Raw genomic sequence first — 230686 nt, forward strand, 5'->3', positions numbered from 1 at the left:
CCTGTTCACCCGAAAAAGAACCTAACGATATCAAGTCTTCCATTGAGCGCATCTGAAGAAAGATTGTTGACGATTTTATATCAACACCAGACCGTTGTTACTTCTCGAGAAGACCTCTGTAGAGAAATGTGGAGAAAACCAAAAACGCACTCGACGATGTCTCAACTCTCGACCTTAGTCAGTAAATTGAAGCGAAAGCTAGAAGAAGTCGGTCTAAATGGAGAGATCATTGAAACCTCTTGGGGGCAAGGGTATCGCCTGTCGGAACAAGCCTATGAACAGTTGTACATGGAAGAGCATTAAATGTAGTGTTCCATCAAGGTCTTGATCCTAAAGACGCGACAAATTTCTTCGTTCAACTTCTACAGATGTCTCGAAAGTAAAATAAAGGAGACTGTTGTTGCTATGTTTGAGATACTAGCTGAATTAATTTTTGCTGGTTTGATTGAGGGTCTCCTTCCCTCTTCTTCTGCGACTAGCTCAAAAAAAGTGAAAATCTGGCATGCTTTTTTTCGCACAACATTTTATCTTTTAGCAACTGGACTATTTGTTTTATTAGCCCTAGGAGCTACAGATAGGAAACAGCTGTTTTAAGTCTTCTTCACGAATTAAAAAAAATAGACCTAACAGAATTTTGTTCTTTTCTCTTAACGAGTAAGAAAGAAATGATCATGTCCATTTGTGCGACTTCGCCAGAATAGTAAAAAAACTGCTCAAACCTATTGAGTAGTTTTTTTATGCCTGGAGATAGCGTAACGATACAATCTTTATGACCAAAAAGCAGAAAATAGGGTCTGAAATATTTTGTAAGACGAGGATCTATTATAGAAGGACCCGGACATGTGATGACAAGTGCGCCAACTTAAACACGTTACTATAGTAGTATTATCACACACAAAATTTATTCAAATTGGCTATGCACCATGATCTCGCTCTCTTCATTTATCACGAATAGCTATACACTCCTACAAAAGAGCACAATAGGGTACACTCTATCTTGCCTAAGATTATCTTGGAGTAATGATTGGTTCGATCTAGCACAATAGAGTTGTTCAAAACTTGAAAGTCAGGATTTTCTTAGTATCCGGCAATGAAGAAAAAAGTTGGGAACAAGTCGAAAATCTTAGAAATATGAATGTCACACAATCTGATTGTGTGACATTCTCCAAAATAGCTCTATCCCTTGCGGCTCTATGGAAATCTCATTTTTTCTTCTGACTACTTTTTTATTCGTGCGTTTTGAACGCAACATAATGCTTGCTGTAATGTACTTTTGTTACATTGACTAAGGAAATTTCCGATTACTACACTGACTACTTGCTCAAATACATCGAATATTAGAGATTAACGAACTTAGTACTATTTCCGTTGATGTTGCATAAGCAGCAAGAGATAGTTTAGCAATCGGTTTATAATGCTGCCACTTAGCGTGGAAGAAACCCGGCTTAAATCTAAAAGTGATATATCAAACGTTTCTTTGCTCAATTGGTATATAGAAGTAAAAAAGTTTGTTTTCTGATATACCATAGTTTCTATAAACCTAAGTATCAACTTGCTAATAAACTATACATTATTAAGCTTGAGTTATTAAGTATACTAAAAAAATATCTAGTTTCGCAGTAGATTTATCTAGTTTCAAAGTAGATTGTTTTTTTTCGCTAGTAAGTTTATCTGGTTTTACAGTAGATTTTTTCAATCTGTTTCTTGATATGGGAATTGGTATACCTGTATTTCAATTCTTTTTTTAAAATAAGCAATTATCTTACTATTAAATCGGTATACATATGAAAAGTCGTTTAGCATATCATACCCCATAGTTTCAATAAACCTAAGTATCAACTTACCAATAAACTACATATTATTAAGCATGAGTTATTAAGTATATGAAAAAAAATATCTAGTTTCGCAGTAGATTTATCTAGTTTCATAGTAGATTGCTTTTCTCGCTAGTAGGATTATCTAGTTTTGTAGTAGATTTATCTAGTTTTACACTAGATTTTTTCAATCTGCTTTTAGAATGCATAATTGGTATACTTACTTCTTATTTTTTTTCAGAACAACATTTATACTCACCATCTGCAAGGAAATAAGCGTATCTATTTCTCACAATAATAAAGTTTTTTAGTATTAAATATCTTTACTTAAAATGGCTAACAAAAAAAGCCTTTAAATAAAGACTTTAGAAAAAATAGCACATGCAATAAATTTAGATGTGAATAAAATTCACAGCCAATAACTCTTCAATTGAAAGAATTATAAGAGATCGATATAGAGGATCAATTAGTAGATTTCTGGTGGAATATTCAATAAAACTCTTTTGCCAATGAAGAGAATTGAGTTGATTGGAAGAATAAATAGTTCAAATGCAAAATTTTATATACTGCAAATTTTGATTTACCTATGGTACCCTTTGCTATTCTTCAACATTCTTTTCTCGTTGCTCAACTAGAGCGCGAGCAGCAGCAAGAATCACCTGCTTTTCTGATTCAGATAGAGCTTTCCCTTCATAATTGATAATTACTGATTCATCCGTAATATCAAATTCTTTCGGAATTTCTGAATCATTTATCGCTGGATTGTCGGTGCGCCCTAATAGATAGTCGGTTGAGACATGGAAATATTCTGCAATTTCATTTAAGGTTTCAGCTTTTGGACTTTGTTTTTTTAATGTATAAAAATAGTTTTCTCCCAAGCTAAGTTCACTGGCTACTTCTTTTAAACTTTTTCCTCTTTTTTTTGACAAGTCTTTAACCTTATCAAACATTGTCATATCATCATTCTCCTATGAACGAGTATGATGAAAAACCGATTTTACTTTTTCGAGTAAAAAAAGGTTGATAAAATTACTCAGTTAGGTTATCATCATCTCGTAAGCTAATTTAATAAGCTAACAAGCCATGAAAAAATACCTGATAAAAAAAGACTATTCAAGGTCGCCAAACTAAGAATACTAAATTTAACAGGACTGTCCAAAGCTTATTTAACCATGCTCAAATGGTACTCTACTGAGTAAAAATTGTCAACGGAAATTAGCTAATTTAATTAGCTTACAAATCTATTAGGAAAGGATTTTGTAATGTCAAAACAACTAATCGAAGACATCAAAGTGCAGCTATTCTTAAAAAACAAAAGTCGACGATGGTTGGCTAGAAAATTAGGGATTTCTGCAGTATACGCAAAAGAGATCTTAGATGGAACTAAGCCTGGAAAACCGCAAATAAAACCTATGGAAGTTCTTTTGGCTGAATTGCAAGCAGGGAAATATGACGAGGAGGAGGACTAATGGAAGGTAATACAGTTAATTATAACAACTTGAAATTCTTAGCTCTGATTCGATTTGGCCATCGAATTGGGTGTGGCTGGTATGCCATTCTGGTGAAGGCCGAAATAGAATTACGTGATTTAGGGTATTCGATTGAAGGAGTAAGTAAGACTGATGGAGCGTTAATAATCACTACCAATATAGAGATGGAAGAAATATCTTCAAAAGCTCAGAATATCTTGTATGAAGCTGAACTTGCTAGCGAAATGACATGCGAAAAATGTGGAAACTATTCTGTTACACAAACTTTGATTGACAATGAGCTACATACGTTATGCCAAGGGTGTCAAGAAGACGTTGGTAGTTTAGAAAATGTGGAAAAACGATTACTCAAACAAAAAATTTATGAGCTGGAACGCCAGATTCTTCAAATGAACCAAGATATCCAAATACAAGAAAATAAAACTGCTCACTATCAAATGGGACTCAAACATTATAGGAAGAGAAGTGAGCGATTACAGAAAGAGTTAAAAACGGGATATAAGAAACCAAAATTTCAAGTAGTGACCACAGATTACAAAATCAACGATTAGATCAACTACGATTTTACAGGAGGATATTATGAAAAAAGGAAGACATTTTAAGGATAATAGCAAAATAGCAAATGGAATGAGTGGTAAGGCGAAAGTTACGCAAATCGGATTGTTCAGCACGGTAATTATTGGTGGGTTACTTTTGACTGGAGTTCAAGGAATACAAGCATCTGAGGCCGATGGTAAATGGGAGCCGCGTTCAATTGAACAAATCAAGAAAGATGTGGAAGGTAAGAGTGAGTATACCATTGTCTGGGGAGATACTTTAAGTGGAATTTCGCAGGCAACAAACCTTACCATGGAGAAACTTGCATCATTAAATGGTATCGGTGATTATAATTTGATTTATGCAGGAAACAAAATGATTTTTGAAGGCGATGTAGTTACAGTTCAAGACCAAAATGGTCTAGTCAAAGATCAACAAAAGATTCAAGAGTCAGATAAAATTGTTTCAAATCAACCAGCTGGTGAACCAGTAGATCAAGCAAATTCAAATGGTGCAGCAGCATCTGATACTAATGCTACTGGAACAGCTGACAATGGCAAAGCAAGTGGAGCAGAAGGTGGAGCAACTCAAACGCCTGTAACTCCAGAGCAACCGGTTCAACCAGCTCCAACTCAACCGGAAACGCCAACGACTCCTGAAAATCCAACAACTCCGGAGCAACCAACTAATCCGACTGAACCAGAGCAACCAGTGGAACCTCAGATTAAATATACAGTGTGGTATACCCCAGATCCTGACTGTGATCAATCATTCGCTATTGTTCGTGGCACTAAGCTATTTAACACAGATGCAGAGGCTACGGCATTTATTGACGGATACTCGGATCAAGTGTTAATGCAGGGGATTACTGGTAGTTATGGAGTCATGTCTTGGGAAGTATAAATTTCAGTTTTATATCAGAATTGAGAAATTAAAAGTAAAAAATATATTTGAGCACTTATTCGTAAAAACGTGTAGGTGCTCTTCATTGATTAAATATAGGCACTGTTCAAACAATAGATAAATTGAGCATTCGTTTTATCCATTGGCATGTTTAGGGCCCCTAAATATACTAAGAGATGAAAATTTTTATTTATATCAGGACTTTAAAAAATACAAATCTATCTGGATTTTCTTCCATTGTAATTCCTGGATTTATGAAGATTATTAAAGTGATTACTTATGACAAATAAGGAGCGCCAATAAAATGAAGTCAAGCGATTACGAAAAAGAGCTAGCTTTTGAAAAACAAATAGCTAAAGCTGTACATAAAAAGCAAGTTGATAAATCGGGCATCGATTATTTCGAGCATGTGAAAATAGTGGGAGAAGCTGGAGAGACAATCAAAGAAAAAATTATCGGCTATTTGCATGACGTTGTTGAAGATAGTGAGATAAGTTTTGTAGACCTTGCTGACTATGGATTTCCGAATGATATTTTGAATGCGATAGATGCAATCACTTGTAGAAAGGATGAAAGTTGGCGAAAGTATATACAAAGAGTTAGTGAAAATTCAATCGCAACAAAGGTGAAATTGAATGATTTGAAACATAATAGTGACTTGAGTAGAATTGGTACGCCTAATAAGGCAGATTTATCTCGGCAAAAAAAGTATCAGAAAGCTATTGCAATTTTGTTAGCAAAACAAGCAGCACACTAGATAATAAACAATTAAATCGTCAGTAATGAAAGTTAAATGATACAAAAAATAGAAGAACGGTAGGGGAGATAGCATGGAATTAGACCTTATAGTTGATGCGATCAATGAACATCAATATAGCATCGGAGAAGAGAGCGGTTATCAAAAAAGTCAATTTAGATACACAGAAATTGCTGAAATGGGCGAAAGTTTTATCAGTGTTGAGTCCAGAGCATATAGTAACGATTCAAAGGGAATCGAATTTTCAGTAATAACTGAAAAGGGGAAGATACTATCAATCAATGAAATTTAACTCATGAGAGTGTAATACTAACTGTGTATGTAACCACTAACCCTAGGCAAGGGGGGACTTCAGGTTTGTCAACTAAACTGTGGAAGTTAATTAATTAAGTTTTCTAGTAAATAGCCTCTCACAGTATTTTTAAGCAACTAGTAGAAAACTGATTGAGCGAATAGTTAAATAAACCTGCCCTTACGGAAGGTAAATGGCATACTTTTCAATTCGAGAAGAGAAGGTTTCGTTGACGGGCGTGTGTTTCCAGAGGCGCAGTTTGCGATAGAGTTGGCAGGTGTAGAGGATTATTTGATTGAGATGAACGGGTCCAAGATCACAGATTTGCGGACCCAGGAAATTCTTTATGACCGACCGATGCCTTCAGCGCTTGCGGAGCAGATCATTGATTTTCTAGGCGAAGAGTATGTTTATCAGCTTTACACGGATCAAGGGGTCTTTTGTACAGAATATTCTTTTCCACGATTGGAAAGTGCGGGAATGTCTGGTCACTATTTAGAGATGTTCGGCGCACAAATTCAACAAGCGAGTCTCACGAAGCTGAAAAAGATGAATAGCTACAAATTTTTAGTGATTGAAAAGGACGAGGCACGGAAGAACAAGATAGCAAAGAAAATCGAAACAATGTCCCAACTGAATTTCGTCAATAGTCTGCCGAACTATCATGAGATTGTCTTGGCAGGTATGGACAAGCGGGTCGCTTTAGAAAGGCTGAGTAAATTATTAGCTATTTCGCCAGAAGAAATGTTAGCGATAGGGGATAGTAACAACGATCGTGAAATGTTGAACTATGTTGGTACCGGTGTTGTGTTGGCAAATGGAAATGACAAATTAAAAGAAGAGATCGGGGTAGTTTTCCCGTCAAATGATGAAGATGGAGTTGGACAGGCAATCGAAGCATTTATTCTAAATAAACGGGGGTAAAAAGATGGAAGAAAAGCAATCTTTTTTTGATCACTTATTAGATGGACTGAACAAAATGATTCCTTTTGTTGTTGCTGGCGGTATTTTGATGGCTCTGGGATTTGCAGTCTCAGGCGCAGGTGCCATGTCTTATCCTGAGGAAGGGTTGGGAACCTTTGGACAGGTGATTTATCAAATCGGGAACAAGCACGCAATGGGGCTGATGTTTCTGATTGTCGGCGGATTCATCGCGCAATCGGTGGGCGGCAGTAATGCTTTGCTGGCGGGGATGGTCGGCGGAAGTATCGCATCGGTCAATGGCTCGACCTTTTTAGGGGCAGTTATCAGCGGATTTTTTGCCGGCTATCTGGTGAAATACATGGAGAAAGTCGCGATCCCGAAATCATTAGAAACGGTCTATAATATTTTACTGCTGCCGGTAATAAGTACAGCAGTGGTGGGTCTGGTCAGTTATTATGTCATAGGTATCCCAGTTGCTTTTATAATGAACTCTTTGACGAGTGTTTTAGAAAGTATGCAGGGCGGCAATCTGATTTTGCTTTGTGCGATTTTAGGGGCAATGATGGCAGTCGATTTGGCTGGTCCGATTTTACGTGTGGCTTACTTTTTCGGTGTAGCAGCCGTCGTTGCGAATCCCGGCGTGCCACAAGTCGTGATGGCAGCGGTAATTGTTGGCGGAATGATTCCACCACTAGGTATGGCGTTGGCTTCTACGATCCAAAAGAAAAAATTTACTCAAGAAGAGCAAGAAGCGGGCAAGGCAGCTTGGATTTTAGGCTTATCACTGATCAGTGAAGGGGTGATTCCTTTTGCGATCCGTGATCCGAAGCGAGTGATCCCAGCTTGTGCGATCGGTTCAGCAGTTGCTGGCGCGGTGATTGCCTATTTCAATACAGGAACAACCGTTGTTCATGGGGGAATCTTTATTTTACCGATTCCCGGCGCAGTCCAAAATCCATTAGGCTATGTTCTGGCGGTAGTGATTGGAACAGTGGTAGCCGCAGGACTTGCATTGCTGCTTAAACGCGATGTACCGACTGAAGCTATTGAGAAAATTACTGAAGAAGCATAATAAAATGAAGGGCTATCTGTCATAGTGATAGATAGCCCTTCATTAATTTTCTAACTTTTCGAAAACTGTGCTTGATATAACTTCTTATAAAATCCATCTTTTTGCAATAATTCTTGATGGCTGCCGATCTCAATAATATTTCCATGATCCAATACTAATATTTGATCCGCATTTTGAATCGTTGATAAACGATGAGCAATCACAAAGCTGGTATGATCTTTCATCATCGCAAGAAAGGCGCTTTGGATTTTTTGCTCGGTCAAGGTATCCACGGAGCTGGTGGCTTCATCAAGGATCAGCATCGATGGGCGGCTAATCATCGTTCGGGCAATCGTCAATAACTGCCTTTGACCGTCAGAAAGCTTAATCCCTGCTTCACCTACGATCGTATCCAGCTTATCCGGCAAGCGCATCACAAAATCATACATATAGGCATCCTTCAATGCCGCATAGATTTCCTCATCGGTGGCTGATTTTCGTCCATAACGCAGATTGGCTCGCAAGCTGCTATCCATCAACCACGTCTCCTGTAAAACCATTCCGAATTGCTGGCGCAGACTATCGCGAGTCAGATGACGAATATCCGTACCATCGATCGTGATCGTCCCTCGGTCCACTTCATAAAACCTCATCAAGAGATTCACTAGTGTTGATTTACCAGCGCCGGTTTTTCCGACGATGGCGATCGTTTCACCAGGCTCGACGATCAAATTAAAGTCTTCAATCAATCGTTGATCCTTTTGATAAGAAAAATCAACGTGATCAAAAACGACTTTTCCTTTGGCTTCAGTCAATGTGAGCGCGTCTGGATCATCGGCTTGTTCAACTGGCTCCTTCAATAATTCAAAGGAGCGATCAAGTCCTGCGATCGCTGTTTGTATCTGAATAGTGATCCCCGAAAGCTCAATGAAAGGCTTCGTGAATTGACTAGAATAAATCGTAAAGCTAGAAATGATCCCAATCGTTACATTGCTCCCAGCTTTTAAGGCTAATAAACCACCTACAAGACCAACCATCAGGTAAGCTAAATGGTCAACAAAACGAGAAGAAGGGTTGGTCAAGGAAGAAGCAAATTGAGCTTTTTGTCCTCGTACATAGAGTTCTTGGTTCAATGCTTCAAAATTTGTTTGGTTTTGCTTTTCTCGTTGGAATGCTTTAACGATTTTCTGATTGCCGACCATTTCGGTAATAAAACCAGAGATCGAACCAACAAGCTGCTGCTGACTGGTAAAGTATTGCTGCGAGGTACGGGCCACGATATAAGTAATCAAAAAAATGATCGGAGTGGCGACCAAAACAACTAAGGTCAGCATCGGACTAAGATATAGCATGAAGACTAGCGCGACTAAAACAACAGTCATTCCAGAAAAGACTTGGTTAAAGACCGCGGATATGGCGGTAGAAACATTATCCATATCATTGGTAAACCGACTGACGATATCGCCCTTTGAGCTTTGATCGTAATAGCTTAATGGCAATTTGTTCAGATGCGTAAAGGTTTCTTCTCGTAATTTGGCAACCGAATCAAAAGCAACAGTATTTCCTAAGCGTTGAATAAAATACTGGCTAACTACGGTTACTAAAAAGATTCCGACGAACAATTGTAAAATCCGGAAGAGGCGGGTGAAGTCAACAGCCCCTTGATTGACCATCTGATCGACAGCGACACCAATATAATAAGTCATTAAGACCGAAGTGATCCCACTGGCGATGCCTAAAATAATCGCGGCGATCAATTCTTTCGGATAGGCAGCAAGGTAAGGGATGAACGATTTTAATGAACGGAAGATATTTTTCTTTTTGATCATTGGACTGCCCCACCTTCCGCTTGAGATTCGACCAGTTCTTGATAAAGCTTGGATTGTTGCAGCAGCGAGTCATGTTTACCTTGTGCGACTATTTTTCCATTGTCCATCAAGAGGATCGTTTCGGCATCTTGGATCGAGCGCAAGCGTTGGGAAATAATGATGACACCGCAATCGAGATCCCGCTTCAATGCATGACGTAAATCCAAATCGGTTTGATAATCCAAAGCGGACAATGAATCATCTAGAATCAGCAGCTTGGGTTTACGAATTAATGCACGCGCGATCGTCAAACGCTGACGCTGCCCGCCGGAGAAGTTTTTCCCATTTTCTAAGATCGGTGTATCCAATCCTTTTGGCAAGGTTTCGACAAACTCACTGGCTTGCGCCGTTGCAAGAGCTTCCCAGCATTCCTTATCCGTTGCATCCGATTTACCCCATTGTAAATTTTCGCGAATCGTTCCGCTGAATAAAACGGCTGTTTGCGGCACAATGGCGATCTCAGACCGCAACCGCTCTAATGACCAGTCTTTGACATTGCTGCCGGCGAAGCTGACACTTCCATTAGACGCATCATAAAAACGCGGAATCAAACTGATCAGTGTAGACTTTCCACTACCGGTAGCTCCGGTAATGCCGAGGATCTTATTTTCTTTCAAAGTAAAAGAAACATCCTGTAAAGCTAAGCCAGATTTTTCTGTATAACGAAAATCTACTTTATTAAAATCAATCAGCAGTGCTTGTTTGTCAGCTTGCTGAATCGCACCATCATCGGCTAAGGTCGTGTCTGTCGCAAAGACTTCATTGATCCGATTGGCAGAAGCCGCGGCACGAGTGAAGAGGACGACTAGATTTGAAACGACGATCAAAGCTAAGAGCATTTGGTTCATATAATTGATTAAGGCTAAGACTTGCCCTTGCTCTAAATGTCCGATGTTAACTTTGAACCCGCCAAAATAAAGCAAGGCCACGACACCAGCATTCATAATCAACGTCGTACTAGGCGAAAGCAAGGCAGAGATGTTGGCAACTCGTTGATTCAAACGAGAGATTTCTTCAGTTTCTTCATTAAAGTGATTGGTTTCTGTCTTTGTCCGAGCAAATGCACGAATGACCCGGACACCACTCAAATTCTGAGTAACCAATTGATTCAGCTGATCCAGTTTTTGCTGGATTTTTTTATACAATGGCACGGAATAATGAATGATCAAAAAGAGGATCAGACAGAAAAGCGGTAATAAGATCAAAAAGACCAGCCCCATCTGCCAATCGATATAAAAGGCCATAATGACTGAACCAATGCTTAAAAAGGGTGCGCGAACGACTAAGCGGATCAACATCGCCAAAGCTCCCTGCATTTGATTGATGTCATTGGTCATGCGTGTGATCAGGGTATCTGTACCGAAGCGATTCAACTCGTTATGAGAAAAGCTGTTGATTTTTTCCATCAAACGATTGCGCAGGACAGTCCCGAATCCTTGTGAGGCGATCGACGCGTAATATTGACAGATCAAGGCACAGATCAAACCGACGATGGATAAACCCAACATCGCCACGGCCATCTCAATTACCTTGCCCTGATCGTGGTGGGCGATCCCTTCATCGACTAGCCGCGCCATAAATAAGGGCAGGACCAATTCGAAAACGGCTTCGAGAAATTTGAAAAAAGGACCAAGGATGATCTGCTTGCGATAATCTTTGGCGTAACGTAAAAGCTGAAACATGTAACTTCCTCCAATATATAAAGTACTAATCATCAAAATAGGATTGCTTCTATTGTAACTTATTTGTCAAAAAAGTCCGAAACATATCAGCTCAAAAGAGGCACTTTACGTCAAATTAAACCGATTTTTGAATCAGCAGGATTTATCTAGCAACAAAACAAAAAGAGCAACGAAAAATTTCCATTACTCTTTTGTAGTTATTCAGTTACGGCTTGCTCGTTTTATTTCGAAAGATTACTGATCATCTCTTGAATCCATCGTGTACTTTGACTAGTCAGAAAAGGATCAATAACTACGACCGGATAGTCATCTGGCAACCCTTGAGAAGAACCTGTTGTGATCAAGCAATCATATTCTTCCAACTCTTTCCAAAGATTCGGCGTTCCCCCTGACAATTGCTCGAAATGAACAATTTCGAAGTTGCCATAAATTTTTTCGGAAATCTGTTTTGCCAGAAAGCTTTCTTCCGTTGGGGTCAAATCAGACAATAGTAATACTTTTAGTCGTGGATCTTGATTGGCTAGCCATTCTAAACTATTTACTTCGGTTGTGATCAATAAATAGACATAATTTTGAACGAAATCATCTTCTTGATACATGTGGTGCCTTTTTACGAAATGTTCCACGATATCTTTTACTTTTTGTACTCCGCGACTATAAACTTTGGAGACTTCTTGCAAGAATACCGATCGATTACGCCATAAGATACCGAGGTACTTTCCATGTGGATTGCTCAAGTAAAAATCATTATTCAACACGGTTGCCAAGTTTATCTGGTCTACATTAGTTAGACGATTTCCCAACAGCTGATTGAACTCTTCTACTAATGCGTAGTGCTGGGTAAATAATCGCTGATACTTAGGATTATCAGTCAGAGCTAATTCGCGATGAGCAGGACTAAATACGATAGCATCAGAAAAAGTTAGCCACAGAGTGTCACGCACCATCTCCGGAGTTAATTCCAGATCAACGCCGTCTCTAACAGCTTGCCTTAACAACTTATAAGAGAGACCCTTCGGAAGAATGAACGTTTCCGTTCTCAATTCTTCCGCTGGAAAAGTATGCCCGCTTTTTATCCGCCAAAAGCTGATATACATGTTATAAATCAACCGTTTTTGAAAGATATATTTTTGATAGATTTGATTCACTTCGACAAATTCCTGCACATACCGTTCAAGAATATGATAATGAGCAGATGGTAATTTCGGAAGCGTACTTTCGAAGGCGCTTTGTCTTTCACTATAAAAGCGGTAATAAAAATTACGAATTTCTCCTTCGTTGCCTTCCAATCGTAGCGGACGATAACTAAGTTCTATTCCTGCTTCAGCAAAGGTTTGCTCGACCTTTTTTAAATAGCGCTGGGTGTTGGAGGAGCTCAAATACAATTTTTTTGATAAGGCAGTAATGTTTTCGCATTCTTCATACAAAAGCTCTTCGATAATTTGAAATTCGGGGCACATATTTAAAAAGTTCGCATATAAGTTCCCCAAACTTATTGACTTGTCTAAGGAGATGTAATAAAGACCTTTTGTTTTAACAATTTGAAGCTCGGACTTATATGAATTGATCAAGTCAATATCATTTAGCAAAATTGGCAAGGAACAATCCAGTATGCTTAATAGTTGATCACTGGATAACCCATCATGCTGATAATACAATTGTTCCAATAATAACAAGCGGCGTATGTTGGTCGTTCCTAAAACTGTACGAAAATCCATCATCATTCCCCCCCTAAAAGAATGCTTGTCTAACGTATGAAACACGAAACCTATTAACGAAAAGGAAATATCTATATTTTTTATTTGACGAATATGCATTATCTTTTTACGAAGGACAAGAATTATGTAACAAGAATCATACAAATAAAACGTTTTCTATATAAAAATCATAAAGCCAAAAAGTTATAAAAACAAGTCTTTATTAGCGATAAGCGCTATTTATTTGTATCAGGTATACAAGAAGGTATAGGAAGAAAGATTTTTTCTACTATTATATTAGGCTGTATTGGAACCATTTCTTTTGCCAGAGCACTCAAAAATTGGACTAGCAAAACCAGCTCAGAAATTAAGATAGGTTGACTTATCGAACTTTTATCCTTGAAGCTGGTATTTTTTTGCCATCCATGGAATAATTAAACACGAATCTTATTCTTAATTAGGGGAGGGAGAATATGGAGAAAATTTTTACGATCGTAGTGCTATTATTCTTTTGTTATTCGTTTATCGGCTGGCTCTGGGAGACGATTTATTGTTCGATCAAGGCCAAGCATTTTGTTTATCGCGGTTTTCTATTAGGACCGATTACACCGATTTATGGTTTTGGCGTTGTCGGGGTACTTTATTTAATAGAACCGTATCAGCAAAATATCGTGCTGCTGTTTTTCCTAGCATTGATTCTGGTGACGGCATTAGAGTATCTCACGAGTTTTTTATTAGAAAAGATTTTTCATCTGACATTGTGGGATTATAAAGAGGTACCTTTGAACATCAATGGACGTGTCGCTGTGCCGGTATCGATTTTTTGGGGACTTGCCTGTGTTTTTATCGTTCGGGTTTTAAATCCTTATCTAATGAATTTAATCATCGGCTGGCAGCAGCGTTTTGGGATATTTTTACCAATGATTTTATTGATGATAACTAGTTTTGACCTAGGCTTCACCTTGGCAAACTTGGCTTCATTACGTCAAGCGATGAACAAGATGAGTGCCACCATCCAAGAGAAGAAACAGCAAGTTCAAACCGATCTTGGCGAATTAAAGGTTGCGGCAGAAGAACGGCGTCAAAGCTGGCTGACCGAAATCAAAGAGCAGCCGGAGTGGCGTAAGCAATTACCGAAGCTGAATTTCCAAGAGCGCCGCTTCTTGAACAGCTTCCCAAATATGAAATCAAAAGAGATCAAGAGTCCGCTAGCGGAGATCCGACAACTGTCAAAAGAGTTGCGAAAAAAATAATATTACAAAAATATGACAAAAAGATAGTCCTTTCAATGCTTGATGGGACTATCTTTTTTAGGTAATGGAGAGAAATTAAAACAAATGTTACTAAAACATGCTTTGTTTTGTAATGAAATGTAATCTGCTTGAAACAAAAAGCCCCCCTTTTTTTCGTATAATAACGAAGGGTAATTAGAAAGGTGGACTTTTAAGTGAGAAAGCAAATGTTTGGGTTCGTTGCCACACTAATGTTGGGTGCTAACGTACTTACACCAGTCTTTGCACAGGCAGAGTCACTGAATGAGTTAGATAAAAAAGAATCCGCGATCGCTCAACAAAGCAACAAAATCAGCGGAGAGTTGCAGATTGCATTGAACGATGTCAATGAAAAGTATCAAGAGGTCAATGACATTCGGACAAAGATCAGCGAAAATGAAGCGACGTTGGAAAAGACCAAGACAGAGATTACTGAAACAGAACAAAAGATCGAACAGCGTAAAGAAGCAATCGCTGAACGGATGAAAGCTGCACAAGTCGGCGGCATGACCGATCGTTCGATCAATGCATTATTAGAATCAAAAGATTTAGGTGAATTTTTGAATCGCGCGTTTGCGATGTCAGTCATCCAAAATGCTGAGAAAACAAAAGTTGCCAGTCTAGGCGAAGCCAAAGAAAAATTAACTGAATTAAAAGCAACTCAAGAAAAAACACAAGCCCAACTGAAAAAAGATAGTCAAAGTTTAGAAACTGAGACGACTAAGCTGGATGATAAAATGGCCAACTTAAAACAAGAGCTGGCTGATAATAAAACAAGCTTAGAAAAAATCAGTCAAGATAAAGAAGTCGAAAAAGCACGCCAAGCTGCTGAGAAAGCTCAAAAGGCTCAAGCAGAAAAAGAAGCTAAAGAGGCCGCTAAAGCAGCAGAGGCAGAAAAAGCTGCTCAAGCTGCAGCAGCTCAAGCAGCAGAAAAGGCAAAAGCCGAAGCCGCTTCACAAGAGTCATCACAGGCTTCTGCGCAAGCATCAAAACCTGCTCCATCGGCTTCAAGTTCACAACAACAATCAACTACACAAACGAGTGAACAGCCAAAGCAGGAACCAGCAAAACCAGCTGAGCCAAGTACACCGACAACATCTGGTCGTACGATCCAAATGGAATCTACTGGCTACTCATGTGCTGAATCGGTGAATACTTATTTCACAGCGATGGGGATTGATTTACGTCAGAACCCGCAAGTTGTCGCAGTTGATCCAAGTGTTATCCCGTTAGGCTCAATGGTAGAGGTATCAGGTTACGGCATTGCGATCGCCGGAGATACGGGCGGCGCGATCAAGGGCAACATCATTGATTGCCATTTCCCAACGGTTGAACAATGTATCCAATGGGGACGTCGTTCAGTAACAGTGACCGTTATTAGTTAAGAAATTTAAGAACCGTTTGAAATCGAAAGATTCCAAACGGTTCTTTTTTTGCATGCTCTATTTTTTGGTTAGTAGAATAATAGGATTGGTTTAATTAAACAGCGGTAAAATTTGATCCAATGTTTGTACTTCTTTATATGGTTGCTGTGCAGCGATGCCTTTTTCGTTTTCACGATTGACCCAAACCTTTTTCCAATCAAGCAAAGTACAAGGAATAATGTCTTCGAAATAACCTTGGGCAACATGACAATGTTCACGGTTTTTAACATTGAGCTGTTCTTCCGCTTGTTTAAAAAAGGTGAGCTGCGGTTTGTAGGCATGGACATCTTCAGCTAAAATCACCTCGTCGATTTGATTATCAAGTGCTTTTAAGTTGTGTTCCATAATCGACATACAAGAGTTTGACATAATTACAAGCTGGTAATCTCTTTGTCTCAATTCTTTTAACACGTCAATGACTTCAGGAAAAGGCTGCAATGATTTGTAAACGTGAAGCATCCGCTCGTATTCATTCTTCATGAAGTCCGTTCCCAGCATAATATCGCAGCGTTCCAATGCGGTTCGGATAAGTTCGTCTAATGAAATATAAGGTTCTGCATACTTGAGTCGAGCGTCATTTAGTGTGTATATCGCACTGACTTTGTCCCCGTCGAGGTGATGCTCGTTACCGATTTTAGCGACTTCCTGATCAACCGGGCGGGTATCAATCAATGTTCCATAACAATCAAAGGTAATTAGTTTTTTCATTTTTTCTTCCTCCTTGAGTGGTTGTATCTTCATAGTAGAATAGTTTGATAGATTTAAAAAGTTGAAATAATTAAAGCTAAACTTTCAATTTGTTGAATAGTTGTCGTGCAGGATGTAAATAAAGACCGCTGTTAAAACACAGCCGCATCCGATCAAGTCAATTCCGACAATCGGTGTGTTGAGCCAAAAGATAGAGATCACTGTCGCAGAAATCGGTTCAACACTGGCAAGCAAGATGGATTTCACTGGACCAATATCGGCCACTCCCTGTAAGAAAGCAGTAAAGGCAAAGAGCGTTCCGATAAAAATGATGACTAGCAAAATGAAAAATTCTTTTCCATTAAAACTTGTTGGTATCTTCCAAATCTGTCCGATGCCGCCAAGAGCTAAACCGCCAAAAAGCATCCCATATCCCGTGACCAAGAGACTGCCATATTTTTTAATGAGGCTTTCGGGAATGATTGTGTAGATCGCGACGGTTATGGCTGACAACAATCCAAATACTAAACCTTTTGAAGAAATCGCCATCTCGCCAATGTTTCCATGATTAACCAATAGGAAAATACCAAAGACGACCAATAAAATAGTGCCGATATTTATCAATCCGGGGAATTTTCTTTGTTTAATACTGCTGTAGATCATAATCAAGATTGGACAGGTGTACTGCAAGGTCGTCGCAGTTCCGGCATTCGTATACAAGACTGTCAAAAAATAAGTATATTGGCAAAGCATCAGACCAACGATTGCAAAGGTCAATAGTTGAACGACATCCTTTTTCTGTTTAAAAATTTGCAGGAGATAATTTGCCCGATAACGAATCAACAGTCCAATCAGTAAAAGGACTCCCGAGGCGATCATTCTGATAGAAGTGAGCCAAGTCGCATCGGTCTGACAATGGATAAATAGATATTGAGCAAATGCAGCGGAAAGCCCCCAAGCAATGCCGCCTGATAAGCTAAGGATCGTACCTCTGATAACGGTGGAATAACGGTTCATAGTTTTATTTCACCACCCTTTCTCTAAGTTGTATTGCAACTAGTCTCGTTACTAGGTACAATAACAAAAAAGAATAGTTTTGAAAATTTGAAGTTTTGAAAGTGTTGATTCGAATATACTGAACTATGGAGGGGAAACGATGGATACAAAAAATTTACTGACACTGAAAACAATCGTCAGAACAGGCAGTTTTCAAAATGCCGCAGAGACTCTGGGCTACACGCCATCAACGATAACCTTTCAGGTAAGACAGCTGGAACAGGAATTGTCGATCAAACTTTTTGAAAAACTTGGGCGCCGAATGGTTTTGACAAAAGCGGGCGAAAATATTCTTCCGCTTGTAGATACGGTGCTGCAATCCTGCGATACGATCCATAATTATGGGAAAAGTTTGGAGCAATTGCAGGGAAGCTTGACCATCGCGATGCCAGAAACGTTGTTGATCTATCGTATGCAGGAAGTGCTGGCCGACTTCAAGCAGCAAGCCCCTAATGTAAAATTATATATTCAGGTGGGTAATTGCGATAAAGTGCGAGAAGAAGTGTTGAGCGGCGGTATTGATATTGGAATTCATTATGATGTGTGCGGGGAAAATAATTCGATTCGGGCAGAAGTGATTGATTACCATCAGGCCTGTTTAGTTGCGTACCCTGAATTACCTGAAGCAGAAAGTGATTTCGTATCAGCCAATCAGGTTAAGCAGGTCGATTTAATTAATTATTACGCGGATAGTATTTTTCAAAATATTATTGATGATTACTTGAAGAAAAAGCACATCCTGATTTCAACGACTATGGAACTCTGGAGTATTGAAGCGATCAAGCAGAATGTGATCAATCAAATAGGAATCGCTTATCTTCCTGAAGTTGCAGTAAAAAAAGAGCTGGAACAAGGGAAGCTGAAAAAAATAGCGCTTGATCCGGATAACGACCAAATAATTCCAGCAGTCTGTGAAGTGCACAAAAATAAATGGCTCAGCCCACAGATGGAACTGTTTTTGAAACTGATACGTGAAACAAAAAAATAATAGCAGAGAGATAGGAACAGCCACAACGGACAATTCATTCCATTGTGGCTGTTCTTTTTTTGACATTAAAGGAAGTATAAAATTTTCGCATGAATAAATCGCTTTGTAGCGGGTATATCCATGTCTGGCTTCACGAACTAGCTTTATCGGCAATAAGCAAAAATATTTCGAAATTTGAGAAGCAATTTAGAAATATTTTGGTCTTATTGCTCAAAAGCTGAGCGAGTTCGCGAAGCCTTTCTTAGATTGATGTTGAATAAAATACCTCCGAAGAAGAAAGGATCTGTCATAACTAACCAGCTTATTCTTTAAGTAAGGATAGTGAACTGAAATTTCATAGAAAACATCATTTTAATGACACTTTATTCACAACCAGTTTTGTTTCTTCTAAGGAAATAATTGATAATGTATTCAAGTAAAACGTTATACCTGTTATACGATTAAAGCTGTTTGGACTGGCAGAGAGTTGATATGACAGTGTTATATTCAAATTGGCATAGACTTCTTTTTTATAGTAATTATTATTTTGTGTTATAAAAAGAGATGTATAAAAGTGATTTAGTGTCGTTTTTAAACATTTTCCCTAATGAATTATTTAACAAGCTTCCTAAATTGTTGTATCGTAATATGTGTAGATAACAACTGTTACTTAAAAATGAAATGCGGAAAGGTGTATGTAAAAATGATTAAATTGTATACGTCAGCGAGTTGTACTTCATGTCGAAAGGCGAAGGCTTGGTTAAAAGAAAATGGGTTGGATTTTGAGGAAAGAAACATTATGTCGAATCCTTTAACAAAAAATGAAATCAAAGAAATTCTTTCAAAGACTGAAACAGGGACCGATGAAATTATTTCGACACGTTCAAAAGTCTATGAAAAATTGGCGATCGATTTCGATGAATTGTCATTGAGTGAATTAGTTGATGTGATTGAGGAATACCCTAGCTTATTAAGACGTCCAATCGTTTTTGATGAAACTAAATTCCAAGTTGGTTATAACGAAGATGAGATTCATCAATTTATTCCACGAGAAGTTCGCAGAGTGAAATCAAAGAAAATGTCCAGCGTTTTACTTTATTTAGATTTACAGAGAGAAAGCCTTGTATAAAAGAGGCGGTTGTACCGCTAATTTATACAAAAGCATAAATATAAAAATCCCTCTTCGGTTTCCTTCTATTATATAAGGAAAACTGAGGAGGGATTATTTTTTATGTTTGTCGAATCAAATGATCAAAAGCACCAAGGGCAGCAGTTGCGCCAGAACCCATGGAAATAATGATTTGCTTATAGGCGCTGTCCGTACAGTCACCTGCAGCAAAAATTCCTTCTACATTTGTTGCACCGTGCTTGTCTACTAGAATCTCACCGCGCTCACTCAAAGCGACCGTATCAGATAGCCATTCGGTATTCGGCATTAAACCGATCAAAATGAAGACCCCTTCGACGTTTAGAGTATGTTCCTCATTCGTTAGACGATCCGTGTAAGTTAAAGCCTCTACGTGTGAAGAACCGGTAATTTCCTTCGTCGCAGCATTGGTAATTACTGTGACATTAGAGAGTGAATAAAGTTTTTCTTGCAAGACTTGATCGGCTTTTAATTCTGGTAAGAATTCCAATACATAAATATGTTTGGCTAAACCAGCTAAATCAATCGCGGCTTCGATACCAGAGTTTCCGCCGCCAATGACAACCACTTCTTTGTCTTTGAATAAAGGTCCGTCGCAATGTGGACAATAAGCAATCCCTTTATTCTTGAATTCTCTTTCACCAGGAACATTGATGGCACGCCAGCGAGCACCGGTTGAAAGGATCGCTGTTTTGGCTGTTAATTGCGCACCGTTTTCCAATTCAACTTCGATCAAGTCATTTTTCTGGATCGATTTGGCACGTTGGCCTTTCATGATATCCACGTCATACTGCTTCACATGTTCTTCCACTTGACGCATTAATTGCGGACCTTCCACGTAAGGCGTTCCAATCACATTTTCGATTCCTAAAGTTTCTAAGACTTGTCCACCAAAGGTTTCTACGACCATTCCCGTTTTAATTCCTTTACGAGCAGCGTAGATCGCTGAACTGGCACCGGCAGGACCGCCGCCAATCACTAGGACATCAAAGGTTTCCTTATCGGCGAACTCATCAGCACTCATTGGACCGCTGACTTTTTCGATGATTTGCTCGATGGTCATACGACCGCTGTCGAACTCTTCCTCATTTAAGAAGACAGTCGGTACCGCCATAATTTCTTTTTCATCGACCTCATGTTGATACATGCCGCCTTCGATCATGGTGTGAGAAATCTTAGGATTCAATACAGACATGATGTTCAAGGCTTGAACGACATCAGGACAATTATGACAGGTCAAACTGACATACGTTTCAAAATTCAACGTACGTTCAATTGATTTAATCTGTTGAACCATGTTGTCTTCGATTTTCGGAGCGCGTCCGCCAACTTGCAGTAACGCTAGGATAAACGAAGTAAATTCGTGGCCCATCGGCAAACCAGCAAAGATGATTCCTCTGGCATCGGCACCTGCCTGATTGATTTCAAAACTTGGTGTACGTTTTAAGCTTTTAGCTTCAATAGAAATCTTGCTGTCCATTTCTGCGACTTCGGTCAGGAAATCCTCTACTTTTTTCGAGTTGTCGGATTCGTCCAAGCTGGCAGAAAAAACAATCTCTGATTCCAATAAAGCTAAATATTGCGTTAGCTGTTCTTTCGTTTCATTATCTAACATAAGCGCTCCTTAAATCTTGCCGACTAAGTCAAAGCTAGGTTTTAGTGTTTCACCGTCTTCTTTCCATTTTGCAGGACATACTTCACCTGGATGGGTGCGTACATATTGCGCTGCGCGGATTTTATCGATCAAGCTGCTGGCATCACGGCCGATTCCATCTGCATTGATTTCCATGGCTTGTACGATTCCATCTGGATCGATAATGAACGTTCCGCGTTGTGCCAAACCAGCTTCTTCATCTAACACATCAAAGATACGAGAGATATGATGAGATGGATCGCCGATCATCGTGTAGTTGATTTTGCCGATAGCATCTGACGTGTCGTGCCAAGCTTTATGAGTGAAGTGGGTGTCAGTCGAACAAGAATAAACTTCTACGCCTAACTCTTGTAATTTTTCATATTGGTCTTGTAAATCCTCTAATTCGGTTGGACAAACGAATGTAAAATCTGCTGGATAGAAACAAACAACCGACCATTTGCCTTTTAACGCTTCTTCAGAAACCTCGATAAATTTTCCTTGACGATAGGCTTGTGCTTGAAACTCTTCAACTTGTTTTCCAATTAATGACATGAATGTACCCTCCTGATTAATATTGAGAAAATTTCTCTTAATTGATAAAAGGAAATCAGAAAAAATCTGATATTGTTATCCTCTTATTTAAAATTATTATAAACAGAAAGAGATTACATTGTAAATGGTTTTTTCGTAAAATATCGAAATTATTCATCCAAAAAAACAAAAATTTTTAGAAAAAATGGGTTTTAATGAGCAGTTCATCGTGTATGAGGTTGAACTAAATGCTAAAAAAGCGATTGCAATAGGACTTGAGAGTTGTCATAATTGAGAAAAAAGGTGGGTGAGAAGATGAAGCGGGTACTTTATTTTCTTTCGTTGATACTGTTGGGAATACTTTGGGTTGTTCCAGTACAGGCCGAGAACATTTATGTGGAGGATCACGCAAATATCCTTTCTTCTGAAACGAAAGAAGAAATCTATCAATACAATCAAGACTATAAAGATTTGGAATTGCGTCCTCAGTTAGCAGTCGTCACTTTAACTGAATTACCAGATGGACAATCGATCGAAGCCTATGCCAATGAAAAGTTCAATCAGTTGGGAATAGGTAGTGCGGATCATGATTCTGGTGTATTGTACTTGATTGCGGTAAATGATCGCAAGCAGCGGATTGAAGTAGGCTATGGATTAGAAGAAACCATCCCCGATGCTTTAGCGATGAATCTTATGACTGAAGAAGCTAAGGATTATTTTCGGGAAGAGAACTATGACACAGGTGTGTCACTCGTTGCAGCCAACATAAATGAGGTCTTACAGGGCAACAAAACAGTGGAAGAGTTCTCGCCAGGGATAGTTGTCGAAGAATCAATTTGGGATATTATTAAAGAGTGGATAGGTCCAGTGCTTTTCGGATTGTTTTTTCTCTATGGAGTCATTTCTACACCGTTGGAAAAGCTGTTGATCTATAGAAAATCAAAAAAGGCATTTGCTGTGGAGTTAAAGAATAGATTAAAGGACGCTGATCCTAAATATCAAAACTATTCGACTAGAAGAATAATCCGCTGTAAAGAAGCGCCGGTTGACGAAGCAAAAGAGGCCATCCAAAAGCGTTACGGAAAACTGAAAAGGAAGCGGCCGCTCTATTATGACTTTACCTATGCTTTTGGCACATTAACGCTTTGGGGAATGCTAATGAACAAGCGAAAAGAAATGCAAAAATATTCTGTGTATTACCACCATCGAGATACCTGGTCTAAAAACAGCACTAGCAGCAGTTCGAATAGTTCAGGCGGAGGAGACTCGTGGGGCGGAGGCAGTTCTGGTGGCGGCGGAGCAAGTTCAGATTGGTAAAACTGTTGAGAAATTTTTCTCAGCAGTTTTTTTGTGTCTAAATTTTTAAAATATGTTAGTTAATTTATGGGCGGACTTCATAATTATGTTTTTAAAATGATTTTTACTTTATCGAAATTTTCAAGAGCTATTATTTGTAAAGAAAAAAACATCATAGGATAATGTGGATAGAAATCATCTTGTTCATTTTTGCAAAAAGGAGTAGATGATTAGAAAATTTGAAAAGTAGGGATAGTATGAAAAAATGGGTAAGCACCGTCATGTTACTCAGCTTATTTGGCAGTTTTGTATCGCCACTTCTTGCAACCGCCGTAGACACTACTGAGAGTTCTTCTAATAATTCAATTAGTAAAACCTCACCACTAAATTCGCTCTCCAATGATCCGCAAACAACAGTATCCACAGAGTCCGCCCCAATACCAGAGAAAACCGAGAACAAGGAAGATTCGACACAGATTACGAATAATTTGCAGTTTGAAACAGCTAGTGAATTTATTAATAATGCTCAAGACAACGAGCAATTTGAACTGGATTTGGTTGGAAAAATCACTAGTTCAGTCGAAAACAACCAGCCAATCAGTTTTGAAATGACGAAACCCTTCACACTAGAAAATAGTAAAGACGAAGAGAAGATCATTTTAAATGAAGCGAAGGAAACCATTGGTACATACACTATTGATACAACGGGTGTACGTGCAAAATATACATTGAACTTCAATAAATTGGTAAAAGGTGAAAACCGTTTTCGACTTGCCCTATTAGGTACGATTACCCGTGGGCCTGATAAGACGCTTGATTTTTATCAAGAGGATCAAAAAATCTTTCAATTAGCTCTGCCAGCAATCAAAGAGTCTAATGAAAGCTCTAGTGCAGTTGAAAGTGAAGCTTCGACTTCAACAGAGGCTAGTAAAGAGTCCAGCACAGAACCTAAAGGAACTAGTACGACTCAAAGTAAGACAGCAACTAAAGACAGTTCAAAAGAATCGACTGAAAATACAAAAACGAAAGAGTCGAAACAAAAAAAGAGTGCCATCAAAGCACAAGCCGATGAACCTCAACAACCAAGAGAAGCAGGGCCAATCGATGAGTTATTCGCACAATATGCGCCAGGGGATAATTTTGTTAAAGACATAAGCTTGGACTTTGATCCCAATCCACCGACCATCCATTCTACTGTTGATTTTAATTTAAACTTCGAAATTCCAGAAGCGGTTCGAACTGAGATGGTTCCGGGTGACTATTACGAAATGGATTTTCCAGAAGGATTGAAAATTACTTCTCCATCTCCTCATGGGAATCTAACAGATAGTGATGGAACAATTTACGGAACTTACGTTTTTGATGCGAAAACTCAAAAAATACGCATTACTTTTACGCAGCAAGAGGGAGAAGATTTTCTCCCCGCTGAGAGTGGATCGGTTTCTTCGGATGTTCACTTTGATACACAGAAAATTGGACAACCAGGACGCACGACGATTATTTATCCAAGTAAAACCAATATTCCGCCATTGACGATCAACATTAAACCTACAGGTGGCGTCTCCATCAGTAAGGCTGGCAAAACAGATTCGAAAAATAATCCCAGTAAAGTCAATTGGACCGTTGATTTTAATAAAGATTTTTCGGAATTAGATAATCCTTTATTGACTGAGAATTTTCCTGACCAAGTGACCTTTAATAAAGCCGATACTGGAGCAGTCACTGTTTATCCATTAACTGTTGATTTCAACGGCAATGTCACTGGAACTGGACAGACACCGCTTGATCCAAGTACGTATACGGTTGCTGACGATGGTTCGATTCAATTCAACACTAAGATCAATAGTCCTTATCGTGTCATTTATTCTACAACTATCAAAGATTCAGTTAAGCCAACAAATGGCGGAACAGTACCAATCACGAATACAGTTCATTTGAATACCGGTTCTGACAATTTGAAGGCTTCAGCGACAGTTCAGTTGAATTATAAAAAGGCTTTAGAAAAAGTTCAGACCGGCTATGACAGTATCAACCAAGAATATAGTTGGCTGATCCGCTACAATTATGGACAGAAAGAAATGGCTGATGATACGGTCATTTCCGATACGTATTCTTCTAATATGGATGTCGAATCAAATAGTTTCAATGTTTATACTGTCAATTTTGATAACAACGGCAATCCAGTCAATGGCGCGCCGCTTGATCCAAAGGATTATTCGATTGATACATCAACAAATCCGTTTACTGTGACCTTCAAGAATAATATTCAAGCAGGCAAAGCAATCAACATCGCCTATAAAACTAAGGTTAATAAGATTGTTGCAGCGAATAATCAACAAACAGTGACAAATGAGGCACAAACGAAAAATGTTCCAACAACACCCCAAGTAGTGACAAATCCAGTTCAACAGGTCGTTATCAAAAATAGACCGACTGTTGATGTAGGTACGAAGATGGCTCACTATATTGTCGACCTAAACAAGAACAAATATGAAATGGACAATGCTCTTTTTACCGATACAATGAGTTATTCTGAACAAGGATATGTAAGTATCCCTTCAAAAGTGAAGAGCCCGAATGGAGAAACAGATGCGGGGGTTGTGATTCATGATATAGATGACAACAACCGAGTTTTAAACGGGGCATTACGGCTGTTAGGTCAGAATGAAGAAGATTTAGGAACAATCGGTGATCCGGAAACCGCAGATTATGTTCTTACTGTAAATGTGACGGCTGATCGCAAAGGTTTCAAGAATTTCACTGTGAAGTTTCAAAATGGCTATGCCAAAACGAATCATCAGTTTCAGATGGAATACTACACTGCTTATAATCAATTCAGTGAAGATGTCCCAAATCCAAATACAAGTGTTGATTACAAGAATACGATGCAAGCCAATTTTACGAATAACGGAACACCTTATTCATCTTCAAGTTCGACCGATTTCAAGACCAGCACTCAAGAAGTCAATCAAGGGATGAAGTCCGGCAGCTACAATCCAGCAACGAAGGAAATTACTTGGGCCGTCATTGCAAACTACAATAATTTAAACGTATCAGTATTTGGCTTCAAAGATCCAATCACTGGAAATCAAGTCTACGAACCGGATTCATTGACCGTGACAAGAGGAACGATTAATTCAAGAGGAAATTTCCAAGCGGCAACAGGAAATACTTATGGAGGCAATCAGGTCGGCAAAGATTATTTAAAGACGACCATTCCAGAACCAACTGGGGAAACTGAGCAAGGAACGCTAGCAATAGAGTTTGGTTCTAAAGACAATTATATTCCGGGCTGGGATGAAACAGGTTCCCCAATGGTTTTCCGAATTCAATTCAAAACAACACTAGAGGGAAAAATCGTCTATGATCAATCAACGTATCGGAATACTGCGATAACCACTGTTGAAGGTATTGAACAGCATTTGACAGCATCAGTCTCAATTGCTTTTGGCGGGAAGTCAGCAGTTAAAACCGGAAAATATAATACTCAAACGGGATTAATCAATTGGCAGCTGGATATCAATCCCAACCAATCGTTACTTTCAAATGTAAAAATTCAAGATACGCCAAGCTCTAATCAAATCCTGCAAGAAAGTTTCAAATTATATACTGGAAAATATTCAGGCTCAGGCAGTTCGACAACGGTTCAACCTGATCAGTTAGTTCCAAGCAGCCAATACAAAGTAAACGTGACGACTGATCCGGCAACAGGTCAGCAGAGTTTCACCGTTGATATGTCAGATATTCAGGAAAGATTAGATCCGAATAATCCTGGTGAATATCTAACCGGTGTGATCGAGAAGCCCTATGTATTGATTTACGATACTGAACCTAGCTTCACCTCTGAAATAGAGAATGTAACCAACGAAGCTACGATCTCAAGCGAGGGTAGAGAGTTACCGGGAAAAGATGCGCGGCAGGTTATTACGGTGGCAATTCAGGAATCTAGTGGGACAGCATTTGGTACGAAGGGGAAGATCGTTGTTCAAAAAACTGACGGCAACGGCAGTATCGTTCCCGGAGCTGTTTTGCAACTGTTGCGTAAGAATACAAAGACGAATAAGACCAACGTGTTGTATCAAACAACAACCAATAGTCAGGGAATAGCGACTTTCGGAAATTTGATAGCAACTAGTTCAGCTTACGAATATTATGTTAAAGAAATTGAAGCACCCGATGGTTATACAATCTCACCGGACCTGTTAAATGGAAGAAAAATTTCGGTAGATACTGGCATTGGCGCACCGATTACGCAGATTGAAAATATACCAGTTAAAGTGCTTTTCAATAAGACTAATGGCGCTGGCGATCCGATAGCAGGCGGATTGTTTAGCCTTTATCAAAATAGTGGAACCAAGGAAGCTCCCAATTACACATTCGTTAAGTCAATCGTACCAACAACGCAAGGCTTTGATTTATCAGGTCTTGGTGATGGTCAATATCGTATCCAAGAAGTAATTGCTCCAGACAACTATCAAATTAATCAAACGTTGATTGATTTTGAAGTGAAGAAAAACGAAAATAATACTCGCGGTGTATTCGTCAATGATCAAGCAGTCTCCGATGGTGTCCTGCAGCTAAAAGATTATCAAGGTTCAGCAGTCTTAAAGAAAACCGATGAGTTCGGGAAAAATCTTGCAGGAGCAGAGTTTAGTCTACAACGGGCTGAATTAAATTCGAATGACTTCAAAGATTATGGTGATCAAAGTTCCTATGTGACTAATAGTAACGGTCAATTAAACTTGAACAACTTGGCACCCGGGAAATACAAATTAAAGGAAAGCAAAGCGCCAGAAGGATACTATTTAAATAGTAGAGAAATTACTTTTGCTATTGATCCAGTATCGACTGGAAACCAAGCGCCAACAACGATTCAATTGAATAATGGCGAGGCTTTGATTGACTACCAAGGTTCCGCTCGTTTCAAGAAAGTTGATGGGCGAGACTATCTGGAAGGAAAAGATACTCTGTTAGCAGGAGCACTTTTCCAATTATATACAGCTGATGGGAAAACAACGATCGGAGATCCGGTCACTTCTGGAGCCGATGGGTATTTTACCTTTAAGAATCTAGCACCGGGTACAACCTATGCAATCAAGGAAACACAAGCGCCAGATGATTATCTGCTTAACCAACAGCTCGTTCGCTTTACGACGCCTACCTCCAACAATCAAGACGATACTGCGATCACGATCGATAATGCAGAGCAGAAAATCGTTTTGGATGAAAAGACACCGCTGAAAAACTATAAAGAAGGGGTACGGTTCCAAAAAGTTGATGCGAGTGCTAATGGTTTAGGCGGGGCAAAATATCAATTACTGATGCGAAAAGGTGAAAATTGGCAGCCAATTACAGATTCAACCAAAGGTGCCGGCAGTGATGGCTTTTTCACTTCGGATGCGCTGGATGGAAATATTCAAGCCTTTGAACTGTCACCGGGAAGCTACAAGTTTGTCGAGAAAACTGCACCAAAGGGATATCTGTTGAATACTAAAGAAATTCCTTTTACAGTAGAAGACCAAGCTGAAAGCGATCCTCCTATTTTGGATATTCCAATCAGTGGAGATTCCAATGTTAACTATCAAGGAACTGCCCAACTTTATAAAGAAGCAGAAAATACCTCGGATGATGGGTTCAGTAAACTAGCCGGAGCAGCTTTCGATGTCTATACGGACACAGCCAATCCCGAGAAAATGACATCGGAAAGTATTAAATCCGATGCTGACGGCAATGTGACCGTCAAGGGTCTAGCTCCAGGTAATTACTATTTCCAAGAAAACTCGAATGAGAATAAGTATCTAGTGAATACACAAAAAATCAAATTTACGATTCCAGCGAGTGCAGAAGGCAAGCCGACAGTCGTCACAACAAACGATCAAACAACACTAGGCGATAAATTAACCTTGCGAAATTATCTTGGAGCGGTTGAATTGACGAAAGTCGATAAAGCCAATCAACCATTGAGAGATGCAGAATTTACTGTTTACGATAAAAATGATCAGCCTGTCGGAGAAGCAACTTCTGGCTCAGATGGAAAAGTCACAATTGATAAACTAGCACCCGGCAATTACACGATCAAAGAAACCAAGGCACCAGCTAATTATTTGATCAACGATCAAGCCGTTGAATTTACCATTCCAAATTCGGCAGAGGGTCAACCGCAGACGATTACAATCAATCAACCATTTGTGGATTATCAAGGCTCAGTTAAATTAATCAAAACTGATGTGAATGATAAACCATTGGCAGGTGCGAAGTTCCAATTGTTGGATAGTAATGATCAGCCTGTGGGTGAAACAGTTGCCTCAGATGATAAAGGTGAAGTTCTCTTTAACGATTTGGCACCCGGTGATTACACCTTCAAGGAAATCGCTGCACCAACCGGTTACCTGCTTAATACAACGACTGTTCCAGTAACCGTTCCTAAAAAAGCCGAAGGACAGCCCGCGATAGTAACAGTGCAAGATCACTTTATCAACTATCAAGGAACTGCTCAGCTGACCAAAACTGATGGTGAAGGAAGAGTATTGCCAGGGGCGAAATTTAAAGTTGTTGATGCTGATGGCAAGGATGTTGCTGATAAAACAGCTACTTCAGATCAAGACGGTATTGTTCGCGTAACTGGTTTGGCACCTGGAAGCTATCGCTTTGTAGAAACGGAAGCACCGGATAAAGGCAGCGCGGGCAAATATATCATGACGAGTGAAGAGCTAGCTTTTGAGATTCCAGCAGAAAATCAAGGCGCACCAGCGGTTGTTAAAATTGCTGATGATGTCGCAAACTATCGTGGAACGATTCGTCTTCATAAAATCGGGAACGATATAAATGATGATTCCAAAATTATTGACCTAGTTGGAGCAGAATTCACACTCTATACAAAATCAGACTTCAGCGACACCGAACCTGCAAAAGTTAAATCTGATTCTAAGGGAATTGTTGAGTTCACGGATTTAGCACCGGGAACTTATTATGTGAAGGAAACAGCGGCACCTAATGGCTACTTGTTAAACACCTTCCCATTGACGGTCGTTATTCCTGATCGTGTACCAGTGACGCTTCCTATGACCGATGAACAAAACAATTTGAATAAAATCGAAGACGGCACTTATGTCGTTGATGCAGGGGATTTCCAAAATGCTCGAAAGGAAATTAACTTGAAGAAGACGGATGGTGAAAGTTCAGGCAGCTTAGATCTATCTAAGGTCATCTTTACTTTATATATTGATGATGGATCAGCAGCTGGGAAATTAATCAAGGACGACTTGAAACCAGAATCCGATGGCACGATTGATTTAAGCAATCTAGCTTTAGCAGATGGAAGTTACAAATTAGTCGAAACCCAGACCGCTCCTAACTATCTTATCAGCAGTCAACCGATTTATTTTGTGGTAGATAATCAGCAAGTTAAGGGGATGACTTTAGATTTGGCGAACTATCAAGCTTCTATTAAAGGGAGAAAAGTTAGCGGCGACAAAACACTCACCGGAGCTGAATACGAACTCTTTAAATCCACTGATACAAATAATCCGTTAGAAACAATTGATAAGAATAGGAACACTCAAACAACGATCAAGACAGATAACGATGGTGCTTTCTATGCTAAAGGATTGAGTGCTGGTGACTATATCTTGAAAGAAACCAAAGCACCAGTTGGTTATATCCTTGATACAACCGAGCATAAATTTACGATCTATCCGCAAAATGGCCAACCAGCTACACTTAATTTAGGCGATTTTGAGAATTATCAAGGAACGGCAAAGCTGACGAAGAAAGCTGAATCTGGAAAATTACTATCAGGTGCAATCTTCGAAGTACAAAAGAAGAATGGCGATTCAGTTCAAAAAGATTTGAGGACGAATGAAAAGGGAGAGGTTACCGCAAAAGATCTTGTTCCTGGTGAGTATCAATTTGTTGAAACCAAAGCACCAAAGGGATACTTGATTAATGACACGCCTGCTCCGTTTACTATTGATGAAAAATCGAATGGCAAGCCCGCGGTAGTGATCGCTAGTGATAATTTCATAAACTATCAAGGTTCGGCTCGTTTCCGTAAAACAAATGTAAATCATAAACCGCTAGCTGATGCGAAATTTGAAGTGCATGATGAAGATGGAAAAGCTGTTGGTGAGGCTATCTACTCTGATAAAGATGGCGATGTCACAGCTACTGGATTAGCTCCCGGTAATTATAAGTTTGTTGAGACCGAAGCACCAGAGAGCTATTTGATCAATACAACAGAGATACCATTTACAATCCCAGCTAAATCGGTGAACAAACCAGCGATGGTTGAAGCTTTAAATGGGAAAGATTTTATCAATTATCAAGGAAACGTTGAACTAACTAAGATTGATACCGACAATGCCAATAAGCATCTATCAAATGCTGAGTTCCAATTGCTGGATAATAGCCACAAAGTATTGCGTGATAATTTGAAGACAGCAGCGGATGGAAAACTGCAGGTGACAAATCTGGCGCCAGGTAAGTATTACTTTAAAGAAACCAAAGCACCAGCAGGCTATCAATTGTCAGAGCAGCTGATTAGTTTTACGATATCGGCGACACATAGCGGCAAGCCTGCACAGGTTGAAGTGATTGCTAAGAACCAATTGATACCTAACAAATCGAATACGACCAATAAACCAAAAACGCCAAAACAAGGATATTATCCGAAAACGGGAGAGGAAAAAGGAGTCGCACTCCTTAGTATTGGAGCGATCATTGTATTGATAGTAGTGGGTATCGTTTACGTGCGAAAGAGAAAATAAGACAATTTAAAAAAAGAAAAATCATTAAATAATAGACTGATATTTAAAAATTGAGTCCGCTAGTTTAAAAAGGAAGTAGAGAGAGTTTTTAATTTTCTCTACTTTCTTTTTCATCTGTTAGGAGTGAAGTTTACGAGTGTAAGAACTTAAGATTAAAATCATTTTTTTACTTTCACCACAATGTTGTTAAATTTGATTCCTTTGGTTATACATAAGTGTTTACATTTTATGGCATTTTGTACTTTCTACTTTTTTTGCACCTTAGAAGGAATCAATATTATTGCAAAATTTTCAGGTTAGAGAGTTTTTATTTCCTTTAAAACCCAATATTATTGAATTGGTATTGGTAGTCTAGAAAATAAATTGTACCAACTAGAACGAAAATTTTACGATAGTAAGATTAAATTATTTGAATAGGTAGAATCTTCATATTTTGATTTCTTCAATTCTCATTTTTATAGAAAAATGAGAATTGAACTTTTTTGCTAAAATTTCAATTAGAAATAGTCAGTATTTAATAAAAATTTGTATGTTTCAGTAAGACTGCTGAACTTGTCTACAGTGCAGAAAAGATGCGAGGTTGTAGCGTAGATTCAGAGTGGGAGGAAGGAATACATAATGTAATTTATGGAATAGCTCCTTATGCTCTCATATTTTTTAAATTAAAGTTATTTCAAAATGGTTAAAACAAACAGCTCGAGCCGTTATAACACTAAAATAAACAAATAATAATCCTTATCCTTAAATGGATTGTGAAATGGATTATTTGTTTATTGTGCAATGTATATTTATTTTTAATTTCATAAAATAAATAATGAGTATAGCGATATGTCGCTCGTTCAAATAATCGTTGATATTGCAGAGAGTCTGAACTATAATAATAACGTTGATTGTGTGCCTTTAGTTACAATAATTTTAAATAGGCTCTCTTGTAAGTGAATAAATAAACAAAGAGTGTTTTAGGAGTTTTGTTGATAATGGTTTTATAAAAGCATCATTTTATAAAGTCAGGCAAGCGTTTCTTAAGTAATTTTTTTAAGCTATTAGAATTTAAGGGAAAATGTTTAGTCTAAAAGATTTTGTAGTTTTTTGAGGTCAGTGTACTGAGTAAAGTTCATTTTCTTAAAATTTCTATAAAAAAAAAGGAAATCATTTTTTTTAAAGCGTCTATTCGCATCTTTTTTTTTGCTATACTATTTCTGCTATTCAAGGAGTTTATTCTTAAGCATATTAAAAAAAGTAAATTTTTAGGGAAGTTGAGGATTTTATGGAGCAAACGATCAGTATCAAACAATTATTTGAACTACTAAGGAAACGAATGGGATTGATTGTGTTAGGAGGACTCGTAGGCCTTTTGATTTCAGGTCTATTAGCCTTTTTCATTTTAACACCAAAATATAGTTCACAAGCACAGCTAGTTGTCACATTGCCGCAAACGGAAACAACGAATGCAAACGATGTTAATACCAACTTGCAAATGATCAATACATATAAAGATATTATTACTGGGGACTTGGTGACAAAGGAAGTATCAGAGAAGTTAAGCTCTGAGTATGGGTTAAAAATCAGTGTTGATGATCTGAAAGAAACAATAAAAGTAGAACAAAACCAGAATTCTCAGATGTTCTCTATCATAGCAACAAGTAAGAGTCCTAGAGAAGCGGCCAACCTTTCTAATGTCACTGCTGAGATTTTCAAAGCCAATGCGAAAAATGTTTTGAATGTTGATCGCATTTCGATCATATCTCAAGCAGTTGCTAGTAGTGAGCCAGTTTTTCCAAACAAAAAAATAACTATAGCTGCAGGATTATTGATTGGAATAATGATTGGTGTTTTCTTGGCTGTGATATTGGAATTACTGGATCGAACAATCAAAGAAAGTAAAACATTGACCGATGAATTTGGATTGACTCTATTAGGTAATGTTCCAGAATTGACTCAAAAGGAATTAAATGCAAAAATCCGTCGTGAATCCGTTCAAAAAATCAATAAAAGAGAAGTCTCTAAAAATGAAATAGAACCGACTCTTGATCGTCGCAGACGTAAGAGAGTCTAGGGGAGGTAGTTATGGCTAAAAGAAAAAATCAAACAGACGTGGCACAGGCTGTTAGTCTGATTACGTTAGTAGATAAAAGTTCACCAGTTTCTGAACGTTATAGAACGATTCGTACCAATATCCAGTTTGCATCTTCAGCAGATCGCCAAGTTAAAACATTAGTAATTACTTCTTCTGGGCCAGGCGAAGGGAAATCAACAACAGCAGCTAATCTTGCTGTTGTCTTTGCCAACTCTGGTCAAAGTGTTTTATTAGTTGATGCTGATATGCGAAAGGCAACTGTACACAAAACATTTCTATTAAATAATAGTGTGGGATTAAGTAATGTTTTGAGTACGGACATGAATGTGAGTGATGGAGTGCAACGAACGGTTGTCCCTAACCTATATGTTATGACTAGTGGTCCAAAATCTCCAAATCCATCTGAATTACTAGGTTCAACTAGAATGGACCAATTAACAAGAGAACTTCGAGAAGATTATGATTTTGTGATTTTTGATATGCCCCCAATTGTAGCTGTTACGGATGCACAAATCGTGGCATCTAAAGCTGATGGCACGATGTTGGTAGTTCGAGAAAATGTTACTCGTAAAGATTCTTTACAAAAGGCACGTGAACTTTTATCAATGGTAAACGCGAATGTGCTAGGGGCTGTCTTTAACGGAAGTACAGATGCGAATGATCAAGGATACTACTATTATGGTACCGACAAATAGTACAAGAAGGTGGATAAATTGATTGATTTGCATTGTCATATTTTACCAGGGGTTGATGATGGTGCTCAGACAATAGATGATAGTATCGAAATGGCGAAAAAAGCTGTTAGTCAAGGAATTACTCATTTGATGTGTACACCACATCATAATAATGGGAAATATTTCAACCCTGCTCAACAAATAATTACCAGAGTCAATGATCTACAAAAAGTACTGGATCAAAATGGTATTCCACTCACGTTAATAGAAGGACAAGAAGTGAGAATTACAGGTTCACTTCTAGAAGATATTCGTAATCAGGAAATCTTATTTACTGATCTTGAAAATACCTATGTTTTGATTGAATTTCCTTCGGGTGATGTGCCAGAGTATTCGGAACAACTTTTTTTTGAGTTAATGAGTAATGGTCATATACCAGTAATTGTTCATCCTGAAAGAAATGCAATTTTTCGGAATCATCCGAATAGATTGATGCCGTTTCTCGATATGGGTGTGCTGACCCAATTAACAGCACCAAGCATTGTCGGGGTGTTTGGAAAAGATATACAAAAGACTGCAAAACTCATGTTGAAACACAATATGTTATACATGGTTGCTTCTGACGCACATAATTTGCGTCATCGAACTTTTCTACTGAGGGAAGCCTATGAAGAAATTCGTAAAATTGGGGGAGCAAGAATGATTGAAGAGATGCAACAGATGACTAAGGACTTGGTCAACGGTGATAAGGTAGTGTGTCCGGAATACAAGGCAATAAAGGAATCACGTTTCAAATTCTTTTAATAAGGTGATTTGTTTTGAGGGCATGTTATGAATAGTGAAAAGTATTTTGGGGATGTGAGTATTTTGGAGAAGAAACCTGGGCTGGATCAGGAACATTCAAATTTGGTTTGGATAGATAAAGATAAGTTACAAAAGCAAAAAGGGTATGATTTTATTAAAAGAATCATTGATCTATTTTTGGGGACTATAGGAGTTATTTTTATCTCTCCAGTTATGCTTTGGGTTGCCTATAAAATACATAAAGATGAACCAAATTCACCGATAGTTTTTTCTCAAAAACGCGTTGGAAAAAATGGTGAACTGTTTACTATGTATAAATTTCGTTCAATGTGCGTTGATGCAGAAGAACAATTAGACACATTAGCTGAAAAGAATGAAATCAAAGGTGCCATGTTCAAAATGAAGGAGGATCCTAGAGTTACTGTTTTTGGGAAATTCATTCGACGCACTAGCTTAGATGAACTTCCTCAACTAATTAATGTTATAAAAGGTGATATGAGTCTTATTGGACCAAGACCACCATTACAAAGAGAAGTTGCCGAGTATACGCTGTATGATATGCAGCGATTACTCGTGAAACCAGGGTGTTCTGGATTATGGCAAGTTAGTGGTCGAAATGATGTCCATTTTGATGAAATGGTTAATTATGATATTGAATATATTCGGAAGAGGAGTATCAAATATGATATTTCTTTAATTGTTAAGACAATAAAAGTAATGATAAAACCAGATGGGGCATATTAAGGAGTTTGTTTGTGGAAGATAAAAAGCAACATGTATATATTATTGGGGCAAAGGGAATACCTGCAAAATATGGAGGCTTTGAAACCTTTGTCGAAAAATTGACAGAATACCAAATTAATCGACACATTCAGTACCATGTAGCCTGTATGACTGAAAATTCGGCGAGATCAAAAATTACTGACAAGCACTTTGAGCACAATGACGCAAAGTGCTTTAACATTGATGTACCCAATATTGGTCCTGCTAGAGCCATTTATTATGACATTGCTGCTTTGAAGTATGCAATCAAACAAGCCAAAAGCAATCAAGATCATCAACCAATTTTCTATGTTTTGGCATGTCGAATTGGTCCATTCGTAGGAAGATTAAAAAAACAAATTGAAGATCTGGATGGAAGATTATTTATTAATCCTGATGGGCATGAATGGATGAGAGAAAAGTGGAATTATCTTGTTCGTCGATATTGGAAGTATTCAGAACGATTAATGGTCAAACATGCAGATTTATTAATTTGTGATAGTAGTAATATTGAAAAATATATCAAAGAAGAATATCAGCAATACAAACCTCAAACAACATATATAGCTTATGGTACAGACTTAGAAAAATCAAAATTGACTGAAAAAAGTACAAACGTTATTAAATGGTTCAGAGAAAAACAAGTTCAACCAGGTAATTATTATTTGGTGGTAGGTAGATTTGTGCCAGAAAACAATTATGAAATAATGATTCGTGAGTTCATGAAATCAAACACGCCTAAAGATTTTGTATTAATTACAAATATTGAGAAAAATAAATTTTTTGAGAAATTAAAACGTGAAACGCATTTTGATACAGATTTGCGAATTAAATTTGTTGGAACAGTTTATGATCAAGAATTATTAAAGTATATTCGTGAAAATGCGTTTGCTTATTTACATGGTCATGAAGTAGGTGGAACGAATCCATCCTTACTTGAAGCTTTAGGATATACTAAAGTAAATTTATTATTAGATGTTGGTTTCAATCGAGAAGTAGGTAGGAATTCTGCATTTTATTGGAAAAAAGATGGAAATTTGAATAGACTTATTTCAGATTTAGACTCTTCAGAGAAAATGTCATCTATGTTAAATGAGTTAGAAGATAATAGTTATTTAGCAGAAGATTTTTCATGGAGCCAAATTATTTATTTATATGAAAAACTGATGTGTAATATTTAATGTTTTGTTGTAGTTTAAATCATGGGGAGGTTAAGAAATGAAAAAGGACAACCAATTGAGGGAGCTTCAGCTTTTAGAATTAGAGGCATTAACGGAGTTAAGAAATTTTTGCAAAAAAAATGGAATGGACTTTTTCTTGCGAGGTGGGAGTGTGATGGGAGCTGTAAAGTACAAAGGTTTTGTACCATGGGATGATGATGCCGATATAGCGATACTTAGAAAAGATTATATGAGATTAATTGAATTAACTTCTAAAATAGATTGGTCAGAAAAGTTTTATATACTTAGTTATAAGAGTAACCCTGAAATCCATTGTTATTTTCCAAGAGTATTGTTAAAAGAAGATGAAAGAAAATCGAGAGGATTCCCTAAAAATAACAAACTAGGGTTGACAGTAATTGATATACTTCCAATTGATGGTACACCTAACAATGTTATTAAGAGATATATATATTACTTTTTAACTTATTTGTACCGCGCTCTCGCGGGTGTTTGGACAATGGATGTTGAGGACACTGTTAATATGCATAGTTCAAAAAAACGAATGATTCTTAGGTTTTTAAAAATGACTGGGATAAGTAGGCTTTATACGCAAGTAGGTATGTATAATAAATTAGATAAATTATACACGAAGTATTCTATTGAAAAATCTCATTATATAGGTACTATAACAGGGTCTCTTTATAGAAAAGAAATACTTTTAAAAGAGTTTTGGGGAAATGGTCTTGAAGTTAAATTTGAAAATCAGAAATTTTTAATTCCCAGCCATTATGATGAATATCTGAAACAACTTTATGGTGATAATTACTTAACATACACACCGAGTGTAGAGGAGCAATATTCAAAAAAACATATTAAATAATTTTTATATCCAATATAACTACTATACTAATATATTATAGCTGACTGATTTGAGGAGGATTTGAATGACCTGTTTTATAGTATTACACTACGTTGTTAGGGAAGAAACGATATCTTGTGTGAATAGTCTTCAGAGGTTAGTTGGGGAAAAAAAAATTATAATTGTAGATAATGCGTCACCCAATAACTCTGGAAAAGAATTAGAAAATTTCTATTCAGATGTAGAGAATGTTGATGTAATTTTGTTAAATAAAAATGTTGGATTTGCAAACGGAAACAATGCTGGTTACACACATGCCAGAGAAAACTATCACCCAGAAACTATAGTAATTATGAACAATGATATTCAAATTGAACAAAGCAATTTTATTTCTAAGATAAAGGATATATATCTATCAGAAAAATATGCGGTTTTGGGACCAGATGTTTTTGCAACTTCATTAGGTATTCATCAAAGTCCGAAAAGGCTTGATCATTATACGTTAGAGGAAGTACAAAGTTTAGTAAATAGTTATGAGAAAAAACAAAAGAACAAAAAATTAACAAAGCTTAAATGTTATTTAAAGAGGTTGGGATTTTTAAAACGTTTTGTATACAATAGAAGAATTAGAAACAGTGCTGTAGATCATAATAGAGTCTATTATAATGTACCATTACATGGCTCATGTATCATTTTTTCAGAAATATTCATCAATAAAAGAGAAAAAGCTTTTTTTGATGGAACGTTTATGTATTATGAGTCTGAAATTTTAGATTATGAGTGTCAAATTAATGGATTAAAGTCAATTTATACTCCTGAATTACAGGTTTTGCATAATCATAATGTTTCAACAAATGAAACATTTAAGTCTGATATTAAAAGAACAGAATTTATGAATGAGTGTATTTTAGATTCTTTAACTTCTTTTTTATGTTTGATAAAGGAAAAATAAAATTTGTCATTTTTGAATTCTGAATCGGAGGCAATATGTTAATCTTTTTCTTATTTTTTGTTGAAATTTTCTTAATCTTTTTTATGCTGAATATTACAGGAAGAGATATTTTTAGGCCATCTATTCTTATGATTTCGGTCTTTGCACTTAGTACTTTTTTTGCAATGTTAAACATTAATAATTGGAATATTGATTATTCCCCAAAGACTTTTGGAATCATGTTACTAGGTTTTTTAGTAGCTGTCATAATTGACTATTTCATATATTCCTTGTACAAAGAGTCACATGGAAAACCTCAAGAATTACAAGTTTTATTAATAGATCATTGGAAAATAGCAATGGTGGTCACTTTCGAGTTGGTTACAATATTTTTATATTATCAAGAAATTAAGAGATTGGCGATATTTGGTGGTTATGTTGAGGGGGCAAATCTATTATGGCATTTTAGAAATGTTACATCTTATGAAGCGGAAGCTTCTATAAATGGTTTAGTTAATTTGCTTATTAAAACTACGGATGCTTTTGGTTACATATTTACATTTGCCTTAATACAAAATTACTTAAGCAAAAAAGTCAGTTTGAAAAAATATGTTATATATGTTATTCCAATTGGTTTGTTTGCCATCAAAGTTCTTATGGGATCTGGAAGGCAAGAGTTATTGAGATGGGTAGCGTTTTCATTGATAGTTAGTTATATACTTTATGAATTTCAGAACGGATGGTCAAAAAGTATAACCTTAATATATATAAAAAGGGGCTTCATTTTATTTCCCACTGTGCTTGTTTTATTCTACTTTGCTACTAATATTATTGGAAGAGGCACCACAAGAACCTTCTTTCAATATATATCAACGTATGCAGGAGGGTCCATTCAACATTTCAATCAGTATATTACTAATCCTCCTCTAATTGTAGAAAACCATTTTGGTGCAGAGACATTTCCAGGAGTTTATTCTTTTTTTAACAGATTGGGAGTGACGAATTATTCGAGAAGTGTACACCTTGAAATGAGGCAGTTGGGAATAACTCAGGGAAATATCTATACTTTTTTTAGAAGACCGTATCATGATTTTGGACTTTTTGGTATGTGCTTAATGACATTTATAGTAATCTTGATTTTTTCTTTTTGGTATTCTTCCTTTAAAAGGAAAACTTTAAATGGAAGAAGCAATTATTCAATTATTTGTTATAGTTATTTGGTTTATTGGGTTGTACTTTCTTCAATTGAAAACTATTCCATTGGTATTGTATCAGTTGGAACTATATTAACGCTAATCATGTTTAAGATTGTATATATTTTTCTGTTTGGTTTTTCAATCAGAAAAGGTTTGTTATATTTTTCATCAAAAAAGAACTGAATGATGTTTAGTGAATCAGAAAAATGAATATCCTAGTTAATCCGAGTATTCATTTAGGTTTAATTGGTTCTGTTAGGGCTATAAAGTTTAGTTGAAACGAGGTATTACTTGAATAATAAGGCTAAAAATTTATTAAAAAATATTAATTATACAGTCACAGCCAATTTTTTTGTTTTAGGGATTTCAGTACTACTAAATTTATTTGTTCCGAAATTTATTGGTATCAGGGAATATAGTTATTGGCAATTGTATGTTTTTTATTCTTCATATGTTGGATTTCTTCACTTTGGATGGTTAGATGGTATATATTTAAAAATAGGTGGGAAAGAGTACGATGATTTAGATCATTCTAACCTAGGAAGTCAATTTTGGTATTTATTTATATTTGAGAATGCTTTATCTTTAATGATTATAGTTTTAGTTTTTTTATTTTCTAGTTCCCCAATAAAATCTATGATTTTATCTCTTACAGCTATGGTATCTGTTGTAAAAAATTGTAATACATTTATTCTATACATCTTTCAATCAACTAATCGCATCAAAGAATACGCTCAAATATCACGTAACGACAGATATTTCTATATTGTCTTTTTGAGTGTATATATTTTTTTAGGTGGAAATAACTATTTAACAATGATTGTATTAGATATATTTTCTAGACTATTAGTTACAGTTTGGGGTTTTTTAAAACTAAAAGATACTTTGTTACTTAAACCTACTAGTATTCAAAAAGTTAGTAAGGAGATATTAGATAATATCAAAATTGGAAGTAATTTAATGTTATCTAATATAGCTGGGATGCTTATAATAGGAATTTCTAGAATTTTAGTAGAGTTTAAATGGAGTGTTGAAACTTTTGGTAAGTTGTCTTTAACACTTAGTATTTCTAATATGTTTATGACGTTTGTAAATGCAGTAGGAGTAGTTATGTTTCCATTGTTGAGACGTACTGATAAAAATAAACTGACAGAATTATATAAAATTTTAAGAGACTTTTTTGTTCCAGTATCTTATTTCCTTTTGATTCTTTTTTTTCCTATTAAAAAGGTTTTGGAGCTTTGGTTACCCTCTTATGAACAAAGTTTTGTATTTATGGGAATTCTTTTTCCGATGATAATTTATGAGGGGAGAATGTCATTATTAGTCTTAACCTATTTAAAAACGATAAGGAAAGAAAAACTTATACTTTATACAAATGTTCTATCCCTAAGTTTTTCAATAATATTCTCAGTAGTATTCTCAGTATTATTGAAAAATATTCTTATAACTGTAGGAGTTATAGTTGCTAGTTTGGCATTAAGGTGTATTGTAGGAGAATTACTGTTAGTGCGAATTTTAAAGCTAAATATAAGAAAGGTTCTATTTCTTGAAACAGTTCTAACACTAGTTTTTGTTTTAGGAAATATCTTTATGACAGAATTTCTCAGTTTTCTTTGTTACTCTACTTTGTTTATCGTATACTTCTTGTTTAATCGTAAATCATTTTTCAATAGTTTAAAAAGAATAATAGATATCCTTCAATTACAAAAAAAGTTATAATGTGTTTGGAATAATAATTCCTATGTAATTATCGCTTGTGAATAATAATTTTAAAAGTGGGTTGAGTTGAATGTCTGAAGAGAAAAAAAGAAAGCGTCAGGATGTTAAGCGAGTAAGTCGATCGAAGAAGATTTTGTTAGCGTTAGTAGGAGTTTTATTAACGATTATTTTAGCTATTGTTGTTATTGGTGCAAAAATGTATTATGACGTGAAAAATACTGCAGATGATGCTTATGAGACAGTGAAACGTAGTGGTTTTGAAAAGCGTCAGGTTAATTTATCAGAGCAAGATCCTTTTAGTATTTTACTATTAGGTGTGGATACAGGGGCACTTGGACGAACAGAACAAGGTCGTTCGGATACAATGATGGTGGCAACGGTGAATCCATCAACTGATGAATCACTATTAGTCAGTCTTCCTCGTGATACATATGCGGAGATTGTTGGGCACAATACGCAGGATAAGATTAATCACGCCTATGCTTTTGGTGGAGCAGCGATGTCGATGGATACGGTGGAGAAATTATTGGATATTCCAATCAGTCATTACATCACAATCAACATGGAAGGCATCGAAGCTTTAGTTGATGCTGTTGGTGGAATTGAGGTTAATAATCCTTTCGAGTTCACTTATGAGGGGACGACATTTTCAAAAGGCAACCAACAACTTGATGGAGAATTGGCCTTGAAGTATTCACGAATGCGTTATGATGATCCAAACGGAGATTATGGTCGCCAAGCTCGACAACGTCAGATTATTTCTGGCATCGCGAAAAAAGTATTGAGTACTAAGGGATTGACAAATTACCAATCGATATTGACGACGATGGGTGAAAACGTGAAGACGGACTTGAGTTTTACAGATATGCGGACATTAATGGGAGACTATCGTGCAGCATTTGGAGATATCAAATCAGATCAAATGAAAGGTGAGGGATTCATGCAAGATGGAGTTTCTTATCAACGAATTGATCCAACTGAATTGAAACGAGTGCAAGATGAGCTCAAAAAACAACTAGAATAGACTTGGTATAGAAATCCAAGAGAGAATGTTATAGTATTCTCTCTTGGATTTTTTTAGTGATTGATATGATTAACGGTGGTGGAGGGAGACTAAAGTCGGTTTAAAGAGAAGTACATTAGGTATGCATACAGGATAGCTATACAAGCTTCACTAGCGGAATTGATTAGACTCAACTAGAAACATTGAAAGAGATACAGGGTAAAAAATGGCGAGTTTTTAAATGAGTATAAGAATCATTATATTTACCAACTAATATAAAAACTATTTTGATACGTATATTTGTGGAGATAACAAGAAATAAGTTAATTACGACCTATTTTATAATTCAACATTATTAAAATAGTGTTCCAAACATCATATAACTTTAGTTATAATTTAATTCGTATTATTCACAATCCGTCTCTTCTTTATGAAATAATTTATAAAACATATTGTTTTTTTTAGTGATAAAAAGTATAATCAAACTATCAGAAATGTTACTTTCTGATTGTTTTTTTATTTGAAAATTTTTAGTAAAGGAGGTATGTAGATGAAGAAAATTGTAAGTGGGTTAATTGCGCTCATCGCGGTGGTTTTATTTGTTGGGCCTAGTGCTCATGCAGATGGTGCCATCACTGCTGATGAACAAAGAATTTTGTCGGAGCTGGATAAAGGCGTAACTGTAGGCGGAAAGACGTTTAACATTGGTGCATCAGAACGCGCACAAGCAGAAAATTTCTTGAAACAAAATGATGTTTCTGCTGATCAAGTGAACGGAGTTGTTGCACAAATCCAAAGCGCTCGTTCTTTAGTGGAATCTTCAGGAGTTGATGTTTCAAATATCAATTCTATTGAAGCTTTGATTAAAGCCTTGCCATTGAACACCAAGAACCAATTGAAGGATATTATCACCAAAGCGGCGAATATCCTAGGGCTGACAATCACCTTCTACCCTGGAGGCTATTCTATTACTCAGCCAGGTTCAGGTTCAGCTGGTACAACCAGTTCGACTAAACCAGCAAGCAGTACGGTTTACACATCAGGTGGTGCAGTAAAACAAACAGGCATTACACATTTGTCTAGTGCAATTTCTTTCGCAAGCTTATTACTTGTTGCAGCAGGTGCATTTGTAGTAGGACGTAAGAAACTTGCGTAAGGCTTCTAGGCTGAAGAGGATTGGGGCGATGTTGATCGCTCCGATCATCTTTCTTGTTATCGGCTATTCTTTGATGTATGTCATAGGAAGACCTGTCATTCAATTTGTAACTTCTTCTATTCAATTGTTTTTATTAACAGATACTCCCGACTTTGAGGCGACGGAACAGACATTTGAGGCTGTGGACAATAAAAAAATCGCAACGAATGAAAAGAATGAACTTCCATCAAGTAAGATCAATTACCCAGTGGGAGGGGAGCTTTTCGGTAAAGTAAAGATAGAAAAAGTACAGTTGGATGTTCCTTTATATTTCGGAGATACCGAACAAATTTTACGTCAAGGTGCAGGCCAATTCATGGGATCAGTTTATCCTGGTGAATTAGGCACATCGCTGATTGGCGGACATAATGTCGATGATTTCGGCAAACTAGGCGGGGCTCAAGTAGGTGATACGATCGAGGTTCAAACGACCTACGGCAATTACACGTATCAGATTACGCAGCTCGACGTTAGAAACAAAAAAGATAAAGAAATTGACGATATGATTTATCAACGAAATGACCGACGAATTATTATCTACACCTGCTATCCATTAGATAGCTTAGGTCTAACTGATGACCGTTTATTTGCCATCGGAGAATATGTTTCAGGTCCAATTATTAATGGAAACGAGTAGGAGGAAAGGCAAACTATGAAACAAGCAGCAAGAAATGCCCCACGATGGGTCTTAGCATTCATTGGGTCTTTACTCCTCTTTGCCACATTAGCGCTGATTTGTATTCGTATGACCTTGTTCAATCAGAACTTTATGATCAAACAGGTTCATAAGACAGATTACACAGAAACGATCCGTAAAGATATGACACAAAGCATCCAAGACTTAGGACGCGGCAGTAACATCCCGCCGGAAGTCTTAGCTGATGTCGTCTCGGAAAAAACAGTTTCAGCAAATGTTGATAATTATATCCGCAGTATTTATCAAGATATTCCTTTTGAACTACAAGGAGAGGACCAGATCAAAGAAAATATATTAAAGAACGTCAATCAATACGCGCAACAGGAAAATATTCCGATTGATGAATCAGTACAGAGTAATTTGAATAATCTAGCAACTACTGCTGCCAAGAATTATTCGAACTATATAGAAATCCCTTATTTATTAAACTATGGCAAAAAAGTGATGGCGTTCCAATCTTCTTTGACCATGATTTTGGTCATAGTTGGTGTTGCTTTCATCTTAGTATTTGTCGGCTTGATGATGATGGTCAAGATGAAACATCAGAAGGTCCGCTGGAGCAGTGTGACTTTTTTAGGTGCGGGACTAATGTTAGCCGTTTTACCAGCGATCATCTATTTTAGCGGAGTGATCAATCGACTAGGCATTACGTCGGAAGGTCTGTATCGCTTTGTGACAAGCTATATCAACGCTTTTGACTTAAGTTTTGTATTTGTCGGTTTGGTAATGACTGTTCTAGCAATTCTGCTGATATTTATCAGTGAAAGAGTTCGCTATAAAAAAATATATAAGATTCATTAGTGAAGGGATAAAAGTGATGGAAGAGACAATCAGTATATTAGAATTATTTCATATTTTAAAAAAGAAGGCACTTTTAATCATTATGATAACAATCACTGGGATTGGTTTGGCAGCTGGGATCACCTTTTTTTTGATTACTCCTATCTATGATTCAGCAGCACAGTTGATCGTGCAAAACAAGCAAGCTGAAGGAACAACCAATCTGCAAAATGATATTAATGGGAATGTGCTTCTAATCAATACATACAAAGACATGATTAAGGGAGATATTGTCATTGATGCTGTTCAAAAAGAATTACAAAATGAATATCAATATACGTATAGCAATAATGAGTTGAAGAAAATCATTGAGGTAGAGCAAGCACAAAACTCGCAAATGTTCCGGATTATCGCGACTTCGCCTGAGCCGCGTAAAGCAGCAACGATCGCGAACGTAACAGCTGCGACATTCCAAGAGAAAGCAGAGAGTGTACTAGAGGTCAGTAAAGTAACAATCACTTCAAAGGGATTTGTACCATCAAAAGCGATATTTCCAAATAACAAGTTGAATCTATTAATTGGTGCTGTTATTGGATTGATTTTGGGTATTGGCCTAGCTTTGTTAAGCGAACTGCTAGATAAAACGATCAAGGATGATCGATTTATTGCCGAATCTTTAGGATTGCCTATTCTGGGTCAAGTGTCGGAAATTAGTAAAAAAGAACTGCTCGAAAACAGTGGAGTCGTAATGAAGCCGAAAGAAGATACCCATAGAATGGTGAGTAATCGTACAGTAGCTTCGCGTAAGAGAAAGCGTGTATAAAAAGCTTATTTGAGTACTTAGTAAATTTTTTTTACAAAATAATTAATTTTTGCTAGAAGAAAAATCAATATATTTTAGAGAATTAGGAGAAGACTTTAGATGGCGAAAAATAAACAAACTATCACACCGGTTGATTTGATTGCATCAATTAACCCCTTTTCTACGGCAGCAGAACAATACCGTAAGATCCGCACCAATATCGAATTTTCTTCAGCAGACGAGAAAATCAAATCTTTGGTAGTGACTTCTTCTGGACCATCTGAAGGAAAGTCAACAACTGCGGCTAATTTAGCAATCGTATTTGCTAATACAGGCAGTAAAGTGTTATTAGTAGATGCTGATTTAAGAAAACCTAGCGTGGCACTAAGTTTTAAAATACCTAATATCAATGGTCTGAGTAACTACTTAACAGAAGGTAATTCAGCTGGAGCTAGTTTCTTTACAGAGCATCAGTTTATTGATCAAGGAAACCGGTCAATTGGCAATCGGCTTGTTGAAACAGAAGTTGAAAATTTGTATTTGATGCCTAGCGGACCTATGCCGCCAAATCCCTCAGAATTGTTAAGATCAAAACGCATGCAAGAATTAGTAGAAATCCTAGAAGAATCATTTGATTTAGTGATTTTTGATTTACCGCCGGTAGTAACAGTGACAGATGCACAAATATTGTCTGCCTATGTTGATGGAACGATTCTGGTTATTCGTGAGCGGGTCACAAAAAAACAATCAGTTGTTGAGGCTAAAAAATTATTGGACATGGTTCAAGCAAAAATAATCGGGGTCGTCTATAACGGTAAAAAACAAGGAGAAGACTCTTACTATTATTATGGAACCGAAGAAAGCAAGTGAGTGTCCCATGATTCTTACATAGCATCTTATTTTATTTTTGAATTGAACTGATGTGGGACATTCTAGGATTAAGTTAAATCACGGGATCACGTAGCTGATGTTTTTCTTTCGCTGACTATCTTCTTAATGAAAGTAAACAGATTAACGATTGTGATTTCCTTTTCGTAAAATAGAAAAATTATTAATAATTATTACCACGTAGTAAATGGGCATTGTTCTGTTGTAGGTTACTTCAGCAGTCAGATTAAAAGTCCAAAAATTAGTGTCAAGATCTATTTGAACATCAATAGTTTGTTGGGGGAGTAAATGATGAAAGCTGAAAAGACACTTTGGAAAGTGAAAACTGCGAAAAATTCAACTTATTTTGACCAAAAATGTGACAGTCTGATTTGGATTGATGAGAAGAAACTCAAAGGGCAAAAGGGGTATGATTTGCTTAAACGAATCATTGACCTTTTTTTAAGCTGTATTGGACTCGTTTTGGTTTCTCCAGTCATGTTAGGGATTGCATACAAAATACGTAAAGATGAACCAGGTGCCACAGTAATTTTTAGACAAAAACGCGTTGGCCGAAATGGCAAACAGTTCATGATGTACAAGTTCCGCTCAATGTGTGTGGATGCCGAAGAACAGTTGGAAGAGCTTCTTGATAAAAATGAGGTAGATGGTGCTATGTTCAAGATTAAAGAAGATCCGCGAGTCACAAAATTTGGTAAATTTATCCGACGAACTAGCTTGGATGAACTCCCTCAATTACTCAATGTCATCAAAGGGGATATGAGTTTAATTGGTCCACGTCCGCCTCTGCAAAGAGAAGTGGCTCAATATACACAGTATGATATGCAACGATTATTAGTAAAACCAGGCTGTTCTGGAGTATGGCAGGTTTCTGGACGAAATGATGTTCATTTTGATGAAATGGTTGAATTAGATATTAATTACATTAGAACACGAAGTACATTAAATGATGTCGCGTTGATAATAAAGACGATAAAAGTATTAGTTAAATCAAATGGGGCGTATTAACTCTGATGTGTATATTTCTTGATTTATTTTGTAGATTAAAAGCTCAACTAAACTAAGTATCAGATAAGTCCAGAGGCATTGCTTCTGGATTTTTTCTTTAAGCTTTTCTTGGGAAGAGTGCTTTTTAATGAAAGGTTATGACTGTTTACGTATAATTATCTGCTATAAGGATCATTTGTTGTGAGCGGGGCGCACACTTGGAAAATAAAGGAGGGGATCGAATGAGGAAAATCATTGCGGGAATTGTTTCTTTTGTATTGAGCTATGGGATGGTTTATTATTTGGTCCTGCCGACGTTGCAGAATTATCCGCGTTTGGATGCGATGACGCAGCGGTTTGAGTATACGGATGAGGCGTTGTGGGTCTTTATCTTCTTGGGCTTGTGGTTGTTTTATTGGCAATGGGAGCAGCGGAAGTTTTGGAATGTCTATCTGTATTTGTTTTATAGCTGCTACTTTTTATTGTTGTTCATTATGCTATTCACGAAGGCGCGGGCGTATCATTCGTTTAATTTGAATCCTTTTGAGCTTTATTTGAATAATAGTCAGCAGATCATTGAGTTGATTTTGAATACTGGTTATTTCATTCCGCTGGGAGTGTTGTATGGCTTGCGGGCTGGAAAAGTGGAGGCGGCAGTAATTGCTTTGATCTCGATTATTGGGATCGAGACGATCCAATATGTGTTTTACCTAGGGACTTTCGATATTTGGGATATTTTTACGAATTTTGCTGGGTGTGTTATTGGGTATCTGCTTTGCGGCCTGATCAAGAGACGGATGGCGTAATCATGCTTTTACAAAAATGCGAGATTATTATTTTAGAATAGGAAACACCAAGTTAATAATCCGCTAAACAAAAAAGTTGTTTATATAGCTTCTTCATGTTAACTTACAATTAGTAAGTGAGGTGTATGAAGATGGACTATCTTTATCAAGCAGGAAAACCCAATGGCAAGAAATTTATTTTGCTGCACGGAACTGGCGGCGATGAAACATCGTTAGTAGACTTAGCGAAATTTTTAGATGCGGACAGTACGATTTTATCTTTTCGCGGAAAAATCGAAGAAGATGGAATGAATCGTTTCTTTAAACGGAACGGATTGAATCAGTTTGACTTCGAAAGCTTGGAAAAAGAAACGGATCATTTATTAGAGGAAATCGAAACGATCAGTGAAGAAAAAGGCATTGCCTTGGAGGATTGGGTATTAGTTGGTTATTCCAACGGCGCGAATATCGCAGCTCATCTATTATTGGAACGTGAAACGACCTTATCAAAAGGCATCTTTTTCCATACGATGTCACTCGAAGTTCATACCCAATCATTTAATTTAGCAGATAAAAAAGTTTGGGTATCTTACGGCGGCAAGCAAGATCCAATCGTTAGTGAAGCATCCTTTGCCGAATTAGTCGCGACTTTTCGTGATCGAAGCGCAGACGTCACAGTAGTAGAGACCGCCTATGGTCATCAAGTTTCGATGGACGAGGTTCAAAATGCTCGCGAATGGCTGAAAGAGTAGTGACTCGCTTTTCTGTCTGGTTTCACGAACCAGCTTTTTCGGCAACAAGCGAAAAACTTGTTAAATTTGAAGAGCAATAAAGCGGAATGAGTTTCCGAAAACTTTCTAAGATATGGTAAAATGAGTCGAAGGGGTGGCGTGATGACAGACTCATTTGATTACAAAGGCTTGACCTTGACACCAACAGACTTGGCATTCAATGATGAAGAACTGCAAAAATTATTGACCTTTGAAGGAGCGATCACTCATGAGCGCTTAAAGGGCTTCAATTTTCATTATTATTTGATGCCGGAATACGATTTGAATGGTCTATTGGCAAAACTTGGCGATGCCGAACGCAAAGCAAAACGGATTTATTACATCACGGGACAGCTGGTCTCCAGTGATTTGAAGGACATGGCAGTGGACGGCTATTACATGCCGACCAACTGGGGCTTTATGCATGTAGATAATCATAAGTAAGAGGAAAGAGAAAATCTTTCCTTTTTTTGTTTTGGAAAATAGCTAGTGGCGGGCTCAAATCAGTCATTCTATACAAAAAGAGTGCAACGGGCCGCGCGCTGCACTCTAAAAAGTATTTTAACCGTCAAGTCCGTGTCAATGAGAGAATCATATGCGCTGCGGCCTTTTGACACAGTAGAAATTTAACACCAAAATATGAAGAAAGTATGAATGAAGACTTAAAAAAGCTTCGCGAGTGAGCGAAGCTAAGAATAGTCTATATAAATGAATTAATTTTCAGTTTTTCCTACGAGGTAATCTAGCGTTATAAGATATAAATCGGCAATATCGATCAATTCCAAAATACTAGGCAAGGATTCTCCTGCTTCATACATTTCGTATTGATCTAATGGAAGATTCAATTTATCGGCTACATTCTTTTTAGTGTAGTCGTTTTTCGTGCGCAGAAAATTAAGCCTGCAACGCAAGGTATCAAGTAAAATGGCTTCTTCAATACTCAAAGTATCATTCCCTCGATTCTAAAAATACATCGAACCAGATAAAGTAGCTGATTGTTGATAGCGACATTTTCTCAAAAGACAGCCGACCACCGGCTGCCTTTAAACATTGATCAATGCCTAGTTTCCGCTAGACAAGACGATTCTATCAAAAAAGTCATACTAGTCAACCGCGAACGGTAGCGATGAATTCGTGAACGGGGAAAAGTTGTAAATCAAGCTAAAATGATGGTTTAACCTGAAAAGTAGCACTTAATCATTTAGCGGAAACCCTTATGAAGAATCCTCTTTGTTTTTGCCTTTTCTGCCCCAGATTCGCGAGAGCTTTCGTTTTAGAATGCCGCCGTGTTTATTTGGTGATTGGGAGGGTTCCTGTGAAAACGGAGGTTCTTCAGGATTTGATTCCATCTTTGATACAGATAGGTCATTAGTTGATTCTGAGTTTGTGATTGGTGCCACTTCTGGTAATTCTAGTGCTTCAAATTTTAGTTTCTCTAAGACAGGCGGACAAGCTAAATCGACGAATTTCTCATATTTCGGTTTTGGACAAGTGGTAGCAGGGACTTCAATGGCTTTCGGTGCAGCTGGTAGTTCAATGGATTCGACTGCATGCTCTGGATCGAATTGGATATATTTAGTGGTTTCAACGTATTTGCAGGTATCGACTTCGGCAAAGGTTTTCACCCCATCTTCTTCAAAAATATCCAAGGTCGTTAATAATTCCAAAGCTTCGCGAATTTCTTCAGCCGATTTTTCGACTGTCGGATTTTTGACGGTTAGGTTGTGCTTCTTGCCGTTGCTTTTATAAAAAGTGGAGACTAATTTTTTTGTTTTGATGGTTTTTACAGCGTACATAGTTTTCCTTCCTTCCTTTCTTTCTTTTTTTAAGAATCGATTCATTCAACCTGTGCTTCTTGATCACCAAATAAGTTACTGATAGAAAAGCGGCTGCGCACAGCGTTGATCGCTTTTTCGGCGTATTGACGGACAGGGAAGACCCGCAGATTTAAGTACTTCCATTCCTTTGAGGTGAAATAATGTTTGAAATAGAAAAAGAATTTCTTGATGACCTTGGTGACTTTTCGTTGTGAAAAGATATGATGCACCAGTTCCTTCAAGATCAAATGAAATTTGCCATCTCCTAGACGTTCGCGGATATTAAGCGCCATCAAGTATTGAACGGTGCTGTCGGTATCACCAGAGATTCTGTAGTACGAGTCGATGCGTTTTTCAAGGGTGTTCTTCTTCAAGCTAAATAGTTGTTTGGATGTAAAAGGTTGTTCGTTCATAGTATTTTCTCCTTTTTTTAGTGGTTTCAGAAGCTTGCGCAAGTCTTCTGGGATAAATAAATCCTAGGATTTATATATAAGTGAGGGCGACAGATGTTCACCGCCCCAAACAGTTCAACGATTAAAAAAAAATCGTTTCATTGGTTTCCACAAACATCGCACTTTCCGCGGTGTCGTAGAGATTATTGCCATCTTTACTGAATAATTCTAGCGGACCAATTTGGTCTAGAAGTCCTTTAAGTTCCGCAGGCGTATTGGTCGTATCTGGATTGGGAAGGCTCCAGGTCTGGCTGTTTCCTCCGCTGGTTTTAAACTTTGCAACTAGTTTTAGCATTTGATTTCCTTCTCATTTCCTTTTGTTCCGGCCGGTGACTATAAGATAAACGATTTCAAAAAAGAATGCGAATCGCAATTTGGCATTTTGACACCCAAATTGACTCGTTTTAGGGTAAAAATAGCTGTTTTCGACCAAAAAGCGGTCAAATTGAGGGTGCTGATGTTAAATTGCGATTTGATAAATAAATCTGATTAGATTATAATTTAATGGTTTTACCTAAAAAAATAAGGTTCGACAAAAAAACTGATTGCTTAATTTACTTAGGCAATCAGCTTTTTTAGAAAATTATTGTCAGCTAATATGGTTGGTGAGTCAGATCGTGCATGAAAGGTTTATATTGATAGAGCGAGTAGGACTGTTGATAAAAGCTATGATTGTACCGATCGAGGTTCAAAAGTTTTTCAGACGTGAATGGTGTCTGATGTTTTTGCAAAAGGGAAGACACGAAAGGTATTTTATACTTACCGAGATAAACTTTCCCTAAAGCGATTATCGTTCATTGTCTAATGCGTCGATGGTTTACTTATATCATAGCCGCAACAATTCTAATAGTGCATTCTCCCTTTTATATGTTAGAATGCAAACGGACTGAATGATGATTAGGAGAAAAGCAGATGTATACAAAAGAAGTTTTCAATAATAAGATGAATAGTTGGGTCAATATTGACGCGGAAAATGCAGATGAGTTGAAGAATTTGTATAGGGATTACGGAATCGACAGTGAGTTCGTCGATTATTCGCTAGACCGCAATGAACGGGCGCATTTGGATTACGATAAGGCGACAGATGTGTTGTTGCTGATTTTCAATGCACCGAATCGTCGTAAAATTGATAATCATTATGAGACGGTACCCATGACATTCATCGTTGTGAATCGGACATTGATCACTGTGATGAATCAGCAAAACAAGTATTTGTATTTTGAAATCAAAAATTATCTAGAAAAAAATCCCAACAGTACATTATTTGAACTGCTTTTTGGCAGCCTCTTCATTATTTCTGATCAATACTTTCCTTTTGTGGAGGGGATGGATCGTGATCGCAAGCGAATTAGTAACTTATTGAAGGAAAGAACGACCAAGCAGAATTTATTGTTATTATCGGATTTGGAGACAGGGATCGTTTATTTCGTAACGGCTTCACGGCAAAATGTGCTATTAGTGCAACAGATTAAAAGTCATGGGATTTATCGAAGATTAAGTGATCAGGAAAAAGAAAGCTTGGATGATGTATTGATCGAAGCGCAGCAATTAGTGGAAATGACGCAGCTGTCTTCACAGATTTTGCAGCAACTATCCGGTACTTATAATAATGTACTAAATAATAACTTAAACGATACGATGCGAATTTTGACCGTATTATCAGTGCTGCTGACGATTCCTACGATCGTTTCGGGTTTCTTTGGGATGAACATGCCGCTGCCGCTAGAGCACAATGCTTTTGGTTGGATCATTACGATCGTCGCCAGTCTTTTACTGTGGTTTGGATTGTCCTATATATTGCGGAAGTTAATGAAGTAAAATTGATCTCAAGAAATTTATGATTTGAACGCTGTAAATTAGTAGTAAAATATGGTACATTACAATTGAGGTGATTACTATGTTAAACATAAAGCCAGTTTCTGATTTGCGTAACTATAATAAAGTATTAGAGCAAGTAACTACAGATGAACCTGTTTTTTTGACTAAGAACGGTCATGGAAAATATGTTGTTGTAAATATTGAAGATTATGATCGTTTGAAGATGAGTCTTGAAATCGTTGAGAAGTTAAAAAAAGCAGAAGATAGCGGTACCATTTCTCTTTCTGAAGCTAAGCAGAGGTTTGATGTATGAGTTATACCATCCGATTAACAAATGATTTGATGGTAGATATTGAGGAATTGAAAGATTATCTAATTACCCAATTTTCTGATAGTGTCTCGAATGAGGTAATCAAACAAATTTTTGAAACGTTTGATTCATTAACAGATTTTCCTAAAAAAGGAAAAGACGCAACGAATCTTATGTTTGTTTTTAGTGGATATAGATATTTGCCATTAGAAAAAAATGTATTGTTCTATTTAATTGACGAGCAAAAGCAAGAAGTAGTCTTATTGCGATTGTTTTCTGTAAATGAAGATTTCATGCAAAAATTTGAATATTTTATTGCTGAAGGATAATAGTACCTTTCTTCATAATAAGTAGAAAAGCCCAAGATAACACGTATAATGTATTGACTCACAAAAGTTAGACCCAAAATCTAACTTCTGGAGGTTAATACATAAAGGTGCTGTCTTGGGCTTTTTATTGAAATTTTTTTTAAAAGGCACAAAGGATGCAGAAAATGCTATTTTAAAGAAGGTGTTAGTGCAATTTTTTTTGATAAAAATGGAAGGTGAAATGCGATTTATCTTCTAAATATATTGATGCTTATTGTATACCTTATAAAACAAGGTTTTCTTGCACTAGAGTAAGTGCAATCATTTCATATTGTTACAAAAGATACAAACTACTATAGTTAAGTGTGTAAGGAGAGAGCATAATGCAACAAATTACGAAAAGACAGATTCAAATTCTGCTGCAGTTTCTTGAGAATACAGAACCAGTGACAACCAAGGAGTTGGCCAGTCAGCAAAATGTAAGCGTGCGCACGATCAAATATGATCTGGACGACATTCGTTTATGGCTTCAAGAAAGAAATCATGATTTGACCAGTAAAAGAAGTCAGGGTGTCTGGCTGGTGCTGAGTGATTCCGAACGGATTAAACTGAAAAGCGAATTGATGGAAGTTGATCGCTTTGAGTTGTTTGCTGATCAAACGCTGCGGCTGGATCGCTTGAGTATTCATCTTATGCTGACAAATCAAGCGATTACTTCCTATGAGCTGGCAGAGCGTTTGACGGTAAGCAAGGATACGATTCTCAACGATTTGGACATGTTGGAAAAGCAGCTGATTCCGCTGGGATTGAAGCTTGATCGCTTGCCACGCAAAGGCTTTTTGATCACAGGTCCTGAGCATCAGGTTCGTTTGTTGATTGAAGAGGTGTTTCAAAAGGATCTGACCGATTATGACATCTACAAAATCATGGATCTGCTTCTGCAAAGTGAAAAGCAGGAGGGGTACGAACTGTATTCGGCGAAGGGAACCGCCTTTCAGGCAGTCTTCAACCAGGTTCTTGCAGATATGCGGCAATTATTGAAGCAGATCGATACGGCAGAGCTGAATTATTCGGAACTATTGAATATGTTGATTCGAGTCGCTATTGCGACGGTTCGTTTGCAAAATGAATACACGATCGGTCGATATCAGCTATTGAATGATCCGAAAGAGCAGCGAGAACTCTCTTACTTATTAATGCAGCAGGTCTTCGCACATTACCAGTTGCCATTGTTTGAGGATGAATATCGCTATGTTTACAGTGATACCTTCGAGAATGATCCGCAGCAGGATGTGATGGCATTAACGGAAAATCTGATCCAAAAGGTGAGTAAGAAGATTAATTATTCTTTTTCTAACGATCCGCAGCTGTTAACCAATCTTTACGCACATTTGTCTATGCGGTTATCCCGCAAACAGAAATTTGTGAATGAGTACAATCCCTTCAAAGATGATATTAAGGCTAAGTATTCGGAACTCTTCGATGCGATCGAAATGGTGGTACGAAAAGAAATCCGAGGAAAAAGCTTGCTGATCAATGATTCGTTTATTGCTTATATCGCATTGCACTTTCTGGTTTCATATGAAAAGGAAGTGGATTCGAGAAGTGTCAGGGCCGTGTATGTGTGTTCAACCGGCTTGGGGGTAACGAGTCTCATCAAACAAAAGGTTTCTGAAGAACTTTCGAATATCGAGATCGCGGCCTTTGCTTCAGTATTGAATGCTCAGGAAGTCATCAAGCAGAAGGAACCGGAATTAGTTATCAGTATCTTTCCGATTGAAGGAATGGATTGCGAATTTATCAAAGTCCATCCGCTGCCAACGAAGCAGGATTTAGAAAAAATCCAGCAAGCTGTCAAAAAGATTTTAAACCAATCGCCACAAAAAGGGACTCAAAAATTACGATTGGAACCAGCGGGAAATCGCGCATCGCTAGAGGATTTCAGCAAGGAGCTGATTTTGCAGGCGTACACGATTTACGAAAAGCTCTTGTCGCTATTTAAAGAGCAGCTGAATCAAGAGTATCGCGAAGCTTTCCTATTACATGTATTCTTGATGGTCCATCGAATCACCTTCGATCAGCAATATATGATGGAAGGAAATAAAACAAATGAAGCAGCGACAGCAACGTACAACCAACAGATAGAGCAATTATTTTCTGAACATAATCTAGCTATCAATCAATCAGAAATCAATGCACTATTTGCTTATATCAATGGATAGTCAGAAGGAGGAAGTGAATGACCGTGACTGGAGAAGCGTTACAAATTATTTCAACCAGCGAATATCAAAGAGAACTAGAAGAATTAATTGATTGGCTGAGTGCAGAACTCGAAAAAGAGAAAATTGAACCAACCGAGCTGCAATGGACCATATTGATCAATCATCTAAACGAAATGCTGAGGCGATCAAAAGAACAGGAATCAATTCCAGAAGTTGATCCAGAAATGTTCAGTGAAGTTTCGCAGGAAGCATTACGATTAGCGGATGGCGTTGTCCGAAAAATCAGTAATTTAACACAAGACGAAATGTATGTCTTATCGATCCATTTTGAAACAGCCAAACAAAATTAATTTAGGGGGAAAAATAAATGATCACAGTAGTAATTGCAGACCGTATGGGTAAAGGACAAAATGTAGCAAAAGGTGTAGAAGCAGCAGGCGGAAGAGCAGTCGTAGTACCAGGAATGGGAGCGGATATGCGTTTAGGTGATGTAATGCAACAGGAAAATGCAGATATGGGAATTTCATTTTGTGGAAGCGGCGGAGCAGGCGCATTAACGGCAGCGACAAAATATGGCTATCCAGAACGTCACGGAATGCGTTCGATCGAAGAAGGCATAACAGCGATCAATGATGGGAAAACGGTTCTAGGTTTCGGTTTCATGGATCAAGAAGAATTAGGCAAGCGTCTAGTAGAAGCTTTTGAAAAGAAACACAATTAGGGAGATGAGCAGATGAGTATCCAAGATTGCCAAAAAGTCATCGTAACAGTCGAAGGCAAAGGCGATACGAAACAGCACGCATTTGCAAGCGCGCTGGCAGATATCCAAAAGAAGATGATGCAAGAATCAGAAGTAATTTTACGTATTGAGCCGGTAGAAGTGGAAGTCATCAAGGCGACCGAAAAAACGTATAAAGAACGGTTTCTCTTTTTCTTCTTTCCTAGAAAAAGAACGAGCTATCATGTGGAGTTGGAAGTGACAGTTAATGTGACGACACTTCAAGTTAATGAAGTGACATTTACGCAAGAAGTAACAGATGATCCTGACGGTATTCAAATTCCCGTTATTTCCAAAAAAATATAAGTTATAGGGATGTCAGTCCAACTTTTTTACAATTGACATCGATTAATGAGCAAAATTCATATTGAATCAATTGTCAAAGAACTAGTTGGATGATATACGGCTTGAAAAATAAATTCATAAATATGAAAAAGGAGGATATAGAATAGTGGAGTTTACAATTATCTTAATTAAATCAATCATCATCGGCGGCTTACTCGGTTTTTCTGCCTCGATGGGAGCGGCGCGAATGTTCCATGCTCCGAGTACACAAGGGCTGGGTGCCTTTCGTACTTTAGGAGAAATGAATGCCTGTATGGGCGATCCAGCTTCGCATTTCTCATTCGGACTAGGATTTTTCTTCAATGCTTGGGCTTCGACAGTTGGAGCTGGGGCGTTTACACAGGATGTGACACACCGGATCATTCCAAACTGGGCAGCATCGGTTTTATTAGCGAAAAATAAAAATGTTACAGAAACAATGCACGATCCTAGAAAAATGGGTTTTGTTGGTGCCGTCATTGGTGCAATCGTTGTCGCTTTCTTAAATTCAACAGCAGCAGCAATCCCAGAAGCTTTGCAAGTAACCGCAGTAGCCGTATTGGTTCCAGCTGCAACAACCCTGATCAATATCGTAATGCCGGTTATCTTCTGGTTGGCAGCATTGGATGCAGGAAAACGGACTGGATTCTGGGGCACGCTATTTGGCGGGATTGCACAATTAATCATGGGAAATGCAGTTCCTGGTGTGGTATTAGGAATCTTGATCGGTAAAGGTGTCGATGAAATCGGCTGGACAAAAGTAACGAAGATTATGATGGTAGCAATCGCTGCCTTGTTCATCCTCAGTGGTTTCTTCCGCGGCTTTGACCTGCAAGTTTTGGAAAGCTTCAAACTACAAGCACCAAATTGGTTGGAAAATATCCATAAGATGCTTGGTTTGAACTAAGTAGCATTAAATAAAAGATATACGGACGGAAAAAGTAAATCCATATAATATGAAGAAGGATGTCAGTTCCACTTTTCACAGTTTACTTGTTTAGAGAATTCAAAATTGCAAGTCTTTGGAAAAATAATCTAAAGACACTAGTGGAATGATATACGGATGAAAGTAAGTCCATTAATATGAAGAAGGAGTTAATTTCATGGATAACACAGAGGAATTGGAAAAGGAACAATTAGCGCTTTCTGAAGAGAAAAAAGCGAAAAGTTTCTGGTATGCTGACTGGGCGTTTCCTATCACAGTAGGAATTATGGCTGCGGCAGTATTTGCTGGAACGCATATGTATGTAACTCATGGTGTTGGGGTTTTAAATGAAGTTTCGATCGTGGCGATGTTGAAGGCAGGATTAGACGGTGGTTCTTATGGAGCCGCTGCAGCTTTTGGTGCGAGCTTCTTGTTTGCTCGTATTTTAGAAGGCTCCTTGGTGGGGATTCTTGATTTGGGCGGCTCGATTTTAACAGGTATCGGTATTGGTGTACCTGCGATCTTTTTAAGTATGGGGATTCGCGCACCGATTGATAACTTTGCCTTGTCACTGATTACTGGGGCTGTTTTAGGATTGTTAGTAGGCGGCGTAATCATTTTGATTCGTAAGTTTACCATCAACCAAGCGAATTCAACCTTTGGTGCTGATGTCATGATGGGTGCGGGAAATTCTTCTGGCCGATTCTTAGGCCCGTTGATCATTTTGAGTGCATGTGGTGCATCAATTCCAATCGGTATCGGAGCGACTTTAGGAGCATTAGGCTTCTATGCTTGGAAAAAACCGATTGCTGGTGGAGCGATTCTTGGAGCGATGGTACTAGGAACGATCTTCCCAGTAGCGCTCCAGTAGAAAGAAGGCAGAAGGATGTTTGATTTATTAATCAAAAATGGAAAATTGATCACTGGTGAAAAGGTCGAGGTTGCGGTCAAAGATGGAGTGATCCTAGCTGTAGAAACAGAGATTGAATCGTCTGCTAAAGAAGTTCTTGATCTTGAAGGTAAGCACTATCTATCTGCCGGCTGGGTGGATGATCATGTTCACTGCTACGAGAAAATGACGCTTTATTATGACTATCCAGATGAAATCGGAGTCACTAAGGGTGTTACAACAGTGATTGATGCTGGAACGACCGGTGCAGAAAACATCGGTGAGTTTTATGAGCTGACTAAAGCAGTCAAGACCAATGTCTATGCATTAGTAAATATCTCCAAATGGGGAATCGTCGAACAGGATGAACTGGCTGACCTGACGAAAATCCAAGCAGATCTCGTTCGTGAACGTTTAGCAGAGTTTCCTCAATTCATCGTGGGAATCAAAGCACGAATGAGTAAAACAGTCGTTGGTGAAAATGGGATTACACCGTTAGAATTGGCTAAAGATATTCAACGGGAAAACCAAAACCTTCCATTAATGATCCATATTGGATCAGCCCCACCGGAATTGCATGAGGTCTTGGACTTATTAGATGAAGGCGATGTATTGACCCATTGCTTTAATGGCAAGCCTAATGGGATTCTAGATAAGGAAACGGATCAAATCAAGGATTTTGCCAGAGCAGCTTATGAAAAAGGGATTGTTTTTGATATCGGACATGGGACGGACAGCTTTAACTTCCATGTAGCTGAAACTGCATTAAAAGAAGGAATCAAAGCAACTTCCATCAGTACAGATATTTATCATCGCAATCGCGAGAATGGACCTGTTTATGACTTAGCGACTACAATGGAAAAATTGCATGTCGTAGGTTATTCTTGGGAAGAAATCTTAGACAAGGTTACGGCCGTTCCAGCTAGATATTTCCATTTAGAGAAAAAAGGCCATTTAAAAGCAGGCTATGACGCTGACCTTACGATTTTTGATGTGGAAGACGGCGAGAAAACGTTGACTGACTCAAATGGCTTCACTCGAGTTGCAAAAGAAGTAATCAAACCAGTTAAAACAATTATTGGGGGCACCATCTATGACAACTAGTTATGACAAATTTGGCTTAAAGGAAGTCATCAATGCTTCAGGGAAAATGACGATTTTAGGCGTATCAAAAGTGTCAGAAAATGTTCTTACGGCACAACGTTTTGGCGGCGAGCACTTTTTTGAAATGAGTGAGCTGCTGATTCAGACCGGCGCTTATTTAGCGAAGCTCTTGGAAGTCGAGGACGCTCAGATCGTTTCTTCAGCATCTGCTGGGATCGCGCAGTCTGTTGCGGCGGTGATTGGTGAAGGAAGCAGCTATCATGCCTATCATCCTTACACAGACCGTATTAAAAAACGGGAAATCGTTTTGCCGAAAGGACACAACGTCGACTATGGAACACCGGTTGAAGTCATGGTGACTCAAGGCGGCGGACAAGTTGTGGAAGCAGGTTATGCTAACGGCTGTTCAGCGGAACAATTAGAAATGGTGATCACTGAAAATACTGCGGGGCTGCTTTATATCAAGAGCCATCACACCGTACAAAAAAGCATGCTGACGGTTGCGGAAGCAGCAGCGGTTGCAAAGAAATATCAGCTGCCGCTGATCGTTGATGCGGCGGCGGAAGAAGATCTTTATCAATACAGTAAAGCTGGCGCGGATTTGGTGATTTATTCAGGTGCGAAGGCAATTGAGGGTCCAAGCAGTGGCTTGGTGATCGGTAAAAGAAAATATATTGAATGGGTTCGGCTGCAAGGAAAAGGCATCGGTCGAGCAATGAAGATCGGTAAGGAGAATATTCTAGGACTCACCCAGGCAGTGGAAGATCGTTTAAAACATGGAAGTGAAACTGGCGATTCGATGAAAACACGTCTAGCACCATTCATCGAGGCAATGAATCAAATTGATGGTTTGAAAGCAACAGTGGTTCAGGACGGAGCAGGTCGCGATATTTATCGGGCAAGTGTAAAGGTTTTAGACCAGTCCGCAAAAGCAGTGATCGCTGCTTTAAAGGCAGAGGACCCAGCAATTTATACCAGAGAATACCAAGCGAATAACGGAATTATTGAGTTTGATATTCGTGCGGTAAATGAAAGCGAAATGGAAAAAATTAACCTGCGATTAAGAGAAATCATGTAAGAAATCTGGTTTCTCAACAGGAAAATAATACGAACAGACGAGGTGCATAGATAGAATGTCATTAACCCCAAAATACTATAAAGATCGAGTGTGTCTGAATGTTTTAGCGAACTCAGTCGAAAATGCTCGTGATTGCTATACAGCAGCAGAAGGACATGTCATTTTAGGCGTGTTGTCAAAAAACTACGATAGCGATGAAGCTGCTATTGAAGATATGCAGAAATATCAAGCAGCAGCTGAAAACGCCCTATCGGTTGGCCTTGGTGCCGGCGATCCAAATCAAAGCCAAATGGTGTCGCGAATTTCTGGGAAGCTGCAGCCGCAGCACGTCAATCAAGTGTTTACCGGTGTCGGCACATCCCGAGCATTGCTTGGACAAAATGATACGGTGATCAACGGATTAGTCTCACCATGCGGCAAAGTTGGGTATGTCAATATCGCGACAGGACCGTTGAGTTCTCAAACAACAGAAGCCATTGTTCCGATTGAAACAGCCATCGCTTTATTGAAGGATATGGGCGGCAGCTCAGTGAAATATTTTCCAATGAAGGGCTTAGCACATAAGGAAGAATATCAAGCGGTCGCGAAAGCTTGCGCTGAAAATGATTTCTATTTAGAACCGACCGGCGGCATCGATCTGGAGAACTTCCAGGAAATCGTTAAAATTGCTCTGGATGCTGGTGTGGAAAAAGTGATCCCGCATGTTTATAGTTCAATCATTGATTCGACGACAGGCGACACACGACCAGAAGAGGTCAAAGCACTATTAGATATGGTAAAAGAAATTCTATAAATATAGCAAAAAAGCATGGTTTGATGCCATGCTTTTTTTGGGGGATTTTCAACCAAGGACGGCACTACAGAGAACCGTATATAAACTGATAGCGGTTTGACAGCGCTTTAAAAATGATGTAAGTTAAGAGACAACATAAAGAGACAGCAGAACAAATTTTTTTAGTTTTATTCGTGAATTGTCGCACAAAATAAATCGAGTAGGAGGAAACGAAATGATCGAAACGTTTGTATTTTCAAGCGAGAGTATTTTTTTACGAGAAGAAGATCAAGAAAATGTCCAACAACTGCTGGATTATTTAAAAAGTCGGAACCAGCAAATCGGTATGGTCTTTTATGATCAAGCATTGATGAATCAAGTCCTGCTAGAGCATCACTTGGCGGACTATTTAGATTTTTCAATTAATGGTGAAGATGCTGGAACTATTTGTAATGGTTTAGTCGATTTTTTAAAGGTTGAGTTAAGTCATCAAAAGGTGAATTTCATCTCGAATTCTCTGGAACAATTGGCGGAAGCAAAAGCGCTAGGCTTCAAACCAATTTATATTGCAGAAGACTGCGATAATGAAACGGTGCCTTGCCAAACTTTTAGAGATTTCAACCAATTCCACATAGGTGTCATTGAAAATCGATTCGAAAAATTAATGTAGCATTCAATAAATATAGTTAATCAAGAATCTTTAGCAGTTTTCTTTCGAAAATTGCTAAAGATTCTTTTTGTTATTTTACGTTCATTAGATTGATCATAAAATGAACAATGATAAAATCTAATTTTATTAAATTAGACTACCTCATCATAAACTCATAATGATTTCGAATTTTTTGGGTTATTGATGATTAGAGTTGTTGCTGCTGGTTTTTGGAAAATAGTAGCTTAAACTTTATATTGACAATCTTCCGTCAACTGGTATAATCAAAAAAATAAAATATTTTCTGAATATTCTAAATAAAATAACGAGTGTTAGCTCATTTTACTATTAGAGCGTCCGGTTATTTTTTAATCGTATTTTAAAAATATGGAGACGGGGAGTTTATTATTTTATGGAGAAAGAACTGCTACGGGTCGAGGACCTCACAGTAAAATTTCGAACCTATAACGGAGAAGTGACTGCCGTAAATAATTTAGAGCTTCTGTTAAATGAAAACGAAACATTGGGGATCGTTGGTGAAAGCGGCAGCGGAAAAAGTGTGACTTCATTAAGTATCATGGGATTATTAGAAGAAGCAACGAGTTCGGTCAGCGGAAAGGCCTTGTTCAAGGGCACGGATCTGATCGCCATGAAAGAAAAGGAAAAGCAGCAGTATCGTGGCAATCATTTGGCGATGATCTTTCAAGAGCCGATGACTTCTTTGAATCCGCTTCATAAATGCGGAAAGCAGATCATTGAATCAATGCGCATCCACACCGATATCTCAAAAGCCGAAGCACAAGAAAAGGCGATCGAATTATTGAAGCTCGTAGGGATACCTGCTCCTGAGCAGCGTTTCAACGAGTACCCTCACCAGATGTCCGGAGGTATGCGGCAGCGGGTGATGATCGCGATGGCACTTGCCTGTGATCCGCAGCTATTGATCGCGGATGAGCCGACAACGGCATTGGATGTAACGATTCAAGCACAAATTTTGGAGGTATTAAAGGAGTTAAGAGATCGACTCAAAATGGGGATTATTCTGATCACCCATGATTTGGGCGTCGTTTCAGAAGTCTGCGATCGCGTGATCGTGATGTATACCGGAAAAGTCGTTGAGCAGGGATTGATTCGTGAAATATTGGACAATCCCAAGCATCCTTATACGGAAGGGTTAATTGCGGCGATACCGAATATTCAGGATGAAAAAGGAAAACTTAGCAGTATCGAAGGAATGGTGCCGCAACTAGATAATATGCCTCAAGGATGCAGCTTCCACCCTCGCTGTCCTTATGCGATGGATATCTGTAAAGAAAAACGGCCTGCGCTTACGACCGCAGAAAATGGGCGCAAAGTACGCTGCTTTAAGTATTCGACGGAAGAAGAGACCGAGGTGACGACGTAAAATGATGACACAAGAACCGATTATTACGATGGAGCACGTCAAACAGTATTTTGAGATTCGTGACAGTAAAGGAAAAAAAGGAACGTTGAAGGCAGTTGATGACGTTTCGCTAACGGTCAATAAAGGTGAGACATTCGGTATCGTAGGCGAAAGTGGTTGTGGGAAGAGTACATTAGGAAAAACTATGCTGAACCTTGGCGCAGTGACCGCTGGAACGATCGTTATCGATGGACAGGATGTCAGCGCCTTCAAGACCCGGAAAGAAAAAGTAGCTTTTGGCTCAAAAGTTCAGCTCGTCTTTCAAGATCCATCTGCCTGTTTGAATCCTCGGAATAAAATCAGAGATATTTTGGCGGAGCCGTTTCAAATCCATCACAAGAAAGATATGACGAAGGCGGAGATTGACGCCGAGATCGATCGTTTGTTGACGATGGTAGGCTTAGCTCCGGATTACAAGAAGCGTTACCCTCATGAAATGTCCGGTGGTCAGAAGCAGCGGATCGGGATCGCTCGAGCACTGGCATTAAAACCGGATATCATCATTTGTGATGAACCTGTTTCTGCGTTGGATGTGTCAATTCAGGCTCAGGTGATCAACTTGCTGGTTGAGCTGCAGAAGCAGATGAATTTAACTTATTTCTTTATCTCTCATGATCTAGGGGTAGTTTATCACTTATGCGATCGAATCGCGGTGATGTATCTAGGCAATGTGGTGGAGCTGGCTGATCGGGATGCTTTATACAAAGATACACTGCATCCTTATACGAAAGCGTTGATTTCAGCAGCACCGACGATCGACAAGGAAAAGACAGAACGGATTGTATTGACGGGTGATGTGCCGAGTCCAGCTAACCCGCCTAAGGGCTGCAAGTTCCATACACGCTGTCCATTTGCGATGGAAAAGTGTAAATCCGAAGTGCCTGAGCTGTTAGAAGTAAAGGACAATCACTTTGTGGCTTGCCATCTGCACGATAAAGCGGAGTAAGCAAGGGGAACAATCCTGCTTCAGTAAAATCAGCAGAATCGTATCCATATGAAAATCAGACTTAATTTTTCTCATTGACTAGCTAAGCGAACGAGCTCGTTAAAGCAGCAAGTTTGTCTTACTGTTCAAGAGCTAAACCAGTGCGCTGAGCTTTTCCTGCAGAAAAATTAAATACATTAAGCAAAAAATAAGGAGGAGTACAAAGGTATGAAAAAAAGAAAGATGTTGTGGAGCGTCATTTGTTTAGTGATGTTGACACTTGCTGGTTGTGGCGGCGGTGGCGGCAGCACTGACGGGTCAAACGATGGTGGCAGTAGTGATGGCGACAATACGTTGGTAGTCGGGATGGCCTCTGATTTAAAGACTTTGGATCCTCACCATGGCTATGAAGTATACGGGAACATGGTGTATTACGCATTTTATGATTATTTATATCGTTCTTTTGATGGATCAACTCCAGAGCCTTCATTAGCAGAGTCTCATGAGTTAGATGATTCGCAAAAGGTACACACTTTCAAAATCAAAGAAGGCGTAAAATTCTCTAGCGGGAATGAATTGACTTCTAAAGATGTGAAGTTCAGTGTCAATCGAGTGAAAAATCTGAAAAGTAATACAACGCACCATACGGAAAATGTTGAAAATATCGAAACACCAGATGACTATACAGTGAAGTTCACGTTGAAGGAACCAGATGCGGCGTTCTTAGTGAAGTTAGCGAATAACTCATTTGCGATCGTAGATTCAGAAGTTGTCAAAGAACACGGCGGGACCGATGCAGAGGATGCGTCATCTAAGGATACAGCTGAAAAATGGTTAAACTCAAACTCAGCTGGTTCTGGCGCGTATGTTTTAGACAAATGGAAACAAAACGAAGAACTTAGCATGGTCAAGAACGACGATTACTGGGGCGAAGTGAAAAACGACAAAGTTATCTGTAAAGAAATCCCAGATGTAAATACGCAGATTCAAATGTTGAAACAAGGTGATATTGATATTGCTTTAGGTATTGGTGTGGATAATGTATCACAGCTGAAAGATCAAGAAGGCGTGAAGATCAAAAACTATGTTGGTTCAACGACTACCTTCTTATTGATGAACCAAGATGAAAAAATCGGCGGACCAATGGCAAATCCTAAGGTTCAAGAAGCGGTTCGTAAAGCAATCAATTACGAAGAATTGCTGAAAATTACGGGCGATAAGGCAGTATTACCATTAGATATTGTGCCAAAAGGTTTTGTAGGTGGTCTAGAAAAAGAAAAGAATTATCAAGATTTAGATGAAGCGAAGAAATTAATGGAAGAAGCTGGGTACAAAGACGGCTTTGACGTGAAATTCACTGTGGCAAACTTCGATACAGAAGGGATGTCATGGACAACGCTAGGACAAAAAATCAAAGACGATTTAGAAAAAATCGGTATCAATGCCAAGATTGAAACGTCTGAAATTGGCGTCGTGATCGACTCTTATCGTGAAGGAAAAGAAGCCTTCTTAATGATGCATTGGCATCCTGACTATATGGATATTAATAATCAATTGGCATTCTTACCAGGTGAAACGGTTGGGGAGCGCGCGAAATGGATGGATGCTTCAAATGCGAAGATTGATGAGTTGAAGAAAACGATCCAAACCGAATCAGATGAAGAAAAACGTACTGCAGCATCGGAAGAATTACAAAAACTATTGGCAAACGATATGCCATATGCATTCTTAGTACAACATCCGAAGGTATTAGCTTTCCGTGATAACTTGAAGGGTGCAGATTATTACGAAGTACAAAAAATCAATTTCCAAGATGTCAGTATCAACTAACCAAAGGGCAAGGGGCAAAAGTGTATGAGGAATATGGCTAGGTTTTTATTACGGCGCTTATTATTTGTTTGCTTTCTGATCATTGGGGTGACGTTTTTAGTATTCATGATCTCACATCTCGTTCCCAGTGATCCGATTGCATCGAATATGAGTCCACACGCGATGAGTGATCCCGTAGCGGTAGCAGCTTATAAAGCACGCTGGGGTTTGGACAAGCCGCTAATGGAACAATACTTTATCTATCTGGGTAATTTGTTGCGGGGAGATCTTGGGATTTCGATTCGCACCGGTAATCCTGTTATCAATGATTTGAAACAGTTTTTCCCTGCGACTTTGGAACTATCCATCATGGCTATGCTGATCGCCGTTCTTTTCGGGATCACGTTTGGGATCATCTCTGCGGTCTATCGCAACAAGCCGTTTGATTATCTAGTTCGTACTATCTCAATCAGCGGGGTCTCGATCCCGAACTTCTGGTTTGCGTTAGTCATGTTGTTGCTATTTTATTCCAAGTGGCAATTGTTTCCAGGCGGTGGGCGAGTCAGCTCGCGAGTATCAGCACCAACGGGAGGCACAGGTCTTTATGTTTGGGATGCGTTAACGAGCGGGAATTGGGCTTTGCTTAATGATGCACTATCCCATTTGATTCTGCCGGCAATCGTCCTAGGATTCTTTACCATGGGACTGATTTCACGGCAGACCCGCTCGAATTTGTTGGAAGTTTCTTCATTAGATTATATTCGGACAGCCAAAGCAAAAGGTCTATCGCAACGCCAGATCGTTTTACGACATGCATTAGGAAATGCTTTAATTCCTGTAATCACTGTTATGGGTATGGGCTTTAGTAATTTGCTGGGCGGTATGGTCTTCGTTGAAAAAATCTTCTCGTGGCCGGGAATCGGACAGTATGCTTATCTTTCGGCGACGACGCTGGATTTTCCAGCAATCTGCGGCGTTTCATTATTGATCGCGATGGTCAATGTGGTACTGAATCTCCTGATCGACATCCTATATGGAGTCATTGATCCGAGAGTGAGGTACAGCTAATGAAACGACTATTAAAGCAAAAAAACTTTTTATTCAAATTAGGGATAGTTATTTGTGCACTATGGGTATTCGTGGCAGTTTTAGCACCGTTGATCGTGCCTAAGAATCCGTTAGCGCAGGATATGATGGAGCGTTTCTTGGCACCAGGATCGGGTGGACATCTACTTGGAACCGATGAATTAGGTCGGGATGTGTTTTCGCGGGTCTTGATGGGAAGTCGCGTGTCGATTACTGCTGGACTAGTAACGGTCTGTATCACGATCGTTATTGGGACAATTTATGGCGGGATCGCTGGTTACGTAGGTGGAATTATTGATGATATCATGATGCGTTTTGCAGAATTGATCGCAGCATTTCCGCCGTTGATCTTGGCGATGGTGATCGCTGCTGCATTAGGGCCAAGTATTTTTAACTCGGTATTGGCGATGACGATTATTTGGTGGCCGAACTATGCACGGCTGATGCGGAGTCTCGTGATCACTTTGAAGGAGAATGAGTACATCGTTGCTTCCAAAGTTTTAGGTGCGAGTCATTTGCGGATCTTAGTCAAAGAGATCGTGCCGAATGCCTTAGGTTCACTATTAGTTATGGCGACCTTGGATATCGGAAATGCGATCGTGACCTTCTCGGGACTGAGCTTCTTAGGATTAGGAACGCAGCCGCCAACACCTGAATGGGGTTCGATGGTGTCTGATGGCGTCAATAATATGAATTACTGGTGGATTTCCACCTTCCCAGGTATTGCGATCTTCTCGATGTCGATCGGCGCCAACTTTGTCGGTGACGGGCTGCGAGACTATCTTGATCCAAAAATCAAAAATAAATAAATTAAAGAAAGTCTGTCTTATGGATTTCATAAGGCAGGCTTTTTTGGGATGAATCTGCTGTAGATTATTTATCCATTTCTTACTTCAATAAAATCAATAGAATAAAGTATATGATGAAAATTTTTTGCGATTTCTATGATTCCGTGATAATAAATAATAATTTATATATTCTTTTTCGAAAGAAATTATTTTAATAACGAAATGTGATAAACTTATTATTGAATAAGGAACACAGTCATACGAAAGAGAGAAGGTGAAGAATTTGGGCAAACATACTGATCCAAATGAAAAATCTAAAGGCAAATATGTCGTGATCGGGCTCGCGGCACTTCTATTGGCAGGTGGTGCTTATTTTGGCATGACACGCGTTTTTAATAATTCTCCGGAAAAACCAAAGGAAACGGTCACTGCTAAGGATACGCCGTCCTCATCAAAGGAAAAGACAGCATCAAGCAGCAAGAAGAAAGCAGCTAAGAAAAAAACAACGACGAGTTCTACGAAGAAAGCAAAAAAGAAAAAGACAACAGAATCCTCTAAGAAGAAAAAGACCAAAGAGTCCAGTACCAGTAAAAAGCAGGAGAGCTCTGAAAAAAAAGCCTCAACTAAAGCGAAAAAGAAAACAACTGCAAACTTGGATGCGGCAGCTTTAACACAGAGTGCCGGCAAAGTGTATTATGATGTCTATTATTTCAAGGACAAGCAGGATTTTTCAAGTAAGAATTCTGAACAGACAGTTGCGGCCAATGTCATTGAATTATTCATCATGGATTATGCGTTGGCGCAAAATGATGGCGGCAATCAGGTGATCCAAGATAAGAAATTGACAGAGTGGCTGACTCCGATGATCCAAAAAAATGATATTAATGCTACCAATGTTCTGATTGATCACTATGGAATGGATAAATTGAATGAGTATTTCAAAGCGCAAGGGTATCCAGATACGCAGATTAATCGTCGAATGGTCGATATCAATGTGCGAATCACCGAGGATGATAATTACACGTCGTTGAACGATTGTATGAAGCTGTTGAAAAAAATCTATGACAATCGAGAAAAAGAACCGCAAAAAACCATGCTGGAAATATTGAAGGGTCAAGTAATCCGTACGAAGATCCCGCAAAAATTACCAGAAAATACAGCGGTAGCCAACATCACCGGCGAACAGCAAAATGTCGAAAATGATATCGGACTTGTTTTAACCGAAGACAATCCGTTTGCGATCGTCGTCTTGACCAAGGAAGTCACAGATATCGTAAAAACAAGAACAGCGATTGCTGATTTTAGTTTAGCGGCGACAAAATTAAAATAGACTAGAAAGAACTTATCAAAGCTGATTTGGTAAGTTCTTTTTTGCGCGCGTTTTTTTCAGTTTTAAGTTCTAAATGATTTTTTCTTAGAGATACACTGAAGCGATTATCTAAATAACTGATTTATCGAAATGTGGTTGTCGGAATAATAAATCAGAAGAAGTGTTATAAAGGAATGATTGTGATTTTTCATACTATTTATATGATAAAATAAACCTAAGAAAAAAGCGGCTATTATTATTTTACGGGATTAAATAATGGGGAAAAAGGAGCGGTTTTAAAATGAAAGTATGTCCAAGATGTGGGGAAGAAAATAGCGATCAATCACTCTTTTGTGAGCATTGCGGCTATGAATTCGCTAAGGCAGAAGCTTCGCCTAAAAGAAGTCAGGGAGCGAATTTGCAGGAAACGACACAGTCTTCAACTTATTCGCCGAATCCGAAAAAATCTGGTGTTCCGAAGTGGGCATTCATCATCGCCGGGGTAGCGTTGTTAGCAGTCTTTGTAGGTGTTGGTTTTGCCGTGGCTGGACGTTCAAATAATGAGGCAGAACCTCCAACTACGACCACGACATCGAACTCGATCGATACCAGCAAATATGATGAGATTATCGCCGAGGCCAAAGAATTAACGATCAACGGCGATTATAAAAAATCAAATCTGAAGTTGAGTCGTATTCCAGCGAGCGATTTAGGTAAGAGTGAATTTTCAGCGATTGCTGATGAAGTCGATAATCTGACTGATAAAAACGAAGAAGGTTTGAAGCAGGAAGAGGACAAAGAAGCGACTCAAAAAGCGCAAGAAAAGGATCGTCCAGCGGTAACAACCTCAGGAAGCAGCAGCGGCTTTAGCGGAGATTACGCGAAATGGGCTAATACCTATTATTTCTATTACTCTCAATCTAGTCAACGGCAAACGGCGTTGACAATCGGTGCGAACGGCAGCGTGACTCAAAAAAATGTTAATGGGACACAATATTTTGGTAAGGCGACGATTACCAGTGCCAGCGGAGATGTTTTAAGTTATGAAACGAATGAACAGTATCCAACGGAGATGCCAGATACTAAGTTGATCAATCCGAATGTCCAAATCACAGTGACTTGGGATGGCGGCGGCACACAAATCTATTATGGTTATGTTTCTTATTCTTCCCGTCTAGCATTGACCGACGGAGTTTCGAAAAACGATGGTGTCAATGAGGTTTGGATCTCTTAAAATTGTATACGAAAGAAGTTGAAACCTTTGGGAAGACATTCCAGTCCGGAAAAATCAGGGAACGCTAAATATATTTTGATAGGAATGCTTTTTCTTATATTGGCGGGCTCTTCGTATTTAGTCGTGAACACTTTTTTTGCCCAGCAGCAGGAAAGTGCACCGTCGACCGCTAAGAAAAGCACTTCGAAAAAAACAAGTTCAAAGCCAAAGCTTGAAACAACGACTGTAAGTACCAGCAATACGCAGCAATCAAGTGAATCCGAACCACAATTGGATGCAACTGCACTGACAGCGAGCGCAGATCAAGTGTATTATGGCGTCCATTATTTCAACCAAGACAAAGACATTTCCAGCAATAATTCAGCACCGACTATTTCAGCTAGTGTGATAAAGGTGTTTATTATGGAATATGCATTCACCCAAGCAGATCTTACTGAAATGCTCGAAGGAAAGGCAATCAATGATTGGATCATATCCATGATTCAGCAAAGTGATAATGATGCCGCAAATATACTGATCACTCATTTCGGCATGGAGCAATTAAATGAGTCTTTCCAAACACAAGGGTATCAGGATACACGTTTGGAGCGGCTGATGTTAGACAATGAAGCACGTAATCAAGGAAAAGAAAATTATACATCGTTGAATGATTGTATGTTCTTTTTGAAGAAACTCTATCAGCAGCAGGGCGACTATCCTTACTCAACGATGTTGAATATTATGGAGGGGCAGACGCTTCGCACGAAAATTCCTAGTAAATTATCCGAAGACATCCTTGTAGCAAATAAAACCGGCGAGCTGGATAATATAGAAAATGATATCGGTCTGGTTCTAACAGAAAAGAATCCTTTTGCGATCGTGGTGCTGTCGCAGAATTATCAGAACGTTGAAGAAATCAGAGGAGCGATCGGCGATTTTACGTTGGCAGCGACAAAAATGTATTAATAAATTAGAAAAGAAAATCGGTTCTGCTTTAGTCAGCTAAAGCAGAGCCGTTTTTTTGTAGAAAAAAATACATGAAGATAAGAAATTAGTCATTTGGTCACGGAAAGAATGTGAAATTTAGATTACATATAAAACTAAATATAAAAACAAAAGATATTATCGTGAAAATTATTCTGATTTAACAAGCCGTTAAATCAGACGTTATAGTGGATTGTTGTAAAGCGTTTTCAAAAAGTCGTTGACAAAGAAGAGGGATGGTTATATATTTAACTTGTGAATAGAACCATTGGCTCTTTTTTAGAACCAAAGGATTTTTTTAGAAAGGGGAGGGTTTTCTTGATCGGTTTGCTTGTAGTCACACATGGAAACTTAGGGAAGTCGCTTTTGGAGTCAATCGCTATTATTGCCGGAGAAGTGAAATGTTCGGCATCCGTCGGTTTGTACCATGGAGACAGTCCGATTCAATTGAAGGAGGAGATTCAGGAAAAGGTTGAAGCGTTGGACACTGGGGAAGGCGTGATCGTTTTAGTCGATTTTTACGGAGGAACACCTGGGAATGAAGTGATGAAGCTATTAACGACAAATGAGATGAAAGTGCTTTCTGGAGTGAATATGGCGATGCTGCTGGAAATCGTGGTGAATCGCGAATTTTCAAACGATTTAGAAGCATTGGCTAAAACGGCTCTTCAAAGTGGTAAGGAAAGTCTGCAAGATTTGAACGAAGTATACAACCATTTAATTGCAAAGGCAGGGGAATAATAATGAGTATTGTATTAGCAAGAATCGATGACCGTCTAATCCATGGTCAGGTCATGACCTCATGGCTCAATTATACAGGAGCAAATCGAATTATTATTGTAGATGATGAGACCGCTAACGACACCTTTTTAAAAATGATCGTGACATCCGTTGCACCTGCGAATATCAAAACAGAGGTTTTTGGTATTAATGAAGGGGCAGAAGCGATTAAACAATTAGCAGACTCAGATAAAGTAATTATTTTGGCCAAGTCGCCGGGAGTCTATGTTGAATTAATGAGTCAAGGGATTCCGTTGGAAAAAGTGAATATTGGTGGAATGGGTGCGAAAGAGGGCAGAACGAAATTCTATAAAAATATTTCTGCTTCTTCGGAAGAAAAAGAAAGTCTAAAAAAACTAATTGATGCGGGAGCTGCTGTGGCTATCCAAATTATCGCTGAGGATAAAGCAATTGATGTGGCAAAATTATTGACCTAGGGAGGGATATCAATGGAAATATCTTTTATTCAAGCAATTTTAATTGGGGTTGTGTACTATCTTGGCGTAACAGGGACACCTTGGCTTTCGTTGTTAGGAAGTATCTCTTTTATGCAAAAGCCATTAGTTGCTGGAACGGTTGTTGGAATTATTTTAGGTGATCCGGTTCAAGGTGTCATTATTGGGGCAGCGATTCAGCTTCCTTATATCGCATTTATTTCAGCTGGCGGAACAGCACCTGTTGATCCTGGTTTGGCAGGAACATTAGGAACGGCTCTAGCAATTGCTTCTGGAGCTGACCCGCAAACAGCAGTTACCTTGGCGATGCCGATTGGTTTATTAGGTACAGTGATATGGGTCGCTCATATGACGATTGATGTTTTCTTTGTACACATGGCGGATAAAGCAGCAGACGAAGGAAATCTTGATCGGATTAATTTTTTACATGTAGTTCCACCGCAAATCATTCTCTTTTTAATGAGTGTGATCCCTGTAACTTTAGCAGCTTATTATGGCGCAGGTGCCGTTACGACTATTCTCGGATATTTAGATGGAACCCCATTGCATGTGCTTCAAGTAATCGGAGGCTTATTGCCGGCGCTAGGGATCGCGATGAATTTACGTTCAATCAATCGACCAAACACCATGCTATTTTTCATTTTAGGATTCGTAATGTCGATTTACATGGGATTAGATGTCATCGTTATCGCCGTTTTAGGTGCGATCATTGCTTATCTCTACACGATTACGCCTAGAAATGAAATCGGCAGTTTAAGTTAGGAGGAGAAAAGATGGAACAATCAGTAGAAAATGACATTCAAAAACCCAAAAAGGAACTGACTAAAAGAGACGTAACGAAATCCTTCTGGCGCTGGACCTTTTTCAGCCACGCCAATTACAATTATGAACGCTTGGAAGCTACTGGGCTGGTTCATTCATTAAGTCCGATCATTAAAAAGCTTTATGCAGATGATCCAGAAGAATATAAGAATGCATTAAAGCGACATATGGCTTTCTTTAACACAGAACCTCATTTCGGCGGGATCATTTGTGGGATGGTTATTGCTATGGAGGAGGATCGGGCGAATGGTGCTCCAATTACCGATGATGCGATCAATGGAATAAAAACAGGATTAATGGGACCTTTTGCTGGAATCGGCGATACTCTTTGGCAAGGGACACTGACACCAATATTGCTAGCTTTCGGTGTAAGTCTTGGTGCCGAAGGAAATCTGATGGGACCAGTTGTCTATGGTCTCTTAATGTTCGGCATCATGTTCTCACTGGCCTACTTTGTTTGGATGCAGGGCTACAAAATGGGGAAAGCCGGAATTGAAAAGATTTTAGGCAGCAATATCCTACAGTATTTGATTACAGGTGCATCGGCTATGGGAGCGATTGTTTTAGGTGCTTTGACCGCAAACTTTGTTTCTGTTTCCTCTCCATTTGTGATCAAGGTCGGCGCAGTGAAATTAGGTCTGCAAGAGGATATCTTAGACAAGCTGTTCAAGGGAATTCTGCCGCTGGGAATAACCTTGCTGACTTTATATCTGCTGAAAAACAGAAAAATGAAATCAACGCGGGTGATGCTAATCTTAGTTGTTATTGGAGTAATTTTTGGAGCGCTTAAAATATTTTAGTCAATCGTTGAGAAGGGAGTCGGAAAATGAAGACAGCAGTCTTTTATGGAATTAAGGATTTGAAAATTGAAGAGTGCGATTTGCCAGAAGTTTCAGAGAATAAAATTTTGATAAAAATCGAAGCTTGTGCGATTTGCACTTGGGAACAAAGAGTCTACACGGGAGTAAAAAAAGTTGAATATCCTTTTATTGGCGGTCATGAGATCGCAGCGGAAATTGTTGCTTTGGGCAGCAACATCGATAAAACGAAGTGGCAAGTTGGCGATAAGGTCGTATTTGGGACTAATCTAGCCTGCGGTGAATGCGACTTCTGTAAAAGCGGTGAAGAACAGAATTGCTTAGACTTCAATCACAGTAAACAATTGGAAGGACTTCCCCATAAAGGAATGGGAGGCTTGTCAGAGTATATGCTGGTAGAGTCAAAGCATTTATTCCATTACTTCGGCGTTACACCTGAAGAAGCAGCACTAACAGAACCGTTGTCCTGTGTCGTCCATAGTTGTGAAACGGCTGATATCCAGTATGGCGACTTAGTTGTAGTCATTGGATGCGGCATCATGGGATTGCTTCATGTGGCATTGGCAGTGAAAAGCGGTGCCAGAGTTATCGCGTGTGATTTAAATTCGGAGCGGTTGGAGTTGGCGAAAAAAATTGGGGCTCATTACATTGTGGATTCTTCAAAAGAAGAGCTTTCAACTAAAGTTAAAGAGATTAGCCATAATTTAGGCGCCAATGTAGTTTTTGATACGACACCGATCCACAGCGTCGCAGAAGAGTCGATCGAGCTGGTTTCAAATACCGGAAAGGTAATCCTTTATTCTTCATTCTACCCAGATGAACCAGTCAGCTTCAGTCCAGACAAACTGCATAAGGGCGGATACTCGATTGCAGGTACAGCTAATTCGAATAGCCGTGATTTTGTTCGGGCATCAAAAATGATCAGTGAACGTGTGATTGATATGCGGCCATTTATCAGTGAAATCGTTCCATTTGCGGATGTTGTAGCGGGATTTGAATCGGCGATCAAGGGAGATAAATATCGTGTAGTAGTAAGATTTTAAGCCATTAAGCAAAAAAGTAACATAGGTAACGTTAGTATGGTAGGTAGTTGTATAAAAAATCAGTTATAATCAATAGTGAAAATCCATTCGATTTAATCTTTATTTATTATGCAGCTGCCTGTCTGTTTTGATAGAAATCTTTACGATCTCCCTATTCAAGACAAGACGAGTGAAGGGGGAGTATATAAGTGGAAGAATTTATTCCGAAGTACAAAAGAATCAGTGATGATATTCAAAATTTAGCTAAAGTGTTGAGTGGTCAAGGAAAGCCGCTTCCCAGTGAACGCAAATTGTCTGAAACGTTTGATGTAAGCAGAACGACAATAAAACGTGCATTAGAATCATTGGAGAGGCAAGGCATTGTTACGTATATTGAAGGCAAAGGATTTATTATTCCTGATCGAGATGTAAAGATTGTTTCAAGTATGCATATTTCTGGTTTTTACGAGGACATTGTTTCACGTAAAAAGAAAATCAGCTCCAAAGTCTTGAAAAAGAACGTGATTCAGGCCGATCAAAAATTGAGTAAAGAGCTTAAAATAGCGGAAAATGATTACGTTTTCTACCTTTTACGTTTGCGGAGCGTGGATGGCACCGTTTATTCACTATCGGAAAGCTTCATCCCAATCAGCCGCTGTCCGGAAATCGGCTCTTTTGATTTGACCGATAAGTCTCTTTGGAAGGTGTTAAATCAATTTGGGATTTATCCAGAAATTGTTAGCCAGCGAGTGAATGCGCGCATGGCCAATTACACAGAAATTGAATACTTGAATATTACTAATCCCGCGGTAGTCATGGTCGTCAATAATATGGCCTATTGGGATGATAAACCGATTGAGCTTTCATATGTCTATACAGATGTTTTCTCAACAAATCTTGAGTATCGTTTTAGTAAATAAAACGAGGAGGAAGATTCATGTTAGTAACATTAAATGAGCTTTTGAAAGATGCAAAAGAAAAAAAGTATGCCGTTGGAGCGTTTAACGTCCCCAACTTAGAAGCGATCCGAGCAGTCATTCAAGCAGCAGAAGAGTTGGGTTCACCAGTGATTTTGCAGCATGCAGAGGTACATGAAAATCTGATTTCTTTAGAAGAGATCGGACCAATCATGCTTCAATATGCCAAAGCAGCGAAAGTTCCCGTGGCAGTGCATTTGGATCATGGGGCATCTTTTGAGATGTGTGTCAAAGCGATTAGATTAGGATTCACTTCTGTTATGTATGATGCATCCAGCAAGGAATATGAGGTCAACTTGGCAGAATCCAAGGAGATCGTAAAAATCGCTCACGTTGTCGGTGTTAGCGTTGAAGCAGAGTTAGGACATATTTTTACGTCAGCAGTGGGAGGCGGAGAAGGAAGAGGTTCTGACTCTAGCGAAGATTATGAAGACTTGGAAGATGTTTATACCGATCCAGATTTAGCGAAGGCTTTTGTGGAAGAAACTGGGGTTGATTGTCTGGCTATCGGTTTCGGGACTGTCCATGGGATTTATTTGAAAGAACCGAAGCTTGATCTAAATCGAATTCTTCAAATCAAAGAAAAAATCGATGTGCCTTTTGTGATGCATGGCGGTTCGGGTGTATCGGAAGAGAATTATCGAACAGCGATAAAAAATGGAATATGCAAGATCAACTATTATACCTACATGAATAAAGCGGCTGGTAAAGTTCTTCAAGAAGAGCTGGAGAATTTTTCAGGAGATTCCGTTTTCTTCGATGAGCTTTCATTGAGCGCAATAGAAGCGATGAAGAACAATGTGAAGGCAGCGATGGAAATTTTTATGAACCCTTGATCTTTTGACATTAAGCTTTAATGGAGGAAAAGAGATGGAAAAGATTGCAGCATCGATCATGTGCGGAAATCAATTAGCGCTGGGACAGGAATTACAGGAATTGCATGCAGCGGGAATTGATTGGCTGCACTGTGATGTAATGGATGGTGTCTATGTAAATAATTTGGCGATGGCTCCATATGTATTGGAACCAATCATTCAGACAAAAAAGTTTACTACTGATGTTCATTTGGCTTGTGTCCATCCAGAGAAATATATTGAGATGTTTGCGCCGTTAGCACCGGATTATCTGACTTTTCATCTGGAAACGACTAAAGAACCTGAGGCATTAATAAAAATGATTCATGATAAGAGGATCAAAGCTGGGATTGCAATCAATCCTGAAACACCGGTCGAAAAGCTCTTTCCTTATTTAGCATCTGTAGAATTACTTCTTATAATGACGGTCAATCCTGGTTTTGCTGGACAAAGCTTTCAATGGCCGGTTTTAGAGAAGCTTGAACGTTTGAATCGTCAGCTTGAAATGCAAAAAGTGACGCCCCTTATTGAAGTCGATGGCAATATTAATTCCGAAACAACTGCTGCTATCAGTGAGATTGGTGCAAATCTTTATGTTGTTGGAACCTCAGCACTCTTCAATGACAAACCAGGTTCTTACGAAGAAAAACTAAAAAGCTTAAAGCAAAGCTTCACATCGTTAGAAAAGAAGTAAAATGATCGTCATCTGTTCTTGCCTTAATATATTTAGGGCAAGCTTTTTTTCTTCAAGGGTTAGCTGTCTATACAGATTTTTTATATCATGGTAACCTTTTATCATTGATATAAATTTAGTTAGCAGGATGGAGCAAATCAAATGACGAAAGAAGAATTTCTAATCAAGATAAAAGACGGCTTGATCGTTTCTTGTCAGGCCTTGCCTGGTGAACCTTTATATACAAAAGAGGGCGGAATAATGCCTTTGATCGCATTAGCAGCAAAAGAAGGTGGTGCGGCAGCGATCCGAGCGAATTCTGTGCGAGATATTCTGGAAATCAAAGCAGTTGTCGATTTGCCAATGATCGGTTTGATCAAGAAACAATACCCGCCAGAAGAACCGTTTATTACCGCAAGTATGCAGGAAGTAGATGAACTGGCGGCAACTGGCGTGGAAGTGATTGCGTTGGATTGCACGTTGCGTAAACGTCATGACGGACTGACAATCAACCAGTTCATTCAGCAAATTAAAGAAAAATACCCTAAGCAACTGCTGATGGCTGATATCTCAACTTTTGAAGAAGGTATAAATGCTTACGAAGCAGGGGTTGATTTTGTCGGTACGACTTTAAGCGGTTATACTGCAGAGATAGCAAATCGCAAAGGTCAAGGACCAGACTTTGAATTGATAGAAAAACTAGTCGATGCAGGATTCCCCGTTATCGCTGAAGGGCAAATCCATACTCCCGAACAAGCGAAAAAAATCCAGACTATGGGCGTTAGCGGTATTGTCGTTGGCGGTGCGATTACCCGGCCAAAGGAAATTACGGAGCGGTTTGTAACAGAATTGACTGATTAAAAGGAAATTAACAAGTGGCTGTTTGAGAAGTGTTTTTTGCTTCATTTATCAACATTTCTCACTCAAACTTTGCCATCGGAGTTTCGTTATTATTGATTTGAAACATTCAATAATATCCGAAATTTTCGATGGCTTTTTCATTCAATTTTCTGTTAAAAAATCTAAGAAATTTTAATATATCATTCTAATTTTATTTTCATAAAACTATTGACATGGATAAGAAACATGCTAAACTTAATTTACGGATAATTTATCCGTAATCATATATAATGGAGGATAATAATTTATGGAGAATTTGAAAGTTGCGGTTGTTGGTGCTGGTATCTATGGAACACATCATGTGGATGTTTACAAACAGAATCCATTTGTTGATTTGGTTGCTGTATGTGACTTCAATGCGGATATCAGGGAAAGAGTAGAAGAAAAATACAAAGTAAATACTTACGCAACGGTGAAAGAGATGCTCGTTAACGAAAAATTGAATGCGGTTTCTGTTGCAACACCAGACCATTTACATGTAGAGCCAGCTGTTGAATGCATTAATCATGGTGTGGACGTATTGATTGAGAAACCTTTGGCTACAACAGTTAAGGATTGTCAAATGATTCTAGATGCAGCTGAAAAGAACAATGTCAGAGTAGCAGTTGATTTTCATAAGAGATGGGATCCGGCTGCTATCTACACGTACAATCAGTTAAAAGAGTCTGAACATGGATATCCAATCCGAGGGTACATGAATATGGATGATACTATTGACGTTCCAACTAAGTGGTTCAAATGGGGGAATGCTTCTGATCCGATCGATTTTCTAGGAGTACACTGTATAGATTTGATGCGTTGGTATATGAATTGTGAAGTCACGGAAGTTTATTCAGTAGGCTCAAAGAAACTCTTACCTAGCATGGGTGTTGAAACTTATGATAGTGTTCAATCAATCATCACTTTTGAAAACGGTTGCACTTGGACGTTGGAGAATTCCTGGATTCTGCCTTCGGGATTCGCTAAGGTTAATGATAGCCGTACTGCTGTTTTAACATCGGAAAAGTATATTAGAATCAATAACCAAGACCGCGGTGTTGAAATGGCTGACCATGAAAAAACACATACACCGAATGTTTTCTTCTTCAATGATTTCAATAACAAAGTAGTTGGTTTTGGTGCAGATCCAATTAATAGTTTTATTGATAGTTTAATCGATGGCTCTGATTTTGTAGCAGATGTTTATGATGGTTTACAGGCTGCAAAGGTTACTGATGCGATCCATGAAAGTTTAAGAACAGGAGAACGCGTTAGACTTTAATAAAAAAGGGAGGTAAAGAACATGGCAAATCAAAGAATTGTCAGAGTGGACTACAGATTGATACATGGTCAAGTTGTAGCTAAATGGATTAAGTATCATCCAATACATCGAATTATTGTGGCTGACGATGATTTAAAAAATGACGACTTTATGTGTGATATCTATAAGTTAGCAGCTCCTGGAAATGAAGTTGAAATTGTGTCTTTGGCAGAATTGGCGACTACACTAAACAAAAAGAACGATGACGTAATGATTATTTTTAAAGAAATCAAAAATGCGAAGCAAGCATTAGAGGATGGTGTGGATTTAGTTGAACTGAATGTTGGTGCTGTTCAGACTAGAAAAGATAGCCGATTTGTGACTTCTGGAGTGGCCTTAACAAAAGAAGAATTCGAAGACATGGAAGAATTGCAGGAAAAAGGATTGAATGTGTATGTTCAGCCAATTCCTGAAAATGAAAAGTTATCGTTAGAAGGTATTAGGAACAAAATTAAATAGATTGGAGGATATATTATGGATCACAGTGTTGTAATGGCTGTTGCGATGGCATTGCTTTATTGGTTAAGTCGAGGAATGATTGGTGGTTATTTTGCTCTATTTTTTATTGGAAATCCGATTTTTATTGGGATTATTTCAGGCTTGATTTATGGAGATGTGGCAACCGGTTTAATTATTGGAGGTGGTATTGCAGCTGTGTTTGCCGGGATTATTGCACCTGGAGGAAACTTGCCGACTGACCAAGGGATGGCGGCAGCAACTATGATCCCAATTGCTTTGAATACTGGATTGTCTGTTGAGCAAGCAATTGCCTTTGCTGTGCCGTTAGGTCTTTTAGGAGCGCAGTTACTAAATTTACGGAAGATTATCAATGTTCCTTTAGTGCATAAGGCAGACGAATACGCTGAGAAGGCTGATACTAAGGGGATCGCTCGAGCAGCTATTTGGTACCCTGTAGCAACATCTTTCCTACTATTATTTTTACCAGTATTTATTGTCGTGCTATTCGGACAGGACGTCATGTTGAATCTTTTAAAGATAGTTCCTGAATGGATTATGCACGGCCTAGAGGTTGCTGGCGGTGTCTTACCAGCTGTTGGTTTTGCCCTAATCATTAATTCAATAGGTAAACCTAGACTAATACCATATATTATTATCGGATTTGTTTGTGTATCAGTACTGGGTATGAATTCCTTAGTAACAGGGATCATTGCTATTTCGATCGCCTTTATTACTGTGTTGAATCGTAAGCAGCTTTCTGAATCAATGGGAGGGTAATACAATGGAAAAGAATGAAAAAAAACTAACACGTTCAGATATCAATAAAACCATGTTCAGATGGTATTTTTCAACTGAAATATCCTTGAACTATGAAAGAATGCAGTCAATCTCTTTTACCTATGCCTTAATGCCGGTATTAGAAAAATTATACGATACTACTGATGATTTAAAACGCGCTTTGAAACGACATTTGGAACTATATAATACAAATTGTACGGCTGGAGGATTGATTTTAGGAACTGTTCTAGCTATGGAAGAAGAAAAGGCTAATGAAGGGACCATCTCTGATGAAGCAATTATTGGTATTAAAACAGGATTGATGGGACCTGTAGCAGCTTTTGGAGATTCTTTTAGTGCAGGCACACTCCAAACGCTATGTATCTTAGCTGCTAGTACATTGGCTGCAAGCGGTTCCTTTGTAGGATTACTGATGCTATTTTTAGGGAACTTCATTTTAATGTGTGAATTGGTTTTGACAACGAACCTAACTTATATCAAGGGTCGAGAAGCAATTAAGGATGTTTTATCCTCAAGATTAATGACGGATGTACTTGAAGGTGCAAATATTTTAGGGATGATGATGATGGGGGCGCTGACTGCGTCTATGGTTAGATTAGTTACACCTTTAACTGTAACCTTTGGAGAAACTAAAATGAAAATCCAAGATAATTTTGATAATTTGATTCCCGGCCTATTTTCAATTTTAGTATTATTTTTGTTTTACTATTTGATTGGTAAGAAAAAAGTTAGTATTTCTAAAGTGATCTTTGGAACAATTATAGTATCAATTGCTTTATCGTTCTTTGGAATCGTCTAAACAGAAAGGAAACGATTGCACATGAAGGGGATTTTGATTGTCAGCCATGGAAATTTGGCAGAAGGAATGCGAGATACATTGGAGCTTTTTGCAGGAAAGCTTGAACAACTTGATACACTGACTCTGTCTGCAGGGCAAGATATTTCAGACTTTAGAGATAAATTGTCTGATAAAATTGAGTTGGTTGATACAGGGGATGGAGTAGTTATTTTCTGCGATTTAGCTTTTGGAACACCAGCTAACGTAATCGCTAAAATGTTAACCGACGTTAAGCATAAAGACAGGCTTCAAATTATTACGGGCATGAACTTGCCGCTAATTTTAGAATACAGTCAATTTAGATCAGATAATGTTGATTTTAATGATATGATTAGTGTGGGAAAAGATGGTATTATGAATTGGAATGAAACGTTGAATATTTGATAGAATTACTAACTTTAAAGGAAAAAACTCAATGAATGCTATAGACACGATAAGTAATAATTATGATCGACTGACTAAATCTGAACGAAAAGTTGCTGATTATATAGTCTCAAATAAGGATAAGGTCGTACACAATACGATAAGCGATCTAAAACAATTACTAAATGTTGGGGACGCCACAATTAACCGATTGTGCAAAAAGGTTGGGTTCTCAGGATTTACTGAATTGAAAATCGCGATTGCCAAAAACAATGTACGGATTGAACAAGACAATTTCAACAATACTTCTTTGTTGAATAAAATCAAAGAAACTTTGGATCGAACGCATGACCTTATTGACGAGAACGACTATAGAAAAGTCGTGGGTTTGATTGAAGGGAAGCGCCATATTTATATATTGGGCAAAGGTCAGAGTGGACTGGCAGCTATAGATTTAGAGAAACTGCTATTAAGAAATGGAGTTCAATCAACGGCCTTGTTAGATTCAGATTTTCAGGTGAATGCTGCAAATGTAATGACTCATGACGATTTACTTATTGTATTTTCATTGTCTGGTCGAACGGCAAATTTGATTGAGACAATCAATATTGCTAAAGAAAATAATGTAATGGTTGTAGGAATAACAAATTATTTACTTTCGCCAATAGCGAAATTGAGTGATGTGGTCATTCAAAGTTCATATGATGAGTTTTTCAGTTCACCAGTGCCTGGCAGGATGAGTCAAATGTATATAGCTGGGTTGCTCATAGATATTTATGAAAACGAACATCATGCTTCAAAAAGTTTAGAAATCAGAGAGAAAACATTAAAAGCGATCATCAATAAACGTGTAGAAGAATAAGATAAACGTACAGAAGAGATTTTCTTTTTCTGTACGTTTTTTTAGTGCAAGGTTGCATCTGACAACACCATAATGTATCATGAATATATAATTATATATATTCACGATGTTTTGAGGAGCGAAAACAATGAAAAAAAGCAAAGGATTTTCCGAGGAAGATAAGATTAATTTAAGAAATAAACTATGTGCTGCTTGTGAGAAAAGTTGGACTAGATTAGGTTATCGAAAAACAACGATAGGTGAACTTACAAAAGAAACAGGTATTGCAACGGGATCTTTCTATCTTTTATTTGAGCATAAGGAAGAGCTGTTCATTTCTACATTTATTTTGGTACAGGAGCGATTAAGAAGTGACTGGATGGAAATACTGAAGAAATATCCCAATAAAGAAGGTTTTATCAAAGCGATGATTGGCCTGTATCGTGAATATCAAGCATCCCCGTTTTTATATGATTTTTCAAATCCAGATTTTTTGGCTTTACTGAATCGTTTAAGTGAGGATGAACGTGAAGAGTTTACCAGCAGCTCCTTGTCATTTTTTGATGATATCCTTTCCTATACGAATCTTAAATTAGCGATTTCTGAAAAAAAGGCTTTTGGTGTACTCAGCAGTTTGCTTTATACAGTAACGTTTACGAATACGGTCTATGATCAAATGGAAGTATTTACTTTTATGTTGGAAACAATCAGCGATCAATTATTTACTGAAGAATAAAAGGAGGAAAAAAGATGTTTGATCATTCAGCGAAGTATTTTGAAAAAGTATCAGAAGATATGGGCGTATCGATAAAGATTCCTAGACCATCAAAAAAAAGTATTCAAGCAAGTGTAAAAAGTAATACCGTAGTGGGTGTAGGTTTAGTGGCTGGAGGCGTCTTGTTATCTAGCAAAGCGATGGTTACATTGGGCATTCTAAGTATTGCTGGCGCTACAGCGCTTCATTATCAGATAAAAGCTTAACTACAAATCAAACGCTAGAACGGCTCTATGTTCTGGCGTTTTTTTGAAAAGACCGCAACATTGATGAAAAAATTTTTTCACTTCCCATTTATACTGGTTATTTGAGCAAGTTTGTGAGAGGTGATCAATGATGAATATTTTAGCGGAAGAACAAAAAGAGTGGCAAATGATTCGCAAAGAAATCGAGAAAAAGGAAAGCCGACTTGAACAAGAAGTGATTCGTTTTACCAAAGAACCGCAGCAGTTTCATCAGTACCTGGTCGATTATAAGGGGGAGATCGATCCTCATGAAATGTTTATCAATTCGCGGCTGTTGGATCAGCAGCAATTAGCTGAATCGGTCAGCGGCAAACAATTAATTCGTTTAGAAAAGCAAAAGCAGAATCCGTACTTTACTCGCGTTGATTTTGTTTATGAGGGAGAGCAGGCAGCAGAAAAAATTTACGTTGGACCCTTTTCTTTTTCAACGAATGAACAAGGCTTGTTGATTTATGATTGGCGCGCTCCAGTCGCAAGTATTTTCTATGATTATGACTTAGGAGCAGCACATTTCCAGACACCGGCGGGCACCGTAGCAGGCGAGATAAAAAGAAAGCGCCAGATCAAGTTCAAAGATGGAGAACTTGATTATGTTGTAGAAACGGACACGACTGTTTTCGATGAGGTTTTGCAAAATGAACTGCGGCAGCAAAAAGGCGGGCAAATGTCTACTATCATCAGTACGATCCAAAAGGAACAAAACCAAGTAATTCGCGATAGTCGTTCAAAAGATATGATTATTCAAGGAGTCGCTGGTTCAGGTAAAACGTCGATTGCTTTACACCGCATCGCTTTTTTGCTCTATCATTTTCGTGATCGTATCACTTCTGATCAGGTGATGATCCTTTCACCCAATCGTACGTTTAGCCAATTTATTGCGCAAGTACTGCCAGAATTAGGAGAAGACCCAGTAACTGAATGGACCATCGACGAATTTGGTCAGACAGTTTCAGGTATCATGAAGGTGCCTTCGCGGTTTCAAGAGATCGAAGCCTTATACCTCAATGGTCAGTTGCAATTAAGTGAACGAATCAGCTATCTTGCTACTAAACGATGTGTCGAAAATTTGAAAGAATATCTCAGAGAACTTGAAAGGTTTACACCACAAACGATTACGGTTGGCGATTATAATTATGACGCGGAATACATTCTGAAGCGCTACAGGGCATATCGGAAGAAACCAATATTTGAACGCTTCCGACTTATTGCAGAAGATATATTAGAAAATCTGCGCAGCCGCCCTTTTCAGCCGAAGCGAAAGCCGACGAAAAAGCAATTGTTTAACCGCTTGAAGAAAATGTTCAATTATACGACAAGTACGAAGCTGTATCATCATTTTTTAGCAGAACAGAATTTCTCAATTAAAAAGCTGGTTAGTTATTCTGATTTATTTCCCATCATTTATATTCGTTTATTTATTGAAGGAATCGACGAGTTTTCGCAGATTCGCTATTTGATTATTGATGAAATGCAGGATTATACGCCGATCCAATATGAGGTATTCAAGAAATTATTCTCTTGTCCAGTTTTATTGATTGGGGATTTTACTCAATCTTTGACAACGATTAATGAAATGAACTTAGGTGAATTGCAGACATGCTATCCTAAAGCGCAATCGATTTTTCTTACGAAGAGTTATCGATCAACCTATGAAATTATTTCTTGTGCTAAAAAAATCATCGATGATCAAACAATTGAACCAGTCTTACGCCATGGTCGGGAACCACAAAAACGAATCGTTCATTCTCGAGCGGAAGAAGTTTCAAGTATAATAGACATAACAGAGCAATTAAGAGGCGAAGGGCTGACCACGATTGCGTTGATAACGAAAACTTTATCAAGAGCAAATGAATGGCTGGAGTTACTGAATGAGCAAGGAATAAATTGCGGAATACTTGCAGATGAATCAGCGAACTTGCAGGAGCATCTTTCCATTTGCCCGCTGGTTCAGTCGAAGGGTTTGGAGTTTGATGCAGTGATTATTGTTGATGCTGATGAGGAAAATTATCCTGGTTTATTAGGAAAGCAGCAATTATTTATCGCAGCGACACGAGCCATGCATGCCCTCTATTTTCTTCAAAGGAAGTGAGAAACATGAATAATTCCCAGTTGGTCGCAGGGATTACGGAGTACATTGAAGAACATTTGCAAGAGCGAGTGACTCTTGAAGGTTTGGCCAAGCAGCTTGACTATTCAAAGTTCTATTTACTGCATGAATTCAAAGCCATCACTCAACAATCCCTTTATAACTATGTCAAGCGCAGGCGATTAAACGAAGCGGCCAAAGCTCTGCTTTATTCGGACCAAAAAATTATTGAGGTAGCGTTTCAGATGGAGTATCAAAGTCAACAAGCGTTCACCAAGGCTTTCGAAGAACTATTCAAGCTCACTCCTAAGCGCTACCGATTACAGAACAAAGAATTCTTTATTGAAGAACCCTATACTATTTCGGACTATTTAATATGGGCCGAAGAAGAAGATATAATTGTTCAACAGGGTAGACTAAGAGATCAAGAGAAAATTCTGTATTTTGCTCAATTGATGCGGGGAGCCTTGCCATATTTGGAAAAGCAGGAGTATCTGCACTCACTCAAAAAAATTATCAAAGAGAAAAACTGCTATCTTGCTTGGGCAAAAGGGCGAATCATAGGCTTGCTCTTATATGACTTTCGAAAACAAAAAATCGAAAATCTCACAGTCCTTCCCTTTTGCTGGGAACTCGAGGTCGAGCAGAAATTAATCAGGAAGTTGGTTTACGAAAAACGACCGACGGCTCTTTATACGACAACTTTTCGGTCGTTAGACAAACTGGATATTGGTCATCGGCAACGTTTGTTGAAGTTAGGCTTTGTTCCTAGTGAAGAAATTATTGAGGTCAACTATCCGACAGAAAAAATGATTTTACCCTTATCTGCTATTAACTGAATCAATAAAGTCAGACAGCTTAACGATGAATTAGGCTGTTTTTTTTGTGAAAACTTAAACTTTAATCTATCAAATTTTGGTCTAAATTCTTCAAAATGCTCTTTTAAAAAACGAAATGATAAAAAAGCAATAGCAATAAATAGAGGAAAACTGTTGGATTTTCTAAAAAATCTGCATGATCAGTCCGTTTTCTTTAAAAAATGGAGGAGAAGGGAAATGAATCTAATCTCTATTATTATTTATTGATAGTTATTATAAACAATTAATGAATTCCGTAACAAAATTCAGTAACGTTGGTTATTGTATAGTTTTACTTTTTTTGAATTTGTTATGTCGTTACTTTTTATTTATATTATTATTATTGGCGAATTTTATAAACCTTTGGGGTTGGTAGTAATGAATAAATACAAGTCTAACATTATCTTAATTTTATTTTTTACTGTTTTAAGTACTTGTCTTTCTAAAACTCTTGTTCAGGCTGAAAGCTTAAATACTGAAGATTTAGTGACTGAACATACACAACAAAGTTCAGAAGAGCAAGTAAGTACAACTGAGAATAGTGAGATGGTTATTGAGAATCAGACGTATGAGGAATCATGGGCGGTCGTTTCTACTGTTAGTGAATTGCAGACTGCGTTAAAAAATAAAGAACCTTACATAAAACTAGCGGATTCTACGGAAGTCTTTGACTTTGGAAATACAGCCATTCCTATCACAGGAAATGTCACCATTGATGGAAATAATCGTCAGATTTCTTATAATGGTGGGAATTTAAACTCAAATAAGGGGCTGTATACGACAACTGGGGGATTAACGATTAAGTTACAAAATGTGACGTTTGGCTCAGAGGATTATACAGTACCGGCAGTTGGACTTTATGGAATTATGCAAAGTGAAACGGCAACACAATTACATATTGAAAACGTGAATTATTACTCGAATCAAAGTGCACAACCCTTTTATCTTAGAAATATCAATAGCAAGATCTATTTTCATGGAACCAACCAGTTCATGCAGCAAAATGTAGATGGCTCCACGGCTAATGGGCAAGAATTTGCTGAATGTAATAATCTTGAGTTTGTTGCTGGCAGCCAGACAACCATTGTTCAAAATACTAATAACGAGCTCGGTTTTCTTTGGGCACCGGGAAGTTCTAGCAGTATTACAGTAGGAGAAGGCGCGGAGGTCGATATCACTTCAAATCACCATTTCATTTATGCTGACGGAACAAACAATAGTGTGATTACTTTAGCGAAGAATTCAAAATTTTCGGTAATGGGAACAAACTCAGCGAAGGGGTATTTTTACTATTTCGATAAACCAGCTTTTATTACAGTAGGAGAGAGTGCGGAATTCTCAGTCAATTATCCTCGTTATATGCGATTAGCAGCAGGCAGCGCGCTTAAATTTTTGCCAGATTCTGTTGGGAATTTTGAGGTAAGTCAAGATGAGTCAGTTTTTGATCGAGCTGTTGGTGCAAATTCTGCCTTTGAGATCGATAATGCAAAACGCATTCGATTTAAAGCAAAAGCAGGAACCGCTTATAACCCGATCGGATTCACGAATGCATCGAGTCAGTTCTTCTTTTCTGCGTTTGGAGAAGATACGAACGGCTATGAAGTAGTGACCAATGAACCAGCTTCACCATTGAAACTGACACCTCAGCTAGATGCTGGAACATGGAGTGTTGCAACCTCAACGATTTCGCGTTCTGCTGGTCCAAACACCCCTGATTTTACAGCTGATGAAAAAACGGCGCTGAAAAATGCAGAAACCATTACACTAAATCGTCTGAATCCGCCAGTTGAGCTATTGGCGGTTAATCAAGAAATAGACACCCATGATGCTTCGTTTCAATTGGCTGACTATCAACTGCATGGAAACGATGATCTGATCAAAGATATAGATTTTAAGCTGTACGATAAGAAAACCGATGATCCTTCAGCAGAGGGTGACGGCTTCATTGAACAGCAGCAAACGTCCAATTTAGATCAACAAGTTACATTTTCAAATCTGAAGGATAGAACTGAATATTATCTGTATGTCCGTATCGTCTGTGATCCCGATAGCCAATCAAGTGAGTGGCTGGAAGTACCATTTAAGACGGAGCAGGAAATGATTAACGTCAGTTTTCCAGTAGAGGTCGCTTTCTATTCAGATAAATCGGATGATCAGCAAAAAGTCCATGAGGCAGGAGATTATTCGATCGACAATCACAGCTCTTTTCCGGTTGCTATTCAAGCGACTGATTTTCAAGAGCTGTCAAATCCTGGAGGGATCCAGTTATTACCTTCAGCAGATGAAAACAATAAAAAGGATATACTGCTGAAATTGACTGAAGCAGGTCAGCCAATCGGTGTGTTGAGCAAAAATTTAAGTGATGCTCCTTTGAGCTTTAAAGATTTAGCGGGCAATTCTTCTACAAAGCTGGGCTTTTCCGGAATCTATTACGGTAACGAAAAAACAGCACAGAAGATCCAATACCGTTTGACCATGACTGCGGAAAGAAAGGATTAAACATTAATGGAAGAAAAACAAAAGAATAAAAAGAAATGGCTGCTGATTTTACTGCTATTATTATTGGCTTTAGGAGGAATCGGTGCTTATTTCTTCACGAGACAAGAGGCAAAACCGGTTTCGATGATCAGCGGAGAATTTTTACCAGAAGGCAAAGATGCTAATAAAATCAGTGATGCCGATTTAAAGAAAATGGCGCAGGAAAAAGTCGATCGCAGCAAGTTCAATATGGTGATCGCCCCAGATGCGACTTTTGAATCCAGCGATAAAGCTGGTGAGCTGACTATTCAAAATCCAGCTCACAACGCTTATCCCGTCAATGTCGAGATCACTCGCAATGACAATGGGGACTTGATCTATACCTCAGGTGCGATTCAACCAGGAGAAGAGATTAAAGAAGCCAAGTTAGAAAAGAAATTATCAAAAGGGGATTATCCTGCAACGGCGAAATTCTCTTTATATGATGATGAAACAAAAGAGAAAAAAGGAGAGGTCGCAGCAAAAATTACGATTCATATCAAAAACTAACAATACTATTTAATAAAAGGAGAAGAACAAGAATGAAAAAAATTTTAAGCGGATTACTAATTATTGGATTTTTAGGCGGCGGTGCTGCGAGTATTCATGCGGCAGAGGAAAATGTTAATGGAACAAATTCAGCTTCGATCACTGTAAATGGTTCACTAGGACAAGACAATGAGGATGAAAATGCACCGAATATCGATGAAGGATCAGATGACTGGATCAATGTAACACTAGATACAGCCAATATCTTTTACACGACAAAAGATTCTCAACACAAAACGATTACATCTCCTGATTACACCATTACTAATAATAGTGGTCGTGCTGTAAAAATTTCGGCAGAGGACTTTACCGTGACTTCTGGAAATCTCGATAACGTCGATGCGCTAAAGATCAGCGGAGCGGATTATAGCGCAGCAGAAAAATCAGTGGATTTGAAAACTTTTGCTGAAGGGGAATTTTTAACGCTTGCGAATAATCAAGGAAAAATGAATGTTGATACTGATGCTCAAAGTACTCATGCGAATACAACGACATATAAATATTCTGGAACGACAAAAGATGAGTACTACAAAGGAAAAGCTGAACAAACAGCGCATACGCTGACTTTGGCATTTGAAGCTTTAGGAAAAGATGGAAATCCTGTAGCGCCTTAATTAAGGAGGCGATTCTTTGAAGAGCACGATTCAAATCGAAGGGATTTTAGGTTCGTCGGATTCGCTTGCAGAGGAACAATCGACAATCCCTTCTGATTATTTGACGAGCACTAAAAATCAAGTTACCAATGTCCAGGTGACTGCAAGTTATCCAAAGACGGGCGAATATCAAAGCCAGTACCTGATATTTTCAGGAATTTGTTTGATATTGCTGCTGTTCGTTTTGAAAAAGCGGAAGACGACCGAATAAGGTGGTCTTCTTTTTTTCAAAATAATTTATAATGAGATTTACTTTTAAATAAATGGAACTCAATTATTAAGTGCCATTTCAGATTTTTATTTATTCTTGCGTAAAATAAACAACTAATCGTTAAAAAGATGTCTGGTGTTTGTTGTTTTAAATGTGTATTTAAAAAATTAATAGTATTATTTAATGCTTATAATTACGTTGATTAAGCCTTTTCTTTATGGTATCTTCAAAAGTATAAGTTGCTTTTGTTTTTTGGTTTATAGTTATTTAAATGGTGGGGTCGAACCGTATTAGTAATTTAAAAAGGGAGTTTGGCAGCTTTTTAAATAACGATTATTATATAACGTGAAAAGAAAGCAGTTTTAGGAAAGATATACTTTTTCCGTATTAAAGAGAAAGAAAAGGAGAAAAGATGAAAAGAAAGCATTTAACATGTGCAGCACTCGCGGGCTTGTTGGTACCGGCATTGCTTGCTGCACCGACGGCACTTGCAACAGAAACGCAGACCGCAACGGCAATCAGTGAAACAGTTAAAAAAACTGAGGAAGCTGCAAAAGCTCAACCTGCTGTGCCGGCGCCAGCAAAAGATAAAACAACTGTTCCAAGCACAACGCCTAAAGCGCCAAGCACTACGACTGGAAGCAGTCAACAAACATCAAGTAATAAGACGACAACTCAGCCAACAACAGAAAGCAGCACAGTAAAACCTGCAGACAAACCAAAAACAGAGGTTCCTGCAAGCAGCACAGCTGAAAAGACAACTTCTTCGTCTGCGGCTAGTACAGATAAAGTTGAAGTGAAACCTTTAGATGTAGAGGAGTTCCCTTCAAATAAACCAACGGATACCCATCCGGCTATCAATATCTTGCCGACTCAAAGTATTCGCAAAGGCAGCAGCTTTGATCCGATGAAAGGCGTTAGTGCTACGGATAAAAAAGACGGGGACATCACTTCAAAAGTGACGTACACTGGTTCAGTTGATACCAACACGCCCGGCGATTATTTACTAACTTATAAAGTAACGAACTCGCAAGGAAACTTAGCAACTCAAAGCGCGATCATTCGTGTTATTGAAGATGATATTGGCATGTATGAAATCGTGCTTGCTGATTTCAGCTTGCCAAAAGGCAGTGACTATATTCAAGCAATTCGTGAACGTATCGTGATTAGAAAACCAGATGGCACGGTTGTTCCGACTGCAGCGGCGGATATCATAGTAGCTGGAAATCATTCAACCGACCAACCGGGTACATTAGCTGTTGAGGTTGCGGTTCTTTCTGAATACAACACGATTACGAAAAAACTCGTAAACATCACGATTCTTGATACAAAAGATACAATCAGAATGGATGTTCAATCTTCTATGAGCCTTGAAGTGGGCCAAGCGTTTGATCCATACAGCTTTGCACAAGCTTACGTGATGAATGCTTCAGGTAAAGAAGATAAGCTTGCAAAAGCAAGTGCAGCTGGTGCTGTCGGTATCTGGGCAGAATCTAACGTGGATACTGCGAAAACAGGCGATTACAAAGTAACTTATACTGCATTAGCTTCAAACGGTGCAACGATTACGAAAACGATGGATGTAAAAGTAACCGAAAAAGCTGAAAAGCGTACACCAAAAATCTTAGTAGACAACAAAGTGATGTATGTTGGCGATAAATTAGATGAAGACATGATCATGGCATGGGCGAAAACAGAAAACCCAGAAGACACGATCGACGGCTTCAAAGTGACGAATGGTGATATTAAAGTAAAAGTCGTAGACAATACTTTAGTAGAGACTGGCGAACACAGCATCGAGTTCTACGCGTCTACGCCAGAAGGTGAAACTAGTACTAAGACGATCACACTAACTGTAAAAAATCGAGCAGATAGTGAGCCGTCGAAACCAAATGAAGATACAAAAAAGGTAGCTGATACTACAAATAAAGCCACTAATACGGCAAATAAACAGACTGTTCCTACCCGTGCAACTACTCAAAGCGGCAAGCAATTACCGAAAACAGGTGAAGAATCAACCAGCCTGTTTGTTACATTAATTGGCGGATTCATGGTTCTGTTAGCTTTTGCTCTTAAACGCATGAAAAAAGCAAACTAAAGTTTAAAAGCTTCCTTCATTAAGTTGAGGGAAGCTTTTTTTGGCTATTTTTGATTTCTTCGTCCGTGTTTGATGATCCATTCCTGTGGTTTGGTCGAAGGCGTTTTGCGCCATTCGCTGATAAGATAATCGGCTTTTTCTGGCGCATCTTTGTAGAGATCATTTAGATTATTACCGACACTTTTTTGCACGAACTTTTCCGGATCGTCCTTTAGATTCGTTAAAATTTCTGCGTAACGATCGAACTCATTTAAAGCAGCATAAATTTTTTCCGACCATGGCAAACGAGTTCGTACACCTTCACAAGCGAGTCGGCGCACATGAACATTTTCATCTTTACTCCACTTAATCAATTCATCCATGACTTCCTGCGGATGCTCCTTCAATAAAGGTCGAATCGCATATTCGCCAGTGAAGCGCTTCGTTAATTCCTTCAAAAAGGCTAGTGATACTTCCCAATCTTCATTGCCATGACGTTCAACATAACGGCCGATCGGCCATAGCCACCAGCCGAAACTAAACATCCCTGTTGACTGCTCCAATTCAGGACCGAGAAGTTGATGGAAAGCGTGGATATTTTCAATATAGTCTCCGCTCAAGTTTTTATCTAACGCATCAACGATAAAATCAAAGCGCGCAAACAATTCTTTATCTTCCAGATTTCCGACTAACTCAGCAGAAAAATGTTCACTGTCAAAGTCAGGTTGAACTTCCGTGATTTTTTTTGCTAGGTCTAAAATGTATGGATCATTATAGTGATCTTTATGTTTCAACTGTATCCGCCTCCCAATATATTCTTTGTTTCGATGATACCATAATTACAGACGATTTTTTTAACAGTCAATATCTTCCAAGCGATTTAGCAAAAGGATTGGTACAATAGGAAAAAAGAAAGGAGGCGAGCCATTGAATCAGAAAATTATTTGTTACGACGAAGACTTGGGCATTGAGGCTTACTCCTTCACTGGTGTGTCGCAAAATTTTCCCAATCACTTTCACGATTATTATGTCGTCGGGTTGATTGAAGAGGGAAAAAGGAATTTAGTAGTTAATAACCAAGAGTACATGCTGGAACCGGGTGATTTAATCACGTTTAATCCCTATGACAATCATAGCTGCGAAGGTCTTGAGGGGGATCGTCTAACCTATCTTTGCATCAATCTAAAAAAAGAGATTTTTCAGCCATTCACAGGTGCTGAGTTACCAAAATTCCTTGCGCCGATGCAGGCACAAACGAAATATGCGGAAGATTTTCGCAGGCTGCATCAGATAATCATGAATGAAGGGGAAGCGGAAGAAAAAGAAACGTTGTTTATTTTGTTGATTGAAGAATTATTGCAGCAATATACTCAAACAACACGGGCGGCAATAATTAACGAACAAGAAACGATCGCCAAAGTTTGCAGCTATTTAGAAGCGCATTATGATCAGAAAATTACCTTGGATCAGCTTTGCGCGCTGGTTCATTTAAACAAGCATTCTTTGGTTCGCCAATTTACGCGAGAAAAAGGCATCACACCCTATCGTTATCTCGAAACATTCCGAATCGTCAAAGCAAAGGAATTATTGGAGCAAGGCTGTAGTCTGACTGAGACTGCTGATCGGACGGGCTTTTACGATCAGAGTCATTTTACGAATTATTTCAGCCGGTTTATCGGTTTGACGCCCAATCAATATCGAACAATTTTTGAAAAAAGAAATGGGGAGTAAGATGTCAGTTAAGGAGTTAAAATGTGTGATGGTAGTGGATGAATCCATGCCATTAGGAATTATTGCAAATAGTACGGCGGTTATGGGTGTAACGATCGGCAAGCTTTTTCCAGAAGTCGTGGGGCAAAGTATCACTGATCAAAGCGGCTATTCTCATCAAGGGATCATTGAGTTTCCGATTCCAATTTTAAAAGGCAATCGTGAATTTCTGCGAATGATGCGGACACGGCTATATGAACCAGATTTTGAAAAATTAACGGTCGTCGATTTTTTCGATATCGCCCAAGGCTGTAAAACCTATAGTGAATACATTGAAAAGATGAAGGAAGTGCCTGAATCTGCCATCGATTATTTTGGACTGACACTTTTTGGCAATAAGAAGCAGGTTAATAAGCTGACCGGCAGTTTGCCGCTGTTGCGCTGAGTTATTTTTCCCAACAAAATCATTAGTTCCTTTCCATGCAAATTTCAGCAAAAAGTGGTATTTTAGATAAGATGATTTTCTAGGGGGGGTTACATGAGTCTTGAAATTCTATCGAAGATTCTTTCGATTATTGTATTGAATTTAGTTCTGAGCGGCGATAACGCGGTGGTGATTGCGTTGGCGACTCGAAAATTGCCGAAAAATTCGCAGAACAAAGCTATTGTAATCGGGACAGCGGGAGCAGTCGTCTTAAGAATTCTTTTGATGCTGATCGCGGTTGAACTATTAACGGTACCATACGTAAAAATTATTGGAGCGGGTTTACTATTCTACATTGCCTATGATTTATTGAAATCGAATGGAGAAGAGGCGGAGGTTAAAAGTGAAACCACCCTGTTATCTGCAGTTCGGACGATCATTATTGCCGATCTCGTGATGAGTCTGGATAATGTATTGGCCATCGCAGGTGTTGCGGACGGACATTTTTTATTGGCTGTTTTAGGGCTGATCATCAGTATTCCAATCGTGATTTTCGGCAGCCAAGTCATTTTGAAGCTAATGGATCGTTTCCCTTGGCTGATTTGGATCGGTGCTTTGTTGATTGCTTATACGGCCGGATCGATGTTGGTGGAAGATAATTTTATTCATCATTTAATCCGTGGATTGAGTAACGGGCATATCGTTTCAATCGCTTCGTGTGTTTTATTAGTGGGAATGTATTTTCTCTTTAATCGAAAACAATCTTAATATATAGACGAACTGCTGCAAATAAATTGCAGTAGTTTTTTTGTTAAATTGGGAAACTACAAGATAGATTTCTCAGGTATACTAGAGAAAACGTTGTCAACAAGGAGATGGAAATGAATATAGCAATCTGTGATGATGACCGCTTGATGAGTGGTCAAGTTGAAAAATTAGTTGATCAGGTTTTCCATGGGGAAACGAACAAATACAATACGGAAGTTTTCTTTTCAGGCGATGCGTTGTTGGCATTTTTGACAGAGCAGCCTAATTTCTTCCATATCTATCTTTTAGATATTGAAATGGCTGGTACAGATGGGTTAGAAACCGCTGCGCAGATTCGCAAAGCAGACTCAGATGCGGTGATCATCTTTATGACCAGTCATGCAGAATTGATGTCAGAGGCCTTTGAGGTTTTGGCCTTTCAATTTATCGTCAAGCCTTTTGATCAGGAAAAGGCGTTAGGAATCTTGTCTTCAGCGATTCGTTATTTGCAAAAGCGCAAAGGCGTATTCCAATTTGTGGCACAGAAGAAAATCTATACTTTCTTTTTGTCGCAAATCAGTTTTATTGAAAGCTCTGGGCGGAAAATTTTTCTTCACACTACTGAAGGAGAAACGTATGAATATTATGGCACCTTAAAGGATGCACGAGAACAAGTAAAAGGAATATTCTTTGCTCAGATCCATAATTCCATCATTATCAATTTGGAACAGCTGCGTACCGTTGAGAGTAATTTTGTCTATTTGAAAGAGGATAAAAAATTGCCGATCAGTAAAAAATTTCACGCGTCCTTCCATGAACAATTCCAACAATTTGTTTTGTCACGGTAAAGGAGGCGGCTGCATGGACTTTTTAGAAAATTTTATTCCAGTTACAGTTTTGACGACACTCAGTTCAGGTTTATTGTTTTTAAGCTTTTTTACTGTTAAGGCAAGTATTCCGAAACGCAGAATTTTTTTAATGATTTATTTAGTAGTGGTTCCTTATTATTTCATCAATATTTTTTCCAATCAGTCAGGCGGACCACTGCGTCCTTTGTATAATTTATTGGGCACGCTGCTTTTTTTGCTAGGTGTTCAGTTTTTCTTTGTTGGCCGGCTGTATCAAAAGGGATTAGTCGCTATCTTGTTTATTGTTTTTACTGTGATCAGCGAAGGAATATTAGCTATTTTGACTCGGTTGATTTTATCTAGTGATGATTTGTTGGAGTTTATTGTCAGAGGCGGCGTGGGAAATCGAATTGCGATGCTGATCAATTTTTTGCTGATTTTTTCTTTTTGGTCCGCTAGAAAAAAACGGGATATTTCGATTCAGCGGAATTTTTCCATCATTCAATTATTGATTGCCTCTCTTTGTAGTCTATCGATCGGTATTCTAGTCATTAGTGTGATGAGCACCACCCAATTTGTGATTAAAGACTATCTGTTAATGGGCAGCTTGATTGTGCTGCTGTTTCTGTTTTATTTAAGCTTTGAAATGTCCGATAATCTATCTAAAAAGAATCAAGAATACCAATTGCAGGAACAGCGTCATGAGCTGCTGGAAGAATATTATCAGCAAATTGAGAAACACCAAAAAGAGGTTCGAAAAATAAAGCATGACATGAAGAATCAATTGTATTCGATCGTTGGCTATTTAGATATGAATAAAGAAGCGACTGCAAATCAGCAAATCAATGAATTGATTCAGCAGCTGGATTCAAATGAAATTCCTTCCTTTACGCCGCATAGCGGTTTAAACGCTTTGCTGCGGCTGCATTATCAGAAAATCAGACAGGCGGGAATCACCTGCGAGTTTGAAATCAAATGTCCAGAAAAAATGGGCTTTTCCGATGCGAATCTTTCTTCATTAATTGGCAATATTTTAGACAATGCCAGAGAAGCCTGCGAGCATTGCGATACTCAGAAATATATTCAATTAAAAATAGTCTATTTCAATCATTCATTAGTCGTTTCCTGCGAAAACAGTACGGATGGCAAAGTCACATCTTTTACCACGCGGAAACAGGATAAAACCAGTCACGGTATTGGAATGAAAACGATTCGTCAAATCGTAGAAGCTTATCATGGCAGTCTGAATTATGCGATCGATGATTATTCTTTTAAAGTGTCCTTTAATTTATTTGAACAAACATGACGAGAAACCTAAGCAAACATGACGGCTTCCTAAAATTCCCCATCTAAGATGATAAATTATGAGTGTAGCAAAGAAAGACACCAACACACATAATTGGAGGAATGAAAAATGGAATATCGAATTGTAGAATTAGAAAGTTTCAAGTTAGCCGGTATGAAGATGCGCTCAACCAATGACAATCAGCAGGGCATGAAGGATTGTGAAGCCTTCTGGAATCAATTCATCTCAGAAAATAAACATGAAGCAGTGGCACCTTTGATCAATCGGGAACCCTTTGGCGTGATCGGCGCGAGCTTTTACAATGTTAATTCAGAGGACAGTAAGAAATTTGACTACTATATTGCTGCAGCCACGACTGCGCCGACACCTGATGGTATGGAGGAAGCAGAGGTTCCTGCGAATACTTGGGCAGTCTTTCCTTGTACAGGAAAAACAGCCGGGACTACCCAGATCGAGATAGTTACGAAATGGGGACCAGAGTCAGAAGAATACGAATTATTAAATACAGGATACATGACAGGGGAGATGAGTTCTGGCGGACCAGATTTGGAGGTTTATACTCAAGGAGAAGATATGGAAATCTGGGTGCCGGTAAAAAGAAAATAGCTGATCGTAAATAATGAAGTCCAGCATTCGTAGGATGCTGGGCTTTTTCTGTCTTGCTTCAAAGAAACAGCCGACAAGCGGACGGAAAATCCTTGGATTGCTTCTGCTAGAGTGAGAACGATTCTCTTTTGGAAGCCTTGCGGGAGAAAATTCCCTTCGTTATACTGAAAGAGTGATTGTAAGTGTTTACACGAACTTTACGGATGCGGTGAGACAACATCCATTGAAAATTTGGAGAAACACAACTGGAGGTGGAAAGAATGTTTAAACGATGACTTTGAGCGTCACAAAACTTAGAGGTTCTAAGCGCGTCAATTAAATATTTTTCCTCCTCGGATAAGCTAAAATAAAATTTTATCCAGGAGCAGCCTTTTTTGGCATGCTCTTTTTCTGTTGGAGGAAAAATGCATACCCCAATTAAGAAAGGAATGGATAAAGTGGAATTAAGAACAAGTTTACCAGAGATTTTTGATGAGTTTGGCGAAGCGAGAAGACAAGGCTTTTTAACGGTTAAGGAGATCAAAGAAAAAGGCAAGCCGGTTGTGGGAGTTTATTGTACCTTCATGCCGGAAGAATTGGTGCTGGCGGGAGGCGCGATCCAGATCAGTTTGTGTTCGACTTCTGATGAAACGATTCCTGATGCAGAAGAGGATTTGCCACGGAATTTGTGTCCCTTGATCAAATCAAGTTATGGTTTCGGGAAGACAGATAAGTGTCCGTACTTCTATTTTTCTGATTTAGTGGTAGGTGAAACGACCTGTGACGGCAAGAAAAAAATGTATGAATACATGGAAGATTTTAAAGATACGTATTTGATGCAGCTGCCGCATATGCGCGATACCGAAGAAAGTAAAAAATTATGGTATAGCGAATTGGTCCGCTTTAAAGAAAAACTGGAAGATTTCTTGGATGTTGAGATCACAGAGGAAAAAATCAGAGAAGCGATCGTGTTGAAAAATCGTGAACGCCAAGCAAAACAAAATTTCTATCGCTTAGGCCAACTAAATCCGCCGGCAATCACTGGACAAGAGATTTTCCAAGTGATGTATGGCTCTCAGTATAAATTTGATAAAGAAGAAGTTATCCAAATGCTGGATGAAACGACGGCGAAAGTTAAAGAAGAGTACGATGCCGGCAAGCGTTTGGATAAAAAACCGCGAATTTTAGTGACCGGCTCGCCGATGGGGGGCGTTACCGAAAAAGTGATTCGCGCGATCGAAGAAAACGGCGGTTTGGTAGTTGCTTATGAAAATTGTACCGTAGCGAAGGCTGTGGAACGGTTAGTCGATGAAACGGAAGAGGATGTGTATCAAGCATTAACGGATAAATATATTAATATCGGCTGTGCCTGCATGTCCAATAACCAGCCGCGGAAAGAATTATTGAGTCAAATGATCGATGATTATCAAGTAGATGGGGTAATCGACATGGTCTTGCAGAATTGTATCCCATTCTCCGTGGAATCGTTGAAGATCAAACGCTTCTTGAATGAAGAAAAACACACGCCGTATATGTATTTGGAGACGGATTATTCAACGTCAGATATTGAACAAATCAACACACGCGTAACGGCGTTTATCGAAATGTTAGAGGAAGAGGCTGTATGTACACAATAGGATTAGATTCTGGTTCCACCACAACAAAAGGCGTGCTTTTTTCCAATGAGGAGTTGATCGATAAATATTTGATTCCGACTGCTGGAAATCCCAAAGGAGCAATGTCGGAGGTTGTAGATTATTTTAAGCGAAGTTATGTGTTGGATGAGCTGAAGCTTGTGACCACTGGTTATGGAAGAAAGCTGTTGCCAGCAGATTTGGCTGTTACTGAAATTACTTGTCATGGCAAAGGAGCTGAATTTTTACGTCCTGGAGTGAAGCAAGTCATCGATATCGGTGGTCAAGATTGTAAGACGATTCAGTTGAACGGAAAAGGCAATGTCGTAGAATTTAGTATGAACGATCGGTGTGCTGCCGGAACTGGACGGTTCGTGGAAGTCATGATGCGAACCTTAGGAGAAGATATTTCAGATTTGGATCATTTTGTGCAGGACGCGAAGCCAGTCACAATCAACAGTATGTGTACGGTCTTTGCGGAATCGGAAGTAATCAGTTTGATTTCAAAAGGTGAAGATCGAGAAGATATTGCGCTAGGAGTCCTTCATTCTATCGCACAGCGGATCAGCAGCCAGTATTCAAAATTAAGACCAATTCGAGGTGAGGAAGTACTATTTACTGGCGGGCTTTCAAAAAGTGCGACCTTTGCCAAAGTTTTAGAACAATATGTAGCAGCACCAGTCAAAAGAGATGATTTATCTCAATACGCCGGAGCAATCGGGGCGGCACAGATCGGGATAAAAAAATTAAGTTAAGCAAAAAGAATGCGGCCAACGTTAGCCGCATTCTTTTTTTATTTTCGTATCAGCTGTCTCAAAGCAATACTAAAGGCTGGCAAGTATAAGAAAAATAGCGAGAGGCGCTGCCAAAAGCCGCGAGTAGAAGAAAGCAGGCTGCCGACTACTGGTAAATAGTAAGCCGCAAATAAAATCAACGCTGCGATCGAACCTAATAGGCAGATAGAATAAAAAAGCGAAACAACTTTTTGATGATTCAGGCTTGCTTGATAGGCTAATAGTAATGGAACAAACATCATGGCTACCATAGCGATTCCTGAAAAGGCCGCATGCAGAAAGTAAGCGGGACTAAAGAAGCTTGCGGTATCGCTGATTTTTACTACTCCAGTTAGAATACAATCGCCAAAGCCATATAGCGCGATTGCACCTGCTAAAATTTGAGCGAAACGTCTTGATTTTGATTGAAAAAAAGTATAGATGCCGACGCTTGATAAGACGAATAAGCTGCCGGTAATTATGGAACCATTATTGAAATAAGTTTGTACAGGACTAGTGGATTCGCCTAGCTGGCTGATGATCATCGTCATTTGATCAAAACCAGGATAGAACTGACCTAAATAATAAGGCAATGAAAAATCTCCGACTACTGCAAGAATCAGAAATAGCGGAGAGAGCTTCTTTAAAATGGACATCAGTAACTCCTTACGAAAGTTTTCTTTATAATACTTTATTTTCTGCAAAAATTCGAGAAATAAAAGAAGGACAAACTTTTCTCAAGTTCTTTTTTAGGGTGAAAAAAAATGATTTTTAATTGACTCGCCAGTCATTGACTTGCTAGTCAAAAAGGAGTACTCTCTCGGTATAGATAGTCAGGAAAGAAATGAGACACGAAAAGCAAGGAGCGGGAATGATGGAAAATCAAATCATATCATTAAATAAAGTTGAGAAGCGATTTGGTAAATTTCAAGCACTGAAAGACATTACCTTCACGGTCAACAAAGGTGAAGTTTTAGGATTTATCGGTCCGAACGGTTCAGGAAAATCAACAACGATTCGCATTTTGCTAGGCATGTTAAAAAAAAGCGGCGGTGAAGCGACAATTTTTGGGAAAGATGTCTGGAAGGAAGACACAGAGATTCATAAAAATATTTCATACGTTCCTGGAGATGTGTATCTTTGGCCGAATTTAACTGGCGGCGAGATCATAGACTTGCTTTTACGATTGAATGGCCAGCAGCGTACCCATAGAACTGAAGAGTTGATAGAAAAGTTTCAGTTAGATCCAAAGAAAAAAGCTCGGACCTATTCAAAAGGTAATCGTCAAAAAATTGCATTAGTAGCCGCGTTATCACAAGAAGCGGAGCTGTACATTTTTGATGAGCCGACTTCAGGATTAGATCCGTTGAACGAAAAATCTTTCCAAGAAGAAGTTTTAAAATTAAAGGAAGCTGGTAAAAGCATTTTACTATCCAGCCATATTCTATCAGAGGTTGAAAAAATGTGTGATCGAATCGCCATCATTCGTGAAGGCGAAATCATTGAGACCGGGGATTTAGTTTCCATGCGCCATTTAACTCGAATGGAGCTCACGGTTGAGACCAGAAATTCACTTGACGATGTAGAGCAATTAGCAGGAGTGCATAAGGTCGATTTTTCAGACGATACACATCAGCAAGCCGTGCTTTCTGTGGATCGTGAACAAATGACTCAAATCATGGACTTTTTAGCAGAAAAGCAAATTATTAACCTAATATCGACACCGCCAACGTTAGAAGATTTGTTCATGCGCTATTATGAAAAACAAGGGGCTGATTCACATGAAGCATAGTGGAGCAAAAACAGGCTACCTGTTAAGAGCGAATTTAAAGCAAAATCGCATCAAACACCTTGTTTGGATCGCAATTCTAGTCGGTTTGTTTGCTTCAGCTGCGACGAAGTTCAATGTTCTGTTCGGAACTCAAACAGATATCAATGCGATCGTTGAAACATTGAAAACGCCGGCAATGGTTTCGCTTTTTGGTGAATTTTCGGCCACGAAGCCTTATACGACAGCTAATGTTTTCGCTTCTGAAATGCTGGTATTTATGGGAATGTTCATGGTTTTTATGAATATTTCATTGGCAATCTCAAATACGCGAGCAGAAGAGGATTCTGGTCTATTGGAAATGGTTCGTTCACGGACAGTCGGCCGTTTGGCACCGACTTATGCGACCGTGATTGAAATTCTATTAGTCAATGGGCTGATGGGGATATTGTATGTTAGTAGTCTGCTTGCTGCTGACTTGAAGGGAGCCACGATGCAAGGCGACATCTTGATGGGTGTCAGCATCGCCAGCATTGGAATCATGTTCGGATTTATCAGTTTGTTGATAGCGCAATTGGCTAATAATTCACGTAGTGCGAATTTTATGAGTTATGGACTGTATGGATTTTTTTACATCGTTCGAATGATGACGGATGTGACTGATCCTGAATGGACCTGGTTATCACCAGTTGGCTGGATTCAAAAGACCGCAATCTATACTCATGATAAGTGGCTGCCGGTCATTATGACTTTAGGGCTAGGTGTGATCTGTTTATTGATTGCAATCAAGATCGCAGCGACCCGTGATATCGGCAGCGGTATTTTAGCGGCGCGAAACGGAAAAGCCCAAGCGGGAAAATTATTGTCATCACCACTGGGTCTGGTTTTATCGATAGAACGCAACAGTATAATCGGCTGGATTTTTGGCGGAATTATACTAGGGGCAGCCTATGGTTCGATCTTTAGTACGATCGGCGATATCATCGGAAGCAATCCGACCTATCGGAAAATTCTCGGTGTGACACAAATCAATGCTGCTAATCGAGAGCTGATCTTGAATTATTTGAATATGTTAGCTCTATTTTTCGTGGCGATCGCGGCAATTAGCGGGATATTAATTATTTTCCGCTTGAAGTCGGATGAAAAAAAAGGGTATTTAGAAATCCTGCATTCAAAAAGTATTTCCAAAACACGGTTAGCACTCAGCTATTTTGGAGTAGGGACAATCGTCAGCATGCTCGTATTTGCGGGGACGTTAGCCGGAGCCTTTTTTGTTGGTAATAGTATGTTAGATGATCCAATTGCGACGAAGTACTTTTGGCAAACAATGGTTGGTTTCTTACCAGCGACCTTGTTCTTTGTCGGGATCGGCACTTTTTTTACAGGAGCATTTCCCAAACTTACGAATGTTTTGTGGATTTATTTAGCGGCCAGTGTTTTAGTAAAAATGTTTGGTCCGCTCTTGAACCTCTCTGACGATGTAGCCAACATCTCACCTTTAGGCTGGGTCGGAAAAGTACCGACTGAAAGTGTGGATAATACGGTAATGATTATCCTAGTTTCGGCTTTTCTGGTTTTGACACTACTCGGTATAGTGGGCTACAATAAGCGGGATTTGGAGTGATTGGGATGAAGGAAGTAGTGAAAGATCCTCAGAAGGAGAAAAATATTTTAGAAACTAGTGCCAAACTATTTGGTGTTCATGGCTATCGTGAGACGAAAACGGATCAAATCGCGGAAGAAGCGGGTGTGTCTAAGGGGTTATTGTTTCATTATTATGGTAATAAGAGCGGCTTATACCAAGCGACCTATGTCTATACTTCAGAATTTTTTTACCAGCGAATCGATTACTCGATCTGGACGCAGGCTTCTGATTTACTAGAAATGGTGGTGGATGCCACCAAATATAAGATTGAGCTGCAATTAAAATATCCAGTTGAATTTGATTTCTTAATGAAGGCCTACGCTGAAATGCCTTTATTACCTGAGCCTTTGCGAGAAGCAATGATGGCACGACTCAATACCGATGTTAATCGCAACATGACCTTGACGGATGAGGTAATTGGAAAGCTGCCCTTGCGTGATGGGGTCCAGCAAACCGATGTCCTTGAAACAATTTACGCGATCTTAAATAGTGAAACAACAAAAATTCAACAAGAACTGTCCCATCATCCTGAATGGAAATCAATCGAAGATTTAATGCCGGTGATTGATCGTTTGAAACGCAAACTAAAGATTCTTGAGTATGGTTTTGTTGAACACTAAAAAAAATCTGTGCCCTTTTTGAAGGCACAGATTTTTTTGCTTACTGGGTTAAAACTCAGAAAAGATAGTCATTAAGAATAAGCCTTCCTCAGCTAAAGCGGCGAAGAAGAGCAGCAGACTGTCGATGAAAAGCACACTCATATTGGTCCCGAATAATACCGCCAGCTTCTCCATATTATCCTCTATCTTTTTTTCTTTAAAATAAACGCAAAAAAGATAGCAGTTTGCTAAAGCAATCAAGATAGTTGAAAGAATGATGGCGATCTTCATGAGTGTTCCCCTTTACTTGAATAAAAGTAGTCGTGTATCTCTCCCTCATTATACTACGCATTATTCAGAAGAAAAGGGAAATGGACAAAAGTCGAAAACCGCTTTACAAAATTTAACTATTAACAATAGCGCAAAGAAAGCGCATAACAAAACTTGAATTTTTAAGCTAAATATATTATTGTTATGACAATAGAACTTTTAAGGAGGGATATTTTGAACGAAAAACTAGCTAAAGGAAAAGGCGCAAGCCCTTTGTATAGTCAAATAGCAGATGATTTACGCTTTAAAATCGTTTCGGGAGAGTGGGGAGATGGTGAAAAAATTCCACCGGAACTAGATCTTTGTGATATTTATAATGTTAGTCGAATTACGATCAGAAAGGCGATCGATGAATTGGTTCGTGAAGGACACTTGTATCGTGAACGGGCAAAAGGGACGTTCGTTTTATCGATGGATCATTCGAATGAAAAGGAACATTATACAATGGTTCGCAGTTTTACTCGAGAAATGGAAGAATTAGGAAAAACCGTTAGAACATTGCATGCACAAGTTAGCTTGATTGAAGCGTCTGAACGCATTTCTCAGCAATTAGGCATTGAAAAAGGCTCAAAGGTACTTCAGCTTAGAAGAACGAGAGGCGTTGATGATGGCAAAGCGTTTGCCTATTTTGTCACGCATATTCCTTACAATGAAAATTTCTCATTAGACAGCAAAGATTATTATGGCTCATTATACGATTATCTGAAAAAATTCGATATCGTTATGAGTGAGAGCAAAGAGTATGTGGAAGCCTTAATCGCAACACCAGAGATCCAAGCGGTATTAGACGTTCCTGAAAATACGCCGATTTTAAAGAGAGTACGGATGGTCTCGAGAGCTGATGGACAGTATAAAGAGATTAGTGATTGCTACTATATTGGCGATCAATATCGCTATTACGTTGAAATTTAGATACGAGCAAAAGTGCAGGATAATCCAATTTATTTTGCACTTTTTTTAAAAAAATAAAAAGAAAGCGTTGTCTTTTTATTTAAAATGACATATAATCAATTTGTGCTATTGTTATAACAAAATGACAAAAGAGAACAGGAGTGTTAAAAATGGCAATATCTTTTATTCGAATTGACGATCGGATTATTCATGGACAGGTAGTAACACGCTGGATGAGTGAAAGAGACTGTGATGGTGTCGTAGCAGTAGATGATGCTTCCGCTAATAATCCCACACTATCGAAGGTACTTAAAGGGGCAGTTCCAAAGCCTTTGAAGGGTTTCGTGATGACAGTGGAACGAACAGCTTTGAAGTGGGACGAGATCGTTGGCAGCAAGAAAAATTATTTTCTAATTGCAAAAACACCTGAGACACTTGTGCGCTTGTATGATGCTGGAGCAAATTTTATTGATTGCTATCCGATTTTAAATGTTGGCCCAATGAGTGCTAGAGAGGGTGCGGAAAAAATCGGACCAAACGTAGCGATCACCGAGGGAGAACGAGCTGCCTTTGAGCGATTAGATGCGTTAGGAATGGATATTCAGTTTAAATTAGTACCGGATTCAAAAGGCTTTACTTGGAAAGATATCAAAAAATAAAGAACGGAGGAACTTATTATGCTCTTTTTCCAAGCTGTATTGATCTCATTACTTTGTTACCTGGGGGCCCTTGGCACTCCTTGGCTGATGGGATTGACTGGTGGCTGGTATACGATCAGCCGCCCGCTAGTATCAGGATTTTTGATTGGACTTATTTTAGGCGATGTAACGCAGGGAATTATTATCGGTGTTGCTATTCAAGCAGTGTATATCGCAATGGTGACACCAGGCGGACAAATGCCCGCTGATTTGAACTTTGTAGCGTATCCGGCAATTGCTTTAGCTATTTTATCAAATTCATCAACAGAAGTCGCAGTGACCTTAGCTACGACGATCGGAGTTATCGGTACGATCGTATTTAACTTTTTCCAAGTAGCCAATTCTTTCTGGAATCACCGAGCACAAAAGGCGATCGAAGAGGGGAACGAAAAAGGTTTTCACTTTAATGCGATCGTTGGTCCGCAACTGTTGAGTTTTGCTTTACGCTTCATACCTTCATTTTTAGTGATTTACTTTGGTTCAAGTTTTGCTAAAGAATTACTGGAAAGTATGCCGCAGTATTTGATCGATGTAATGGGAATTTTAGGTGGGGCACTTCCTGCAATCGGGATCGTGATGTTGTTGACGGCAGTGGTTAAGGAAGACATCATGTTGCTGTTCTTTGTTTTTGGTTTTATCTGTGTTATCTTCTTGAAATTAAATATGATCGCTTTGGCGGTGGTGGCAGGTGTGATTGCTTATATTTACTTCCAAGCAAAATCTAAACCTGCGGTAAAGGTTGCGACAGAGGATGGAACGTATGATGATTTCGATGATGAGGAGGAATTTTAATGGAACAAAAGAAATCTTACCAACTCTTAGATAAACAGACACTGAATAAATCCTATATTCGTTGGATGATGTACAACTTAGTAGCAACTAGTTTTGAATTTTTGGAAGCCTTTGGTTTTGCCTTGTCCATGGAGCCAATTGCTAAACGTTTGTATAAGGATGATCCTGAAGCGCAAAAAGCAATGTTGAAAAGACATTCGGTCTTCTATAATACCGAACCGCAAATCGGCTCATTGATCAATGGCGTCGTAGTCGGATTGGAGGAACAACGAGCGTTAGGCAAAGAAGAGATCGATGACGAGTTTGTAAATGGATTAAAGGTTGGTTTGATGGGTCCTTTAGCTGGAATTGGGGATTCCATGATACCTGGAATGCTGATTCCGATTCTACTTTCGATTGGGATGGGTCTATCAGAAAACGGCAGTATTTTAGGTCCGATTTTCTATATCGTTGCTTATAATACGATTATTATGCTGGGTTCTCGATTCTTATTCTTTAAAGGCTATGAGCTTGGAGCGGAATCAGTCGATACATTTGTTGGGGAAAAAGCACAGCAGATCACACAGGCATTCTCTGTTCTGGGAATGATCGTTATCGGTGGAGTCGCAGCTAGTTATGTAAATTTGAGCTTGCCGATCGTTTTGAAATTCAGCAGTGCGAAAATCGATATTCAACAAATTTTGGATGGGATCTTTCCCAATCTATTACCACTAGTCTTAGTACTTGTTTCATGGTACTTGATGGCGAAAAAGGGCGTCTCTGCTTTAAAATTGATCGGACTTTACTTTGTGACAGCCTTTGGCGGTGTTGGAATCGCTTATTTGATTCAAATGTTGTTCTAAAAAAATCGACAAGGAGAAACGATTATGATCGGAGTTTTATTAGTGAGTCATTCAAAACTGGCTCATGGTATGAAAGCAGCGGTAGAATTTGTAGCTGGTGAACAGAAAAATTTCTTTTCAATTGGGTTAGAAGAAGCAGGCGTTGCGACTTATCGAGCAGAACTAGAAAAATTGGCCGGCAGTCTGTCAACAGAGATCAAACAAATGCTGATAGTTTGTGACATTCCGGCGGGTTCTCCCGGGACGAATGCGTATGATGTCTTTGCACAAACGGAGCTTGAAGTTGAAATGCTATCGGGGATGAATCTAGCTATGCTGTTGGATATGATTTTGATGCGCGATGGTAAGGAGTTTCAACAATTGATCAGCGATGGAATCAAGGCTGGCAAAGAAAGTATTGATCGAATGGATTTTTCAGATGAAGATGAAAATGAGGAGTTCTAATGTCATATCATTATGATTATTAAAGAGGGGTAGAAATGACGTATAATTTGCGACCGGAAATCAAGATCAAACAAGATGCACAAACATGGACAAGTTATGATCAAATTGTTGATGAACTAAATCAGCAATTTGACGATGGAAAGAAAACTATTGCATTAGAATGTTATCCAGGTGTGGATCTGCATGAGTTGGAACAACAATTATTTAGTAGATTAACAAACGTACGATTAGTGAAAGCCGATGATTATGCTTATGACGCTGAAACGTTAACCAATAAAATCGCTGCGAACCTGACAGAGGATCGGGTCTTTGGAATCATGTCTCATGCAACTCTGGATGAGTTTTATCCAGAATATGAAGTGAAACAAATCCAAAAAGAGTTAGCAGAAGAACCGAAGAAAGTCGTTGTGTATGGAACGGGAGCGGTAATCTTACTGCCAGACCCGGATGTTTTATGTTATGCCGATCTGACACGCTGGGAAATTCAAAAGCGCTATCGGTCAGGCATGCCAAATTGGAAGGCGGCCAATGAAGATGAGGACAATCTAAAGAAAGTGAAGCGGGGATTCTTCTTTGAATGGCGTGTTGCTGATCGACTAAAACAGAAATTGACTAATCGTATTGATTATTTGATTGATACGAATGTCCCGAATCAAGTAAAAATGGTCGATGGGGTGAGCTATCGAGCAGCATTGGATCAAATCGTGAAACAGCCATTTCGTTTAGTTCCTTATTTTGATGCCAGTGTTTGGGGCGGTCAGTGGATGAAAAAAGAGTTCAATTTGAATTCCGAACAAGAAAACTATGGCTGGGCTTTTGATGGTGTGCCGGAAGAAAATAGTTTATGTCTCGATTTCTCAGGAATAAAAATTGAAATACCTGCTATCAATGTGGTACATCAGCGTCCAATTTCACTGCTTGGAGAAAAGGTTCAGGCACGGTTTGGTAATGAGTTTCCAATTCGGTTTGATTATCTGGATACTGTTGGCGGTGGTAATCTGAGCCTGCAGGTTCATCCGCGGGTTGATTATATCCAAGAGAAATTTGGGATGCCGTATACACAAAATGAAAGTTATTATATCTTGCAGGCTTCTGAAAAATCGACCATTTATTTAGGCGTAAAAGAAGGCACCGAGAAAACAGAACTATTTAACGAATTACACAAAGCAGAAAAAGGCGATTATCGTTTTCCTGATGAGAAGTATATCAATTGTTTCCCTGTGAAAAAACATGATCACTATTCAATTCCTGCTGGCACGATTCATTGTGGAGGTCCAGATACCGTAGTCTTAGAGATTAGTCAAACGCCATATATCTTCACCTTCAAGTTGTGGGATTGGGAACGTTTAGGTTTAGACGGTGTTCCCAGACCGGTTCATCTAGCACATGGGGAAGAAAATGTGAATACTGATTTCGACACTACTTGGGTTCAAGAAAATTTAATCAATCCATTTGAAACACTTCATGAAGATAATGAAAGCCGTGTTGAAAAAACCGGACTGCATGAGCTAGAATTTATTGAGACACATCGTCATTGGTTCAAAAAGGAAGTAACGGTGAAGGTTCATCAAAGTGTCAATATGTTGAATTTGGTAGAAGGTGAAGAAATTACGGTGGAAAGCTTGGATAATAGCTTTGAGCCGTTTGAGATCCATTACGGCGAGACCTTTATCGTGCCAGAGGCTGTCAAAGAATATAAACTGGTTAATCAAGGAGATCCGAATAAAGAAGTTGCTGTAATCCAGGCTTTTGTTAGAGATTTATCGTAATCTAAGGAGGAAGAAAATGATTGAAACAGGGTTAGGTATAAGCTTCGATGAACCCACCCACGAGTTTATTTATCCGTCTGCTGTTTTTGGTCCTAAGCATGCTGAGCAGCGCCATTTGAAGGATATTCTTCATAGTATGGCGGATCATGAAGCGCAAGGACCTGAGATCGTTTACTCAATTGCAATGGATGTTGGGCTAAAAAAGGATCGTGCCGATCTGTTGGAGCGTGAATTGCTTTTTGGGATCGTCGCATATGCTGATGGTTCAATCGGCAAAGAGCCTGTCAAAAGCCAAGGTCATATCCATGCAATTTCGAAAACCTGTCAGATGTCGACACCTGAAGTCTACGAGATTTGGTCAGGCGAGGCAATCATTTATATGCAGGAAAGAGCAACAGATAAACCAGGTCGGTGTTACGCTGTTCGAGCAAAGGCTGGAGAAGTCGTGATTGTTCCGCCTGGTTGGGCGCATTGTACGATCAATGCATCAAAAACTGAGCGAATGCTTTTTGGCGCGTGGTGTGTACGAGATTACGGGTTTGAATATGAAGATGTCAGAGCACACAATGGTTTAACCTTTTATCCTAAATTTGATGCTCAAGGGACGATTGTTTGGGAGCAGAATCCAAGCTATCAAGCAGAAGAGCTGATTGAAAAGGCTCCTCGCGTATATTCAGAGTTTAAAATTGTTGATAAACTTCCAATTTATCAACAGTATGAACAAGATCATACTAAGTTTGATTTTGTTGTTCGACCAGATTTGTACAAAGATAAATGGTTGAATTATATTCCCTGATAAGAGACGAAGAAAGGAGTCTGTGATGTTTAAACAAAGCAATGTCAAATATAATGGCAAGACCTTCAACTTAGAAGGCAGCGGTATTCAGAAAAAAGAAACGAGAGCTAAAGACTTAGCCGGTTACTTTTCAGACTTATCTGCGTTTCAAATGTTAGATCCGGAAACGGTGATGTATCAGGTAGAGTATCAAGATAACGGACTTGTAGAAGGTACACCTGGGGGACTTTATTTCGGGATTACACACTTATATCCAGGTGTTATCGGTGAAGAGTATTATCTGACAAAAGGACATTTTCATGCAAAACGAGATACTGGCGAATATTATTTTGGTTTGCAGGGTCAAGGATTATTGATGATGACAGAAAATGGCGAGACTGTTTTGGAAGAAGTCGTGCCTGGATCAGTTCATTATATTCCTGGAAATGCGGCTCATCGTTTGATTAATACAGGTGCAGAAGTGCTTTCGGTTTCTGCCTGTTGGCAAACGGAATCAGGGCATGACTATGCGCCGCCAGAAGAAATGTTTCCTAAGCGAGTTTTCCGCGATAAAGCAGGAAAACCAATTATTAAGAATAATAGTTAAGGCAAAGCTGAATCGATTTCGTCGATTCAGCTTTTTTAAAGATAGTTTTAAGGTATTCGTTCTTTTTACGGGAATAACTTAAATAGACTGACATCTGACTTGGGCTTCGCTATACTAAAAATAAATAATTTTTGAAGGGAGCCGAGTTGATGAATTTTGCTGCATCCGATTTTGAATACTATGAACGTACGATCAAGATCATGTATCAAAACTATTATTGGAAGCGCATCGTAATTTGTGGAATAGCTTTAGCCATCATCATGTTATATAGTGGAATTTTTCAAGATAATTTGTTTTTGAATATTTTTCTGATGCTGTTGATCGCTGGGCTGGGAGTCTATCTTTTTTTAGAAAAGCAAAAATTTTCGGAAGTGTATCAAGCGTTTCTTGAAGAGAACCAGCCAGAGGTGCAAATTCATAAAATCCAAGAAGAAGAGTACAGCTACAATGTAGTAGATGATGATGAGAAAGTTCGTATCAATAAAAAAGGTGTGCGTAACTTGCCTTCCAATAACAAACAGTATACGATGATGGTCGGTTTTTCTAAGGCTTTCTTTTCTCGTGAACCATTGCAGATCGTGTATTATGATATGCTTGATCTTACATATGAAGAGAGTTTCCGATTAAAACGTAATGGATACAGTTCTATGCCGCGTTTTTTACGCCGCTTTACCTTGAGCAATCTAAGAGCCAGTGCGGGCAATGCGGTCAGCTTTATCTTTGGAAATATCTTCCTATTATTCATTCTATTTCGTTTATTACGTTATCTATGGTCCTTTTTACGGATGTTTTTCTAATACCACATTTAATCATTTGAGATGAATAGCTCAAATGATTTTTTTGTATTTAAAAATATGTTCGAATCGTGTGTTTCGATTAAAAAATTAAATGATTTATAGTGTTTTTTTGATGTATTAATCAGTGTTAAAAAAATTTTTGGCGTATTTTATTTTTGAAAGAATGAAAAAGACGAGATTAGTTAGAAAATTATTTTTAGAATAGGAAGGAAGAAAAGCTATGCCAACACAACAATCATTAGGTCAAAGACAAATTTTTGGAATGAAAAGGGAATCGTTACAAAAGAAAGTACAAAAATTTTATTCAGATACACAAAATGCAGCAGCGGTAGTAGAAGTGGCTATCGCAGTCATGATCAGGAATTCGTTTGTGGTCGGGGATTTTTCTTTACTTTTTGCAGAACTGATACACGAAATCTATCTTCATACAGAGGCAACGGACTTATTGCGCCGATTCTGCCCATTCTTTGAAAATTACTTTGACCATGATGAGTGGAAGCTGGTTAAGGCTAGGATGTTTAAGAATTCCAAGGACTATCGTAAGTTAAATGATAGCCTTTGTGGGTACAAAAAATATTTACAAGAAAAAACAACTCCCGTTGAAGAATTGGATGGTCAGCGATACAAACTCATCTCGGTTTTCGAGGATGCTAATGGCAAGCTGCATACTTGGAATTTGGGAGATGCTGATCCAGAAATAGCAATAGAAAAGGCTGATGCGTTATTGAGATTGTTGACGACCTTGACGATCTTTCAAAAGGCTGGTGTTAGAAGATTTGTGAAGGTAGAGAAATCCGATATCGTAAATTGCACACGTAAAACGCTTGTGCAAAAAGAAAAAGTGCACAAAGAAGATGAGGTGAGCGAGCAAATCTCAGCAGACACTGATATGGTGAATAGCAGCGATGATATGTCAATGAGTGTTGCAAATGAAGAGGGAAATGTTACCCCACCCATGGAGAAAGAACCGCTTCGTGAATCGTTGTCTAAAAAAACACATGAAACAGCACCGTCGTCCCTCCAAAATAGTAATGCGACAGCAATGATGACTGAGGAACAAAACAATTCCACGTCTAGAAAACCGTCAATGGCACTTTCCGCATATCAGAAAAGCAAAGCAGTCTATAAAAAGCCGAAAAGCGAGAGGCAAAAGGACCGGGAATACAAGGAAGAGCTGCTTAAGGGAACAAAGTATGGTAAAAAGAATAAGCACGAGGCAAGAAAGAAAAAGAAAAAACGTAAATAGTTTTTGTTCTACCTGTTTTCGATGAGAAAATTTCTTTATTGCGACCAATTTAATAATCCTTCTTACACAGTCCATGGTAAACTATTTTTGAAATCGTTTTACTGTTTATTTGAGGAGGAGAAAAATGATTAAAACAATTGTTGTCGGACCACGTGGAAAAATGGGGCGCTTGATCACACAGATTGCAGCTGATAGTGAGGAATTAACTCTAATAGCCGGAGTTGGACCGAGCGGACGAGACTATATTGGACAAGATTTAGGACGAGTAACTGTACTTGGACGTGATCTTGGTATACCCGTCGTGGATAACTTGGCAGAAGTGATCGAAGACTGTGACGTAATCATCGATTTTTCTACAAAGGAAATGGGTTTAGAAACTTTGCGTTTAGCAAAAGAACACAAAAAAGCTTTGGTTTGTGGAACTACCGGTTTCAGTCCAGAGGAAAAGGCATTATTTTGTCAGGCTGGTGAGGTGATCCCCATGCTGTATGCCGCAAATACGTCTAAGCTGGTTAATGTTATGAATAAGCTCCTGCAAATGGCAACAGCAGCGATTGGTGAAGAAACAGATATTGAAATCGTAGAAATGCATGACCGCTGGAAAAAGGATGCACCAAGCGGCACCGCCAAAGAAATGGGTGAGTTGATTGCTCATGAGTTGGGGGAGGAACTTTCTGATCTAGCAACTTATGGTCGTGAAGGATCAGGCGAACGAAAACTAGGCTCAATCGGATATCATTCTGTGCGAATGGGGGACACGCCAAGCAGTCACACTGTTTTCTTTGGTGGCTTGGGCGAGCGCTTAGAAATCAGTCATCATTCAACAGATTGGCACGGTTTTGCTAATGGAGCTTGTGACTGTGCGATTTTCTTAGCCAAGCAGAAACCGGGTTGTTACTCTGTTGCGGATGTTTTAAAATTATAGAAAATAATTTAGTTATTTTTTGATCTGTTTTCAAGCGTCAGAAAAGTTGAATTAGAAACAGATTTTTTTGAGTTGCAATAAATCAAGTTGTAGTTATTTAAAAAAATTCTGGAATTTAATTGATTGACTTCTCATTTTGTAAATGCTAAATTGAGTGCAATCATTTAAGGAGGTCAGAACTCATGGCAAACAACATTGCGAAACGTAATCTTCAAACAGTTGAATCAGCATGTTGTTGTATGGTGCAAAAAAGCAGCATACGAATTTGTCATGCCTATTAACTGTTCTGAACTCGTTTGATAAAGAAGGAAACTTCTAAAATTTTAACGAAGTCAAGAGGTGCAGCTTTAATAGCTTGCACCTCTTTTTTTGTACACAAAATTCAGGATTGGGGGAATCACTATGTGTTGTTGCTTGGCAGATAAACACAAAAAAACTTATTAAACAGGAGGAAATATTATGCATTTATCAACCAAATTGATTCACGGAGGAATTAGCGAAGATCCATTGACAGGAGCAGTCAGCGTACCAATCTATCAAACTTCGACTTATCGCCAAAAGAAAGTCGGGCAGCCGGGAGATTTTGAGTACTCTCGTTCGGGCAACCCGACACGTTTAGCACTAGAAGAATTGATCGCTGAACTGGAAGGCGGAGTGAAAGGTTTTGCTTTTGGCTCCGGTTTAGCAGCAATCCATGCAACCTTATCACTATTTCAGCCGGGAGATCATTTGATTTTAGGCGACGACGTTTATGGCGGCACCTTCCGTTTATTGGAGCATGTTTTCAAACCGCTTGGCCTGAGTTACACGATGGTAGACAGCCGTGAGTTGTCGCAACTTGAGGATGCATTAACAGATCATACCAAAGCACTTTACTTAGAATCGCCTAGTAATCCCTTATTGAAGATTATTGATTTAGAAAAGATTGCTGCGTGGGCAAAAGAGCATAAGTTAATAACAATCGTGGATAATACTTTTGCTACGCCATATTTGCAGCAGCCATTAGCACTAGGTGCGGATATCGTGTTGCACAGTGGAACGAAATACTTGGGAGGTCATAGTGATTTAGTCGCTGGTCTGGCAACCACCAACAAAGAGGAACTTGCTGAAAAAATTGGATTTTATCAAAATTCGGTGGGAGGCGTCTTAGGACCGCAGGATAGCTGGTTGTTGCAGCGAGGGATCAAAACTTTAGGTGTTCGAATGGAGGCGCATCAAAAGAATGCTGAAACGATCGCCAACTATTTAGCAGATCATGCTGATGTGGCTAAAGTTTATTATCCAAGCCTAGCGGATCATCCTGGTCATGAGATCGCTGCAAAACAAATGCGCGGATTTGGCGGCATGGTGGCTTTTGAATTGGTGAATGAAAGCAAAGTTTCAGAATTCGTCGAGGCATTAAAAGTGATCACCTTGGCCGAAAGCTTAGGTGGTGTTGAAAGCTTGATTGAAGTTCCAGCCATCATGACCCATGCGTCGATTCCAAAGGAAAAACGGGAAGCTTCTGGAATCAAGGATGGATTGATTCGCTTGTCTGTCGGGATCGAAGACATAACAGATTTGAAAAATGACTTGGAGCAGGCTTTTACGGGTGTACATGATGAAGAAACAGCAAAATAAAAGTTCGTTAATCGTAAGGTATCTAGGAAGGAAATGAAGAAAATGAAAAAATCAATTATTGCAGTTGCTAGTTTTTTAGTCGTCGGAGTTTTATTTCTGGCCGGTTGCCAGTCAAAAGATGACAGTGAAGCCAGTTCAAAGAATGTTTTACGGGTAGGAACTGAAGGAACCTATTCACCTTTTTCTTATCGTGATGATAATGATAAGTTGACTGGCTATGACGTAGATGTCGCAAAAGCTGTCGCTAAAAAAATTGACTATAAAGTTAAATTTGTTGAAGCGCCGTGGGATTCAATGCTGGCAGCCTTTGATGCGAAGAAGACAGACGTAGTATTTAACCAAGTCGCGATCACTCCTGAGCGTAAGGAGAAATATGTATTTAGTACGCCTTACTCTGTTTCTCATCCAGCATTGATCGTAAATAAGGACAATAACGAAATCAAAGATTTCGCGGATTTAAAGGGAAAAACCTCTGCTCAGTCATTGACCAGCAACTATGCACAAATGGCAGAAGAGCTTGGCGCGGAAATCTCTAGTGTCGATGGTTTTAGTAAGGCAGTGGAACTAGTTGTTGATAATCGCGCAGATGCTACATTGAATGATGATGTAACCTATTATGACTACTTAAATCAAAAACCAGACGCACCAATCAAAATTGTGAAAACTTCAGATGAAGCGACAGAGGTAGCGGCAATGTTTCATAAAGGTGACGAAAAATTGGCGGAAAAAGTTGACAAAGCTATCAAAGAATTAGAAGCGGATGGTACATTAACCAAGCTGTCAGAAAAGTATTTCAAGAAAGATATCTCTAAGTAAAGGAAAGGGAATGTAAAATGGAACGAACGATTGATATTATTCAAAGCTCGGCGCTGCCGTTGTTTTGGGCATTGCTAAAAATGACGATTCCTTTGACCTTGATTTCTTTTGCTTTGGGAATGATTTTGGCACTGATAACTGCCTTAGCACGGATTTCAAAAAATCGCATCTTAAATGGAATTTTCTTCTTATATGTTTGGATCTTCCGCGGAACACCACTTCTGGTTCAATTGTTTATCGTGTTTTTTGGACTTCCATCGGTGGGAATTCAAATGGATGCGTGGACAGCCGCAATTTTAACCTTTTCACTAAACACCGGCGCGTATGCTTCTGAAAACATTCGTTCCGCTTTACTAGCGATTCCTCAAGGTCAATACGAATCGGCTGCGTCGTTAGGGATGAGCCGTTGGCAGATTTTATATCGGATTATTGCGCCGCAGGCTTTCAAGATCGCTTTGCCGCCGCTATCTAATAACTTTGTTAGTCTTGTCAAAGATACTTCACTTGCAGCCAGTATCACGATTGTTGAGATCTTTATGACTGCCCAAAGGATCGCCGCTCGAACTTATGAGCCGTTATTGTTGTACAGCATGGTGGCAATCTATTATTTGGTCTTTTGTACCTTCTTGAATTATCTGCAGTCTGTACTTGAAAAACGGATGGTCTATTAGGAGGAAGAAATATGTTAACAATCGAAAAATTAAACAAAAGTTTTGATGGTAACCAAGTTTTAAAAGAAATCGATTTAACCTTTCAACCTGGCGAGACGACAGTCATCTTGGGACCATCTGGATCAGGGAAGAGTACGCTATTGCGTTCAATTGATTTATTAGAAACGCCAGATAGTGGGATAATCAAGATTGATCCGGATAATCTATCCTTTCCGCAAAATTTGTCCTTTCGTCAGCTAAAGGAATATCGCGGTCATTTTAGTATCGTTTTTCAAGCGTACAACCTTTTTCCCCACTTGACAGTGATTCAAAACGTCATGGAAGGTCCGACACAGGTGAAGAAAATTTCAAAGAATCAAGCGCGAGAACAGGCAGAACAATTACTGAATAAAGTTGGCTTGCTGGACAAAGCAGCAGAGCATCCTAAGCAATTATCTGGCGGACAAATGCAGCGGGTGGCGATTGCTCGAGCGTTAGCGATGGAACCGGAGTTTATGCTTTATGATGAACCAACTAGCGCACTTGATCCAGAGCTGGCCCAAGAAGTACTGCAAGTCATCAAAGATTTAGCCGAATCAGGCAACGGTCAAATCGTTGTGACCCATCATTTAGAATTTGCTCGTAAAGTCGCTGACCGTATCGTTTTTCTAGAAGATGGGCAAGTTACCTTTGACGGCAGTAGTCAAGCATTCTTTGAAAGTGATAACTTGCGGATTCAACGATACCTGCAACAATTTTTATAACAGGAAAAAACGGTAGTGCCGAGCTGGCATTACCGTTTTTGGTGTTTAGCATTTATTAAACTGTGTTTTTACTTTGGGTTCTTGAATCTTTACTAAAATTAATTTAGTGATTTCCATTAGCAGTACTGCTGAAGCGGCTAAGGCTAGTGCTAAACCAATGTCAGTTAAAGCAAAAGCTGTTGGAATAGCAAAGACTTCTCGCAACCCTGGCAACAATGTCAGGCTGAATAACCCAGCACAGACAAGGATCGCAAGCAAGACCATTTTATTAGAGAATAAACCAACTTGCAGCGACGTTTGGGTATTTGAACGAGCGGCAAAGGTTTGTAATGTTCGACTCAAAATCAAGGTAGAGAAGGCCATTGCGACACCCATTTCAGCTGATTGCTGGTTTCCAATCCATTGGGCTGTAATTACAGCTGCAGCAATCAAGATTCCTCTATAGGTTACAGAGATCAATGTTTTACCAGTAAAAATACCGCTATTTGGATCACGAGGTTGGCGTTTCATAATCGTTGGTTCTGCTTTTTCCATTCCCAATGCAATTGCCGGCAAAGAGTCATTGACCAAGTTGATAAAGAGTAGTTGTAAGGCGGTAAATGGATTTGCCCAACCGATCACCAATGCAAAAATGATCGCAATGATCGCACCTAAATTTCCAGCAAAAAGATAGGCAACAGCCTTTTTGATATTATCAAAAACATTTCGGCCGACTTCGACGGCTTTAATGATTGAAGCAAAGTTGTCGTCGGTCAGCACCATCGCGGCTGCATCCTTGGCTACGTCAGTTCCAGTTCCCATCGCGATACCAATATCTGCTTGTTTTAGGGCAGGGGCGTCATTAACACCGTCACCAGTCATAGCGGAGATTTTTCCTTTATCCTGCCAAGCACGTACAATGCGGATTTTATTTTCTGGAGAAACACGAGCATAAACCGTGATTTGTTCTAATTGTTCCGCCAATTCGGATTCGCTCAGCTGATCCAATTCAGCACCTGTCAATGCGAAATCGCCTTGCTGGAAGATCCCAATCTCTTTTGCGATAGCGACCGCAGTTGTCTTGTGATCTCCTGTGATCATCACTGTTTGAATGCCAGCAGAATTCGCATCAGCCACGGCTTGGAAAACTTCTTCTCTTGGAGGATCGATCATTGCTAATAAGCCGACTAATACAAGATTTTCTTCATCAGCTAGTGCCAATGAATTAGTCGAAACCTCCTTATAAGCAAAAGCTAGAACACGCAGCGCACGTTCAGAGAAAGATTCGTTTTGTTTCTGAAAACGCGTTTTAAGTTCAGGTGTAAACTCAACGACTTGTCCATCAAGTAAAACCTTTGAGCTGCGTTCAAAAACAATATCGGGACCACCTTTAGTCACCATGATTTTCTGCTGATCAATCGTGTGGAGCGTTGACATCAACTTACGGTCAGAATCAAATGGTAATTCCGCTTCACGAGGATATTTTTTACGCAGTTCACGATACGATTGATTTTTCCTTTCACTGAAATCGATCAATGCTATCTCAGTCGGATCACCTAGTTTTGTGCCATCATCGCTAATCGTAGCATCATTAGCCAATACACTAATCTCAATCAAGCGTTGTTCGTCTGCTTCCCAATCTTTGGGATCACTTGAAAATTCACCGCTTTGTCCATCCGCTAAGAAATAATCCACGACAGTCATCTTATTTTGTGTCAATGTACCCGTTTTATCGGTACAAATAATACTTGTCGAACCTAGTGTCTCAACGGCTGGCAGCTTGCGAATGATCGCATGCTGTTTCGCCATTTTCTTTGTTCCTAAAGAAAGAACGATCGTCACGATTGATTGCAAAGCTTCAGGAATCGCAGCCACGGCTACAGCGACCGCGAACATAAAAGCATTGACGATGTCTTGCGTCATATCCGTTGAACCGTCTAGGAAAACCCGCAATAATTGTACTCCTAAGATAATCAGCGATAAAATCAAAATCGCAAAACTTAATTTTTTACTGAAGCTATCCAAGCCACGTTGCAACGGTGTTCTTTGTTCAGTTGTTGATTCCAATAGTCCAGCAACTTGACCGATTTCGGTTTCGCTGCCAGTAGCTGTTACTAAGAATTTCCCGCGACCGTAAGTAACGATCGTACCACTAAAGACCATATTGATCCTATCACCGATGGGAACCTCTTGGTTTAATGTGCTGATTTCTTTTTCAGCCGGAGTAGATTCCCCTGTCAGCATACCTTCGTCAACTTTTAATGACCCAGCTTCAAGTAGGCGCCCATCAGCGGGTACATAGTCACCGGCTTCTAAAATGACGATATCACCAGTCACGATTTCATTGGCAGGAATACTTTGCTCTTGTCCGCCTCGAAGAACACTGGCATCTGGTGCAGACAGCTTTTTCAAAGCATCTAGCGAACCTTCCGCCTTTTTCGTTTGAATCACACTTACGAACGAGTTTAGCAGGAGTACGGCGAAGATAACAAGCGATTCAACATGGGCACCCATAACCATTTGTATGACCGCGACGATCAGCAGAACGATCACCATCGCATCTTTGAAGGTTTCTAAAAATAAAGTCAGCGAGGATTTTTTCTTCGCTTCTTTTAGTTGATTCGGTCCATTTTCTTGCAGTCGCTGTTGAGCTTCTGCTTGACTTAGACCTTCAGGTGCAGTGTTTAGTTCTTTCATTAATTCATTTGTTTCTTGCTGGTACATGTGTTTTGTCAATTTATATCCTCCAATATTTTTTATTCACTTGATTCGGCAATTTTTTTGCAAGTAGATGATACCTGGTGTGTGCTTGAGAAGACTAACTTGTGAATGAGAGTCATCTCATCGTACGAACTCGCAAAAAAAGAGACCCAAGGCAAGCGTTTAAACTTGTCTTAGGTCTCACCATTTCATACGATACCAGAAAACCATTGCTGGTTGACTTACTGTTGATATCACAACAACTTTCATTGCCGGTTACTCCCCTAAGGAGTTATTAATATGTTTAAATCCTAACGGAAAACATTTTTGATTGCAAGAAAAATGCTGAACTGTCAAAATTGATGCGGCAAATAACTTAAAAAAACCTTGATAGTCTCGTTTTTTTGAAGTTATTTAATTTTTATTAAGGGACTATTTTCCGGCAACGATCGTCTTGATCGTACTTTCATCTAAACCTTTTAGAACTTGGATCAGCATTTCTCGGGCAGCATCAAAATCAGCGATACTGAACATTGTTTGGTGAGTGTGGATATAGCGTCCGCAAACCCCGATGACTGTACTTGGAATTCCTTCATTTGCAGTATGTGCCGCACCCGCATCTGTTCCACCTTTGGAAACAAAGTATTGGTAAGGGATATTGTGCGTTTCCGCGGTATCTAAGAGATATTCCCGTAAGCGAGGAAGTAAGATCATACCAGGATCTTGGATACGCAATAAGGTTCCTTCGCCTAAATGACCAAAGGTTCCGTTAGTCGTGACTAGATCATCGGCCGCTGAACAATCCACCGCGAAGAATAAATCTGGCTGAAATTTTATGACAGCAGGTTTTGCCCCACGCAAGCCAACTTCTTCTTGTACGTTGGCACCAGCGATCAAAGTGTAGTCCAGTTTTTCTTTTTGCAAGGCTTCTAGTGCTTCTAATACGACAGTGCAGCCATAACGATTATCCCAAGCTTTGCTGATAATATTTTTGCCGTTTGCGGTTTTAACCGTTTCAGTTTGGGGGATGATCGTGTCACCAGGCAGGACACCATAGGCTAGCGCCTCATCTCTGGATTCAAAGCCGGCATCAAAAAGGATATCTTCAACTTTGACTTGACCTTGTCCGTTGGTTCCTCGCAATAGATGCGGTGGAACAGAAGAGGAGATACAAGGATAGTTGCCCTTGCTGGTTTTTAAGGTAAAGCGTTGTGCAGAAACCACATAAGGATTCCAGCCGCCTAAAGGCACTACCTTAAATAATCCGCGAGGAGTAATCTCTGTCAGCATGAAGCCGACTTCGTCCATGTGAGCTGCCACCATCACTCTTGGTTTGTTTTCATCAGTTTGACGCAGACCAAAAATACCGCCTAAGCCATCTTGCTGCACCTCATCGACTAATGGTGTGATCGCATTACGCATGTAACTGCGAATATCTTCTTCAAAGCCGCTGGTTCCCTGCAGCTCGGTTAATTCTTTGATTCGTTGAAAAGTTTTTTCTTCCATCTAAATTCCTCCTCAAATGTTAAGATCCGTTCTCATTATAAGTCTTTGGTACGTGAAAATAAATTAATTCAAAATCGAGAAATTGCTGATTGCTTTTTTGTTGCGACTCTCCAAAAGCTTTCTCGGTAATCTCGGCCAATTCCGTTAAAGAAAAATCCTCTGCAAAGTATTCTTGGAAAAATTCACGACTGAACTCTTCGTGTTTGGTATAAGAAAATCGTTTCGTCCGATAGGAAATTTGCATTTCATCTAGAAATGTTTTACAGCGTTCATTTAAAAGCAAATCAGGATTCTTTTCTTCATAGGAAGAGAAGAGCTGATCTTCATCCTTGACCACCCGCAAGAGTAAACACCAATCTTTACTGGCTTGGCAAAAATCCAGTAAATCTGTTTTAGTCTGCAACGCAGGGTTCATCGCTGAAAAGACAAGATCATAGCTCTGTTTTTTTCGATTCAGAAAAACTTCCTGAGCTTGATTGATGAACTGGACATTTGTATCAGCTTTCTCAGCGGCAAGCTTTAGCATCTCTTGAGAAATGTCCAATAGATCGTATGCTTTTACATATTCTTGGAATGTAGATAAATAGCGACCTGATCCACCCGCAAGATCCAAAAAAGTTTGGCAGGGGAGAATTTTTTCTGCTAGCAAGAAATCCCGCAAATCTTCAGCAATTGGAAAAGGAGATTCTTGTTGAATCGCTTCATATTCTTCGGCGAAATCATTCCAAAATAATTCAAGGTCATTTAAATATTCAGACATAATAATCTTCTTTCTAAGCATCGATTTTCTTCAGTATACACTTCAAAAAAGTGAATTTGAACTCTGGCGAATGAGGAGCTTCTTTTCAGCTAGTTAACAGAAAAAAATCTTGCCTTGATTAAACAAGGCAAGTAAATGGAATAGAGTCGCGTAATCTTTACTTTAATTTCTGCTGCTCGCGCTTGGCGATCATCGGCAGGATCATTCCAAGGAGGATCAAGACGATCGGTGTAACGATATTTGAGATCAATTGGAATATCCAAGAGCTGGGATCGGCTGCGTAATCCACTTTAGGCAGCATGCCTAAAATACAAGCAAGAATCGTGAAGGCAAAGCACCAGAAACCAACGAAGAAGCCAATTTTCGGATTTTTAATGAATTTGTACTCGGAATTGAATTTCTTGTATTGTGCATTCAGCATCATGTAAGCGAAGAATACCCAGATATAGCGCATCGGCATTACGATGGAATTTAGATTAGTCAGCCATTGCACTAAAATACTCATACTCTTGATACCAAAAATTGGCAGGATGATGATAATGCTCACGAGTAGACCAGTCAGTAAATAGCCATTGACTAAAGTGCCTTTTTTACTTTTTTTGCGCAGCCACTGAGGAACATACTCAGGATCAGCGTCTGATAATAAGATTTTTAGAGGTGCATCGATGGAGAAAGCTAAGGCGGAAGATTGAACGGCTGTTTGAGCCAAGCCATAGATAATCATCAAGAGATTGCCGACGCCTAGATGATTCCCTAAGATTTGGAAGGCGCTGTATGCACCATTAGCCATCAAGTCATCTGGGATATTATTGCTGTCAAACAGCATTCCCATTGCTACAGAACCAAGGACGGCACTCAAACCGATCATCGTTGCCATGAAGATCATAGCTTTCGGGAAATTCTTTGTAGGTCGATCAATTGAATTTACATAAGGGGAAATCTTTTCAGCACCGCCAACAGCAAAAACCAACATAGAAATGGTGGCGAAGTAGTTTAGGTTGAAATCTGGAATGTACGTTTTAACGTCACCCATATTAGGTGTTGCGGTCTTAAATGAAGGATCAATAAATGGAACAGCGACAGCTAAAATGATGAATAAAATCGACATAATCAGCATCCCTGAACCGGCCACACTTCCGATAACTTTCAGCGTGGTCAGACCTTTTGTGGAAAGAAATAAAAAGATTAAGAAAATAATCAATGAAATGATGGCAACAGTCTGAACGCTCATATCAGTGGCGACCTGACCATTTCCTTTGAATACCCAGCCAAGGGCGATCAAAACGGATTGCGGTTTTTGCGCTAAGTAGGTGATGTGGACGACCCAATAAGTCCAAGCGGCGTAATAGGCGAGCTTTCTTTTGCCCGTGGTTTCCTTAACCCACGAACTGACCCCGCCGGAGCTTGTTTTAAAGGTGGAGCCCAATTGTCCGACAATCAGTGCGTACGGAATAAAATAGAGGAGCATGATCAATATCCAAGATACTACGACGGAAATCCCTTGCTGGGCATAATTATTGACGACATTACCGAAACCCCAGACCATACTAAAAGCAATCATTGAAACAGTGAACCAGCGGATCTTTTTATCAGCCATTTGTTTTTCTTCCCTTCTCTCTAAGTGCGAAACTTCACATGACTATAAGTAAAACGCTTACACGTCCTACTTATAAGTATAAAGAAGATAAGCAGCAATATAATTCACTTTACAGATTTCTAATTTACTTTTTGGTAATTATCATTTTTGCAGCTAATATATTTTTTTCATTTGCCAAAATCGTGATAGAATGGGCTTTGAAGCAACTATGAACCTTTAATCGAATCATTTGCGAATTTTCATGTTAGCAGATTGCACCCCTATAAAAAGTACTGGAAGTGAAAAGATGGAAATCAGACAGAGTGAAAGAACAGCGTTAATGCCTTTTTTAGATGAAGTATTTGAACAGCAGCACAAAACACAATTTTCGGATAATATGTTGGATGCAGATGAAAAGACGCTAGCCTATGGGGCATGGATCGATGAGCAATTAGCCGGAGCAGTTGTTGGAAAAAAGCAATACGATACACTGCATATTTCATTGTTGGGTGTAGGAGATGAGTATAAAAAATTAGGAGTAGGCTCCAAATTGATGCAAGCAATCGAAGAGCAGGCGCTTCAAGAAAAAGTAAAAACCATTACTTTGACGACGAAGGCTTATCAAGCATTAGGCTTCTATCTAAAGCACGGGTATGAGGTTTTTGGTGAGCTGGAAGATGTTCCAATGGTCGGCACAACAAAATATTACTTAGTCAAAAGAATAAGCAGATGAATTTTCCTTTCATCTGCTTATTTTTAATTCAGTTTTATAAAGTTGTTGCTAGAAATAATAATATTGAAGGACCATAATGACAATCAAAACTAAAATCCCTGGTAAATAATTGGAAACGCGAATTTTGGTGAGCTTCATGACATTTAAGCCGATTGCTAAAATCATCAATCCGCCGATTGCGCTGATTTCATTCATAAGACTATCTAGCAATTCTTTTGGCAAGTAACGGACGATGATGCTGGCAAAGATCGTGATGGCACCTTGGTAAATCAAAACCGGAAAGGCTGAGAAAAGAACTCCGATACCTAAAGATGCAGTTAACATGATCGACATGAAGCCATCCATCACTGCTTTAGTGAACAAAGTCTGATGATTACCGCTAACGCCGCTTTCAATTGCTCCAATAATTCCCATCGAACCAATCACATAGATTAAGGTTGCGGTCACAAAGCCCTCTGCAAAATTACTATTCCCGCGAGCAAATCGATTTTCTAGAAATAAGCCTAACCGAGTCATGGAGTCTTCAATCTTTAAAAATTCTCCGATCATTCCGCCCAGACAAATACTGATGATAATCACGATAAACGAACTCGCCTGCAGCGACATTTGGATCGCTAAGGCGATGACACCTAAGGAAATTCCTTTTGTAACGGTATCCTTTGTCTGCTCTGTAATATTTCGCAGAATGATACCAGAAAAACTCCCCGCTATAATCGCGAGGCAATTCACTACTGACCCAAACAACAACATAACACTCACCCGTTTCTATGATTTCGATTAAAGAATAATTAAACGTTATTTAGACATCATCTTACCATGAGTGGAATTTTTTTTGAATAGCAATCAAAAAAGACTGCATCCCCATCCACAAAAATAGACAGGTGATGCAGTCTTAAATAGTTAGAATGAATAATTAAGCGGCTTTTTCACGTTCACGTTTGGCTAGAGTCGGCATGATGAAGCCTAAACCAATCAATACAACGATGCCGACAATGTTGATGATTAGTTCGTGCCAGAATAGACTTGAACCATAAGCGGCATCTTGCGGTAAAACTCCAAATAATGTAGCAATAATGGTAACCGCTAAACACCAGCCGCCGACAAAAACAGCCATACGATCATTTTTGATAAAGACATAATCTGACTGGAATTTTCGGCTGTCTAAACGAATCCGAATGAAGGCATAGAAGATCCAACAAGTTACTCCGGGTGAAATAATTCCGTTCAGATTTAACAGCCAATTAAAGATGTCATTCATCTCAGGCAGAAAAACACCTAATAATAAGATGAAGGCACTTAAGGCAGTCGTCAAAATGTAGCCATTAATTGGTAAGCCATCCTCGTTCAGCTTCGTCAATTTCTTCGGCATGAACTGTTTACCTGTATCAGAGATCAGCATCCGAGTCATCGCATCCAATAAAACAGCCAGCAGAGCGCACATATAAATGATCTGTGTCACCGCGAAAACATACATTAAGGTATTTCCTAAATGGAAGAATTCTCCCAACCGTTGAAAAGCATAATAAGAACCGTTCATCTTCAAATTATTTGGCAAATGATGAGCGTTAAAGAAGACCCCTAATGAGAATGAACCAAAGACTGTTAAGAAAATCGTCATCACTGTCAGCATGATCATCGCTTTTGGAAAATCTTTTTGCGGTTTGCGCATCCGAGTCACGAATGGTGCAACCAATTCCGCACCGTTAATCGCGTAAATCAATAATCCAATCGTTGTTAAATAATGAAGATCGAATTTTGGGATAACAGCGCTAAGATTCATAGGCTGTGTTTCGATGTGTCCGTTTGGCATAAATAATGAAGCGAAGGTCATAAAGACAAATAAGATTGCCATGATGAACATGGCCCCGCCGCCTAAAGTGCTTAACACTTCCAATGATTTTTTAAAGTGGCGTTGCAGAAAAATAAAGGCTAAGAAAACACAAAAGGTCAATAAGGCAAACAGCGAGTTCGACATTTTGTCTTCCATAGAATCATTTCCATTGATCAGCCAGCCAAAGCCGACGACTACGGCATTAGCAGTATCGACTACGTATGGGATTGATGCTGCCCAATAAGTCCAAGCCGTGAAGTAACCCAAACGATCGCCGCTAGTTCCCCGTACCCACGAAGTTAAGCCGCCACCTTCGTGATTAAAAACGGATCCTAATTGTCCCACCATCAAAGAGTAGGGAATCACATATAATAGCAGTAAAATGATCCAAGAAGTAATCACACCTAATCCTTGGTTGGCAAAGTTATAAATAATATCATCAAAACCGATGACCGTAACAAACGACATCATGGCAAGTACAGGCCATGAGATAAAGCTTTTCTTTTCCTCAATCATGTAAGTTGCTCCTTTTATTTAAAAATATTTCAGCAGAGCAGCCAATGATGGAGGTTTGTTTCGATAGGCCACAACGATCCCCTTCCTGTTCACAAAATACGATCTATCTTCCCATAAAAAATAAAATAGTGCTACTAAAAACCGTTTCTTGGAGTGAGTTTACCATATTTCTAGTAGAGGACAGAAATTTCCTTATCAAAATCCCTCCAAAAAAAGTGCTCTTTCTATCATTTCCGAAGTTTTTTGGCTATACTAGAAGCACGAGTAAGTATACGAAATTTAGGAGGTACTTTATATGAATGACTTTTTAGCTGAGGAAGAAAACGAACAAACGGAAAAAATGGAAGAAAAAAATCCAATGTTGTTAAAATTATTGAAGCAACGGACGATTTTAATTTATGGTGAAATTACACAAGAATTGGCGAAGACGGTGACAGAACAGCTGCTTTATTTGTCAGCGATCAATGATGACCCGATTACTATGTTCATCAACAGCCAAGGCGGCCATGTGGAATCTGGCGACACGATCCACGACGTTATCCGTTTTATTAAACCAAAAGTAAAAATGATCGGTACCGGCTGGGTGGCCAGTGCAGGGATCACGATCTATTTAGCTGCGGATAAAAAAGATCGCTACAGTTTGCCGAATACCCGTTACATGATCCATCAGCCAGCCGGCGGTGTGCAAGGTCAATCGACTGAGATCCAAATCGAAGCGAAAGAAATCCTGCGTATGCGCAAACGTGTGAACAAACTGATTGCTAAAGCGACAGGTCAAACACTAGAAAAAATCGAACAAGATACTGATCGGAATTTCTGGCTTTCAGCAGAAGAAGCCAAAGATTATGGAATTGTCGGAAAGATCGTTGAATCCGATACAGCCGTTAAATAAGAATCAAAGAACAGTGAGACGAGCGCGAGCTCGTCTCTTTTTTATGGTCTGCAGGTGAAAGAAGACATTCAACATATCGCAAAAGAGCTGTTTCTTTTATTCAAAAAATTTTAACCTTTTTTGAATAAAAATGAATAGACAACAAATTATGAATCTGCTAAGGTTAGAAGAAAAATAAAATTTGATGTGAAAATTTTAAGGAGGAACAAATTTGGGTGCGAAATTGAAAGAGTTGTTAGGCTTACCTTCTTTGCGTGAGGCTCAGTTGATGAGTGGACAAAATTGTTTGAATCAGACAGTCACATCTTTATCTTTCTTGGATATTTCAGATATGGATGACTGTGCAGCTTTGCTTGAGACAAATGAATACCGCTCTGGGGAGTTGATGCTGACATCTTTTTTTAACATCAAAGACGATATAGCAAAACAATGTGAAACAATTGGTCGATTACATAAGATGGGTGAGTTGGGAATCATTCTTTACTATGTGGGAATCGTGCTGCCAAGATTGTCACCGGAAGTGATCAAAACAGCAGAAGAGCTAGACTTTGTCATTATTCAAATGCCAAAAAATCAAAGCCAAATTCGTTACAGTGAAGTAATTGTCGAAGTGATGGCGGAAATCTTGAAAGAACGACCAACTGAAAATATTGTGAATGAAGTGTTGGAAAAGGCGTCACTTTTGCCAGAGCATTTACGGACTGTCGAGGTAACATTGAAGCTGCTATCTGACCTGTTGCGCACAAATATTATTCTGACAAATGCGGATAATGAAATAGTCAATCAAATCAAATGGCCTCGCAACTCTTCCATCGATTTAGAACGAATATTACGTCGTGTTGTGGTGGATGACGGCCAGCAGGTTCAAAAAAATGATTTCGCGATTTTTTACAAAGAACTTTATCACAAAGAAAACGGGATGCTGCGCTTTTATCTTTTGAAGGAACATGAGCTGTTGACGGAAGTGGAATGTACTCAGGCGGTGGAATTATTGCAGGTTGCGATGAACCTATGGGGTAAAAAACATGGAGAGATCAGTGAATATGCCTTAGTCCAAGCCATCTTAAATGATGAAAGTGAAAAAATGTATCGTTTGGCCAACCATTTGAAGATCAACGTTAAAGGGATCGGGCTGATGTGGCTGCTGCAATTAAATGATCTGAGAGAAGAAAAAAAGTTAAAAGAAAATATTCTCGCCTATGCTTCGAACTATTATAAGACCTGTGTGGCACAATTAATTGATGATCAATTGATTGTATTATTGGGAAATTATTGCCATTCTGATTCAGAATTAGAGCTGGGAGAGGATTATCTGCAAGCCACTCCGTACCAAGAGATGATTGATAGTATTGTTTTGTGCCCGCGGCTACGGAATACGACCGATGTACGAATGACGTATCAATTAGTCAATAAAGTCGCTTTGCAGCTGCCAAAACTATTCCACGGGAAGAAAAGTTTTTCTATCAGTGAGATTCGCCAAGTTGTTCATGCGAGTAAATTGATTCAAGCCGGAGAAGCAGAGGTGGAAGAGACCTTGAACGTGCTGGCACCAATTATGGACAGCAAAGAACAGCTCATGACTTTGTGCAGTTTTTTATTGGATGCGGGAGCGGATTATCAAGTTTGTAGCGAACAATTATTTATTCATAAAAATACGGTGAAGTATCGTATAAAAAAAATCAGCGAAGTTTTAGGCTACAATGTCATGCGCTTTTCTGAGAGCTATGAATGTTACGTAGCCTGTCTAGTCTATCGTATGATCAGTTTATAAACTTAACAAAAAAAGCGGCTCGAATTCCGAGCCGCTTTTTTTATAGTAGTGTCAATAAGGCGTCGATATCTGCTTCTTTTGTTGCCCAGCTAGTAGCAAAACGAATCACGGTATGTTCGTCATCGTACTGTTCCCAGAAGCTGAAAGCAACTTCCTTTTTTAGTTCTTCCATTTGATTGTTTTCTAAAATAATAAACTGCTGATTAGTGGGAGAATCTAAATAGAAGCGGTAATTTTTTTCTGCCAAACCATTTTTCAACTTCGTGGCCATTGCAATCGCATGCTCGCTAATTTCAAAATACAACTGATCGGTAAATAAAGTATCGAATTGCAGTCCGAGGAGTCGTCCTTTAGCTAATAATGCACCTTGCTGCTTCATATGAGCGACAAAATACTCAGGTAAATTATTCTTTGTAAAGACGATTGCTTCACCTAAAAAAGCCCCAACTTTTGTTCCGCCAATATAAAAAACATCGCAATATTCCGCAATCAACGGCAAGGTTAAATCAGATTCAGGACTGGCTAAGCCGTAGCCTAAACGTGCGCCGTCCAAAAAGAGTGGAATTTTATACTCGTGACATACATCAGAAATATTTTTTAATTCTTCTTTCGAATATAAGGTCCCATATTCCGTCGGATGAGATAAATAAACCATTCCAGGGAAGACCATGAACTCTCGATTGTCATCTGCCCAAAATTGTTCGAGATACTCACGAATTTGCTGAGCTGAGATTTTTCCATTTGTTTGTGGCAGGCTCAAGACTTTATGTCCAGAAAATTCGATCGCACCAGTTTCATGGGTCGTGATATGACCAGTCTCAGGAGCGATAACGCCTTCAATTTTTTTTAATAAGGAAGCAATAACTAAGGCATTCGTCATCGTTCCGCCTGCGATGAAGTAGACATCCGCCTCAGGACAGAGACAGGCTTGGCGGATTTTTTCAACCGCTGAAGCAGAGTATTGATCCCGACCGTAGCCGCTCAGCTTTTCTTCATTCGTCTCCAGCATACGTTGCAAGATTTTTTCGTGTGCACCTTCTAAATAATCACTTTCAAAATTTAACATAAGGAACTCCTTTCATCGCGCTTAACTATCTTCTATTGTAGCAGATTAGACGAGTGTAGCAGATTAGACGAGCTCAAAAAAAGCCTGTGAGATAATGCTTCACAAGCTTCTAATAAATTAAAGTTCAATGGTTTCACCAACCGCCATAACTTTGCCAACATTTTCCGGCAGGAGTTTAACGAATGCTTCCGGATCTTGCTCGATGACTGGGAAGGTATTGTAATGGATCGGTACGACTTGCTTGGCCTTCAAGCGTTTGGCAGCACTAGCAGCTTCCTGTGGCCCCATCGTAAAATTATCTCCGATCGGCAAAAAAGCGATGTCAATATCAAAGGCTTCTCCAAAGAGTGCCATGTCACCAAAATTTGAGGTATCGCCAGCATGATAGATCGTTTTTCCTTCCGCCTGCAAAATAAATCCAGCCGGTTCACCCATATAAAGGGTTTGTCCATCTACTTCATATCCTGAGCTATGCTGTGCATGGACCATTTTTACTCGGCCAAAAGGAAAATCAAATTTTCCGCCGATGTTCATTCCATGTGTTCTCTCTACGCCATTTTTCTCTGCGAAGCTGCAAATTTCTACGATACTGATAACTGTTGCATCATTACGCTTTGCAATCGGAACCATGTCGCCAATGTGATCACTATGTCCATGGGTAACTAAAATCCAATCTGTTTCTACTTCGTCTGCTGTTAGGTCGGTCAAAGAATTCCCTGTTATAAACGGATCAAATAAGATTTTTTGCCCATCATCCATAACGATTGATAAAACTGAGTGACCATGATAAGTGATTTTCATAGTATCTCCCTCTCTTCCTGCACCTCTATTATAACGAAGACCTTCGATAATAAGTAAGCTTTTGCTTTTGCGTGAATTCGTTTAAACTAGAAGAAAGTAAGGAAAAAGTCTTGGAGGAATGAATATGCAATTAACCATTGATTCAAAAGTGAAAGAACAAGGGGTATCTTTGGCATACAGTGTCATTGAGTTTAAGAATGAGTCTCACAGTGAAAAGATTTGGCAAGAGGTGCTGAATCCGTTACTTCAAAAAATCGAAACAGAAGATACTTTGGAGAGTATCAAAGAAGATCCGCAAATCACAGCAACTAAAAAAGTTTATCGTGCTTTAGGGAAAGATCCTGCTCGTTTTCGTCCATCGTCTGACAGTTTATGGCGTCGTATCATTCAGCAAAAGGGCTTATATCAGATCAATGCGTTAGTAGATTTGAATAATTATTTTTCATTAGAATGGAAGCTGCCGTTTGGGTCTTATGATCTAGGAAAGGTAACTGAGCCAATCCAATTGACGGTTGGACCAGCAGAGGCTCGATATGCAGGGATCGGAAACAAATCTGTCAATATTGAAAATCTGTTAGTGTTAGCTGACGAGGAGGGCCCCTTTGGCAGTCCGACATCTGATTCAACACGGGGAATGATTTCTGAAGAAACAACGCGTGCCTTATTGGTAGGTTATCAATTTAATGAGGATGCCGTGGTTGATCAGGCAAAGGTGAAGGAAATTTTAGAAAACTATTTGACTGATTGTCGCGTTATCGAACAAGGCGTCATTTAAAAAACGAGGCAGAATTTCTGCCTCGCTTTTTATTCCCAATTTTTACAAACATCAACCCATTGTTTGAACTGAGTATATTTTTCTAATTCCGGTATCGTCAATTCGATCGCGTTGTTTGAACTGCCGCAAGCAGGATAGACACTTTCGAAACGTTTCAAGGATTCATCCAGATAAACATCAATGCCCGGATTAATTCCGAAAGGACAAACACCGCCCACCGGATGACCGATGACCGTCTCCACTTCATCAGCCTTCAGCATCAGCGCTCGTTCCCCAAAAGCGGCCTTGTATTTTGCATTGTCGACTTTTGCATCACCAGCAGCGACGATCAAGAGACTTTTCTCTGCCTTCTTTAATTTGAAAGACAAGGTTTTCGCGATGCGCTCAGGCGCACAATCCAGTGCTTGCGCCGCTAGTTCGACCGTGGCACTGGAGACAGGAAACTCCTGAATCCGCTCGGCGATCCCATAGTGTGAAAAATATTCTTTTACAGCTTCAACAGACATTTTTTTCCTCCTTCATCCGATGCATTTTTCTAAAAGAAAAATGTGATTCATCCGCAGTTCATTTATTGTGACAGACGACTTCCTACCAATGAAATCATTGACTGTCAAAAAAATGAAGCTGATTTTTATTTCGTGTAAAACTGGCAGATCGATATCTTAGTTTTATTAATTTATAATGATACACGCTTTGCTGAACGCAGTAAATGATATTTTGTTAGAATAGAAGAAGAGACTCTTACGGGAGGAAACAAATATGAAGGAAGATAAGAAGAAATTATTAGCCAAAGTCGCTTATATGTATTATGAACAAGAACTGACACAGGCACAGATCGCCAAAGAATTAGCAATCTATCGAACGACCGTCAGCCGAATGCTGAGTCAGGCTAAAGCAGAAGGGATCGTAGAGATTAAGATTAATCATTTTGATGCAAGTTTATTCGAGCTAGAGGAACAGCTGAAGCAGACGTTTGGATTGACGGCTGTTGAATTAGTAGCAACTGACAGTGATGCCAGTGAAGAAGCAAAAGAAGAACAATTGGCTGAAACAGCCGGTACTTGGATTCGACGTCAACTGTCTGATGACATGGTCATCGGTTTATCCTGGGGAGCCAGCGTGGGCAGAGCAGTCAATAAGATCGATCCCAAACAATTATCAGATGTTTCTGTTGTGCCGGTGGTCGGCGGGCCGAGTCACATCAATTCACGCTATCATGTGAATACACTAGTCTACGAACTGGCGCGTAAATTGAATGGGCACAGCTTATTTGTGAATGCCACGGTGATTCAAGAAACGAAGGAACTGGCGGAAGGAATTTTTAATTCGAAATATTTCCATGATTTAAAAGAATACTGGAAACGTTTGGATTTAGTTATCGTAGGTGTCGGCGGGCCTTTGAGCTATCATAAAAGTCAATGGCGGGATTTATTGTCTCCGGCAGATTATGAAGAATTGAAATTGCGAGAGGCAGTGGGAGATTGCTGTTGCCGTTTTTACGATAGTTATGGAAAACTTTTAAATGGTCCGTTGAATCAGCGTACGATTGGATTATCGATCGAGGAGTTAGCCGATGTTCCTCAATCGGTGGGAATCGCTCGTGGAATTTCTAAGGCGCGTTCGATCGCACCGTTATTAGAAAGAGGCTACCTTAAAACCCTAATCACCGATCAAGAAACCGCACAGGAGATTTTACGACTTAGTCAACGAAAGTAGTTTTTTTATATAAAGTGCACATTTGTGCGATTGTCAAAAAATGTTCTTCGGCGAAAGGCTTGCTGCAAAGCTTTTCGCTTTTTTTGTCGTGAGAAGGCAGAAAAATATTTTTGAAGATGCTATGCTTGTTCTATAGAAAAGAGTAAGGGAGTTTTCAATAATGGAATTTATGCTAGATACAGCCAATATTGCTGATATTAAAAAGTTTGCTGATTTTTTACCGATTGCCGGTGTTACATCCAATCCTTCGATCGTTAAAAAAGAAGGGAAGATCGACTTTTTCAAACACATGAAAGAAATCCGCGGGATTATCGGTGAGCATCGTTCATTACACGTGCAAGTCGTTGCGACAGACTACGATGGTATCATCAAGGATGCAGAAACAATCTTAGCGAACATAGATCAAAAAGTATTTATCAAAATCCCAGTCAATGAGCCGGGCTTGAAAGCAATCAAAGAATTGAAACGCCGCGGGATCAATGTTACGGCTACGGCTATTTATACTAAGTTTCAAGCATATTTAGCAATTGCTGCCGGTGCTGATTATATTGCACCATACTTTAACCGGATGGAAAACTTGAATATCGACCCTCGTGAAGCAATCTTTGAAATGGCAGAAGAGATCGCTCGCACGAAGAGTGAGACAAAAATCTTGGCAGCCAGCTTTAAGAACGTCGGACAAGTTAACTCTGCTTTGGAAAATGGCAGTCAAGCAGCAACGATGGGTGTTGATATCATTCAACAGGCTTTGGCGATGCCGTCAATTGCACAAGCTGTAACTGATTTTACTGGGGATTGGGAAGCAATCTTCGGTGAAGGCACAACAATTGCAGATTTATCATAAGAGTTAAAAATAGCTTTTTCAGACTGTAGGCAAATGAGTCTACAGTCTTTTTCTCGTTCAACATAGGAGCTGTTGAGCCTTTTACTTCGATAACCGTATGGTCTGATGTTAAGCTGAAGAAGAGGTGAGCGAAATGCATGAGATCCAAAAAGAATGGGCCCAGTGGAAATATTTTGTCATGGCGCGCTCACAAAACGAATATCTAGCGCTGCGTCAATTGTTCTCCGGCAATCAGTGGTCTGAAGAGAAAACCAAGCAATTCTATCAACATTTGGATACAGTGAAAAAACTGCCGTTTGATGTAAAAGCCCGAAGAAATGCTTACGAACATGTCTGGGGCTATTTTAAAAAAGTGACATCGCCAGAAGAGAGACAGCATTTTTTTATTCTGCTTGATCAGATGACAGAAACGGATGATCAAGCCCTTCCTTATTTAAAGGAATTGGCAGAAAAATATCAAACGACGTATCTTTTGGACTCTCATTTTTTTGATTAAGCAAATCGTTTCCGATTTTCAGGTAGGACTTTTATAATGAATCGATATGGAGGGATGCACGAATGGAAACACGCGCAGTTGTAATAGAAGAATATGGTCATGCAGACCAATTAAAAGAAAGTAAAGTAACTTTGCCTGAACTAGGTGAACATCAAGTTTTAGTAAAAGTAAAAGCCACATCAGTCAATCCGATTGATTGGAAATTACGTGAAGGCTACTTGGCACAAATGATGCCTTGGGATTTTCCAATTATTTTAGGCTGGGACGTTGCAGGAGAAATCGCGGAAGTTGGATCAGAAGTGAAGGATTGGCAAGTCGGGCAAGAGGTTTTTGCTCGTCCAGAGACGACGCGTTTTGGTACATATGCAGATTACACGATTGTTGATGATCACTTATTAGCAAACAAACCTGATTCCGTTTCTTTTGAGGATGCAACGGCAGTGCCGTTAGCGGGATTAACTGCTTATCAAGCATTATTCACTCATGGGAAATTAAAAGCAGGCGAAAAGGTTCTGATCCATGCTGGTGCTGGCGGTGTTGGTATTTATGCCATCCAATTAGCTAAAAATGCTGGTGCAACAGTTATCACTACAGCAAGTGAAAAAAATCATGGACTGTTAAAAGAGCTGGGTGCCGATCAAGTAATCGATTATCACACCACCGATTTTTCAGAAGTATTGGAAGACATTGATTTAGTCTTTGATACAATGGGCGGCGACGTTCAAAAAGACAGCTTCAAGGTATTGAATAAGGACGGACGGTTAATCTCGATCGTCGGCCAACCAGATGAAGAATTAGCTAAGAGTGTTGCTGTGGCTGAAAGTATCTGGCTTCAACCAGATGGCAAGCAACTACAAGAAATTGCAGATTTAATGTCTGAAGGAAAAGTAAAAAGTATCGTGGGTCATACGTATCCACTCACTGCAGCAGGGGTGAAGGAAGCGCATGAATTAAGTGCGACTCATCATGCTAAAGGAAAAATTGTTTTAATAAATGACTAATCAAGAAGCTGTGCCGAATAATTTCGGCGCAGCTTCTTTGTCAGCAATGCGTCAATTACGATTTGACAGCGGATTTTTTTCTCGGTATCGTTAAGACAAAAGTGAAAGCGTTCTATTAATAAGGTCTGAGGAGGAATAGTATGAGTGAGATTACAAACAGCATTGCTTTTTTACAGCAGCAGAAATGGGTTGATTTAAGTCATAGTATTTATGGCGGGATTCCTTATTTTCAATCGTTCCAGCCAATGCAGGAAAAAACTTTGGTCACGGTGAAAGAAGACGGATTTTTTGCGAAAGAGTATCAGTTAGTCACACAATACGGGACTCACATTGATGCGCCAGTCCATTTTGTGGAAGATCGTGTATCGGTGGATCAACTGCCAATCAAAGATTTTTTATTGCCGCTGATTGTTATCAATAAAGAAAAAGAAGTCGAAGAAAATTCAGACTATTCTGTGACGGTAGAAGATCTCAAGGCTTTTGAAGCGGAGTATGGAAAAATTCCAGCAGAGAGCTTTGTAGCGTTTGCCAGCGGCTGGTCAAAACGCTGGGATGATCCGGAAGCCTTTTATAACGTGGATCAAGAGGGACAGGCTCATACACCAGGCTGGTCACTAGAAGCTTTAAAATTTTTACATGAAGAACGAAACGTAACGGCGATTGGGCATGAAACTTTGGATACAGACGCATCTGTTGATTGTACGAAAAATGGCGGACTGATTGGCGAATTGTATTGGCTGCAGCAAGATAAGTTCCAAGTGGAAGTCTTGAATCGGCTGACTGAGCTGCCAGCCGTTGGCGGCGCAATATCGATCGGAGTACCGAAAGTCAAAGACGCTCCCGGTTTCAACGTTCGCGCGATTGCTATTGTTCCAACAGAATAAAGAAAAACAAGGTTTCGTCTAAAAAACGAAGCCTTGTTTTTTTAGAAAGTCCACGGTATCCGAACGTCGTGGGGATTCAAAATGTTGCCGCACTTTTTCTGACCAATTCGTTTTTTGAATATTGCTGTTGCGTTGCTGATAGTAGACCGTTGTTTTTTCGTTATAGCTGTCGATCATGTCGGGTGTCAATGTTCGATACGTATTCGTCCCAACGACAGAGTCGATTGGCAATCGGGGCTTAACCTCATTTTTTCCAGCAGGGTAGCCTACAAACATTCCGAAAACAGGATAGGTCAATTCCGGCAGATCAAGCAATTCCTTTATTTGGAACAAATCATTCCGAATCCCGCCGACATAACAGATACCGAGACCAACCGATTCAGCATAAACAGCCATCGATTGCGCGGCTAAAGCTGCATCAACGATTGAAACTACTAATGATTCCACGGAACGTAAATGTTCCAGAGAATCGTCGTTTAATGTTAAGACTTGGGCATGCTTATTCAAATCAGCGACAAAAATATAAAGCTCTCCATTGTCGCCATTATCGATGGGAAATTTGGCAATCTGTTCGATCATTTTTCTTTTTTTAGCATCGGTGATCTCAATTAATGAGAAGGCTTGTAGAAAGTTAGAGCTGCTGGCACTTTGAGCGGCCAGAATCAATTGTTCTTTTAGCTTATGTGAAAGTTTTTGGTCAGTAAAAGAGCGGACAGATGTGTGTTGAAGCATCGTTTCAAAAAGTTCCATTAGAAAATCTCCTTTTTTATTCAGAATAAATCTGACGATAGAATAAGTAAAGGGGAAAGCTGAGTTTTAATTTTTACCAGGCATACGATTCTGTTAGATAGCTCGTATTTTTATTTCAAACTTGTTAACTGGAAAAGGCAGAACGTACAGCCAACTCAGAGGTGAGGAATGAATTTTTCTGACGTCAAATTTCAAAAGATATTCGTACTCAGATCATCCAATTGAAGAGTTCGTACGATAATTTAAATCAAGATGTTAAATTTCAGTTCGAACTATGGTGAACTGCAAAAAAGCGAGACTGGCAAAACACGAACGTTTCACCAAAAAGATTCGGTTTAATTAATAAAATTCTAATCGTTTTGCCATCACTGTGCTATAATGGGAAACAATTATCTGAAGGGAGTTATGCAAATGCGTGGCGTAGTAACGGTTATCGGAAAAGACAAGGTTGGCATTGTTGCCGGTGTCAGTCAAAAATTAGCGGAACAAAAAATTAATATTCTGGATGTTTCTCAAACAATCATGGGGGACTATTTCACAATGATGATGTTAGTGAACCTAACCAATGCTACAGTAGATTTTGAAGAAGCACGAGAACAGCTTCATGAATTAGGAAAATCTCTAGGTGTGAAAATCAGTATTCAAAATCAAGAAATTTTTGACACGATGCATAAATTATAAGGAGGGCTCTTTGTGGAAACCAATCAAATACTGGAAACGATTCGAATGATCGAAGAAGAAAATCTGGATATTCGGACGATTACCATGGGGATATCTTTACTAGACTGTATCGATAGCGACAGCGATCGCGCCTGTGAAAAGATTTATCAAAAAATTACTACAAAAGCAAAAGACCTTGTAAAAGTCGGTGAGTCGATCGAAGCAGAATATGGTATTCCAATTATTAATAAACGTATTTCTGTTACACCAATCGGTATTGTTGCCGCTGCGACTCCAGATACAGACTATGTGAAATTTGCTAAAACATTAGATAAAGCAGCAAAAGCTGTAGGTGTTAACTTCTTGGGCGGTTTTTCTGCTCTAGTTGAAAAAGGCTACCAGCATGGGGATAAGATCTTAATTGATTCCATTCCTCAAGCATTAGCAGAGACTGATTTTGTCTGTGCTTCTGTCAATATTGGCTCTACTAGAGCGGGAATCAATATGGACGCTGTTGCCCATACTGGTCGGATCGTCAAAGAAACCGCTGAGGCATCTGATCTAGGCTGTGCGAAATTGGTCATTTTTGCCAATGCTGTGGAAGACAATCCTTTCATGGCTGGTGCCTTCCATGGTGTAGGCGAGGCGGATTGCGTCATTAATGTCGGGGTCAGCGGACCAGGCGTTGTGAAGCGTGCTTTGGAAAAAGTGAAGGGTGAATCTTTCGACGTTGTAGCCGAAGTGGTGAAACAGACAGCCTTCAAAATCACCCGAATGGGACAAATGGTTGGGAAAATTGCTTCTGAACGTTTGGATGTGCCTTTTGGTATTGTCGATCTATCATTAGCCCCGACGCCTGCAGTTGGAGATTCTGTTGCTCACGTTTTAGAAGAAATGGGCTTAGAAACTGTTGGAACGCATGGAACGACTGCTGCCTTGGCATTATTAAATGACGCAGTCAAAAAAGGCGGCGTTATGGCCTGTAATCACGTCGGCGGGTTATCTGGCGCATTTATTCCAGTTTCAGAAGATGCGGGGATGATTGATGCGGTCAATAATGGCTCTTTGACGATTGAAAAGCTGGAGGCGATGACAGCGATTTGTTCAGTAGGTTTGGATATGATTGCGATTCCTGGTTCTACACCAGCAAGCAGTATTGCGGCGATGATCGCGGATGAAGCGGCTATCGGAGTGATCAATCATAAAACAACGGCTGTTCGAATCATTCCAGCCAAAGGTAAAGAAATTGGTGAAATGGTCGAATTTGGCGGTTTGTTAGGCCGGGCACCAGTCATGGCTGTGAATGCAGCCGGTTCGGATGACTTTATAGCTCGCGGCGGTCGTATACCAGCACCAATCCATTCATTTAAAAACTAAACATAATAGTAAAGTTGATTTTTTAAAGTGCAATGCAAAGGCTTCTGCTTTTGCATTGTTTTTTTGTCCAAATTTTTCGTGACAGGCATGAAAACGTTTTGTGTTAGAATGATAAAGACAAAAAAACAGGAGCAGGTATATGAAAAATAAAACCTATTTTAAGGCGAGTTTACGCGAAATCATTTTTTCTAAAGGACGTTTTATCGCTATCGTTCTGATCATTTTATTAGGGACATTACTGTATGTCGGAATCAAGGCTACGGGTCCGATCTTGAATCATTCAGCTAGTCAATTTGTAGACAAGCAGGAACTATCAAATCTGCAAATTATTTCTACTGGCGGATTGACGGAAGTAGACGAAAAACTAGCAAAAGAAATCCCTGATGCCAAGGTCGAAAGCGGTCATCAGCTTTTTTATGCCGACAGTGATAAAAATCAGGTCGTTAAGCTTTATTCTTATGATAAAGAAAATCAGCAAAATCATTTAATCGTGAAATCGGGTCATTTGCCTAAAAAAGAAAATGAGATCGTTTTGGACGAAAAAGCCAAGGAAGAAGGCTATCGTCTGAATCAGACCTATCAAATCGATCAATCTGACCAAGTGAAACGCAAAAATTTTAAAATCGTTGGTTTTGTTCAGTCACCGATATATATAAGCACGGAGGAACGAGGACTTTCTAATGTAGGTAACGGAAATGTTAACTTCTTCGCTTACTTACCAGAAAGCAACTTCTCAAGCGAGGTCAAATCGATCATCTATGTTCGCTTTACGAATGTTAAAGATAAAGAGACCTATGGCAAAGCCTATAAAAAAACAATGGATCAAAATATTGAGCAGGTCGAAAAACTTTTCGCCGATCGACCAAAAGAACGAGCAGCAGAGATTAAGCATGATGCAGAAAAAGAATTGCTTCCGAAAAAAGCAGAAGTGGCTGATAATCTGACAAAAATCGCGAATGGTCAAAATGAATTGGATCAGGCTAAGGCCCAGTTAGAGCAACAGGCAGCCATGATGCCAGCTGGAAATCCTCAGTTAGCGCAGGCTCAGGCAGAACTTGAAGCGCAGGAAAAAGAACTCAACAGCAATCGGGATAAATTATTGTCTGCACAACAGAAGATCAATGATAGCGAAAAAGAAATCTATGAGTTGAAAACACCAAGCTATTCTTATGATCAGCGTGCAGATAATCCTGGTTTTCAAGAATACGGTGATCTTTCTGAACGAATCGCTGCGATCGCGAATGTTTTTCCCGTCTTCTTCTTTTTCATAGCAGCTCTGATAACCTTTACGACAATGACACGGATGGTAGAGGAAAATCGTCGAGAAATCGGTACGTTGAAAGCGTTAGGCTATTCACGTTATGAGATCGCGATCAAATACATCATTTACGCATTGTCAGCAGCTTTGATCGGGATTGTCTTGGGTTCTGTGATCGGGACCCATACGCTGCCGCGATTAGTTTTTGAGCTTTCTAGTGATCGTTATAATTTCCCGGGCGTGGAAGCTTTCTATTTATCACGGCCAATCATTCAAGCAACGGTTGCTTTCTTGTTTGCTAGTTTGGGTGCAGCGCTACTTGTTCTGATGCGCGAGCTGCACGAAAAACCGGCTGAGTTGTTACAGCCAAAGGCGCCGAAGCCGGGAAAACGGATTTTTCTTGAGCGTATCACACCGATTTGGACTCGGATGAGCTTCAACTCGAAAGTCAGCTATCGAAATTTATTCCGTTATAAGTCACGGATGATCATGGCTGTGATCGGTATTGCCGGCTGTGCGGCTTTAATGGTTGCAGGTGTTGGATTAAAGGATTCGCTGAGTTCGGTAGGAGATAAGCAATTTGGTCCGATCATTGATTATGATGCGATCGTTACTTTGAAGGATCAGCCAGATGAAACAGCAGTCGAAAAGATTTTTTCCAAAAATGAAAAGATTACCAACGATTTAGCTGTGATGAATCAAACGGTTGAATTGAAACAAAAAGGACAAGCGAATCAAAAACTAACCATGATGGTACCAGAAAATCGCGTAGAATTTAAACGCTACCTTCATTTGAAGGAACAGGGAAAAAGCTTCACTTTGCCCAATGATGGTGCTGTGATTACACAAAAAATGGCTGAGTTGTTTGAGCTAAAAAAAGGCGACAGCTTGACAGTCTATGATGACGATCAGCAAACTTTTAAAGTTAAAATCGCCAATATCAGCGACAATTATTTAGGAAATTTCCTATACCTATCAAAGGACTACTATCAAAAAGCTCGGGACACCGATTTTGAAGTGAACAGCTATTTACTGAGAAGTAAAAAAATGACGAAGGCAGAAGAAGATAATTTAGCGCAAAAGCTGTTAAGTTCAGATCAGGTGATAAACACCTCCTTCATGTCTACTCAAATCGAAACACAAGAACACTCGATGGATAACTTAGATGGAATCGTCTGGATTTTTGTAGTCTTATCAGGTTTGCTGGCCTTCATCGTATTGTATAATTTGACGAATATCAATGTGTCAGAGCGTTTACGGGAATTGTCGACCATTAAAGTCTTAGGATTTTACGATCGAGAAGTGACGTCTTATATATTCCGTGAGAATTTTGTCTTTACGATACTTGGAATTTTATTTGGCTATGGCTTAGGGATTATTTTGACGAAATTTATTTTGGATCAGGCTTCAATGGAAACGATCACCTTTCCACTGGTGATCCATTCAGGTGCTTATCTTTTGTCTGGCGGATTAACGATTCTTTTCTCCGTGATCGTGATGCTGGCGACTCATTTCCGTTTACGCCATATTAATATGATCGATGCGTTAAAATCGAATGAATAAAACTAAAAGAAAAAAGCGTTGACAAAAATTTTGCGTAAGACTATGCTTTAATCAATAGTTAAATGCAGTGAGAAGGACACGATTTGTTTTACTACTCATCACAAGAGAAAGAAGCCGCGGCTGGAAGCTTCTGATTGAGAAAAGCAGATTACTCCCTTTGAGTGACCGAAAACGGTCCGGGTGATACCGTTATGTATCTTACGAGCCAAAAAGTGTAAGCTTTTTGGGAACTTGGGTGGTAACACGTTTATTCACGTCCCTATTTTTATAGGGACGTTTTTTTATTGAAAACCCTTGAGGCCTTTTGTTAGAATTAAAAGGAAAAGGCAGGCAATAACAATTTTTTTGAAAATGCGGATCGGAGTTGAGTTGGATGTCAAATAAAGTCGAAATTGTTTTACCAGATGGAAGTAAACAAAAGGTGGCAAAAGACACCACATTGTTCGAGATAAAGAATCAATTGATGGAAGAGGCGGTCGTTGGCAGTATTGACGGCGAGCTTGTTGACTTATCAACTCCAGTCACAGAAAATGCGGAGCTTGCTTTTTACGATTGCGCAACAAAAGAGGGAACAACGGCGATTTGCCAATTAGTCAGTCTATTATTGCAAGAAGCGATTAAAGTCCATTATCCAGAAGCGCTCTTTGCAAAAGCTCATCGAGAAGATCAGACGATTTGGGTTGATCTACGAGTGAAGCAGCCTTTGAGTGCCTTAGTTTTGAAGGATTTGGAGCATCATATTAAGAAGCAAATCAAAGCCGATGGATCAATCGAAAGTGCAACGATGACCGTTTCAGAAGCCAAGGAAGTGTTCAAAGACAACGAATTGAAACTTGCGGCGCTAACGGAGCTGGATGCAGATCAGACTGTTTTTGTTTATTCCTTTGGTGAGGCGACAGAATTTTTCCTTGAGCCTGCTGCCTTGGAACTGGCGACTGCCAAGTATTTCTCTTTATTGAAAGTTTCGGGTGCTTATTGGCAAGGTAAGCCTGAAAACGAAATGCTTCAACGGGTAACAGGGGTGGTCTTTGCGGAGAAGGCGCAGCTTTTGGCTCACTTAGATTATTTAGAGGAATCGGAAAAACGCAGTCATCAAAAGTTAGGTAAAGAATTAGATCTATTTATGTTCTCCGAGGAAGCACCAGGAATGCCATTTTATTTAGAAAACGGATTGATCATTCGTAATGAATTGCAGAAATTCTTGCGTGAACTGCAGGCAAAGTATGACTACAAAGAAGTCAAAACGCCATTGATCCTGAACCAGCGACTTTGGGAACGCTCAGGACATTGGGATCATTATAAAAACAATATGTATTTTACAAAAGTTGCCGATGAAGATTACGCGTTGAAACCCATGAACTGTCCGGGGCATTGTCTGATCTACAAAGATCGTAAACGGTCCTATCGTGATTTGCCGATGCGAATGGCGGAGTTTGGCCAAGTTCATCGCCATGAATTCAGCGGAGCTTTAAATGGTTTATTGAGAGTTCGAACATTCTGCCAAGATGATGCGCATATTTTTGTGCGCCGAAATCAAATTGAACAAGAAATTGCCTTGGCGCTGAAAATCATTGATGAAGTTTATAAGATTTTTGGTTTCGAGTATGGGGTTGAATTATCGACTCGTCCAGATGATTTTATGGGTGAAATCGAGCTGTGGGATGAAGCGGAAGCTTCTTTAGGCAAAGTGCTGACTGATCTTGGCTATAAGTATAATATCAATGAAGGCGATGGCGCCTTTTACGGACCGAAGATCGATATTCATATCAAGGACGCACTGAATCGGAGCCACCAGTGTGCCACAGTCCAATTGGATTTCCAAATGCCAGAAAAATTCGATCTGACTTATGTAGATGAAAATAATCAGGAGGCGCAGCCGGTGATGATCCACCGTGCCGTTTTCGGGTCATTGGATCGCTTCTTAGGTATTTTGATCGAACATTATGCCGGGTTATTTCCATTTTGGCTAGCACCAAAACAAGTAGCGCTGGTCAGTGTTGCACAGCCCCATGAAGCAGGCGTAGAAGAATTATTCCAAGAATTTCATGCCGCTGGAATCCGAGTGGAGAAAGATTTGCGAAATGAGAAGCTGGGCAAAAAAATCCGTGATGCGGAGCTGCGAAAAATTCCTTACATTTTAGTGATTGGAGATAAGGAACTGAGTGAAGATACATTTGCGGTTCGCAAACATGGCAGTGATACCATTAAGCAAATGTCGAAGGTTGAATTCATGGACCTGCTTAAACAACAGGCCCAAGAAAAAAATCATCAGTATTACTAAAATAAAATTAAGTAAAACGCTGAAGTTCGCTTCAGCGTTTTTTGATATCTTTTTTGATGAATACCTGCGGATTATAACTACCGACAAAAAGAGAAAGCTTGTTTAAAGGAAGTCAGTTTTATTTTACAAAGTCCAGCAGCAATTTTAATTGGCGGAAAAAATCGAAGAACTTTTAAATAGTTAGGAATGACTTGAACAGGACCTCCGAGAATTTTCTAGCGCCAAATTTTTAAGAAAACAATTGTTGCTATTTTCCCCGTTTCCTGTGTATGATAATCAAGTTGTTACATTAGTATTCCAGTGAATTAGGAAATCACTTTTTAGAAAGCAGGTAATTTATGGATATTTATTTAAAGAAAGCCGCATTGCATATCGTTGATCGTGAATCAGGCGATCCGATTTATAGTCAGAGTGAATTGGATTTGACGAAAGAATATATTCGCGAGTATTTAACGAAAAAAATTCAAAAATTATCTTCAGCTCAAACCAAAACGGGGACGCTGACAGAGGATTCAACCTTTGCATTATTAAGCCAACAGGCAGAGCATGATTTTTTAGCAGCCAGTGAGAAAATCGTAACTCGTTGGTACGAAGCCTACAAAGAGAGTGAAGAAGCACCTAGCGCGGATGTTTTTGTAGCTTTATATGAAGAGGACACACAGTTGTATGTGGCCTTTTTAAAAGTGAATTATCACGAAGGTTATACTCATATCGTTGATTCAGATGAAACCGGTTTGAAAAATGAACTGATCATACATCGGGCCTTACTTTCAAGCAAGTCGCAAAAAGCCGATGAGGGTATCGTTGTTAATTTAGGGAATTTGAGCTATGAAATGATTGAGAAGAAATATCCGTTTTCTGGCGAGAAACGCTTGTATTTTTCAACGCAGGTGATTGAAAGCCGACCAGCACCGTCATTAGAAGAAAATGTTCGTGTCATCAAAAAGGTGGCGGAAAAAATCGGTGCTAAGTTTGAAAATCCCAAACATGATGTGATTGCGGATGTGAAGGAAGCTGTTTATGATGTAGTGGAAGAAAGCGGACAGATCGACGCAAAAGTCGTTGCACAAAAAGTCTTCAAAGATAATGTATCGGCTCAAATGGCGTTTCAAGAAGAAGTCGTCGAAAAAGGTTATGTCGATCAAGCGCCTCTATTAAGAGAAGTCCGCGAGATCACAGAAAAGAAATACGGCAAACAAAAATTAAAGCTGTCGAATGGGATTGAGTTGATCGTGCCATTAGATGTTTATCGCAACCCTGAATTAATTGAATTTACCAACAATCCTGATGGAACGATTTCTGTAACGATCAAGAATGTCGATGAAGTAATTAATCGTCTTTAGAAAATGAGCGGAGGGACACGATGGAAGAATATCAAGAATTTTTTCGTATTGGTCAGTATACTGATGCTGAAGCGATGACCGGCTGTACTGTGATTCTTTGTGAGGACGGTGTAACCGGAGGTGTTTCAGTTCGCGGCGGGTCACCGAATACTCGAGATACCGACGCATTAAAGTCTGAAAATAATCGCAAGTTTGTTCATGGAGTGACTCTATCTGGCGGCAGCGCCTTTGGCTTAGCTGCAAATGCTGGCGTCGTAGATTTTTTAGAGGAGAATAAAATTGGCCGCGACATGGGGATCACCTTTGTACCGAATGTGGTAGGGGCAAGTCTTTTTGATTTACGGATCGGCCGCTCAGATGTCCGGCCGAATTATCAGGCTGGTCGTAAAGCCAGTGAAGCGGCTTTTGATAAACAGCTTTTCCAAGCGGGAAATTACGGTGCTGGAACTGGCTGCAGTGTCGGGACGATCAATGGTGCTAAAAACGCAATGAAAGGCGGCATTGGCCTTCACACGATGCGCCACGGAAATTTATGGGTAACAGCAGTAATTGCGGTCAACGCTGTAGGAGACGTCTTCGATGAAGAGCTAGGGAGAATCATCGCTGGTGCTCGTAAAGCAGGTGAGACGAAAATCGGTTTTTCAGAGGAACTTTTTCTTGAGTATTATCAAAATGAGGAAGCGCTATTTGATGGGAATACAGTGATTGGCTGTGTAATGACGAATGCAACGTTTCCAAAAGCTAAAATGAACAAGTTAGCAGATATCAGTCATAATGGGATTGCGCGAGCGATTCGTCCATCTCATACGACTTATGATGGGGATACCTTGTTTGTTTTAGGGTCAAATCAAATCGAAGCAAGTTTTGAAGCTGTCTCGATTTTAGCCGTGGAAGCCGTTAGGCAAGCCATTGTAAAAGGAACAAAAGCGGCAGAAACATATCAGGATTATTTAGGTTATCAAGATATATAGCAAAAAACAGCCAAGACGAGAGTGTCTTGGCTGTTTACTTAACTATACAGAAAGTATAAAATTTTCACATGAATAAATCGTTTTTTTGCGGGTATATCCATGTCTGGCTTCACGAACTAGCTTTATCGGCAATAAGCAAAAATATTTCGAAATTTGAGAAGCAATTTAGAAATATTTTGGTCTTATTGCTCAAAAGCTGAGCGAGCTCGCGAAGCCTTTCTTATGAAAAGACTAGTCAAAGTTCGGCTAGTCAATGGGGAAGATTGGTTTATTGAACACGTGGTTCAGATTCTAAGTTATCACCGATTTTGTCAGCTTGATTGCTCATAGCGCTTTTCGCACGGTTTGTTTGCTTAGAAGCGAATTTTCCAGTAGTTTGAGCTGCACTGGTTACTTTGTCTTGAACTGTTTCGCTGTCTTCTTCGTATTCTTCACGTGTTTTAATGTCAACTACATTCACGTTCACTTCAATGACATCTAAATGAGTCATTTTATCAACTTGTTCAGAGATCAAATTTTTCATTTGATCATAAATATCATCAATGTCTTTGCCGTATTCAACGACTACATCCATATCAACAGCTACTTGTTTTTTACCAACTTCTGTGCTGATTCCTGAAGTGACATCGTCGCTGTTCACTAATTTTTCTTTGATGTTAGAGAAGAAACCGCCATCTACTGTTAGTAATCCATCGACGTTTTCTAAAGCAATCCCGATGATTTTTTGAATGACTTTGTCTTCATACGTTAATTCGCCTTTAACATCTTTTTTTGGTTCTGTTGGTTTGATTGTTGTGTTTTCCATGATTATTTTCCTCCTGAGTGTATTAATGTATTAACTGTTCCATAAAGGAAAAGTTATTTCAAAGCTAATTGAGTGACTATTTCTTTAAATAGTCGTCTAAAATATGATTGTTTTTTAGATAGATACCGAGAACTACTCCGATAACTGTAATCAAGATCAGTAAGATCGTTTTAAAAAAGCCGATGGTAAAGAATAGCACAGCTAGGATAAAACCGAGGATACCGAAGATTACAGGCAGCTTGTCTCGTGTTAAAAATTCTTGCATCGCTGTTCCTCCTATTCTACTCGCGGCCGTGTACGTGTGACTGTTGTTTCTGTTGGTGCTGGTTCAAGTGCTTGAAGTTTTACTTTAATAGAAACTTTTTCTTCTGGACCTAATAATTCCCGAATTTTTGTTTCTACATTTTTAGCCCAGCGATCAGTTTGACCGACTAAACCAGATGTTTTCTTTAATTGTCCTCGAACATTTACTTTAATTTTGTTTTTTGTCGCCGCTACATTAACTTTAGGGTCATTCATAAAGTCTTCCTGTTTGATACTTGTCCGAACATACCCTTCAATCGCTCGCTTGTCCAAAGCTAATTTGCCGCGTTCTTCGTGTAAGACGAACTTGGTCACTCTCTTTGGATAAAATAGGATTACGAAGATCCCGATTACCGTTATGATCGCTAAAGCTACTGCTACCCAGAATAAATATATCTGAGCATAATTATTCGTTAGAACGAATTGCTGCAATGAGCTTAAGTCCAACGGATTTGAAGCGATAAAGTAATAGATTGCTGCGACGGATAGAAAAATTGAAAGTAAAACCAAGGAAAGAATAATTAAGATGGTTTTAAGAAACTTGTTCATATCGCACCTCCTCACTTCAATATTTTTAACTTGTTTACAGTAAAATAATAAAATGTTATCCCTTTAATGTAAAAAATCCTGCTTGTTATTTAGGTAAAAAAACTTTTTTTATATAGCTTAATGCAGAAGGAACCAATGAATAATAATATTTTCAGCGATTTTTCGTTTTTTTTACTATTGAAGAAAAAAAAGAGCGAGCAAGATTTTTGTATAAAAAAAAGAAGTGTGCTATTTAATATGCACACTTCCTGCTATGATTAGAGCGTTTAACGATTTTTCCATTTGTGATAACGGCGATAGAGACTTTCAACGACTAAAAAGAGGATTGAAAGGGCAGCAACGGAGTAACCAAAGATTCCCAAATTAGAAATAAAGGTGTCGCCTCCGGATGAGGTTTGAACCAATATCGACGAGCCGATGACTAAAGCGGAAAGAATCAGACCGATCACTAGACGGTTCACCATTGCTTCTGCTCGTTCTAATAAGTTTCGCTGGTTCTTCAATTCTAGATTCAACTTGCCTTTGCCTTTTCCGAAGGTGTCTAAAGCGTTCAAGGCATGGCTGGGAATTTTGGGCAGTGCTTTTAATGTAGACAAGTAGTCCAAACCGGTTTCTTGCAGCTCATCTTTCAGATTTAATTGTTGAAGAAAATATTTTTGTGCAAATGGGGCAACCACTTCGAATAAGGATAGATCAGGATTAAGATCCTCGATCACACCTTCCAACGTACCAAAGGCTTTGATCAGCATGGTGACAGAATCATCAATCTGCAAATTATTTTCATGACAGATCACCACGACCTGTGAAAATACTTTTTGCAGGTCGATTTCCTTAACCGGCAAATTCAAATAACGATTCAAAAAATCATCCAGTTCATAGGTGAATTTCTCCTCATCAAAGCTGCCGACCTGCTTACAAATCGCATGAACAGCATTGGTGATCCGCTGATTGTCTTTACTATAAATGGCGATGATTGTATTGCTCATCTTCACCTGCATTTCGCGGGTGATCGTACCCATCATTCCAAAATCAATAAAGTTTAAGCGGAAAGGTCGAAGCTCCTCATTTCTAGAAAAAGTAAATTCGTAAGGCAAACCGCCGATTTTTCCTTTATGATCCTTGGTTTTAAATTGGCGATCCTTTAGATTTTCTGCTTCACTCATCAGCTGCAATAAAATATTGCCAGGGTGTGGGTCCGCATGAAAGAAGCCGTCTTCAAAGACTTCCTTCATGAAATGCTCGATCAATAATTCGCTGATCGTTTTTTTCAGTTCTTTATAAGTCGTTTCGCCTTGAACGACCTTATCATCGTCTGCGTTGATCAATTCTTTTAAGTTGGTTCCAGGCATTAATTCCATCACAATAACTTTTTTTGTGGAGTAGGCCGGCTCCATTCGAGGAGAACGAATTTCTTTCCAACCGTTATTCAAGCGGTAAAATTCCTCAGCCAAAACTAATTCTTTTTGAAAATCCAATTCATTTTTCAGGGATTCCCGAATTTCTTTTAAGATACTTTTGAGATCGATCACTTTGCTTTCTGGAACCCAGTTGGCAATCGGGATCGCTTTTTCAAACAACGATAGATCTAACTCAATTTCAGCAGCGATTCCTGGATGCTGGACTTTAACGACGACCTGCTGCTCATTTTTTAGGCGAGCGTGATGTGCTTGTGCAATTGAGGCTGAAGCGAAAGGCTGTTCATCAAAGCTCTCAAAGATTTCCGTTAAAGGAAGCTCCAATTCTTTTTCAACGAGAGTCTTAACAGATTCAAAGGAATCAGTTTTAACATCGTCTTGCAGCTTGCGTAATTCCTTCGTGAAGGCCAGTGTGAAAATATCGGTTCGAACCGACATCATTTGTCCGACTTTAATAAAGGTCGGACCTAATTCTTCAAAAGCCTTGCGGACATCTTCAGGATTTTTTTGCTGCGTAATATTTTTAACAACATTATAGTGGTTGACGATTTTGACGATTTGACGCAAGCGCGTGGTCTTGGATTGTTTGGCCATTCGGTGGCACCTCCTTATTTGGCGATCTTCTTATTTCTATCTTACAAGAGAATTTTACATGATACAAACAAACCCCAATTATTCTCAATAGAAAATAATTGGGGTTTATGCGTTTAATGATTCGTCACAACTTGAATGACCTGCATGATGCAGTAGGTAATACCAGCGGCGATAACCGGTCCTGCGGCAACACCTTTCAAAAAAACAACACCCATAATCGTACCAAAAACTAAAGCCACGGTAACTTCGGGTGATTGATTAATCAGGCCGACACCTTTTGAAGATAAGACGGCAACGAGCACACCGCAGATCGTCGCTACCCAACCTAGGGGAGATTTCAAGGTGTTCAATAAATCTTTCAAGACGATATCGCCGGTAGCGATCGGGACTAAGATTGTTGCTGAGATCAAGGTTACCCCCCAATTGATTCCTTGCTTATTTAATAGAGCTAAAAATTTATCTGAATGGGGAATTAATTTTAAAACCAAAACTGCGATCGTTGCGATCAGTAAGCTTTGATTTTTCGCGATAAATGCAATCAATAAAATGACCCCTAGAAAAAGCCAGCTTTCCATAATTCCACTCCTTGTGTTTATTAATGTTCTTATTTTCGCATCGTACTTACTATACAAGATAATTCGTTAAGTTGCGACTTTTTTCCCGCGCGACTTTAGTGTAAGCTTTTAATGAAGGGAGACACAAATGAAAATAGGATTACGTACTATAAAGACCGCGGCGGCAGCACCGATTGCATTACTATTAGCCAGCGGCTTGAATCTTGAGTCAGCAGCATCAGCAGCCATCATAACGATCTTGACTGTAACAAACACCAAGCGTTCGACCGCAAAGACCGCTTTGAATCGGCTTTTTTCTTTGACACTTGCGACAGTCATAGCAGCGATTTGTTTTTTACTCTTGGGATTTCATCCATTGGTTTTTGGTTTGTATCTATTATTATTCATTCCATTATCGATTCGCTTTGACTTGGCGGAAGGGATCGCGGTTAGTTCAGTTTTGATCACGCATTATTTAGTAGCAGGGGAAATGCCGCTAAGCTTGATTATCAACGAATATTTACTGATGTTCATTGGAGTGGGCTGCGCGTTAGCGGCTAATCTTTACATGCCGAATACCGAAAAAAAGATACAAGAAGATCAGGCTGTCGTCGAAGTCTCTATGAAAAAGATGCTGGGGCAGATGTCTGCTTATTTGAACCAGCCTGACAAAGAAGAACAATTGCGTCAAGAATGCTTTTCGTTGCGAGACTTTGTGCGGGAGGCGCAAGTTCGTGCGCGAGAATTTGAGGAGAATCGTTTCTTTTCCGGCAACAGTTATTACTTTGAATATTTTGCGATGCGTCGTCTACAATTGAAGGTTCTGTCTGACATGCTGCAAATATTGAACCGGCTGGATGCAGAACCTGAGGATGTTCAGGAATTACGAGAGCTGTTTGACTTTACTGCGCAAACTCTGACTGAAGAAAATGACGGAGCAGCAATTTTAACTAAGATTGATGAGACGGATCAGCGCTATCAGCAAAAGAAATTACCAGAAAGTCGACAAGCTTTCGAAGAACGAGCGATGCTTTTCCAGCTTTTTCAACTATTTCAGGATTTTATTGAGATCAAGGCTGGATTTAATCGGAATAAATGATGAGAAAGAATCAGCCTTTTGTCCCATGTAAACGGTTGAAAATTTCTTTATGATAAAGATAAGAAAAGTAGATAAGGGGTATAAAAATGAAAAAAATAATTATTGGGTTGATTTTAGTTGGGGCGGCATTAGTAAGTATGAGCAGTATGATCTTTCATAACCGCATGAGTAATGAGACATTTACTACGTCAAAGACAGTCAAAGAACTGATCGTGGATGATCGCAATATGCCGATCGATATCGTAGGTGTTTCTGGAAATAAGACACGAATCAATTACAAGAAAAGCCGAGACATCAAATACAATATTAAACAAACTAGCAATACGCTGAGCCTTGAGCGCAAAAGAAGTATCGGGTTTAATTTCAACTTCTTCAATTTTGGTAAGCGTGATCCCAAAGTAACCATTGAGATTCCCAAGTCTAAATTAAAGGACTTGCAGGTTGAAACCTCTAACGGCAAGCTCTCCACAGAGAATCTGACATTGGATAATCTTGATTTGGAAACAACCAACAGCAAGATGATCATTAATAATGTAGATGCACATTCAATCGATGCGGAAACCAGCAATGGAAAAGTTGAATTATCGAAAATGACCTTTGACGATGGTTCTTTTGAAACAAGCAATAGTAAAATGGACTTGCAGAATCTGGAATTTTCAGAAGGAGAATTCCATACTTCAAATGGCAAGATCAACTTAATGAATTTGAAGCCAGCTAAATCTCTTTCGCTTGAAACCAGCAACTCGGAAGTACATGGCACGATCAAAGGCAAGGAAGAAGATTTTTCAACGGTGTCTAAAACGAGCAATGCTACAAGTAACTTGACCAATCATGAGGACGGCTCAAAAGAACTAGAAGTTATAACTAGTAATGGAGATATCGAGATTGCCTTTGTTCGTTAGCCAATAAACCTATAGAGGAGGAAGCAGAATGGTTAGTAAACAACTTAGTAAAATACTACTTGTCATTTATTCTCTGCTGTTGATTTGGATTTTACTATTTAAGTTTCCGCTGTCTGTTTCTGACATAACTGCAAGTTTGAGTCATCCCATGAGATCCATCAATCTTGTACCATTTCAGGGTTCAATGATTGTGAATGGCAAGATCGCTTTGAATGAAATTTTATTAAACGCAGTTGTTTTTGTTCCAATGGGTGTTCTTTTGGGAATTTCAGCTAAAAGATTGTCATTCTTGAATAAATTGATGATTATCTTTTTATTCTCGCTCTTCATTGAAGTCATGCAGTTCATCTTAGGTATTGGTGCGACCGATGTGACTGATTTGTTAATGAACTTTTTCGGTGGCTTCTTAGGGCTTGTACTTTATCAAGGCCTGAAGCAGATTGTTCCAGAAGCCAAATTGGATAAACGGCTTATTGTGATTGGTACTGTAATGGGATTCCTATGTTTAGGAATGGTACTGTTCATACTGCTTATAAATCGGTAAAAGTATATTAAAAACTCTTCAGCAAAAAAGCTGAAGAGTTATTTTTTTTGTAAAATATTTGTGTTTCGTTGGAAACGCCAAACTAAGAATGTTTCGGAAAGTGCTAAGTACAAGAACAATCCTGCAATGATCAAAACCGCGCTGGTGCCAAGCATGCGATAAGAAAAAACTGAGACGATCGCACCGGCAATGAAGGCCAAGACCACTAAAAGAAAATGAACGAAGCGTGTTTTAGCTGCTTGATCTTTTGTACTCAAGTAATCATAAAGATTTGTCGCTACCCCTTTAAGGTTTCCGGTCGTAAACAAATTCGTGTAAGTAAGCCCATTGATTTTATCAAAAGACACCCACTGAATCGCGGCGGTAAAAGCGATGATGATTGTAATTATCGCAGGGTGCGGCTGCAAAAAGTGCAGGCTGATGATAAAGAAGATAAAGGCTTCAAAGTAAAGCAGGAACAAACGCCAAAAGTGCATTTCTTTCTTTTTAAAGTAATCAATCAAAAATTTGGCTAAAAGAATACCCATGAAAAAGAATAGGGTGGAGAGCAATTTTTTTCCAACCATGTCCCACTGCCGCTCGTAGGCTTGAATGATTGCTAAAATCAAATTTCCGGTCTGAGCAGAGGCAAAGGCTTCATAGCGAATATACGTATAGCTATCGATCATCCCGCCGATAAAAGTCAGTAACAACCCTACCGGACGATTCTCATGAAAACTATTTTCCATCTGTTATTCATCTCTTTTCGCTGACTATCTTACCACATTTTTTCAGAAAATTGTTATTCAGTTTCACGAATTCATTTTATATAGAAAAGAAACAATAGCTGCAAAGCTTTTATTTGCAGGCTAGTTAACCCTCCGAAAAAAGCCGTGATTTATTATACCTTTAAAAAGCAGAAACCGGTGAAAACGTACATGAAGTTTTCATAAGAAAATTTTAAAAGTTTCCTCTTTTTATGAATATAAAACAAATGATCAATCAATCTTTTTCACTATAATTCGGATTATTGCCAAGAGCGGTCTTTTATGAAGGAGATATTGGAAGTGGTTACGTGTTTTTACGAATGATCGGTGATAAATTGTTGAGAAACCAAGAAGGTCGCACAGAGCTACTTTTTTCTAAAGAATGTGTTAGAATGAAAATGCTTTTTATCCTGTGAACGTGAAGGGAATTGAGAACACACCATGCCTGTAAAAAAAAGGACACCATGGTTAGAGGCATTATACGCGGCATTGCCGCTTTGTTTGAGTTACATTCCGGTTGGATTAGCCTGCGGCATGCTGCTGCAAAAAGCGGGATTTAACATTTTATTAACTGCCTTGCTTTCGATGCTTGTTTTCTCTGGAGGCGCCCAATTTTTAGTCGTCTCGATGATAAGTGTTCATGCATCATTTGTGTCCACAATCTTAATGGTTTTTTTCTTGGAGCTGCGTTATGCATTATTAGGTTCCAGTTTGTCACAATTTTTCAAAAAAGAGAAACGTTCATTTATTGCACTGTTTTCCCAGTCGATGAATGACGAAAATTATGCAGTCAATTATTTGAAATATTCCACTGATCCTGACTGGAACCGCAAAAAGGCCTTGTATGTTAATTGGTTTTCGATGGTTTCTTGGACAGGAAGTACGGTGCTGGGGTCGATTTTCGGTTCTGTTATTCATGTGGATACTGAATTGGTTCATTTTGCCTTAACCGCGATGTTTATTTTTATGTTCATGATGCAGTTGAGCAATGGCCTTTTATTAGCCACCGGCTTATTATCTGGCGGATTGGCAGTGATTTTTATGCTGGTATTCAAAAATACTTTTGGATTAATTTTGGCGACACTGTTGGCTTCTTTTGCGGGGTATTTGATTGAACGGATTCGCAAGACAGCCGATACAAAAAATGACGGGCCAGATCACTATGATCTTACCGGCGGGGAGGTCCATCATGAGTGATAACTCTTTGCTGCTGCTGATTCTTTGTCTGTTTGGAGCTTCATACTTGCCGCGCCTTTTTCCAATGTTGTATTTCTCACAACGACAGGTTCCTCAGTGGTTCAGTGATTGGATGAAATACGTGCCGATCTCACTATTTGCCGCTTTGGTATTCAAAGATGTGTTCATCAGCGAAAATCATTTTGATTTGATTGGAAATGTTCGGATCATTGCGATGTTTTTAGTTGCAGGGGTTGCGTACAAGACGCGTTCGATGGCGATCTCAGTTATCACCGGCTTGGCGGCAGTATTTTTATTATCATTGATTTAAATTAAAAAATCGAGATACTCTATTAAAGAGTACCTCGATTTTTTTACTACTAGAGAGAGTTTGAGAGATGATAATTGTCTGGTTTCAGGGTTTAGTTTTAGCGGCAAAAGAAAAAACTAAACCCTGAAGCTTTTTTTAATTTTGGTATTCAGCAAGTGGTCGATAGGTTAGGATCTGCATTTTTCTGTAAAATTCAGCGGGAAGATTTTTCCATGATTGTAATAGATTATGGAAAAAGCCTCCATCTGCATTGATGATGTATTCGTTTAGTAAAAGACCAAAGGATTTCTTTGGTTGTTCTTTGATTAATTGTTCATAGACTTCCGTCGCTTTTTCTTGGTTGTCAGCCACGAAAAGTGTGTTAACTTCAACATAAGCGCCTTCAATATTATGTGTCTCTTCGACAAAATAAACGGTTTTAGTGTATTTCTGTTTCTCCATCTGAATCACCCTTTCTTTAGGTTATCCATAGCATACAAAACAAATATTAACTAATGATGAATTAAATCGCTTTTTGCGTCAATTAATTATGAATTTTTCAAGTTGTTTGGCAAAAAAACTTTAAAGTTGCTTCCTTCATTCAGAGAACTGTTGACTTTAATCGACCCATGGTGTAGCTCGACAATTTGTTTTGCTAAGGCTAGACCTAGTCCGTTGCCCTTGGTTTTGCGGCTCGTATCGCTTTGGTAAAATTTGTCAAAAATTCGTTCGGCCACTTCATTTGTCATACCGATACCTTCATCGCGAATGATAATGGTTTGTCCCTCTGCCTCATTCTTTAGGTGAACATAGATGCTGCCATTTTGTTTGCTGTATTTAATAGCGTTGTCCATCAAATTTGACCAGACTTGATAAAGAAATTCTTCGTTACCGTAATAATCGGTGTGAGGTAAATCTATATCCAGCGTTAAATCCAGCTGCTCCCATTTGGGCTGTAAAAATAAAATCACTTCACGAATTTGTTCGTCTAAACGAAAACGCTGGAAGTCTAAGCCTAATCCTTGATTATCGAGTTTGCTGAGCTTCAAAATATTGTCAGTCAAGTGGGTCAGTTGTTGAGTGCCATCTAACATGCGCTCCAGATAGTTTTGCCGATCTTCTTGAGATAATGCTTCATTTTGTAATAGCTGGACATATCCCTTGATGGTTGCGATGGGGGTTTTAAACTCATGAGAAATAGTAGAAACAAAGTCATTTCGCAACGTCTCAATACTGTTTAATTCTTTTACCATAACATTGAAATCATGATAAAGCTCCTCGACATCCTCCATTTGGTGCTGTTCGTCCAATTGAATCGAGAAATCTCCTTTAGACACTTTATTCATCGCCTGTCTGAGATTACCAATCGGCTGCAAAATACGTTGACCGACAAAAAATGAGAGTGCGGCACCGATCATTAAACTTAAAAAGATGATGAAATAGAAAGGAAAAAGGTGACCTTCCTTTTCAGGTGAAACTAATTGATAGTGATTAATTATGAAAAGCAGTCCGACGAAGACAGATAATACGACGACCATCAATAAAAATGTGATAACGGCGAAATAGACCCATAGTTGGGAAAATAGTTTTTTTCTCATGAATGGATGACCGCCTTATAGCCTAATCCGCGAATTGTCTCAATTGAAAAATCTGAGTTGGTTTCTAAACGTGTACGCAGTCGTTTGATATGAACATCAATTGTACGTTCATCCGTATCGGAATCAAGCCCCCAAATCTCATCCATTAATTGCTGTCGGGTGAAAATTTTGTTGGGATAGGCGAGTAATTTATATAGAAGTAAAAATTCTTTTTGCGGCAATGTTTCGGTTAAGGACGGTGTTTTGATTTGATAAGTTTCCTGATTCAGCCGCGTATCACCAATGGCTAATTCTTTTGTGTGGACAATTTGGGCCCGCCGTAATAAGGCATCCACACGTAAAATCATTTCATTTACATCAATCGGCTTCACCATATAGTCATCTACGCCGATCGTAAATCCACGTTTTTTATCTTCAAAAGAATCCTTCGCAGTAATAAATAGGATAGGAAGATCATAATCAGCTTCCCGCAAACTTTCGGCTAGTTCATAGCCGTCCATGTCCGGCATCATAATGTCGCTGATGATCAAATCAATAAATTGTTTATCTAAAATATCTAAGGCTTCTATCCCGTTCATCGCACGAAATACTTCAAAGCGTTCATTTTTTAATGCAGATTGATAAAGTAGTGATAAATTTTCATCATCTTCCACGATAAGTATTCGATTCATTTGCGTTGCCCTCCCTTTTGCTTAATAATAGTAGCAAATCACTGTGAACCTATTATGAATTTTTGTTCATTTTGAGTTAATAATGCCATGCTATCGTGGCAAAGTAAACTAAGAGAAAAAGGGTGACCCAATGTTAGAATTAAAAGATATAAAAAAATATTATCATGTGGGAGATACGACCACAAAAGCATTAGACGGTGTATCTGTCGCATTTCGTCGACAAGAATTTGTCGCGATCTTAGGTGCTAGCGGCTCTGGGAAAACAACGATGTTGAATGTAATTGGAGGTTTGGATAACTATGACTCCGGTGATATGGTCATCGATGGCAAATCAACGAAAACCTTTAAGGATGCTGATTGGGATGCTTATCGAAACAATTCGATCGGATTTGTCTTCCAAAGCTATAATTTAATCAGCCATTTAGGAATCATCGACAATGTTGAACTTGGAATGACGCTGAGCGGAGTCTCGAAGGAAGAAAAGCAGCAACGGGCTGAGGATGCGCTACGACGTGTCGGATTAGCAGATCACATGCATAAGAAACCGAACCAGCTTTCTGGCGGACAAATGCAGCGGGTTGCCATCGCTCGAGCACTGGCAAATGATCCGGACATTTTACTATGTGATGAACCGACAGGGGCTTTGGATACAGAGACTAGTGTGCAAATCATGAACTTGATCCAAGAACTATCGAAAGAAAAACTTGTTATCATGGTTACACATAACCCAGAGCTAGCCAATAAGTATGCGGACCGTACGATTAATTTTTCTGATGGCCGTATTATGAATGACTCACATCCGCATATCGAAGGCGAGAAGGGGGAACAATTTCAATTAAAAAGAACCAAAATGAAATTCATGACTGCCTTGAAGTTGTCCTTCAATAACCTGCGGACGAAAAAGGGTCGGACATTCTTAACAGCCTTTGCTTCAAGTATCGGGATTATCAGTATCGGGATTGTACTTTCCTTATCTAGCGGCTTCCAGAAGCAAATCGACAGTACCCAAGCAGAAACGATGGCGAAATATCCCATCACGATCTCAAAAACAACGACAGACCAGACGGCTAATCAAAATCAAGCGCTAGGATCAGAAAAAGCCAGCGGAGCAAGCAAAGACAATAAGAATAATATCGTTGCAAAGATCAGTGATCAAGATAAAGCACAGCATACAAATAAGATCGATCAAAAGTATGTGGATTATATCAATGATATCGATCCAAAATTAAGTAACAATATCGGATTTACTCGTGTGGTTGGAATGAATCTTTTACGTGATGTTGACGGTGATGTAAAACCGGTCAAATTATCAAATGATGCGCCCGACAGCGGTCCTTCCATGATGAGTGCGATGTCCAGCATGACTGGGATGGGGGTATCTTCTTTTCCAACACAATTGGATAAAAGCTCTGGGAGTTTCCTAGAAGACAATTACAAATTGTTATCCGGCGAGTATCCAAAAGAAAATACAGATGTTGTATTGATCGTTGATGCGAATAATAGTACCAATATCAATTCATTGAAAAATCTAGGCTTTGATGTCAAAGACGGCGAAAAAATTGATTTTGATAAAATCGTTGGAACTGAGTTTAAGCTGATCAACAATAATGAATACTACACAAAAATTCCGACGGGTAATTTTATTCCCAATAATGATTACAAAGCAATGTACGACAATGCTAACAACGATACCTTGAAAATCTCGGGAATCTTGCGTGTAAAACAATCTTCAACAATGAATCTATTGGCACCAGGGATCGCTTATAGTAACGAACTGACCTCTAAAATCGTTAAGGACAATGAAAATTCAGAAATCGTCAAAGCGCAAAGAGATACGGATACAAATGTGATGACGAACGAAAAATTAGATGATGCAACCAAAGATAGTACACTCGCGTACTTAGGCGGAGATAGTATTCCAAGCAGCATCATGATCTATCCAAACAACTATAAAGACAAAGAACAAATTTTGAGCTATTTGGATGATTACAATAAAGGCAAGAAAAAAGAAGATAAAATTATTTATACTGACTTAGCAGGAACGATGACCGAGCTGACTGGCGGCTTGATGGACGCAATCACTTATGTATTAGTGGCCTTTGCCGGAATCTCGTTAGTAACCAGCATGATCATGATCGGGATCATCACGTATACGTCAGTTATTGAACGGACCAAAGAGATTGGTGTCTTGAAGGCCTTAGGGGCACGTAAAAAAGATATCACCCGCGTGTTCGATGCTGAAACTTGTATTTTAGGTGTAGCCTCCGGAACATTAGGTGTAGTGATCGCCTATTTGGCAACATTCCCCATCAACGCGATTTTGTACAATATGACTGAATTAAAAGATGTCGCACAATTGAATCCTGTTCATGGAATCATCTTGATTATTGTTTCAACAGTTTTAACAATGATCGGCGGACACATTCCAGCAAGAATGGCAGCGAAGAAAGATGCTGCAATTGCCTTACGAGCAGAATAAAAAAGAAGGAATGCCTTGAATTTTGGCATTCCTTCTTTGTGTTTAACCAACAAAAAAGTAATTAATAACTGCTAGCGCCGCGAAACCTAATGTGATCAAACCGCAGATGATTAGGTGAATACGTTTGTTCATTAGAGCAACTGCGATAAATTCTCGTAAAAAGGCATTTGGCAAATAATAGCGGGCGGTTTTTGAACCGATTCCGTCAATTTTTAAATCCACCTCTTCGGCGTACATTCCCGCTCTAAAAATATGATAGTTGTTCGAAGTAAAGATCGCATGATAGCCGGCAGGTTTTTCTCGCTCCATAATCTCCTTGCTGAAGCGCATATTTTCAAGCGTGTTCGTTGACTGTGCCTCCATCAAAATATCTTCGTCAGGGATACCTTGCTCCAAGGCGTACTCCCGCATTGCTTGCGCTTCAGGAATTTTTTCATCAGGACCCTGTCCGCCTGACATCAAAAGCTGCGGTGGCGATAACGTTTCTTGACTTTGTTTGCGATAAAATTGAATGGCACGATCAATTCGTTTTGCTAATAGTGGGGTGACTTTTTCACCGCCGATCAAGCCAGCGCCCAAGACGATGACATAATCTTGATTGTATTTCGGTTGATTAAATTGATAGACTATGGAAATCGATAGAAAATTCCAAAAGACAACAAAAAAATAGATTGCGATCGTTGTTGGAATCGATAATAGGATGACTGACCAGCTTGGTAATATTTTTGGTCCAACCACCTGTAAAATGATCAACGCAATAATCGCTAAACCTAAAATCAAGGTGAGTAAATTAGGAAGCTTGCGAGATTCATGGCGCAGAACGATAAAACTATTCCCAATCAAAAAGATGATTGCGGCATACAAGCCAAATAAAATAGTTACTAAAAACAAGACGAGCAATATGCCGAGGATACCGACACCGATCAATGAGCTGGCAGTTATTGTAATGAGTACCACGTAACCCATGAAACTAATTAAAGCGAGATTGAGCAGCCAGCCATTACGTAAACGACATTTTTCTTTAAAATAAAAATAGCAGAACAATAAAAAGAAAAACAGTGGAATCAAAATATATAAGGTTTTATTTTGAATTTCCAGTATACAAAAATATAAGACCAAAAAGATCGCCGTCCATAATGAAAAATTACTGAATCTCTTTTGTTTAAAGCGAATCATCAAACCACTCAAAACAATTATATAAAGCGCAAAAGCAAGTAAATCTCGTTGCAGGTTCATTCCATCACATCTTTCCTATATAAAAGTAATAATTTCAACAAATTATCCTAAGTTTCAGGCGGCCTATCGTACAGCTAAACAAGTCAGTAGAAAACAAAAATGATAAGCTTATTTAAATACTTGATTCCTCCTTTGTTAGTATATCAAATAATAAGTCAAACACGCAGTCAAGAACTATCAGTTGGATTTCTTTTAGAAGATTAGTAAAATTATGACGAGGAGGGAATGTGGATGGATATCAAAGGAGTCAATCGTATAGACATGCCGACACTTTTTGTGATCGGCAAAGAAGGAAGCGGTTTAGCAGAAGAGGGGCCGTCGTGGGTTCCGCTGTTATGGGATCAGATGAACAGCCATTTTGAAGAAATAGTTGAGCTTTTAGCTGGTCAAGAAATGAAAGATTTGCATTTATGGGGTTTGATGAGTGACAGTAAACATTGGTTAGAACCGTGGCAAGAAGAAGGACGCTATCTAGCAGGTGTTCAAGTTCCAGAAGAAGCTGAAGCGCCAGAAGGATGGGCGCGATGGGAAGTACCGCCAATGAGTTACTTGACAGTCAAAGCCAGTGCGGAAAAGATTGAAGATGCGACGAAGCTCATGTTGGGAGAAATCTTTCCCTTAGAAAAACTGGAGCTTGCCGGTGCAATTCATGAGCATTACTTACCGCATTTTGCAGAAGGAGAAGTAGAACTGTATTTTCCTTTCAAAACAGAATAGAAAAAAACTTTCGACGATTCGAGTCGAAAGTTTTTTTGTTTTATGCAAATAGTCCAGTAATTTTTTGCCAGATCAATTCGAAAGTGTTGGCTTTTTGCACCTCATTTTTTGTTACAAGGTCAGCAGTCGCGCCTTCATTTTCCTGAACATAACCCAAAGTATCTTGAGTTAATGCAACGCTGACAGTACCAATTTTTTCATTTTTATGAACCGGAGCAATAATTGCGTTGTTGTCTAATAAAGACTGGTCTAAGGTAGTCTTGATCGTTAAATCTTTCGGATCCATATCGCTTCGTACCCAAAGTTTAACCGGTTTTTCCATTGCTAGAGCAACCGTCTTTTCTTTACCTTCTGTGACTTTCAACTCTTTTTTGTCCGTCGGTGTTTGTCCTGCGACAGTCACGTCCTGCTGACTCCAATTATTTAAACAGTAATCCATCAATTTGCCTGTTTCTGCGAATCGTGCATTTTCATCGTTGGGCTGATCTAAGGCGTTCAAGATCACGGTGATAACACGGCGACCATCCTTTTGGATCGTTCCGACAAAACATGCACCGGCTAAATCAGTAGTTCCAGTCTTTAGTCCATCGACGCCTTCTTTGTAATTTGGTCCTTCAAAAAGCATGACATTCCAATTCTTCATTTCGTCTGGCTGAGATGAATTGGGGGCGAATGTTTTCTCTTTGATTTTTGAGGTTTCCAAAACTTCAGGGAAATCTTTAATCAAGTGCTGGGTAACGATTGCTACATCACGGGCAGACATCAAGTTTTCATCATCTTCTTGCGTTCCTGGATACATATGCTCGCCTAGATAGACATTGCTCAGCCCAGAAGAGTTGATGATGGTTGCATCGTTGATACCCCATTTTGTAAGCTGCTCGCGCATTTGATTTACAAAAGTATGTTCATTGCCAGCAATCAATTCAGCTAAGGCAACTGCGCATGCATTTGCAGACTGGACAATCATGGCCTCGAAAAGATCCTTAACCGTGTATTTTTGTCCGCTAACTAATGCAACATTGGACAGCTCAGGGGCAGTGCTTAATTTTTCTGCGTACTCTGAAATGGGTACTTCTTGCTCCCAAGTAATTTTCTGTTGCTTAATGGCATCTAAAACGAGGTATGCCGTTATCGTTTTAGTGATGGAAGCAATGCCTTTTGGGGTGTCGCCGTCTTGGTTAAAAAAAACTTTTCCTGAGTCAGCGTCAATGGCGTATCCCGCATTCGCATTAACAGAAAAGTCATCTGCTGCTTGAGCGGTGATTCCTATGAGGCTTTGGAAAAAAAGTAGTAGGGCAACCAAAACTAGGGGGAATCTTTTCTTTTTATTCATTGATGGGCTCCTTTACTTCTATTAACCACAAAAGTTTAGCAAAATCATAGGGTGAATTCAAGAAAATACATGAAAACACCAGAATTTTTCATTAATTTTGAAAGACTCTGGTGCAGGATGATAACATTTTTTATTTTATTTGTTAAAAACTGCGTCCGCCGCCGCCAAATGTTCCGCCACCACTGGAATGGGTAGTACTGCCACCACCACCGCCTCCTCCGTTATTATTGGAAGGTTTTGGAATTCGACGAGTAGTGACAAAAGAATTGACTAACTGATCCTGACGCTCGGTCAGATCCAGTTGAGCGTTTTGGCGGTAGGGATAACGATAAGTGCCGGTCTTTAACTGATAACGCAATCGAACAGAGATGAAGAACCCAATTGCCGCCACTGCAGCAACGACCAAACCAATCGTGATTTCAATCGGTGTGATCGACTTGTAGTAGGTAACTTTGCGGGTCTTTTCGTCTATTCGATAAGAACCACCGGGAATGCCATCGGCAACAAATTCATTTGCATTGGATAGGTAATCGGCAGCAGCCTGATAATAATTACCATCACGCATGGCTGCTTCAACATCATCTAAAAGTTTATCCCTTCGTTTATCAGTAATGTAATCAATCATATTCCCTGAGGTTGAAAGATAAATTTCTCGCTGATTCATATCCAGTAAGAGAAGAGCACCGTTATTATCATTGCCGATGCGATCTCTTAACTGATTATCAGCAAACTTACGCGGTTCTTCCGAATTGGTATTTGTCGTTAAGATAAACACTTCGCCTTTGATTTCCTTATTGAGGGCATCGGCCTGTTTTGACAGTTCAGTTCGTTCTTCTGGAGAAAGCAGATTTGCCTGATCATCTACTGTATCAGAAGCCGCGAAAACTTTTAATGGAGTGAATAGCATGAGAAAACCTAAAAGTAAAAGAAGTTTTTTCATAGAAAATACCCCACGATCATTGCAATTGCCAAGATTACAGCAAAAATTCCGCCGGAGAATAAACCTAAACGTTTATTACTGATCGGCAATACACCGCTGACTTTTCCAGTCTGTCCGTTCATAGCGTAGTAATAGGTTTTGTTCGCTGCATCTTGATATGTTACAAGCCAAACCGGCAAAAGCATATAATGATTGTCCTGCTTTTCAACATTGACAGACTGGTTACTTGGTGTGAACGTTGTGTATCCAGAAACGGTGTCACGTAATAAATCTTTTGTGTAATCAGTCAGCTCATGATCGATTTGTTCGGCGAGGTCTTTGATCTCAATATCGCGTTTTTCCGCCTGAAAACCAGATAAATACTCTGTGTGAAAATCCACTGCCTGATCGATCGGAAAAGGCTGGACCCCTTCGACCATTTTCTGCTGGAGATTTTTCTTTAAGGCATTTTTAGTTAAATGGTTGATCTTTGCTTTGCCCTTGCGGAAAATCTGATAGACTTTTGTCTCAGTATATTCGATTTCGCCCACGATCCAAACGCGCAGCGAAGTTCCCTTGCCGGTCAAATTCCCCGAAGTTTCAGCATCAACTACCCAATAGGGAAAATAGACACCAGTCATCTTTTCAATCTGTTGTTCATTGAAAAAATCTTTTGGTACAAAGCGTTTCTTCTGCGTCCAACTCAAAAAATCGGCAACAGCCTTTTTACGGTCAATTTTAAAGGGCAAAACTTTATTAGGTAAAAATTCTCCTGTCAAGCGCCCCGACAGAACAACGGGATTATGACAAAAGTAGCAATAGGTAGCGGCGGTAGTGTGATCAGTGACAATTTGAGCGCCGCAGCTGGGACAAAGAAATAAGTCCATGTCGCCGCTGGCTGCTTCCACAGAGCTGGCTGTTTCTGACTGTGACTCTACGGATGATTCTGAATTATTGGATTCGAATTTTTCGATATCTTCCACAGTAAAAATACTTAAACAATAATCACAGTGAAACTTTTGATCACTTGGGTTAAATGTCAAAGGACCGCCGCAGTTGGGACAGTGATGCGTTAATACATCTGCCATTTGCAGGCCCTCCTATATCAGTAATTGTTTAGTCTAACGGCACCGCTTTGAAGGGTTTGCCGCAATGTGGACAGAATTTTGGTACGCCGCTGCTTAAGTCGACAATTTCACCGCATTCGCTGCATTTCATTTCGATTTTTGCCGCAGTGGCAGGAGCTGGTTTTGGCTCTCCACAATTACTGCAGAATTTACCAGAATTTTCTTCACCGCATTTAGGACAAGTCCATTGATCACCTGAAGATTTTTGTTGTGCTTGTTGATTCTGTTGAATCTGCTGGTTGTTGTTTTGAGATGCTTGATTAAGGAAATCTCCACCCGCATTCATCCCCATGCCCATTCCGAAGAAGCCTGTAGAAGCACCAGCATCATTTTTACCAGCGGCTTCCATACCGCGCGCAACTGAACCTTGTACGTAACCTTCGCGTACGTTTGGATCACCTAACATCGCACCTTCATTTCGCATATTGATCAATTTAGTAGAGTCATCTGTATAAGAAATGCTGGCAACAGCAACAGAAACGATTTCCATGCCGCGAAGTTCTTTCCAGCTCTCATCTAATACGTCAGATAAATATTTACTTAGTTCCATACTCTTTGATGGGACATAAGAAATGCGTTGACCATCAGCGGACATTTGGTTGATCGCTGCTTGTAAACCAGTTAAAAACTCTTGCAGGTACTGTTCGTTGATGTCGCTGATATCAACTTGATCCATATTTCGTGGAATTGCATTTGCGAAAAATAGAATTGGATCAGTCACTTTGATGGAATAAGTACCATGTGCTCGTAAAAATAGTTCTGCATTATAGAAATTATCAAAATAGTTTATGGGGGTGCTGGTACCGAACTTAATCCCTTTGATTTCTTGCAAATTGATATAGAAAACTTGTTGTTTTTGCGGTGTCACACCGCCAAATTTGAAGCGGCTGAAAGTTTCAGCTACGGCATCTTTTAATGATCCGTTGAACATTGATGGAGCAGAATTGTTTTCTACCGTGTAATATCCTTCCTCGGCAGTGTAGTCAATAATTTTACCGCCGTCGACGAGAAGCATCATCATATTTGGATAAACATGAATGACAGAGCCGTCTGTGATCACATCACTAGTTCCTTTTTTGTTGCTGCCGCGTTTATCATCTTTTCGTACGGCAACACCTTTTGACATGACCGTAGTCTGTCCCATGTTGGCTGGTTCAATTATTTCTAGCCATTGATCAGCGAAGCCTCCGCCGATGCTGCTAGTTGCTGCTTTAAATAGTCCCATGAATATCCCTCCATAAAAACGTTTTTTCTATTATACCACAGGGCTTTTTCGAAACAGAAAAGATGCAGCTGGACAAATTAAAAGACGCTAAACAATTGAAGCTAACAGTCGGTTTCTATAGTTTTTTCGCACAAAATCACGTATAATAAAAAGCAGTGATTTTGAAAGAAAAGAGGAGAATTATGGCGTATCAGGCACTTTACCGCGTTTGGCGGTCGCAGCGTTTTGATGATTTGGTCGGGCAAGAGGCGATCACGAAGACGTTGAAAAATGCGATCCAACAACAGAAAACTTCCCACGCCTATCTATTTACCGGTCCCCGCGGAACCGGAAAGACCAGTGCAGCAAAAATATTTGCCAAAGCCATCAATTGTCCTAACAGTATTGATGGGGAACCTTGCAATGAGTGTGAGATGTGTCGTTCGATTACTGAAGGTCGACAAGAAGACGTGATCGAAATCGATGCCGCAAGCAACAATGGTGTGGAAGAAATTCGTTTCATACGGGATCGTGCGAACTACGCACCAACTGCAGCTAAATATAAAGTATATATAATTGATGAAGTCCACATGCTTTCGACTGGCGCCTTCAATGCGTTGTTAAAAACGCTAGAAGAGCCGAAAGAACATGTAATCTTTGTCTTAGCAACTACAGAGCCGCACAAAATTCCAGCAACGATTATCTCAAGGACACAACGATTCGACTTCAAACGAATTGACGTACAAGCGATAATCGGTCGGATGGCTTATATTCTTGAACAGAGTAATCAACCCTATGAAGAGCAAGCACTATCTGTAATCGCTCGGGCAGCAGAAGGCGGGATGCGGGATGCACTGAGTATTTTAGATCAGGCTATCTCTTTTAGTAATGAAACAATTACTTTAGAAGACGCCTTAGCGGTGACGGGCAGCTTGACTACTGAAATGATGGATGGGTTTATTGGCGCTTGTCTTCAACAGGATGTTAGTGGTGCATTAGAAGTTTTGGAAAATATCTTAGCTGAGGGAAAAGAAGCCAGACGATTGACAGAAGATTTACTATTGTATTGTCGTGATCTGTTGATTTATCAACAGGCACCCAAACTATTAGAAAACCGAGCTGCTTATTTGACTGACACCTTCAAACAGTTAGCGGAAGCGACTGTTTCAGAACGGCTGTATAATATGATCAAAATTTTGAGCGAAACCCAAAATGAGATTCGATTTACCAATCACGCCAATGTCTATCTGGAAGTGGCAACGGTGAAATTAGCAACGCCACAAACGGCTCCTGCTGTTTCAGCGAGTCAACCGGTGAATTCTACGCCAGCAGCTGTGTCACAACCAGCCGATCAAGCAGAATTAACCGCGTTGAAAACCCAGTTGCAGCAATTGCAAAATGAGATGCAGCAGCTGAAAGCTAATCCAACAGTGGAAAAAGAAGAGCGTAAAGCAGCACCGAAGAAAACTGCCAGCAGCTATCGTGTTCCGACTGAACGGGTTTATCAAGTATTGAGTGAAGCCACCAAAGATCATTTGCTAAACGTGAAGAATGTTTGGGAAGATCTGCTGATGGCATTGCCGGTAACCCAACGTGCGATGCTAAAGGCTAGTGAGCCAATGGCGGCGGGACCAGGCTTATTACTGATTGCGTTTGATTATGAGATTGTTTGTCAACGAGCAGACAGCAGTGATGAGTTGCGCTTGAATATGCAGAATACTTTGAGTATGATGATCAAGGATTATACGCCAGACTTTGTTTTCATCACTCGTGAAAGCTGGCCGCGTTTACGGCAAGCTTTTGTCAGTCAGCACCATGATCGTCCAGTTGCGACTGAAACAAATGAAACGGATGATGAAATCAGTTTAATACCAGAAGAAACCAATGAAGTCGTTGAACAAGCGAAAAGTCTGTTTGGCGATCTTGTAACGATTAAAGATGATTAAAGGAGCGAATAGATAAAATGATGCGCGGAATGGGAAATATGCAGGGCATGATGAAACAAATGCAAAAAATGCAAAAAGAAATGGTGAAAGCTCAAGATGAGTTGAATGCTAAGGAATTCACCGGCAGTTCAACTAACGATTTAGTAACTGTGACCTTTACTGGTGACAAAACGATGAAAGCTATGGATATTAATCCTGAATTGATCGATCCAGAAGATCCAGAAATGTTGCAAGACATGATCGTTTTAGCAGTTAATGATGCTATTGCGAAGATCACGAAGGAAACAGATCAAACTATGGGCAAGTATACAAAGGGACTTCCTGGAATGTAAGCGACTTTGTTCTTGGTTAATAAATATCAAGTTTATGCTAGTTGTATTATCCATGTCCGGCTTAGCGAACCAGCTTTATTTGGTAATAAGCAAAAGCTGAAGGAGTTCGTGAAGCCTTTCTGGAAGAGAGGAAGGACAGAATGCAATATCCAGAACCAATTGCGAAATTGATTGAAAGTTACATGAAGCTGCCGGGAATCGGTCAAAAGACTGCGACCCGTTTAGCCTTTTTTACGATTGATATGAAAGATGAGTCTGTTAATGAGTTTGCGCGATCATTGATTAGTGTCAAACGAGATTTGCGTTTCTGCAGTGTTTGTGGGAATATCACGGAAGAAGATCCTTGTGAGATTTGTTCCGATACGACTCGTGATCGCAGTACAATCTTAGTCGTGGAAGAACCAAAAGATGTGATGTCATTGGAAAAAGTACGTGAATATCACGGCCTTTACCATGTACTTCACGGTGTTTTGTCACCGATGGAAGGGACTGGACCAGAAGACATTAATATTGCTCCACTGATCAAGCGGCTCCATGATGATGAGGTCAGGGAAGTAATCATTGCGACAAACGCTACGACAGAAGGCGAAGCGACTGCGATGTATTTATCGCGTTTGATTAAGCCAGCTGGAATCAAAGTTACGAGACTGGCACATGGTTTGTCAGTCGGGAGTGACATCGAGTATGCTGATGAAATTACTCTGTTAAAAGCAGTGGAAGGACGCCGTGAATTATAAAGATTTCGCGGTGTTTTTTTGAAAGAGATAGAAGATCAAATTTATTTGGGGGACAAAAAAGTGAACGGATTATTTATTACGATTGAAGGACCAGACGGCGCAGGCAAAACCAGTGTGCTGAATGAACTTTATCCAAAACTACAATTAACGGCGAAACGGTCAATCGTCAAAACAAGAGAACCTGGAGGCATCCCGATCGCTGAAAAAATTCGTCACGTGATCCTTGACCCAAGTAATGATCGAATGGATGATCGAACAGAGGCACTGCTTTATGCCGCAGCGCGCCGTCAGCATTTAATCGAAAAAGTATGGCCTGCATTAGATGAGGATAAAATCGTTTTATGTGACCGGTTTGTTGACAGTTCGTTAGCCTATCAAGGTGCGGGCAGAGGAATCGGCATGGAAGAAGTTGCCAAGATTAATGAATTTGCAATTGAGGGGACAACGCCTGATATAACGTTGTATTTAGATGTTGATTCAGATACTGGCTTACAACGAATCATGAAGAACCGAACCAATCAAATTGACCGTTTGGACTCGGAAGGGTTACAATTTCATCAGAGGGTCCGGCACGCTTATTTAAAATTAGCGGAAGCAAATCCAGAACGGATCATAAAAATCGATGCTCGGAAACGTTTAGACGAAGTCGTGAGAGATTGTTTTTACGAGTTGTTGACACGTTATCCAGACTATTTTCAATCATGAGAGGTGTAAACTATGAAACTTATTTTAGCGATCGTTCAAGACAAAGACTCCAACCGCTTAGCCAATGAATTTATTGATGCTAATATTCGAGCAACAAAACTTTCTTCTACTGGCGGCTTTTTGAAAGCTGGCAATAGTACGTTCATCATCGGGATCGAGGACGAGCGAGTAGAAGATGCTTTGGCCTTAATTAAAGAAACGTGCCAAGCTCGTACGCAATATGTCACAACACCAGTGACCTTGGATATTTCGTTAGACGGACAGGTCCCTTATCCTGTTGAAGTTGAAGTCGGCGGTGCGACAGTATTTGTCTTGCCAGTCGAAGGCTTCCACCAGTATTAAAATGGAAGAAGCACAAAAACTTCAGACAATTCAACCTATTGTTTTTCGTCAATTGCAAAATAGTTTTGAGCATGGGCGTCTGGCCCATGCTTATCTTTTTGAAGGCGATCAAGGGACCGGCAAAGCAGAACTGGCACTATGGTTTGCCAAGCATCTGTTTTGTTTAGATTTACAAAAAGGAATGCCTTGCGAAAAATGCAATAATTGTCTGCGAATAACTAGTAAAGATCATCCCGATGTTGTAGAGATCGAGCCCGATGGTCAGTCGATCAAAGTCGATCAAATTCGTGCGCTGCAAAGTGAATTGACAAAAAGCGGTTTTGAATCTGCGAAAAAGGTTGTTATCATTCACCAAGCCGAAAAGATGAATTTAAACTCTGCTAACAGCTTATTGAAATTTTTAGAAGAACCGCCTGCTAACTTTATGATTATTTTAGAAACTCAATCGTTAGGAAAGATATTACCTACGATCCGTTCACGCTGTCAGATCATTCATTTTCAAGCGTTGTCCACTGAACGCCTGCAGTCTCGTTTAGAATCAGAACAAATCCCTGCGAAAACCGCGAAACTATTAGCAAATTTAACAAATAGTTATGGAAAAGCTGTTGAAATCTCAAAAGATGAATGGTTTAATGAAGCTAGAGATGCTGTTATTCAATGGTTTAATTATCTCGAAAAAAATGATCCGCAAGCTTTTATCTATGTTCAGAAAAAATTGGTAAAGACATTTAAGGACAAAACGCAACAGCAATTTGCCTTTGAAATGTTAGCGTATTTTGTTAAAGAAAAACGTGATCAAGTGATGAAACAAAATCAAACAGACCTAAAGACGTACAATTACCTGTTAGAAGAAGTTTTGTCTGCCAGTCAGAAACTAGAAGCGAACGTATCATTTCAAAATATCGCAGAACAAGTAACGTTGCGCATTGTTTTTGCTTAGCGTTATTTAAGAGAGTAGGGAGAACCATGGTTGAAGTTGTGGGTGTTCGTTTTCGGGATGCAGGTCATATTTATTATTATGCACCAGGTAAAAACGAATATTTTTATAATGATAAAGTCTTGGTCGAGTCACAACAGGCGCACCAGATTGCGACAGTGGCAATTCCAAAAATAGAAATAGAGAAAAAAGATTTATCTGATGATTTAAAAATGATTTTACATAAAGCATCTGATAAAGAATTGAAAAAAGTAGCGCAGAATGAAGCTGATGCAGAAGCGGCCTTTAAGGTTGCCAAAGAAAAAATTCGCGCGCATGAATTAGAAATGAAATTGATCCAAGTCGAATATACTTTTGATCGCAGTAAAATGATTTTTTATTTTACCGCAGATGGACGCATTGATTTTCGTGAATTAGTAAAAGACTTAGCGGGTGTATTTCGCACGCGAATTGAACTACGTCAAATTGGTGTACGTGATGAGGCGAAAATTCTCGGCGGCATTGGGCCGTGTGGACGCCCATTATGCTGTTCGACTTTTTTAGGCGATTTTATTCCAGTTTCAATCAAAATGGCTAAAGACCAAGGACTATCGTTGAATCCAACGAAAATCTCTGGATTATGCGGTCGCTTGATGTGCTGTTTGAAATATGAAAATAGCGAGTATGAAGCGGCGAAAAAAGAAATGCCTGATTATGGCAAAGAGATCAATACCCCAGAAGGACGCGGCAAAGTGATCGGCTTAAACCTGCTGAGTAAAGTAGTGAAGGTCCGTTTGTTTGGTCGTGATGCGACGGTGGATTTTGATTATCAAGAACTTGTTGAAGCAGGTGATTTATCATGATGGATCGACGTTCCTTGTATGATGGCTTGAATCAACTAGAGCAAGACATGAACAAAAATCTTGAAGATTTAGTTTCTATGAAAGAGACCTTGCTCGAGCTTGTAGAAAAAAATGCCACATTGGAAATGGAAAACGAACGTTTGCGGGAACGGATTCGTGAGATTAATGAGAAAAAATCCCCCGTTTTAGATGAACGGCAAGAACTGTCGGAATCTCGCTTAAATCTTGAAAAAATTTACGAGGATGGTTTTCATGTCTGCAATCTGCTTTATGGATCAAGACGTGAGCAGGATGAGCCTTGCGCTTTTTGCCTAGATGTCATCTATCGTGAAAGCAAACAAAAATAAATTGAAGGTTGTTCCTGAAGTCGTTACTTCCAGAACACTTTTATTCAGTAATAGTGGGTATGACGCTGCTTATGTCACACCCACTTTTTTGCAGTTTTTAAAAGTCTTCCTTGAGATAGACTTGCTAGAGAATCAAAGGTGTATGATCTTAGTAAGAAAAGGAATAGTTTAAGATGAGTTAGGAGAATGATTGTGAAGATTCAAAAAAGTTTTGCACAACAAGTGGGGACGCTGTATCTTGTTCCGACACCGATTGGTAATTTGGAGGATATGACATTTCGTGCGATCAAGACCTTACAAACGGTTGATTTGATAGCTAGTGAGGATACGCGTAATACTCAAAAACTGTTGAATCATTTTGAAGTGAAGGTGCCGCAAAAAAGTTTGCATGAACATAACTATAATGAACGTATTCCAGAGTTGCTGGACTTTTTAGAAAGCGGCAAATCGATAGCTCAAGTAAGTGATGCGGGGATGCCTTCTATTAGTGATCCGGGACATGAGTTAGTTGTGGCTTGTATTGAAAGAGAAATCCCCGTCGTGTCTTTACCCGGAGCAACTGCAGGTATGACCGCATTGATCGCTTCAGGTTTATTGCCCCAGCCGTTCTTTTTCTATGGCTTTTTGCAGCGGAAGAGAAGTGTTCAGAAAAAGGAACTGGATGAACTGAAAGGACAGCAGGCAACGTTGATTTTTTATGAGTCGCCGCATCGAATCAAAGAGACCTTGAAAAATATCACGGAAGTTTTTGGTAATCGCGAAGTGGTGATTTGTCGTGAGTTGACTAAGCTTTATGAGGAATATCTGCGAGGTACCACAGAAGAATTGATTGAATACTTGTCAGATCATTCGTTAAAGGGCGAATGTTGCTTGTTAGTTTCAGGTGCAACGGAGACAGCAGAAGAGGAAATTTTCACAGGAACACTAAAGGAGCAAGTTGAAGAATTGATCTCAGGTGGAACCTCTTCGAAAGAAGCTATCAAGTCTGTAGCCAAACGACATGGATTGAAGAAGCAGGACGTTTACAAAGAATATCATGAATTGTAAGAGCAGGAGAACCTTCCTGCTCTTTTTGTGTAAGTTTTTCTGCCATGGAAAGTTACTAAATTAGAATTAAATGAAAAAAATGAGGGAAAACTCTTTTTTTATTTAAAAACGATGTTAGAATACTTAACATAAAAAGAAATGGAGTGGTTCGATGGCAGCAAATATTGCATTTATTTTGATTTGTTCAGGATTAGTTTTTCTCATGACACCTGCATTAGCTTTTTTCTATGGCGGGCTGGAGCGGCGGAAAAATATTTTGAACACGATGATGATGGTAATTTGTACAATGGGATTGGCTTCTTTGATTTGGATAGCCATTGGTTACTCTTTATCATTCAGCGGCGGTGGAGATTTTATTGGCAACTTAGATAAAGTATTTTTCAACGGGGTCTCCATGTCAAAGGGGGATGGGATTCCAGAAGGGCTATTCGCATTCTTTCAAATGATGTTCGCTTTGATCACGACCGCAATTTTAACAGGATCAGTTGCTGGTCGGATGCGGTTTTCAGCCATTTTCCTATTTATCGCGATTTGGCTGGTGGTGGTGTATTTTCCTATGGCGCATATGGTTTGGGGCGGCGGTTTCCTAGATAAAATTGGTTCGATTGATTTTGCTGGGGGAAATGTCGTGCATATTAGTTCAGGAATTTCTGGTTTGGTTTTAGCGATTGTATTGGGGCGGCGCCGCGAATATCATCTTGGTGATTATCGGCCACACAATGTTCCCTTTGTTGTTTTGGGAACAGGGCTGTTGTGGTTTGGTTGGTTCGGCTTTAATGGCGGCTCGGCGTTAGCAGCTGATGGTTTGGCAATTCATGCTATGATTACTACCAACACAGCGGCGGCTTGTGCGATGTTATCTTGGATGTTGATCGAAAAGATTTTAAACGGCAAGCCAACTGTAGTCGGGGCCTGCACAGGGGCTGTTGTAGGTTTAGTTGCTATTACCCCGGGTGCCGGATTCGTTTCAATTTGGTCGAGCTTGCTGATCGGAGCGTTAGTAAGTCCGTTTTGCTATTTCTTTATTTCAGTTATCAAGCAGAAACTTGGATTTGATGATGCGTTAGATGCGTTTGGCTGTCATGGTGTTGGCGGAATTTTCGGAGGTATTGTTACAGGTATCTTTGCTGATCCTTCAATCGGCGGACGAACTGGCTTGATTTATGGAGAGAGTCATCTGTTTATTGCCCAAATCGAAAGTGTCCTCTTTACGCTAGTCTTTGCAGGAGCAGCTAGTTACCTGATTATCTCATTGATCAGAGTCTTTATGCCGATTCGGGTCTCGCAACAAGAAGAAGCGTTAGGATTAGATCAAATAGAGCACGACGAAAATGCGTATCCGACATTCATGGGAATGGACTCTTAAGGCTAGCAGGAGGAGACTGAGATGAAAAAAGTTGAAGCGATTATTAGACAAGAAAAATTAGAAGCGATCAAGGCAGTGATTGATCAGGAAATAGAAGTAAATGGTATGACGGTCAGCCAAGTATTAGGTTGTGGCTTACAAAAAGGTCAGAAAAGTCATGTTCGAGGTCAAGAAATTATTACAACGTTATTACCTAAAGTGTCAGTGAGCTTTATCCTAGCTGATGAGGACGTAAACCGAGTGATTGATTTAATTTTAGAAACCTGTCAGTCGGAAGAATGCGGGACAGGAAAAATATTCGTTTATCCGATTGAAGAAGTGATCCGTATTCGGACTCGGGAAACGGGCAAAGCAGCGATCCAATAAAAGCAAGTCTGGCTAAGATATTTTCTTAGCCAGACTTGCTTTTATTTAAGGATGTCATCTTTTATTTTGGCAAATTCTGATTCGTTTAAAATTCCTTGATCCAGTAATTCTTTCATTTTTAAAAGCTGTTCAGCTTTACTTAATTGATTTTCAGTATTCTTTTCTTTGGTCACTAATTGAATAGCTTCTTTCAGTTTTGCTAAAACTTTTGGAGCTTCTTCTTCAGTCAAAACGATCTTGATCGTTCCTTCTAACGATGTAATCTCCAATAAGTCTAAGCTCGTTTCTTTTATTAAACGAAGATCCTGCATATTTGCTAAAGGAATTACTTTGAAATCATCGCCAATCATTTTCTTTTGCCCCATGATAAAACGCTGATTAGTTAGGGCATATGCATAAAAGCCGTCATTTTTAGTCGCAGAGGTTCGGTTGTGCAGACCGATAAAGCAAACCAAAATCTCTTCGTCGGAAACTAAATGTTTTTCTAAGACGGTAAAAAGTCTCACGCCCCATTGTTGGTCAGAACCTGAGAAAAACCCCGTGTCTTGGCAGAATTGATACATTTCTTCAGCAGTTTTCATGATGTACTCCTTTGATTTATTATTTCCAGTTTAGCAAAATTTGGAAACGCAAACAAATATTTTTAAAGTAATGACAACTCGCAATAAAAAAACCACCATAGCCGTCACTATGGTGGAAATGAAGGTTGTTATTTACTCTTGGTAGGAGTAAGTATGAAAAACCAATTCGGGATAATTGGTATATTTTTATGATAAAGCAAACAATCAATGAAATCATGAATAGTCGTTTGTTAATCACTAAGAAATGTATTAGAAAAAACTTATGCAAATTCCAGTAAAATTTTTCGATTAATTTCATAATGTAAGGGTTGCGTTTCATTTTTAGGAATTTAGCAGCTATGTTACACTTGGATTGGAAGATTAAATAGGAGGGTACATTTATGGCAAATATCAGTAAAAAGTTACTAACTGAATTGACTTCAGAAGAAGCAACCGGTCCGTTTATCACATTTATGCTAAACACTCATCATGCACATCAAGATGTTGAAAAAGATCAAATCATGTTTAAGAACTTTGCTAAAGAAGCGAAAAAACGCTTCGAAAAGAAATACACTGATCACAGCTTTGAACCATTCCAAGTAAAAATCGATCAATTACTCGCAGATGGGGATTTCTGGCGAAACGGAACAAAAGGTGTCGCGGTGATCTTAACATCAGATGAAACCTATATTCATCGATTAAGTATTTCTGTCGATGACCAATATTATGTGAGTGACTTGCCATATTTATTGGCAATCATAAAAAATGCTCAATTCAACTATGCTTATTATTTGATGGCTTTAAATAGGGATTCCATGAAACTTTATTTTGTTCGCAACAAAGAAGTTAAAATGATCGAACTTCCAGAAGATGCACCGAGGGATATCGTGGCGGCACTAGGCGATGAATTGACTGGCGGTAATTTAAACGTCTCGGCTCGCGGCGGAGAAGTTGGAAGCTATCATGGTGTAAATACGAAGGACGAAGAAGTTGAAATCGATTGGGTCAATTATTACCAGGCTGTCGATAATTTCTTAAAGGAATTAGATAATCCAGATCAGTTGCCGTTGTATCTTTTTGCTTTGCCAGAAAATCAGACACAATTTAAAAAAATTGCGAAGAATCCGTATTACTCAGATAAGGCAGCAATCAGCGGATCACCGGCTCAAGCGAATATCAATGAAATTAAACAAGAGGCGCAAAAGCTCTCTGATCAACTTGCGGAAGTGGAGACGCAAACGTATCAAAAATTGATTAATCGGAAATTCGTTGATCAATTAGTCGATATTGTACCAGCTGCAAAAGAAGGTAAGGTCTCTCATTTGTTTATCGCAACTTCAAATCTTGTAGATGGTTTCGGAGAAGATCCGGATGTCGAATATGATCGACGACAAGTGCTTAATGAAATTGCCGACAATGTTATCAAAAATGGTGGACAGGTCTTTGTTCTAGACCAAAAGGATGCACCAGATGAGAAAAGCTTATTGGCGATTTTACGGTATTAGTCTTTAAATATTTCAAATATATTAAGTAAAAACTTTTTGAGCGATAACCTAGTGTTATCGCTTTATGTGTGTTATACTTCTAATTGTAGTTTTTGTACGGTAATATTGGCAAGTTTGTTTCAGACAACATCTTTCCTATTTCACCATTCAAGTAATTACAAAATTAATTTTTATCCTAGGAGGATGTTTAACATGGAACAAGGTACAGTAAAATGGTTCAACTCAGAAAAAGGCTACGGATTTATCACTGCTGAAAACGGAAATGACGTATTCGTACATTTCTCAGCTATCCAAGGCGACGGCTTCAAAACTTTAGAAGAAGGTCAAGCAGTGACTTTCGACGTTGAAGAAGGCCAACGTGGACCTCAAGCTACAAACGTTAACAAAGCTTAATTAATAGTAGACTTTTATGCCAGATGCGAAAGCATCTGGCTTTTTTTCGTTTATCTTCTATTTTTCATTTTAGAAGATAACAGCAGGGTTAAATTTGTTTGGAATCGTTTTAACCAAAGAACTTTCTTGTAGAAAGTGGTAGTATTCAGATATAATGCGTGAGGAAGGCTTTACTGTGATCAATCATTTTTTTCGGGTTCTAACAAGTTATTAGTTAGAGGTGAGAACAGTTAGGCTCATATTAGTGAGGTTTTATAAAAGTAACACACGAATTCGAGGAAGGAGGGGTGAGTGTGAAGAAAAATTATGCGGTCGTTGATATCGAAACGACGGGAACTGACCCCAAAACAGATCGGATCATTCAATTTGGCTGTGTACTGATTGAAGAAGGCAAGATCGTTACTCATTTTTCAACGGATATCAACCCAGATCAAAATATTCCTCCGCAGATTCAGAAGCTGACGGGGATCACGAACCAGCGAGTTCGAAAAGCCCCTTACTTTGAAGATGTGGCTGAAACGATCAGTAATTTATTAGCGGATACCGTTTTTGTAGCCCACAATATTCATTTTGATTATCCTTTTTTAAGCAATGAGTTGGAACGCTGCGGTATGCCGCCGTTAACAATTCCTGGAATCGACACAGTAGAGCTGGCACAAGTGTTCATGCCAACTTCATTAAGCTTTCGTTTAAAGGATTTGGCAGAAGAACTGGATTTGGTGCATGAGAACCCTCATCAGGCTGATAGCGATGCGGATGTAACGGCACAATTGTTATTACATTTAGAGTCGGAAATAAAGGCTCTGCCGATCATTACTGTAGAAAAAATTATTGCTACTGCTGATCAGATGGCGTTTCAAACGAAGGACTATTTGGAAGCTTGTTTGATGGATATGCAAGCAAACCCTAAACCTTTATCAAATGATTTAGCTATTATTCATGGTTTGGCTTTGCGAAAAAAAAGTGTTCCGCTTTTTTCTGAGAATTATTTTGGGAGGAAGGCTTATCCTCGTTCACGCAAGGCGAAGGAAAAAGTGTATCAGGGCGAATTGGATTTCCGAAAAGAACAGGCTCGTTTGATGAATTTGGTTTATGATTTCTTTAATAAGAAGGAAGATAAAAATGTTTTGGTCGAAGCGGCGACCGGAATTGGCAAAACGCTGGGTTACTTGCTGCCAATGAGCTTTTTGGCAACGCCGGAAAATCCAATAGTTGTCAGCACTGTGTCTTTATTACTACAAGAACAGATTTTGAATCACGATTTGCCGTTGATCAATCGCTTATTAGATCAGCCGTTACAGGCAGTTGTAATGAAAAGCAGCCGACATTATATCGACTTGGAACGTTTTTATCAAAGCTTTCAAAAGAAATCGGAACAAAAGCAATATACCTTTTATCAAATGGCTTTGCTTGTTTGGCTGACTCAGACTGAGACTGGGGATTTTGATGAATTGAATATGACAAGCTTGAAGCATCCATTCTGGCAAGAAGTAGCTCATATGGGTCCTCATAGTTTAAATCCTAATAGCCCGTTTTATCAAGCCGACTTCATTCGTCATCGTCAGGAAAAATTAGCGCAAAGCAATTTGATCGTTACGAATCACGCGTTTTTGGCGCAAGAGGATCAGCGTAAGGAACCTCAGCTTCCTAAAAGTCCTTATTTGATTATTGATGAGGCACATCATTTAAATCGTGTATTAGAAAAAATCAGCAGTCAGCAGCTTAATCTTTTGGCGATTCAGCGTGCTTTTCATCGTTTGTTTGATACACAAAAGTTTGCTGTTTGGCAGGCATTAGTCGAAAAAGATCGTCAGACACAGCATGCACTTGAAATTTTTCAAGACGTGTTGCAGGAGCTAAATGAGGATTTGACCGATCTTTATCAGATTTTCAAGGACGAGTATCCTACAGAAGATGAGCGTCTGATTACTAAAGATATGATCGATCAATTATCCTTGGCCGGCGAGCAAGTATTGCAACGGGTCGGTCGTTTGTATCAGGATGCTCTAACACTAGGCGAACAGATGCAGGCATATTTCAATACCTATAAAGAGACCTTTGGAATTAAGGAGCAGGCGGAATGGAGTGATCTCCAAGCTTTGTTGGATAGCTTAACGCAGCAGCAAACCGCTTTTGAAACCTTCAGCGAAAAATGGGATGCTCGTTATATCCATTGGTTCAATGCAAAGCGTAAAACCTTCCAGGTTCAGGATTTGGAGGCTTCACTGATCAGTCACACAAAATGGTATGAACGATATCAGCAGATTCTTTACTTAGGTGGGACCTTAAAAATCGGTAGTGATCGTCATTACTTTGCTAAACGTTGGGGAATTCCAGAGACCGCTTTGAAGATTATCAGCAGTCCCTATGACTACGCCAAGCAAGCTCGCTTGTATCTGCCGACGAACAGTATTAGTATTCAGTCGACGTCACCAGATCAATACGCGAACTATGTAGCTGGTGTGGTTCATAAAATAGCGGAGAATCAGAAACGACCGATATTGGTATTGTTTACCTCTCACGATATTTTGAACCGTGTTTATCAGCGTGTGCGCGTTCCTTTGTTGAATGAAGGAAGAGAAGTTTTGGCTCAGGGAATCGGCGGCAGTCGCGAAAAATTATTGAAACGCTTCTTGCTCTCAAAAGATGCATTGCTTTTTGGTGCAGATAGTTTTTGGGAAGGGATTGATTTGCCAGGCGAGATCCTGCAAATCTTGATCGTCACGCGTTTGCCATTTGAAAATCCACAGCGGCTTCAAGTGAAAGCTCGTAACGATTTTTTGGCATCAGAAGGGATCAATCCATTTTTCCAAGAGTCCGTTCCCAACACGGCGCTGCGATTGCGGCAAGCGTTAGGACGTCTGATTCGATCGGATCAGGATAAAGGAGTAATGCTGTTATTAGATCAACGCTTTATCACCGCTAAATACGGAGAAAAACTACGTAAGGCACTGCCAAAAGAATTGCCGATCAAACAATTACCGCTGGAAGACATTTTGGCAGAAACCGATCAATTTTTAAATTCTGACAAAAGTGAAGAGAATTAATGAGGGAGAGCCCTTCTTTTGGTATAATGTAGCTTGTCTGAGAGGAGTATGATTTTGGATACGAATAGTGCAGGACAACAGAAGCTCAATCGTTGGCTGTTAGGAATCGTGACTTTTTTATTGATCATCATCGTGGCGGCGACCATGATTTTTATTCGTTCAAATCGTCCGATGCAGCAAGCCAAAAGAGAAGCTGTTCAAATGGCAGAAAAATATGCCGACTTAGAAACGGTGGATCAGTTTTATTGGTTCAATCGTGAAAAAACTTATTTTACCGTCACCGGTGAAAACAACACTGGCGAATCGATTATTGTGATCGTTCCGAAATCGGGGGAAAAGGTTCGTGTTCTCAATCAAAAGGATGGACTGACGGAGCAACAAGTGGAAAAACGTTTTGAGAGTGATAATCCGGATTTGATTTTTGAAAAGGCAAATCTAGGAATCTACCGTGATCAAACTGCTTGGGAGATCACTGCAAAAGACGATCAAGGCGCGATTTATTATTACTTGCTGGCATTTAATGACGGCAAGACGATCAAAGTCATCAAAAAAATCTAAAAAAACTTGGTAGGGGAGTTATCAGTTATGAAATTATCACAGCGTGTAACAAACTTAGAACCGTCCGTCACTTTAGCAGCGACCGCCAAAGCCAAAGAGTTGAAAGCCCAAGGATTAGATGTCATTAGTTTGACTGTTGGAGAACCAGATTTTACTACGCCGGAAAATATCGAACAGGCTGCGATTGATGGAATCAAGAGCGGCAAAGTTAGTTTTTATACCGCTTCTGGCGGAACACCGGAATTGAAATCTGCGATTGTTGATTTTACTAAGAAGAATTATGATTTAACGATCGAGCCGAAAAACATCATCGTGACCAGCGGGGCAAAATTTGCCTTGTATACATTGTTCCAAACAATTTTAGATGCAGGGGATGAAGTAATTATTCCTGTTCCTTACTGGGTCAGCTATGGCGAACAAGTTAAGCTAGCTCAAGGAAATCCAGTTTTTGTTACGGGAGATCAAGGCAATGATTATAAAATCACGGTTGATCAGCTGGAGGATGTTCGGACAGAAAAGACGAAAGCAATCATCATTAATTCGCCATCGAATCCTACGGGGATGATTTATACCGAGGAGGAGCTGCGGGAAATTGGTGAGTGGGCAGTTCGTCATGAGTTGTTGATTGTCTCAGATGATATTTATGATCATCTTGTTTATAATGGGAACGAAGCGCCGCACATTGCTTCTTTATCTGACGAGATTTTCCATCATATAGTGATTATCAACGGGGTATCAAAAACCTATTCCATGACCGGTTGGCGAATCGGGTATGCGATCGGGAATGCTGAGATCATTGGCGGAATGACTTCGATTGCATCTCAAGCGACAAGCAACCCAACGTCCGTCAGTCAAGTAGCGGCCGTCGAAGCTTTGGCTGGTGAACAAGAGACTGCGGAAAAAATGCGTCAAGCCTTTGAAGAACGCTTGAACACTATTTATCCTAAGGTTGCTGATTTACCAGGCTTTAAGCTTAAAAAACCTCAAGGTGCGTTTTATCTGTTTCCAAATATCAAGGAAGCAATGGAGATGGGCGGATATGATAATGTAACGACTTGGGTCAACGATTTGTTGGAACAAGAACAGGTTGCGTTGGTAACAGGTGAAGGTTTCGGATCAGCGGATAGTGTACGGATGAGTTATTCAGCCAGCCTGAAGGACTTAGAAGAAGCTGTCGTGCGGATTCGCCGTTTTATTGAAAACAGTAAGAAGTAAAATCATCATTTCGGGATAAATATGATAGGAGAGACATTTGTGGAACAAATTCAAATCATTGATGCCAAGAATCATGTTGGCGAAACAGTAAAAATCGGTGCTTGGGTCGCGAATAAACGTTCAAGCGGAAAAATCTCTTTTTTGCAATTGCGTGATGGAACAGCTTATTTCCAAGGCGTTGTTGTAAAAAGCGAAGTATCAGAAGAGGTCTTTCATTTAGCCAAAGAATTGACACAAGAAACGTCAATCATCGTCACTGGAGAAATTCGTGAAGATACGCGTTCGAAATTTGGTTATGAGTTAGGTGTGAAAGAAATCGAAGTAATCGGCGAAAGCCATGATTATCCAATCACACCAAAAGAACATGGTGTGGATTTCTTGATGGATCATCGTCATTTATGGTTGCGTTCATCACAACAACATGCGATTATGCTGATCCGTAACGAAGTGATCCGTGCGACTTACGAATTCTTCAATAATAATGGGTTCGTAAAAGTTGATCCGCCGATTTTAACCGGCTCAGCGCCTGAAGGTACCAGCGACTTATTTGAAACGAACTACTTTGATCACAAAGCCTATCTATCTCAAAGCGGTCAATTATACATGGAAGCAGCTGCGATGGCATTAGGCAAAGTCTTCTCATTCGGTCCAACATTCCGAGCAGAAAAATCAAAGACTCGTCGTCACTTGATCGAGTTTTGGATGATCGAACCGGAAATGGCCTTCATGCATCAAGAAGACAGTTTAGAAGTTCAAGAACAATACGTGGCCTACTTGGTCCAAAATGTGCTAGATAACTGCGACTACGCGTTAGATGTTTTAGGTCGTGATAAAGAAATTTTGAAAAACTATACCAAACTTCCTTATCCACGAATCTCTTACGATGATGCGATTGAACTATTGAAGAAAAATGACTTTGACGATATCGAATGGGGCGAAGATTTTGGTTCACCGCATGAAACCTTTATCGCTAATTCATCTGATCGTCCAGTCTTTATTTTGAATTATCCAAAAGCGATCAAACCATTCTACATGAAACCACATCCAACACGTGAGGATGTCGTAATCTGTGCTGACTTGATTGCACCTGAAGGTTATGGTGAAATCATCGGCGGTTCAGAACGGGCAACGGATTATGATTATTTGTTAGAACAAATTCGTGAAGCTGGTTTGAATGAAGAAGAATATTCATGGTATTTAGATTTGCGTAAATATGGTACTGTGCCGCATTCAGGCTTTGGATTAGGATTGGAACGGACGATCACCTTTATTGCTGGGATCGATCATGTACGTGAGGCCATTCCATTCCCACGTTTGTTAAATCGTATTTATCCTTAATAGAAAACAAGCTAAAACCGCCGAGACGATTCTCGGCGGTTTTTTGCTGTACTTTTGCATGGAACTAGAAGCCGATTTTTTCGATAAATGAGGCATTTTTATCATCGTCATGCTGGAAATAGATGGGATCAAGTTTGTCATCTTGTTCTTTAAGCTTCGTAGTCACAACTGTTTTTACTTCTTCTTTATCAATGTTTTTTTCTATAATCTGCGAAGTCGCTCCTAGAGTAATCAGTGCCAATGCAATTAATGTTAGTTTTTTCATTTTAAATTTCTCCTTTTCATAAGTGGGCTTAAAAGCCGATTTTCTCTGCTAATGTATATTCCTCGTTGTCATCATGTCCATAATCAATCGTGTCGTTTTTTTCACCTTGTTCTTTAAGGTTCGTGGTCACAACTGTTTTTACTTCTTCCTTGTCGATATTTTTTTCGACGATTTGAGAAACGCCTCCAAGTGTGATTAAGCTTAATCCGATAATAATTAGTTTTTTCATTTTAAATTTCTCCTTTTTATTGGTTGTTTTTATTTAAAGAATTTGCCTTTGATTTCGTTTTTAACGAGGTCGAAGAATTGGATCATGACTTTTGAACAGGTTGCTTCAGGTAATTGTGTTTCGTTAGCAATAAATTCAACGATTGCTGTTAGGTGCTTTCTTGAGTAACGAGTAATATTTTTGTTGCAATAGTTTTCGTAACTGCTTAAGATACTTTCGACTGTTTGAATGGTTTCGTTTGTTTGTCCTGCGACTGCTTTGATTGTTTGTGTGTTGTTCATAATGATTTCCTCTTTTCTTGACCGACTGTCGGTCATTTTCGTTTTAATAGTTAAACTCAACAGGTGCGTTGAGTTATGATAGAAAGATTTTTTGCAATTTTGCGACTGTTTCTTCATAGGGATGAATTTCAGGATTAATAGCTAATGCCTTAAAAAATAAATCCGCAGCAGCGATAACACGTTTTTGAATGGTCTCAGGTGATAGGCTTTCAATACTATCGAACATTGTTTGAAGTCCTGCTACTAAAAACTGGATACTTTCAAGAGGATAAGCGGTTCTAAATTCCTGCTGCTGCTTTCCTTCTTCAATGATCTCTGCTAAAACGGGACAGACCTGATTGATCGTACCTTCAAGTGCTCGTTGCTTCATTAAAGCATTTTCTGGCAGTTGGAACTTATCGACTATCTCTTCCTTGTGGGTGCTTTCGGAAGTGTTTTGTGATAGGAAGGAGATCAGCTTTTCTAGTGCTGTGCCATCTAACTCTTGAATTTCTTTTGCTCTCATTATTTCTTGATCGATAATCTGACCGATAACGGCGTCTAACACTTCTTCTTTAGAAACGAAGTAATGATAGAAGGTTCCTTTGGCGATGCCGATGCGCTTCAAAATGTCGTTAACTGTGGTCTTGTTGAACCCCTTTGTTAAGAAGAACTCTTCGGCGGTAGTGATGATTTCATTTCTTCGTTCATCATGTTCTTTTACAATTCGCATTTTTTCAACTCCTTTACTAAACCGACTGTCGGTCGCTTTCTGTACCTTTATAATACCGACCAGCGGTCTATCTGTCAACACTTTTTTGAAATTTTTTTATGAATAGTCGAAAAACAGTGAAATATCAACGTTTTTCGACGAAATATTTTTTGAAAAAGCTTTCTTTTAATCCTTGACACATGAAGATGTATTCATATATAATATACATGAAGAATCATTCATATGTAATAGAGAGAAGGGTATCTCATGGAAAAAGTATATCGGTTAGATGGATTAGATTGCGCGAACTGCGCAGCCAAAATCGAACGTTCCGTTCAACAAATCAAAGGTGTAGAGCAGGCGCAAGTCGACTTTATGAGCACGAAGCTGACGATTGTTGCACCAGAAAAGGACATCGAACGGATCAGTGATGAAGCGAAGGAAATTGTGAATAAATTAGAACCAGATGTCGAGGTCAACAGTGTTCAGACGGAAAAAGCAGAAGAAAGTTCGAAAGGGAAAATCATTCAGATTGTAGCTGCAATCGTCGCTTTAGCATTGCTGGCTCTCTTTACACCAGCTATGCCGTGGAAACTAGCTGCCTATCTGATTTTATACCTATGGATCGGTTACGATGTATTAAAAACGGCTATCACGAACATTTTTCATGGTGAGATTTTCGATGAAAACTTCTTGATGGCGATCGCGACAGTCGGGGCAATTGCCATCGGTGAATATCCAGAAGCTGTAGCAGTTATGCTGTTTTATCAAGTTGGAGAGTTTTTCCAAGATTACGCTGTTGCGAAATCAAGAAAATCGATCAGCTCCTTGTTAGCGATTCGGCCGGATTCAGCGAATTTGATCCAAAATGGCGAGGTCAAGAAAGTTGCACCGGAAACAATCAAAGTTGGCGATCGCATTTTGATCAAGCCAGGCGAGAAGGTTCCATTGGATGGGATTGTTAAGGAAGGAAACTCGATGCTGGATACTTCAGCCTTGACTGGAGAATCTGTTCCCCGCAGCATCCATCCAGATGAACAAATTCTTAGCGGCTTCATTAATCAAAGCGGACAATTGACGGTAGAAGTCACTACGACATTCGGTGAATCGACTGTCAGCAAGATTTTGGACTTAGTGGAAAATGCCAGCAGTAAAAAAGCGCCGGCTGAGAACTTTATTACGAGCTTTGCGCGTTACTATACGCCGATCGTTGTCGGTCTGGCTGTCTTATTGGCTGTCGTTCCGCCGCTTGTTACTGGCGAACCATTTTATGATTGGGTGTATCGGGCGCTGACCTTCTTAGTTATCTCATGTCCTTGTGCCTTGGTTATTTCTGTACCATTGAGCTTCTTTGGCGGAATCGGCGGTGCAAGCAAAGCCGGTGTGTTGATCAAAGGCAGCAATTACATCGAAACCTTAGCCAACGTTGAGACCTTAGTTTTCGATAAAACAGGCACGTTGACAAAGGGTGTCTTTGAAGTTCAAACGGTTGAGACGACGATTGATCAAAAAGATTTTCTGCGGTATGTTGCCAGTGCGGAACAAAGTTCGAGTCACCCGATTGCGCAATCGATCGTTAACTATGTGGACCAACCGTTGTCACCAGTTAGTCAGCTAGAAGAGATTGCCGGCTTTGGGATTTCGGTTGAGATCGAAGGACATCATTTCTTAGTAGGAAATGAAAAGTTGTTAGCCAAATACGACATTCCATTCCAAGCAGTCAATGACATCGGAACGATCGTTTATGTAGCGATGGATGGAAAATACATTGGTCATCTAGTGATCGCCGATGAGTTGAAGGACAATGTTACGGAAGCTTTGATTGAAGTGAAAAATCTGGGTGTGAAGCGGACCGTTATGTTGACAGGCGATAATCGTGGAATTGCCGATGCGATCGGTAAGAAGATCGGCATTGATCAAGTGTATAGCGAGCTGCTTCCAGAAGACAAGGTCAATCATTTAGAGGCAGAACTAAAAAGTGAACAAAAAACAGCCTTTGTTGGCGATGGAATGAATGATGCACCGGTATTAGCGCGGGCGGATGTCGGGATTGCAATGGGCGGTCTTGGGTCAGATGCCGCGATCGAAGCAGCCGATGTCGTGATCATGGACGATCAACCAGCTAAAATCCCAGTAGCGATTCGAATCGCTCGCAAGACGATGGGGATCGTCAAACAAAACATCGTATTTGCGATCGGAGTGAAAGTTCTAGTGTTGATCTTAGGAGCATTAGGATTTGCTACGATGTACGCAGCTGTTTTCGCGGATGTCGGTGTAACAGTGATCGCCGTCTTGAATGCGATGCGTTGTTTAAGAATAAAATAATCGATGAAAAGGCTTTGTGGCGAAACTTGTCACAAAGCTTTTTTTTGTGTTTGTCAAAAATTAAATAAAAAGTTTCACCTTATCGGTTGACGAATTGCGATTACAAATGTAAACTAATAAATATAGATTACAAATGTAAACGAAAGAGGTGAAATTTATGACTATGACGATAACACCGATCAAGATCAGTGATTCAGAGTGGGAGGTCATGCGAGTGATTTGGACGCAGGAGTCTACTACCGCACAGGAAATCATTGATATTCTTGGACAAACGATGGAGTGGAAGCCAGCGACGATCAAAACATTGTTGGGACGTTTGGTAAAAAAAGAAGCAGTCCGAACAGAGCAGTCAGGGAAAAAATATATTTATTATCCTGCCATCAGCGAAGGCGAGACGGTCAAAAGTGCGACAGAGAATTTATTTTCTCATATCTGTGCGAAACGAATCGGAGAAACGATCGCCGACTTGGTAGCAGAAGCCGAACTGACTGACGCAGATGTTGAAATGATCAAAGAGCAGTTAGTCCGAAAGCAGACAGTTGAAAAAATCGAATGTAACTGTATTCCCGGACAATGCGAATGCAATCATCACAAATAACTACAAAAATCGAATGGAGACGAATAAAATGAAAAAACAATTTGCAATCAACGGAATGACTTGTAATCACTGTGTGGCTAATGTAGAAAAAGCGATCAACGAATTGGCTGGGATCGACAAAGTAAAAATTAATCTAAAGAAAAACCAAGGAGTCGTGAAATTCGACGAAGCACAAGTTTCAGCAGATCAAATTGCCGCAGCAGTGACTGAAGCAGGGTATGAAACTGAGGTGATCTAATTGGCAGATGCAACGGTAGAAACATTTGCGATTACCGGCATGACCTGTGCCAACTGTTCTGCACGAGTGGAAAAGGAATTGAAGGCGACAGAAGGTGTGCTTGAGGCAAATGTCAATTTAGCTACAGAAAAGGCAACCGTTCAGTTTGACGATAGCCTGACGACAGAAAAGCTGATTCAACGGGTCGAAGGAATCGGGTATGGCGCAATTCTTTTCGATGATGCCCATAAGCAGAAAATCGAGCAAGAAAAAGCTGCCTATTTAAAAAAAATGAAACGCGATTTGGTATTGAGTGCAGTGTTGACTGCACCTTTAATGATCGCGATGATTGCCATGCTGCTAGGCAGTCACGCAAGCTGGGTACATTTTCTGCATTTGCCGCTTGTTCAGCTGATTTTAGTAACACCGGTTCAATTTGGAGTAGGCCAGCGTTTTTACCGCGGAGCTTATCATGCCTTGAAAACTAAAGCACCAAATATGGATGTTTTGGTGGCGATGGGAACGACGGCCGCTTTCGCCTTGAGTGTATACAATGGCTTTTTTAATCCTTACAGTTCAGATTTGTATTTTGAAAGCAGCGGGATGATCATCACCCTGATTTTGCTAGGAAAGTATTTAGAGCAAAAGGCGAAAACAAAAACGAGTGATGCTATCAAGCAGCTGATGAGTTTACAAGCTAAAACAGCTACGATCATCATTGATGGTGCAGAAAGACAAGTACCAATCGAAGATGTTCAGGTTGGAGATCTTTTACGGGTTCGACCAGGAGAACAGATTCCGGTAGACGGAAAGATTGTTGCCGGACAAACTACGATCGACGAAAGTATGCTGACCGGCGAAAGCTTACCAGTCGATAAAAATGTCGAGGATCAGGTTTTTGGCGGAACGGTTAACACAACTGGAAGTATTCAATTCAGTGCGACGCAAGTTGGCAGTATGACGGTCCTTTCCCGGATCATTCGGATGGTGGAAGATGCGCAGGGCGAAAAAGCGCCGATTCAGCAAATCGCTGATAAAATCTCAAAGGTCTTTGTACCGACAGTTTTAGTCATCGCTTTGATCACCTTGATCGCAACGGGATTGTTGACTGGAGATTGGCAGCAGGCGATCGTGCATAGTGTCTCTGTTTTAGTCATTGCTTGTCCGTGTGCCTTAGGTTTGGCGACACCAACAGCTATTATGGTAGGAACTGGTTTAGGAGCGAAGTCCGGTATCTTGATCAAAGGCGGCGGTGCTTTAGAGAAGATCGCTCATTTGACAACGATTGTTTTAGATAAGACCGGCACCATTACCGAAGGAAAACCAGTAGTCGCAGATTTTGAATCTTTTGATCCGCAGGCTTTGGCTTACTTAACGAGTTTGGAGTATCAATCGGAGCATCCTTTGGCAAAAGCGATTTATCACTATGGCAAAGATCAAGCCGACATCTTACTGGTTGAAAATTTTGAGAGTTTGACTGGTCAAGGTGTGACCGGTGTAATTAATGGAACGCAATACTTTGTTGGCTCCAAGCGCGGCTTGAATGAGCGGAATATTTCATTTGCTGAAGAACGTGTGATAGCGTTAGAAGAAGAAGGAAAAACGGTGATGTTTTTAACCGATCAAGCCAAGGTGTTGGCGATGATCTCGGTAACGGATCAAGTCAAACAGTCTTCTAAAGCTGCGATCGAAGCGCTTCACCAATCAGGTATCAAGGTGAAAATGCTGACCGGCGATAATCCGCAGACAGCGCGTTATATCGGTGCCCAAGTTGGGTTGGATGCAGCAGATATCGTTGCAGAAGTCTTGCCTGAGGATAAAGCGCAGGTCGTAAAGGAATTGCAAGGCAACGGTGAATCTGTCGGTATGGTTGGTGATGGAATCAACGATGCGCCGGCTCTAGCCTTAGCGGATATCGGTATCGCTATGGGCAGCGGAACGGACATTGCGATGGAGACTGCAGATATTACCTTGATGAACAGTGATCTTTTGTCGGTTGAAAAAAGTATCCGTTTATCAAAATTGACATTAAGAAAGATCAAACAAAATTTATTCTGGGCGTTTTGTTATAACGTGGTGGGGATTCCATTTGCGGCACTTGGCTTTTTGAATCCCATCATTGCCGGCGGCGCGATGGCCTTTAGTTCGGTCAGTGTGTTGTTGAACTCGCTCAGTTTGAATCAGAAAAAATTGTAGGGGGATTTAGTATGAAACAAGGAGATCAAATGGATGAATCGATGGACATGGACCACTCTAAACATGAACAGCATGAAATGAGCGGACACGACCATCACGATATGAACCATGGAATGAACGGGCATGATCATCACGAGATGGATCATGGGGGAATGGATCATTCGATGCATATGGGAAATTTCAAACAGAAGTTTTGGCTCTCACTTGTTTTGTCGCTTCCAATCATCATTTTCTCACCCATGATGGGGATGCAGCTGCCGTTCCAATTTACCTTTCCCGGCTCTGAATGGGTCGTCTTAGTTTTAGCGACCATTCTTTTCATTTATGGTGGAGAGCCCTTCTTAAGCGGCGCCAAAATGGAATTGAAAATGAAGAGCCCAGCTATGATGACGCTGATCGCCATGGGGATTTCAGTAGCGTATATTTATAGTTTGTACTCGTTTATTGCCAACAAGGTCAATCCTCATGAGCATGTGATGGATTTCTTCTGGGAGCTGGCAACGTTGATCGTGATCATGCTTTTAGGACACTGGGTAGAAATGAGTGCCGTTTCCAATGCCAGCAATGCGTTGAAGAAATTGGCGGAATTGCTGCCAGATGAAGTAAATAAGATCGACGTGGACGGTTCGACAAGTAAAGTGAAGCTGCAAGATATTCATTCCGGCGATCTTTTGCTTGTTCGTGCGGGAGATAAGATGCCGACGGATGGTGAGATTATTAAGGGTTCCACCATTGTTGATGAATCAGCTGTGACTGGTGAATCAAAAGGTGTTCAGAAAAATGTCGGTGATACGGTCATCGGCGGTTCAGTCAATGGCGACGGTACGATCCGAGTAAAAGTAACCGGAACAGGCGAAGACGGCTACTTAGCAAAAGTTATGACGATGGTGCAGCAAGCCCAACAAGAAAAATCGAAATTAGAATCGATTTCTGATAAGGTAGCTAAATGGTTGTTCTATATTGCTTTAGCTGCTGGTATCTTGACGTTTATCGCTTGGCTGATCGTAGCAGATCTGCCGCAGGCGTTGGATCGGATGGTGACAGTTTTCGTGATTGCTTGTCCTCATGCCTTAGGGCTGGCGATTCCGTTAGTTATCGCTCGTTCCACTTCGTTAGCGGCTAAAAACGGTTTGCTGTTAAAAAGCCGTCAAGCCTTGGAACAAGGAAATCAACTGGATTATGTCTTTTTAGATAAAACCGGAACCTTAACAGAAGGCAAGTTCACCGTGACTGGCGTGGAAGCATTGGCTGAGATGGATAAGACCGAAGTGCTGAAATATATCGGTGCTTTGGAAAGTCAGACCAACCATCCATTAGCTGTTGGTGTCATGAATTATTTGAAATCTGAAAGCATCGAGTCTTATCAAGCGCAAGATGTTTCGACCTTGAAGGGCATCGGAGTAAGCGGAACGGTAGAAGGCCATCAAGTCATCCTTGCTAATCAGAAGGAAGTTGAAAAACGTCAATTAAACTTTGATCAAGAGAAATTGAAGGATTATCAAGCTCAGGGAAATACGATTTCTTTCTTGTTGATCGATGATCAGCTGATCGCTTTCTTTGCAATGGGCGATACATTAAAAGCTCAAGCACAAGACTTTATCAAGAAGCTGCGGGATGTTGGGATCGAACCGGTCATGCTGACTGGCGATAATCAAGCTGCCGCCAAAGCCATTGCTGACTATTTAGGGATCAAAGAGTTTTACAGCGAGCTGCTGCCGGATGATAAGGAAAAAATCATCAAAGAGTATACTGATAAAGGTAAAAAAGTCATGATGGTAGGCGACGGAATCAACGATGCTCCTGCTTTAGCCAGAGCTTCTATCGGAATGGCGATCGGAGCAGGAACCGACATTGCGATTGATTCGGCTGATGTGGTCTTGACCAACAGTAATTTGCCGGATATTTTAAAATTCGTTCGTTTGGCGAAAAAGACCCATAGCAAAATGATCCAAAATCTTTGGTGGGGAGCTGGCTATAATATTTTAGCGATCCCACTAGCTGCCGGAGTTCTAGCTCCGCTGGGCATTCTTTTGAGTCCTGCGGTTGGCGCGATTTTAATGTCCTTAAGTACCATTATTGTGGCAATCAATGCCATGACACTAAACGTCTGAGTAAATCAGGCGTTTTTTTCTTTATTATTCAGAAAAATATTAGATAAAATTGTCAATAATTTGTGTTATTTTTAAATAAGAAGAATTATAAAGAATAGAAAAGAGGACATAGGGCATGATTTGGCAATTTATAACCAGAAAGAAAAATCAACGACAGTTACAAATAATTAGCTTATTAAAGGACGAAAAATATACAGCGACTGAATTGACCAAGCACATAAAGACTAGTCGAAGAACGGTTTTGCGCTATATTGAAGAACTGGAGCAGGCAGGATATATTTCAAAAGGAAAATATTACCAGATCGCCTGGCAATACCAAGCAAGGTATCCAGAACTGTATCGAAAAGTTTTGATGTCTGATCCGCGTTTTCAACTTTTTCGAAAATACCTGTGGGGACAGGCTTCTGAGAAAATCAATTATGCAAAGTTTAAAAGACTGAATTATCATTTGACTAGCCTGAATCTTGTGGCAAATCGTCAAACCGGCAGCTTATTGGGTGAGATTGGTTTAATTTTTTTATTGCAGCTGCGCTATTTAAGGGATTTCTATTTTTTTGAAGAACGAGAGATTTATCAGCAGATGGATGATTATTATCGAAATTATCCGGGGACTCTAATTGATAAGGCACTGTTTCCAGATGAGACGATGATCGAAAACTTTATTGACGAATTCGGTATCCAACCGAAGTTTGCCAAATTTTTCTTCTTTGATCATCTGCGCTATCATTTTCAGCTCTTTGCTGATTTTTATCAGTGTCACCGAGAGCATCGAACTGATTTATATCTGGAAGTAAAGCAAGCGAGTAAAATTATTAAAGAGATGCTTGCTTGGGAAAGCGAAGTGTTGAAATTCACTGTGACGGTTAAGCTTTTCGATCTGCTTTTTGGGATCCATCAAGGGCTTCCGTTAATAGTTTTTAATCTAAAATGGGAGCAAGGAGTCGTCGCGGAGATTTATTATCGACTTAGTAAGGAATTAAAGCGGGAGATTCCAATATTAAGTAATTGCCGAATAGATGAATTGGCGCTGGCTTTGAAAAATATTATTTTTACGAGTTATCAGGTAACGTTGACGATGACACCTAATTTGGACTCTACTTTCTTGATTCAGGAACGGTATGAAAAATTTATAGCATCTAAATAAGGAAAATAAGATCAAGATTTTTCTTCAAGAAAGGTTATGCTATAATGATGAAGACTACGTAGAGGCTGCCGTTCACGTTCGCGCGTTTACGGTACTTTCGCGTACTTAGAAAAATGACATACAAGAAGAAAATAGAATTTGGCTCTTTCGTTTGAGAGGCTATTAAATAGGAGGAGAGCAGAGTGGGATTACGAAAATTAGATGTTCCGACATCTTCGATTACTGAAGTAAAAAAATCACCAATGGATGTTTTTGCTCAAGCTCGTAAAGCAGAGACCGGTGTTTATATCTTTAACCGTGAAAAAATTGCTGGTGTGATGCTGACGAAAGAACAGTATGAAGCCTTGGTGGAGGAATTGAATACTTTACGCGATACCTTATATCAACCAGTGGAACGGGAATTACCAGTTCCAGAAGAATTAGAAGAGCTGGCAACCGCATTGAGAACTACCTTAGCAAAAGGGTCAGTTATTTCCGCCCGCTATTTGGATGAACGAATGGTGGCGACCGGATTCATTACCAAGAAAACCGGCTTTGGCGGTGTGACGGAAATGATGAAAGAATTGGAAGATAGCGGAAAAATCATTTATCAATTGCGTCGTCGCGAGCACAACAAAGTGATTTATGCTGAGATTTTCGGCGAACCCCAAGAGTTCCAACGAGGCTCAGCCGACAAATTGATGATCCGCAAAGTAAATCTGATTGAACGATAGACAGCGTGTGCTGTCTATTTTTTTGCCAGTTTTACTTCCTGCTTTAGCAGGTTAGTAAAATGGTATGCGTACGAAAACAAAAGAATTTTTTACGTTAGAAAAAATTCATTCATCACCAATGAGTTAGCTGCGAGTTCCACTTCGTACTTTTAGTACGATTAGTGAAATCGTATGCGTGGTCAAAATAAAACTCATTTTTCCCAAAGAAAAATGAATTCTCAAATCCGAACTAGCTGCCAGTTTTACTTCCTGCTTCAGCAGGTTAGTAAAATGGTATGCGCACGAAAACAAAAGAATTTTTTACGTTAGAAAAAATTCATTCATCACCAGTGAATTAGCTGCGAGTTCTACTTCGTACTTTTAGTACGATTAGTGGAATCGTATGCGCAGTGAAAATAAGACTCATTTTTCCCAAAGAAAAATGAATACTCAAATCCGAACTAGCTGCCAGTTATTCTGCACGCTTTAGCAGGTTAGTAAAATGGTATGCGTACGAAGATCAGGCTTTTTTCGGTTTTTGAAAAAAGCTTCCTTTCCTATGAGCTAGCTGGCCTGATGATTAGTCAAATCATCAATACGGCAAATGGAATCGCATAGGCAGTGAAAATAGAACTAGCTATCAGCTGCTAGTTCTATTTTGCGTGATGCAAAAGAATTTTTCGAAAATAAGCAGCTGCCGTTTTACAACAAATTAAATCTGTCTGCTTAAATTCCTTTTATATTCAGCATGATTAATTGTCTATGAACAGACGTTCGGTTATAATGGATAGAGAATGAATCATAGGAGAGGAGGCGAGTTGGATGGCTGAATTAGTGTTTCCATTGAAAAATGATACGTCGCGAAAAATTATTCATATCGATATGGATGCCTTTTTTGCCTCCGTGGAAGAGCGGGACGATCCTGAATTAGCGAAGCATCCGCTGGTGATTGCTCGCCATCCTTCTGATACGGGCGGAAAAGGGGTCGTGACGACGGCCAATTACAAGGCGCGGGTCTACGGCATCCACTCGGCGATGAGCGCCCAGAAGGCCTATGAGCTGTGTCCGCAGGCTATTTTTAAACCTGGGGATCATGAAAAATACAGCGCGGTCTCAAAACAAGTACGGGAGATTTTTCATCGGTACACCGACATCATTGAGCCGGTCTCAATCGATGAAGCGTATCTTGATGTTACGGAAAATAAAATCGAGGCTCGCTCTGCTATAAAGATTGCTCGAATGATCCAACAGGATATCTGGCAGGAGCTGCAGCTGACGTGTTCTGCTGGTGTCAGCTATAACAAATTTTTGGCCAAGCTGGCTTCTGACTACCAAAAGCCTAGAGGGATGACCGTGATTTCACCTGAAGCGGCGGTGGTCTTTTTGAAGCGGCTGCCGATCGAAAAGTTTCATGGCGTGGGCAAAAAGACGGTGCCGAAGATGAATGACTTGGGTATTTTTACAGGCGCGGATCTTTATGAAAAAAGTGAAATGTTTTTGATCCAGCAGTTTGGTAAGATGGGTTATTCGCTATATCGGAAGGTGCGGGGGATTCATGACTCGCCGGTAAACATTACTCGCGAACGCAAATCGGTCGGCAAAGAGCATACTTACGGTCGTCCGTTAGCAACTGATGATGAGGTGTTGAGTCAATTGCGGCAGCTAGCGGAAAAGGTTGAAAATTCATTGAAGCGGGTCCAGCGTCATGGCAAAACAGTGGTGGTTAAGATTCGCTACGCCGACTATACGACAATCACGCGGCGTGTGACATTTCCGTATTACATAGAAAAGAAGGAAGAGTTGTTTTCTCAAGCGAGTTTGATTTGGGAAGAAATCGGCGGTATAGAAAAAGGAATCCGATTAGTCGGTATTACCGTGACTAATCTAGATCCCGTTGCATTTGAAAATATTGTGTTGCCATTATGGGAGGAGCGATCAAATTAGGTCGCTCTTTTTGATTTGTTCAAAGGCTTTTTCTGAGTCATGAAGCTTTTCCCAGATTACAACTTCGCCTTTAGCCAGTGATTTTTGAACATCGATGATCCGCTGATTCGAGCTGCCGCGAAATTGCAGCATCAGGTTTTTCTTGGAGAGCTCAAAGCGGCCATCCACTAGAATATCGATCTTGCTTAACATTTCTAACTTGTCTTCGCTGTCTAACAGCAGCTCCTCAAAGGTATAACCGCTCCAAGACCAAATATCCTTCGTGTTGCCAAATTCAGCTCGAATCCGATCGATCACCTTCAAGCAGACTTGCGTATTTAAGAAAGGTTCGCCGCCTAAGAAGGTCACGCCCTGCACATAGTCATGAGCTGTGTCCTTAATCAGCTGATCTTCGATTTCTTGGGTGAAGGGTTTGCCGTAACGGAAATTTTGCGAAGCAGCGTTGAAGCAGCCTTCGCAGGCAAAGGGACAGCCGCTGACGTAAAGACTGTTGCGGACGCCTTCACCATCGACAAAGTTGAAGGCTTTATAATCAGCGATATAATGTTGGCTTAGTTCACTTGCCAGCCATTCTTTTGGTTTAGGATTACGCATATTTTTCACCTTTCAAGTAAAACAGGGAGCGGCAAAGAGCGCCGTCCCTGTCTTTTTTTATTCTTCGCTTAGATGAGTAAGCTTTCTATTTCATGTGTTTTACACGTGAAGCGATTTCTTCATGACGACCGTGAACCATTGGACGTGCTTGAGGATTTCCAAGATAGCCGCAAGTTCGTTTCACTACGTCGCAAGATTTTGGATCGTGATTGCCGCATTGCGGGCATTCAAAACCGCGCTTGGTTGGTTTGAAGTCGCCTTCGAAACCACATTCGTAGCAGTGATCGATTGGAGTATTTGTTCCTAGATAAGCGATCCGATCATAGCCGTAGTCCCAAACAGCTTCCAATGATTTTGGATTTTGCTGCAAGACAGGGTATTCACAGTAGTGGATAAAGCCGCCGGAACAATATTTAGGATAATCTTTTTCAAAGTCTAATTTTTCAAAAGGTGTTGGATTTTTACGAACGTCGTAATGGAAACTATTTGTATAGTAGTCTTTGTCCGTAATGTTCTCAACGACACCGAAACGTTCAGTATCTAAACGGCAGAAACGGTCGGTCAAGCTTTCACTTGGTGTTGAGTAAACACTGAAGTGATAGCCGTATTCGTTGCCCCAAGCATCCGCGTGTTCTTTCAAGTCTTTCATGATGTCTAACGTGAAGTCTTTCGCTTCTGCGTTGTCTTCCCATTCGCCGCCGTAAAAGACGCTAGCGACTTCGTAAAGACCGATATAGCCTAAAGAGATAGTTGCGCGTTTGTTTTTGAATAATTCATTGACTGCGTCAGTGCGTTTCAAGCGTTTGCCGAATGCGCCGTATTGATAAAGAATCGGTGCATTTGCAGGTGTTGCTTCTTTACAACGATCAATTCTAAAGACTAACGCATCTTTGGCGATTTGCAGACGTTCTTCTAGTAATGTCCAGAATTTTTCTTTGTTGCCGCCAGATTCCAAGGCGATCCGTGGCAAGTTCAAAGTAACAACCCCAAGGTTCATTCGGCCAGCATTGACTTCTTCACCTTGTTCATTTTTCCAGCCTTGCAGGAATGAGCGGCAGCCCATTGGCACTTTGAAGCTGCCAGTGAGTTCGATCAATTTATCGTAGTTCAAGATATCTGGATACATCCGTTTTGTTGCACATTCTAACGCCAGTTCTTTGATATCGTAGTTTGGATCGTTTGGTTCTAAGTTCGTGCCGCGGCGTAAAGTAAAGATCAATTTAGGGAAGATCGCTGTGCGTTTTTCACTGCCTAAACCTTCGATCCGGATTTGTAAGATCGCTTTTTGGATCTCGCGTTCGAACCAATCTGTCCCCAGCCCGAAGCCAAGTGATGTGAATGGTGTTTGTCCGTTTGAAGTAAATAGGGTATTGATCTCATATTCTAAGCTTTGCATCGCATCGTAAATGTCTTTACGGGTTTTTTGTTTGGCAAAAGCTTTTTGTTTAGCAGGATCATCGATCCATTCTTCTGCATCTTTTAAGTGTTTATCGTAATTTAGGCGCGCAAAAGGAGCTAACAGCTCGTCAGTACGGTCCGCCGAACAGCCGCCGTATTGGCTTGAAGCCACGTTGGCGATGATTTGAGAAATTTGGGCAGTCGCCGTTTGGATCGATTTAGGACTTTCGACCTCCGCATTACCGATTTTAAAGCCGTTGTTTAACATGCCTTTGAAGTCAATCAAACAGCAGTTAGTCATTGGAGTATATGGATGGTAGTCCAAATCATGATAATGGATGTCGCCTTTTTGGTGAGCGTTCGCTACATGAGGCGGCAACATTTTTAAACCGATCGATTTGCCGACGATCCCAGCAGTCAAATCACGCTGTGTGTTAAAAACATCACTATCTTTATTAGCATTTTCGTTCACGACCGTTTGATCCTTATTGATCAGTTTGCCGATCGTAAAGTTGATATCGGTCGCTTTGCTGCGTTGGAAGTCGCGGCGCGTCCGGTAATTGATATATTCTTCCGCTAATTCATACTCGTTATGTTCTAATAATATATGCTCCACGATGTTTTGGATTTCATAGATTTTGATATCGCTAGTAAAACGTTCTGAAATTTCTGCATCTACGCGTTCAACAATTGACTGGATACGTTCATGAGTCAATGGGTCAACTGATCCTTTAATTTTTGTTTCGGCTTTGATCAAGGCATCGTAAATTTTTTGGTCATCAAATGCTGTGTGACGACCATCACGTTTTACGACCTTAATATTTTTTAGCGACGGTTGATATTCGTTGATCAACGAGTCTTTTGTGTGGATTTCCATCATTGCAAGCAGCTCCATTTCCTTTAAAGTTCATTATCAATCATATAGTATTTTTGATGTGGTTGCAACGATATATAGTATTATTTTTCCGATAAAAAAGAAAAACACACCATATATAGTGTGTTTGTTTACTGAAAGATAAAAGAAAGCTGATAAGGACAAGCTTCCAGATAAAATAAAATAACTGAAAAATATTTTTTCTAAAAAGTGAAAAATTTGTAAGGTTATTGAAGGTCGTTTCACATAGGAAACCACCTCAAATATGATACCATAAAAGAAAAAATTTAGATGTTACAAATAGATTTCATTCTAAGTTTTTATCAGGCTTTTTGCTGATGACAATCAGTTAACTGGTGATGCAAGAGGAAAATCTGATTATTTTTGGTTAAAAATAAGTAATTAAAGCCGATGCAGGAGGAGACTAATGGGAACAATTATCAATGTGCAGCATCTTAGTAAAAGTTACGGCACGCGAAATAATAAAGTAAATGTCTTGAATGACCTGAACTTCACTGTCGAAAAAGGGGAATTTGTCGGCATTATGGGACCGAGCGGAGCGGGCAAAACCACTTTGATGAATATTCTTTCAACGATTTTATTGCCGACGATGGGCTCGGTCAAAATCGCAGGAGCAGACATTACCCAGATGCGGGAGAGTCGTTTGACGGATTTTCGACGGGAAAAGCTGGGCTTCATTTTTCAAGATTTTAATTTGATCGACAGTTTGACAGTCAAGGACAATATTATCTTGCCGCTGACTGTCAGTAAATTATCGAATGAGGAGATCGAAGAACGGGTGCTTCGTTTGACGAGAATCTTAAAGATTGAACATATTTTATCGCGCTATCCGGAAGAAATCTCGGTGGGACAACAGCAGCGGACAGCGGCGGCCCGTGCGCTGATCAGCAAGCCGCTGGTCTTATTCGCGGACGAGCCGACCGGATCTTTGGATTCCAAAGCTGCGACGGAATTTTTAAATTATTTGGATGATGTTAATCTTCATGAGGATACGACAATCTTAATGGTGACTCATGATCCTTACACGGCTAGCTATTGCAATCGGGTTTTGTTTATTAAAGATGGCCGTTTCTTTTCAGAGATCGTTCGGCGTTCTTCCCGCAAGGATTTTTTTGAAAAGGTGATCGATATGCAGGCGACGATCGGCGGGGGAGGCAAGGCCAATGCTGATTAGAATCATTTGGCGGGGCTTCAAAAAACAATTATCGAATTATTTGATCTTTTTCTTCAGTCTGATTTTTGCGGTTATGGTTTATTATTCCTTTACTGCGATGACCTACGAGCAGCCATTGATCCGCAGTGCCGGGAAAAATACTCAGCTTGTGGGAATGCTGGGCTTTGGCAGCTTCGCGGTTGTTTTGATTCTGCTCTTTTTTATGGCGAATACCAATCGTTTCTTCATAGAAAATCGTCGCAAGGATATTAGTATTTTTCATCTATACGGTTTGAATTACTATCAAATCTGTCTCTGGTTCATTTTAGAGATATTCTTTATCGGACTTTTTTCCTTTGTGATTGGGATTGGACTAGGGGTCTTATTGTCCAAGCTCTTCAGTATGATCTTGGTGAAGGCGATGGATCTGCCGCTGCAAGTGCATTTCTTTTTTTCAAGTGATGCGATCGTAGACACGGGCTTAGTGGTGCTGTTTATCCTAGGGGTCGTCTCATTGCAGATTCTTTGGCTGGTATCGGGATATAAGTTCTCTCATCTGAAAAAGCTTCAGCTGCGTAAGATACGGGCGATGCAGGTGTCAACGTGGAAAAAAATTGTTGGGCTGATCGGTGCCTTGTTTTTACTGGGGGGCTGGGGGATGGCCTTGGCTTATATCGTATTATCCCGCAAAGCAAGTAATTATTTTGGTTTGATTCAAGGAAGCGGCTTATTGATGGGAACGATTTTTCTTTTATGTGTGCTGGGCAGCTACTTGTTTTTTGCCTTTACCTTACGCTGGTACAATTCCTATCGCCCAAAACGCTTGAATAAAAACCTCGGTATGCTGTCTCGCAGTGAATGGCAGCTGCGTTTGTTTACGGAGTGGCGCTTCTTAGGCTCTATCACGGTTGCGTTGGGTTTGGCGTTGGCAATTTTAGGCGGGATGGCGGCGATTGCTTCATTGGAGATGCGCTCCGTCAATGAAATTGCTCCAGCTTCTTTGATGATTACTCGAGAAAGCTATCAGAAAATTGCGCCGAAGCTGCAAAGCGTGGCACCCTATCAACGGCAATCCTTAAACTTTAAAGCTCTTCCGGCGAAGCAAAGTGTTGAAATTTCTGGTGAGGGGATTGATTCGCAGCCAGAGATCATGGACATGATTTCTCTGTCTGACTATCAGGCGTTTCAAAAGCTCAATCCAACCTTGCAAGACATCCATTTAAAGACAGCAAATTCGACCGTGGTCTTAAGTTCTTATCAACGTTACTTGAAGGAATATACTCATTACAGCAAGATCATTTACTTGAAGGATCGGAAGTTGGATGTCCAAAAGATTTATCCGAACTTTTTTGGTGATACGAACCTGCGTTACGGCACTGGAATGATCGTGGTCTCGGATGAGTTGTTCAATGAGACTCCCGGCTTGGCGTATACCGTTGAGGCGATTGACGTAAAGAATAAAAATGAAGAAAAGCTTAATCGGCTGATTCGCCAAAACTTGAAGGGGGATTGGGATTTTCCGATCCACTACACATTGTCTTGGAAACATCAACGGGTCATCGGTGAGATCAATGAAGGAGAAGGTCCGAAAAAGGACGGTTCCACGATTTATCGTTCAGAATATACCTCACACCAAGAAATTTATCGGCGAACTCGCAGCAGTATGGGTCTGGTTCTATTCGTGGCTACATTTGTCACGGCGACCTTCATTATTTCGACGGCCAGTATGGTAAGCTTGCGCCAGCTCTCAGAGTTTAAGCAGAAGAAAAAGAAGTATGCACTGCTGCGGCAGCTGGGGATTCCCAACAAAACGATCTATCAAGAAATCAAAAGAGAAAATCGTGTAGTCTTTTTCATCCCAGCCATCTTAGCATTGATTCACAGTGTATTGGCCCTTTCGGTGATCTCCCATATTGCGCAAAATGCGGATTATGGATTTGTTTACCTGTTTTGCGGATTGATGCTCGTTGTTTATGCGTTGTTTTATGGAATATCTTGTGTCTATCAAAAAAAATTACTTTAGGAATATCTTAATGGGAGCTGCTAATTAGTTTTAGCAGCTCCTTTTTTTGATGCTCTATTTTTAAATTGGTCTGGTACGAACCTCGTGGAATCAACCTTTTGACTGCGCTGTAAAATATATTGTCAAGCATGTGACAAAACTGTTCGTTTGGAAGCGGTATATGTAAGGGGAACAAATGGTAGATTTTTACCAACGTTCTATAATGATGACAAAAGTAAAAAGGAGAGGGCGATCAGATGAAAGATTTTTTTAAACGCCCCGCTACTCGGTACTGGTTAAGTTTTACTGGAAAGACGATTTTCTACTTTGCCGTCCTTTTAATTCTCGTTTACTTATACCATTACAAGAGTATTCAAGGCGGTAATTTTATCTATAACGAATTTTAGCAAGAGTTCGTTCTTGAACCGAACGGAGGGACATTCATGGAAAATATCATTACAACCATTGACCAATGGGCCAGTGAAAAATCTGAGGCCATCGCTTATCAATCAGAAACAACAGCCTTCAGCTATCAAACCTTGCGGCAATGGTCAGACAATTTAGCACAATATTTAAATCGTACAACAGCGGCTCAAACACCGATCGTTGTGTTTGGCGAGTTGGAATTTGAAATGATCGCTAGTTTCCTAGGCGCGGTCAAAAGCGGCCATGCCTACATTCCCATCGAATCGAATACGCCATTAGATCGAATCCAATTGATTCTTGAGGTGGCACAGCCGGCAATGGTCTTAAGTGTGCTGCCTTGGCCAGAGGAAATCGCAGCTGAGGTTCCAATTGTGACAACGAAGGAACTTGCTGAGATTTTTACGACAGAGCAAGGACAAGCAGCGTTGCAGCCAGTCACAGGTGATGAGACCTTTTATATTATCTTCACCTCTGGAACGACAGGTGTGCCTAAGGGAGTCCAAATCAGTCACAAAAATCTATTGAGCTTCACGAATTGGAATCTGAAGGATTTTGGAATCGAGTCAGGGATGCGTTTTTTATCACAGGCACCTTATTCTTTTGATTTGTCCGTTATGAGCGTGTATCCCGCACTTTGCAGTGGCGGTACCTTGATTCCGATGGAAAAAGCCGTGATCAATGACTTCAAGAAATTATTTGGTTTTTTGCCAAAATTGGCTTTGGAAGTGTGGGTCTCAACACCGTCATTCATGGATATTTGTTTGATGGAAAAAACCTTTGATGGTGAACATGTACCATCATTGAAGATTTTTCAATTCTGCGGCGAAGAGCTGCCGCGTAAAACTGCGGAGGAATTGCTGCGGCGCTTCCCAAATGCGAAAGTCTTCAATACCTACGGGCCGACAGAAGCAACGGTTGCGATGACGCAAATCGAAGTGACAGCAGAAGTGCTAGCCAAATATGATCGTGTGCCGATCGGCTATGTCAAAGAAGATACCGAAGTCTTGATCTACGATGAAGATCGACAAGCAGCCGCTGGCGAAGCAGGCGAGATCATCATCAAAGGACCAAGTGTTTCGAAAGGGTATATGAACAATCCTGAAAAAACGGCAGCGGCCTTTTTCGAGATTGATGGCGTTCCTGCTTATCATACAGGGGATGCTGGCCGACTGCAGGAAGATGGCTTGCTGCTGTATGAAGGTCGGATTGATTTTCAAGTGAAATTACATGGCTTCCGAATCGAATTGGAAGACATCGATCATCATTTGGAAAAAGTCTCCTACGTGAAGCAGGCGACGGTCGTTCCAAAATATCAAGATCACAAGGTTCAACAATTAGTCGCTTATGTAGTCGCTAACGATAACGACTTTGAGAAAGCTTACCAATTAACTAAGGCAGTCAAAGAAGAATTGGCGGAAGGGGTCATGGAGTACATGATTCCGCAAAAATTTGTCTATGTGGAGCAATTACCGCTGACGGCAAACGGCAAAATCGACCGCAAAAGACTGATCAACGAGGTGAATAGCTGATGTTGATTCCTCACATGGTACCTTATGCTTCACCGATTTATTTTACTCTCTTGATTGTGACCCTGCTGCCGCTGATTTTGAGCTTACTGATTCGCGGCAAGCGGATCGGCTGGTATCAGTCAGTGATTACACTGTTCTTTCTCTACATCTCTTTTGGCGGAAGTGATTATCGCCAAGGACTGGCGTTGATTGGCTATGTAATCTTTCAAAGTATATTAGTTTGGTGCTACAACCACTATCGCAAAAACAAGAATCAAGCCGGCGTTTTTTACTTCGCAGTATTTTTAAGTATCTTGCCCTTGATTCTGGTCAAAGTAACCCCTTTTATGGATGGACAAAATTCCATCTTCGGTTTTCTAGGGATCTCGTACCTGACCTTTAAATCAGTCCAGATCATCATGGAAATGCGCGATGGCATGATCAAGGAATACAGTCCTTTGAACTATATTAAGTTCTTGCTGTTCTTTCCAACGATCTCCTCAGGTCCAATCGATCGCTATCGTCGGTTTGAAAAGGACTTGAAGGAACCGCCGGCACCGGAAAAATACGTCGATCTATTAGGTGCGGGTGTCCATGACATTTTTGTCGGATTTTTATATAAATTCGTGATCGGTTATTACTTCGGTCAAGTGCTGCTGCCAATCGTTGATCGGATGGCGATGCACCATGGCGGTATTTCATGGGGCTTAGTCGGCTATATGTATGTCTATAGTATGTATTTATTCTTTGACTTTGCCGGTTACAGCTTATTCGCAGTCGGTACCAGCAAGTTGATGGGCTACGAAACACCGCCTAACTTCAACAAGCCGTTCTTAGCATGGAACATTAAGGAATTCTGGAATCGTTGGCACATGACCTTGTCCTTCTGGTTCCGTGATTACATCTATATGCGCTTGATGTTCACTTTGCTTAAAAAGAAAACCTTCAAGAGCCGGATCGTGGCCTCAAATGTTGGCTACTTTGCTTTGTTTTTGATCATGGGCGTCTGGCACGGTTTGACTTGGTATTACATTTTATACGGCTTCTACCACGCCGCTTTGATTTGCTTGACCGATGCGTGGCTGCGCTTTAAAAAGAAACACAAGAAACAGCTGCCATCTAATAAATTTACCCATGCGTTGGCGATTTTCTTAACCTTCAACGCCGTCTGCTTGAGCTTTTTAATCTTCTCAGGCTTTTTGGATAAATTATGGGTTCATACTATTTTTCTAATGCACTAAACAATTAACTAAAAAACGAAATGGAGCGATTAATATGGAAGACACATTATTCAGTATTTTAGAAGATATTACAGGAACAGATGAAGTGAGAGATAATCCCGAGGTGGATCTGTTTGAAGAAGGGTTGATGGACTCTTTAGCAACGGTTCAATTATTAGTGGAAATCGAAGGACAATTAGGCGTACAAGTTCCTGTTTCAGAGTTTGACCGCGCTCAATGGAACACACCAAACAAAATCATTGAACAAGTGAAAGCCCTGCAAGCTTAATGAAAAAGAAACTCTTCGGTATCTTTGGGCCGATTCTTTTAGCGGCAGCGTTATTGGTTCTTCTGTTTTTTTCACCATTCAAAATCAACAGCAATGACCCGAAGCTGATCAAAGCAGCTTCAAGTTCGATGGCGGGAAATGTTTTGCGGGGGAACAGTATCACAAAAGAAGCTCTAAGTACCGATAATTATGTACCGTTTTTCGGTTCGTCTGAATTGAGCCGGATCAGTCCCTTTCATCCATCGGTCTTAGCCGAAAAATACGATCGAGGCTACACTCCCTTTTTGATGGGGGCACCCGGAACGCAGTCATTGACTCAGTTTATGATGATGCAGTCGTTGGGAAATGATTTGAAGGATCGAAAAGTCGTATTCATCATTTCTCCGCAATGGTTTGTTAAAAATGGGATCAAACGAGATTACTTTGATGCCTATTATTCCCCAGAGCAAACCTTGAATTGGCTGTTAAATCTGAAAAAAGTCCAAGCCAGCGATAAATATTTAGCACAGCGTTTGACTCATTATGGAGTGGTAAGAAAAGATGAACGTTTAGAACGAATGCTGGATGCGGTTAGGGCGGGCAAACTGCCTGATCAAACCGATGTGACTTTCAGTAAGTTAAAATTGAACATGCTGGAACGAGAAGATGAGCTGTTCAGTACCATCGGGATGCTCAGCAAACAGGCTGAGATCGATAAAAGTGTAAAAGCATTGCCTGAAAATTATAATCCTGATGAATTGGATACTTTAGCCGATCGTTTAGGCGAACGGGCGACCCAAGGAAATGAATTCGGTATTCAACGACGTTTCTACCACAAACGGATCAAACCACATATGAATCGTTTTGCGGATTCACAAAAGAATTGGGATTATCGTTTTTCACCTGAATTCTCGGATTTTCAATTGGCATTGGATCAATTGGCAAAAGAACATGCGGACGCTCTCTTTATTATTCCGCCGGTCAATGGCCGCTGGGCAAGATTCACAGGACTTTCCAAAGAGATGCTGCAGCAGTTCTCCGATAAAATCAAATATCAATTGACTTCGCAAGGATTCAACAATATCGCTGATTATACCGACCAAGACAACACGCCGTATTTCATGCAAGATACGATTCACTTAGGCTGGAAGGGCTGGTTGGCAGCGGATAAACAAATCGCTCCCTTCTTGCAAGACCGCAAGTCGCAAGCTGAGAGCTATCAAATCAATAATCCATACTTTTTGAGTAAGGAATGGCAGGAAATGAATCCAGCTGAGATCAAATAAAACAGCGGCAAACACCAAATTTTGGGTGTTTGCCGCTGTTTTTTCTTAGCTAGTATTTGCGGATTAGTGGGGGCGTATAATTTCTGATGAATTGCTCGATCTCAGTTAATGAATTAGAAAATAGGGTCTTATTTCGATCTTCTGAAGTTAGGAAATTATTTTCAACCATGCTGTCATACAAGTTTTTTAACGGATCGTAAAAGCCCTTTTCATTGAATAGGACACATGGATTGGCGTTTTGACCAACTCTTGCCCAAGAGATCATCTCTGTGATTTCTTCCAATGTTCCTGGTCCGCCAGGCAATGCGACGCAGGCATCGCCTAGATCCAGCATTTTTTGTTTCCTTTCAGACATTGATTGAACGACATGCATTTCTGTCAAGCTTGGATGCGCTAGCTCCCTTTCTATTAAAAAGGTTGGAATAACTCCGATAGCTTTGCCATTGTTACTTAGGACAGAATCGGCAATCGTTCCCATCAACCCAGCTTTTCCCCCTCCATATACCAACGTGTGCTTGTTTTCTGCAATCCATTCACCAAATCTTTCTGTTGCTTGTTGATAGATAGGATCATTGCCGCTTCCGGCACCACAATAAACGATAATATTCAAAAAAGTTCCTCTCTTTCATTTTTTCTGATAGTAGTATATCATACGAAACAGAACGTGAGTTCGAAGAAAGGATTCTGGAGGGATTTTTTGGATATTAAGGAGTATCAGGCGTGGATTGGTGAGTTTTATAAGAAAAGAGATTGGTATCAATACGAACCATTTATCCGATCCAATTTTTTAACAGAGGAGGTTGGAGAGGTTTGCCGAGCTATTCGCACGATTGAAATAGGCCGTGATCGACCAGATGAGGAAGAGTCAGAGCATTCACAAGCAATTGAGAATTTGACTGAAGAATTGGGGGATGTTTTAGATAATCTTTTCATCATAGCCGATAAATACAACATTTCTTTACAGGAAATAATGGCGAACCATAAACAAAAATTGGAACAGCGTTACGACAACTAACTGTCTGACTTTTTTGCAGAAGATCCACTAAAATGAGGCGGATATAGGCAGAAAAAGGTATATGCAACATTCTTAGATGTATCGTTAAAATTTTTTTTTAAATTTTATTTAGCTAAAAAAGTGAAATGCACAAACAAAGTTTTTAACAGTATTCTGACTACTAGCAGTCAAATACTGTTTTTTTTAATAATAAAGACAACTTAATAAAGGTTAAATGGAATCTCCGTAAGCAATGTTTTTTAGTTATTTTAATTAATCCAAAAACTTAATAAGAAAACACTTTTTTTGGATACAGGTGAAATTCTTTATTTCCAATTAAAAAATTCAAACTCGTATTTTTATTTACTTAGAGTTATGATGTTTTTTGAAGATAAGAAAGCGTAAACAAAAGCCAAGGGAGAGAATGATATGAAATCAAACCAACAATCAAAACCATTAACTCAAAGAACTCTATTTGTTATGAAACGGGATCGTTTAGAATCCAGAATCAATATGTATTTCCAACACACACGTGATATAGCCTCTGTCATTGAATATCTTATTGTTGTTATGTTGCGGGACGCACTTAGTTGCAGCGACTTTTCCTTTTTGTGTCGTGATTTAGTCCGAGACTTGTTCATGAACGCTGAACCGAGCGATCTGCTGCGTAAGCATTGCGCGTATTTCAAAGATTATTTTGCAGCGGGCAGCGAGTGGAATCAAGTGAAAGCCCGCTTGTTTAGCAGTCAACAGGAGTATGACCGCTTTTCCAAGGAAGCATGTTTCTATAAAAATATTTTGAATACACCAGCGACTAGGGAGAATGCGAATCCAGATTTGAATCTACGTTTTGTTTCTGTTTTCAAAGATGCGGCGGGAAAAAGACATACGTTGACGATCCAAAATGCGAATGAAAGACGATCAGGGATCGAAGCGATTAGAATGCTGAAAGTATTGACGACTTTGAGTATTTTCAAAACAGCCTCTGGAGTAAAACGCTTTGCTGAATTCGTCAAACTCAATCGACCTGGAGTGAAAGAAACCCTTGAAGAGGAGGAAATGTATGATGAACTGCGGGAGGAGTTTGTTCAAGCTTCAGCAGCCGAAGAAACCGAAGTGAAGACTGTCGAGATCATTGTTCCGCAGGATTTTGATGTAACCAGTTTGAATGAAGCGGAAGTATTGACGTTAGTCCGGGTGGGTCATCCAGAGGTGACAAGTCTGGAGAATCTCCAAGTCCTGTTTGTTGCAGAAGAGCCGGAGGAATCAGCAGAAGTACAAGAGCCGGTCCTTGATCCGCTGCTGGAATCCCCATCTCCGCAACTAGAGCCGAATGACTATTCTTTGGTGAAAGACTCTTCTACGATCGCGGTAGCGAACCCGCCAGAAGCTGATTCGCGGAAAACTAAAAAGCCGAAACTGCTTACGCCAAAGGCTGCTTATGTTCAATCCTTGATCGCAAATAGACAAACGAATACCAAGAAGAGCAGTAATAAAAAGAATAAGAAAAAAGGCAATAATAAGAAGAAAAAAAGGTAGCTGGAGTATTACTGCTGGAACCTGCTTATTTGCTGTGGGGAAGTTGGCACAATAAAAAAACCTAAGGGAAAGCATTCCCTAGGCTATTTCTGCTGATAATTTTTATAATAGAAGATTGCCAATTGGGTGCGGTCGCGCACTTCCAATTTTTCCAGCAGCTGACTGATGTTGTTCCGGACGGTTCCTTCACTTAGGAAAAGCTCTTCGGCAATTTCTTTATTATTTTTTCCATTGGCGACAGCGATCAAGATGCTTTCTTCACGTTCTGATAATTCAATTTGGGAGCGCTTTTGCGGTGTTTGATCAGTCAAGATCGAGGCTAATTTGCCTACAATCTCTGTGCCGAAAACAGTTTGTCCGTTATAAACAGCCTTGATGGCGGGCACGATACTGGCAAGATCTTGTTTGATTAGATAGCCTTTCACACCAATCTGCAAAGCTTCGCGAATGTACTCATCATCGGAAAAAGTCGTCAGCAGCAAAATGACTGCATCAGGAATTTGCTTAAAAATTTCTTTTGCCGCTTCGATTCCTGTGCTTTCGCCCATTCGAATATCGGTTAATAAAACGTCGGGGCGTTCCTGCAAGTACAGCGTCACTGCATCCGAGGCTGAATTTCCTGTGCCAAGAACTTGGATTTCTTCAGATATTTCTAAAATAGTTTTTAACGATTCCGTCACTAACGGATCATCATCTACCACAACAACACGAATCATAGTGTTCCTCCTTGAGTCTTCATTTTCGATCCCTAGCGGCCGAATTTTGTCTATTCCTATCATCAACTTTTTTTGCGAAACGAAGAACGCGCATCCTTTGGCAAAATGACATTGATCATAAAGTTAGTTGGTGTTTGCGAGATATGGAGCTGTCCGCCGATCTGTTCGACCCGCTGACGCATACTTTTTAAACCAATGCCATCACCGCTTTTTTTTGAGAGAGTCCCGTTATCAAGAATTTGCAGGCGGTAAAAAGCAGGCAGTTCATTGAAGGAAAGGGTGATGTTAGTCGCATTGCTATGTTTCATCACATTAGAGAAGGCTTCTTTCATGATCATCAACAAGGTTCTCCCTTGCTCCTGCGGCAAGTTTTGCGGAACATTCCCGCGAAGCTCTATTTCACAATATTGAAAATCAGCGATCAACAGCTCCAAACCTTTTTCAAAGGTTAGCGAGGTCTCATGCAGATCATGAACGCTTTCGCGAATATTATCCATTCCCGTGTGAATCGTCGACTTCAGTTGAGTCAACGGTTTTTTTAATTGTGAACTTTGATTAATGGCTTCGATCGCACCAAGCTGAATGATGGCGCTGGATAATAAATGTCCGACATTGTCATGGATATCGCGGGCGATCCGGTTACGCTCCTCAGAAATCTCTAAGTCAATGAAGGTTTCCTGTGATTGGATCAATTCTTGATTCTTTTGTTTTAACAGCTCTTGTTTTTCCCAACTGTCATCCTTCAGCTGCAACAACGCCTCAGTAACGTCTTCTTGTTTCTTCCCACGCCAAGCCAATAAAATAGCAAAGCAGTTTAAACCAAGAATGAGCAGCCGCTCCGGAAAAGAGTAGGCATCCTGAAATAAAGGGATGAACAGTACAATAACGACCCAACTCCAAATCAACTCTTCCCGCCAAGCAATCCGTAAATTTGCTGGCAGAAAAACCAGCAGCATCGGCCAGAAAAAGCTTAAAATCAATAACGGAAAAACACCCATGGTCTGTCCTAAAGATTTTTCCAGCAGCAACGCTGGGCCGGCCAGCAGGATAGCTGCCAGCAGATACACCACCATTTGCGGCTTGAACCCCTGTTGAAACAGCAGCAAAATACCAATCAATTCTAAAAAGAAAAAATCAACCCAATAATTATTTAAATTTTTCATGGCGGCTCCTAATTCGTATTAATGTAATCATTTTTCAAAAAACGAAAAATGAGTCCGATTCTCATCACGTATACCATCCAGCTAAACATTGTTCTACTAAGCTTGCCGTTATCCAGTGAATTGCTTTTGAGCTACAACAAACTGTGAAAAGCTGGACTGGCATCCTAATTCATAATAAAGTAATCATTTTTCAAAAAGCGAAAAATGAGTTTGATTTTCATCACGTATACCATCCAGCTAAACAGAAGTCTAACCAGCGTGCCGATACTGAGTTACTTGCCCTTGAACTTTTGTAAACTGCGAAAAGTTGAACTGGCATTCTAATTCATATTAATGTATTCATTTTTCGAACACACCCGATATCGCTAATTGTCTTAAAATGCAAAATGAACCGCATAAAATGACATTTGTCATTCTATGATTGGCGGAAACTCACTACAACAAAGGTACTGATTTCATTATAGTAAATGTAAGAAGAAAAGGAAAAGGGGTTTTGCAAATGTTGATCGAAATCGAAAATTTAGTTAAACGTTACGGTGATTTCACCGCATTGAATCATTTGAATCTATCAGTTAAAAAGGGTGAGATATTAGGACTATTGGGACCTAACGGGAGTGGGAAGTCTACAACGATCAATTGTGTGCTTTCATTATTGACCTATGATCGCGGATCAATCAAGATCTTTGGAGAAGAGATGGGGCCAGAAAAATATGGCATCAAACAAAAAATCGGTGTCGTACCACAGGAAATCGCATTATTTGAAGAGTTGAACGTGACGGATAATATCAATTATTTCTGTGGACTGTATGTTCAGGAAAAAGCGAAGCGGGAACAATATGTGGAAGAAGTGATCCAATTGGTTGGGTTAGAAGAATTTCGCAAGTTCTATCCTAAGCAATTAAGCGGTGGGTTGAAGCGACGTCTGAATATTGCCTGCGGGATCGTGCATAAGCCGGAATTGATTTTCTTGGATGAACCAACCGTTGCCGTTGACCCGCAAAGTCGAAATAAGATCTTAGACAGCATCAAAGAATTGAATCGTCAAGGGGCGACGATCGTTTACACGACTCATTATATGGAAGAGGTCGAAATTTTGTGCAACCACATCGTGATCATCGACCAAGGTCAAGTAATTGCAGAAGGCAGCAAAGAGCAATTAAAAAATATGGTTCGTGAAAATGAAAAACTGATTATCGAAGTACCTGGATTGACCAAAGAGCAAGTCGCAGAAGTCGGTGCCTTTCCATCGATTTTGGAAGTGAGCTACGATGAAAGCTATTTGCAGATAACGACCAAGGACTTGAAGAAAACCTTGCTGCCGATCTTAAGCTACTTTGAAGCAGAAAAGATCATGTATGCCAATATCCATACCCAAGAAGCAACATTGAATGATGTGTTCTTGGAGATCACCGGAAAAGAATTAAGGGATTAGGGGTGAGAATATGTTTGTTCGTTTATTTATTTATCGTTTGCGTGTCCTGTTAAGAAATCGCAGCCTGCTTTTTTGGACCTTTGCTTTTCCCGTTGTTTTGGGCTTGCTGTTCAATTTGGCCTTTGGCAATCTTGATGAAATAACCGCACTAGAAACATCGAACGTCGGGATCGTTTCTACCGATCAGGACAAAGCAAAACAGTTTGAAGCAGTTTTAAAGGAAATCAAAAATGATGACGAAGTGATTTTCAAAAGCAAAGAATTAACGAAAAAAGAAGCGCAAAAGCAATTATCCGATGACAAAATCTCTGGCTATTTTGAGATCGATGCGAAAAATATCGAGCTGTTCGTCAGTAAAAGCGGCACGCAGCAAACGGTGCTAAAAGAGCTGTTGAATCAATACCTGCAAAATACGGATAAAGTTGAAACGTTGATGGCTTCAGGAGCAGTCCAGCCCCAAGCGATCACTCAGGCGCTAGTGCAAAAAAATTATGTCAAGGATGGTAATGGTACGGGGAATTTCAATTTAAAATCCTTCTACTTCTTTACTCTAGTTGGGATGACAGTGATGTATGGCTTTATGTGGGGATTACGTAATGCCAACGATCAGCAGGCCAATCAATCACCGGAAGGGATGCGGCTATGTTTGATCCCGCGGAATAAACTGCTGGTGTCATTTGCCAATATGTTAGCGAGTCTCGTTCTGTTCTTTGTGCAAGTAACCTTTATCTTAATGTTTTATCGCTTTGTTTATCAAGTCGAGTTTGGCGATCACTGGAATTATATTTTACTCGTCTGCGCTCTGGGTGCCTTTACCACGATCTCCTTTGGAACACTGATCGGTAACGCACTGTCCAAGGTGGATTTCCAGCAAAAAATCTCGATCGGGATCTCGATTTCTATGATCATGAGTTTCTTAGCAGGAATGATGGGCTCGCAATCAATCAAGTATTGGATCGATGTGCATGTGCCTTTGTTGGGCCGAATCAACATCGTGAATTTGATCAGTGAAAGTTTGTACCAGCTTTTCTATTATCAATCACTGAATACGTTCTATCTCAATCTACTCTGGTTAGCTGGTTTTGGCGTTTTGTTTATCCTATTAAATTATTCATTCGAAAGGAAGGTGCAATATGACCACTTATAGAGCAATCCTGCAAATTCTAAAAAAGAATAAAGGCAGCCTTCTTTTGGGGATCATTATTATGGTGGTAATCACGATGTTTTATGCCGGACAGCTGACACAAGACGCAGAGGAATTGACTGGAGCGAAGATCGCGGTTCTTTCAGAAGACGACTCTGCCATTGAAAAAAGTTTTGTCGATTATTTAGGAAAGCAGCACACGATCGTAAAAATGAAAGATACTTCGCAAAAAAGCTTGGACGATGCACTGTATTTTGATGAAGTGGAATACATTCTTGAAATCCCGAAAGACTTCTCGGCGAAATTATCTAAGGGCGAAGCTGTGAAGCTGGCGAGTAAAACACGTCCTGCGACATTTTCTCAATCGCTGGTTGATACGACCATCAATAACTATTTGAATACTTATTTGACGTATCAAAAGCAACTGCCGGAACTGACTCAAAAAGAATTGTTGAAGAAAACCAAGACAACCTTAAGCAAGGATGGAAAGGTTCATTTTGACTCAAGTTATCATAAGAAGAAACAACAAAAAGTGACCGGACAAACTTATAATCTATTGGCTTACGGAATGTTCTTAGCGATCTTTAGCGGTTATGCGGCCGTGAACTTAGCCTTCAACCGCGAGGAAATTCAGCGGCGGAATAGCTGTTCGCCAGTTTCTCGGCGGAAGCTGTCGCGCAAAATTTCGACTGGCAATTTAGCTTATGCAGTCTTTTGCTGGATTATCTTCTTAGCGTTTGTTTTATTTATCACCAAAGGCAGTTTTGACCAAGTATTAGGCTATTTCGTATTAAATACGGTAGCGTTCTTTGCGGCAATCGTCAGCTTCTCGATCTTGATTACCAGTATTCTGCAAAATGAGGATGCGATCTCTGGTATCAACAATATTTTCATTATGGGGAGTTGTTTTGTCGGCGGGGTCTTTGTACCAAATGAGTTTTTACCGAATGCAGTGAATAAAATCGCGGCCTTCACACCAACTTATTGGTTTGCGCAAAATAATGAGCTGATCGGTAAAACTGTTGACTTCAATCAAAGCTTCACAGATAAGTTTCTATTCAACTCAGGTGTACTGTTAGCCTTCGCGGCGGCATTTTGGGTGATCCATTTGATCACGATGCGGGAAAGAGGCACGTGGTCATTGAAAAAAGCGAAAGCATAAAAAATACGTTAAAACCTGTAGACTAGATTCCTAAATTGGACCTAGTCTACAGGTTATTTTCGCCACTAGAAGAAAGTATAAAATTTTCACATGAATAAATCGCTTTGTAGCGGGTATATCCATGTCTGGCTTCACGAACTAGCTTTTCTACACAAGTTCCGCATACAGTTGCTGCTAAATTAGCATTAAGCAGAACTAGCATATCGGCAATAAGCAAAAATATTTCGAAATTTGAGAAGCAATTTAGAAATATTTTGGTCTTATTGCTGTGAGACACAGCGATTGGTTTTTGGAGCTGATGTGGAACAGTACCTACTTGGTGCTCAAAAGCTGAGCGAGTTCGCGAAGCCTTTCTTATACCTCGAAATATATCTGCTGCTTTTCACCAAAAAAGATCGGCAACAGTTCGTTTAGTGTGCCTGCCAATTTTTGAGCTTTTAGTTCAGCCTTTGTGACCCAAAAGAGATCGTCGGGTACTGCTTGTTTGTGGACTTGGGCGGTGTAGAGCAAGGCCAGTTCACGAGTTTCTTTGGTCAGGTTGTTCCATTCGGCTGTACCTTGTAAGACGGGCTGCAGTGCTAAACCTGTTTCTTCTTCGATTTCCCGCATCGCGGCATCATAGCTGCCTTCATCCTTTTCTACATGACCGCCAGGAAAGGTCCAGCCGGGCCAATCCTTCTTCTTACGGTCCTGCACTAAGATTTCTCCCAGATCATTTTCGATCATTACCATCATGGTTAATTCGATTGCTAATAAACGCGCCATTTGATCACCTCCTAGTGATTATACAACATACTTCGCAGATTTTTTTGACAATGGTATACTGATTGGTAGGTAAAAGGGATGTCCGCTTATTTTTACGGTGAGACATTCTTAGTGGAGAACAGATTTTTTAGGAGGAATAAGAGTGGATAAAAAGGAAGAGCAATTATTGATTGATCTCACTTCAGCTCGCGGTATTGCGGGTAATGAAGACGAGGTCAGAGAGGTCTTCAAAGATTACGCAAAGGAATTTGCTGACGATATTTTCTTTGACGGTTTAGGCAGCGTCATCGCAAAACACGGTGGAGGCGGCGGACCCAAAGTCTTCATCTCCGGTCATTTGGACGAAGTCGGCTTTATGGTGACAAAAATCACCGAAAAAGGCTTCCTTGAATTTCAAACGATCGGCGGCTGGTGGAATCAAGTCATGCTGGCTCAACAAGTGGAGATCAAGACTCGCAAGGGCAAGCTTATCCATGGCGTGATCGGTTCAAAACCACCGCATGTGTTGACACCAGAAGCGCGCAAGAAACCCTTTGAGATCAAAGATATGTTTATCGATATCGGTGCCACCAGCGCAGAGGAAGCGAAAGATTGGGGCATCCGTCCCGGCGATATGGTAACGCCGTATATTCAATACCAACGAATGAATGAATCAAAATTCTTATTAGCTAAAGCCTGGGATAACCGTATCGGTACCGCTGTGGCATTGCGGGTTTTAGAAAACTTATCAAAACGCGAACACCACAATGTATTATTTGCCGGCAGCGACGTCCAAGAAGAAGTTGGTCTGCGGGGAGCACGGACGAGCTCACATATCGTAAATCCTGACATTGCATTTGCACTGGATACTGGTACGGCTGGAGATACACCGGGAATGACACCGAAGGAAGCAGATTCGGTTCTTGGTAAAGGACCACAAATCCTGATCTACGACGCGTCAATGGTGCCACACAAAAAATTATTGGATTTCGTGATCGATGTCGCCGAGGAATTGGATATTCCATTCCAATACACGGTCATTGCTGGCGGCGGAACGGATGCTGGTCAAATGCACTTGACCCGTGATGGTGTGCCATCATTAGCTATTACCGTGCCGGTTCGTTATCTGCATTCCCATACATCGGTTATCCATGAAGATGATTACTTCAATACAGTTAAATTAGTCACGGAAGTTGTTGCTCGTTTAGATTATGATGCGGTCGGAGAAATCAAGCACTACTAGATCGTTTTGCCAGAAGTCGTTGTTGAATTTATGTCTGATTGTTTAAGCCTTTGTATGAAGGAGAAATGCGATTTGCATACGAAAATAGATACAAAACGTACAGAGCTGGATCTTTTAAAGAAAGAATTGAAAACCTTCGAACGGCTCAATTATGCAAATGTTCCAGTTGCACTTGAAGCCAAACGAGTCGAGCGAAAAATACAGAAATTAACCAAAGAAATAGCCGAATTAAAAGAAACGTAGGGAAGTTTTCCCGCGTAAAAGGAGTGTCTCTATGAGTCTAAGTGAATATCGTCAAAGAGCTAAAGATCGTTTAAACGGTCAATGGGGAATCAACGTCGGGTTAATCGTAGTCGTTGGACTATTGACAGGAATGATTAACACCATTTCATCGATGCCCAATAATGAAAATCTTCAGTTAGGAATATCATTTCTATTGAGTATCTTCGTGGTGTTTGCCTTCAGCTATGCCCTAGAATACATCAGTTTATATGTGGTTCGAGGCGGCAGAGCAGAATTAGGCCAAATTTTTGTGGTTTTTCAGCAAGGGTATTATGTCCCGTTGCTGTTAATCAATATCATTGCACAAGTCGTGCAATATGTACTGGCAGCAATCTTCTTCATTCCATTGTTGCTGCAAGCCGGCAGCAGTGTGTATATCTCACTGATTTCATCTGGTGGGGTAACGAGTGCCCAAAATGCCTCTACCTTGTTAAATATCGGCGTACTTGGTCTTTATGCTATTTTGACCTTAGCATTCTTGCTTGTATCGACGATCATCAGTATCATTTTCAAGTTTGCTATTTGGGTGAAATTTGATTATCCGGACCTAAGTGTCGGCGATTGTATCAAGCGTGCGTGGTTATTATTGAAAGATCGCTGGGGCAAATACATTCTATTACAATTGTCCTTCATTGGCTGGTATATTTTAGGGTTAGCCGCTTTGATTGTTGGACTGTTTTTTGTAGTAGCTTATGTTAATACGGCTAGCGCAGCTTTTTATGACCAAGCCTTGAAGGAAAAAATTGATCAGGGGGAATTAGCATGAAATTGACCGTCCTAGGTTGTTTAGGCGCATATCCTTATAAAGGTCAAGGGACCACCAGCTACTTGCTGCAGGCTGACGGCTTTAATTTATTATTAGATGCCGGCAGCTCGACATTGGTAGAGCTGGAAAAGGAACTTGATCCATTGGATTTGGATGCAGTGATTTTGACTCATTACCATCATGACCACATTGCCGATCTAGGGGTGCTGCAATATTACTGGCAGCTTTATCCGACGCAAACGCCTAAACCAATCCTGCCAATTTATGGACACACAGAGGATGAATTTCATTTCAATGATTTGACGATGGAAGGCGTTACAGAAGGTCATGCCTATTTTGAAGCAGAAGAATTGAAACTTGGACCGTTTCTTGTTACTTTTATGAAGACGATTCATCCGGTACCTTGCTATGCGATGCGCTTTGTGGAGGAAAAGACAGGAGCAGTCTTTGTCTTCACTGGAGATTCCGGCTATTTGGAAGCCTTCAATGAATTTGCCAAAGATGCGGATCTGTTTTTAGCGGACACGTATTTATTTGACGGCAACGAACGTCATAAAGCCCACTTCACTGCTGGTGAAGCCGGTACTTTTGCGAAAAATGCAGCGGTCAAAAAATTAGTTTTGACTCATTTGCCGCAGCAGGGTGATTTGGAAGAACTACGTCAACAGGCAGCCGCAGCCAGCGAAGGGATTCCCGTAGAGTTGGCGCAGCCCCATAAGGTTTTTGAGATTTGAGCTGCGGGAAAAAATAATCTATTCCTTAAACGGAGTTAGGAGTTGGAAAAATGCTATACGTACCAAATGACAATGAACGTGATCCACGAGTAAACCTTGCCATCGAGACTTATCTATTGAAGAATATGCCATTAGACGAACCAATCCTGCTTTTTTACATCAATGAACCATCGATCATTATCGGTCGTAACCAAAACACGATTGAAGAGATCAATAAAGAATATGTGGACGAAAAAGGGATTCATGTCGTTCGACGTTTAAGTGGCGGAGGTGCCGTTTATCATGATCTTGGAAATTTGAACTTCAGCTTCATTATGCCGGATGACGGCAACTCCTTTAGAGATTTCAAAAAATTAACTGAACCGATCGTTGAAGCCCTTCATAAACTAGGGATCGAAGGCGCACAGTTAAAAGGCCGTAATGACCTGGTGATTGATGACAAGAAATTCTCTGGAAATGCGATGTACTCAACCAATGGACGGATGTTTGCGCATGGCACGCTAATGTTTGACAGCGATATCGATGAAGTCGTGAATGCCTTGAAGGTTAAAAAGGATAAGATCGAATCAAAAGGCATCAAGTCGATTCGTTCACGCGTGACGAATATCAAAGATTATCTGCCAGCGGACAAGCAAAATATGACGACAGAAGAATTCCGTCAAGCGATTCTATTGCAGATTTTTGGGGTAGATAGTGTCGATCAGGTTAAGACTCATGAGTTGAATGAGGAAGACTGGAAAGCTATCAATCAAATTTCTGATGAATACTACAAGAATTGGGATTGGAACTATGGTCGTTCACCAGAGTTCAACTTGGAACGCCAAAAACGTTTCCCAATCGGCTCGATCGAAGTTCGCTTAGATGTTGCCAACGGTGAGATTGAAAAAGCGAAAGTCTTCGGTGATTTCTTTGGACTAGGCGAGATCAAGGATGTTGAAAATCAATTGATCGGTACCCGTTATGAGAAAAAGGCCATAGAAGAAAGCATCGATCAAATCGATCTGACCCATTATTTTGGAAATATCACCAAAGAAGATTTCTTAACACTAATCTATTAATAATCAAAGACCTTTCGATTTTCGAAGGGTCTTTTTTGTCGAGCAAACTGTAATACGAGATAGGTGGATGGAAAATCTCGTTTCTTTTGTTAAGATAAGAATGAAGAAATCGTTTGACAAAGGAGCCTGACATGAAAAAGCGTGAATTCATCGTTCAAGACTTATTAAGTAAAATTTATCAGGAAGAATTTAAAAACGGCAAACTGCCGAATCAACGAAAATTAGCGGAAATCTATGGGGTCTCGCGTTTTACGATCCAGCAGGCGGTCAAAAACTTGGAAGAGATCGGAATCGTCCGGGTTGTCCAAGGTTCAGGGATTTTTGTCCACGAAAAATGGGTGAAGAACCCGTTGATCTTTAACTCATTGACCCGCACGCCCTACGATCGAATCGATTCAAAGATGATCGAATTGAACAAAGCCCCAGCTACTTTAGATGAACAAAAGATTTTTCAAATCAATGAGGGCGATGAGGTGTGGACCTTTGAGCGGATACGAATCGTTAACTATAAAATCGAACAGCTGGAGATCTCAAAAATGCCAGTCTCGATGTTTCCCGATTTGTCCCAAGAGGTTGTGGAGCATTCGATCCAGAACTACGTGGAACAAAAAGGCTTTCGTATCTCTCACTACATCACCAGCTATGATCCAATCACGACTTCAAAGGAACAGTCGAAGCTGCTTTTATGCAAACGCGGCACACCCGCGATGCAGATCACAAATCGGGCTATCTTAGAAGATGGTCAGGTTTTTGAATACAGCAGCATCGTGGCGATCGATTATTCGGTGACCTATATCCGACCCTTTGATCGCGAGATACATCGGTCGCGGATTGACTAATAAGAACTATTTCATACAATAAACGACCCGCAATCAGTTTGATGTTGAGTGCGGGTCGTTTATTTATTTTATGGTGTGACGATCGTTCCATCAGGTGTTCGGCTTTGTGTCCATTCATGAGGTCGATAGACGACAGGATATTCGGCGGCCAGTTCTTCGTTGAAGGTCACACCGATCCCGCTTTCTTCGATCGGATAGAAGAAGCCTTTTTCTGGGGCAGGGATATTGCCAAAGACCTTCTTCGTGTTTTCAGGAACATCGATGTTTTCTTGGATAGCGGCGTTATGCAGATGAATGTTCAAATGCGTATTGACTGCTAAACCGATCGGCGTGATATCCGATGGTGTGTGCCAAGCGATTCGAATCCCCATCGCTTCACAGAAGTGGGCCAATTTCAAGGCAGGTGTGATCCCGCCGATTTGTGAGACGTGTGCCCGCATATAGTCGATTTGTCGATTGCGTACGAGTTCTTTCCATTCCATCGGATTATTGAACAATTCCCCCGTAGCGATCGGCGTAGTAGACTGGCTGCGCAATTGAGCCAACCATTCATTTTGATTCGGCGGCAGGATATCCTCTAAAAAGAAGAGATTGTATGGTTCCGCTGCTTTTGCGAAGTTGATCGCCTGATTCGGATGCAGGCGTTCATGGACATCATGAAGCATTTGGAAACGGCTGCCGCCGTATTTGTCTTGGATGCTGGCGAACATTTTCAAGGTTGTCTGCATATAGTCTTCTTGGTCGAAGTACGAGCCGTTGATTGGATTCTCAGGTGTTGCCAAGTTACTTGGATTGCCGCCGTAAAAACCTAATTGACAGCGGATATAACGATAGCCTTCTGCTAAAAATTTATCGATTTCGCCATACAGATCGTCTAAGTTATCTGCAACAGCATGAGTATAAGCTGGGATCGCTGTGCGGGACTTGCCGCCTAATAATTGATACAAAGGCATATCGGCAAGCTTTCCTTTAATGTCCCAAAGCGCCATATCGACACCAGCGATCGCATTGTTGGTGATCGGTCCGTTGCGCCAATAAGAATTGACATTCATCACCTGCCAGAGGTCTTCGATTTGATTCGCATCTCTGCCGATCAGTAATGGTTTCAAGTATTCCTCAACGACTGTTTGAACCGCTAAAGGCCGGAATTGAAAGGTTCCGCAGCCGACGCCGGAGACGCCTTTATCCGTTTCGACCTTTACGACTAATAAATTATGGCGATCGGGTTTGATCGCGAAGCTTTTTATATCAGTAATGATAGTTGGTGTCATTTTTTTCACTCCAATGTCTGTCAATATGAATCATTTGCAAACCCATTGAAACACGTAGATGATCGGGCTGTCAATTTGGTCTGAAAAAAAGGAGCTTAACCACATAAAAACAGTCCAATTTTTAAATAAATATTTAACAAACGTTGATATAAGGCTGATTATTTTTGTTTTTAGATAAAAAGGACTGGTTTTACAAGTGTGGTGGAGCATGCTACTATGTGTGTGAAAACGGAAACACGTTTCAGCGCGTTTCGAAGAATAAGGAGGAAAAAAAGTGAAGCATGAAGATGTAGCAAAAAAAATCATTAAAAATGTTGGCGGTGCAGACAATATCAACAATGCTTGGCATTGTATGACCAGGCTGCGTTTCAATTTAAAAGACGAGAAGCAGGTTGATTATGAAGCGTTAGAGAAAATACCGAAAGTCGTCGGCACGAAATATCAAAGCGATCAGCTGCAGGTAGTGATCGGAACAGATGTGGCCGATTACTTTGCACCGGTCGCCAAAGAGTTAGGTCTTGATGAGAACAGTCAGCAGGATGCTGGTGAGAAAAAAGGTGCCGTATCATTATTTATGGATACCGTTTCAGGTGTATTCGGTCCGATCGTACCAGCGATCGCCGGCGCCGGCATGATCAAAGGATTGATGGCGGGACTGGTGGCACTGAATGTGATCTCCAACCAAACAGATACGTATTTGATCATTGATATGATCGCCAGCGGCGTCTTTACGTTCTTGCCATTCTTTGTAGCTGCTTCGGCTGCTAGAATCTTTAAGACGAATCAATATTTGGCAGTCGCGATTGCCGCGATGCTGCAGTTTCCAACGATGACCAACGCAGTTGCTGAAGGCTCCATCTCAGCATTCAAACTATTCGGTGTGATTCCTGTACCGGTCTTTAACTACGCAGGTACAGTTATTCCGATCATCTTTGCGGTATTAGCACTAAGCTATATTTATCGCTGGGTCGATAAGGTGCTGCCGCAGGTTTTACGAACTGTCTTTACGCCGACAATTTCATTATTTGCCGCAGGGTTAGTTACTTTGACCGTGATTGGGCCAATTAGTATCCATCTAGGAAACTTATTAGCGGCTGGTGTTGCTTGGCTGTTCTCGATCTCGCCAGTCTTGGCCGGTATCGTGGTAGGAGCGATTCGCCCAATTGCAATCTTTACAGGTTTGCACCATGCGATGACACCAATCGCGCTGCAAAACTTTGCCAATCAAGGCTATGATATGCTGATGCCGATGATGTTCATGGCAAACATGGCGATCACAGGTGCTACAGCTGCGATCTACACGAAAGTAAAATCAAAGGAAGAAAAATCACTTGTGCTATCTTCTGCTGTTTCCGGTCTATTAGGAATTACTGAACCAGCACTATTCGGGATTTTATCAAAATACAAGAAGGCCTTTATCGCAGCGACTGTCGGCAGTTCAGTAGCTTCAGCCTTTATCAGCTTCTTCGGCGTTCGAATCTACGGCTATATCTTATCAAGTATTTTCAGCTTGCCGGCTTATATTGGACAGTACTTTATCTTTGCTGTTCTCGGTATTTTGATTGCATTGATCTCTTCATTTGTCATCACTTATATGCTAGTTCCTGAAGAGCAAACAGAAGAAGACGATTTTACTAATGAAGTGGATTTACATGCTGTTGCTAAAGGCAGCTATGTTCCATTGGAAGATGTACCCGATGAAGTCTTTTCAAGCAAAATGATGGGCGACGGCTTTGCGATCAACTCAGTCGACGGCGCAGTATTCGCACCAGTTACTGGTACCGTGACCACTGTCTTCCCTTCAAAACATGCGATCGGGATTAAGACTGCAAATGGAGTAGAAGTCCTGGTTCACATGGGAATCGATACGGTAACACTGGATGGAAAAGGCTTTGATGTGCCAGTGAAGGTCGGCGATAAAGTGACCGCCGATACGAAAATCGCTCAAATGGATCTAGAGTACATCCGCAGTCAAGGTAAAGAAACAATGATCATTGTAGTCATCACGAATATGGATCGCGTCTTGAAATTCTCAGGCGAAAGAAATCTAGAAGGTCAACATCAAGCGGGTGCTTTATTAGAACGCGCACTGTTGAATGGATAGGGGATAATAAGGAAATGAAACGAATGGAAATCTTGTCACGATTAGAAAAAGCCGGAGTGATTGCAGTAGTTCGGGGAAAAGACCAGACTGAAGCAGTCAAAGCCAGCCACGCGATCATCGCAGGCGGTGTGAAGGGGATCGAAGTGACCTTTACAGTGCCAAATGCCCAAGCGGCGATCCAAGAGCTGGTTGAAACTTATCAAGGACAGGACGTGGTCATTGGTGCTGGAACAGTGTTGGATGCAGTGACGGCACGCCTTGCGATTATGGCTGGAGCAGAATTTGTGGTTAGTCCAAGCTTTGATTCGGAAACGGCAGAACTATGCAATTTGTATCAGGTTCCTTACCTGCCGGGCTGTATGACGATTACTGAGATGCAGCAGGCTCTAAAAAGCGGCGCGGATATCATCAAGCTGTTTCCAGGCAGTGTCAGCGGACCAAGCATGGTTTCAGCGGTCAAAGCTCCATTGCCTCAGATCAACCTGATGCCGACAGGCGGTGTCAATCTTGAGAATATGGAAACATGGTTTAAAGCGGGCGTTGTAGCCGTTGGTGTTGGCGGCAATCTATTAGCACCGGCAGCAGTAGGCGACTTTGCGAAGGTAACTGAGATTGCGCAGCAGTATGCAGCGAAACTTGCGGAGATTCGAGGACAAGCCAATGGCTAAGATCGTTTGCTTGGGAGAAATTATGTTGCGTTTATCTGCCGAAGCAGGTATTCGACTTCATCAAGCTCAACAATTAGACGTATTTTATGGAGGCGGCGAAGCAAATGTCGCTGTCTCCTTAGCTAATTTTGGACACCAAGTGCAGTTTGTCAGCAAGGTAGCCGACAATGGTTTTGGTCAAGGAGCGGAACGGCATTTAAGAAGTTACGGAGTAAAGACAGATTACTTGCTTAAAGGTGATGGCAGATTAGGCGCTTATTACGTGGAGCAAGGAACAGGACAGCGTGCCACTTCGGTCATTTACGATCGTCAGCATTCCGCCTTTGCGTTAATGAATGAACTAGAATGGACGCTTAACGAATTATTTTCTGAAGTGGATCTTTTTCATATTTCCGGTATCACGCCCGCTTTGTCTGAGCAGTGGAAAATACTGACTCTTGAGGTAATCAAGGCAGCGAAAAAGGCCGGCTGCAAAATCAGCTTCGATTGCAACTACCGCCAGAATCTCTGGAGCCAAGAAGCAGCCGGGACTTTTTTAACCAAGGTCTTGCCTTTGATCGATTATTGTTCCTCTGGAAAAATGGATGCGATCTACTTATTAGGGATTCCAGAAGCTGGATCAGATGCTGCACATTATTATCAGAAAATGCAGGAGCTGTTTCCTAATATCACTGCCTTTTATTCGACAAAGCGAATCGTTC

Annotated in this window: 224 protein-coding genes (1 of these 224 cut by a window edge); 173 read left to right on the forward strand and 51 right to left on the reverse strand. The window is 39.8% G+C overall.

Annotated elements, in window-relative coordinates; all coding sequences use genetic code 11:
- Positions 1-303: winged helix-turn-helix domain-containing protein (locus tag FFR60_RS07670; protein WP_137663682.1), on the forward strand; the 303-nt coding region annotated here is incomplete at its 5' end.
- A 102-nt stretch (positions 304-405) separates the two neighbouring features.
- Positions 406-594: a hypothetical protein gene (locus tag FFR60_RS07675; RefSeq protein WP_137663683.1), complete on the forward strand. Its 189-nt coding sequence runs from the start codon at positions 406-408 to the stop codon at positions 592-594.
- A 1819-nt stretch (positions 595-2413) separates the two neighbouring features.
- On the opposite strand, the gene FFR60_RS07680 is transcribed toward FFR60_RS07675, so the two are convergent.
- Positions 2414-2770 carry a helix-turn-helix domain-containing protein gene (locus FFR60_RS07680; protein ID WP_137663684.1) on the reverse strand — a complete coding sequence of 119 codons (357 nt, stop codon included), beginning with the start codon at positions 2768-2770 and terminating at the stop codon, positions 2414-2416.
- A 306-nt stretch (positions 2771-3076) separates the two neighbouring features.
- On the opposite strand from FFR60_RS07680, the gene FFR60_RS07685 reads away from it, so the two are divergent.
- From FFR60_RS07685 to FFR60_RS07715, 7 genes are all read left to right on the forward strand, one after another.
- On the forward strand, positions 3077-3283 hold the full coding sequence (locus tag FFR60_RS07685) for an XRE family transcriptional regulator (protein ID WP_137663685.1): 207 nt from the start codon (positions 3077-3079) through the stop codon (positions 3281-3283).
- Positions 3283-3855 (forward strand): hypothetical protein, encoded by a 573-nt coding sequence (locus tag FFR60_RS07690; RefSeq protein ID WP_137663686.1) that lies wholly within the window; start codon positions 3283-3285, stop codon positions 3853-3855. Before FFR60_RS07685 ends, FFR60_RS07690 begins: the two co-directional genes overlap by 1 nt.
- Before the next feature lie 28 nt (positions 3856-3883).
- Entirely contained in the window at positions 3884-4744 is an 861-nt protein-coding gene (locus tag FFR60_RS07695) for a LysM peptidoglycan-binding domain-containing protein (protein WP_137663687.1), read from the forward strand.
- A 304-nt stretch (positions 4745-5048) separates the two neighbouring features.
- Complete coding sequence (locus FFR60_RS07700; RefSeq protein ID WP_137663688.1) at positions 5049-5501, forward strand: GTP pyrophosphokinase; 453 nt, start codon at positions 5049-5051, stop codon at positions 5499-5501.
- Between the two features lie 73 nt (positions 5502-5574).
- The gene (locus FFR60_RS07705) at positions 5575-5793 is read left to right on the forward strand and encodes a hypothetical protein (protein WP_137663689.1); all 219 of its coding nucleotides are present in this window, start codon (positions 5575-5577) and stop codon (positions 5791-5793) included.
- 240 nt (positions 5794-6033) lie between these two features.
- Positions 6034-6717, forward strand: coding sequence for an HAD hydrolase family protein (locus FFR60_RS07710; RefSeq protein ID WP_171004893.1), 684 nt, complete (start codon positions 6034-6036; stop codon positions 6715-6717).
- A gap of 4 nt (positions 6718-6721) precedes the next feature.
- Positions 6722-7789 carry a PTS fructose transporter subunit IIC gene (locus tag FFR60_RS07715; RefSeq protein ID WP_088933449.1) on the forward strand — a complete coding sequence of 356 codons (1068 nt, stop codon included), beginning with the start codon at positions 6722-6724 and terminating at the stop codon, positions 7787-7789.
- Positions 7790-7839: 50 nt separating this feature from the next.
- Here the strand turns inward: FFR60_RS07715 and FFR60_RS07720 are convergent, their stop codons facing one another.
- The 3 genes from FFR60_RS07720 to FFR60_RS07730 all read right to left on the reverse strand — a co-directional run bounded on the left by FFR60_RS07720 (position 7840) and on the right by FFR60_RS07730 (position 13036).
- A complete protein-coding gene (locus FFR60_RS07720; RefSeq protein ID WP_137663691.1) occupies positions 7840-9597 on the reverse strand; it encodes an ABC transporter ATP-binding protein in 1758 nt (585 codons plus the stop codon).
- Entirely contained in the window at positions 9594-11318 is a 1725-nt protein-coding gene (locus FFR60_RS07725) for an ABC transporter ATP-binding protein (protein ID WP_137663692.1), read from the reverse strand. The genes FFR60_RS07720 and FFR60_RS07725 overlap by 4 nt, the downstream gene beginning before the upstream one ends.
- A 221-nt stretch (positions 11319-11539) precedes the next feature.
- Positions 11540-13036, reverse strand: a complete 1497-nt coding sequence (locus FFR60_RS07730) for an AcpB/EbpR/MafR family transcriptional regulator (protein ID WP_137663852.1) — start codon at positions 13034-13036, stop codon at positions 11540-11542.
- Between the two features lie 452 nt (positions 13037-13488).
- Here FFR60_RS07730 and FFR60_RS07735 point away from each other — a divergent pair, with 452 nt between their 5' ends.
- Positions 13489-14268 (forward strand): putative ABC transporter permease, encoded by a 780-nt coding sequence (locus FFR60_RS07735; RefSeq protein WP_137663693.1) that lies wholly within the window; start codon positions 13489-13491, stop codon positions 14266-14268.
- Positions 14269-14462: 194 nt separating this feature from the next.
- The gene (locus FFR60_RS07740) at positions 14463-15671 is read left to right on the forward strand and encodes a 3D domain-containing protein (RefSeq protein WP_137663694.1); all 1209 of its coding nucleotides are present in this window, start codon (positions 14463-14465) and stop codon (positions 15669-15671) included.
- Positions 15672-15761: 90 nt separating this feature from the next.
- On the opposite strand, the gene FFR60_RS07745 is transcribed toward FFR60_RS07740, so the two are convergent.
- Positions 15762-16418 (reverse strand): HAD-IA family hydrolase, encoded by a 657-nt coding sequence (locus FFR60_RS07745; RefSeq protein WP_171004894.1) that lies wholly within the window; start codon positions 16416-16418, stop codon positions 15762-15764.
- Positions 16419-16502: 84 nt separating this feature from the next.
- Entirely contained in the window at positions 16503-17414 is a 912-nt protein-coding gene (locus FFR60_RS07750; protein ID WP_137663696.1) for a DMT family transporter, read from the reverse strand.
- Positions 17415-17553: 139 nt separating this feature from the next.
- On the opposite strand from FFR60_RS07750, the gene FFR60_RS07755 reads away from it, so the two are divergent.
- Both FFR60_RS07755 and spx read left to right on the forward strand, forming a co-directional pair.
- Entirely contained in the window at positions 17554-18441 is an 888-nt protein-coding gene (locus FFR60_RS07755) for a LysR family transcriptional regulator (RefSeq protein WP_137663697.1), read from the forward strand.
- Positions 18442-19123: 682 nt separating this feature from the next.
- Positions 19124-19549 (forward strand): transcriptional regulator Spx, encoded by a 426-nt coding sequence (gene spx / locus FFR60_RS07760; RefSeq protein WP_088933436.1) that lies wholly within the window; start codon positions 19124-19126, stop codon positions 19547-19549.
- 100 nt (positions 19550-19649) lie between these two features.
- On the opposite strand, the gene ahpF is transcribed toward spx, so the two are convergent.
- Positions 19650-21182 carry an alkyl hydroperoxide reductase subunit F gene (ahpF, locus tag FFR60_RS07765; RefSeq protein ID WP_137663698.1) on the reverse strand — a complete coding sequence of 511 codons (1533 nt, stop codon included), beginning with the start codon at positions 21180-21182 and terminating at the stop codon, positions 19650-19652.
- A 9-nt stretch (positions 21183-21191) separates the two neighbouring features.
- Positions 21192-21755: an alkyl hydroperoxide reductase subunit C gene (gene ahpC, locus FFR60_RS07770; RefSeq protein ID WP_137663699.1), complete on the reverse strand. Its 564-nt coding sequence runs from the start codon at positions 21753-21755 to the stop codon at positions 21192-21194.
- Between the two features lie 294 nt (positions 21756-22049).
- Between ahpC and FFR60_RS07775 the strand changes: the two genes are divergently transcribed.
- The 21 genes from FFR60_RS07775 (at position 22050) to FFR60_RS07900 (ending at position 50334) form a co-directional block, all read left to right on the forward strand.
- A complete protein-coding gene (locus FFR60_RS07775; protein WP_137663700.1) occupies positions 22050-23051 on the forward strand; it encodes a TPM domain-containing protein in 1002 nt (333 codons plus the stop codon).
- A gap of 236 nt (positions 23052-23287) precedes the next feature.
- Positions 23288-31795 (forward strand): SpaA isopeptide-forming pilin-related protein, encoded by an 8508-nt coding sequence (locus FFR60_RS22920; RefSeq protein WP_137663701.1) that lies wholly within the window; start codon positions 23288-23290, stop codon positions 31793-31795.
- Positions 31796-33062: 1267 nt separating this feature from the next.
- On the forward strand, positions 33063-33851 hold the full coding sequence (locus FFR60_RS07810; protein WP_137663702.1) for a YveK family protein: 789 nt from the start codon (positions 33063-33065) through the stop codon (positions 33849-33851).
- Positions 33852-33862: 11 nt separating this feature from the next.
- Positions 33863-34567, forward strand: a complete 705-nt coding sequence (locus FFR60_RS07815) for a CpsD/CapB family tyrosine-protein kinase (protein ID WP_137663703.1) — start codon at positions 33863-33865, stop codon at positions 34565-34567.
- A gap of 18 nt (positions 34568-34585) precedes the next feature.
- Positions 34586-35350: a tyrosine-protein phosphatase gene (locus FFR60_RS07820; RefSeq protein WP_137663704.1), complete on the forward strand. Its 765-nt coding sequence runs from the start codon at positions 34586-34588 to the stop codon at positions 35348-35350.
- A 27-nt stretch (positions 35351-35377) separates the two neighbouring features.
- On the forward strand, positions 35378-36094 hold the full coding sequence (locus FFR60_RS07825) for a sugar transferase (protein ID WP_137663705.1): 717 nt from the start codon (positions 35378-35380) through the stop codon (positions 36092-36094).
- A gap of 11 nt (positions 36095-36105) precedes the next feature.
- Positions 36106-37293, forward strand: a complete 1188-nt coding sequence (gene cps2T / locus FFR60_RS07830; RefSeq protein WP_137663706.1) for a beta 1-4 rhamnosyltransferase Cps2T — start codon at positions 36106-36108, stop codon at positions 37291-37293.
- A 37-nt stretch (positions 37294-37330) separates the two neighbouring features.
- Positions 37331-38155 carry a LicD family protein gene (locus FFR60_RS07835; protein ID WP_137663707.1) on the forward strand — a complete coding sequence of 275 codons (825 nt, stop codon included), beginning with the start codon at positions 37331-37333 and terminating at the stop codon, positions 38153-38155.
- 64 nt (positions 38156-38219) lie between these two features.
- Positions 38220-39086: a glycosyltransferase gene (locus FFR60_RS07840; protein WP_137663708.1), complete on the forward strand. Its 867-nt coding sequence runs from the start codon at positions 38220-38222 to the stop codon at positions 39084-39086.
- Positions 39087-39121: 35 nt separating this feature from the next.
- The gene (locus FFR60_RS07845; RefSeq protein WP_137663709.1) at positions 39122-40444 is read left to right on the forward strand and encodes an O-antigen polymerase; all 1323 of its coding nucleotides are present in this window, start codon (positions 39122-39124) and stop codon (positions 40442-40444) included.
- A gap of 108 nt (positions 40445-40552) precedes the next feature.
- Complete coding sequence (locus FFR60_RS07850; RefSeq protein ID WP_137663710.1) at positions 40553-41983, forward strand: lipopolysaccharide biosynthesis protein; 1431 nt, start codon at positions 40553-40555, stop codon at positions 41981-41983.
- A 70-nt stretch (positions 41984-42053) separates the two neighbouring features.
- Complete coding sequence (locus FFR60_RS07855) at positions 42054-43007, forward strand: LCP family glycopolymer transferase (protein ID WP_137663711.1); 954 nt, start codon at positions 42054-42056, stop codon at positions 43005-43007.
- A gap of 529 nt (positions 43008-43536) precedes the next feature.
- The gene (locus FFR60_RS07860) at positions 43537-44142 is read left to right on the forward strand and encodes a hypothetical protein (protein WP_137663712.1); all 606 of its coding nucleotides are present in this window, start codon (positions 43537-43539) and stop codon (positions 44140-44142) included.
- Between the two features lie 28 nt (positions 44143-44170).
- Positions 44171-44818 (forward strand): class D sortase, encoded by a 648-nt coding sequence (locus tag FFR60_RS07865; RefSeq protein ID WP_137663713.1) that lies wholly within the window; start codon positions 44171-44173, stop codon positions 44816-44818.
- A gap of 15 nt (positions 44819-44833) precedes the next feature.
- Positions 44834-45679: a hypothetical protein gene (locus FFR60_RS07870; protein ID WP_137663714.1), complete on the forward strand. Its 846-nt coding sequence runs from the start codon at positions 44834-44836 to the stop codon at positions 45677-45679.
- A gap of 16 nt (positions 45680-45695) precedes the next feature.
- Positions 45696-46481 carry a YveK family protein gene (locus FFR60_RS07875; protein WP_137663853.1) on the forward strand — a complete coding sequence of 262 codons (786 nt, stop codon included), beginning with the start codon at positions 45696-45698 and terminating at the stop codon, positions 46479-46481.
- Positions 46482-46580: 99 nt separating this feature from the next.
- A complete protein-coding gene (locus FFR60_RS07880; RefSeq protein ID WP_137663715.1) occupies positions 46581-47330 on the forward strand; it encodes a CpsD/CapB family tyrosine-protein kinase in 750 nt (249 codons plus the stop codon).
- Between the two features lie 309 nt (positions 47331-47639).
- Positions 47640-48356, forward strand: a complete 717-nt coding sequence (locus FFR60_RS07885; protein WP_137663854.1) for a sugar transferase — start codon at positions 47640-47642, stop codon at positions 48354-48356.
- A gap of 221 nt (positions 48357-48577) precedes the next feature.
- Positions 48578-49141: a VanZ family protein gene (locus tag FFR60_RS07890; RefSeq protein WP_137663716.1), complete on the forward strand. Its 564-nt coding sequence runs from the start codon at positions 48578-48580 to the stop codon at positions 49139-49141.
- Between the two features lie 131 nt (positions 49142-49272).
- On the forward strand, positions 49273-49872 hold the full coding sequence (locus tag FFR60_RS07895; RefSeq protein ID WP_137663717.1) for an alpha/beta hydrolase: 600 nt from the start codon (positions 49273-49275) through the stop codon (positions 49870-49872).
- A 141-nt stretch (positions 49873-50013) separates the two neighbouring features.
- Positions 50014-50334, forward strand: a complete 321-nt coding sequence (locus FFR60_RS07900) for a hypothetical protein (protein WP_242550521.1) — start codon at positions 50014-50016, stop codon at positions 50332-50334.
- Between the two features lie 269 nt (positions 50335-50603).
- On the opposite strand, the gene FFR60_RS07905 is transcribed toward FFR60_RS07900, so the two are convergent.
- The 4 genes from FFR60_RS07905 to FFR60_RS07920 form a co-directional block, all read right to left on the reverse strand.
- Positions 50604-50834, reverse strand: coding sequence for a helix-turn-helix domain-containing protein (locus tag FFR60_RS07905; protein ID WP_137663718.1), 231 nt, complete (start codon positions 50832-50834; stop codon positions 50604-50606).
- A 270-nt stretch (positions 50835-51104) separates the two neighbouring features.
- The gene (locus FFR60_RS07910) at positions 51105-51686 is read right to left on the reverse strand and encodes a DUF2922 domain-containing protein (RefSeq protein WP_171004895.1); all 582 of its coding nucleotides are present in this window, start codon (positions 51684-51686) and stop codon (positions 51105-51107) included.
- A 41-nt stretch (positions 51687-51727) separates the two neighbouring features.
- A complete protein-coding gene (locus FFR60_RS07915) occupies positions 51728-52120 on the reverse strand; it encodes a hypothetical protein (RefSeq protein WP_137663720.1) in 393 nt (130 codons plus the stop codon).
- 121 nt (positions 52121-52241) lie between these two features.
- Complete coding sequence (locus FFR60_RS07920; RefSeq protein ID WP_137663721.1) at positions 52242-52454, reverse strand: DUF2922 domain-containing protein; 213 nt, start codon at positions 52452-52454, stop codon at positions 52242-52244.
- 617 nt (positions 52455-53071) lie between these two features.
- On the opposite strand from FFR60_RS07920, the gene FFR60_RS07925 reads away from it, so the two are divergent.
- The 45 genes from FFR60_RS07925 to FFR60_RS08145 all read left to right on the forward strand — a co-directional run bounded on the left by FFR60_RS07925 (position 53072) and on the right by FFR60_RS08145 (position 94785).
- Positions 53072-53977, forward strand: coding sequence for a magnesium transporter CorA family protein (locus tag FFR60_RS07925; protein WP_137663722.1), 906 nt, complete (start codon positions 53072-53074; stop codon positions 53975-53977).
- Between the two features lie 79 nt (positions 53978-54056).
- Complete coding sequence (locus FFR60_RS07930) at positions 54057-54290, forward strand: type II toxin-antitoxin system Phd/YefM family antitoxin (RefSeq protein ID WP_137663723.1); 234 nt, start codon at positions 54057-54059, stop codon at positions 54288-54290.
- Positions 54287-54616, forward strand: a complete 330-nt coding sequence (locus FFR60_RS07935; protein ID WP_137663724.1) for a type II toxin-antitoxin system RelE/ParE family toxin — start codon at positions 54287-54289, stop codon at positions 54614-54616. The genes FFR60_RS07930 and FFR60_RS07935 overlap by 4 nt, the downstream gene beginning before the upstream one ends.
- A gap of 362 nt (positions 54617-54978) precedes the next feature.
- Entirely contained in the window at positions 54979-56817 is a 1839-nt protein-coding gene (locus FFR60_RS07940) for a BglG family transcription antiterminator (protein ID WP_137663725.1), read from the forward strand.
- A 17-nt stretch (positions 56818-56834) separates the two neighbouring features.
- Entirely contained in the window at positions 56835-57167 is a 333-nt protein-coding gene (locus tag FFR60_RS07945) for a PRD domain-containing protein (RefSeq protein WP_088933395.1), read from the forward strand.
- A 17-nt stretch (positions 57168-57184) separates the two neighbouring features.
- Positions 57185-57538, forward strand: a complete 354-nt coding sequence (locus FFR60_RS07950; RefSeq protein ID WP_088933394.1) for a glycine-rich SFCGS family protein — start codon at positions 57185-57187, stop codon at positions 57536-57538.
- A 12-nt stretch (positions 57539-57550) separates the two neighbouring features.
- Positions 57551-57901 (forward strand): DUF4312 family protein, encoded by a 351-nt coding sequence (locus FFR60_RS07955; protein WP_137663726.1) that lies wholly within the window; start codon positions 57551-57553, stop codon positions 57899-57901.
- 145 nt (positions 57902-58046) lie between these two features.
- A complete protein-coding gene (locus tag FFR60_RS07960; protein ID WP_088933392.1) occupies positions 58047-58826 on the forward strand; it encodes a DUF4311 domain-containing protein in 780 nt (259 codons plus the stop codon).
- Between the two features lie 196 nt (positions 58827-59022).
- Positions 59023-59715, forward strand: a complete 693-nt coding sequence (locus tag FFR60_RS07965) for a DUF4310 family protein (protein ID WP_137663727.1) — start codon at positions 59023-59025, stop codon at positions 59713-59715.
- Positions 59716-59730: 15 nt separating this feature from the next.
- Entirely contained in the window at positions 59731-60837 is a 1107-nt protein-coding gene (locus FFR60_RS07970; protein ID WP_137663728.1) for an amidohydrolase/deacetylase family metallohydrolase, read from the forward strand.
- Entirely contained in the window at positions 60827-61915 is a 1089-nt protein-coding gene (locus FFR60_RS07975; RefSeq protein WP_137663729.1) for a DgaE family pyridoxal phosphate-dependent ammonia lyase, read from the forward strand. The genes FFR60_RS07970 and FFR60_RS07975 overlap by 11 nt, the downstream gene beginning before the upstream one ends.
- Positions 61916-61970: 55 nt before the next feature.
- Positions 61971-62708 (forward strand): 2-dehydro-3-deoxy-phosphogluconate aldolase, encoded by a 738-nt coding sequence (gene dagF, locus FFR60_RS07980; protein ID WP_137663730.1) that lies wholly within the window; start codon positions 61971-61973, stop codon positions 62706-62708.
- Positions 62709-62922: 214 nt separating this feature from the next.
- On the forward strand, positions 62923-63357 hold the full coding sequence (locus FFR60_RS07985) for a hypothetical protein (RefSeq protein ID WP_137663731.1): 435 nt from the start codon (positions 62923-62925) through the stop codon (positions 63355-63357).
- Between the two features lie 391 nt (positions 63358-63748).
- A complete protein-coding gene (locus FFR60_RS07990) occupies positions 63749-64741 on the forward strand; it encodes an ABC transporter ATP-binding protein (RefSeq protein WP_137663732.1) in 993 nt (330 codons plus the stop codon).
- 1 nt (position 64742) lies between these two features.
- Positions 64743-65726: an ABC transporter ATP-binding protein gene (locus tag FFR60_RS07995; RefSeq protein ID WP_137663733.1), complete on the forward strand. Its 984-nt coding sequence runs from the start codon at positions 64743-64745 to the stop codon at positions 65724-65726.
- Positions 65727-65933: 207 nt separating this feature from the next.
- Positions 65934-67535 (forward strand): ABC transporter substrate-binding protein, encoded by a 1602-nt coding sequence (locus FFR60_RS08000; RefSeq protein ID WP_137663734.1) that lies wholly within the window; start codon positions 65934-65936, stop codon positions 67533-67535.
- A gap of 24 nt (positions 67536-67559) precedes the next feature.
- Positions 67560-68582: an ABC transporter permease gene (locus tag FFR60_RS08005; protein WP_088933383.1), complete on the forward strand. Its 1023-nt coding sequence runs from the start codon at positions 67560-67562 to the stop codon at positions 68580-68582.
- Positions 68582-69409: an ABC transporter permease gene (locus FFR60_RS08010; RefSeq protein WP_137663735.1), complete on the forward strand. Its 828-nt coding sequence runs from the start codon at positions 68582-68584 to the stop codon at positions 69407-69409. Before FFR60_RS08005 ends, FFR60_RS08010 begins: the two co-directional genes overlap by 1 nt.
- A gap of 253 nt (positions 69410-69662) precedes the next feature.
- Entirely contained in the window at positions 69663-70718 is a 1056-nt protein-coding gene (locus FFR60_RS08015; protein ID WP_249354971.1) for a serine hydrolase, read from the forward strand.
- A gap of 280 nt (positions 70719-70998) precedes the next feature.
- On the forward strand, positions 70999-71931 hold the full coding sequence (locus FFR60_RS08020; protein WP_137663737.1) for a zinc ribbon domain-containing protein: 933 nt from the start codon (positions 70999-71001) through the stop codon (positions 71929-71931).
- Between the two features lie 27 nt (positions 71932-71958).
- Entirely contained in the window at positions 71959-72876 is a 918-nt protein-coding gene (locus FFR60_RS08025; protein ID WP_137663738.1) for a serine hydrolase, read from the forward strand.
- 336 nt (positions 72877-73212) lie between these two features.
- Complete coding sequence (locus FFR60_RS08030) at positions 73213-73635, forward strand: PTS sugar transporter subunit IIA (protein ID WP_088933379.1); 423 nt, start codon at positions 73213-73215, stop codon at positions 73633-73635.
- Between the two features lie 2 nt (positions 73636-73637).
- The gene (locus FFR60_RS08035; protein WP_088933378.1) at positions 73638-74111 is read left to right on the forward strand and encodes a PTS sugar transporter subunit IIB; all 474 of its coding nucleotides are present in this window, start codon (positions 73638-73640) and stop codon (positions 74109-74111) included.
- Positions 74112-74123: 12 nt separating this feature from the next.
- A complete protein-coding gene (locus FFR60_RS08040) occupies positions 74124-74891 on the forward strand; it encodes a PTS mannose/fructose/sorbose/N-acetylgalactosamine transporter subunit IIC (protein ID WP_088933377.1) in 768 nt (255 codons plus the stop codon).
- Positions 74892-74902: 11 nt separating this feature from the next.
- Positions 74903-75751 (forward strand): PTS system mannose/fructose/sorbose family transporter subunit IID, encoded by an 849-nt coding sequence (locus tag FFR60_RS08045; RefSeq protein ID WP_088933376.1) that lies wholly within the window; start codon positions 74903-74905, stop codon positions 75749-75751.
- Between the two features lie 26 nt (positions 75752-75777).
- Complete coding sequence (locus tag FFR60_RS08050; protein WP_137663739.1) at positions 75778-76812, forward strand: zinc-dependent alcohol dehydrogenase; 1035 nt, start codon at positions 75778-75780, stop codon at positions 76810-76812.
- 188 nt (positions 76813-77000) lie between these two features.
- Positions 77001-77711, forward strand: coding sequence for a GntR family transcriptional regulator (locus FFR60_RS08055; protein WP_088933374.1), 711 nt, complete (start codon positions 77001-77003; stop codon positions 77709-77711).
- A 17-nt stretch (positions 77712-77728) separates the two neighbouring features.
- Positions 77729-78604, forward strand: a complete 876-nt coding sequence (locus FFR60_RS08060; protein ID WP_137663740.1) for a class II fructose-bisphosphate aldolase — start codon at positions 77729-77731, stop codon at positions 78602-78604.
- Positions 78605-78638: 34 nt separating this feature from the next.
- Positions 78639-79316 (forward strand): ribulose-phosphate 3-epimerase, encoded by a 678-nt coding sequence (locus FFR60_RS08065; protein WP_137663741.1) that lies wholly within the window; start codon positions 78639-78641, stop codon positions 79314-79316.
- 141 nt (positions 79317-79457) lie between these two features.
- Positions 79458-80156, forward strand: coding sequence for an N-acetylmannosamine-6-phosphate 2-epimerase (locus FFR60_RS08070; protein ID WP_137663742.1), 699 nt, complete (start codon positions 79458-79460; stop codon positions 80154-80156).
- Between the two features lie 286 nt (positions 80157-80442).
- Positions 80443-81456 (forward strand): Gfo/Idh/MocA family protein, encoded by a 1014-nt coding sequence (locus FFR60_RS08075; protein WP_137663743.1) that lies wholly within the window; start codon positions 80443-80445, stop codon positions 81454-81456.
- 21 nt (positions 81457-81477) lie between these two features.
- Positions 81478-81954 (forward strand): PTS sugar transporter subunit IIB, encoded by a 477-nt coding sequence (locus tag FFR60_RS08080; protein WP_137663744.1) that lies wholly within the window; start codon positions 81478-81480, stop codon positions 81952-81954.
- A 15-nt stretch (positions 81955-81969) separates the two neighbouring features.
- Positions 81970-82731, forward strand: a complete 762-nt coding sequence (locus tag FFR60_RS08085; protein WP_137663745.1) for a PTS mannose/fructose/sorbose/N-acetylgalactosamine transporter subunit IIC — start codon at positions 81970-81972, stop codon at positions 82729-82731.
- A 4-nt stretch (positions 82732-82735) separates the two neighbouring features.
- Positions 82736-83551 (forward strand): PTS system mannose/fructose/sorbose family transporter subunit IID, encoded by an 816-nt coding sequence (locus tag FFR60_RS08090; protein ID WP_137663746.1) that lies wholly within the window; start codon positions 82736-82738, stop codon positions 83549-83551.
- Between the two features lie 21 nt (positions 83552-83572).
- Positions 83573-83974, forward strand: a complete 402-nt coding sequence (locus FFR60_RS08095; protein WP_137663747.1) for a PTS sugar transporter subunit IIA — start codon at positions 83573-83575, stop codon at positions 83972-83974.
- A gap of 31 nt (positions 83975-84005) precedes the next feature.
- Entirely contained in the window at positions 84006-84815 is an 810-nt protein-coding gene (locus FFR60_RS08100) for a MurR/RpiR family transcriptional regulator (RefSeq protein ID WP_137663748.1), read from the forward strand.
- Positions 84816-84942: 127 nt separating this feature from the next.
- Positions 84943-85530: a TetR/AcrR family transcriptional regulator gene (locus FFR60_RS08105; RefSeq protein WP_137663749.1), complete on the forward strand. Its 588-nt coding sequence runs from the start codon at positions 84943-84945 to the stop codon at positions 85528-85530.
- A 14-nt stretch (positions 85531-85544) separates the two neighbouring features.
- Entirely contained in the window at positions 85545-85775 is a 231-nt protein-coding gene (locus tag FFR60_RS08110) for a hypothetical protein (protein WP_137663750.1), read from the forward strand.
- Between the two features lie 127 nt (positions 85776-85902).
- Positions 85903-87903, forward strand: coding sequence for a HelD family protein (locus tag FFR60_RS08115; protein WP_249354972.1), 2001 nt, complete (start codon positions 85903-85905; stop codon positions 87901-87903).
- Between the two features lie 5 nt (positions 87904-87908).
- A complete protein-coding gene (locus FFR60_RS08120) occupies positions 87909-88739 on the forward strand; it encodes a helix-turn-helix transcriptional regulator (protein ID WP_137663751.1) in 831 nt (276 codons plus the stop codon).
- A gap of 396 nt (positions 88740-89135) precedes the next feature.
- The gene (locus FFR60_RS08125; protein ID WP_137663752.1) at positions 89136-91256 is read left to right on the forward strand and encodes a pectate lyase-like adhesive domain-containing protein; all 2121 of its coding nucleotides are present in this window, start codon (positions 89136-89138) and stop codon (positions 91254-91256) included.
- Positions 91257-91262: 6 nt separating this feature from the next.
- Positions 91263-91784: a hypothetical protein gene (locus FFR60_RS08130; protein ID WP_088933359.1), complete on the forward strand. Its 522-nt coding sequence runs from the start codon at positions 91263-91265 to the stop codon at positions 91782-91784.
- Between the two features lie 32 nt (positions 91785-91816).
- A complete protein-coding gene (locus FFR60_RS08135) occupies positions 91817-92437 on the forward strand; it encodes a hypothetical protein (protein WP_137663753.1) in 621 nt (206 codons plus the stop codon).
- 16 nt (positions 92438-92453) lie between these two features.
- Positions 92454-92687 (forward strand): LPXTG cell wall anchor domain-containing protein, encoded by a 234-nt coding sequence (locus FFR60_RS08140; protein WP_137663754.1) that lies wholly within the window; start codon positions 92454-92456, stop codon positions 92685-92687.
- 412 nt (positions 92688-93099) lie between these two features.
- Positions 93100-94785: an immunoglobulin-like domain-containing protein gene (locus FFR60_RS08145; RefSeq protein ID WP_137663755.1), complete on the forward strand. Its 1686-nt coding sequence runs from the start codon at positions 93100-93102 to the stop codon at positions 94783-94785.
- A gap of 44 nt (positions 94786-94829) precedes the next feature.
- Here FFR60_RS08145 and FFR60_RS08150 read toward each other — a convergent pair whose 3' ends face one another.
- Positions 94830-95558 (reverse strand): DNA alkylation repair protein, encoded by a 729-nt coding sequence (locus FFR60_RS08150; RefSeq protein WP_137663756.1) that lies wholly within the window; start codon positions 95556-95558, stop codon positions 94830-94832.
- A 133-nt stretch (positions 95559-95691) separates the two neighbouring features.
- Between FFR60_RS08150 and FFR60_RS08155 the strand changes: the two genes are divergently transcribed.
- The 8 genes from FFR60_RS08155 to FFR60_RS08190 all read left to right on the forward strand — a co-directional run bounded on the left by FFR60_RS08155 (position 95692) and on the right by FFR60_RS08190 (position 102773).
- The gene (locus FFR60_RS08155; protein WP_137663757.1) at positions 95692-96495 is read left to right on the forward strand and encodes a helix-turn-helix domain-containing protein; all 804 of its coding nucleotides are present in this window, start codon (positions 95692-95694) and stop codon (positions 96493-96495) included.
- A 1-nt stretch (position 96496) separates the two neighbouring features.
- Complete coding sequence (locus FFR60_RS08160) at positions 96497-96919, forward strand: DUF2000 domain-containing protein (protein ID WP_137663758.1); 423 nt, start codon at positions 96497-96499, stop codon at positions 96917-96919.
- Between the two features lie 93 nt (positions 96920-97012).
- Positions 97013-97666 carry a TerC family protein gene (locus FFR60_RS08165; RefSeq protein ID WP_137663759.1) on the forward strand — a complete coding sequence of 218 codons (654 nt, stop codon included), beginning with the start codon at positions 97013-97015 and terminating at the stop codon, positions 97664-97666.
- A gap of 113 nt (positions 97667-97779) precedes the next feature.
- A complete protein-coding gene (locus FFR60_RS08170; protein ID WP_137663760.1) occupies positions 97780-98493 on the forward strand; it encodes a LytR/AlgR family response regulator transcription factor in 714 nt (237 codons plus the stop codon).
- A 13-nt stretch (positions 98494-98506) separates the two neighbouring features.
- Positions 98507-99799 (forward strand): sensor histidine kinase, encoded by a 1293-nt coding sequence (locus tag FFR60_RS08175; RefSeq protein WP_088933350.1) that lies wholly within the window; start codon positions 98507-98509, stop codon positions 99797-99799.
- A gap of 108 nt (positions 99800-99907) precedes the next feature.
- Positions 99908-100405, forward strand: coding sequence for a GyrI-like domain-containing protein (locus FFR60_RS08180; protein WP_137663761.1), 498 nt, complete (start codon positions 99908-99910; stop codon positions 100403-100405).
- Positions 100406-100842: 437 nt separating this feature from the next.
- Entirely contained in the window at positions 100843-102021 is a 1179-nt protein-coding gene (locus tag FFR60_RS08185; RefSeq protein WP_088934665.1) for a double-cubane-cluster-containing anaerobic reductase, read from the forward strand.
- Positions 102009-102773: an acyl-CoA dehydratase activase gene (locus tag FFR60_RS08190; protein WP_137663762.1), complete on the forward strand. Its 765-nt coding sequence runs from the start codon at positions 102009-102011 to the stop codon at positions 102771-102773. The genes FFR60_RS08185 and FFR60_RS08190 overlap by 13 nt, the downstream gene beginning before the upstream one ends.
- 38 nt (positions 102774-102811) lie before the next feature.
- Here the strand turns inward: FFR60_RS08190 and FFR60_RS08195 are convergent, their stop codons facing one another.
- A complete protein-coding gene (locus FFR60_RS08195) occupies positions 102812-103447 on the reverse strand; it encodes a DUF998 domain-containing protein (protein ID WP_137663763.1) in 636 nt (211 codons plus the stop codon).
- Positions 103448-103665: 218 nt separating this feature from the next.
- Between FFR60_RS08195 and FFR60_RS08200 the strand changes: the two genes are divergently transcribed.
- The 3 genes from FFR60_RS08200 to FFR60_RS08210 are packed head-to-tail and all read left to right on the forward strand — an operon-like array spanning position 103666 to position 106824.
- Positions 103666-104583 (forward strand): ABC transporter ATP-binding protein, encoded by a 918-nt coding sequence (locus FFR60_RS08200; protein ID WP_137663856.1) that lies wholly within the window; start codon positions 103666-103668, stop codon positions 104581-104583.
- Positions 104573-106183, forward strand: coding sequence for an ABC transporter permease (locus FFR60_RS08205; protein WP_137663764.1), 1611 nt, complete (start codon positions 104573-104575; stop codon positions 106181-106183). The genes FFR60_RS08200 and FFR60_RS08205 overlap by 11 nt, the downstream gene beginning before the upstream one ends.
- A gap of 5 nt (positions 106184-106188) precedes the next feature.
- Complete coding sequence (locus tag FFR60_RS08210; protein WP_137663765.1) at positions 106189-106824, forward strand: TetR/AcrR family transcriptional regulator; 636 nt, start codon at positions 106189-106191, stop codon at positions 106822-106824.
- A 48-nt stretch (positions 106825-106872) separates the two neighbouring features.
- On the opposite strand, the gene FFR60_RS08215 is transcribed toward FFR60_RS08210, so the two are convergent.
- On the reverse strand, positions 106873-107094 hold the full coding sequence (locus FFR60_RS08215) for a hypothetical protein (RefSeq protein WP_088933343.1): 222 nt from the start codon (positions 107092-107094) through the stop codon (positions 106873-106875).
- A gap of 213 nt (positions 107095-107307) precedes the next feature.
- Here FFR60_RS08215 and FFR60_RS08220 point away from each other — a divergent pair, with 213 nt between their 5' ends.
- From FFR60_RS08220 to FFR60_RS08290, 15 genes are all read left to right on the forward strand, one after another.
- Positions 107308-108045, forward strand: a complete 738-nt coding sequence (locus FFR60_RS08220) for a GntR family transcriptional regulator (RefSeq protein WP_137663766.1) — start codon at positions 107308-107310, stop codon at positions 108043-108045.
- A 149-nt stretch (positions 108046-108194) separates the two neighbouring features.
- Entirely contained in the window at positions 108195-108683 is a 489-nt protein-coding gene (locus FFR60_RS08225) for a PTS sugar transporter subunit IIB (protein WP_088933341.1), read from the forward strand.
- 18 nt (positions 108684-108701) lie between these two features.
- A complete protein-coding gene (locus FFR60_RS08230) occupies positions 108702-109514 on the forward strand; it encodes a PTS mannose/fructose/sorbose/N-acetylgalactosamine transporter subunit IIC (RefSeq protein WP_088933340.1) in 813 nt (270 codons plus the stop codon).
- Complete coding sequence (locus FFR60_RS08235; RefSeq protein WP_088933339.1) at positions 109514-110356, forward strand: PTS system mannose/fructose/sorbose family transporter subunit IID; 843 nt, start codon at positions 109514-109516, stop codon at positions 110354-110356. Before FFR60_RS08230 ends, FFR60_RS08235 begins: the two co-directional genes overlap by 1 nt.
- Positions 110357-110380: 24 nt before the next feature.
- Positions 110381-110800, forward strand: a complete 420-nt coding sequence (locus FFR60_RS08240; RefSeq protein ID WP_137663767.1) for a PTS sugar transporter subunit IIA — start codon at positions 110381-110383, stop codon at positions 110798-110800.
- Positions 110801-110835: 35 nt separating this feature from the next.
- The gene (locus FFR60_RS08245) at positions 110836-112569 is read left to right on the forward strand and encodes a class I mannose-6-phosphate isomerase (protein ID WP_137663768.1); all 1734 of its coding nucleotides are present in this window, start codon (positions 110836-110838) and stop codon (positions 112567-112569) included.
- A 16-nt stretch (positions 112570-112585) separates the two neighbouring features.
- On the forward strand, positions 112586-113365 hold the full coding sequence (locus FFR60_RS08250; protein WP_137663769.1) for a glucose-6-phosphate isomerase family protein: 780 nt from the start codon (positions 112586-112588) through the stop codon (positions 113363-113365).
- Positions 113366-113390: 25 nt separating this feature from the next.
- Complete coding sequence (locus FFR60_RS08255; protein WP_137663770.1) at positions 113391-113951, forward strand: glucose-6-phosphate isomerase family protein; 561 nt, start codon at positions 113391-113393, stop codon at positions 113949-113951.
- Between the two features lie 149 nt (positions 113952-114100).
- Entirely contained in the window at positions 114101-114748 is a 648-nt protein-coding gene (locus FFR60_RS08260) for a hypothetical protein (protein ID WP_137663771.1), read from the forward strand.
- A 220-nt stretch (positions 114749-114968) separates the two neighbouring features.
- Complete coding sequence (locus FFR60_RS08265) at positions 114969-115994, forward strand: glycosyltransferase family 1 protein (protein ID WP_137663772.1); 1026 nt, start codon at positions 114969-114971, stop codon at positions 115992-115994.
- Positions 115995-116118: 124 nt separating this feature from the next.
- A complete protein-coding gene (gene dapB, locus FFR60_RS08270; protein ID WP_137663773.1) occupies positions 116119-116919 on the forward strand; it encodes a 4-hydroxy-tetrahydrodipicolinate reductase in 801 nt (266 codons plus the stop codon).
- Between the two features lie 459 nt (positions 116920-117378).
- On the forward strand, positions 117379-118539 hold the full coding sequence (locus FFR60_RS08275; RefSeq protein ID WP_137663774.1) for a cystathionine gamma-synthase: 1161 nt from the start codon (positions 117379-117381) through the stop codon (positions 118537-118539).
- Positions 118540-118581: 42 nt separating this feature from the next.
- Entirely contained in the window at positions 118582-119355 is a 774-nt protein-coding gene (locus FFR60_RS08280; RefSeq protein WP_137663775.1) for an amino acid ABC transporter substrate-binding protein, read from the forward strand.
- A 17-nt stretch (positions 119356-119372) separates the two neighbouring features.
- Positions 119373-120026, forward strand: coding sequence for an amino acid ABC transporter permease (locus tag FFR60_RS08285; protein ID WP_137663776.1), 654 nt, complete (start codon positions 119373-119375; stop codon positions 120024-120026).
- Between the two features lie 11 nt (positions 120027-120037).
- Complete coding sequence (locus FFR60_RS08290; RefSeq protein ID WP_137663777.1) at positions 120038-120769, forward strand: amino acid ABC transporter ATP-binding protein; 732 nt, start codon at positions 120038-120040, stop codon at positions 120767-120769.
- A 45-nt stretch (positions 120770-120814) separates the two neighbouring features.
- On the opposite strand, the gene FFR60_RS08295 is transcribed toward FFR60_RS08290, so the two are convergent.
- The 4 genes from FFR60_RS08295 to FFR60_RS08310 all read right to left on the reverse strand — a co-directional run bounded on the left by FFR60_RS08295 (position 120815) and on the right by FFR60_RS08310 (position 127311).
- Entirely contained in the window at positions 120815-123472 is a 2658-nt protein-coding gene (locus FFR60_RS08295; protein WP_137663857.1) for a cation-translocating P-type ATPase, read from the reverse strand.
- Between the two features lie 408 nt (positions 123473-123880).
- Entirely contained in the window at positions 123881-124954 is a 1074-nt protein-coding gene (gene pepA / locus FFR60_RS08300; protein WP_137663778.1) for a glutamyl aminopeptidase, read from the reverse strand.
- A 19-nt stretch (positions 124955-124973) separates the two neighbouring features.
- Positions 124974-125714 carry a class I SAM-dependent methyltransferase gene (locus tag FFR60_RS08305; protein ID WP_088933326.1) on the reverse strand — a complete coding sequence of 247 codons (741 nt, stop codon included), beginning with the start codon at positions 125712-125714 and terminating at the stop codon, positions 124974-124976.
- Positions 125715-125871: 157 nt separating this feature from the next.
- Complete coding sequence (locus tag FFR60_RS08310) at positions 125872-127311, reverse strand: amino acid permease (protein ID WP_088933325.1); 1440 nt, start codon at positions 127309-127311, stop codon at positions 125872-125874.
- Between the two features lie 286 nt (positions 127312-127597).
- On the opposite strand from FFR60_RS08310, the gene FFR60_RS08315 reads away from it, so the two are divergent.
- Positions 127598-128023, forward strand: a complete 426-nt coding sequence (locus tag FFR60_RS08315; RefSeq protein ID WP_137663779.1) for a GNAT family N-acetyltransferase — start codon at positions 127598-127600, stop codon at positions 128021-128023.
- 48 nt (positions 128024-128071) lie between these two features.
- Here the strand turns inward: FFR60_RS08315 and FFR60_RS08320 are convergent, their stop codons facing one another.
- Both FFR60_RS08320 and FFR60_RS08325 read right to left on the reverse strand, forming a co-directional pair.
- The gene (locus FFR60_RS08320) at positions 128072-128773 is read right to left on the reverse strand and encodes a DUF554 domain-containing protein (protein ID WP_137663780.1); all 702 of its coding nucleotides are present in this window, start codon (positions 128771-128773) and stop codon (positions 128072-128074) included.
- A gap of 163 nt (positions 128774-128936) precedes the next feature.
- The gene (locus FFR60_RS08325; RefSeq protein WP_137663781.1) at positions 128937-130370 is read right to left on the reverse strand and encodes an amino acid permease; all 1434 of its coding nucleotides are present in this window, start codon (positions 130368-130370) and stop codon (positions 128937-128939) included.
- 295 nt (positions 130371-130665) lie between these two features.
- On the opposite strand from FFR60_RS08325, the gene FFR60_RS08330 reads away from it, so the two are divergent.
- Together FFR60_RS08330 and FFR60_RS08335 are read left to right on the forward strand one after the other, a co-directional pair.
- Complete coding sequence (locus FFR60_RS08330) at positions 130666-131262, forward strand: ATP-dependent Clp protease proteolytic subunit (protein WP_088935900.1); 597 nt, start codon at positions 130666-130668, stop codon at positions 131260-131262.
- 211 nt (positions 131263-131473) lie between these two features.
- Positions 131474-133033: a PucR family transcriptional regulator gene (locus tag FFR60_RS08335; protein ID WP_137663782.1), complete on the forward strand. Its 1560-nt coding sequence runs from the start codon at positions 131474-131476 to the stop codon at positions 133031-133033.
- A gap of 40 nt (positions 133034-133073) precedes the next feature.
- Here the strand turns inward: FFR60_RS08335 and FFR60_RS08340 are convergent, their stop codons facing one another.
- Together FFR60_RS08340 and FFR60_RS08345 are read right to left on the reverse strand one after the other, a co-directional pair.
- The gene (locus FFR60_RS08340) at positions 133074-134099 is read right to left on the reverse strand and encodes a threonine aldolase family protein (RefSeq protein ID WP_137663783.1); all 1026 of its coding nucleotides are present in this window, start codon (positions 134097-134099) and stop codon (positions 133074-133076) included.
- Positions 134100-134216: 117 nt separating this feature from the next.
- A complete protein-coding gene (locus tag FFR60_RS08345) occupies positions 134217-134900 on the reverse strand; it encodes a metal-dependent hydrolase (RefSeq protein ID WP_137663784.1) in 684 nt (227 codons plus the stop codon).
- 124 nt (positions 134901-135024) lie between these two features.
- Here FFR60_RS08345 and FFR60_RS08350 point away from each other — a divergent pair, with 124 nt between their 5' ends.
- Positions 135025-135675 carry a B3/B4 domain-containing protein gene (locus tag FFR60_RS08350; protein ID WP_137663785.1) on the forward strand — a complete coding sequence of 217 codons (651 nt, stop codon included), beginning with the start codon at positions 135025-135027 and terminating at the stop codon, positions 135673-135675.
- Positions 135676-135704: 29 nt separating this feature from the next.
- On the opposite strand, the gene FFR60_RS08355 is transcribed toward FFR60_RS08350, so the two are convergent.
- Entirely contained in the window at positions 135705-136181 is a 477-nt protein-coding gene (locus FFR60_RS08355; RefSeq protein ID WP_088933321.1) for a YbaK/EbsC family protein, read from the reverse strand.
- 253 nt (positions 136182-136434) lie between these two features.
- Between FFR60_RS08355 and FFR60_RS08360 the strand changes: the two genes are divergently transcribed.
- The 5 genes from FFR60_RS08360 (at position 136435) to FFR60_RS08380 (ending at position 140616) form a co-directional block, all read left to right on the forward strand.
- Positions 136435-137391 (forward strand): sugar-binding transcriptional regulator, encoded by a 957-nt coding sequence (locus FFR60_RS08360; protein ID WP_137663786.1) that lies wholly within the window; start codon positions 136435-136437, stop codon positions 137389-137391.
- A 160-nt stretch (positions 137392-137551) separates the two neighbouring features.
- Complete coding sequence (locus FFR60_RS08365; protein ID WP_088933319.1) at positions 137552-138235, forward strand: fructose-6-phosphate aldolase; 684 nt, start codon at positions 137552-137554, stop codon at positions 138233-138235.
- A 133-nt stretch (positions 138236-138368) separates the two neighbouring features.
- A complete protein-coding gene (locus FFR60_RS08370) occupies positions 138369-138731 on the forward strand; it encodes a YbgA family protein (protein WP_137663787.1) in 363 nt (120 codons plus the stop codon).
- A 62-nt stretch (positions 138732-138793) separates the two neighbouring features.
- The gene (locus FFR60_RS08375; protein WP_137663788.1) at positions 138794-139732 is read left to right on the forward strand and encodes an NADP-dependent oxidoreductase; all 939 of its coding nucleotides are present in this window, start codon (positions 138794-138796) and stop codon (positions 139730-139732) included.
- A gap of 140 nt (positions 139733-139872) precedes the next feature.
- Positions 139873-140616: a cyclase family protein gene (locus FFR60_RS08380; RefSeq protein WP_137663789.1), complete on the forward strand. Its 744-nt coding sequence runs from the start codon at positions 139873-139875 to the stop codon at positions 140614-140616.
- 18 nt (positions 140617-140634) lie between these two features.
- Here FFR60_RS08380 and FFR60_RS08385 read toward each other — a convergent pair whose 3' ends face one another.
- Positions 140635-141366 (reverse strand): NADPH-dependent oxidoreductase, encoded by a 732-nt coding sequence (locus FFR60_RS08385; RefSeq protein WP_137663790.1) that lies wholly within the window; start codon positions 141364-141366, stop codon positions 140635-140637.
- A 411-nt stretch (positions 141367-141777) separates the two neighbouring features.
- Between FFR60_RS08385 and FFR60_RS08390 the strand changes: the two genes are divergently transcribed.
- The 6 genes from FFR60_RS08390 (at position 141778) to FFR60_RS08415 (ending at position 150819) form a co-directional block, all read left to right on the forward strand.
- Positions 141778-142047, forward strand: coding sequence for an ACT domain-containing protein (locus tag FFR60_RS08390; RefSeq protein WP_088933314.1), 270 nt, complete (start codon positions 141778-141780; stop codon positions 142045-142047).
- Between the two features lie 12 nt (positions 142048-142059).
- Positions 142060-143403 carry a PFL family protein gene (locus FFR60_RS08395; RefSeq protein ID WP_088933313.1) on the forward strand — a complete coding sequence of 448 codons (1344 nt, stop codon included), beginning with the start codon at positions 142060-142062 and terminating at the stop codon, positions 143401-143403.
- A gap of 139 nt (positions 143404-143542) precedes the next feature.
- Positions 143543-146224 carry an ABC transporter permease gene (locus tag FFR60_RS08400; RefSeq protein ID WP_137663791.1) on the forward strand — a complete coding sequence of 894 codons (2682 nt, stop codon included), beginning with the start codon at positions 143543-143545 and terminating at the stop codon, positions 146222-146224.
- Between the two features lie 373 nt (positions 146225-146597).
- Entirely contained in the window at positions 146598-148505 is a 1908-nt protein-coding gene (thrS, locus tag FFR60_RS08405; RefSeq protein WP_137663792.1) for a threonine--tRNA ligase, read from the forward strand.
- A 338-nt stretch (positions 148506-148843) separates the two neighbouring features.
- Positions 148844-149848 (forward strand): nucleoid-associated protein, encoded by a 1005-nt coding sequence (locus FFR60_RS08410; RefSeq protein ID WP_137663793.1) that lies wholly within the window; start codon positions 148844-148846, stop codon positions 149846-149848.
- Positions 149849-149868: 20 nt separating this feature from the next.
- Positions 149869-150819 (forward strand): P1 family peptidase, encoded by a 951-nt coding sequence (locus tag FFR60_RS08415; RefSeq protein WP_137663794.1) that lies wholly within the window; start codon positions 149869-149871, stop codon positions 150817-150819.
- A 268-nt stretch (positions 150820-151087) separates the two neighbouring features.
- Here FFR60_RS08415 and FFR60_RS08420 read toward each other — a convergent pair whose 3' ends face one another.
- The 5 genes from FFR60_RS08420 to FFR60_RS08440 form a co-directional block, all read right to left on the reverse strand.
- Positions 151088-151624, reverse strand: coding sequence for an Asp23/Gls24 family envelope stress response protein (locus tag FFR60_RS08420; RefSeq protein WP_088933305.1), 537 nt, complete (start codon positions 151622-151624; stop codon positions 151088-151090).
- A 76-nt stretch (positions 151625-151700) separates the two neighbouring features.
- On the reverse strand, positions 151701-151889 hold the full coding sequence (locus FFR60_RS08425; protein WP_088933304.1) for a DUF2273 domain-containing protein: 189 nt from the start codon (positions 151887-151889) through the stop codon (positions 151701-151703).
- Between the two features lie 11 nt (positions 151890-151900).
- The gene (gene amaP, locus FFR60_RS08430; RefSeq protein WP_137663795.1) at positions 151901-152476 is read right to left on the reverse strand and encodes an alkaline shock response membrane anchor protein AmaP; all 576 of its coding nucleotides are present in this window, start codon (positions 152474-152476) and stop codon (positions 151901-151903) included.
- A 266-nt stretch (positions 152477-152742) separates the two neighbouring features.
- Complete coding sequence (locus FFR60_RS08435; protein WP_137663796.1) at positions 152743-154485, reverse strand: ABC1 kinase family protein; 1743 nt, start codon at positions 154483-154485, stop codon at positions 152743-152745.
- A 113-nt stretch (positions 154486-154598) separates the two neighbouring features.
- Positions 154599-155060, reverse strand: coding sequence for a DUF441 domain-containing protein (locus FFR60_RS08440; RefSeq protein ID WP_088933301.1), 462 nt, complete (start codon positions 155058-155060; stop codon positions 154599-154601).
- 127 nt (positions 155061-155187) lie between these two features.
- Here FFR60_RS08440 and FFR60_RS08445 point away from each other — a divergent pair, with 127 nt between their 5' ends.
- The 3 genes from FFR60_RS08445 (at position 155188) to FFR60_RS08455 (ending at position 157584) form a co-directional block, all read left to right on the forward strand.
- Entirely contained in the window at positions 155188-156138 is a 951-nt protein-coding gene (locus FFR60_RS08445; protein ID WP_088933300.1) for an aromatic acid exporter family protein, read from the forward strand.
- 86 nt (positions 156139-156224) lie between these two features.
- Positions 156225-157040, forward strand: coding sequence for a DUF4097 family beta strand repeat-containing protein (locus tag FFR60_RS08450; protein WP_137663797.1), 816 nt, complete (start codon positions 156225-156227; stop codon positions 157038-157040).
- A 28-nt stretch (positions 157041-157068) separates the two neighbouring features.
- Positions 157069-157584 carry a VanZ family protein gene (locus tag FFR60_RS08455; RefSeq protein ID WP_137663798.1) on the forward strand — a complete coding sequence of 172 codons (516 nt, stop codon included), beginning with the start codon at positions 157069-157071 and terminating at the stop codon, positions 157582-157584.
- A 38-nt stretch (positions 157585-157622) separates the two neighbouring features.
- Here the strand turns inward: FFR60_RS08455 and FFR60_RS08460 are convergent, their stop codons facing one another.
- On the reverse strand, positions 157623-158312 hold the full coding sequence (locus tag FFR60_RS08460; RefSeq protein ID WP_137663799.1) for a YoaK family protein: 690 nt from the start codon (positions 158310-158312) through the stop codon (positions 157623-157625).
- Between the two features lie 459 nt (positions 158313-158771).
- Here FFR60_RS08460 and FFR60_RS08465 point away from each other — a divergent pair, with 459 nt between their 5' ends.
- Together FFR60_RS08465 and FFR60_RS08470 are read left to right on the forward strand one after the other, a co-directional pair.
- Positions 158772-159527 carry an AzlC family ABC transporter permease gene (locus FFR60_RS08465; protein WP_137663800.1) on the forward strand — a complete coding sequence of 252 codons (756 nt, stop codon included), beginning with the start codon at positions 158772-158774 and terminating at the stop codon, positions 159525-159527.
- Complete coding sequence (locus FFR60_RS08470) at positions 159520-159837, forward strand: AzlD domain-containing protein (protein WP_088933295.1); 318 nt, start codon at positions 159520-159522, stop codon at positions 159835-159837. The genes FFR60_RS08465 and FFR60_RS08470 overlap by 8 nt, the downstream gene beginning before the upstream one ends.
- A 135-nt stretch (positions 159838-159972) precedes the next feature.
- On the opposite strand, the gene FFR60_RS08475 is transcribed toward FFR60_RS08470, so the two are convergent.
- The 3 genes from FFR60_RS08475 to FFR60_RS08485 all read right to left on the reverse strand — a co-directional run bounded on the left by FFR60_RS08475 (position 159973) and on the right by FFR60_RS08485 (position 162085).
- A complete protein-coding gene (locus FFR60_RS08475) occupies positions 159973-160278 on the reverse strand; it encodes a hypothetical protein (RefSeq protein ID WP_137663801.1) in 306 nt (101 codons plus the stop codon).
- 86 nt (positions 160279-160364) lie between these two features.
- Positions 160365-161414 (reverse strand): sensor histidine kinase, encoded by a 1050-nt coding sequence (locus FFR60_RS08480; RefSeq protein WP_137663802.1) that lies wholly within the window; start codon positions 161412-161414, stop codon positions 160365-160367.
- The gene (locus tag FFR60_RS08485; RefSeq protein WP_088933292.1) at positions 161411-162085 is read right to left on the reverse strand and encodes a response regulator transcription factor; all 675 of its coding nucleotides are present in this window, start codon (positions 162083-162085) and stop codon (positions 161411-161413) included. Before FFR60_RS08485 ends, FFR60_RS08480 begins: the two co-directional genes overlap by 4 nt.
- 130 nt (positions 162086-162215) lie before the next feature.
- Here FFR60_RS08485 and FFR60_RS08490 point away from each other — a divergent pair, with 130 nt between their 5' ends.
- Positions 162216-164564 (forward strand): ABC transporter ATP-binding protein/permease, encoded by a 2349-nt coding sequence (locus FFR60_RS08490; protein ID WP_137663803.1) that lies wholly within the window; start codon positions 162216-162218, stop codon positions 164562-164564.
- A 42-nt stretch (positions 164565-164606) separates the two neighbouring features.
- On the opposite strand, the gene FFR60_RS08495 is transcribed toward FFR60_RS08490, so the two are convergent.
- Positions 164607-165800: a YdcF family protein gene (locus FFR60_RS08495; protein WP_137663804.1), complete on the reverse strand. Its 1194-nt coding sequence runs from the start codon at positions 165798-165800 to the stop codon at positions 164607-164609.
- Between the two features lie 231 nt (positions 165801-166031).
- Between FFR60_RS08495 and FFR60_RS08500 the strand changes: the two genes are divergently transcribed.
- Positions 166032-166517 (forward strand): GyrI-like domain-containing protein, encoded by a 486-nt coding sequence (locus FFR60_RS08500; RefSeq protein WP_137663805.1) that lies wholly within the window; start codon positions 166032-166034, stop codon positions 166515-166517.
- 40 nt (positions 166518-166557) lie between these two features.
- On the opposite strand, the gene FFR60_RS08505 is transcribed toward FFR60_RS08500, so the two are convergent.
- The 4 genes from FFR60_RS08505 to FFR60_RS08520 form a co-directional block, all read right to left on the reverse strand.
- Positions 166558-167850 (reverse strand): serine hydrolase, encoded by a 1293-nt coding sequence (locus FFR60_RS08505; protein WP_137663806.1) that lies wholly within the window; start codon positions 167848-167850, stop codon positions 166558-166560.
- 142 nt (positions 167851-167992) lie between these two features.
- Positions 167993-168790, reverse strand: a complete 798-nt coding sequence (locus FFR60_RS08510) for a TPM domain-containing protein (protein ID WP_137663807.1) — start codon at positions 168788-168790, stop codon at positions 167993-167995.
- Complete coding sequence (locus FFR60_RS08515) at positions 168787-169857, reverse strand: TFIIB-type zinc ribbon-containing protein (RefSeq protein ID WP_137663808.1); 1071 nt, start codon at positions 169855-169857, stop codon at positions 168787-168789. Before FFR60_RS08515 ends, FFR60_RS08510 begins: the two co-directional genes overlap by 4 nt.
- A gap of 28 nt (positions 169858-169885) precedes the next feature.
- Entirely contained in the window at positions 169886-171121 is a 1236-nt protein-coding gene (locus FFR60_RS08520; RefSeq protein WP_137663809.1) for an SPFH domain-containing protein, read from the reverse strand.
- Positions 171122-171303: 182 nt separating this feature from the next.
- On the opposite strand from FFR60_RS08520, the gene dnaX reads away from it, so the two are divergent.
- The 11 genes from dnaX to FFR60_RS08575 all read left to right on the forward strand — a co-directional run bounded on the left by dnaX (position 171304) and on the right by FFR60_RS08575 (position 180067).
- A complete protein-coding gene (gene dnaX / locus FFR60_RS08525; protein ID WP_137663810.1) occupies positions 171304-173046 on the forward strand; it encodes a DNA polymerase III subunit gamma/tau in 1743 nt (580 codons plus the stop codon).
- Positions 173047-173063: 17 nt separating this feature from the next.
- Complete coding sequence (locus tag FFR60_RS08530; RefSeq protein ID WP_137663811.1) at positions 173064-173378, forward strand: YbaB/EbfC family nucleoid-associated protein; 315 nt, start codon at positions 173064-173066, stop codon at positions 173376-173378.
- Between the two features lie 140 nt (positions 173379-173518).
- Positions 173519-174115 (forward strand): recombination mediator RecR, encoded by a 597-nt coding sequence (gene recR / locus FFR60_RS08535; protein ID WP_137663812.1) that lies wholly within the window; start codon positions 173519-173521, stop codon positions 174113-174115.
- 60 nt (positions 174116-174175) lie between these two features.
- Positions 174176-174820, forward strand: a complete 645-nt coding sequence (gene tmk, locus FFR60_RS08540) for a dTMP kinase (protein WP_088934661.1) — start codon at positions 174176-174178, stop codon at positions 174818-174820.
- Positions 174821-174832: 12 nt separating this feature from the next.
- The gene (gene darA / locus FFR60_RS08545; protein ID WP_010740793.1) at positions 174833-175162 is read left to right on the forward strand and encodes a cyclic di-AMP receptor DarA; all 330 of its coding nucleotides are present in this window, start codon (positions 174833-174835) and stop codon (positions 175160-175162) included.
- A 1-nt stretch (position 175163) separates the two neighbouring features.
- Positions 175164-176102 (forward strand): DNA polymerase III subunit delta', encoded by a 939-nt coding sequence (gene holB / locus FFR60_RS08550; RefSeq protein ID WP_088933281.1) that lies wholly within the window; start codon positions 175164-175166, stop codon positions 176100-176102.
- Positions 176103-176128: 26 nt separating this feature from the next.
- Positions 176129-176941, forward strand: a complete 813-nt coding sequence (locus FFR60_RS08555; RefSeq protein WP_088933280.1) for a PSP1 domain-containing protein — start codon at positions 176129-176131, stop codon at positions 176939-176941.
- Positions 176941-177288: a DNA replication initiation control protein YabA gene (locus tag FFR60_RS08560; RefSeq protein ID WP_171004900.1), complete on the forward strand. Its 348-nt coding sequence runs from the start codon at positions 176941-176943 to the stop codon at positions 177286-177288. The genes FFR60_RS08555 and FFR60_RS08560 overlap by 1 nt, the downstream gene beginning before the upstream one ends.
- Before the next feature lie 186 nt (positions 177289-177474).
- A complete protein-coding gene (gene rsmI / locus FFR60_RS08565) occupies positions 177475-178335 on the forward strand; it encodes a 16S rRNA (cytidine(1402)-2'-O)-methyltransferase (RefSeq protein ID WP_171004896.1) in 861 nt (286 codons plus the stop codon).
- Between the two features lie 151 nt (positions 178336-178486).
- Complete coding sequence (locus tag FFR60_RS08570) at positions 178487-179701, forward strand: ammonium transporter (RefSeq protein ID WP_088933277.1); 1215 nt, start codon at positions 178487-178489, stop codon at positions 179699-179701.
- Between the two features lie 21 nt (positions 179702-179722).
- Positions 179723-180067 carry a P-II family nitrogen regulator gene (locus FFR60_RS08575; RefSeq protein ID WP_088933276.1) on the forward strand — a complete coding sequence of 115 codons (345 nt, stop codon included), beginning with the start codon at positions 179723-179725 and terminating at the stop codon, positions 180065-180067.
- A 41-nt stretch (positions 180068-180108) separates the two neighbouring features.
- Here FFR60_RS08575 and FFR60_RS08580 read toward each other — a convergent pair whose 3' ends face one another.
- Positions 180109-180648, reverse strand: coding sequence for a PH domain-containing protein (locus FFR60_RS08580; protein WP_137663814.1), 540 nt, complete (start codon positions 180646-180648; stop codon positions 180109-180111).
- A 380-nt stretch (positions 180649-181028) separates the two neighbouring features.
- Between FFR60_RS08580 and FFR60_RS08585 the strand changes: the two genes are divergently transcribed.
- From FFR60_RS08585 to asnS, 6 genes are all read left to right on the forward strand, one after another.
- Positions 181029-182132, forward strand: a complete 1104-nt coding sequence (locus FFR60_RS08585; RefSeq protein ID WP_137663815.1) for a baeRF6 domain-containing protein — start codon at positions 181029-181031, stop codon at positions 182130-182132.
- Between the two features lie 192 nt (positions 182133-182324).
- On the forward strand, positions 182325-182525 hold the full coding sequence (locus FFR60_RS08590) for a cold-shock protein (RefSeq protein ID WP_010745638.1): 201 nt from the start codon (positions 182325-182327) through the stop codon (positions 182523-182525).
- 293 nt (positions 182526-182818) lie between these two features.
- On the forward strand, positions 182819-185572 hold the full coding sequence (locus FFR60_RS08595; RefSeq protein WP_137663816.1) for a helicase C-terminal domain-containing protein: 2754 nt from the start codon (positions 182819-182821) through the stop codon (positions 185570-185572).
- A 54-nt stretch (positions 185573-185626) separates the two neighbouring features.
- Complete coding sequence (locus tag FFR60_RS08600; RefSeq protein ID WP_088933272.1) at positions 185627-186130, forward strand: cell wall elongation regulator TseB-like domain-containing protein; 504 nt, start codon at positions 185627-185629, stop codon at positions 186128-186130.
- A gap of 27 nt (positions 186131-186157) precedes the next feature.
- A complete protein-coding gene (locus FFR60_RS08605) occupies positions 186158-187345 on the forward strand; it encodes a pyridoxal phosphate-dependent aminotransferase (RefSeq protein WP_137663817.1) in 1188 nt (395 codons plus the stop codon).
- Positions 187346-187384: 39 nt separating this feature from the next.
- Positions 187385-188683: an asparagine--tRNA ligase gene (gene asnS / locus FFR60_RS08610; protein ID WP_137663818.1), complete on the forward strand. Its 1299-nt coding sequence runs from the start codon at positions 187385-187387 to the stop codon at positions 188681-188683.
- Between the two features lie 64 nt (positions 188684-188747).
- Here the strand turns inward: asnS and FFR60_RS08615 are convergent, their stop codons facing one another.
- The 4 genes from FFR60_RS08615 to FFR60_RS08630 all read right to left on the reverse strand — a co-directional run bounded on the left by FFR60_RS08615 (position 188748) and on the right by FFR60_RS08630 (position 190170).
- Positions 188748-188948 (reverse strand): hypothetical protein, encoded by a 201-nt coding sequence (locus FFR60_RS08615; RefSeq protein WP_137663819.1) that lies wholly within the window; start codon positions 188946-188948, stop codon positions 188748-188750.
- Between the two features lie 28 nt (positions 188949-188976).
- Positions 188977-189177, reverse strand: a complete 201-nt coding sequence (locus FFR60_RS08620; protein ID WP_137663820.1) for a hypothetical protein — start codon at positions 189175-189177, stop codon at positions 188977-188979.
- A 29-nt stretch (positions 189178-189206) separates the two neighbouring features.
- Positions 189207-189458 carry a hypothetical protein gene (locus FFR60_RS08625; RefSeq protein WP_137663821.1) on the reverse strand — a complete coding sequence of 84 codons (252 nt, stop codon included), beginning with the start codon at positions 189456-189458 and terminating at the stop codon, positions 189207-189209.
- A gap of 73 nt (positions 189459-189531) precedes the next feature.
- Positions 189532-190170, reverse strand: a complete 639-nt coding sequence (locus tag FFR60_RS08630) for a TetR/AcrR family transcriptional regulator (RefSeq protein WP_137663822.1) — start codon at positions 190168-190170, stop codon at positions 189532-189534.
- A gap of 246 nt (positions 190171-190416) precedes the next feature.
- On the opposite strand from FFR60_RS08630, the gene FFR60_RS08635 reads away from it, so the two are divergent.
- The 8 genes from FFR60_RS08635 (at position 190417) to dinB (ending at position 201376) form a co-directional block, all read left to right on the forward strand.
- A complete protein-coding gene (locus tag FFR60_RS08635) occupies positions 190417-192474 on the forward strand; it encodes a heavy metal translocating P-type ATPase (RefSeq protein WP_137663823.1) in 2058 nt (685 codons plus the stop codon).
- A gap of 157 nt (positions 192475-192631) precedes the next feature.
- The gene (locus FFR60_RS08640; RefSeq protein ID WP_088933264.1) at positions 192632-193072 is read left to right on the forward strand and encodes a CopY/TcrY family copper transport repressor; all 441 of its coding nucleotides are present in this window, start codon (positions 192632-192634) and stop codon (positions 193070-193072) included.
- Positions 193073-193100: 28 nt separating this feature from the next.
- Entirely contained in the window at positions 193101-193310 is a 210-nt protein-coding gene (gene copZ / locus FFR60_RS08645) for a copper chaperone CopZ (RefSeq protein WP_088933263.1), read from the forward strand.
- 39 nt (positions 193311-193349) lie between these two features.
- On the forward strand, positions 193350-195485 hold the full coding sequence (locus FFR60_RS08650) for a heavy metal translocating P-type ATPase (protein ID WP_371853110.1): 2136 nt from the start codon (positions 193350-193352) through the stop codon (positions 195483-195485).
- Positions 195486-195496: 11 nt separating this feature from the next.
- On the forward strand, positions 195497-197596 hold the full coding sequence (locus FFR60_RS08655) for a heavy metal translocating P-type ATPase (protein WP_137663825.1): 2100 nt from the start codon (positions 195497-195499) through the stop codon (positions 197594-197596).
- A 115-nt stretch (positions 197597-197711) separates the two neighbouring features.
- Entirely contained in the window at positions 197712-198740 is a 1029-nt protein-coding gene (locus FFR60_RS08660; RefSeq protein ID WP_137663826.1) for a winged helix-turn-helix domain-containing protein, read from the forward strand.
- 182 nt (positions 198741-198922) lie between these two features.
- Positions 198923-199453, forward strand: coding sequence for a prevent-host-death protein (locus FFR60_RS08665; RefSeq protein ID WP_067623449.1), 531 nt, complete (start codon positions 198923-198925; stop codon positions 199451-199453).
- Positions 199454-200254: 801 nt separating this feature from the next.
- Positions 200255-201376, forward strand: a complete 1122-nt coding sequence (gene dinB, locus FFR60_RS08670; protein WP_137663827.1) for a DNA polymerase IV — start codon at positions 200255-200257, stop codon at positions 201374-201376.
- Here the strand turns inward: dinB and nrdG are convergent.
- Both nrdG and nrdD read right to left on the reverse strand, forming a co-directional pair.
- Positions 201368-201970: an anaerobic ribonucleoside-triphosphate reductase activating protein gene (nrdG, locus tag FFR60_RS08675; RefSeq protein ID WP_137663828.1), complete on the reverse strand. Its 603-nt coding sequence runs from the start codon at positions 201968-201970 to the stop codon at positions 201368-201370. The two genes, dinB and nrdG, sit on opposite strands and share 9 nt — an antisense overlap.
- Positions 201971-202055: 85 nt before the next feature.
- A complete protein-coding gene (gene nrdD / locus FFR60_RS08680; RefSeq protein WP_137663829.1) occupies positions 202056-204248 on the reverse strand; it encodes an anaerobic ribonucleoside-triphosphate reductase in 2193 nt (730 codons plus the stop codon).
- A 421-nt stretch (positions 204249-204669) separates the two neighbouring features.
- Between nrdD and FFR60_RS08685 the strand changes: the two genes are divergently transcribed.
- The 7 genes from FFR60_RS08685 (at position 204670) to dltD (ending at position 212126) form a co-directional block, all read left to right on the forward strand.
- Positions 204670-205437: an ABC transporter ATP-binding protein gene (locus tag FFR60_RS08685; RefSeq protein ID WP_088933256.1), complete on the forward strand. Its 768-nt coding sequence runs from the start codon at positions 204670-204672 to the stop codon at positions 205435-205437.
- Entirely contained in the window at positions 205427-207439 is a 2013-nt protein-coding gene (locus tag FFR60_RS08690) for an FtsX-like permease family protein (protein WP_137663830.1), read from the forward strand. Before FFR60_RS08685 ends, FFR60_RS08690 begins: the two co-directional genes overlap by 11 nt.
- Before the next feature lie 236 nt (positions 207440-207675).
- On the forward strand, positions 207676-207825 hold the full coding sequence (locus tag FFR60_RS08695) for a teichoic acid D-Ala incorporation-associated protein DltX (RefSeq protein ID WP_137663831.1): 150 nt from the start codon (positions 207676-207678) through the stop codon (positions 207823-207825).
- Between the two features lie 36 nt (positions 207826-207861).
- Positions 207862-209373, forward strand: coding sequence for a D-alanine--poly(phosphoribitol) ligase subunit DltA (dltA, locus tag FFR60_RS08700; RefSeq protein WP_137663832.1), 1512 nt, complete (start codon positions 207862-207864; stop codon positions 209371-209373).
- Positions 209373-210593, forward strand: a complete 1221-nt coding sequence (gene dltB, locus FFR60_RS08705) for a D-alanyl-lipoteichoic acid biosynthesis protein DltB (RefSeq protein ID WP_137663833.1) — start codon at positions 209373-209375, stop codon at positions 210591-210593. The genes dltA and dltB overlap by 1 nt, the downstream gene beginning before the upstream one ends.
- Before the next feature lie 34 nt (positions 210594-210627).
- Positions 210628-210861, forward strand: a complete 234-nt coding sequence (gene dltC / locus FFR60_RS08710) for a D-alanine--poly(phosphoribitol) ligase subunit DltC (RefSeq protein WP_088933251.1) — start codon at positions 210628-210630, stop codon at positions 210859-210861.
- Positions 210861-212126 carry a D-alanyl-lipoteichoic acid biosynthesis protein DltD gene (gene dltD / locus FFR60_RS08715; RefSeq protein WP_137663834.1) on the forward strand — a complete coding sequence of 422 codons (1266 nt, stop codon included), beginning with the start codon at positions 210861-210863 and terminating at the stop codon, positions 212124-212126. Before dltC ends, dltD begins: the two co-directional genes overlap by 1 nt.
- Before the next feature lie 49 nt (positions 212127-212175).
- Here dltD and FFR60_RS08720 read toward each other — a convergent pair whose 3' ends face one another.
- Positions 212176-212736 (reverse strand): LOG family protein, encoded by a 561-nt coding sequence (locus tag FFR60_RS08720; RefSeq protein WP_137663835.1) that lies wholly within the window; start codon positions 212734-212736, stop codon positions 212176-212178.
- Positions 212737-212823: 87 nt separating this feature from the next.
- On the opposite strand from FFR60_RS08720, the gene FFR60_RS08725 reads away from it, so the two are divergent.
- Together FFR60_RS08725 and FFR60_RS08730 are read left to right on the forward strand one after the other, a co-directional pair.
- Complete coding sequence (locus FFR60_RS08725; protein ID WP_137663836.1) at positions 212824-213141, forward strand: MazG nucleotide pyrophosphohydrolase domain-containing protein; 318 nt, start codon at positions 212824-212826, stop codon at positions 213139-213141.
- Positions 213142-213549: 408 nt separating this feature from the next.
- A complete protein-coding gene (locus FFR60_RS08730) occupies positions 213550-214659 on the forward strand; it encodes a hypothetical protein (protein WP_137663837.1) in 1110 nt (369 codons plus the stop codon).
- 83 nt (positions 214660-214742) lie between these two features.
- On the opposite strand, the gene FFR60_RS08735 is transcribed toward FFR60_RS08730, so the two are convergent.
- Positions 214743-215375, reverse strand: a complete 633-nt coding sequence (locus FFR60_RS08735; protein ID WP_088933248.1) for a response regulator transcription factor — start codon at positions 215373-215375, stop codon at positions 214743-214745.
- A 62-nt stretch (positions 215376-215437) separates the two neighbouring features.
- Complete coding sequence (locus FFR60_RS08740) at positions 215438-216538, reverse strand: sensor histidine kinase (protein WP_137663838.1); 1101 nt, start codon at positions 216536-216538, stop codon at positions 215438-215440.
- Positions 216539-217037: 499 nt separating this feature from the next.
- On the opposite strand from FFR60_RS08740, the gene FFR60_RS08745 reads away from it, so the two are divergent.
- Genes FFR60_RS08745 through FFR60_RS08755 form a run of 3 tightly spaced genes read left to right on the forward strand, consistent with a single transcriptional unit; the run spans position 217038 to position 220276 of the window.
- The gene (locus FFR60_RS08745) at positions 217038-217970 is read left to right on the forward strand and encodes an ABC transporter ATP-binding protein (protein WP_088933246.1); all 933 of its coding nucleotides are present in this window, start codon (positions 217038-217040) and stop codon (positions 217968-217970) included.
- A 10-nt stretch (positions 217971-217980) separates the two neighbouring features.
- Entirely contained in the window at positions 217981-219117 is a 1137-nt protein-coding gene (locus FFR60_RS08750; RefSeq protein ID WP_137663839.1) for an ABC transporter permease, read from the forward strand.
- Positions 219104-220276: an ABC transporter permease gene (locus tag FFR60_RS08755; RefSeq protein WP_137663840.1), complete on the forward strand. Its 1173-nt coding sequence runs from the start codon at positions 219104-219106 to the stop codon at positions 220274-220276. Before FFR60_RS08750 ends, FFR60_RS08755 begins: the two co-directional genes overlap by 14 nt.
- A gap of 354 nt (positions 220277-220630) precedes the next feature.
- On the opposite strand, the gene FFR60_RS08760 is transcribed toward FFR60_RS08755, so the two are convergent.
- On the reverse strand, positions 220631-221041 hold the full coding sequence (locus FFR60_RS08760; protein ID WP_137663841.1) for an NUDIX domain-containing protein: 411 nt from the start codon (positions 221039-221041) through the stop codon (positions 220631-220633).
- A gap of 142 nt (positions 221042-221183) precedes the next feature.
- On the opposite strand from FFR60_RS08760, the gene FFR60_RS08765 reads away from it, so the two are divergent.
- The 6 genes from FFR60_RS08765 to FFR60_RS08790 all read left to right on the forward strand — a co-directional run bounded on the left by FFR60_RS08765 (position 221184) and on the right by FFR60_RS08790 (position 225942).
- A complete protein-coding gene (locus tag FFR60_RS08765; protein ID WP_137663842.1) occupies positions 221184-222263 on the forward strand; it encodes a M42 family metallopeptidase in 1080 nt (359 codons plus the stop codon).
- A gap of 72 nt (positions 222264-222335) precedes the next feature.
- Positions 222336-222506 carry a hypothetical protein gene (locus FFR60_RS08770; RefSeq protein WP_171004897.1) on the forward strand — a complete coding sequence of 57 codons (171 nt, stop codon included), beginning with the start codon at positions 222336-222338 and terminating at the stop codon, positions 222504-222506.
- A gap of 31 nt (positions 222507-222537) precedes the next feature.
- Positions 222538-223311 (forward strand): DUF975 family protein, encoded by a 774-nt coding sequence (locus tag FFR60_RS08775; RefSeq protein WP_137663843.1) that lies wholly within the window; start codon positions 222538-222540, stop codon positions 223309-223311.
- Entirely contained in the window at positions 223308-224045 is a 738-nt protein-coding gene (locus FFR60_RS08780; protein WP_137663844.1) for an MBL fold metallo-hydrolase, read from the forward strand. The genes FFR60_RS08775 and FFR60_RS08780 overlap by 4 nt, the downstream gene beginning before the upstream one ends.
- 50 nt (positions 224046-224095) lie before the next feature.
- On the forward strand, positions 224096-225103 hold the full coding sequence (gene lplA / locus FFR60_RS08785; protein ID WP_137663845.1) for a lipoate--protein ligase: 1008 nt from the start codon (positions 224096-224098) through the stop codon (positions 225101-225103).
- 131 nt (positions 225104-225234) lie between these two features.
- On the forward strand, positions 225235-225942 hold the full coding sequence (locus FFR60_RS08790; RefSeq protein ID WP_088933238.1) for a GntR family transcriptional regulator: 708 nt from the start codon (positions 225235-225237) through the stop codon (positions 225940-225942).
- A 68-nt stretch (positions 225943-226010) separates the two neighbouring features.
- Here the strand turns inward: FFR60_RS08790 and FFR60_RS08795 are convergent, their stop codons facing one another.
- Complete coding sequence (locus FFR60_RS08795) at positions 226011-227213, reverse strand: enolase C-terminal domain-like protein (RefSeq protein ID WP_137663846.1); 1203 nt, start codon at positions 227211-227213, stop codon at positions 226011-226013.
- 274 nt (positions 227214-227487) lie between these two features.
- Between FFR60_RS08795 and FFR60_RS08800 the strand changes: the two genes are divergently transcribed.
- The 3 genes in view from FFR60_RS08800 to FFR60_RS08810 are tightly spaced (at most 14 nt apart) and all read left to right on the forward strand, a layout consistent with a single transcriptional unit that may run on beyond the window.
- Positions 227488-229317 (forward strand): glucose PTS transporter subunit IIA, encoded by a 1830-nt coding sequence (locus FFR60_RS08800; protein ID WP_137663847.1) that lies wholly within the window; start codon positions 227488-227490, stop codon positions 229315-229317.
- A 14-nt stretch (positions 229318-229331) separates the two neighbouring features.
- On the forward strand, positions 229332-229985 hold the full coding sequence (locus FFR60_RS08805) for a bifunctional 2-keto-4-hydroxyglutarate aldolase/2-keto-3-deoxy-6-phosphogluconate aldolase (RefSeq protein WP_137663848.1): 654 nt from the start codon (positions 229332-229334) through the stop codon (positions 229983-229985).
- A protein-coding gene (locus FFR60_RS08810; RefSeq protein ID WP_137663849.1) for a sugar kinase crosses the window boundary here: on the forward strand, positions 229978-230686 show its 5' portion. It continues 287 nt past the right edge of the window; only the first 709 of its 996 coding nucleotides appear in the window; the start codon lies at positions 229978-229980; its stop codon lies off the right edge, out of view. The genes FFR60_RS08805 and FFR60_RS08810 overlap by 8 nt, the downstream gene beginning before the upstream one ends.

The organism is Enterococcus hulanensis (assembly GCF_005405485.1).
In the GTDB taxonomy this organism is placed as follows: domain Bacteria; phylum Bacillota; class Bacilli; order Lactobacillales; family Enterococcaceae; genus Enterococcus_A; species Enterococcus_A hulanensis.

Bases quoted from the DNA above. Each gene is read 5' to 3' on its own strand.
- FFR60_RS07675 (WP_137663683.1), top strand. From the start codon at position 406: ATGTTTGAGATACTAGCTGAATTAATTTTTGCTGGTTTGATTGAGGGT.
- FFR60_RS07680 (WP_137663684.1), bottom strand. From the start codon at position 2,770: ATGACAATGTTTGATAAGGTTAAAGACTTGTCAAAAAAAAGAGGAAAA.
- FFR60_RS07685 (WP_137663685.1), top strand. From the start codon at position 3,077: ATGTCAAAACAACTAATCGAAGACATCAAAGTGCAGCTATTCTTAAAA.
- FFR60_RS07690 (WP_137663686.1), top strand. From the start codon at position 3,283: ATGGAAGGTAATACAGTTAATTATAACAACTTGAAATTCTTAGCTCTG.
- FFR60_RS07695 (WP_137663687.1), top strand. From the start codon at position 3,884: ATGAAAAAAGGAAGACATTTTAAGGATAATAGCAAAATAGCAAATGGA.
- FFR60_RS07700 (WP_137663688.1), top strand. From the start codon at position 5,049: ATGAAGTCAAGCGATTACGAAAAAGAGCTAGCTTTTGAAAAACAAATA.
- FFR60_RS07705 (WP_137663689.1), top strand. From the start codon at position 5,575: ATGGAATTAGACCTTATAGTTGATGCGATCAATGAACATCAATATAGC.
- FFR60_RS07715 (WP_088933449.1), top strand. From the start codon at position 6,722: ATGGAAGAAAAGCAATCTTTTTTTGATCACTTATTAGATGGACTGAAC.
- FFR60_RS07720 (WP_137663691.1), bottom strand. From the start codon at position 9,597: ATGATCAAAAAGAAAAATATCTTCCGTTCATTAAAATCGTTCATCCCT.
- FFR60_RS07725 (WP_137663692.1), bottom strand. From the start codon at position 11,318: ATGTTTCAGCTTTTACGTTACGCCAAAGATTATCGCAAGCAGATCATC.
- FFR60_RS07730 (WP_137663852.1), bottom strand. From the start codon at position 13,036: ATGGATTTTCGTACAGTTTTAGGAACGACCAACATACGCCGCTTGTTA.
- FFR60_RS07735 (WP_137663693.1), top strand. From the start codon at position 13,489: ATGGAGAAAATTTTTACGATCGTAGTGCTATTATTCTTTTGTTATTCG.
- FFR60_RS07745 (WP_171004894.1), bottom strand. From the start codon at position 16,418: ATGAAAAAACTAATTACCTTTGATTGTTATGGAACATTGATTGATACC.
- FFR60_RS07750 (WP_137663696.1), bottom strand. From the start codon at position 17,414: ATGAACCGTTATTCCACCGTTATCAGAGGTACGATCCTTAGCTTATCA.
- FFR60_RS07755 (WP_137663697.1), top strand. From the start codon at position 17,554: ATGGATACAAAAAATTTACTGACACTGAAAACAATCGTCAGAACAGGC.
- spx (WP_088933436.1), top strand. From the start codon at position 19,124: ATGATTAAATTGTATACGTCAGCGAGTTGTACTTCATGTCGAAAGGCG.
- ahpF (WP_137663698.1), bottom strand. From the start codon at position 21,182: ATGTTAGATAATGAAACGAAAGAACAGCTAACGCAATATTTAGCTTTA.
- ahpC (WP_137663699.1), bottom strand. From the start codon at position 21,755: ATGTCATTAATTGGAAAACAAGTTGAAGAGTTTCAAGCACAAGCCTAT.
- FFR60_RS07775 (WP_137663700.1), top strand. From the start codon at position 22,050: ATGAAGCGGGTACTTTATTTTCTTTCGTTGATACTGTTGGGAATACTT.
- FFR60_RS22920 (WP_137663701.1), top strand. From the start codon at position 23,288: ATGAAAAAATGGGTAAGCACCGTCATGTTACTCAGCTTATTTGGCAGT.
- FFR60_RS07810 (WP_137663702.1), top strand. From the start codon at position 33,063: ATGGAGCAAACGATCAGTATCAAACAATTATTTGAACTACTAAGGAAA.
- FFR60_RS07815 (WP_137663703.1), top strand. From the start codon at position 33,863: ATGGCTAAAAGAAAAAATCAAACAGACGTGGCACAGGCTGTTAGTCTG.
- FFR60_RS07825 (WP_137663705.1), top strand. From the start codon at position 35,378: ATGAATAGTGAAAAGTATTTTGGGGATGTGAGTATTTTGGAGAAGAAA.
- FFR60_RS07835 (WP_137663707.1), top strand. From the start codon at position 37,331: ATGAAAAAGGACAACCAATTGAGGGAGCTTCAGCTTTTAGAATTAGAG.
- FFR60_RS07840 (WP_137663708.1), top strand. From the start codon at position 38,220: ATGACCTGTTTTATAGTATTACACTACGTTGTTAGGGAAGAAACGATA.
- FFR60_RS07845 (WP_137663709.1), top strand. From the start codon at position 39,122: ATGTTAATCTTTTTCTTATTTTTTGTTGAAATTTTCTTAATCTTTTTT.
- FFR60_RS07855 (WP_137663711.1), top strand. From the start codon at position 42,054: ATGTCTGAAGAGAAAAAAAGAAAGCGTCAGGATGTTAAGCGAGTAAGT.
- FFR60_RS07860 (WP_137663712.1), top strand. From the start codon at position 43,537: ATGAAGAAAATTGTAAGTGGGTTAATTGCGCTCATCGCGGTGGTTTTA.
- FFR60_RS07865 (WP_137663713.1), top strand. From the start codon at position 44,171: ATGTTGATCGCTCCGATCATCTTTCTTGTTATCGGCTATTCTTTGATG.
- FFR60_RS07870 (WP_137663714.1), top strand. From the start codon at position 44,834: ATGAAACAAGCAGCAAGAAATGCCCCACGATGGGTCTTAGCATTCATT.
- FFR60_RS07875 (WP_137663853.1), top strand. From the start codon at position 45,696: ATGGAAGAGACAATCAGTATATTAGAATTATTTCATATTTTAAAAAAG.
- FFR60_RS07880 (WP_137663715.1), top strand. From the start codon at position 46,581: ATGGCGAAAAATAAACAAACTATCACACCGGTTGATTTGATTGCATCA.
- FFR60_RS07885 (WP_137663854.1), top strand. From the start codon at position 47,640: ATGAAAGCTGAAAAGACACTTTGGAAAGTGAAAACTGCGAAAAATTCA.
- FFR60_RS07890 (WP_137663716.1), top strand. From the start codon at position 48,578: ATGAGGAAAATCATTGCGGGAATTGTTTCTTTTGTATTGAGCTATGGG.
- FFR60_RS07895 (WP_137663717.1), top strand. From the start codon at position 49,273: ATGGACTATCTTTATCAAGCAGGAAAACCCAATGGCAAGAAATTTATT.
- FFR60_RS07900 (WP_242550521.1), top strand. From the start codon at position 50,014: ATGACAGACTCATTTGATTACAAAGGCTTGACCTTGACACCAACAGAC.
- FFR60_RS07910 (WP_171004895.1), bottom strand. From the start codon at position 51,686: ATGTACGCTGTAAAAACCATCAAAACAAAAAAATTAGTCTCCACTTTT.
- FFR60_RS07915 (WP_137663720.1), bottom strand. From the start codon at position 52,120: ATGAACGAACAACCTTTTACATCCAAACAACTATTTAGCTTGAAGAAG.
- FFR60_RS07920 (WP_137663721.1), bottom strand. From the start codon at position 52,454: ATGCTAAAACTAGTTGCAAAGTTTAAAACCAGCGGAGGAAACAGCCAG.
- FFR60_RS07925 (WP_137663722.1), top strand. From the start codon at position 53,072: ATGTATACAAAAGAAGTTTTCAATAATAAGATGAATAGTTGGGTCAAT.
- FFR60_RS07930 (WP_137663723.1), top strand. From the start codon at position 54,057: ATGTTAAACATAAAGCCAGTTTCTGATTTGCGTAACTATAATAAAGTA.
- FFR60_RS07935 (WP_137663724.1), top strand. From the start codon at position 54,287: ATGAGTTATACCATCCGATTAACAAATGATTTGATGGTAGATATTGAG.
- FFR60_RS07940 (WP_137663725.1), top strand. From the start codon at position 54,979: ATGCAACAAATTACGAAAAGACAGATTCAAATTCTGCTGCAGTTTCTT.
- FFR60_RS07945 (WP_088933395.1), top strand. From the start codon at position 56,835: ATGACCGTGACTGGAGAAGCGTTACAAATTATTTCAACCAGCGAATAT.
- FFR60_RS07950 (WP_088933394.1), top strand. From the start codon at position 57,185: ATGATCACAGTAGTAATTGCAGACCGTATGGGTAAAGGACAAAATGTA.
- FFR60_RS07955 (WP_137663726.1), top strand. From the start codon at position 57,551: ATGAGTATCCAAGATTGCCAAAAAGTCATCGTAACAGTCGAAGGCAAA.
- FFR60_RS07965 (WP_137663727.1), top strand. From the start codon at position 59,023: ATGGATAACACAGAGGAATTGGAAAAGGAACAATTAGCGCTTTCTGAA.
- FFR60_RS07970 (WP_137663728.1), top strand. From the start codon at position 59,731: ATGTTTGATTTATTAATCAAAAATGGAAAATTGATCACTGGTGAAAAG.
- FFR60_RS07975 (WP_137663729.1), top strand. From the start codon at position 60,827: ATGACAACTAGTTATGACAAATTTGGCTTAAAGGAAGTCATCAATGCT.
- dagF (WP_137663730.1), top strand. From the start codon at position 61,971: ATGTCATTAACCCCAAAATACTATAAAGATCGAGTGTGTCTGAATGTT.
- FFR60_RS07985 (WP_137663731.1), top strand. From the start codon at position 62,923: ATGATCGAAACGTTTGTATTTTCAAGCGAGAGTATTTTTTTACGAGAA.
- FFR60_RS07990 (WP_137663732.1), top strand. From the start codon at position 63,749: ATGGAGAAAGAACTGCTACGGGTCGAGGACCTCACAGTAAAATTTCGA.
- FFR60_RS07995 (WP_137663733.1), top strand. From the start codon at position 64,743: ATGATGACACAAGAACCGATTATTACGATGGAGCACGTCAAACAGTAT.
- FFR60_RS08000 (WP_137663734.1), top strand. From the start codon at position 65,934: ATGAAAAAAAGAAAGATGTTGTGGAGCGTCATTTGTTTAGTGATGTTG.
- FFR60_RS08005 (WP_088933383.1), top strand. From the start codon at position 67,560: ATGAGGAATATGGCTAGGTTTTTATTACGGCGCTTATTATTTGTTTGC.
- FFR60_RS08010 (WP_137663735.1), top strand. From the start codon at position 68,582: ATGAAACGACTATTAAAGCAAAAAAACTTTTTATTCAAATTAGGGATA.
- FFR60_RS08020 (WP_137663737.1), top strand. From the start codon at position 70,999: ATGAAAGTATGTCCAAGATGTGGGGAAGAAAATAGCGATCAATCACTC.
- FFR60_RS08035 (WP_088933378.1), top strand. From the start codon at position 73,638: ATGAGTATTGTATTAGCAAGAATCGATGACCGTCTAATCCATGGTCAG.
- FFR60_RS08040 (WP_088933377.1), top strand. From the start codon at position 74,124: ATGGAAATATCTTTTATTCAAGCAATTTTAATTGGGGTTGTGTACTAT.
- FFR60_RS08045 (WP_088933376.1), top strand. From the start codon at position 74,903: ATGGAACAATCAGTAGAAAATGACATTCAAAAACCCAAAAAGGAACTG.
- FFR60_RS08050 (WP_137663739.1), top strand. From the start codon at position 75,778: ATGAAGACAGCAGTCTTTTATGGAATTAAGGATTTGAAAATTGAAGAG.
- FFR60_RS08060 (WP_137663740.1), top strand. From the start codon at position 77,729: ATGTTAGTAACATTAAATGAGCTTTTGAAAGATGCAAAAGAAAAAAAG.
- FFR60_RS08065 (WP_137663741.1), top strand. From the start codon at position 78,639: ATGGAAAAGATTGCAGCATCGATCATGTGCGGAAATCAATTAGCGCTG.
- FFR60_RS08070 (WP_137663742.1), top strand. From the start codon at position 79,458: ATGACGAAAGAAGAATTTCTAATCAAGATAAAAGACGGCTTGATCGTT.
- FFR60_RS08075 (WP_137663743.1), top strand. From the start codon at position 80,443: ATGGAGAATTTGAAAGTTGCGGTTGTTGGTGCTGGTATCTATGGAACA.
- FFR60_RS08080 (WP_137663744.1), top strand. From the start codon at position 81,478: ATGGCAAATCAAAGAATTGTCAGAGTGGACTACAGATTGATACATGGT.
- FFR60_RS08085 (WP_137663745.1), top strand. From the start codon at position 81,970: ATGGATCACAGTGTTGTAATGGCTGTTGCGATGGCATTGCTTTATTGG.
- FFR60_RS08090 (WP_137663746.1), top strand. From the start codon at position 82,736: ATGGAAAAGAATGAAAAAAAACTAACACGTTCAGATATCAATAAAACC.
- FFR60_RS08095 (WP_137663747.1), top strand. From the start codon at position 83,573: ATGAAGGGGATTTTGATTGTCAGCCATGGAAATTTGGCAGAAGGAATG.
- FFR60_RS08100 (WP_137663748.1), top strand. From the start codon at position 84,006: ATGAATGCTATAGACACGATAAGTAATAATTATGATCGACTGACTAAA.
- FFR60_RS08105 (WP_137663749.1), top strand. From the start codon at position 84,943: ATGAAAAAAAGCAAAGGATTTTCCGAGGAAGATAAGATTAATTTAAGA.
- FFR60_RS08110 (WP_137663750.1), top strand. From the start codon at position 85,545: ATGTTTGATCATTCAGCGAAGTATTTTGAAAAAGTATCAGAAGATATG.
- FFR60_RS08115 (WP_249354972.1), top strand. From the start codon at position 85,903: ATGATGAATATTTTAGCGGAAGAACAAAAAGAGTGGCAAATGATTCGC.
- FFR60_RS08120 (WP_137663751.1), top strand. From the start codon at position 87,909: ATGAATAATTCCCAGTTGGTCGCAGGGATTACGGAGTACATTGAAGAA.
- FFR60_RS08125 (WP_137663752.1), top strand. From the start codon at position 89,136: ATGAATAAATACAAGTCTAACATTATCTTAATTTTATTTTTTACTGTT.
- FFR60_RS08130 (WP_088933359.1), top strand. From the start codon at position 91,263: ATGGAAGAAAAACAAAAGAATAAAAAGAAATGGCTGCTGATTTTACTG.
- FFR60_RS08135 (WP_137663753.1), top strand. From the start codon at position 91,817: ATGAAAAAAATTTTAAGCGGATTACTAATTATTGGATTTTTAGGCGGC.
- FFR60_RS08145 (WP_137663755.1), top strand. From the start codon at position 93,100: ATGAAAAGAAAGCATTTAACATGTGCAGCACTCGCGGGCTTGTTGGTA.
- FFR60_RS08160 (WP_137663758.1), top strand. From the start codon at position 96,497: ATGTCAGTTAAGGAGTTAAAATGTGTGATGGTAGTGGATGAATCCATG.
- FFR60_RS08165 (WP_137663759.1), top strand. From the start codon at position 97,013: ATGAGTCTTGAAATTCTATCGAAGATTCTTTCGATTATTGTATTGAAT.
- FFR60_RS08170 (WP_137663760.1), top strand. From the start codon at position 97,780: ATGAATATAGCAATCTGTGATGATGACCGCTTGATGAGTGGTCAAGTT.
- FFR60_RS08175 (WP_088933350.1), top strand. From the start codon at position 98,507: ATGGACTTTTTAGAAAATTTTATTCCAGTTACAGTTTTGACGACACTC.
- FFR60_RS08180 (WP_137663761.1), top strand. From the start codon at position 99,908: ATGGAATATCGAATTGTAGAATTAGAAAGTTTCAAGTTAGCCGGTATG.
- FFR60_RS08190 (WP_137663762.1), top strand. From the start codon at position 102,009: ATGTACACAATAGGATTAGATTCTGGTTCCACCACAACAAAAGGCGTG.
- FFR60_RS08195 (WP_137663763.1), bottom strand. From the start codon at position 103,447: ATGTCCATTTTAAAGAAGCTCTCTCCGCTATTTCTGATTCTTGCAGTA.
- FFR60_RS08200 (WP_137663856.1), top strand. From the start codon at position 103,666: ATGGAAAATCAAATCATATCATTAAATAAAGTTGAGAAGCGATTTGGT.
- FFR60_RS08205 (WP_137663764.1), top strand. From the start codon at position 104,573: ATGAAGCATAGTGGAGCAAAAACAGGCTACCTGTTAAGAGCGAATTTA.
- FFR60_RS08210 (WP_137663765.1), top strand. From the start codon at position 106,189: ATGAAGGAAGTAGTGAAAGATCCTCAGAAGGAGAAAAATATTTTAGAA.
- FFR60_RS08215 (WP_088933343.1), bottom strand. From the start codon at position 107,094: ATGAAGATCGCCATCATTCTTTCAACTATCTTGATTGCTTTAGCAAAC.
- FFR60_RS08225 (WP_088933341.1), top strand. From the start codon at position 108,195: ATGGCAATATCTTTTATTCGAATTGACGATCGGATTATTCATGGACAG.
- FFR60_RS08230 (WP_088933340.1), top strand. From the start codon at position 108,702: ATGCTCTTTTTCCAAGCTGTATTGATCTCATTACTTTGTTACCTGGGG.
- FFR60_RS08235 (WP_088933339.1), top strand. From the start codon at position 109,514: ATGGAACAAAAGAAATCTTACCAACTCTTAGATAAACAGACACTGAAT.
- FFR60_RS08240 (WP_137663767.1), top strand. From the start codon at position 110,381: ATGATCGGAGTTTTATTAGTGAGTCATTCAAAACTGGCTCATGGTATG.
- FFR60_RS08245 (WP_137663768.1), top strand. From the start codon at position 110,836: ATGACGTATAATTTGCGACCGGAAATCAAGATCAAACAAGATGCACAA.
- FFR60_RS08250 (WP_137663769.1), top strand. From the start codon at position 112,586: ATGATTGAAACAGGGTTAGGTATAAGCTTCGATGAACCCACCCACGAG.
- FFR60_RS08255 (WP_137663770.1), top strand. From the start codon at position 113,391: ATGTTTAAACAAAGCAATGTCAAATATAATGGCAAGACCTTCAACTTA.
- FFR60_RS08260 (WP_137663771.1), top strand. From the start codon at position 114,101: ATGAATTTTGCTGCATCCGATTTTGAATACTATGAACGTACGATCAAG.
- FFR60_RS08265 (WP_137663772.1), top strand. From the start codon at position 114,969: ATGCCAACACAACAATCATTAGGTCAAAGACAAATTTTTGGAATGAAA.
- dapB (WP_137663773.1), top strand. From the start codon at position 116,119: ATGATTAAAACAATTGTTGTCGGACCACGTGGAAAAATGGGGCGCTTG.
- FFR60_RS08275 (WP_137663774.1), top strand. From the start codon at position 117,379: ATGCATTTATCAACCAAATTGATTCACGGAGGAATTAGCGAAGATCCA.
- FFR60_RS08280 (WP_137663775.1), top strand. From the start codon at position 118,582: ATGAAAAAATCAATTATTGCAGTTGCTAGTTTTTTAGTCGTCGGAGTT.
- FFR60_RS08285 (WP_137663776.1), top strand. From the start codon at position 119,373: ATGGAACGAACGATTGATATTATTCAAAGCTCGGCGCTGCCGTTGTTT.
- FFR60_RS08290 (WP_137663777.1), top strand. From the start codon at position 120,038: ATGTTAACAATCGAAAAATTAAACAAAAGTTTTGATGGTAACCAAGTT.
- FFR60_RS08295 (WP_137663857.1), bottom strand. From the start codon at position 123,472: ATGTACCAGCAAGAAACAAATGAATTAATGAAAGAACTAAACACTGCA.
- pepA (WP_137663778.1), bottom strand. From the start codon at position 124,954: ATGGAAGAAAAAACTTTTCAACGAATCAAAGAATTAACCGAGCTGCAG.
- FFR60_RS08305 (WP_088933326.1), bottom strand. From the start codon at position 125,714: ATGTCTGAATATTTAAATGACCTTGAATTATTTTGGAATGATTTCGCC.
- FFR60_RS08310 (WP_088933325.1), bottom strand. From the start codon at position 127,311: ATGGCTGATAAAAAGATCCGCTGGTTCACTGTTTCAATGATTGCTTTT.
- FFR60_RS08315 (WP_137663779.1), top strand. From the start codon at position 127,598: ATGGAAATCAGACAGAGTGAAAGAACAGCGTTAATGCCTTTTTTAGAT.
- FFR60_RS08320 (WP_137663780.1), bottom strand. From the start codon at position 128,773: ATGTTGTTGTTTGGGTCAGTAGTGAATTGCCTCGCGATTATAGCGGGG.
- FFR60_RS08325 (WP_137663781.1), bottom strand. From the start codon at position 130,370: ATGATTGAGGAAAAGAAAAGCTTTATCTCATGGCCTGTACTTGCCATG.
- FFR60_RS08330 (WP_088935900.1), top strand. From the start codon at position 130,666: ATGAATGACTTTTTAGCTGAGGAAGAAAACGAACAAACGGAAAAAATG.
- FFR60_RS08340 (WP_137663783.1), bottom strand. From the start codon at position 134,099: ATGTTAAATTTTGAAAGTGATTATTTAGAAGGTGCACACGAAAAAATC.
- FFR60_RS08345 (WP_137663784.1), bottom strand. From the start codon at position 134,900: ATGAAAATCACTTATCATGGTCACTCAGTTTTATCAATCGTTATGGAT.
- FFR60_RS08350 (WP_137663785.1), top strand. From the start codon at position 135,025: ATGCAATTAACCATTGATTCAAAAGTGAAAGAACAAGGGGTATCTTTG.
- FFR60_RS08355 (WP_088933321.1), bottom strand. From the start codon at position 136,181: ATGTCTGTTGAAGCTGTAAAAGAATATTTTTCACACTATGGGATCGCC.
- FFR60_RS08360 (WP_137663786.1), top strand. From the start codon at position 136,435: ATGAAGGAAGATAAGAAGAAATTATTAGCCAAAGTCGCTTATATGTAT.
- FFR60_RS08365 (WP_088933319.1), top strand. From the start codon at position 137,552: ATGGAATTTATGCTAGATACAGCCAATATTGCTGATATTAAAAAGTTT.
- FFR60_RS08370 (WP_137663787.1), top strand. From the start codon at position 138,369: ATGCATGAGATCCAAAAAGAATGGGCCCAGTGGAAATATTTTGTCATG.
- FFR60_RS08375 (WP_137663788.1), top strand. From the start codon at position 138,794: ATGGAAACACGCGCAGTTGTAATAGAAGAATATGGTCATGCAGACCAA.
- FFR60_RS08380 (WP_137663789.1), top strand. From the start codon at position 139,873: ATGAGTGAGATTACAAACAGCATTGCTTTTTTACAGCAGCAGAAATGG.
- FFR60_RS08385 (WP_137663790.1), bottom strand. From the start codon at position 141,366: ATGGAACTTTTTGAAACGATGCTTCAACACACATCTGTCCGCTCTTTT.
- FFR60_RS08390 (WP_088933314.1), top strand. From the start codon at position 141,778: ATGCGTGGCGTAGTAACGGTTATCGGAAAAGACAAGGTTGGCATTGTT.
- FFR60_RS08400 (WP_137663791.1), top strand. From the start codon at position 143,543: ATGAAAAATAAAACCTATTTTAAGGCGAGTTTACGCGAAATCATTTTT.
- thrS (WP_137663792.1), top strand. From the start codon at position 146,598: ATGTCAAATAAAGTCGAAATTGTTTTACCAGATGGAAGTAAACAAAAG.
- FFR60_RS08410 (WP_137663793.1), top strand. From the start codon at position 148,844: ATGGATATTTATTTAAAGAAAGCCGCATTGCATATCGTTGATCGTGAA.
- FFR60_RS08415 (WP_137663794.1), top strand. From the start codon at position 149,869: ATGGAAGAATATCAAGAATTTTTTCGTATTGGTCAGTATACTGATGCT.
- FFR60_RS08420 (WP_088933305.1), bottom strand. From the start codon at position 151,624: ATGGAAAACACAACAATCAAACCAACAGAACCAAAAAAAGATGTTAAA.
- FFR60_RS08425 (WP_088933304.1), bottom strand. From the start codon at position 151,889: ATGCAAGAATTTTTAACACGAGACAAGCTGCCTGTAATCTTCGGTATC.
- amaP (WP_137663795.1), bottom strand. From the start codon at position 152,476: ATGAACAAGTTTCTTAAAACCATCTTAATTATTCTTTCCTTGGTTTTA.
- FFR60_RS08435 (WP_137663796.1), bottom strand. From the start codon at position 154,485: ATGGCCAAACAATCCAAGACCACGCGCTTGCGTCAAATCGTCAAAATC.
- FFR60_RS08440 (WP_088933301.1), bottom strand. From the start codon at position 155,060: ATGGAAAGCTGGCTTTTTCTAGGGGTCATTTTATTGATTGCATTTATC.
- FFR60_RS08445 (WP_088933300.1), top strand. From the start codon at position 155,188: ATGAAAATAGGATTACGTACTATAAAGACCGCGGCGGCAGCACCGATT.
- FFR60_RS08450 (WP_137663797.1), top strand. From the start codon at position 156,225: ATGAAAAAAATAATTATTGGGTTGATTTTAGTTGGGGCGGCATTAGTA.
- FFR60_RS08455 (WP_137663798.1), top strand. From the start codon at position 157,069: ATGGTTAGTAAACAACTTAGTAAAATACTACTTGTCATTTATTCTCTG.
- FFR60_RS08460 (WP_137663799.1), bottom strand. From the start codon at position 158,312: ATGGAAAATAGTTTTCATGAGAATCGTCCGGTAGGGTTGTTACTGACT.
- FFR60_RS08465 (WP_137663800.1), top strand. From the start codon at position 158,772: ATGCCTGTAAAAAAAAGGACACCATGGTTAGAGGCATTATACGCGGCA.
- FFR60_RS08470 (WP_088933295.1), top strand. From the start codon at position 159,520: ATGAGTGATAACTCTTTGCTGCTGCTGATTCTTTGTCTGTTTGGAGCT.
- FFR60_RS08475 (WP_137663801.1), bottom strand. From the start codon at position 160,278: ATGGAGAAACAGAAATACACTAAAACCGTTTATTTTGTCGAAGAGACA.
- FFR60_RS08480 (WP_137663802.1), bottom strand. From the start codon at position 161,414: ATGAGAAAAAAACTATTTTCCCAACTATGGGTCTATTTCGCCGTTATC.
- FFR60_RS08485 (WP_088933292.1), bottom strand. From the start codon at position 162,085: ATGAATCGAATACTTATCGTGGAAGATGATGAAAATTTATCACTACTT.
- FFR60_RS08490 (WP_137663803.1), top strand. From the start codon at position 162,216: ATGTTAGAATTAAAAGATATAAAAAAATATTATCATGTGGGAGATACG.
- FFR60_RS08495 (WP_137663804.1), bottom strand. From the start codon at position 165,800: ATGAACCTGCAACGAGATTTACTTGCTTTTGCGCTTTATATAATTGTT.
- FFR60_RS08500 (WP_137663805.1), top strand. From the start codon at position 166,032: ATGGATATCAAAGGAGTCAATCGTATAGACATGCCGACACTTTTTGTG.
- FFR60_RS08505 (WP_137663806.1), bottom strand. From the start codon at position 167,850: ATGAATAAAAAGAAAAGATTCCCCCTAGTTTTGGTTGCCCTACTACTT.
- FFR60_RS08510 (WP_137663807.1), bottom strand. From the start codon at position 168,790: ATGAAAAAACTTCTTTTACTTTTAGGTTTTCTCATGCTATTCACTCCA.
- FFR60_RS08515 (WP_137663808.1), bottom strand. From the start codon at position 169,857: ATGGCAGATGTATTAACGCATCACTGTCCCAACTGCGGCGGTCCTTTG.
- FFR60_RS08520 (WP_137663809.1), bottom strand. From the start codon at position 171,121: ATGGGACTATTTAAAGCAGCAACTAGCAGCATCGGCGGAGGCTTCGCT.
- dnaX (WP_137663810.1), top strand. From the start codon at position 171,304: ATGGCGTATCAGGCACTTTACCGCGTTTGGCGGTCGCAGCGTTTTGAT.
- FFR60_RS08530 (WP_137663811.1), top strand. From the start codon at position 173,064: ATGATGCGCGGAATGGGAAATATGCAGGGCATGATGAAACAAATGCAA.
- recR (WP_137663812.1), top strand. From the start codon at position 173,519: ATGCAATATCCAGAACCAATTGCGAAATTGATTGAAAGTTACATGAAG.
- darA (WP_010740793.1), top strand. From the start codon at position 174,833: ATGAAACTTATTTTAGCGATCGTTCAAGACAAAGACTCCAACCGCTTA.
- holB (WP_088933281.1), top strand. From the start codon at position 175,164: ATGGAAGAAGCACAAAAACTTCAGACAATTCAACCTATTGTTTTTCGT.
- FFR60_RS08555 (WP_088933280.1), top strand. From the start codon at position 176,129: ATGGTTGAAGTTGTGGGTGTTCGTTTTCGGGATGCAGGTCATATTTAT.
- FFR60_RS08560 (WP_171004900.1), top strand. From the start codon at position 176,941: ATGGATCGACGTTCCTTGTATGATGGCTTGAATCAACTAGAGCAAGAC.
- rsmI (WP_171004896.1), top strand. From the start codon at position 177,475: ATGATTGTGAAGATTCAAAAAAGTTTTGCACAACAAGTGGGGACGCTG.
- FFR60_RS08570 (WP_088933277.1), top strand. From the start codon at position 178,487: ATGGCAGCAAATATTGCATTTATTTTGATTTGTTCAGGATTAGTTTTT.
- FFR60_RS08575 (WP_088933276.1), top strand. From the start codon at position 179,723: ATGAAAAAAGTTGAAGCGATTATTAGACAAGAAAAATTAGAAGCGATC.
- FFR60_RS08580 (WP_137663814.1), bottom strand. From the start codon at position 180,648: ATGAAAACTGCTGAAGAAATGTATCAATTCTGCCAAGACACGGGGTTT.
- FFR60_RS08585 (WP_137663815.1), top strand. From the start codon at position 181,029: ATGGCAAATATCAGTAAAAAGTTACTAACTGAATTGACTTCAGAAGAA.
- FFR60_RS08590 (WP_010745638.1), top strand. From the start codon at position 182,325: ATGGAACAAGGTACAGTAAAATGGTTCAACTCAGAAAAAGGCTACGGA.
- FFR60_RS08605 (WP_137663817.1), top strand. From the start codon at position 186,158: ATGAAATTATCACAGCGTGTAACAAACTTAGAACCGTCCGTCACTTTA.
- FFR60_RS08615 (WP_137663819.1), bottom strand. From the start codon at position 188,948: ATGAAAAAACTAACATTAATTGCATTGGCACTGATTACTCTAGGAGCG.
- FFR60_RS08620 (WP_137663820.1), bottom strand. From the start codon at position 189,177: ATGAAAAAACTAATTATTATCGGATTAAGCTTAATCACACTTGGAGGC.
- FFR60_RS08625 (WP_137663821.1), bottom strand. From the start codon at position 189,458: ATGAACAACACACAAACAATCAAAGCAGTCGCAGGACAAACAAACGAA.
- FFR60_RS08630 (WP_137663822.1), bottom strand. From the start codon at position 190,170: ATGCGAATTGTAAAAGAACATGATGAACGAAGAAATGAAATCATCACT.
- FFR60_RS08635 (WP_137663823.1), top strand. From the start codon at position 190,417: ATGGAAAAAGTATATCGGTTAGATGGATTAGATTGCGCGAACTGCGCA.
- FFR60_RS08640 (WP_088933264.1), top strand. From the start codon at position 192,632: ATGACTATGACGATAACACCGATCAAGATCAGTGATTCAGAGTGGGAG.
- copZ (WP_088933263.1), top strand. From the start codon at position 193,101: ATGAAAAAACAATTTGCAATCAACGGAATGACTTGTAATCACTGTGTG.
- FFR60_RS08650 (WP_371853110.1), top strand. From the start codon at position 193,350: ATGACCTGTGCCAACTGTTCTGCACGAGTGGAAAAGGAATTGAAGGCG.
- FFR60_RS08655 (WP_137663825.1), top strand. From the start codon at position 195,497: ATGAAACAAGGAGATCAAATGGATGAATCGATGGACATGGACCACTCT.
- FFR60_RS08660 (WP_137663826.1), top strand. From the start codon at position 197,712: ATGATTTGGCAATTTATAACCAGAAAGAAAAATCAACGACAGTTACAA.
- dinB (WP_137663827.1), top strand. From the start codon at position 200,255: ATGGCTGAATTAGTGTTTCCATTGAAAAATGATACGTCGCGAAAAATT.
- nrdG (WP_137663828.1), bottom strand. From the start codon at position 201,970: ATGCGTAATCCTAAACCAAAAGAATGGCTGGCAAGTGAACTAAGCCAA.
- nrdD (WP_137663829.1), bottom strand. From the start codon at position 204,248: ATGATGGAAATCCACACAAAAGACTCGTTGATCAACGAATATCAACCG.
- FFR60_RS08685 (WP_088933256.1), top strand. From the start codon at position 204,670: ATGGGAACAATTATCAATGTGCAGCATCTTAGTAAAAGTTACGGCACG.
- FFR60_RS08690 (WP_137663830.1), top strand. From the start codon at position 205,427: ATGCTGATTAGAATCATTTGGCGGGGCTTCAAAAAACAATTATCGAAT.
- FFR60_RS08695 (WP_137663831.1), top strand. From the start codon at position 207,676: ATGAAAGATTTTTTTAAACGCCCCGCTACTCGGTACTGGTTAAGTTTT.
- dltA (WP_137663832.1), top strand. From the start codon at position 207,862: ATGGAAAATATCATTACAACCATTGACCAATGGGCCAGTGAAAAATCT.
- dltB (WP_137663833.1), top strand. From the start codon at position 209,373: ATGTTGATTCCTCACATGGTACCTTATGCTTCACCGATTTATTTTACT.
- dltC (WP_088933251.1), top strand. From the start codon at position 210,628: ATGGAAGACACATTATTCAGTATTTTAGAAGATATTACAGGAACAGAT.
- dltD (WP_137663834.1), top strand. From the start codon at position 210,861: ATGAAAAAGAAACTCTTCGGTATCTTTGGGCCGATTCTTTTAGCGGCA.
- FFR60_RS08730 (WP_137663837.1), top strand. From the start codon at position 213,550: ATGAAATCAAACCAACAATCAAAACCATTAACTCAAAGAACTCTATTT.
- FFR60_RS08735 (WP_088933248.1), bottom strand. From the start codon at position 215,375: ATGATTCGTGTTGTTGTGGTAGATGATGATCCGTTAGTGACGGAATCG.
- FFR60_RS08740 (WP_137663838.1), bottom strand. From the start codon at position 216,538: ATGAAAAATTTAAATAATTATTGGGTTGATTTTTTCTTTTTAGAATTG.
- FFR60_RS08745 (WP_088933246.1), top strand. From the start codon at position 217,038: ATGTTGATCGAAATCGAAAATTTAGTTAAACGTTACGGTGATTTCACC.
- FFR60_RS08750 (WP_137663839.1), top strand. From the start codon at position 217,981: ATGTTTGTTCGTTTATTTATTTATCGTTTGCGTGTCCTGTTAAGAAAT.
- FFR60_RS08755 (WP_137663840.1), top strand. From the start codon at position 219,104: ATGACCACTTATAGAGCAATCCTGCAAATTCTAAAAAAGAATAAAGGC.
- FFR60_RS08760 (WP_137663841.1), bottom strand. From the start codon at position 221,041: ATGGCGCGTTTATTAGCAATCGAATTAACCATGATGGTAATGATCGAA.
- FFR60_RS08775 (WP_137663843.1), top strand. From the start codon at position 222,538: ATGAGTCTAAGTGAATATCGTCAAAGAGCTAAAGATCGTTTAAACGGT.
- FFR60_RS08780 (WP_137663844.1), top strand. From the start codon at position 223,308: ATGAAATTGACCGTCCTAGGTTGTTTAGGCGCATATCCTTATAAAGGT.
- lplA (WP_137663845.1), top strand. From the start codon at position 224,096: ATGCTATACGTACCAAATGACAATGAACGTGATCCACGAGTAAACCTT.
- FFR60_RS08790 (WP_088933238.1), top strand. From the start codon at position 225,235: ATGAAAAAGCGTGAATTCATCGTTCAAGACTTATTAAGTAAAATTTAT.
- FFR60_RS08795 (WP_137663846.1), bottom strand. From the start codon at position 227,213: ATGACACCAACTATCATTACTGATATAAAAAGCTTCGCGATCAAACCC.
- FFR60_RS08805 (WP_137663848.1), top strand. From the start codon at position 229,332: ATGAAACGAATGGAAATCTTGTCACGATTAGAAAAAGCCGGAGTGATT.